The 229365-nt window shown below is 59.0% G+C and carries 202 protein-coding genes, 1 tRNA gene, 10 pseudogenes and 2 riboswitches (1 of these 215 running past the window's edge); of the genes and pseudogenes, 96 read left to right on the top strand and 117 right to left on the bottom strand.

The window, feature by feature from the left end; all coding sequences use genetic code 11:
* Positions 1 to 662, top strand: the 3' portion of a protein-coding gene (locus QFX16_RS16895; protein WP_283180589.1) for an NAD-dependent epimerase/dehydratase family protein. 286 nt of this gene lie to the left of the window's left edge; only the last 662 of its 948 coding nucleotides appear in the window; its start codon lies beyond the left edge, outside the window; it ends in the stop codon at positions 660 to 662.
* Here the strand turns inward: QFX16_RS16895 and QFX16_RS16890 are convergent.
* Positions 634 to 894 carry a hypothetical protein gene (locus tag QFX16_RS16890; RefSeq protein ID WP_283180588.1) on the bottom strand — a complete coding sequence of 87 codons (261 nt, stop codon included), beginning with the start codon at positions 892 to 894 and terminating at the stop codon, positions 634 to 636. The genes QFX16_RS16895 and QFX16_RS16890 overlap by 29 nt on opposite strands.
* A 296-nt stretch (positions 895 to 1190) precedes the next feature.
* On the opposite strand from QFX16_RS16890, the gene QFX16_RS16885 reads away from it, so the two are divergent.
* Together QFX16_RS16885 and QFX16_RS16880 are read left to right on the top strand one after the other, a co-directional pair.
* Complete coding sequence (locus tag QFX16_RS16885; RefSeq protein WP_283180587.1) at positions 1191 to 2258, top strand: hypothetical protein; 1068 nt, start codon at positions 1191 to 1193, stop codon at positions 2256 to 2258.
* 16 nt (positions 2259 to 2274) lie between these two features.
* A complete protein-coding gene (locus QFX16_RS16880; protein ID WP_283180586.1) occupies positions 2275 to 2628 on the top strand; it encodes a DUF1428 domain-containing protein in 354 nt (117 codons plus the stop codon).
* 14 nt (positions 2629 to 2642) lie between these two features.
* Here QFX16_RS16880 and QFX16_RS16875 read toward each other — a convergent pair whose 3' ends face one another.
* Complete coding sequence (locus QFX16_RS16875; protein WP_033056474.1) at positions 2643 to 2837, bottom strand: hypothetical protein; 195 nt, start codon at positions 2835 to 2837, stop codon at positions 2643 to 2645.
* A 60-nt stretch (positions 2838 to 2897) separates the two neighbouring features.
* Between QFX16_RS16875 and thpR the strand changes: the two genes are divergently transcribed.
* Positions 2898 to 3437, top strand: a complete 540-nt coding sequence (gene thpR, locus QFX16_RS16870) for an RNA 2',3'-cyclic phosphodiesterase (RefSeq protein ID WP_283180585.1) — start codon at positions 2898 to 2900, stop codon at positions 3435 to 3437.
* 157 nt (positions 3438 to 3594) lie between these two features.
* Here the strand turns inward: thpR and QFX16_RS16865 are convergent, their stop codons facing one another.
* The 5 genes from QFX16_RS16865 to QFX16_RS16845 form a co-directional block, all read right to left on the bottom strand.
* Positions 3595 to 4692: a polyamine ABC transporter substrate-binding protein gene (locus QFX16_RS16865; protein ID WP_283180584.1), complete on the bottom strand. Its 1098-nt coding sequence runs from the start codon at positions 4690 to 4692 to the stop codon at positions 3595 to 3597.
* A gap of 68 nt (positions 4693 to 4760) precedes the next feature.
* Positions 4761 to 5645 (bottom strand): ABC transporter permease subunit, encoded by an 885-nt coding sequence (locus QFX16_RS16860; RefSeq protein ID WP_283180583.1) that lies wholly within the window; start codon positions 5643 to 5645, stop codon positions 4761 to 4763.
* On the bottom strand, positions 5642 to 6523 hold the full coding sequence (locus tag QFX16_RS16855) for an ABC transporter permease subunit (protein WP_283184586.1): 882 nt from the start codon (positions 6521 to 6523) through the stop codon (positions 5642 to 5644). Before QFX16_RS16855 ends, QFX16_RS16860 begins: the two co-directional genes overlap by 4 nt.
* A 29-nt stretch (positions 6524 to 6552) precedes the next feature.
* Positions 6553 to 7695, bottom strand: coding sequence for a polyamine ABC transporter ATP-binding protein (gene potA / locus QFX16_RS16850; protein WP_283180582.1), 1143 nt, complete (start codon positions 7693 to 7695; stop codon positions 6553 to 6555).
* Between the two features lie 351 nt (positions 7696 to 8046).
* Positions 8047 to 8808, bottom strand: a complete 762-nt coding sequence (locus QFX16_RS16845) for a gamma-glutamyl-gamma-aminobutyrate hydrolase family protein (protein WP_283180581.1) — start codon at positions 8806 to 8808, stop codon at positions 8047 to 8049.
* Between the two features lie 280 nt (positions 8809 to 9088).
* On the opposite strand from QFX16_RS16845, the gene QFX16_RS16840 reads away from it, so the two are divergent.
* The 7 genes from QFX16_RS16840 (at position 9089) to QFX16_RS16810 (ending at position 17703) form a co-directional block, all read left to right on the top strand.
* Positions 9089 to 10465, top strand: a complete 1377-nt coding sequence (locus tag QFX16_RS16840; protein WP_283180580.1) for a glutamine synthetase family protein — start codon at positions 9089 to 9091, stop codon at positions 10463 to 10465.
* A gap of 173 nt (positions 10466 to 10638) precedes the next feature.
* Positions 10639 to 12129, top strand: coding sequence for an aldehyde dehydrogenase (locus QFX16_RS16835; protein WP_283180579.1), 1491 nt, complete (start codon positions 10639 to 10641; stop codon positions 12127 to 12129).
* A 52-nt stretch (positions 12130 to 12181) separates the two neighbouring features.
* Positions 12182 to 13468: an NAD(P)/FAD-dependent oxidoreductase gene (locus tag QFX16_RS16830; RefSeq protein WP_283180578.1), complete on the top strand. Its 1287-nt coding sequence runs from the start codon at positions 12182 to 12184 to the stop codon at positions 13466 to 13468.
* A 427-nt stretch (positions 13469 to 13895) separates the two neighbouring features.
* Complete coding sequence (locus QFX16_RS16825) at positions 13896 to 14444, top strand: cupin domain-containing protein (RefSeq protein WP_007895886.1); 549 nt, start codon at positions 13896 to 13898, stop codon at positions 14442 to 14444.
* 163 nt (positions 14445 to 14607) lie between these two features.
* Positions 14608 to 15333 carry a DUF2971 domain-containing protein gene (locus QFX16_RS16820; RefSeq protein WP_283180577.1) on the top strand — a complete coding sequence of 242 codons (726 nt, stop codon included), beginning with the start codon at positions 14608 to 14610 and terminating at the stop codon, positions 15331 to 15333.
* Between the two features lie 126 nt (positions 15334 to 15459).
* On the top strand, positions 15460 to 16167 hold the full coding sequence (locus QFX16_RS16815; RefSeq protein ID WP_283180576.1) for a hypothetical protein: 708 nt from the start codon (positions 15460 to 15462) through the stop codon (positions 16165 to 16167).
* Positions 16148 to 17703, top strand: a protein-coding gene (locus QFX16_RS16810) for an IS3 family transposase (RefSeq protein WP_283184552.1) whose coding sequence is annotated in 2 segments (ribosomal slippage) — positions 16148 to 16610 and positions 16610 to 17703 — 1557 coding nt in all. Because the reading frame shifts where the segments join, the coding sequence is not laid out codon by codon here. The genes QFX16_RS16815 and QFX16_RS16810 overlap by 20 nt, the downstream gene beginning before the upstream one ends.
* Positions 17704 to 17860: 157 nt before the next feature.
* On the opposite strand, the gene QFX16_RS16805 is transcribed toward QFX16_RS16810, so the two are convergent.
* The 7 genes from QFX16_RS16805 to QFX16_RS16775 form a co-directional block, all read right to left on the bottom strand.
* Positions 17861 to 18079 (bottom strand): PLD nuclease N-terminal domain-containing protein, encoded by a 219-nt coding sequence (locus tag QFX16_RS16805; protein ID WP_283180575.1) that lies wholly within the window; start codon positions 18077 to 18079, stop codon positions 17861 to 17863.
* A gap of 193 nt (positions 18080 to 18272) precedes the next feature.
* Positions 18273 to 19688: a purine-cytosine permease family protein gene (locus QFX16_RS16800; protein ID WP_283180574.1), complete on the bottom strand. Its 1416-nt coding sequence runs from the start codon at positions 19686 to 19688 to the stop codon at positions 18273 to 18275.
* A 208-nt stretch (positions 19689 to 19896) separates the two neighbouring features.
* Complete coding sequence (argE, locus tag QFX16_RS16795) at positions 19897 to 21045, bottom strand: acetylornithine deacetylase (protein WP_283180573.1); 1149 nt, start codon at positions 21043 to 21045, stop codon at positions 19897 to 19899.
* Complete coding sequence (locus tag QFX16_RS16790; RefSeq protein ID WP_283180572.1) at positions 21042 to 21719, bottom strand: DUF1028 domain-containing protein; 678 nt, start codon at positions 21717 to 21719, stop codon at positions 21042 to 21044. The genes argE and QFX16_RS16790 overlap by 4 nt, the downstream gene beginning before the upstream one ends.
* 165 nt (positions 21720 to 21884) lie before the next feature.
* Positions 21885 to 22301, bottom strand: a complete 417-nt coding sequence (locus tag QFX16_RS16785; RefSeq protein WP_008027166.1) for a RidA family protein — start codon at positions 22299 to 22301, stop codon at positions 21885 to 21887.
* A gap of 24 nt (positions 22302 to 22325) precedes the next feature.
* Entirely contained in the window at positions 22326 to 23636 is a 1311-nt protein-coding gene (locus tag QFX16_RS16780) for a flavin-containing monooxygenase (RefSeq protein WP_283180571.1), read from the bottom strand.
* Positions 23637 to 23796: 160 nt separating this feature from the next.
* Positions 23797 to 25071, bottom strand: coding sequence for a peptidase MATCAP family protein (locus QFX16_RS16775; protein WP_283180570.1), 1275 nt, complete (start codon positions 25069 to 25071; stop codon positions 23797 to 23799).
* A 183-nt stretch (positions 25072 to 25254) separates the two neighbouring features.
* Between QFX16_RS16775 and QFX16_RS16770 the strand changes: the two genes are divergently transcribed.
* The 3 genes from QFX16_RS16770 to QFX16_RS16760 are packed head-to-tail and all read left to right on the top strand — an operon-like array spanning position 25255 to position 28097.
* Entirely contained in the window at positions 25255 to 25398 is a 144-nt protein-coding gene (locus QFX16_RS16770) for a hypothetical protein (protein WP_283180569.1), read from the top strand.
* Between the two features lie 58 nt (positions 25399 to 25456).
* Positions 25457 to 26278: a polyphosphate kinase 2 gene (gene ppk2 / locus QFX16_RS16765; RefSeq protein WP_283180568.1), complete on the top strand. Its 822-nt coding sequence runs from the start codon at positions 25457 to 25459 to the stop codon at positions 26276 to 26278.
* A 49-nt stretch (positions 26279 to 26327) separates the two neighbouring features.
* Positions 26328 to 28097, top strand: a complete 1770-nt coding sequence (locus QFX16_RS16760; protein ID WP_283180567.1) for a SulP family inorganic anion transporter — start codon at positions 26328 to 26330, stop codon at positions 28095 to 28097.
* 16 nt (positions 28098 to 28113) lie between these two features.
* Here QFX16_RS16760 and QFX16_RS16755 read toward each other — a convergent pair whose 3' ends face one another.
* Together QFX16_RS16755 and QFX16_RS16750 are read right to left on the bottom strand one after the other, a co-directional pair.
* Positions 28114 to 28482, bottom strand: coding sequence for a DUF5064 family protein (locus QFX16_RS16755; RefSeq protein ID WP_283180566.1), 369 nt, complete (start codon positions 28480 to 28482; stop codon positions 28114 to 28116).
* A gap of 332 nt (positions 28483 to 28814) precedes the next feature.
* A complete protein-coding gene (locus QFX16_RS16750) occupies positions 28815 to 29375 on the bottom strand; it encodes a DinB family protein (protein ID WP_283180565.1) in 561 nt (186 codons plus the stop codon).
* Between the two features lie 256 nt (positions 29376 to 29631).
* On the opposite strand from QFX16_RS16750, the gene QFX16_RS16745 reads away from it, so the two are divergent.
* Together QFX16_RS16745 and QFX16_RS16740 are read left to right on the top strand one after the other, a co-directional pair.
* Positions 29632 to 30111, top strand: coding sequence for a VOC family protein (locus tag QFX16_RS16745; RefSeq protein ID WP_283180564.1), 480 nt, complete (start codon positions 29632 to 29634; stop codon positions 30109 to 30111).
* Between the two features lie 315 nt (positions 30112 to 30426).
* Positions 30427 to 30900 (top strand): GNAT family N-acetyltransferase, encoded by a 474-nt coding sequence (locus QFX16_RS16740; RefSeq protein WP_283180563.1) that lies wholly within the window; start codon positions 30427 to 30429, stop codon positions 30898 to 30900.
* Positions 30901 to 30904: 4 nt separating this feature from the next.
* Here the strand turns inward: QFX16_RS16740 and QFX16_RS16735 are convergent, their stop codons facing one another.
* Complete coding sequence (locus QFX16_RS16735; RefSeq protein WP_283180562.1) at positions 30905 to 31330, bottom strand: hypothetical protein; 426 nt, start codon at positions 31328 to 31330, stop codon at positions 30905 to 30907.
* A 198-nt stretch (positions 31331 to 31528) separates the two neighbouring features.
* Between QFX16_RS16735 and QFX16_RS16730 the strand changes: the two genes are divergently transcribed.
* The 3 genes from QFX16_RS16730 to QFX16_RS16720 are packed head-to-tail and all read left to right on the top strand — an operon-like array spanning position 31529 to position 33065.
* The gene (locus tag QFX16_RS16730; RefSeq protein ID WP_046049313.1) at positions 31529 to 31900 is read left to right on the top strand and encodes a PH domain-containing protein; all 372 of its coding nucleotides are present in this window, start codon (positions 31529 to 31531) and stop codon (positions 31898 to 31900) included.
* Between the two features lie 36 nt (positions 31901 to 31936).
* On the top strand, positions 31937 to 32617 hold the full coding sequence (locus QFX16_RS16725) for a DUF2268 domain-containing putative Zn-dependent protease (protein WP_283180561.1): 681 nt from the start codon (positions 31937 to 31939) through the stop codon (positions 32615 to 32617).
* A gap of 25 nt (positions 32618 to 32642) precedes the next feature.
* A complete protein-coding gene (locus tag QFX16_RS16720; RefSeq protein WP_283180560.1) occupies positions 32643 to 33065 on the top strand; it encodes an HD domain-containing protein in 423 nt (140 codons plus the stop codon).
* 75 nt (positions 33066 to 33140) lie between these two features.
* Here QFX16_RS16720 and QFX16_RS16715 read toward each other — a convergent pair whose 3' ends face one another.
* The 5 genes from QFX16_RS16715 to QFX16_RS16695 form a co-directional block, all read right to left on the bottom strand.
* Positions 33141 to 35291 (bottom strand): immunoglobulin-like domain-containing protein, encoded by a 2151-nt coding sequence (locus tag QFX16_RS16715; RefSeq protein WP_283180559.1) that lies wholly within the window; start codon positions 35289 to 35291, stop codon positions 33141 to 33143.
* 144 nt (positions 35292 to 35435) lie between these two features.
* Positions 35436 to 35945: an alpha/beta fold hydrolase gene (locus tag QFX16_RS16710; protein ID WP_283180558.1), complete on the bottom strand. Its 510-nt coding sequence runs from the start codon at positions 35943 to 35945 to the stop codon at positions 35436 to 35438.
* Between the two features lie 175 nt (positions 35946 to 36120).
* Entirely contained in the window at positions 36121 to 37797 is a 1677-nt protein-coding gene (locus QFX16_RS16705; protein WP_283180557.1) for an MFS transporter, read from the bottom strand.
* A 226-nt stretch (positions 37798 to 38023) separates the two neighbouring features.
* Positions 38024 to 40207, bottom strand: a complete 2184-nt coding sequence (gene speF, locus QFX16_RS16700) for an ornithine decarboxylase SpeF (RefSeq protein WP_283180556.1) — start codon at positions 40205 to 40207, stop codon at positions 38024 to 38026.
* A 137-nt stretch (positions 40208 to 40344) separates the two neighbouring features.
* Entirely contained in the window at positions 40345 to 41232 is an 888-nt protein-coding gene (locus QFX16_RS16695; protein WP_283184585.1) for a serine hydrolase domain-containing protein, read from the bottom strand.
* Between the two features lie 297 nt (positions 41233 to 41529).
* Between QFX16_RS16695 and QFX16_RS16690 the strand changes: the two genes are divergently transcribed.
* Positions 41530 to 42318 carry a DeoR/GlpR family DNA-binding transcription regulator gene (locus QFX16_RS16690; RefSeq protein ID WP_283180555.1) on the top strand — a complete coding sequence of 263 codons (789 nt, stop codon included), beginning with the start codon at positions 41530 to 41532 and terminating at the stop codon, positions 42316 to 42318.
* A gap of 46 nt (positions 42319 to 42364) precedes the next feature.
* Here the strand turns inward: QFX16_RS16690 and QFX16_RS16685 are convergent.
* Positions 42365 to 42448: pseudogene (locus tag QFX16_RS16685) on the bottom strand (MoaD/ThiS family protein); the annotation flags it as partial.
* Between QFX16_RS16685 and QFX16_RS29755 the strand changes: the two are divergent.
* Positions 42444 to 42521: pseudogene (locus QFX16_RS29755) on the top strand (hypothetical protein); the annotation flags it as partial. The pseudogenes QFX16_RS16685 and QFX16_RS29755 sit on opposite strands and share 5 nt — an antisense overlap.
* A gap of 124 nt (positions 42522 to 42645) precedes the next feature.
* Here the strand turns inward: QFX16_RS29755 and QFX16_RS16680 are convergent.
* Entirely contained in the window at positions 42646 to 43497 is an 852-nt protein-coding gene (locus QFX16_RS16680; RefSeq protein ID WP_283180553.1) for a CAP domain-containing protein, read from the bottom strand.
* A 176-nt stretch (positions 43498 to 43673) separates the two neighbouring features.
* On the opposite strand from QFX16_RS16680, the gene QFX16_RS16675 reads away from it, so the two are divergent.
* From QFX16_RS16675 to QFX16_RS16660, 4 genes are all read left to right on the top strand, one after another.
* Positions 43674 to 44294 (top strand): cell wall hydrolase, encoded by a 621-nt coding sequence (locus tag QFX16_RS16675; protein ID WP_283184584.1) that lies wholly within the window; start codon positions 43674 to 43676, stop codon positions 44292 to 44294.
* A 177-nt stretch (positions 44295 to 44471) separates the two neighbouring features.
* Positions 44472 to 45371, top strand: a complete 900-nt coding sequence (locus tag QFX16_RS16670) for a universal stress protein (RefSeq protein WP_283180552.1) — start codon at positions 44472 to 44474, stop codon at positions 45369 to 45371.
* A gap of 454 nt (positions 45372 to 45825) precedes the next feature.
* Positions 45826 to 46347: a Chromate resistance protein ChrB gene (locus QFX16_RS16665; RefSeq protein ID WP_283180551.1), complete on the top strand. Its 522-nt coding sequence runs from the start codon at positions 45826 to 45828 to the stop codon at positions 46345 to 46347.
* 67 nt (positions 46348 to 46414) lie between these two features.
* On the top strand, positions 46415 to 47581 hold the full coding sequence (locus QFX16_RS16660) for an MFS transporter (protein WP_283184583.1): 1167 nt from the start codon (positions 46415 to 46417) through the stop codon (positions 47579 to 47581).
* Between the two features lie 359 nt (positions 47582 to 47940).
* On the opposite strand, the gene QFX16_RS16655 is transcribed toward QFX16_RS16660, so the two are convergent.
* The 4 genes and pseudogenes from QFX16_RS16655 to QFX16_RS16640 form a co-directional block, all read right to left on the bottom strand.
* Positions 47941 to 49365 carry a sensor domain-containing diguanylate cyclase gene (locus tag QFX16_RS16655; RefSeq protein ID WP_283180550.1) on the bottom strand — a complete coding sequence of 475 codons (1425 nt, stop codon included), beginning with the start codon at positions 49363 to 49365 and terminating at the stop codon, positions 47941 to 47943.
* Positions 49366 to 49563: 198 nt separating this feature from the next.
* Positions 49564 to 49854, bottom strand: a complete 291-nt coding sequence (locus tag QFX16_RS16650) for a hypothetical protein (protein WP_283180549.1) — start codon at positions 49852 to 49854, stop codon at positions 49564 to 49566.
* A 168-nt stretch (positions 49855 to 50022) separates the two neighbouring features.
* A pseudogene (locus tag QFX16_RS16645) lies at positions 50023 to 50735 on the bottom strand (LysR substrate-binding domain-containing protein); the annotation flags it as partial.
* An 8-nt stretch (positions 50736 to 50743) separates the two neighbouring features.
* Positions 50744 to 51229 carry an adenosine-specific kinase gene (locus QFX16_RS16640; protein ID WP_283180548.1) on the bottom strand — a complete coding sequence of 162 codons (486 nt, stop codon included), beginning with the start codon at positions 51227 to 51229 and terminating at the stop codon, positions 50744 to 50746.
* Positions 51230 to 51403: 174 nt separating this feature from the next.
* Here QFX16_RS16640 and QFX16_RS16635 point away from each other — a divergent pair, with 174 nt between their 5' ends.
* Complete coding sequence (locus tag QFX16_RS16635) at positions 51404 to 51604, top strand: YbdD/YjiX family protein (protein WP_283180547.1); 201 nt, start codon at positions 51404 to 51406, stop codon at positions 51602 to 51604.
* Here the strand turns inward: QFX16_RS16635 and QFX16_RS16630 are convergent.
* A pseudogene (locus QFX16_RS16630) lies at positions 51601 to 51858 on the bottom strand (hypothetical protein); the annotation flags it as partial. The gene QFX16_RS16635 and the pseudogene QFX16_RS16630 overlap by 4 nt on opposite strands.
* On the opposite strand from QFX16_RS16630, the pseudogene QFX16_RS16625 reads away from it, so the two are divergent.
* Positions 51839 to 52384 (top strand): annotated as a pseudogene (locus QFX16_RS16625) (nitrilase-related carbon-nitrogen hydrolase); the annotation flags it as partial. The pseudogenes QFX16_RS16630 and QFX16_RS16625 overlap by 20 nt on opposite strands.
* Before the next feature lie 52 nt (positions 52385 to 52436).
* Here the strand turns inward: QFX16_RS16625 and QFX16_RS16620 are convergent.
* From QFX16_RS16620 to QFX16_RS16610, 3 genes are all read right to left on the bottom strand, one after another.
* The gene (locus QFX16_RS16620; protein ID WP_283180546.1) at positions 52437 to 53135 is read right to left on the bottom strand and encodes a dienelactone hydrolase family protein; all 699 of its coding nucleotides are present in this window, start codon (positions 53133 to 53135) and stop codon (positions 52437 to 52439) included.
* A 93-nt stretch (positions 53136 to 53228) separates the two neighbouring features.
* Positions 53229 to 53744 (bottom strand): HvfX family Cu-binding RiPP maturation protein, encoded by a 516-nt coding sequence (locus QFX16_RS16615; RefSeq protein ID WP_283180545.1) that lies wholly within the window; start codon positions 53742 to 53744, stop codon positions 53229 to 53231.
* 57 nt (positions 53745 to 53801) lie between these two features.
* Positions 53802 to 54005 (bottom strand): HvfA family oxazolone/thioamide-modified RiPP metallophore, encoded by a 204-nt coding sequence (locus QFX16_RS16610; protein ID WP_090183003.1) that lies wholly within the window; start codon positions 54003 to 54005, stop codon positions 53802 to 53804.
* Positions 54006 to 54308: 303 nt separating this feature from the next.
* Here QFX16_RS16610 and glsB point away from each other — a divergent pair, with 303 nt between their 5' ends.
* The 3 genes from glsB (at position 54309) to QFX16_RS16595 (ending at position 57409) form a co-directional block, all read left to right on the top strand.
* Positions 54309 to 55217 (top strand): glutaminase B, encoded by a 909-nt coding sequence (gene glsB, locus QFX16_RS16605; RefSeq protein ID WP_283180544.1) that lies wholly within the window; start codon positions 54309 to 54311, stop codon positions 55215 to 55217.
* A 171-nt stretch (positions 55218 to 55388) separates the two neighbouring features.
* Positions 55389 to 56891, top strand: a complete 1503-nt coding sequence (locus QFX16_RS16600) for an aldehyde dehydrogenase family protein (protein ID WP_283180543.1) — start codon at positions 55389 to 55391, stop codon at positions 56889 to 56891.
* Positions 56892 to 57058: 167 nt separating this feature from the next.
* Positions 57059 to 57409: a BON domain-containing protein gene (locus tag QFX16_RS16595; RefSeq protein ID WP_283180542.1), complete on the top strand. Its 351-nt coding sequence runs from the start codon at positions 57059 to 57061 to the stop codon at positions 57407 to 57409.
* 80 nt (positions 57410 to 57489) lie between these two features.
* On the opposite strand, the gene QFX16_RS16590 is transcribed toward QFX16_RS16595, so the two are convergent.
* Both QFX16_RS16590 and cynS read right to left on the bottom strand, forming a co-directional pair.
* The gene (locus QFX16_RS16590; protein WP_283180541.1) at positions 57490 to 58152 is read right to left on the bottom strand and encodes a carbonic anhydrase; all 663 of its coding nucleotides are present in this window, start codon (positions 58150 to 58152) and stop codon (positions 57490 to 57492) included.
* 190 nt (positions 58153 to 58342) lie between these two features.
* On the bottom strand, positions 58343 to 58810 hold the full coding sequence (gene cynS / locus QFX16_RS16585) for a cyanase (RefSeq protein WP_008043963.1): 468 nt from the start codon (positions 58808 to 58810) through the stop codon (positions 58343 to 58345).
* Positions 58811 to 58934: 124 nt separating this feature from the next.
* Between cynS and cynR the strand changes: the two genes are divergently transcribed.
* A complete protein-coding gene (gene cynR, locus QFX16_RS16580) occupies positions 58935 to 59840 on the top strand; it encodes a transcriptional regulator CynR (protein ID WP_283180540.1) in 906 nt (301 codons plus the stop codon).
* Here the strand turns inward: cynR and QFX16_RS16575 are convergent.
* From QFX16_RS16575 to QFX16_RS16555, 5 genes are all read right to left on the bottom strand, one after another.
* Positions 59826 to 60128, bottom strand: coding sequence for a hypothetical protein (locus tag QFX16_RS16575; RefSeq protein WP_283180539.1), 303 nt, complete (start codon positions 60126 to 60128; stop codon positions 59826 to 59828). The two genes, cynR and QFX16_RS16575, sit on opposite strands and share 15 nt — an antisense overlap.
* Before the next feature lie 124 nt (positions 60129 to 60252).
* Positions 60253 to 60582 (bottom strand): hypothetical protein, encoded by a 330-nt coding sequence (locus tag QFX16_RS16570; RefSeq protein ID WP_283180538.1) that lies wholly within the window; start codon positions 60580 to 60582, stop codon positions 60253 to 60255.
* A 520-nt stretch (positions 60583 to 61102) separates the two neighbouring features.
* Positions 61103 to 61606: a GNAT family N-acetyltransferase gene (locus QFX16_RS16565; protein WP_283180537.1), complete on the bottom strand. Its 504-nt coding sequence runs from the start codon at positions 61604 to 61606 to the stop codon at positions 61103 to 61105.
* A gap of 44 nt (positions 61607 to 61650) precedes the next feature.
* The gene (locus QFX16_RS16560; RefSeq protein ID WP_283180536.1) at positions 61651 to 62283 is read right to left on the bottom strand and encodes a glutathione S-transferase family protein; all 633 of its coding nucleotides are present in this window, start codon (positions 62281 to 62283) and stop codon (positions 61651 to 61653) included.
* Positions 62284 to 62361: 78 nt separating this feature from the next.
* Entirely contained in the window at positions 62362 to 64311 is a 1950-nt protein-coding gene (locus QFX16_RS16555; protein WP_283180535.1) for a DNA topoisomerase III, read from the bottom strand.
* Positions 64312 to 64637: 326 nt separating this feature from the next.
* Between QFX16_RS16555 and QFX16_RS16550 the strand changes: the two genes are divergently transcribed.
* Entirely contained in the window at positions 64638 to 65006 is a 369-nt protein-coding gene (locus QFX16_RS16550; RefSeq protein ID WP_046048949.1) for a DUF427 domain-containing protein, read from the top strand.
* A gap of 68 nt (positions 65007 to 65074) precedes the next feature.
* On the opposite strand, the gene lldD is transcribed toward QFX16_RS16550, so the two are convergent.
* From lldD to QFX16_RS16535, 3 genes are all read right to left on the bottom strand, one after another.
* Complete coding sequence (gene lldD, locus QFX16_RS16545) at positions 65075 to 66217, bottom strand: FMN-dependent L-lactate dehydrogenase LldD (RefSeq protein ID WP_283184582.1); 1143 nt, start codon at positions 66215 to 66217, stop codon at positions 65075 to 65077.
* Positions 66218 to 67041: 824 nt separating this feature from the next.
* Positions 67042 to 68664 (bottom strand): MFS transporter, encoded by a 1623-nt coding sequence (locus tag QFX16_RS16540; protein ID WP_283180534.1) that lies wholly within the window; start codon positions 68662 to 68664, stop codon positions 67042 to 67044.
* 80 nt (positions 68665 to 68744) lie between these two features.
* Positions 68745 to 70394, bottom strand: coding sequence for a GMC family oxidoreductase (locus QFX16_RS16535; RefSeq protein ID WP_283180533.1), 1650 nt, complete (start codon positions 70392 to 70394; stop codon positions 68745 to 68747).
* 121 nt (positions 70395 to 70515) lie between these two features.
* Between QFX16_RS16535 and QFX16_RS16530 the strand changes: the two genes are divergently transcribed.
* Positions 70516 to 71400 carry a LysR family transcriptional regulator gene (locus tag QFX16_RS16530; protein WP_150657463.1) on the top strand — a complete coding sequence of 295 codons (885 nt, stop codon included), beginning with the start codon at positions 70516 to 70518 and terminating at the stop codon, positions 71398 to 71400.
* Positions 71401 to 71487: 87 nt separating this feature from the next.
* On the opposite strand, the gene QFX16_RS16525 is transcribed toward QFX16_RS16530, so the two are convergent.
* On the bottom strand, positions 71488 to 71892 hold the full coding sequence (locus tag QFX16_RS16525; RefSeq protein WP_283180532.1) for a carbohydrate-binding module family 20 domain-containing protein: 405 nt from the start codon (positions 71890 to 71892) through the stop codon (positions 71488 to 71490).
* Between the two features lie 227 nt (positions 71893 to 72119).
* On the opposite strand from QFX16_RS16525, the gene QFX16_RS16520 reads away from it, so the two are divergent.
* Entirely contained in the window at positions 72120 to 72335 is a 216-nt protein-coding gene (locus QFX16_RS16520) for a DUF4287 domain-containing protein (protein WP_283180531.1), read from the top strand.
* Positions 72336 to 72734: 399 nt separating this feature from the next.
* Here the strand turns inward: QFX16_RS16520 and QFX16_RS16510 are convergent, their stop codons facing one another.
* Both QFX16_RS16510 and QFX16_RS16505 read right to left on the bottom strand, forming a co-directional pair.
* Positions 72735 to 73838: a DNA alkylation repair protein gene (locus tag QFX16_RS16510; RefSeq protein WP_283180530.1), complete on the bottom strand. Its 1104-nt coding sequence runs from the start codon at positions 73836 to 73838 to the stop codon at positions 72735 to 72737.
* Between the two features lie 208 nt (positions 73839 to 74046).
* A complete protein-coding gene (locus tag QFX16_RS16505; RefSeq protein ID WP_283180529.1) occupies positions 74047 to 75858 on the bottom strand; it encodes a monovalent cation:proton antiporter-2 (CPA2) family protein in 1812 nt (603 codons plus the stop codon).
* Positions 75859 to 76016: 158 nt separating this feature from the next.
* Between QFX16_RS16505 and QFX16_RS16500 the strand changes: the two genes are divergently transcribed.
* On the top strand, positions 76017 to 76325 hold the full coding sequence (locus QFX16_RS16500) for an RcnB family protein (RefSeq protein WP_283180528.1): 309 nt from the start codon (positions 76017 to 76019) through the stop codon (positions 76323 to 76325).
* 60 nt (positions 76326 to 76385) lie between these two features.
* On the opposite strand, the gene QFX16_RS16495 is transcribed toward QFX16_RS16500, so the two are convergent.
* From QFX16_RS16495 to QFX16_RS16485, 3 genes are all read right to left on the bottom strand, one after another.
* A complete protein-coding gene (locus QFX16_RS16495; protein WP_283180527.1) occupies positions 76386 to 77459 on the bottom strand; it encodes a sensor domain-containing diguanylate cyclase in 1074 nt (357 codons plus the stop codon).
* A 103-nt stretch (positions 77460 to 77562) separates the two neighbouring features.
* Positions 77563 to 77886 carry a protealysin inhibitor emfourin gene (locus QFX16_RS16490; RefSeq protein WP_283180526.1) on the bottom strand — a complete coding sequence of 108 codons (324 nt, stop codon included), beginning with the start codon at positions 77884 to 77886 and terminating at the stop codon, positions 77563 to 77565.
* Complete coding sequence (locus QFX16_RS16485; RefSeq protein ID WP_283180525.1) at positions 77883 to 78947, bottom strand: M4 family metallopeptidase; 1065 nt, start codon at positions 78945 to 78947, stop codon at positions 77883 to 77885. The genes QFX16_RS16490 and QFX16_RS16485 overlap by 4 nt, the downstream gene beginning before the upstream one ends.
* Before the next feature lie 146 nt (positions 78948 to 79093).
* Between QFX16_RS16485 and QFX16_RS16480 the strand changes: the two genes are divergently transcribed.
* Together QFX16_RS16480 and tnpC are read left to right on the top strand one after the other, a co-directional pair.
* Positions 79094 to 79432: an FKBP-type peptidyl-prolyl cis-trans isomerase gene (locus tag QFX16_RS16480; RefSeq protein ID WP_074875989.1), complete on the top strand. Its 339-nt coding sequence runs from the start codon at positions 79094 to 79096 to the stop codon at positions 79430 to 79432.
* A gap of 183 nt (positions 79433 to 79615) precedes the next feature.
* A pseudogene (tnpC, locus tag QFX16_RS16475) lies at positions 79616 to 80142 on the top strand (IS66 family transposase); the annotation flags it as partial.
* A 7-nt stretch (positions 80143 to 80149) separates the two neighbouring features.
* Here the strand turns inward: tnpC and QFX16_RS16470 are convergent.
* Entirely contained in the window at positions 80150 to 80764 is a 615-nt protein-coding gene (locus QFX16_RS16470) for an FMN-dependent NADH-azoreductase (protein WP_283180524.1), read from the bottom strand.
* Between the two features lie 139 nt (positions 80765 to 80903).
* Between QFX16_RS16470 and QFX16_RS16465 the strand changes: the two genes are divergently transcribed.
* Complete coding sequence (locus QFX16_RS16465; protein ID WP_283180523.1) at positions 80904 to 81803, top strand: LysR family transcriptional regulator; 900 nt, start codon at positions 80904 to 80906, stop codon at positions 81801 to 81803.
* A gap of 205 nt (positions 81804 to 82008) precedes the next feature.
* Here the strand turns inward: QFX16_RS16465 and QFX16_RS16460 are convergent.
* A pseudogene (locus QFX16_RS16460) lies at positions 82009 to 82781 on the bottom strand (D-cysteine desulfhydrase family protein); the annotation flags it as partial.
* A 123-nt stretch (positions 82782 to 82904) separates the two neighbouring features.
* Here QFX16_RS16460 and QFX16_RS16455 point away from each other — a divergent pair.
* Complete coding sequence (locus QFX16_RS16455; RefSeq protein WP_283180522.1) at positions 82905 to 83381, top strand: MEKHLA domain-containing protein; 477 nt, start codon at positions 82905 to 82907, stop codon at positions 83379 to 83381.
* Between the two features lie 30 nt (positions 83382 to 83411).
* Here QFX16_RS16455 and QFX16_RS16450 read toward each other — a convergent pair whose 3' ends face one another.
* A complete protein-coding gene (locus QFX16_RS16450; protein ID WP_283180521.1) occupies positions 83412 to 84533 on the bottom strand; it encodes a cytochrome P450 in 1122 nt (373 codons plus the stop codon).
* An 82-nt stretch (positions 84534 to 84615) separates the two neighbouring features.
* Here QFX16_RS16450 and QFX16_RS16445 point away from each other — a divergent pair, with 82 nt between their 5' ends.
* Positions 84616 to 85380, top strand: a complete 765-nt coding sequence (locus QFX16_RS16445) for an ArsR/SmtB family transcription factor (RefSeq protein ID WP_283180520.1) — start codon at positions 84616 to 84618, stop codon at positions 85378 to 85380.
* On the opposite strand, the pseudogene QFX16_RS29550 reads toward QFX16_RS16445, so the two are convergent.
* Positions 85377 to 85544: pseudogene (locus QFX16_RS29550) on the bottom strand (LysE family translocator); the annotation flags it as partial. The gene QFX16_RS16445 and the pseudogene QFX16_RS29550 sit on opposite strands and share 4 nt — an antisense overlap.
* On the opposite strand from QFX16_RS29550, the pseudogene QFX16_RS16440 reads away from it, so the two are divergent.
* A pseudogene (locus QFX16_RS16440) lies at positions 85545 to 86156 on the top strand (LysR substrate-binding domain-containing protein); the annotation flags it as partial.
* Here the strand turns inward: QFX16_RS16440 and QFX16_RS16435 are convergent.
* From QFX16_RS16435 to QFX16_RS16410, 6 genes are all read right to left on the bottom strand, one after another.
* The gene (locus tag QFX16_RS16435) at positions 86146 to 86487 is read right to left on the bottom strand and encodes a hypothetical protein (protein WP_283180519.1); all 342 of its coding nucleotides are present in this window, start codon (positions 86485 to 86487) and stop codon (positions 86146 to 86148) included. The pseudogene QFX16_RS16440 and the gene QFX16_RS16435 sit on opposite strands and share 11 nt — an antisense overlap.
* 135 nt (positions 86488 to 86622) lie before the next feature.
* Positions 86623 to 87642 (bottom strand): branched-chain amino acid aminotransferase, encoded by a 1020-nt coding sequence (locus QFX16_RS16430; protein ID WP_283180518.1) that lies wholly within the window; start codon positions 87640 to 87642, stop codon positions 86623 to 86625.
* A 190-nt stretch (positions 87643 to 87832) separates the two neighbouring features.
* Positions 87833 to 89215 (bottom strand): dihydrolipoyl dehydrogenase, encoded by a 1383-nt coding sequence (gene lpdA / locus QFX16_RS16425; protein WP_283180517.1) that lies wholly within the window; start codon positions 89213 to 89215, stop codon positions 87833 to 87835.
* Between the two features lie 17 nt (positions 89216 to 89232).
* Entirely contained in the window at positions 89233 to 90504 is a 1272-nt protein-coding gene (locus QFX16_RS16420) for a dihydrolipoamide acetyltransferase family protein (protein WP_283180516.1), read from the bottom strand.
* Entirely contained in the window at positions 90505 to 91563 is a 1059-nt protein-coding gene (locus QFX16_RS16415; protein WP_033054499.1) for an alpha-ketoacid dehydrogenase subunit beta, read from the bottom strand.
* Position 91564: 1 nt separating this feature from the next.
* Positions 91565 to 92800: a 3-methyl-2-oxobutanoate dehydrogenase (2-methylpropanoyl-transferring) subunit alpha gene (locus QFX16_RS16410; RefSeq protein WP_283180515.1), complete on the bottom strand. Its 1236-nt coding sequence runs from the start codon at positions 92798 to 92800 to the stop codon at positions 91565 to 91567.
* Between the two features lie 185 nt (positions 92801 to 92985).
* Between QFX16_RS16410 and bkdR the strand changes: the two genes are divergently transcribed.
* Entirely contained in the window at positions 92986 to 93474 is a 489-nt protein-coding gene (gene bkdR / locus QFX16_RS16405) for a Bkd operon transcriptional regulator BkdR (protein WP_033054503.1), read from the top strand.
* A 154-nt stretch (positions 93475 to 93628) separates the two neighbouring features.
* Here bkdR and QFX16_RS16400 read toward each other — a convergent pair whose 3' ends face one another.
* The gene (locus tag QFX16_RS16400) at positions 93629 to 94492 is read right to left on the bottom strand and encodes an MBL fold metallo-hydrolase (protein ID WP_283180514.1); all 864 of its coding nucleotides are present in this window, start codon (positions 94490 to 94492) and stop codon (positions 93629 to 93631) included.
* 161 nt (positions 94493 to 94653) lie between these two features.
* Between QFX16_RS16400 and QFX16_RS16395 the strand changes: the two genes are divergently transcribed.
* The 4 genes from QFX16_RS16395 (at position 94654) to nahK (ending at position 100741) form a co-directional block, all read left to right on the top strand.
* Positions 94654 to 95460, top strand: coding sequence for a sulfite exporter TauE/SafE family protein (locus QFX16_RS16395; protein ID WP_283180513.1), 807 nt, complete (start codon positions 94654 to 94656; stop codon positions 95458 to 95460).
* 208 nt (positions 95461 to 95668) lie between these two features.
* Complete coding sequence (locus tag QFX16_RS16390) at positions 95669 to 96853, top strand: porin (RefSeq protein WP_283180512.1); 1185 nt, start codon at positions 95669 to 95671, stop codon at positions 96851 to 96853.
* Between the two features lie 155 nt (positions 96854 to 97008).
* Positions 97009 to 98175, top strand: coding sequence for a nitric oxide-sensing protein NosP (nosP, locus tag QFX16_RS16385; protein ID WP_283180511.1), 1167 nt, complete (start codon positions 97009 to 97011; stop codon positions 98173 to 98175).
* Positions 98144 to 100741 carry a hybrid sensor histidine kinase/response regulator NahK/ErcS' gene (gene nahK / locus QFX16_RS16380; protein WP_283184581.1) on the top strand — a complete coding sequence of 866 codons (2598 nt, stop codon included), beginning with the start codon at positions 98144 to 98146 and terminating at the stop codon, positions 100739 to 100741. Before nosP ends, nahK begins: the two co-directional genes overlap by 32 nt.
* A 160-nt stretch (positions 100742 to 100901) precedes the next feature.
* On the opposite strand, the gene QFX16_RS16375 is transcribed toward nahK, so the two are convergent.
* From QFX16_RS16375 to QFX16_RS16365, 3 genes are all read right to left on the bottom strand, one after another.
* On the bottom strand, positions 100902 to 101564 hold the full coding sequence (locus QFX16_RS16375) for a response regulator transcription factor (protein WP_283180510.1): 663 nt from the start codon (positions 101562 to 101564) through the stop codon (positions 100902 to 100904).
* Positions 101565 to 101619: 55 nt separating this feature from the next.
* The gene (locus QFX16_RS16370; RefSeq protein WP_283180509.1) at positions 101620 to 102177 is read right to left on the bottom strand and encodes a PQQ-dependent catabolism-associated CXXCW motif protein; all 558 of its coding nucleotides are present in this window, start codon (positions 102175 to 102177) and stop codon (positions 101620 to 101622) included.
* A gap of 247 nt (positions 102178 to 102424) precedes the next feature.
* Complete coding sequence (locus QFX16_RS16365) at positions 102425 to 103354, bottom strand: IS110 family transposase (RefSeq protein ID WP_283180508.1); 930 nt, start codon at positions 103352 to 103354, stop codon at positions 102425 to 102427.
* 378 nt (positions 103355 to 103732) lie between these two features.
* Here QFX16_RS16365 and lexA point away from each other — a divergent pair, with 378 nt between their 5' ends.
* The 7 genes from lexA to QFX16_RS16330 all read left to right on the top strand — a co-directional run bounded on the left by lexA (position 103733) and on the right by QFX16_RS16330 (position 111438).
* Entirely contained in the window at positions 103733 to 104350 is a 618-nt protein-coding gene (lexA, locus tag QFX16_RS16360) for a transcriptional repressor LexA (RefSeq protein ID WP_282480381.1), read from the top strand.
* The gene (gene imuA / locus QFX16_RS16355) at positions 104350 to 104967 is read left to right on the top strand and encodes a translesion DNA synthesis-associated protein ImuA (protein WP_283180507.1); all 618 of its coding nucleotides are present in this window, start codon (positions 104350 to 104352) and stop codon (positions 104965 to 104967) included. Before lexA ends, imuA begins: the two co-directional genes overlap by 1 nt.
* 7 nt (positions 104968 to 104974) lie before the next feature.
* The gene (locus QFX16_RS16350; protein ID WP_283180506.1) at positions 104975 to 106390 is read left to right on the top strand and encodes a Y-family DNA polymerase; all 1416 of its coding nucleotides are present in this window, start codon (positions 104975 to 104977) and stop codon (positions 106388 to 106390) included.
* Complete coding sequence (locus QFX16_RS16345; RefSeq protein WP_439900085.1) at positions 106366 to 109464, top strand: error-prone DNA polymerase; 3099 nt, start codon at positions 106366 to 106368, stop codon at positions 109462 to 109464. The genes QFX16_RS16350 and QFX16_RS16345 overlap by 25 nt, the downstream gene beginning before the upstream one ends.
* Positions 109465 to 109702: 238 nt before the next feature.
* Positions 109703 to 110377 carry a CsgG/HfaB family protein gene (locus QFX16_RS16340; RefSeq protein WP_283184580.1) on the top strand — a complete coding sequence of 225 codons (675 nt, stop codon included), beginning with the start codon at positions 109703 to 109705 and terminating at the stop codon, positions 110375 to 110377.
* Positions 110378 to 110437: 60 nt separating this feature from the next.
* Positions 110438 to 110782: a DUF4810 domain-containing protein gene (locus tag QFX16_RS16335; protein WP_439900135.1), complete on the top strand. Its 345-nt coding sequence runs from the start codon at positions 110438 to 110440 to the stop codon at positions 110780 to 110782.
* A complete protein-coding gene (locus tag QFX16_RS16330) occupies positions 110779 to 111438 on the top strand; it encodes a DUF799 domain-containing protein (RefSeq protein WP_283180503.1) in 660 nt (219 codons plus the stop codon). Before QFX16_RS16335 ends, QFX16_RS16330 begins: the two co-directional genes overlap by 4 nt.
* Before the next feature lie 42 nt (positions 111439 to 111480).
* On the opposite strand, the gene QFX16_RS16325 is transcribed toward QFX16_RS16330, so the two are convergent.
* The 7 genes from QFX16_RS16325 to QFX16_RS16295 all read right to left on the bottom strand — a co-directional run bounded on the left by QFX16_RS16325 (position 111481) and on the right by QFX16_RS16295 (position 118994).
* Positions 111481 to 112143, bottom strand: coding sequence for a flavin reductase family protein (locus QFX16_RS16325; protein ID WP_095129640.1), 663 nt, complete (start codon positions 112141 to 112143; stop codon positions 111481 to 111483).
* 12 nt (positions 112144 to 112155) lie between these two features.
* Entirely contained in the window at positions 112156 to 113643 is a 1488-nt protein-coding gene (locus tag QFX16_RS16320) for an amidohydrolase family protein (protein WP_283180502.1), read from the bottom strand.
* Positions 113640 to 114836 (bottom strand): amidohydrolase family protein, encoded by a 1197-nt coding sequence (locus QFX16_RS16315; RefSeq protein ID WP_283180501.1) that lies wholly within the window; start codon positions 114834 to 114836, stop codon positions 113640 to 113642. Before QFX16_RS16315 ends, QFX16_RS16320 begins: the two co-directional genes overlap by 4 nt.
* A 264-nt stretch (positions 114837 to 115100) precedes the next feature.
* A complete protein-coding gene (locus tag QFX16_RS16310; protein ID WP_439900134.1) occupies positions 115101 to 116165 on the bottom strand; it encodes an extracellular solute-binding protein in 1065 nt (354 codons plus the stop codon).
* Positions 116166 to 116204: 39 nt separating this feature from the next.
* A complete protein-coding gene (locus tag QFX16_RS16305) occupies positions 116205 to 116993 on the bottom strand; it encodes an ABC transporter permease (protein WP_008154998.1) in 789 nt (262 codons plus the stop codon).
* Positions 116990 to 117907: an ABC transporter permease gene (locus QFX16_RS16300; RefSeq protein ID WP_283180499.1), complete on the bottom strand. Its 918-nt coding sequence runs from the start codon at positions 117905 to 117907 to the stop codon at positions 116990 to 116992. The genes QFX16_RS16305 and QFX16_RS16300 overlap by 4 nt, the downstream gene beginning before the upstream one ends.
* Before the next feature lies 1 nt (position 117908).
* Complete coding sequence (locus tag QFX16_RS16295) at positions 117909 to 118994, bottom strand: ABC transporter ATP-binding protein (protein WP_283180498.1); 1086 nt, start codon at positions 118992 to 118994, stop codon at positions 117909 to 117911.
* A gap of 140 nt (positions 118995 to 119134) precedes the next feature.
* Here QFX16_RS16295 and QFX16_RS16290 point away from each other — a divergent pair, with 140 nt between their 5' ends.
* The 3 genes and pseudogenes from QFX16_RS16290 (at position 119135) to QFX16_RS16280 (ending at position 125038) form a co-directional block, all read left to right on the top strand.
* Complete coding sequence (locus tag QFX16_RS16290; RefSeq protein WP_008154995.1) at positions 119135 to 119824, top strand: GntR family transcriptional regulator; 690 nt, start codon at positions 119135 to 119137, stop codon at positions 119822 to 119824.
* Positions 119825 to 120149: 325 nt separating this feature from the next.
* Positions 120150 to 122261, top strand: a complete 2112-nt coding sequence (locus QFX16_RS16285; RefSeq protein ID WP_283180497.1) for a hybrid sensor histidine kinase/response regulator — start codon at positions 120150 to 120152, stop codon at positions 122259 to 122261.
* Positions 122262 to 122402: 141 nt separating this feature from the next.
* Positions 122403 to 125038: pseudogene (locus QFX16_RS16280) on the top strand (excinuclease ABC subunit UvrA).
* 100 nt (positions 125039 to 125138) lie between these two features.
* On the opposite strand, the gene QFX16_RS16275 reads toward QFX16_RS16280, so the two are convergent.
* On the bottom strand, positions 125139 to 127082 hold the full coding sequence (locus tag QFX16_RS16275; RefSeq protein WP_283180496.1) for a PAS domain-containing hybrid sensor histidine kinase/response regulator: 1944 nt from the start codon (positions 127080 to 127082) through the stop codon (positions 125139 to 125141).
* A 173-nt stretch (positions 127083 to 127255) separates the two neighbouring features.
* On the opposite strand from QFX16_RS16275, the gene QFX16_RS16270 reads away from it, so the two are divergent.
* Positions 127256 to 127444, top strand: a complete 189-nt coding sequence (locus tag QFX16_RS16270) for a hypothetical protein (protein ID WP_283180495.1) — start codon at positions 127256 to 127258, stop codon at positions 127442 to 127444.
* Positions 127445 to 127495: 51 nt separating this feature from the next.
* On the opposite strand, the gene QFX16_RS16265 is transcribed toward QFX16_RS16270, so the two are convergent.
* Complete coding sequence (locus tag QFX16_RS16265; protein ID WP_283180494.1) at positions 127496 to 128017, bottom strand: DUF4142 domain-containing protein; 522 nt, start codon at positions 128015 to 128017, stop codon at positions 127496 to 127498.
* A gap of 218 nt (positions 128018 to 128235) precedes the next feature.
* Here QFX16_RS16265 and QFX16_RS16260 point away from each other — a divergent pair, with 218 nt between their 5' ends.
* Together QFX16_RS16260 and QFX16_RS16255 are read left to right on the top strand one after the other, a co-directional pair.
* Positions 128236 to 128478, top strand: a complete 243-nt coding sequence (locus QFX16_RS16260) for a DUF465 domain-containing protein (protein WP_283180493.1) — start codon at positions 128236 to 128238, stop codon at positions 128476 to 128478.
* 110 nt (positions 128479 to 128588) lie between these two features.
* Positions 128589 to 128828: a hypothetical protein gene (locus QFX16_RS16255; RefSeq protein ID WP_283180492.1), complete on the top strand. Its 240-nt coding sequence runs from the start codon at positions 128589 to 128591 to the stop codon at positions 128826 to 128828.
* A gap of 11 nt (positions 128829 to 128839) precedes the next feature.
* On the opposite strand, the gene QFX16_RS16250 is transcribed toward QFX16_RS16255, so the two are convergent.
* From QFX16_RS16250 to QFX16_RS16225, 6 genes are all read right to left on the bottom strand, one after another.
* Positions 128840 to 129931: an SMP-30/gluconolactonase/LRE family protein gene (locus tag QFX16_RS16250; RefSeq protein ID WP_283180491.1), complete on the bottom strand. Its 1092-nt coding sequence runs from the start codon at positions 129929 to 129931 to the stop codon at positions 128840 to 128842.
* Positions 129928 to 131073: an SRPBCC family protein gene (locus tag QFX16_RS16245; RefSeq protein ID WP_283180490.1), complete on the bottom strand. Its 1146-nt coding sequence runs from the start codon at positions 131071 to 131073 to the stop codon at positions 129928 to 129930. The genes QFX16_RS16250 and QFX16_RS16245 overlap by 4 nt, the downstream gene beginning before the upstream one ends.
* A 107-nt stretch (positions 131074 to 131180) precedes the next feature.
* Positions 131181 to 132044, bottom strand: coding sequence for a LysR family transcriptional regulator (locus QFX16_RS16240; RefSeq protein WP_149629418.1), 864 nt, complete (start codon positions 132042 to 132044; stop codon positions 131181 to 131183).
* Positions 132045 to 132283: 239 nt separating this feature from the next.
* Positions 132284 to 134131: an amidohydrolase gene (locus QFX16_RS16235; protein ID WP_283184579.1), complete on the bottom strand. Its 1848-nt coding sequence runs from the start codon at positions 134129 to 134131 to the stop codon at positions 132284 to 132286.
* A 307-nt stretch (positions 134132 to 134438) separates the two neighbouring features.
* Positions 134439 to 134753: an SCP2 sterol-binding domain-containing protein gene (locus QFX16_RS16230; RefSeq protein ID WP_008154977.1), complete on the bottom strand. Its 315-nt coding sequence runs from the start codon at positions 134751 to 134753 to the stop codon at positions 134439 to 134441.
* Positions 134754 to 134817: 64 nt separating this feature from the next.
* Entirely contained in the window at positions 134818 to 135528 is a 711-nt protein-coding gene (locus QFX16_RS16225) for a histidine phosphatase family protein (protein WP_283180489.1), read from the bottom strand.
* Positions 135529 to 135731: 203 nt separating this feature from the next.
* Between QFX16_RS16225 and sohB the strand changes: the two genes are divergently transcribed.
* Positions 135732 to 136757: a protease SohB gene (gene sohB, locus QFX16_RS16220; protein ID WP_283180488.1), complete on the top strand. Its 1026-nt coding sequence runs from the start codon at positions 135732 to 135734 to the stop codon at positions 136755 to 136757.
* Between the two features lie 198 nt (positions 136758 to 136955).
* The gene (locus QFX16_RS16215) at positions 136956 to 140780 is read left to right on the top strand and encodes a leucine-rich repeat domain-containing protein (RefSeq protein WP_439900133.1); all 3825 of its coding nucleotides are present in this window, start codon (positions 136956 to 136958) and stop codon (positions 140778 to 140780) included.
* A 53-nt stretch (positions 140781 to 140833) separates the two neighbouring features.
* Here the strand turns inward: QFX16_RS16215 and QFX16_RS16210 are convergent, their stop codons facing one another.
* Together QFX16_RS16210 and QFX16_RS16205 are read right to left on the bottom strand one after the other, a co-directional pair.
* Complete coding sequence (locus QFX16_RS16210) at positions 140834 to 141328, bottom strand: DUF934 domain-containing protein (protein WP_283180486.1); 495 nt, start codon at positions 141326 to 141328, stop codon at positions 140834 to 140836.
* Positions 141312 to 142970, bottom strand: coding sequence for a nitrite/sulfite reductase (locus QFX16_RS16205; RefSeq protein WP_149632040.1), 1659 nt, complete (start codon positions 142968 to 142970; stop codon positions 141312 to 141314). The genes QFX16_RS16210 and QFX16_RS16205 overlap by 17 nt, the downstream gene beginning before the upstream one ends.
* Before the next feature lie 522 nt (positions 142971 to 143492).
* Between QFX16_RS16205 and QFX16_RS16200 the strand changes: the two genes are divergently transcribed.
* Positions 143493 to 144566: an ABC transporter substrate-binding protein gene (locus QFX16_RS16200; RefSeq protein ID WP_283180485.1), complete on the top strand. Its 1074-nt coding sequence runs from the start codon at positions 143493 to 143495 to the stop codon at positions 144564 to 144566.
* On the opposite strand, the gene QFX16_RS16195 is transcribed toward QFX16_RS16200, so the two are convergent.
* Entirely contained in the window at positions 144563 to 144781 is a 219-nt protein-coding gene (locus tag QFX16_RS16195) for a DUF2970 domain-containing protein (protein WP_283180484.1), read from the bottom strand. The genes QFX16_RS16200 and QFX16_RS16195 overlap by 4 nt on opposite strands.
* Positions 144782 to 144933: 152 nt before the next feature.
* On the opposite strand from QFX16_RS16195, the gene QFX16_RS16190 reads away from it, so the two are divergent.
* On the top strand, positions 144934 to 152010 hold the full coding sequence (locus QFX16_RS16190) for an NEL-type E3 ubiquitin ligase domain-containing protein (RefSeq protein ID WP_349294205.1): 7077 nt from the start codon (positions 144934 to 144936) through the stop codon (positions 152008 to 152010).
* Between the two features lie 62 nt (positions 152011 to 152072).
* Here QFX16_RS16190 and metH read toward each other — a convergent pair whose 3' ends face one another.
* A complete protein-coding gene (gene metH, locus QFX16_RS16185; RefSeq protein WP_283180482.1) occupies positions 152073 to 155783 on the bottom strand; it encodes a methionine synthase in 3711 nt (1236 codons plus the stop codon).
* Between the two features lie 154 nt (positions 155784 to 155937).
* On the opposite strand from metH, the gene QFX16_RS16180 reads away from it, so the two are divergent.
* Both QFX16_RS16180 and nfuA read left to right on the top strand, forming a co-directional pair.
* Entirely contained in the window at positions 155938 to 158232 is a 2295-nt protein-coding gene (locus QFX16_RS16180) for a fatty acid cis/trans isomerase (protein ID WP_283180481.1), read from the top strand.
* A gap of 198 nt (positions 158233 to 158430) precedes the next feature.
* On the top strand, positions 158431 to 159015 hold the full coding sequence (gene nfuA, locus QFX16_RS16175) for a Fe-S biogenesis protein NfuA (RefSeq protein WP_008150988.1): 585 nt from the start codon (positions 158431 to 158433) through the stop codon (positions 159013 to 159015).
* Between the two features lie 53 nt (positions 159016 to 159068).
* Here the strand turns inward: nfuA and cobM are convergent, their stop codons facing one another.
* The 4 genes from cobM to QFX16_RS16155 all read right to left on the bottom strand — a co-directional run bounded on the left by cobM (position 159069) and on the right by QFX16_RS16155 (position 161231).
* Positions 159069 to 159815: a precorrin-4 C(11)-methyltransferase gene (cobM, locus tag QFX16_RS16170; RefSeq protein ID WP_283180480.1), complete on the bottom strand. Its 747-nt coding sequence runs from the start codon at positions 159813 to 159815 to the stop codon at positions 159069 to 159071.
* Positions 159816 to 159898: 83 nt separating this feature from the next.
* Positions 159899 to 160312, bottom strand: a complete 414-nt coding sequence (locus QFX16_RS16165; RefSeq protein WP_283180479.1) for a cobalamin biosynthesis protein — start codon at positions 160310 to 160312, stop codon at positions 159899 to 159901.
* Positions 160309 to 161016 carry a CbtA family protein gene (locus QFX16_RS16160; RefSeq protein WP_283180478.1) on the bottom strand — a complete coding sequence of 236 codons (708 nt, stop codon included), beginning with the start codon at positions 161014 to 161016 and terminating at the stop codon, positions 160309 to 160311. Before QFX16_RS16160 ends, QFX16_RS16165 begins: the two co-directional genes overlap by 4 nt.
* 11 nt (positions 161017 to 161027) lie before the next feature.
* Positions 161028 to 161231 (bottom strand): CbtB domain-containing protein, encoded by a 204-nt coding sequence (locus QFX16_RS16155; protein WP_095129617.1) that lies wholly within the window; start codon positions 161229 to 161231, stop codon positions 161028 to 161030.
* Positions 161232 to 161352: 121 nt separating this feature from the next.
* Positions 161353 to 161581, bottom strand: a riboswitch (cobalamin riboswitch).
* Between the two features lie 97 nt (positions 161582 to 161678).
* Positions 161679 to 161893, top strand: a riboswitch (cobalamin riboswitch).
* Positions 161894 to 161993: 100 nt separating this feature from the next.
* On the opposite strand from QFX16_RS16155, the gene cobW reads away from it, so the two are divergent.
* From cobW to QFX16_RS16130, 5 genes are all read left to right on the top strand, one after another.
* Complete coding sequence (gene cobW / locus QFX16_RS16150) at positions 161994 to 163055, top strand: cobalamin biosynthesis protein CobW (RefSeq protein WP_283180477.1); 1062 nt, start codon at positions 161994 to 161996, stop codon at positions 163053 to 163055.
* A gap of 3 nt (positions 163056 to 163058) precedes the next feature.
* Positions 163059 to 166832, top strand: coding sequence for a cobaltochelatase subunit CobN (cobN, locus tag QFX16_RS16145; RefSeq protein WP_283180476.1), 3774 nt, complete (start codon positions 163059 to 163061; stop codon positions 166830 to 166832).
* 73 nt (positions 166833 to 166905) lie between these two features.
* A complete protein-coding gene (locus tag QFX16_RS16140; protein ID WP_283180475.1) occupies positions 166906 to 167904 on the top strand; it encodes a magnesium chelatase ATPase subunit I in 999 nt (332 codons plus the stop codon).
* A gap of 2 nt (positions 167905 to 167906) precedes the next feature.
* Entirely contained in the window at positions 167907 to 168563 is a 657-nt protein-coding gene (locus QFX16_RS16135) for a vWA domain-containing protein (protein WP_283184578.1), read from the top strand.
* Positions 168564 to 168588: 25 nt separating this feature from the next.
* Positions 168589 to 170235 (top strand): phospholipase D-like domain-containing protein, encoded by a 1647-nt coding sequence (locus QFX16_RS16130; RefSeq protein ID WP_283180474.1) that lies wholly within the window; start codon positions 168589 to 168591, stop codon positions 170233 to 170235.
* A gap of 136 nt (positions 170236 to 170371) precedes the next feature.
* Here QFX16_RS16130 and QFX16_RS16125 read toward each other — a convergent pair whose 3' ends face one another.
* Complete coding sequence (locus QFX16_RS16125; RefSeq protein WP_283180473.1) at positions 170372 to 171598, bottom strand: NADH:flavin oxidoreductase/NADH oxidase family protein; 1227 nt, start codon at positions 171596 to 171598, stop codon at positions 170372 to 170374.
* 77 nt (positions 171599 to 171675) lie between these two features.
* Between QFX16_RS16125 and QFX16_RS16120 the strand changes: the two genes are divergently transcribed.
* Positions 171676 to 172080, top strand: coding sequence for a MerR family transcriptional regulator (locus QFX16_RS16120; protein WP_283180472.1), 405 nt, complete (start codon positions 171676 to 171678; stop codon positions 172078 to 172080).
* Here QFX16_RS16120 and QFX16_RS16115 read toward each other — a convergent pair.
* Positions 172070 to 173620 (bottom strand): MFS transporter, encoded by a 1551-nt coding sequence (locus QFX16_RS16115; protein WP_283180471.1) that lies wholly within the window; start codon positions 173618 to 173620, stop codon positions 172070 to 172072. The genes QFX16_RS16120 and QFX16_RS16115 overlap by 11 nt on opposite strands.
* 103 nt (positions 173621 to 173723) lie before the next feature.
* Here QFX16_RS16115 and QFX16_RS16110 point away from each other — a divergent pair, with 103 nt between their 5' ends.
* Positions 173724 to 174590, top strand: coding sequence for a LysR family transcriptional regulator (locus QFX16_RS16110; protein WP_283180470.1), 867 nt, complete (start codon positions 173724 to 173726; stop codon positions 174588 to 174590).
* An 18-nt stretch (positions 174591 to 174608) separates the two neighbouring features.
* On the opposite strand, the gene QFX16_RS16105 is transcribed toward QFX16_RS16110, so the two are convergent.
* Positions 174609 to 175052: a thioredoxin family protein gene (locus tag QFX16_RS16105; RefSeq protein WP_283180469.1), complete on the bottom strand. Its 444-nt coding sequence runs from the start codon at positions 175050 to 175052 to the stop codon at positions 174609 to 174611.
* Positions 175053 to 175136: 84 nt separating this feature from the next.
* Positions 175137 to 175550: a hypothetical protein gene (locus tag QFX16_RS16100; protein WP_283180468.1), complete on the bottom strand. Its 414-nt coding sequence runs from the start codon at positions 175548 to 175550 to the stop codon at positions 175137 to 175139.
* Between the two features lie 448 nt (positions 175551 to 175998).
* Here QFX16_RS16100 and QFX16_RS16095 point away from each other — a divergent pair, with 448 nt between their 5' ends.
* From QFX16_RS16095 to QFX16_RS16060, 8 genes are all read left to right on the top strand, one after another.
* Entirely contained in the window at positions 175999 to 176847 is an 849-nt protein-coding gene (locus tag QFX16_RS16095) for a transporter substrate-binding protein (protein ID WP_283180467.1), read from the top strand.
* A gap of 51 nt (positions 176848 to 176898) precedes the next feature.
* On the top strand, positions 176899 to 177561 hold the full coding sequence (locus QFX16_RS16090; RefSeq protein WP_283180466.1) for an amino acid ABC transporter permease: 663 nt from the start codon (positions 176899 to 176901) through the stop codon (positions 177559 to 177561).
* A gap of 9 nt (positions 177562 to 177570) precedes the next feature.
* The gene (locus tag QFX16_RS16085; protein ID WP_283180465.1) at positions 177571 to 178233 is read left to right on the top strand and encodes an amino acid ABC transporter permease; all 663 of its coding nucleotides are present in this window, start codon (positions 177571 to 177573) and stop codon (positions 178231 to 178233) included.
* Positions 178230 to 179021 carry an amino acid ABC transporter ATP-binding protein gene (locus QFX16_RS16080; protein WP_283180464.1) on the top strand — a complete coding sequence of 264 codons (792 nt, stop codon included), beginning with the start codon at positions 178230 to 178232 and terminating at the stop codon, positions 179019 to 179021. The genes QFX16_RS16085 and QFX16_RS16080 overlap by 4 nt, the downstream gene beginning before the upstream one ends.
* 30 nt (positions 179022 to 179051) lie before the next feature.
* On the top strand, positions 179052 to 179441 hold the full coding sequence (locus QFX16_RS16075; RefSeq protein ID WP_007898265.1) for a RidA family protein: 390 nt from the start codon (positions 179052 to 179054) through the stop codon (positions 179439 to 179441).
* 226 nt (positions 179442 to 179667) lie between these two features.
* Entirely contained in the window at positions 179668 to 180432 is a 765-nt protein-coding gene (locus QFX16_RS16070; protein ID WP_283180463.1) for an IclR family transcriptional regulator, read from the top strand.
* A 39-nt stretch (positions 180433 to 180471) separates the two neighbouring features.
* Complete coding sequence (locus tag QFX16_RS16065) at positions 180472 to 181689, top strand: amino acid deaminase (protein ID WP_283180462.1); 1218 nt, start codon at positions 180472 to 180474, stop codon at positions 181687 to 181689.
* Positions 181690 to 181819: 130 nt separating this feature from the next.
* Entirely contained in the window at positions 181820 to 182755 is a 936-nt protein-coding gene (locus QFX16_RS16060) for a sugar kinase (protein WP_283180461.1), read from the top strand.
* Between the two features lie 11 nt (positions 182756 to 182766).
* On the opposite strand, the gene QFX16_RS16055 is transcribed toward QFX16_RS16060, so the two are convergent.
* Positions 182767 to 183042, bottom strand: a complete 276-nt coding sequence (locus tag QFX16_RS16055; protein ID WP_007898282.1) for a peptidylprolyl isomerase — start codon at positions 183040 to 183042, stop codon at positions 182767 to 182769.
* A gap of 65 nt (positions 183043 to 183107) precedes the next feature.
* Positions 183108 to 185645 (bottom strand): PAS domain-containing hybrid sensor histidine kinase/response regulator, encoded by a 2538-nt coding sequence (locus tag QFX16_RS16050; RefSeq protein WP_283180460.1) that lies wholly within the window; start codon positions 185643 to 185645, stop codon positions 183108 to 183110.
* Positions 185646 to 185765: 120 nt separating this feature from the next.
* On the opposite strand from QFX16_RS16050, the gene QFX16_RS16045 reads away from it, so the two are divergent.
* Positions 185766 to 186875 carry a PilT/PilU family type 4a pilus ATPase gene (locus tag QFX16_RS16045; protein WP_283180459.1) on the top strand — a complete coding sequence of 370 codons (1110 nt, stop codon included), beginning with the start codon at positions 185766 to 185768 and terminating at the stop codon, positions 186873 to 186875.
* Between the two features lie 116 nt (positions 186876 to 186991).
* On the opposite strand, the gene QFX16_RS16040 is transcribed toward QFX16_RS16045, so the two are convergent.
* The 12 genes from QFX16_RS16040 to QFX16_RS15985 form a co-directional block, all read right to left on the bottom strand.
* The gene (locus QFX16_RS16040) at positions 186992 to 188947 is read right to left on the bottom strand and encodes an acetoacetate--CoA ligase (RefSeq protein ID WP_283180458.1); all 1956 of its coding nucleotides are present in this window, start codon (positions 188945 to 188947) and stop codon (positions 186992 to 186994) included.
* An 81-nt stretch (positions 188948 to 189028) separates the two neighbouring features.
* On the bottom strand, positions 189029 to 189802 hold the full coding sequence (hbdH, locus tag QFX16_RS16035; protein WP_283180457.1) for a 3-hydroxybutyrate dehydrogenase: 774 nt from the start codon (positions 189800 to 189802) through the stop codon (positions 189029 to 189031).
* 7 nt (positions 189803 to 189809) lie between these two features.
* Entirely contained in the window at positions 189810 to 191201 is a 1392-nt protein-coding gene (locus QFX16_RS16030) for a GntP family permease (protein WP_283180456.1), read from the bottom strand.
* A 287-nt stretch (positions 191202 to 191488) separates the two neighbouring features.
* Complete coding sequence (locus QFX16_RS16025; protein WP_283180455.1) at positions 191489 to 192904, bottom strand: sigma-54 interaction domain-containing protein; 1416 nt, start codon at positions 192902 to 192904, stop codon at positions 191489 to 191491.
* Positions 192901 to 194484, bottom strand: a complete 1584-nt coding sequence (locus QFX16_RS16020; protein ID WP_283180454.1) for an ABC transporter ATP-binding protein — start codon at positions 194482 to 194484, stop codon at positions 192901 to 192903. The genes QFX16_RS16025 and QFX16_RS16020 overlap by 4 nt, the downstream gene beginning before the upstream one ends.
* A 14-nt stretch (positions 194485 to 194498) precedes the next feature.
* Positions 194499 to 195521, bottom strand: coding sequence for an ABC transporter permease (locus tag QFX16_RS16015; protein ID WP_283180453.1), 1023 nt, complete (start codon positions 195519 to 195521; stop codon positions 194499 to 194501).
* The gene (locus QFX16_RS16010; RefSeq protein WP_283180452.1) at positions 195521 to 196582 is read right to left on the bottom strand and encodes a microcin C ABC transporter permease YejB; all 1062 of its coding nucleotides are present in this window, start codon (positions 196580 to 196582) and stop codon (positions 195521 to 195523) included. Before QFX16_RS16010 ends, QFX16_RS16015 begins: the two co-directional genes overlap by 1 nt.
* On the bottom strand, positions 196582 to 198450 hold the full coding sequence (locus QFX16_RS16005; RefSeq protein WP_283180451.1) for an extracellular solute-binding protein: 1869 nt from the start codon (positions 198448 to 198450) through the stop codon (positions 196582 to 196584). The genes QFX16_RS16010 and QFX16_RS16005 overlap by 1 nt, the downstream gene beginning before the upstream one ends.
* Positions 198451 to 198585: 135 nt before the next feature.
* Positions 198586 to 198867, bottom strand: coding sequence for a peptidylprolyl isomerase (locus QFX16_RS16000; protein WP_046048458.1), 282 nt, complete (start codon positions 198865 to 198867; stop codon positions 198586 to 198588).
* A gap of 108 nt (positions 198868 to 198975) precedes the next feature.
* Positions 198976 to 199857, bottom strand: coding sequence for a lipase family alpha/beta hydrolase (locus QFX16_RS15995; RefSeq protein WP_283180450.1), 882 nt, complete (start codon positions 199855 to 199857; stop codon positions 198976 to 198978).
* Positions 199858 to 200047: 190 nt separating this feature from the next.
* On the bottom strand, positions 200048 to 201241 hold the full coding sequence (locus QFX16_RS15990; RefSeq protein WP_283180449.1) for a 3-deoxy-7-phosphoheptulonate synthase: 1194 nt from the start codon (positions 201239 to 201241) through the stop codon (positions 200048 to 200050).
* 336 nt (positions 201242 to 201577) lie between these two features.
* The gene (locus tag QFX16_RS15985; RefSeq protein WP_283180448.1) at positions 201578 to 201706 is read right to left on the bottom strand and encodes a hypothetical protein; all 129 of its coding nucleotides are present in this window, start codon (positions 201704 to 201706) and stop codon (positions 201578 to 201580) included.
* A gap of 160 nt (positions 201707 to 201866) precedes the next feature.
* On the opposite strand from QFX16_RS15985, the gene QFX16_RS15980 reads away from it, so the two are divergent.
* The 8 genes from QFX16_RS15980 (at position 201867) to QFX16_RS15945 (ending at position 208113) form a co-directional block, all read left to right on the top strand.
* Positions 201867 to 202625 carry a carbon-nitrogen hydrolase family protein gene (locus tag QFX16_RS15980; RefSeq protein WP_283180447.1) on the top strand — a complete coding sequence of 253 codons (759 nt, stop codon included), beginning with the start codon at positions 201867 to 201869 and terminating at the stop codon, positions 202623 to 202625.
* On the top strand, positions 202625 to 203068 hold the full coding sequence (locus QFX16_RS15975) for a GNAT family N-acetyltransferase (RefSeq protein WP_283180446.1): 444 nt from the start codon (positions 202625 to 202627) through the stop codon (positions 203066 to 203068). The genes QFX16_RS15980 and QFX16_RS15975 overlap by 1 nt, the downstream gene beginning before the upstream one ends.
* A 126-nt stretch (positions 203069 to 203194) precedes the next feature.
* Entirely contained in the window at positions 203195 to 203836 is a 642-nt protein-coding gene (gene gacA / locus QFX16_RS15970; RefSeq protein WP_008015884.1) for a response regulator transcription factor GacA, read from the top strand.
* A 2-nt stretch (positions 203837 to 203838) separates the two neighbouring features.
* On the top strand, positions 203839 to 205662 hold the full coding sequence (gene uvrC / locus QFX16_RS15965; protein WP_283180445.1) for an excinuclease ABC subunit UvrC: 1824 nt from the start codon (positions 203839 to 203841) through the stop codon (positions 205660 to 205662).
* Between the two features lie 32 nt (positions 205663 to 205694).
* A complete protein-coding gene (pgsA, locus tag QFX16_RS15960) occupies positions 205695 to 206255 on the top strand; it encodes a CDP-diacylglycerol--glycerol-3-phosphate 3-phosphatidyltransferase (RefSeq protein WP_008150904.1) in 561 nt (186 codons plus the stop codon).
* A 62-nt stretch (positions 206256 to 206317) separates the two neighbouring features.
* A tRNA-Gly gene (locus QFX16_RS15955) sits at positions 206318 to 206393 on the top strand.
* A 225-nt stretch (positions 206394 to 206618) separates the two neighbouring features.
* Positions 206619 to 206948 carry an Arm DNA-binding domain-containing protein gene (locus tag QFX16_RS15950; protein WP_349294110.1) on the top strand — a complete coding sequence of 110 codons (330 nt, stop codon included), beginning with the start codon at positions 206619 to 206621 and terminating at the stop codon, positions 206946 to 206948.
* 418 nt (positions 206949 to 207366) lie between these two features.
* On the top strand, positions 207367 to 208113 hold the full coding sequence (locus tag QFX16_RS15945; RefSeq protein ID WP_349294204.1) for a sensor histidine kinase: 747 nt from the start codon (positions 207367 to 207369) through the stop codon (positions 208111 to 208113).
* Here the strand turns inward: QFX16_RS15945 and QFX16_RS15940 are convergent.
* A complete protein-coding gene (locus QFX16_RS15940) occupies positions 208079 to 209206 on the bottom strand; it encodes a sensor histidine kinase (RefSeq protein WP_283180443.1) in 1128 nt (375 codons plus the stop codon). The genes QFX16_RS15945 and QFX16_RS15940 overlap by 35 nt on opposite strands.
* Positions 209207 to 209552: 346 nt before the next feature.
* On the opposite strand from QFX16_RS15940, the gene QFX16_RS15935 reads away from it, so the two are divergent.
* Genes QFX16_RS15935 through QFX16_RS15925 form a run of 3 tightly spaced genes read left to right on the top strand, consistent with a single transcriptional unit; the run spans position 209553 to position 211458 of the window.
* Positions 209553 to 210206 (top strand): hypothetical protein, encoded by a 654-nt coding sequence (locus QFX16_RS15935; RefSeq protein WP_283180442.1) that lies wholly within the window; start codon positions 209553 to 209555, stop codon positions 210204 to 210206.
* On the top strand, positions 210206 to 210637 hold the full coding sequence (locus tag QFX16_RS15930) for a phage holin family protein (RefSeq protein ID WP_283180441.1): 432 nt from the start codon (positions 210206 to 210208) through the stop codon (positions 210635 to 210637). The genes QFX16_RS15935 and QFX16_RS15930 overlap by 1 nt, the downstream gene beginning before the upstream one ends.
* The gene (locus QFX16_RS15925) at positions 210634 to 211458 is read left to right on the top strand and encodes a DUF3618 domain-containing protein (RefSeq protein WP_283180440.1); all 825 of its coding nucleotides are present in this window, start codon (positions 210634 to 210636) and stop codon (positions 211456 to 211458) included. The genes QFX16_RS15930 and QFX16_RS15925 overlap by 4 nt, the downstream gene beginning before the upstream one ends.
* A 74-nt stretch (positions 211459 to 211532) precedes the next feature.
* Here QFX16_RS15925 and QFX16_RS15920 read toward each other — a convergent pair whose 3' ends face one another.
* Complete coding sequence (locus tag QFX16_RS15920) at positions 211533 to 211772, bottom strand: hypothetical protein (RefSeq protein WP_283180439.1); 240 nt, start codon at positions 211770 to 211772, stop codon at positions 211533 to 211535.
* Between the two features lie 308 nt (positions 211773 to 212080).
* Between QFX16_RS15920 and QFX16_RS15915 the strand changes: the two genes are divergently transcribed.
* The 3 genes from QFX16_RS15915 (at position 212081) to QFX16_RS15905 (ending at position 215298) form a co-directional block, all read left to right on the top strand.
* Entirely contained in the window at positions 212081 to 212329 is a 249-nt protein-coding gene (locus QFX16_RS15915; RefSeq protein ID WP_283180438.1) for a hypothetical protein, read from the top strand.
* A 76-nt stretch (positions 212330 to 212405) separates the two neighbouring features.
* Positions 212406 to 213545 carry a carboxylate-amine ligase gene (locus QFX16_RS15910; protein WP_283180437.1) on the top strand — a complete coding sequence of 380 codons (1140 nt, stop codon included), beginning with the start codon at positions 212406 to 212408 and terminating at the stop codon, positions 213543 to 213545.
* 817 nt (positions 213546 to 214362) lie between these two features.
* A complete protein-coding gene (locus tag QFX16_RS15905) occupies positions 214363 to 215298 on the top strand; it encodes an IS110 family transposase (RefSeq protein WP_283180436.1) in 936 nt (311 codons plus the stop codon).
* Between the two features lie 50 nt (positions 215299 to 215348).
* On the opposite strand, the gene nhaB is transcribed toward QFX16_RS15905, so the two are convergent.
* The 3 genes from nhaB to QFX16_RS15890 all read right to left on the bottom strand — a co-directional run bounded on the left by nhaB (position 215349) and on the right by QFX16_RS15890 (position 218727).
* The gene (gene nhaB / locus QFX16_RS15900; RefSeq protein ID WP_283180435.1) at positions 215349 to 216851 is read right to left on the bottom strand and encodes a sodium/proton antiporter NhaB; all 1503 of its coding nucleotides are present in this window, start codon (positions 216849 to 216851) and stop codon (positions 215349 to 215351) included.
* Positions 216852 to 216929: 78 nt separating this feature from the next.
* Positions 216930 to 218219 carry an NHL repeat-containing protein gene (locus QFX16_RS15895; protein ID WP_283180434.1) on the bottom strand — a complete coding sequence of 430 codons (1290 nt, stop codon included), beginning with the start codon at positions 218217 to 218219 and terminating at the stop codon, positions 216930 to 216932.
* Between the two features lie 238 nt (positions 218220 to 218457).
* On the bottom strand, positions 218458 to 218727 hold the full coding sequence (locus QFX16_RS15890) for a hypothetical protein (protein WP_283180433.1): 270 nt from the start codon (positions 218725 to 218727) through the stop codon (positions 218458 to 218460).
* A gap of 341 nt (positions 218728 to 219068) precedes the next feature.
* On the opposite strand from QFX16_RS15890, the gene QFX16_RS15885 reads away from it, so the two are divergent.
* Entirely contained in the window at positions 219069 to 220394 is a 1326-nt protein-coding gene (locus QFX16_RS15885; RefSeq protein WP_283180432.1) for a sigma-54 dependent transcriptional regulator, read from the top strand.
* Between the two features lie 68 nt (positions 220395 to 220462).
* Here the strand turns inward: QFX16_RS15885 and fapF are convergent, their stop codons facing one another.
* The 9 genes from fapF to QFX16_RS15840 all read right to left on the bottom strand — a co-directional run bounded on the left by fapF (position 220463) and on the right by QFX16_RS15840 (position 229128).
* The gene (gene fapF / locus QFX16_RS15880) at positions 220463 to 221743 is read right to left on the bottom strand and encodes a fibril amyloid transporter FapF (protein WP_283180431.1); all 1281 of its coding nucleotides are present in this window, start codon (positions 221741 to 221743) and stop codon (positions 220463 to 220465) included.
* Between the two features lie 46 nt (positions 221744 to 221789).
* On the bottom strand, positions 221790 to 222530 hold the full coding sequence (gene fapE, locus QFX16_RS15875; protein WP_283180430.1) for a fibril amyloid subunit FapE: 741 nt from the start codon (positions 222528 to 222530) through the stop codon (positions 221790 to 221792).
* Positions 222531 to 222564: 34 nt separating this feature from the next.
* The gene (gene fapD / locus QFX16_RS15870) at positions 222565 to 223245 is read right to left on the bottom strand and encodes a fibril amyloid maturation endopeptidase FapD (RefSeq protein ID WP_283180429.1); all 681 of its coding nucleotides are present in this window, start codon (positions 223243 to 223245) and stop codon (positions 222565 to 222567) included.
* A gap of 63 nt (positions 223246 to 223308) precedes the next feature.
* Complete coding sequence (fapC, locus tag QFX16_RS15865) at positions 223309 to 224781, bottom strand: amyloid-like fimbrin subunit FapC (RefSeq protein WP_283180428.1); 1473 nt, start codon at positions 224779 to 224781, stop codon at positions 223309 to 223311.
* Positions 224782 to 224832: 51 nt separating this feature from the next.
* The gene (gene fapB / locus QFX16_RS15860) at positions 224833 to 225405 is read right to left on the bottom strand and encodes a fibril amyloid subunit FapB (protein WP_283180427.1); all 573 of its coding nucleotides are present in this window, start codon (positions 225403 to 225405) and stop codon (positions 224833 to 224835) included.
* A gap of 1 nt (position 225406) precedes the next feature.
* Complete coding sequence (fapA, locus tag QFX16_RS15855) at positions 225407 to 225844, bottom strand: functional amyloid chaperone FapA (protein ID WP_283180426.1); 438 nt, start codon at positions 225842 to 225844, stop codon at positions 225407 to 225409.
* Between the two features lie 331 nt (positions 225845 to 226175).
* Positions 226176 to 226700: an AAA family ATPase gene (locus QFX16_RS15850; RefSeq protein ID WP_283180425.1), complete on the bottom strand. Its 525-nt coding sequence runs from the start codon at positions 226698 to 226700 to the stop codon at positions 226176 to 226178.
* On the bottom strand, positions 226697 to 227260 hold the full coding sequence (gene pnuC, locus QFX16_RS15845; protein ID WP_283180424.1) for a nicotinamide riboside transporter PnuC: 564 nt from the start codon (positions 227258 to 227260) through the stop codon (positions 226697 to 226699). Before pnuC ends, QFX16_RS15850 begins: the two co-directional genes overlap by 4 nt.
* 233 nt (positions 227261 to 227493) lie before the next feature.
* On the bottom strand, positions 227494 to 229128 hold the full coding sequence (locus tag QFX16_RS15840; RefSeq protein ID WP_283180423.1) for a methyl-accepting chemotaxis protein: 1635 nt from the start codon (positions 229126 to 229128) through the stop codon (positions 227494 to 227496).
* Positions 229129 to 229365 lie beyond the last annotated feature (237 nt).

Genomic DNA, 229365 nt, shown 5'->3' with positions numbered 1-229365 from the left:
GCAATTTCGTCGGTACGCTGAATATCTGCGAAGCCATGCGCCAGGCAGGCGTAAGACGGGTGGTTTACGCGTCCAGTGCGGCGATCTATGGCAACAATGGCGAGGGCATGGCGATTACCGAGGACACGCCCAAGAATCCGCTGACGCCGTATGCCGCCGACAAACTGGCCAGCGAACACTTCCTCGATTTTTACCGACGCCAACACGGTCTTGAACCGGTCATTCTGCGATTTTTTAATATTTACGGACCTCGTCAGGACCCTTCATCGCCTTACTCCGGTGTCATCAGCATTTTCAGCGAGAGGGCGCAAAAAAAACTCCCCATCACGGTTTACGGTGATGGGGAGCAAACAAGGGATTTTGTTTACGTCAATGACCTCGTAAAGGTCCTGGTACAGGCGGTCGGAGGGTCAAAGCCGTGTATCGAGCCGGTCAATGTCGGGTTTAACCGGTCCACCAGCGTTAACGATCTGGCGGCGGCATTGAGCGAACTCCTGGGGCGACCCCTGACGTTGAACTACGACGCGCCACGTTCCGGTGACATCAAACATTCGCGCGCCGACAACCGTCGCCTGCTTGAGCGTTTTTCCTTGAGCTCACCGACCTGTTTTGCCGAGGGCCTGGGTCAACTGCTCAGAAGTATTGATTCCGGGGGGCGGTAGCGGCGAGCTCAGTCGCCAGCAGGTGCTCCTCCAGCACATCGCTCAGGAACCGGAACTGATCATTGAGCCCGATCACTTCATTGTTGAAGTGATTGGCGGCGGACGGCATCAGCAGAGCCTCGAAGTTTTTGTCGAACACCAGTTCGAACGTTTTGCGCCAAACGAACGACTGGGAATAGTAGTTGTTGCCGAACACCGCAAAGCTTACAGCCAGGGTCACGGAGTGAATCATGACGTGCGCTCCTCGGACAGGACGTACCAGGAAAAAACGCTCAGTGTGACGGCCGTCAGGGCCAGGCAGGTCAGGAGATGGATAATCATGATTCGCCCCTCCGATGCGGGGTTTTGCGTTGGGTTAAGGCTGATCCTACGCTGACGGTTTTTGAGCGGAAGGCGTTCGCGGCGATGGTGAATATCGACATAAGTGATGGTGGGATCATCGCTGACTGTTCCGGCCCCAAGGTGGGCAGCCACCTATACTCAGGCATATAGCCCTTGATCTGATTTCAACCCGAGAGAACCGCGATCTTGAACCTGCGTTCGCTGATCGTCGCCGTGTTGGTGGTGTTGGCGGGATGCGCCACGCCTGCGCGTGCGCCAGTGGAAGTGGTGCCGGTGATTGTTTCCCAAAGCACCTGGCAAATGGTGGACCGGGAGATTGTCGCGGCGTCGCAATCGGCCACCGAGCAGACCAAAATCTACGCGCGCGGTGCCATGGATTACTGGCGAACGCGGGTCTATCAACTGACCGAAGAAAACTTCATTCCATGGTTCAGCAGTTACTGGACCCAGGAATGGCTGTCGATGAAGGTCAGTTGGTACACGCTCAGCGCCAAGGGCGAGCAGGATGCCTCGGCCAAGCGCCTGGCAGCCTATCTGCTGGAGCAATACCGACAGCGCGTGCTGGCGCCGGTCGCGGTGGAGATCGATCCTGACGCGATTCTCGGCCTGGCAGCGGCGTTCTATGTGGACATTCTTCAGGAAGAACTGCAGCGAATCTCCCAGCGCCACGGCGTGCCGATGGCTCAGCTCAACGGCCGTATCCAGAAAATTCCCGCGATTGCCCTGGGCCCGCCGCCCGCCCGGAATGCCTCGCTGTATCAGGTCGTGCACACTCAACCGCTGAACACGCTACCGGCCTACGCGGCGCTGATCGACAAGATCCACAAGGCAGGTGGCGACCGAGGAGTGGATTCGACCGACACCGCCATGGCGCCGGTGGCCAAGCGCGCCAGCCAACGGATGGAAGCCGAAATGGTCCCGCGAGGTGCGGCCAGTGCGGTGGCCGCTGCTGCGGGCAAATTGGCCGGGGGCTTGATTTCCGTGGGTGTGGCGGGGATTCGCGCGATTATCCAGGCCAATGACCGGCCTGACAGCGAGGCACTGATTCGCAGCAGTCTGGGTAACACGTTCGACAAGGCCTGGCTGAAGCTGGTGCAAAACCCGACCACCGGCGTGATGGCCGGTACGTTGTACATGGCGGCGCAGATCGAGGGCAACCTGGCAGGGAGCGCCGAAGTACCGTCGGTCAGTTCGGGTAGCGGATCTGTCGATTGGGGGCCGACGGAATCGACTAACCAGCAGATCGCCCCATAACCCAAGGAGAACGACCATGTCCTACGTTGATGGCTTCATCGCAGCCGTACCCACCGCCAACCGCGAAAAATTCAAGAAGCACGCCGAAACCGCCGCCGTCATTTTCAAGGAAGGCGGCGCCCTCAGCGTCGCCGAATGCTGGGGCGACGATGTCCCTGACGGCAAAGTGACCTCGTTTCCGATGGCAGTAAAACTCAAGGAAGACGAAACCGTGGTGTTTTCCTGGATCATCTGGCCCGACAAGACCACCCGCGATGCCGGCATGGAAAAACTCATGAACGATCCGCGCATGCAACCGGACGTCAACCCGATGCCATTCGATGGCCAGAGGCTGATCTTTGGCGGGTTCGAAATGATCGTAAAAGCCTGAAATAAACGACAGGATCACTCCGGCGTCGGGGTGATCCTGCAACTCTTGCGATTACGGATTTCGCTGTCTGTCGGCCGCTCTTTGATGAACTCGAAGCGCGGCTCACCTTCGTTGTAATGAACCAGCCAGCCCCATTCCAGCTCGGACTCATCCTGACCGGGTTTCGGTGGTACAGCCCACCATGGCTCCTTGCTGATGATCTCGCGCATGGCCCCCTCCAGTTGCATCGTTTGCATGAACTATAACTTGGATGTCAGGAGGTGCCAGATATGAGCGACGAATCCCATGAGCCGTTAAAACGACTGTTTTTTGCCCTGAACTGCACGCCCGAGCAACGTCGGGCCATTGCCCAATGGCGCAGCGCACTTGAGCTCAGGAGCGGACGCCCGGTGCCGGTGGAAAGCTTTCATCTGACGTTGATGTTTTTGGGCGCTGTCGAGGTGGCGAAAATCGCCGATATCTGCACGGCCGCTGCCAATGTTCGAACGCCGGGTGTGCCTTTGAGGGTTGTGCTTGATCGGTTGGATGTCTGGCGCAGGGCAGGGGTGTTGGTGCTAGCGCCAGAGCAGGCATCACCGGAATTACTTCGGCTGGTTTACGCGCTTGAGCAGGCCATGCTGCCGTTCGGGTTTGAGGATTCGCCGAAGGAGTTTCGGCCGCATCTGACGCTGATGCGTGATTACCGAGTGCCGGTGCCCGAGTCCGCGACGCCGCCCGAGTTCTATCTGCGGGCCGATCACTTCACCCTGTTCGAATCCCATAAGGGCCGCTACCGAGCGCTGGCCGAATGGCCGCTCGTTCCATCATAAAAAAAGGCGCCCGAGGAGGGCGCCCAAATTCACCTTAACCGAGGAAGCCAGGTGAGGCCGTTCTACAGATAGGAGTGCAGCGGTGGTAAGGCGCTGCGTGAACGGAAAACAGGAAAACAACACCGCTCCCACACTTGATCGGTGGTGTTGCAAATTTTTATTTACCGAGCTTTACCCGCGTCCAGCCCCGGGTCATCACCCGCTGAACGCCAATCGGCATATCCGGAATCGCATACAGCGTCGCCATCACAGCCTGCGACGGATACGAGCCCGGATCATCCCGAATCGCTTCGTCCACCAAAGGCGTAGCCGCCGCGTTGGCGTTGCTGTAGCCGATGTTGTTGGTGATCTCGGCGATGATGTCCGGGCGCATCAGGAAGTTCATGAACAGGTAAGCGTTCTCCACGTTCGCCGCATCCCGAGGGATAGCGACCATGTCGTAGAAACTGCCCGCGCCTTCCTTGGGAATGCTGTAATCGACCTTCACCTTATCGCCCGCTTCTTGGGCACGAGCCTTGGCTTGCAGCACGTCGCCGGAATAACCGACCGCCACGCAGATGTTGCCGTTGGCCAGGTCCGAGATGTATTTCGACGAATGGAAGTACGCCACCGAAGGGCGAATCTTCATGAACAGCGCTTCAGCTTCGGCGATCTGCTCCTTGTTCTGCGAGTTCACCGGGTAACCCAGATAGTGCAGGGCGGCCGGGAGCATCTCGGTCGGCGAATCAAGGAAGCTGATGCCGCACGCTTTCAGCTTGGCGGCGTTTTCCGGTTTGAACAGCAGGTCCCAGGAATTGGTCGGCGCGTTGCTGCCAAGCACTTCCTTGACCTTTTCCGGGTTGAAGCCGATGCCGATCGAGCCCCACATGTACGGGAAGGCATGGCCGTTATCCGGATCGCTGGCGGCAGCATTTTTCAGCAGGACCGGGTTGAGGTTTTTCCAGTTCGGCAGCTTCGACTTATCCAGTTCCTGATAGACGCCAGCCTTGATCTGCTTGGCCAGGAAACTGTTGGACGGCACGACGATGTCGTAGCCGGATTTACCGGCGAGCAGCCGTGCCTCAAGGGTTTCATTGCTGTCGAACACATCGTAGGTCACGCGTATGCCGGTCTCGTCTTCGAACTTCTTGACGGTGTCCGGGGCGATGTAATCCGACCAGTTGTAGACGCGCAGTACCTTGTCATTGGCCTGGGCGCCGGTGGCAATCGCGCCCAATAAGGACAGTGTCAGCAGAGTCCTGCCAAACATTTTCATCGGTACAACTCCATTCTTTCTACTAAAGAGCTTTTATCGTTGACGCAATGCAGTGAATAACGACGGCACTAGGCCGTCGCTTTTACCATTTGCTTTTTAGGTTGCTGCCAGGATTCGCTGGCGGTCTGGTCCATCGCTTCCTGGATCGCACGTTTACGGGTCGCTTCGGCGCGACGGCTGAAGTACCAGACCATGAAGGTCACGATCGATACGGCGAGCAGAATCAGGCTGGCCACCGCATTGATCTCAGGCTTCACACCCAGACGCACCGCCGAGAACACTTCCATCGGCAGGGTCGTCGAACCCGGGCCGGACACGAAACTCGCCAGGACCAGGTCATCCAGCGACAGGGCAAACGACATCATGCCGCCGGCCGCCAGTGACGGCGCGATCATCGGAATGGTGATCAGGAAAAACACCTTGAACGGCTTCGCCCCGAGGTCCATGGCCGCTTCTTCGATGGACAGGTCCAGCTCACGCAAACGCGCCGAAACCACCACCGCCACATACGCCGCACAGAACGTGGTGTGGGCGATCCAGATGGTGACGATGCCGCGTTCCTGCGGCCAGCCGATCAACTGCGCCATCGCCACGAACAGCAGCAACAGCGACAGACCGGTGATCACTTCCGGCATCACCAGCGGCGCCGTCACCAGACCACCGAACAACGTACGGCCCTTGAAGCGCGTGACGCGAGTCAGCACAAACGCCGCCAACGTCCCCAGCGCCACCGCGGCAATCGCGGTGTAGCAGGCGATTTCCAGCGAGCGCCCCACCGAACCCATCAGTTGCGAGTTATCGAGCAGGCCGGCGTACCACTTGAACGACCAGCCGCCCCATACGGTTACCAGTTTCGAGGCGTTGAACGAGTAGATCACCAGAATCAACATCGGCAGGTAGATAAACGACAGGCCGAAAATCAGCATGAACTTTGAAAATCCGAAGCGTTTCATCCCCGTGCCTCCATCTCTTTGGCCTGACTGCGGTTGAACAGCAGAATCGGCACAATCAGGATCAACAGCATCACCACCGCCAGGGCAGACGCCACCGGCCAGTCGCGGTTATTGAAGAACTCTTGCCACAGCACGCGACCGATCATCAGGGTTTCCGGTCCGCCCAGCAGTTCCGGAATCACGAACTCACCGACCACCGGAATGAACACCAGCATGCAGCCAGCGATGATCCCGTTCTTGGCCAGCGGCACGGTGATTTTCCAGAAGTTGTTGAAGTTGCTCGACCCCAGGTCCGACGCGGCTTCCAGCAGACTATGATCGTGCTTGACCAGGTTGGCGTACAGCGGCAACACCATGAACGGCAGGTAGGCGTAAACCACCCCAATGTAGACGGCCGTGTTGGTGTTGAGGATCTCGATCGGGTGCGAGGTCAGCCCGGTCCACATCAGAAATCCGTTGAGCAAACCGTTGTTGCTGAGAATGCCCATCCACGCATAAACACGGATCAGGATCGCCGTCCAGGTCGGCATCATGATCAGCAACAGCAGAACGTTTTGCGTTTCCTTGTTGGTCTTGGTGATCGCGTAGGCCATCGGAAAACCGATCACCAGGCACATCAGCGTGCTTAAAAACGCGACCTTCAACGAGCCGAAGTAGGCCGAGATGTACAACTCATCTTGGGTCAGCAGCGAGTAGTTGCCGATGTTGAGCAATAGCTGAAATTTCTGCTCGGCGAAGGTGTAGATCTCTGAGTAAGGAGGAATGGCCAGCGCCGCTTCCGAGAAGCTGATCTTCATCACCAGGAAGAACGGCAACAGGAAAAACAGGCACAGCCACAGGAAAGGAATCCCGATGACGAGCTTTCGACCACTCGGCATCAGCCGCATGAACTGCTGATTGAGTGTTTTCATGAGCGCAGTACCACGCCGCTGTCGTCTTCCCACCACACGTAGACCTTGTCGTCCCAGGTCGGACGTGCGCCACGGCGTTCGGCGTTGGCCATGAACGACTGCACGACCTTGCCACCAGGCAATTCCACGTAGAACACCGAGTGACCGCCGAGGTAGGCGATGTCATGCACTTTGCCTTCGGACCAGTTGTAGCGGGTATCGGGTTTGGTCGTGCTGACCAGCAGTTTTTCCGGGCGGATCGCGTAAGTAATCGACTTGTCCTGCACCGAGGTGCTGACGCCGTGACCGACGTAAATCTTTTGCTCCAGATCCGGGCTGTGAATGATTGCGTGACCCTCAAGGTCTTCCACAACCGTGCCTTCGAAGGCGTTCACGTTGCCGATGAATTCGCAAACCATGCGGCTGACCGGCGCCTCATAAATATCCACCGGGCTGCCGATCTGCGCGATCCAGCCCAGGTGCATGATCGCGATGCGTTGGGCCATGGTCATGGCCTCTTCCTGATCGTGGGTCACCATCACGCAGGTCACGCCGACGCGCTCGATGATCTCAACCAATTCCAGTTGCATCTGCGAACGCAGCTTTTTATCCAGCGCACCCATCGGTTCGTCGAGCAGCAACAGCTTCGGACGCTTGGCCAGGGAGCGAGCCAGGGCCACGCGCTGACGCTGACCACCGGACAGTTGATGCGGTTTGCGCTTGGCATATTGGGTCATGTGCACCAGTCGCAGCATCTCTTCAACGCGGGCGTCGATTTCGCTGTTGGACAGCCGATCCTGCTTCAGGCCGAAGGCGATGTTCTGCGCCACCGTCATGTGCGGGAACAAGGCGTAGGACTGGAACATCATGTTGATCGGCCGTTCGTACGGCGGCATGTCGGTGATGTCGACACCGTCGAGCAGAATCCGCCCTTCGGTCGGGCGCTCGAAACCTGCGAGCATGCGCAGCAGGGTCGATTTACCGGAGCCGGAACCACCGAGCAGGGCGAAGATTTCCCCTTGATGGATCTCAAGCGAGACATCGTCCACCGCGGTGGTTTCGTCGAATTTCTTGGTGACGCGGTCGACTTTCACCAGCACCTTTTTCGGTGACTGGTGACCTTCAAGAGCCTTCCTGTAGATGCTGGAGGCGTTTGCCATGTGAAACTCCCAACAGGTTTCAGTCGTCGGGCCAACGCGGCCTGACTTAATAGTTGATTGCAAGCCCGAGCCGGTGTTACCGGTTGGCGATGACCCCTGTAGGAGCGAAGCTTGCTCGCGAAGACGGCGTGTCAGTCGACATCATCGTTGTCTGATACACCGCCTTCGCGAGCAAGCTTCGCTCCTACAGGGGATTGCGCTTGCTGACCGCTCGGGCTTATTCGGCGCCGCCGTCCTGGCTGCCTGGTGGTACTTGTTGTTATCGCGTTTGTTGTTGTCGTGAGGGACTGGCGCGCAAAGGCGTATCCGCCAGCCTCACGGGGGCAGTAATTGATTTAGTCGTGTTTGAAGTCAGCGCTTATTACGTAGCGCGGCCCGTCGCCGGCACGCATCGCCAAACGCCTGGAAAATACTCAAATAAGGAGGATTCGACAGAACCTGCCATTCCGGGTGCCATTGCACGCCAACGGCGAAGGTCGGGCTGTGTTCAACCGAAATCGCCTCGATCAAACCGTCCGGCGCAATCGCTTCCGCACGCAGGCCGGGCGCCAGTTGGTCGATGCCCTGGCTGTGAATCGAATTGACCTGGAACACCTGAGGCAAATCCAGCGCCTCGAACACACCGCCCGGTTGCACGTTGACCGCGTGAGCCGGTGCGTATTGCACCGCCAAATCCGGATGATTCGCTTCCCGGTGATCAAGCATGCCCGGGAGTTCGTGGACCTTCTGATGCAGGCTGCCCCCGAACGCCACGTTCATTTCCTGAAAGCCCCGGCAGATGCCGAGCACCGGAACGCCCGCCGCAATGGCCGCACGCAATAAGGGAAGGGTGGTGGCGTCCCGTTGCGGATCGTGATCCGTGCCGGGGGCGCTGTCGGGGCCTTGATAGTGGAAGGGTTCCACATTCGAGGGGGAGCCGGTCAGCAGCAGACCGTCGAGCTGCGCGAGCAGGTCATCGATTTCGGTCAGATCGCCTAAAGAAGGAATGACGACCGGCAGCCCCAAAGCCGCGACGCTGACAGCACGCAAGTACTTGTCGCCGCTGACATGGTAGGGGTGCAGGCCAATCTGTTTGACGCACGCAGTAACACCGATCAATGGCTTGAGTGCCATTTTTATCACCTCGAAGTTTCACACTTGAACGAGCTTTTCCGGAGCTTAGCCTTGTTGATTTTAATTAACAACTCTCATGTAAAAAATTCTAAACGCCGCACGTCCGATCTTCAGGGTTTACACGGTGCGCAAGACTGATTTGGCACTCTCGTGCCCAAGAAAGGCACGAAAATAAAGGTGGAGAGGTCAAGTGTTCGCTATTGACTTCACTTTGCCGTTCGGGTTGACTGGGCTCGCAACAAGGTAGTGAACATAATAATTAACAGCTAATAGGTGCATCATGTCGGTCCCTCTGCGTACCGTTCAACTCAACGAAGCAAACGCATTCCTTAAGAAATATCCTGAGGTTTTGTACGTCGACCTTCTGATTGCGGATATGAACGGTGTGGTGCGCGGCAAGCGCATCGAGCGCACCAGTCTTCATAAGGTTTACGAAAAAGGCATTAACCTCCCGGCGTCTCTGTTCGCTCTGGACATCAACGGTTCTACGGTGGAAAGCACCGGCCTGGGTCTGGACATCGGCGACTCAGACCGAATCTGCTTCCCCATCCCTGATACGCTCAGCATCGAGCCCTGGCAGAAGCGCCCGACCGCGCAACTGTTAATGACCATGCACGAACTCGAAGGCCAGCCGTTCTTTGCTGACCCTCGCGAAGTACTGCGTCAGGTCGTGAGTAAGTTCGATGACATGGGCCTGACCATCTGCGCCGCGTTCGAACTCGAGTTCTATCTGATCGACCAGGACAACGTGAACGGTCGTCCGCAATCGCCACGCTCGCCGGTGTCCGGCAAGCGTCCGATGTCGACTCAGGTGTATTTGATCGACGACCTCGACGAATACGTCGATTGCCTGCAAGACATCCTTGAAGGCGCGAAAGAGCAGGGCATCCCTGCTGACGCCATCGTCAAGGAAAGCGCCCCGGCGCAGTTCGAAGTGAACCTGCATCACGTCAACGACCCGATCAAGGCCTGCGACTACGCGGTGTTGCTCAAGCGTCTGGTGAAGAACATCGCCTACGACCACGAGATGGACACCACGTTTATGGCCAAGCCGTATCCGGGCCAGGCGGGCAATGGCTTGCACGTGCACATTTCGATTCTCGACAAAGAAGGCAACAACATCTTTGCCAGCGAGGATCCCGAGCAGAACGCCGCGCTGCGACACGCGATCGGCGGTGTGCTCGAGACCCTGCCGGCGCAGATGGCGTTCCTCTGCCCGAACGTCAACTCGTACCGTCGTTTTGGCGCGCAGTTCTATGTGCCGAACTCGCCGAGCTGGGGCATCGACAACCGTACCGTGGCAGTGCGTGTGCCGACCGGTTCGTCGGACTCCGTGCGTATCGAACACCGCGTGGCGGGCGCTGATGCCAACCCGTACTTGCTGATGGCGTCGGTACTGGCCGGTATTCACCACGGCCTGACCAACGAAATTGAGCCGGGCGCACCGGTTGAAGGCAACAGCTACGAGCAGAACGAGCAGAGCCTGCCGAACAACCTGCGCGATGCACTGCGCGAGCTAGCCGACAGCGAAGTCATGTCGCGCTACATCGACCCGCTGTACATCGACGTGTTCGTGGCGTGCAAGGAAAGCGAGCTGGCCGAGTTCGAGAACTCCATCTCCGACCTTGAGTACAACTGGTACCTGCATACGGTTTGATGGGTAACACCGGATCCAGGCTGAAAACCCGATCAACTGTGGGAGCGAGCCTGCTCGCGAAGGCGGCGGCACAGTCAACATTGATGTTGTCTGACGCACCGCTTTCGCGAGCAGGCTCGCTCCCACAGGGGATTGCAGTCCCACTACTTATTCCTCTGCGTCGAGTCACAACCATGACAAACACTCGCAGCGACTGGGAGCAACGCTTCCAGTCCCTAACCATCGAAGGCCGCGCATTCATCGACGGCCAATACTGCCCGGCACTCAGCGGCGACACCTTTGAATGCATGAGCCCGGTCGACGGTCGCTTCCTGGCCAACGTCGCCAGCACCGACGAAGCCGACGCCAATGCGGCAGTCGCCGTCGCACGCCGCACCTTCGAATCCGGCATCTGGGCGCGGTTGGCGCCCGCAGAACGCAAACGCATTTTGATTCGCTTCGCCGATCTCATCCTGGCCAACCAGGAAGAACTCGCCCTGCTCGAAACCCTCGACATGGGCAAGCCGATCAGCGACTCGATGAACATCGACATTCCAGCGACCGCCAACGCGATCCGCTGGAGCGCCGAAGCCATCGACAAGATCTACGACGAAGTCGCCGCCACGCCGCACGACCAACTCGGCCTCATCACCCGCGAACCTGCCGGTGTGGTCGCCGCCATCGTGCCGTGGAACTTCCCGCTGATCATGGCCAGCTGGAAGTTCGCCCCAGCCCTCGCGGCCGGCAACTCGTTCATCCTCAAGCCTTCGGAAAAGTCGCCACTCACGGCCATCCGCATCGCCCAACTGGCGCTGGAAGCGGGAATCCCGAAAGGCGTGTTCAACGTCCTGCCGGGCTACGGTCACACCGTCGGCAAGGCGCTGGCGCTGCACATGGACGTCGACGTGCTGGCCTTCACCGGCTCGACCGCGATTGCCAAGCAACTGCTGATCTATTCCGGCCAAAGCAACATGAAACGCGTCTGGCTCGAAGCCGGCGGCAAGAGCCCGAACGTGGTGTTCGCCGACGCGCCGGATCTGCGCGCGGCAGCACAAGCGGCGGCCGGTGCGATTGCCTTCAACCAGGGCGAAGTCTGCACCGCCGGTTCGCGCTTGCTGGTGGAACGCTCGATTCGCGAGCAGTTCATCCCGCTGCTGGTGGAAGCACTGCAAGCCTGGAAACCGGGTCACGCCCTCGATGCAGAAACCACCGTCGGCGCGGTCGTCGATCAGCGTCAACTGGACAACGTGCTGCGCTACATCCAGGTCGGCAAAGACCAGGGCGCGCAACTGATTGCCGGCGGCAGCCGCACCCTCGAAGACACCGGTGGCCTGTACGTGGAACCGGCGATTTTCGACGGCGTGACCAACGCCATGACCATCGCCCGCGAAGAAATCTTCGGCCCGGTGCTGTCGCTGATCACCTTCGACACCGAAGAAGAAGCGCTGGCGATTGCCAACGACAGCATCTTTGGCCTGGCCGCTGGCGTGTGGACCAGCAACCTGAGCAAGGCCCACACCTTCGCGCGCGGCTTGCGCGCCGGCAGCGTCTGGGTCAACCAGTACGACGGCGGCGACATGACCGCGCCGTTCGGCGGGTACAAGCAGTCGGGTAACGGTCGGGACAAATCGCTGCATGCGTTCGACAAATACACCGAACTCAAAGCGACCTGGATCAAGCTCTAACACCTCTACAACGGCGGTCGCCGGCACGTGCCAGCGGCCATCGGAGAAACGTATGAAAACAACAACACATGTAAACAGCTACTACGCCGCCACCCGCAACTTCACCGGCGACTTCCCTGTCCTGGAACAAGCGGTGGACTGCGACGTCTGCGTGATCGGCGCCGGCTACACCGGTTTGTCCTCGGCCCTGTTCCTCGCCGAAGCCGGCTACAGCGTGACCGTGCTCGAAGCCGCCAAAGTCGGTTTCGGCGCCAGCGGTCGCAACGGCGGCCAACTGGTCAACTCCTACAGCCGCGACGTCGATGTCATCGAAGAACGCTACGGCGACAAAACCGCCGAAGTCCTTGGCAGCATGATTTTCGAAGGCGCCGACATCATCCGTCAGCGCATACAGCACTACGACATCCAGTGCGACTACAAGCCGGGCGGCATCTTCGCCGCGCTGAACAAAAAGCAACTCAAAGGCCTGGCCGAGCAGAAAAGCAACTGGGAGCGCTACGGCAACAAGAACCTGAAAATGCTCGACGCGGCGGAAATCAAGCGCGAAGTCGGTTGCGACAACTACGTCGGCGGCCTGCTCGACATGCAGGGCGGCCACATCCACCCCCTGAACCTGGCCCTCGGGGAAGCCTCGGCCATCATCGGCCTGGGCGGCAAAATCTACGAACAATCGGCGGCGGTGGAAATCACTTACGGCGAACCGATCACCGTACGCACCGCCAAAGGCGTAGTCCGCGCCAAATACCTGCTGATTGCCGGCAACGCCTACCTGCCGCAAGACCTCGACAACCGCGTCACGCGCAAAAGCATGCCGTGCGGTTCGCAAATCGTCGTCACCGAACCGTTGTCCGAAAAGGTTGCGCGCAGCCTGATCAAAAACAACTACTGCGTCGAAGACTGCAACTACCTGCTCGACTACTACCGCCTCACCGCCGACAACCGCTTGCTGTACGGCGGCGGCGTGGTCTACGGCGCCCGCGAACCGGACGACATCGAACAGCTGATCAAGCCGAAAATCCTCAAGACCTTCCCGCAACTGAAGGACGTAAAAATCGACTACCGCTGGACCGGCAACTTCCTGCTGACCATGTCGCGCATGCCGCAATTCGGCCGCATCGAGAAAAACGCCTACTACATGCAAGGCTACAGCGGCCACGGCGTCACCTGCTCGCACCTGGCCGGCAAACTGATCTCGGAAATGATCCGCGGCGACGCCGAACGCTTCGACGCCTTCGCTTCGCTCCCGCACATGCCCATGATCGGCGGCCGCACCTTCCAGGCCCCACTCACCGCCATGGGCGCCGCGTACTACGCACTGCGTGACCGTTTCGGCATCTAAGCGACACAATCCCTGGGGGAGCGGGCTTGCTCGCGAAGGCGGCTTAACATCCAACAATGATGTAGCTGACACATCGCCTTCGCGAGCAAGCCCGCTCCCACAAGAGATCTATGGCATACACAAAATTTGTATACGACCAGAACCAAACTGTGGGAGCGAGCCTGCTCGCGATGAGGCCATACCAGTCACTAACAATCCCACCTGACACCCAGTAACCGCATCCACAGTTCACACAGCCAAACAACCCAACTTCAGGCCGAAACAACCTTTTTACCCAACCACTTATCGAACCTGCTGAGCAACACCACCAAACGTGATTTAATACCCGCCTTTCAAATTTCCGGGACAGGGAAGCGGTGTTTTCGCGGCCAAAAGTCGCCCGCCATCCACCCCCATAACCCTTAAGTATTCCTCGCATAAGGCTGTCATGGACACGGGCTCACGACTCAAATTAGTACGCGAAAGCTACAAACTCTCCCAGCGCGAGCTGGCCCGGCGTAGCGGCGTCACCAATGCCACCATCTCCCTGATCGAACAAAATCGCGTCAGTCCCTCCGTCAGCTCCCTCAAAAAACTGCTCGAAGGCATTCCTATGTCTTTGGCGGACTTCTTTACCTTTGATCAGCCGCCGCGTGAGCATCAATACGTGTTCCGCGCCAATGAGCAGCCGGATCTTGGGCGTCATGGCTTGCGGTTGCTGTTGATTGGCGCTTCGGTGCCGAGTCGGCAGATGCGGCTTTTGCGCGAGCAGTACGCGCCTGGGGCGAGCTCGGGGGAAGAGCCGATTGTGCATTCGGAAGGGGAGGAGTGTGGGCTGGTTACGCGGGGGACGGTTGAGTTGACGGTTGATGGGCAGATTAGTGTGCTGAATGCTGGGGATGGGTATTACTTTCCGACGACGCTACCGCATCGGTTTCGGAATATTGGGGCGGATGAGGCGGAGATTATTAGTGCGAATACGCCGGCGAATTTTTGAGGTGGAGGGAGTTTGGTGTCTGTTTTTTGACCCAAACTATTATTCGCAAAGTCAATTTCGATCCTAATAAAGACCAAGCGCGCCACGCCTCTAGACACGAAGGGCTCGAAACCTTACGTTCAGCGTCGTCCTTATTCTACGTCGCATTGCCTCTGGAGATACCTTGCGCCTAATCTCTGAACAATCCATCGACATGGCTGAGCCACTATGGAGGTACTTCAAGACCGAACGTTTTGTCGATTTTTTGCGAACAGGCAATCTGTACTTTTCTTCCGCTCGACAATTCCAAGATCCATTCGAAGGGGCAGTAGCAATTCTTCCACCAAGGTTCACTGTTGATTCACGATATTCTGAACCTGAGCACCAAGAAAGGGCCTTTGAGCAACTCCGTCGACTAACAAAGATTAGTTGCTGGCATCGCGCAGCATACGAGAGTGACGCGATGTGGCAGCTCTACGCAGGGCAATGGAAGGGGGTAGCAATAAGAACTACTCCCGAGCGACTAAAGGCAGCTGCAAAGCCCTTTCGCCTAAAGCCAGAATACGGACACGAGGATCTTTGGGCTGGAAGTGTTACCTATGTAGATCTTCTTCAGGCGCGGCTCAAAGTCAGTATGATGGATCGCTTCTGGTATAAGCATATGGCGTTCTCTTGGGAACGCGAATTTCGGTTAGCTATATCTATGAGAATGGCCGAAGAGAATGGCGTTGCTGTCCCCGAATACGGGGTATTCGTAGAGTTCGACTTAGATATCTTAGTAGATAAGATCTACTTGGGACCCTCGCTCCCTGAATCCGATTTTGAAACGGTTCGCACCGCAGCAACAAAACTCGGGTTGAGTGAGCGTATTCGTATTTCAAGTCTTCTTGGTACGCCTCGGTACACATAAAAATCGTTCGGTGGAAACTAATATGGATCATTATCTCAATCATCCCTGGTCATCGGACCCTATGCGATAGAGTCGAGCAGCTTCGGTTAGGTCTAAGTTAGGGAGTGATTACGTAAAGGATGTCTAATGTCTATTAGAAAGAAAAGGCTTGAAATTGAACGTCTCATCACTGCTTTTGGACGCGAGGCGGATAAATTTCATGATATTGCCTTCAGTGTTTTTTATGTGACGGATAAAGGACCTGTTGATAACAGGAGGTTTATCTCTCCAAACCATACGATAATGTTATGGCAGTATTATGGAAAAATTGCCCGCCAAGGGGGCGCAGAGAGACTTGTTCAGAATATAAAAAATAGTGATTTTCAATGGGGGTTGAGAGGAGCTGAACTTTCAGCTTTTGCTATCATTGAGGGCGAGAGTTGCAATTTATTTTCTCGAATGGCGAAAAGAGCTGGAAATATTTTTAATGAAAAAGAGTCGAGCTTCATAAGAAACCGTATCGTTGGAGAAATACAGAATTCAGCGATGGATGGGGTGGCGTCTCCAGCCGCGGCTGTCAACGCTGATGATATGGCTATTTGGCTGAATTTTCTTCTTTACTATTTATCCAAGGTAAATCCAGAAAAAGAAAAAATGCGAAGGATAGAACCCGATCCGTATTCTTTGTCTTTGTTAGCTTTGGAAGATCTTCTTGAAAACCCTAAAATCGAAAAGGTAGATAAATCGTTGGCCAAGGTAGCCCCCGGTGTCAGGATAGTTGTCGCCTCTCCGAATTTTCCTAAAAAAGCACATCGGGGGCGGAAAGAGACTGGTCGTGCCGTATTATTCATCTGAACGCAGAGCCGCATTACTCAAGATGCTGCTTCCCCCGCTGAACCTGTCGATGGCCGAGGTTTCCCGGCGCGAAGGGGTCAGCGAAATGTCTTTGTCCAACTGGCGCAAGCAGCTCAGTTCTGAAGGAAGTGCAGTGTCCGAAAACAAGCAATCGACTCAGAACTGGTCAGCCGAAACCAAGTTTGCTGTCGTCCTTGAAGCCGCCGGTTTGTCCGAGATCGACCTGGGCGAGTATTGCCGCCGCAAAGGCCTTTACCCCGAGCAAATCACGGCCTGGCGACAAGCCTTCATCACCGGCCAGAAATCGGAAAAGGCCCAGCAAAAAGACGATCGGGAGCAGTCTCGCAAAGATAAGAAACGCATCCAGGAACTTGAGCGCGAACTGCGTCGCAAAGACAAGGCGCTCGCTGAAACAGCCGCGTTGTTGGTGCTGCGAAAAAAGCTCAACGACTACTGGGGGACGAACGACAACGAGGACAACTAACGTCTTTGCCAGAGCGCCAGTTGCTCGTTGCCTGGCTAGGTAGCGCGGTCGCGGCAGGCGCCAGAAAAATCAGAGCCTGCCGGGAAATCGGTCTATCGCTGCGGACTTTGCAGCGATGGACTGAAACAGACGTTATCCAGGCCGATGCCCGAACGACTGTCACACGGCCAACGCCGCGCAATGCGCTGACCGAGGCTGAGCGACAAACGATCGTGGCGCTGTGCAACAGCCCTGCGTATGCCCACCTGCCGCCGAGCCAGATCGTGCCGCGCCTGGCCGATCAAGGGCGCTATCTGGCGTCGGAGGCGACGCTTTATCGCGTCTTGCGAGCAACGGGTCAACAGCAACATCGAGGCCGTAGTCAGCGCCCCAAGCGGTACGCAGCACCGACAACGCATGCGGCCAAAGCGCCCAATCAGGTGTGGTCCTGGGACATCACGTACCTGCCGTCGCCGATACGCGGCAAGTATTACTACCTCTATCTGATCGAGGATATTTACAGCCGCAAGGCCGTGGGCTGGGAGGTCTACGACGCGGAAAGCGGCGAGAAAGCCGCCGCGCTGCTGCAACGCAGCGTGATCGGCGAGCAGTGTTTACATGAACCGCTGGTGCTGCACTCGGACAACGGAGCGCCGATGAAATCGGTGACGCTGTTGAGCAAGATGTACGAACTGGGCATCACGCCCTCGCGGGGCCGACCGCGGGTCAGCAACGACAATCCCTACTCGGAGTCGCTGTTTAGAACACTGAAATACTGCCCGCAATGGCCGCAAGATGGCTTTGCCAGTTTGGACGCTGCACGAGCGTGGGTGAGGGATTTCATGCGCTGGTACAACAACGAGCACCGGCATAGCCGTATCCGGTTCGTCACGCCGGCTGAGCGGCATCGAGGACTGGACCATCAGGTCTTGGCCCGGCGACATGAGCTGTACGAACAAGCCAAGGAGCAAAAGCCGGAACGGTGGTCGGGTCGAACACGTAACTGGGAACCGATCGGCACCGTGCTGTTGAACCCGGATCGAGAGCAGCAGGTCGAGAAAAGAGCGGCATAGTTAGACGGTTGACGCGACAACTACCTTGAAAAACGCCGATTTTCGGACGTCAGGTTTATGAAATCGGGTGGTCAGAAAAGAACAAAGCCCCGAATCTTCGGGGCTTTGTAGTTTGAGATTGTGCAGTTCCAAAATTCTTACCGCACAGTATCCAACGTCATTGTCTGGCCTGCGGTGAATGCGGGTTGTGGTCGGTGTGTTTCGGTCCCGCCAGTGCCCACGCTATCAGTCCGAACAGTGGCACAAACACGATTACCACCATCCATACGAGTTTGTTGCTGGATTTGCCTTCGGCTTTGCGCACTTTGTTGATTGCCCATAACTCGACCAGCACAAGTATTGCGGCGAGTAGGATCCAGATGGTTTCGGTTTGCATTGGTCACCCTCCTGATAGTCATTCAGTTAGGTGATTGGGTGTGGGCGGGGTTCATTAAATTTCGGAGTTTTGTGGGGATGGCGGGCAAAGCGAAAACGGGTTTGCTCGCGAAAGGGGTGACAGTCGACATGGATGTTGACTGTCAGGGCCTCTTCGCGAGCAAGCTCGCTCCCACAGGGGATTGGGTTTTACCTTAGAGGCTGTTGGCGAGTTTTCCGGTTGAGAGGCGGCGTTTGTAGGCGGTGTCGCGGTTGGCTAGCCAGTAGTAGAGCGGGGAGGTGATTAGCAGGCCGACCAGCCAGGACAGGTCCGCGCCGTTGATGTGTTCGGAGATGGGGCCGACGTAGAGGGGCGTGTTCATGAAGGGGATCTGCACCACAATCCCAATCACATACGCCAACAACGCCTGCGGGTTGTACCGCCCATAGATCCCGCCATCGACCTTGAAGATCGAGTTGATGTCGTACTGACCTTTGTGAATGGCGTAGAAGTCGATCAGGTTGATCGCGGTCCACGGCACCAGCACCACGAGCAGCACCAGGACCATGTCGACGAAGTGGCCGATGAAGTTGGCGGAGGCGCCGACGGCGGCGAAGCAGCAGGCGGCGAGGACGATGATCGAGAGGACGGCGCGGCTTTTGGCGGTCGGGATCCAGCGGTAGGCGAAGGTTTGGACCAGAGTGATCAGCGACAGTACGGCGCCGTACAAGTTGAGGGCGTTGTGGCTGATGACGCTGAGCAGGAACAGCACGAGCATCAACGGGCCGATGGAGCCGGTGGCGAGTTTGACGGCGTCCATGGTGTCCATGCCGACGGGTGTGGCGAGGACGGCGACGGCGCCGAAGATGAACGAGAGGCTGGAGCCGAGTACGGTGCCCAGATACGTGGTCCAGAAGGTTGCGGCCACGGGCACGTTGGCGGGCAGGTAGCGCGAGTAGTCGGAGACGTAGGGCGCGAAGGCGATTTGCCAGAGCGCGGCCAGCGAGACGGTGGCGAGCCAGCCGGAGATATTGAAGCTGCCGCGGGTGAGGAAGTCGGCGGTCTGCACGTGGGTGAAAATGTAGCCGAAGCCCAGCACGATGCCGGCGCCGAGCACCCAGGTGCCGATGCGGTTGAGCACGTGGATGAAGCGGTAGCCGATGATGCCGATGATGCCCGAGCCGAGGGCGCCGATGACGATGCCCACGGGCACCGGGACGCTGTCGACCACGCCATGCAGCGACTTGCCGGCGAGGACGATGTTGGAGGCGAAGAAGCCGATGTACATGATGCCGGCGATCAGCACCACCAGCAGCGCACCGAGGGAGCCGAACTGGGCGCGGCTCTGGATCATTTGCGGAATGCCCATCTGCGGGCCTTGCGCGGAGTGCAGCGCCATCAGCACGCCGCCGACCAGATGGCCAACGAGTATGGCGACGATGCCCCACACCAGGTTCAGGTGGAACATTTGCACGCCGAGGGCGCCGGTGACGATGGGCAACGGCGCGATGTTGCCGCCGAACCAGAGGGTGAACAGGTCTCTGGTTTTTCCGTGGCGATCTTCGGGGGGCACGTAGCCGATGGTGTGTTTTTCGATGAGCGGGGCGGAGGTTGTTGCTGCGGTAACCATGACGGACTCCAAGGCAATTTGAGTACGTGGACGTACTTCGGTGAGCGCCGCACGGGGGCGACGCTTTTCTTGTTGGAGTTGATGATGTGCGGTGGGGAGTGAGAGATAAATTAGTAAGTTTGTGGGTATAGACGTTAAAAAATGTATGCCAGTGGGGACGGTGAAAAACCTGTGGGAGCGGGCTTTGTGGTGTTAATGAAATTGTGATTCAGCTGATCGATAGCAGCATCCGTTGCAGCATGGCGTCGCAGGCGGTGAGTTGTTGGAGGCTGACAAACTCGTCCGGTTTGTGGCCTTGATCCATGCTGCCGGGGCCGCAGACGACGGTGGGAATGCCTGCTGCGTCGAACAGACCACCTTCGGTGCCGAACGCTACCGTTCCGAATTCTCGGGAGCCGCAGAAAGCAGCAATCAACTCAGCGGCTTCGCTGTGCGCATCGGTCGCCAACCCGGGATACGCCGACAACTCGCTAAAGCGAATCTCGCTCTGTGCACTCACCGCCCGCATGCGCGGCAAAACTTGTTGCTCGGCGTAGGCCTTCAGTTTCTGCGCAACCTCACTCGGATCATGCGAGGGCAGGGCGCGGATTTCGAAGTCGAAGCGGCAATCGGCGGGGACGATGTTCAAGGCCTTACCACCGGAAATCACGCCGGTTTGCACCGTGCTGAACGGCGGATCGAAACGCGCATCGTGATGCTCGGGCGCTTTGAGTCGGTTGCCAATCCGCCCTAGTTCACCGATCAGTTCAGCGGCGTATTCAATGGCGTTAACCCCGAGAGGCGCGTACGCCGAATGGCACGCTTCACCGTGAATATCGCAACGCATCGCCAGTTTGCCCTTGTGGCCAAGCACCGGTTTGAGCTCGGTCGGCTCACCAATGATGCAGAGCATCGGTTTGACCGGGCGCTTTTCCAGTTCCGACAGCAACGAACGCACACCGAGGCAGCCGACTTCCTCATCGTAGGAGAGCGCGATATGCACCGGCAGTCGCAGCGTGGCCTTTACCAGTGACGGGACCAGCGCGAGTACGCAAGCGATGTAGCCTTTCATGTCCGCCGTGCCGCGACCGTACAGTTTGCCGTCGCGCTCGGTGAGTTCGAACGGCGCAACGGTCCACGGCTGGCCGTCGACGGGCACCACGTCGGTGTGCCCCGACAGGACGATGCCCGGCCGATCCGCCGGGCCAATGGTTGCGAACAGATTGGCCTTGCTGCGTTGCTCGTTGTAGACCAGCTCGCAAGGCACGTCGAAGCGTTCGAGGTAGTCGCGGACGAACTCGATGAGGTGCAGGTTTGATTCGCGGCTCGTGGTGTCGAACGCCACCAACGTTTTCAGCAAATCGAGGCTGTTGCTCATCGGTCGTCTCCGGCGACACCGTAGCCAGGGGATTTGTCAGGGGCCAGGGCGCGGTCGATGTAGTCCTGAACCTGTGGGCGATAGGCGTCCCAGAGTTTCTCCAATTGACCGATTGGATTTTCATCGGCCCAATCGACTCGCAGATTGATGATTGGCCAGGTCAGCTCGCCGACCACCACCATCGCTGCTGAATGTACCGGCCCGGCTTCACCGCCGGCCGCGATGGCGGCTTTCATGGCGGCGAGCAAGCGGTCGGCCAATTGACCTTCGCCATGTTCGAAGGCCTCGACCATGGCTTCGATCACTGAGCGGCCTGCGAGCATGTTGCCGGCAGCGACGCATTGATCGCCGGACACGGCATTGTGGTTGCCCAGGGTTTGCGCGCCGCTGAAGTGCGCGGTTTGGCCCAGGTGGTCAATCGCCGTGATCTGGCGATATTGGCTGTAGCCGTTGCGGGTCAGGACTTTGTCCAACGCCTCGGCCGGTGTAAGGCCTTGCTCCATGAGGGCAAGGGCTTCGGGGCCTAGGGAGGGCAGGGTGATGTTTTGTGTGGAGACGGCGCCGACACCCGGCAGCAGCCAGGGACAGCGGGCGCCGACGGCGATGCTCGAGGAACTGATCGCAATGCCGAACTGACCGGTTTCGGGGCAACGTGCTGCGATGGAGAAGGTCATGGTTTTGCTCCTTGGTTTGCCTTGGCTGAGGTGGTGTCTGTGCTGGCCCTATCGCGAGCAGGCTCGCTCCCACATTTGATCGAAGTCGCTCACAAATTTTGTGTTCGCTGAAGATCCACTGTGGGAGCGAGCCTGCTCGCGATGGCCGCGACGCGGTGTACCTGCTTACTCAGGAATCACCGCAATCACATCAATTTCCATCAACCACTGCGGCTGCCCCAGCGCTGAAACCACCAACCCGGTCGAAATCGGAAACACCCCTTTAAGCCACTTGCCCACTTCCTGATACACCGGCTCGCGGTAACGCGGATCGATCAGGTAAGTGGTGGTTTTTACGATATGGCTCAGGTCGCTGCCGGCTTCTTCCAGCAGCTGTTTGACGTTGCGCATGGCTTGCTCGGTTTGCGCTCGTGGGTCACCGAGGCCTACCAGGTTGCCTTCGAAATCGGTGCCGACCTGGCCGCGAACGTAAACGGTGTTGCCGGCTCGGACGGCCTGGCACAGGTCGTTGTCCAGACTCTGGTTCGGGTAGGTTTCCTTGGTGTTGAACATGCGAATGCGGGTATGGGTTGGCGTGGACATTTGAAGCTCCTAAAGAAAAATGGCTCAAGCGCTGACAGTTGCTTTATGGGCGGCCGGGACGGTTTCAGCCTCGCGCTGCGCGGCATCGTGGTAGTCGAGGTATGAACGCTGGATGGCGATGTGATCAGCCACGTACTTGGCGTCGTGCCAAACGCCCCAGATGAACGAAGACCCGCGACGGGACTGCCACGGCAGGCCGAGGAAATACACGCCAGCTTCGCTCGACACGCCGCGTTGATGCTGCGGTTTGCCGTTGTCGTCGAAGGCATCAACCTTGAGCCAGCTGTAATCCGTGGCAAAACCGGTGGCCCAGATGATCGAGGTCACGCCGGCCTTGGCCAGGTCGAGTTCAAGAATCGGGTTAGTCACACAGTCTGGGTCGGAAAAGGTAATGCGCGCTTCAGGCTCTTCCGGCAGGTCCAGGCCGTTGCGCTCGATGTAGGCGTCAGCCGCGTTGAGCAGCGCCAGATAGTTCTCATCGCCGCGTGCCAGGTTCTCGGCAAGGTTCGATTGAAAAGCCGCTACGCCGCCATTGAACGATTGGGTCAAACCCACCAGCGTCATGCCGCGATGAGCCAGCCCACGGAAGTCCACCGTGCGGCCGCCATGTGCGCCGCTGACCGCGATGGTGACGTGTTCCCGGCCGGGTTTCATGGCCGCCTGATCCCATTCGCCGAGCACACCCAGCCACCAGCAGAAATCACGGTTGCGATAGGCGCGAGGAGGGCGATCGTGTGCGCCGACCGAGAGGTAAACCTTCTTGCCGGCACGCTGCAACTCATCGGCGATTTGCACGCCCGACGAGCCGGCGCCGACCACCAGAACAGCGCCTTCGGGCAGCTGCGCTGGATTACGGTATTCAGCCGAGTGGATCTGCAAAAATGGTTGATCTTTCGGCGCGATTGGCGGGATGACAGGGCGCTGGAAAGGCCCGGTGGCAGCCACCACGCGGTTGGCCTCGATCACGCCCTCTGAGGTTTCAATGGTGAAGCCCGGGCGACCGACATTGCGCTCAACCTTCAGCACGTCCACGCCGGTGCGGATCGGGGCGTTGAATTTCTTGGCATAGGCTTCGAAGTAGTCGGCAACCCGCTCTTTCGGGGCAAAGTCGTCGGGGCTGAGGTCGTCGAAATCGAGACCGGGAAAACGGTCGTGCCAGGCCGGACCGTTGGCCACCAGTGAATCCCAGCGCCCGGTGCGCCAGCGTTCGGCGATACGGTTGCGCTCCAGCACCAGGTGCGGCACGCCGAGTTTGCTCAAGTGTTCACTCATGGCCACACCAGCCTGACCGGCGCCCACAATCAGCGTATCTGTTTTTATTTTTTCAGTGGTCATCTCAATACCCTTCGAAGTTGGATTTAGGTCGGTAACGGCCTGCCATTTCTTGGGGTCAAGACTAGGGATCACCCTGGTATCGGTAAAATATTATTAAGCTGGCATTTGAGTATAAATAACTGATGCAGAGCGTTTGGTTCGGTGGCTCTCCCTTTAAACGCTAGGCGCTGGCATCGGCTTCATGCTCGTCGGCGAAGGCCATGAGCACTTCCAGATCGAGTACATCCAGCTTGATTCGGGAAATAAAAGCGGAGAACGCCAGGTTGGCGGCGAGCAGACGCAGATCGGAGGCCCAGGCCGGGACATGGACCGGTCCCTGGAGCCAGCCGGACTCGAAAAGCGGCGCCAGGCGAACGGTATCCCCCAGACTGAGGCGCCCGGCGAACAAATGGCCCACCAGTTCCGGCCGGTTGTCGCGGATCGCGATGCGCAACAGGGTATGCACGCCGAGCAAACCGGTCAGGTAGGCGGCATCTTTGGTGAACGCCGTACCGCCGCGCAGGTCGGCGCCGCGGAACACCCGCTGGGTCGAGCGGAAGGACTCCTCCTGTGACTGACCGGCCGCGAGAAAGCCTTCGAATACCTGGATGAAATCGGCGCCATCCAGCGCCTGCTGGACAGCGAGCACGCGCAGGGCGAGGCGGCGCAGGCGGTTGATGTCCATGCTGCCGGTGAACAGCTCGGCCAGGGTGGCGATGCCCTCCTGAGTCTGGGTCGTGCGTGGCGCCCCCAGACCCAGGCTTTTGAGGTTGGGTTGCAGCGCGCCGTTTTGTGCGGTGGCGACATGCACGAAGGCCTCATGCTGCAACAGCTGGTTCTTGTCCAGTTCCGAGAACAGGGCGCTGGCACGCAGGCGGATGCGACTGGCCCCGGCGATGGCCTTGGCGGCCAGGGTCGGATCGAGCACGACGGTGATCCGGCCCGGGCCGAAGAAGCGGTCCAGTTCCGGCTGCATCCAGGCGGCGAAGACTTCGGCCGGGATCTCGGCCGGGCACGGTGGAATCCGGGCCCCGCCCAGAAGGGCGTCGGTGGTCTTGAGGAAGAATTGGGCCGCGTCCAGCATGCTCAGTTTCAGGCGCGAGTAGTAGAAGTCCGGGCGTCGGTACAGCGCTGACGAATACTGCGTAAAGGCGGGTGTGCCAATGGCACCGAGCATGCGCCCCGCCGTGGCATAGCTGCGCGCCGTCATGGCGAGGTGGCGCCCGGCCGGATGACCCTCATCGCAGCGGCCGATAAAGGCTTCGAAGGCGGCGATGTCGGCGCTGTGCTCGCGCGGGCGCAGTTGGACCTTGGGCAGTTCTGCCTGCCCGGCGCGCCAACGTGTCAGGAATGCTTCTTCGACCCCATCCGGCCAGGCCAGGGCCTCCAGCACGCGGATCTTGCGGGCCAGTCCGGGTAGAGCGGCATCGAGTTCGGACAGGGGAGCGGCGCTCATGGAGATATCCTTGGGAAACAAGGTTCAATCGCAAAAGTTTAGTCGTTGTCGATGCATCCCGTTGTTAGAGGTCAGGTCTGAACTAAGCTGTTCGGTGTGCTTGCGGATGCCGGGTCTTGGCCATCCTGGCACGGCTGAAAACCAGGACCACGCTGACGCAGCCGCCGTGGCGAGGATGAGCGCATGCAAAGCGCTGGAGAGCAAAAGCGGGCCCGTGTACTTGATCCGGTCGATCGTGTCACGGAGGTCATCTTCGGCCTGCTCAGTCTTGCGACGGCCGTCACCGGCGCTGTGCTAATCACCGCGATCATCGCGCTCGACGGGTGAGCAAATCGCAACCTACGCTGTTTACCTATCGGCGATTGGCATCTATGAGGTCTTGGTCATGGCAAAGGACAAGAAGAAAGCCCCTAGGCGCAATGCTGTTGAAAACCCGAAGCTGAAGAACAAGGATTACCTTGAGCAACTGCGCGGCTTGCACGTGGAACTGGTCAAGTTACAGGAGTGGGTAAAAGCCAAGGGCATCAAGATCTGTATCGTTTTCGAAGGGCGCGATGGCGCTGGCAAGGGCGGGACGATCAAGGCGATCACCGAACGCGTCAGTCCGCGCGTCTTTCGGGTGGTGGCGCTAACGGCGCCGAGTGATCGAGAGAAAAGCCAAATGTATGTCCAGCGTTACCTGCCGTACCTGCCCGCGGCTGGCGAAGTGGTGATCTTCGATCGCAGTTGGTACAACCGGGCGGGTGTCGAGCGCGTGATGGGGTTCTGCACCAAAGCGCAGGTTGCCAGTTTCCTGAAGACAACGCCTCAGGTGGAGCGTGCAATCGTCGACTCGGGCGTGATCCTGCTCAAGTATTGGCTGGAAGTCAGCGAAGACGAGCAGACCCGCCGGCTTCAGGCGCGCATCAAGGACGGACGAAAAATCTGGAAACTGACCCCCATGGATCTCAAGTCATACAGCCGTTGGTATGACTATTCACGCGCGCGTGACGACATGTTCAAGGCAACCGACACCGAACATGCCCCATGGCGGGTGGCCAATTCCAACGACAAACGGCGGGCGCGCCTTAACATCATCACCGATTTGCTCAGCCGTATCCCGTACAAGGATGTCGCACGCGATGAGGTGATATTGCCCAAACGGCAGAAGCCAGGCGGCTATCGCGACCCGGATTATCCGCACCGGCGAGTGCCCGAAAAATTCTGACGGGCACGTTTAAGCGAATCGGCGCTGTACACCTAAAGGCCACAGTTCTATGAGCGATTCGGACTCTTCGCCTCCCGTCCCGGAACCGGGCCGTATTGCACGCCGGGATGCCGGCGACGAAACCGGCTGGGGCCGCTGGCTTCCTGGACTTCGCACGCTGCGCGGGTACCAGGTTGCCTGGTTGCGTCACGACATCATGGCCGGGCTGGTGCTCACCACGATGTTGGTGCCCGTCGGCATTGCCTACGCCGTGGCATCGGGCGTACCCGGCATCTATGGCCTCTACGCGACCATCGTTCCGCTACTCGCTTACGCATTGTTCGGGCCTAGCCGGATTCTGGTGCTGGGCCCGGATTCCTCACTGGCCGCCGTTATCCTGGCAGTCGTCCTGCCCCTGTCGGGCGGTGACCCGCATCGCGCCGTCGCCCTTGCTGGCATGATGGCGATCGTTTCAGGAACCGTGTGCATCCTGGCGGGCATCATGCGTTTGGGCTTCATTACGGAGTTGCTTTCCAAGCCGATCCGCTACGGGTACATGAACGGCATCGCGCTGACGGTTTTGATCAGCCAACTGCCCAAGTTTTTCGGTTTTTCGATTGAGTCCGACGGCCCGCTGAGAAACATATGGGCCATCGTCACCGCGGTGATGGAAGGAAAGACCAACTGGACCGCGTTTATGATCGGCGCAGCCACCTTGGCCGTGATCCTGCTGCTCAAGGGCTACAAGCGCGTGCCAGGCATCTTGATCGCAGTGGCAGGCGCGACCGTCGCCGTCGGTGTGCTGGACCTTGCCGCGCGTGCGGGGGTGTCGGTCCTCGGTGCTCTTCCACAAGGTTTACCGGCGTTCGCCATCCCCTGGATCACCCGCGCCGATATTGTCCCGGTGCTCATCGGCGGTTGCGCCGTCGCCCTGGTGTCGTTTGCCGACACCAGCGTGCTCTCGCGTGTCTATGCGGCGCGGACCCGTACCTACGTGGACCCGAACAAGGAGATGGCAGGGCTCGGTTTTGCCAATTTGGCGGCTGGATTTTTCCAGGGCTTTCCGATCAGTAGCAGTTCTTCACGCACCCCCGTGGCCGAAGCCGCAGGCGCCAAAACCCAGTTGACCGGGGTTGTCGGCGCGTTGGCCGTTGCCCTGCTGCTGGTAGTGGCGCCGAACCTGTTGCAGAGTTTGCCCAGCAGTGCACTGGCAGCGGTCGTGATCGCGTCGGCCATCGGCCTGATTGAAGTCGCCGACCTGCGACGCATTTATCGCATCCAGCGCTGGGAGTTCTGGTTGTCGATCGTCTGCACCGTCGGCGTGGCCGTGTTCGGTGCGATCGAGGGCATCGGGCTGGCCATCGTGATCGCCGTCATCGAATTTCTGTGGGATGGCTGGCGGCCGTATTCCGCGGTGCTGGGGCGAGTCGATGGCGTTAAGGGCTACCACGACATCCAGCGCTATCCCGACGCGCACCTTATACCCGGCCTAGTGCTGTTTCGCTGGGATGCGCCGTTGTTCTTCGCCAACGCCGAACTGTTCAATGACCGAGTGCTTGCCGCAGTAGCGGCATCGCCTACGCCCGTGCGCTGGTTGGTCATTGCGGCGGAACCCGTCACCAGTGTGGACGTGACCTCCGCAGACGTGTTGGCTGAACTGGACGACACCTTGCACGCGGCGGGCATCAAGTTGTGCGTGGCCGAGATGAAGGACCCGGTCAAGGACAAGCTGAAGCGATTCGGGCTTTTCGCGCGGTTTGGCGAAACGGCGTTCTTTCCAACCATAGGCAATGCCGTCGACAGCTACCTCGTGATCCATCCGGTGGATGGGGCGCACTGAGTGATACTGGCGTCACTCAGCGACGGTCGTTCTCAGCGTTATCCAGATTGACTGGATCGCCTGGTTTGACGCCGAGTTTGTCTTGAATATCCTTGAACATCGCGTCGTATTCCTTGTGCCCGCGCATGATGAGACTGGCATTGGCCGGCACACCATGCTTGACCGCGGCCTTTGCCACGCGGCTGGCAAAGTTGAAGGCCGTGTCGCGGTGCATATCGAATTCTTCAGTGAAGCTTTTACCGGATACCGCTCCGTCCATCTTGAAGTGCATCAGCATGCCTTCCTTGGGGTCGCGGCGGACTTCATAGAAGACATCAATGTTGTATTCCGGGACTCCGGGAGTGCCAGGAGTATTAGTACGGTTCAGGTGACCTGGCGTGAACATGAGAGGCTCCTTTCGGGTGGATGGCTACCTTCTTGGCATCGGCTGGATTCGAGGTTCGATTGAGACCAAATGACCTGGATTTCAGTCCATGGAAATCGCATTAACGGAGCGTGTTCCATAGTCTGGTGCTATCAATTTGTAGCAGCGCAAAATCTCCCCTTAGAGCTTAGGTGATTGCTTGGGGTTTTCTACTTTCAAGGTGCACGAAAAGAGTTCCCAGACTGAAGGGGCAGTACCGGACAACGACTGTCAGGAGCAACCGGAGCCGACGTATCTACTGGATTGAAAAGGCTCTCTTGTCAGGTATTGAAGTCTGCCCAATGATCAGGTGCCTAATGACGAGCTTTCTTTTCTACGCAGGATTTGGATGGGATGAGAAAGACTAAATCTGTATCAACTATGTCAATACCCGCCTGTGAAAGCAGCGTAGTAACCTGGCCACGATGATGGGTTTGATGGTTGAAAAAATGCATGACCAGACTGTAGAAATCCTTATCGGACACTACACCTTTCATGCTGGCGTAATGGAGAGTGTGGTCCAGATCTGACTCTGTAATAGAGTGAGCCCATTCGACGATTATCTGATCGAGTCTCTCTCGATGCACTGAGAGCTCTGGAACAGTAAAGAACAACAATTGGTCGAGGCTTTCCGGATCGCAAAGTTGCCTCACCGGCTCCAGTGCCGAGTGGTCCGCTGGATGCTTGGCGAATCGCTTTAGCCACACAGTGTCTCCGATTGCCAAGTGGTTTAGCGTCCCGAGAATAGACTTGAAGAACGCTTTCCTATCGGCTGAGAGCTCATCATCGGACAAGCACCTGGTTGCCCCATAGATCTTTGCGTTCATCCATTGGTTATAGGTCGCCATCAGGCAGATGTGGTCGGTGCGGCTCATGTGTTCATCCTTTGAATATGTGTTCGCATACCCCATGCGAGGCCGGGATGTTATCGCCTCCAATGCGGAGCAGCTACTGAAGTTGGCAGACCAGGGACTCGGGCGCTGATGCACCCACTGGCTGCATTTGAGCGGTGGCTGCCATTGGCAATCGATCGCGCAAGCGCGCCATCCCAGGGTGACGCTAGTTGCCAAAGCCGACCCGCTGAATGCGCTGCTAAAATGCACGCACCCGTTCCGATTCTGGAGAACCAAGATGATCAGCAAAAACACGATTTGTCTGTGGTACGACGGCACCGCGTTGGACGCTGCGACGTTCTACGCCGAAACCTTCCCGGACAGCGAGGTGGGAGCGGTCCTTCGCGCGCCTGGCGACTATCCGGCGGGCAAGCAGGGCGATGTCTTGACGGTCGAGTTCACGGTGATGGGCATCCCTTGCCTCGGACTGAACGGAGGTTCGGCGATCAAACACAACGAGGCTTTTTCGTTCCAGGTTGCAACCGACGACCAAGCCGAAACGGATCGCTTGTGGAATGCGATTGTCGGAAATGGCGGCCAGGAAAATGTATGCGGCTGGTGCCAGGACAAGTGGGGGTTGTCATGGCAGATCACACCACACGTTTTGACGGCCGCGATAGCCAATCCTGATCAAGCAGCGGCCAAGCGTGCGTTCGACGCCATGATGGAGATGGGAAAGATCGACATCGCTGCGATTGAAGCGGCTGTTAAGGGTTAACCAGCGCTGCTGGGGGCCGGGCGCTTGGACAGGTCGAATGCTGGCCTGTGCTGAAGCTTGGCACTGGACCGGGTAACTGTAACCGGCAGCATTTGACCCAAAGACGACCCTAACCTCATTGCGCAACCCACTTCTCCAGCAACACTATCTGCCCATGACCTACACACCCCGCACGTACAAGATGTATTCCTACATGACCGCTTCTGGCGGGCCATGAGGTCATGCGTGCTAGAACCTGACGTATTAGCCAAGGCCCCGCCAGAAATGGACGGGGCTTTTTAGTTCTCCGTCCGCCGATGGCTAACGGAGATTGAAATGTTAGAGATCAAACGAGCCCATCAAGGCGATTGCCGGACGGCATTCGACATTCGCCGTCAAGCGATACGGCATCAATGCATCGGCGCCTATACCCCTCAGCAACTGGACGTCTGGACGGCAGGGGCCGCTGAGGACGGATATTGCGACCTGATGGGAAAACACTTTTATCTGGGGTGTATTCAGGGAGAGCCTGTGGCGACAGGCATGCTTGATCTGGAGAGGCGTGAAATCGGCGCGATCTTTGTCCTGCCTGGCTTTATGCAGCGGGGCATTGGCAAGCGCATTCTGGATTACCTTGAGTGCCTGGCGCGGGATTTGGGGCTGGAGGAAGTTCAACTGGACGCTACGTTGAACGCCGCTCACTTCTACCGGCGATGCGGTTTCGTCAGTGAGCAGACGGCTATTTACCATTCGCCCTCCGGCCTGCAACTCGCTTGCATTCCGATGGTGAAGGCGCTTTTGCGTTCTTGAGCGGCTACTTCGCTTTCCAGTGTCCACCACCCGACTCGCAATCAATCTTCGCCTGATTCAAATACTCAGCGTCGTAGTAGTACGTAGTCACTTGAGCATTGGCGGGAATGTTCAGCGATTTGCTGTTCTTGTCCTTGCTGGTGGAGTGAGGGTTGGCCAGCGATTCTTGCGTCAACGTCGCGATACACGTGGCCTGAGAATGATCGGCGCACTGTTCGACTTTTTTCTTGGTGCTGGCCAGCATGTCTTTACTCTCGTTGCTGCATGACCAATCGATGGCGTTCACCGGCATGCCTTCGTACTCATAGCAGCTATGAGATTCCACCACTGGAACGGAAGGGCTTTGAGAGCGGGTCAGCACGTCACAGCCTTCAGCCATGACCAGGGTGGGACTCAGGCTGGCAAGCAAAAACAGCAGTCTACTGTTCATCGGGATTTCCTCTCCAATGGCGCCTTGTTTGATCAAAGATCAGCGCTGATAGGGTTTCGAAAGCGCGATGAGGCGCAGGGTTCCATTGGATTTTCAGATCCGCTGTGGAGGGGGCGCAAAAAGCGCAGGCCCGATGGTATGCTCGCTGCGCCAAGCGCTGGCAATCCAGGGAACACTCTTTAAGGAAGGGGATGGCGGATGATCGATTTCAACAACAAAGGCTTTTTCAAACTCAAGCAAAACAACGAGTACGCGGAGCGAGTCACCGCGCTGCTGCTGGACGGCGAGCAGGTCATTGATGCCTATAAATCCATGCGCGACGGCGTGGTGTTTACCAACAAACGAATCATCGCGGTCAACGTCCAAGGCATCACCGGCAGCAAAAAAGACTTCACTTCGTTGCCTTACAAAAACATCGTCGCTTACTCCGTGGAAACCTCGGGCACCTTCGACCTGGATTCTGAGCTGGAAATCTACTTCTCGGCGCTGGGCAGAGTGAAGTTTGAATTCACTGGGAGGACATCGATGGTCGAGATTTCCAAACTCATCTCACAGCATCTGTTGGGCTGAGTTTTTAGGCTTCGTGACAGTTTTTCAGAGGTAAGAATGGACGCATGGACACTGCATTGGCTGGAAGCCTCGGGGAGTCTTGCTGAACTTCGCTCCGATCTGATCGGCGAGTTTGACGCCGCTTACAAGACGGTCTCCCGTCTGATGACGCCTCCGCGACTTGATGTGTTGATCCAGCGGCTCCCTGGCGAGACCATTCCTGAGATGGGCCTCGTGGGGCGGGCTTATCGAAGCACCATGTTCACGATGACCATCGACCCGGACAACCCGAATTTTCTGCCAAGTCTGCGCACTGGCGCGCTGCATCGACAGATTGTCCATGAAGTCCATCATTGCTTGCGCATGGCGGGCCCTGGCTACGGTTGGACGTTAGGAGAAGCCTTGGTCAGCGAGGGACTTGCCGGACAGTTTGTCCGGCACTTGCTCGGTAATGACCCAGAGCCTTGGGAGTGTGCCGTCACCTGCGCCGATCTGCTTCGCTCACCTGTAGGCCTGAAGACCCTTGAGTCCACGAACTACAATCACGCAGAGTGGTTCTTCGGTTTTGGTGCTCACCCAAAATGGCTTGGCTATACGCTCGGTTATCAGATGGTTGGGCGCTGGCTTGCGTCAATGGGCGAAATCGATGCTTCAACCTGGATCAACGTACCCGCACAAAATATTGTCGCCTCAGCGCTTGAGGAAGGCCTTGTGTTGCTCAAGCCCGACGACCGTTAAGACATTCAAGCCTGGGAGCTGCGAGATGACTCAAACACTGGAACGCGCCATTGCCATCGCCGCCACTGCGCATGAGGGGCAGGTCGACAAGGGCGGAAACCCTTACATCCTGCATCCGTTGAACGTCATGTTGCGGGTCACGACGCTGGAAGAACGCATCGTCGCGGTGCTGCATGACGTGGTTGAGGACTGCGGCATCAGCCTTGATGACCTGCGCAAGGAAGGCTTCAGTGAAGCCGTTCTGACAGCCATCGAATCGGTCACTAAAGTGCCGGGTGAGTCCTACGAAGTGTTCGTCGAACGCGCGGCGCAGAACCCGATAGGCCGGGTGGTGAAACTGGCGGATCTGGAAGAGAACAGCGACTTGTCGCGGATCGCGCAGCAGTCGTGGGAAGACCTGGAGCGAGTTGAAAAGTATCGGCGGGCGATTGGCGTGTTGCGTTCCTGACGAGAGGAACAAATAGGTCCGACCCTCAGGAATCCCGTTATCCTAAAATTGCCCGGACCAGTTCACAATGGCTCTTCAGGTCATCAACAAAAATGCGAAGCCATCTGCCATGTATAACGGACCTGAAGGAGTGTTCCATGTAAGTGGGGCGTTGTTCTGGCGGAGCTCATTTGCTTGGTTTTTCCAAAATATAACCCCCCCATTCCTTCCAGTTCCATCATTCATAGGAAATATAGGGGAACATGCCCATATTTCATCGTTGGCATGGATAGGTAATGGCCAATATTTTTGAGCAATTGCTGCAATCTCGGGGGTGTAGAGGGGAGAAGCCACTAAAGGGCGACCACCAGCACTATTCATGATGTCGATTGCTGCAGGATAGGGAATGGAATTTGATCCAGACACATAGTGCATCCGTAGGATGAAGTTATTTAGGCAGCTTACGGGCACCCTCTTTTCTTGCCCCCCAGCATCTTGCACCAAGACAGTTGTCGATCCGTTGCGTTGGCTAATTATCAATCCCTCGTCAGTGACGATGGCGACGGCAGGATCACTGGATGTGTAGATGTAGGGGGGCGTTCCCCCCGATGCTCTACGTTGTTGGGTGGTGCCAGTGGGGTGATTGCCAGTCAATGGCCAATTAAGATTAGGCTCGGCCGTTATGTTGAGCCCACTCAGCATGAGTGGAGAAGTGTCCACAATCAATTCTAATGCCACGGTGAAGGTTCGCACGGCTGAGGTCTCGCCCGAGCCATACAGCGCTTTGGCGGTGAAGCTGTGGTGCCCCTCGCTCAACCCTGTAACCTGTTTGATCCAGACGCCCGACACCGGGTCGGCGGGGGCTTCTCCTTTCCTGGCGGTGCCGTCAAGGATCTCCACCTTCTGGCCTTTGCTGGCGGTGCCGGTCAGGGTCACGCTGGTTTCGATCGTGCTGCCGTCCGGGGGAATATCGATCCCGCTCGGCGCGCCTTTGACCGAGGCGATAGCGGGCTTCTCATCTATCACTCCCTCGCCAATCACCCGCGCCGTGGCCGTCCGGGACGTGGCGAGTGGCACGCCGCCTCTGATCAGTTGATAGCTGACCCGCACCACGCTGTTGGCCAGCACCTTGTCGTTAGGCACCTCTAGGATGCAGGGCTTCTTCTGCCCAAACTCGTCGACCTCGACGCTACCGAACACCGGCACTACCACATCCGCTTGCCCGGGCAATGTGGCGATGTAGGTCGCGCTGATGCTGTCGCCCGGCTGAAAGCGAGGATCGTGGGTGAGGACGATCACCAGCAGCGGATTGCTGCCCAGTTTTTCCAGGTCGATGGTGTTCGGCTCGTCGGTCGGGTCGTTCTGGATTTCCCGCAGGATCGGTTCCGGCAACCGATTGCCCGCCAGGTCCACGTCGACGACCTGGGTGGCCGACCACGGCGAGTTAGGGTCGGGGTTGTTACCCACCTGGTCGGTGACCGTGTAGGAAAACTTGAACTGCGCATGGTCCTGGGCGCTTTCCAGGTCCGCGCGAGTGACGGGGAAATATACCGAGACCGGGGTCGCCGAGCCCGGCAGCGGGGCTTCGAGCGGAGTGACGTCGTGGTACACCGGAAAGCCGTTGCAGTTCAGCCAAATCCGGTCGTAGGCCCGGCAATAGGGGTAGGACACGCACACCTGGGCACTGACGAAGTCGGGACCGACGCCGTTCTTGATGACGTCGGGCAGGATCAACTCCAGCTCGGAGTGGCCGTCGACACCTGGATCACGGTCCACGTTGCCGGGCCGGATGGCGTTGTACAGCATCTCCAGCGGCGGCTCGGAGGTGCCCATGTTCTGGCTGCCACGCGTCACGGTGTAAGTGAGGCGGTTGATGAAGTCCGGCTGCAGCAGCTTCTTCGGCAGATACAGGGTGCTGATCGCATTCTCCTCGCCGGGCTGAATAATCTTGCCGGCAAGGCCTGTTTGCCCGTTCATGTTGAGCGTGATTACGTCGCCAAGCTGTAGACCCAGCGGTGGATCAACGTGAACCTCCAGGCCCATGGGTTCCAGGTCATAAATGCGCAGCGGGACGCCAAGATGAGCCCCCACCACCGGTTCTGTTGCGGCGGGGATCCTGGGTGGAAACAGTGCCAGCACGGTGTTGTCGGCCAGTGAATTGTCGAGCGCACTGAAGTCCAGTGGCGTGATGTCAAGTGCACTCATATCCACCGGGATGATGCCGGATGGGTCGGATTGATCATTCATCTGAAGCCGCTCCTTCGCCTGTAAGTCCGCCATAGACAGCAGACTGATGGGGGCTATCAGACACCTGACAAGGACCGGCTGACTACTGTCAAAACTATCAGGTTGATGGGGTTTTCAGACGAGCGGTATTACGCCGGCCTCGGCTCACGACAGGTCGGTGGGGTATTCAGTGGCGTCCTGACGAATGCAGCGGAGCTGGGCGAAGGCCGCGCGCATGGCGCGGGGACGGGCATAGAGTTTGGCGTAATGCTGACGGGCGGGTTCCTCCACCTTGATGGGGTCGCCCGCGAACTCGTTCCAGAACTGGTCGGGGTAAATGCGCTCACGACCGGCGACCAGGCGTTCGGCATCCGCTCCGCCGAAGTCGAAGTCGAAGTCGAAGTACCAAAGCATCGGTGAGCGGACAATGTCATACCAAGGGGGAATGCCCAGCACGGGCGCATCCATCATCACCAGGCGGTCGGTCAGCTGCGGATAGCGCGTGGCGTAGGCGAAGGCGAAGGCGACCATGGTGCCGATGTCGTGGCCGATAACCAGCGAGTGTTCGATACCCAGCGCTGCCAACAACGCACGGATGTCGCCGGCCTGGTTTTTCTTGTCGTAGCCGCTGTCCGGGATGTCCTGAATCCGAAAGGCAGCAGGAAATGGCGTCACCCCGGCCTGCGCCGGGATGCTGAGCGCAGCAGCATAAAAACGGTTAACAGACGGATCATGACGGTGCCCTCCATCAGTGCGCGGGGAAGGAACCCCGACGCAATGTGGATGAGCGTAGACCGTTTGATCGTCTCTGGATTGCCCTCTCCCTGGCAGGAGAGGGTAGGTGCCAGCCTTAGGTGTGATGAATTTCCCGATCCTTGGTTTCCGGCAGGAAGAAGATGCCAAGAATCGCCGTCATCACCGCGATGACGATGGGGTACCACAGCCCGTAGTAGATATCACCCGTGGCCGCGACCATGGCAAACGCCACCGTGGGCAGAAAGCCGCCGAACCATCCGTTGCCGATGTGGTAGGGCAGCGACATCGAGGTGTAGCGGATGCGCGCCGGGAACAGTTCCACCAGCCAGGCGGCGATCGGGCCATAGACCATGGTCACGTAGATCACCAGGATGGTCAGGAGCAGCAGCACCATTGGGTAGTTGGTCTTGGCCGGGTCGGCCTTCTCGGGGTAGCCGGCGTCCTTGAGCGCGGTGCCGAGGGTGGCGGCGAAGGTGTCGTTCTTGGCCTTGAAGTCGGCGGCCGGCATGCCGGTGCCCTCGAAGCTCGGGATCACTTTGTTGCCGATGCGGACCTGCGCGACGGCGCCAGGCTCAGCCTTCTCGTTCTTGTAGGGGATGGCCCTCTTCGCCAGAACAGTCTTGGCGAGGTCGCAGGAGCTGGTGAATTTGGCCTTGCCCACCGGGTCGAACTGGAACGAGCACTGGTCAGGATCGGCGACCACCGTGACCGGGTTCTTCTCCTGCGCGATGAACACGTCGGGGTTTCCGTATTGGGTCAACGCATGGAAGATCGGGAAGTAAGTCAGCGCCGCGATAATGCAGCCGGCCATGATGATCCCTTTGCGGCCGATACGGTCGGACAGACTGCCGAATATGACGAAGAACGGCGTGCCGATCAGCAGCGAGCCGGCAATCAGCAAGTTGGCGGTCTGCGGTTCTATCTTCAGCGTCTGCAGCAGGAAGAACAGCGCATAGAACTGCCCGGTGTACCAGACGACGGCCTGGCCGGCAGTGCCGCCGAGCAGGGCCATGATCACGATCTTGAGATTGTCCCAGCGGGCGAAGGATTCGGTCAGCGGCGCCTTGGAGGACTTGCCTTCGGCTTTCATCTTCAAGAACACCGGCGACTCGCTGAGTTGCAGGCGGATGTACACCGAGACAATCAGCAGCAGGATCGACAGCAGGAATGGAATCCGCCAGCCCCAGGCCTCGAAAGCTTCTGTGCCGAGGACCGTGCGGCAAGCGAGGATCACCAGCAGCGAGAGGAACAGCCCAAGGGTTGCAGTGGTTTGAATCCACGAGGTGAAGTAGCCGCGTTTGCCTTTCGGCGCATGTTCCGCCACGTAGGTCGCAGCGCCGCCGTACTCACCGCCCAGGGCCAGGCCTTGCAGCAGACGCAAGGTGATCAGGATGATCGGTGCCGCCACGCCAATGGTCGCGTAGCCGGGCAAAAAGCCCACGATGGCGGTGGAGATACCCATGATCACAATGGTGATGAGAAAGGTGTGTTTGCGCCCGATCATGTCACCCAGTCGGCCGAACACGATGGCGCCGAAGGGGCGTACCGCGAAGCCCGCAGCGAACGCGAGCAGCGCGAAGATGAAGGACGTTGTCTCATTGACGCCGGCGAAGAAGTGCTTGGCAATGATCGCAGCGAGAGACCCATAAAGGTAGAAGTCGTACCACTCGAACACGGTGCCCAGGGACGAGGCAAAAATGACCTTGCGCTCCTCCTTGGTGATCCCGTGGTGGGGCGCGCTGCCCGTGGAAGTGTTGTCGATTGCGGCCATGAGTCTTCTCCGTCGTTCTTGTTATAGGCCGGAGTACCTCGTTACCTTTTTGCCGCACCCAGGCCCTGGGGCTGATGTCGTCGGAATACGGATTGCGCGAAGCATGCACACAGGCTGACGGCCTCGCATCGCTGCAAGGTTTCCTGAAGCATAATCGGCTTCGCGCAGATATCCACTCGCCATCACGCTCAACCCCGGGCTGACACACCGCTGGAGGCGTGAAGACTCAAGTCTTGATCACGTACCCATAGGCTCGAATGCGACCCCCTTCCTGTTTCAAGTACACGCCCTGCAGTTCCGGCGTGAATCCAGGAAGAGAGTTGATACCTTCCTCCAGCGCCAGAAAGTATTTGAGCACCGCACCTCCCCATATTTCCCCGGGCACCACGCAGAGCACGCCGGGTGGATAGGGAAGCGCACCTTCGGCAGCGATGCGACCCTCCGCGTCTGCCAGTGCCACCAGTTCGACGTTGCCACGGATGAACTCGAATTGTGCAGCCTGCGGATTCATCGCCTTTTTCGGGAAGTGTTCCTTGCGGAACATTGCTTTCTGCAATTGCTGGACGTTGTGGTCGCGGTAGAGGTCGTGCATCTCCTGGCAGAGTTGGCGAATGGTGTAGTTGCGATAGCGCTCCTGGTGCTGCGCATAGATGGCCGGCAACACCCGGCTCATCGGCGCGTCATCACTGATGAAGCGTTCAAAGCGCGCGATCTGTGCGGCGAGATGGGTCATCTTCGCCCAGTCTTCGGCCGGGGTGAGCAAGAACAGAATCGAGTTCAGGTCGCACTTTTCCGGAACGATGCCATTCTCGCGCAGGAAGTTGGCGAGGATGCCGGCATGGATGCCGAAGTTGGTGTAACTGCCATCGATCGGGTCGATGCCGGGTGTTGTGAACAGCAACTTGCAGGGGTCGATGAAGTATTGCTTGTCAGCGTAACCGCTGAAGGCATGCCAGCGATCCTTCGGATGGAATTCGAAAAACCGGATGTCGTTGGCGATGTTCTCAGTCGGATGGTCCTGCCAGGGGCGACCGTCAATGGTGTCCGGCACGAAGGGGCGAACCATGGTGCACGCTTCCAGAATCAACTTGCGTGCGTCGATGCCGAACTTCACACAGTCTTCCCACAGGCGCAGGCCACTGCGGCCGGAATGAATGCGCGCGTTCACATCCAGTGAGGCGAACAGCGGGTAAAACGGGCTGGTAGAGGCTTGGGCCATGAAGGCGTTGTTCACCCGTGCATGGTTGCAATAACGGGCCTGGCCTTTGATATGGCGATCTTTCTTGTGGATCTGCGACGCCTGGGAAAACCCCGCCTGCTGTTTGTGCACCGATTGAGTGACAAAGATGCCGGGGTCGTTTTCATGCAGATCCAGCAGCAACGGCGAGCAATCCTTCATCATCGGGATGAACTGTTCGTAGCCCACCCACGCCGAGTCAAACAGGATGTAGTCGCACAGTTTGCCGATGCGATCGACGACTTGTCTGGCGTTGTAGATGGTGCCGTCATAGGTGCCCAGCTGAATGATCGCCAGGCGAAACGGCCGTGGCAGCTGGGCCTTGTCCGGTGCGACTTCGCTGATGAGTTCGCGCAGGTAATCTTCTTCGAAACAATGCGCGTCAATCCCGCCGATGAACCCATAAGGGTTGCGCGCGGTTTCCAGGTAAACCGGGGTCGCCCCCGCCTGGATCAACGCACCTTGGTGATTGGATTTGTGGTTGTTGCGGTCGAACAGCACCAGATCGCCAGGCGTGAGCAACGCGTTGGTAACCACCTTGTTGGAGGCCGATGTGCCATTGAGCACGAAGTAGGTCTTGTCGGCGTTGAACACCTGCGCCGCATGTTTTTGCGCCAGAAGTGCGGGGCCTTCGTGGATCAGCAAATCGCCGAGTTTGACGTCGGCGTTGCACATGTCGGCGCGAAACAGGGTCTCGCCGAAGAAGTCGAAGAACTGTCGGCCAGCCGGGTGTTTGCGGAAAAACTGGCCGCCCTGGTGGCCAGGGCAGGCGAACGTCGCGTTGGCCGATTCGGTGTAGTGCTTGAGCGCGTCGAAGAAGGGTGGCAGGAGACTTTCTTCATAGGCTTTTGCCGCGGTCTCCAATTGGTTGCCATGGTATTCGGCGTTGTTGCGCGAGGGGTCAAAAATACCATTCACCTGAAGCAGAACGTCTTGCAGGTGCTTGTAGACGTCCCGGGCGCGGTTGCCGGAACCGGGGGAGGCGACGAGAAAAATGGGGATATCGAAACCGGTACGTTGCAGGGCGTCCAGGGCGCCCGCCACCACATCCTCCACAGAGAACACTGCAACCGCGACATCGGTGTAGTCAGTTTGATTGAGCGGAATCACTTCTCGGGAGGTCTGGAAGCAATCGAACGCGGAATCACTGGCGGCTATTTTCAGGGCTTTCATGCGAGGAATCTCCTAGCGGACAGTCACTTGTCGGCTTTTTTTCAAGAGATCAATTTAGCGAGGGAGCCTTCAACGTTCCCTGATCCAAATCATGTCGCCACTGGTTATAGACCATGTTGGGAAGGGTTACGGCTTTTCTACCGGCTTCTCCCAAGGACTGCCGACAGGCGCTCGACCACTTCTACTGCGGCAACCCCTTCGTTGGCGCCCTCATGAAAGACAGCGCAACTCGCCGTGTCGTCGCCATCAACGCAGCGATAGACCGCCACTACGCTGCCCGGACCGGTGCCGGTGTGTCCGCTCAACGTCAGATCGCCCATGACCAAACCCTGCATCAGGCCGAGAGCGTAGCCTGGGGAAGTCCACGGGCGACCGGGAATCGGGCCGCCGAGGACGCGTGCCGTTTGCATCGCTTGCAGCAGCGAGTTTGGCAGAAGGTGCCCGGCCAGCAGGCCGTCCAGACAAAGGGCGGCTTCCTCAAGCGGGCCGACAAGTAAACCGTGATAGACCCAACCGGGGTCGTAGGTTGGCGCGCTCCCCATGTTTACGCCCTCTAGATCGGCTTGCGTTTTGGCGAGGCGTATGCGGGATAAACCGAGGGGGGCGAACACACGCTCCGTGAGCGCTGCTTCAAGCGTGCGCCCAGTCACGCGTTCAATCAGTCGCACGACAAACAGATAGCCGACGTTTGAATAGCGCCAACCGTCCCCGGGTGCGTAGCGCAACCGGCTGGCATCAAGGCGTTGCAGCATGTCATCGGCCGACCAGGGCGTCTCATGGCGGGCCACGGCGTTGTGGTAGTCGGCGAGTTCGCCATAATCCGCCAGCCCGGCCTCATGCCGCAGCAGCTGGCGCAGCGTGAAGGGGCCTTCAGCAACGGTGTCGTCCAGGGTGATCAACCCGTCACGCACCAGTGACAGCGCGGCAGCAGCGAGCACAGTTTTGGTAAAGCTCCACCAGGGCACCGTTGTATCCGGCCTTTCAGGCGTGACGAGAGCGCCGTTCGATACAAGGGAAAATAGTATGAGTCGACTCTGGATGGAGGAGGGAGCGAATGGCCCTCGGCTTCTGCTGATCAGGTGTGCCCCAACGCAATCGCGAACGAGACCACGATCATGCAGGCAAAGGCAAAATTCAGGTTCATGAAGTTTTCATCCAAAGCATTTGTGATGGCGCCATCTTGAACAAGTCACAAACAAATAAAAAATTCGGCTTTATGTTTTGAATCATCGAAAGAATTGATGTCCGGGTGGTTTGTGTTTACCCCGCGCTTTAGCTAGTCTCGCACAAACACGCAATTACGCGCAAAAACGGGCAAAAACATGCACGACTCACACTCAGCCGTCGAGCTCCCTTATCTGCGTCGGCAAAAAATCCTATTGATTCTCGAACGTGATGGCAAGGTCATGGCTAGTGAACTGAGCCAGCATTTCGCGGTGTCCGAAGACACCATTCGCCGTGATCTGGCGGAGCTGGCCACCGCCGGGCTGGTGCTGCGGGTGCACGGCGGGGCGCTGCCGCGGCCCAAGGACACCGGCAAGGATTATTTCACCCGCGTCAGTGAAACCGATGAGGTGAAAACACACCTGGCGCAACTCGCCGCTCGCCAGGTACACAACGGCCAGATTGTCATTTTCGATTCGGGGAGCACGACGCTGCAGATCGCCCGGTCGCTGCCTTCGGATATTTCCATCACGGCCGTCACCGCCTCGCCGATGATCGCGATCAACCTGGCTGAATACAAAGGCATCACGGTGATTCTGGCCGGCGGGCAACTCAATCCTGCAACCATGTCGGCCAGCGGACATGAAACCCTGCGGCTGATCGAGGGCATCAAGGCTGATCTGCTGTTCACCGGGGTCTGCGCGATTCACCCGGAAGTCGGCATCAGCTCCCTGCATTTCGACGAGGTGCCGGTCAAACAGGCGATGCTCGCCAGCGCCTCCCATGTCGTTGCCGTTACCACCGCCGACAAACTGGGGGCGGTGGAGCCGTTCGTTGTCGCGCCGTGTCAGCGCATTCATACCCTGATCACCGAGCGTCATGTGGCGTCGGGCAATGTCGAGGACTATCAGAAGCTAGGGATCGAGGTGGTGCAGGTGGAGGCGTGAAACGCGTTGGGTTTTCACCCGTTGGCCGATGTCGAACCGTCATGCTTCAGCCCCCGGTCACCGGCGGGAAAAAGGCGATCTCGTCAAAGTCCTCGATCGCCTGATCCGGATGGCACAGCTCCTGGCCGATAATCCTGATGTACACCTGCTGGAGCTACTACGTGTTCCGCGGAAAAGTGAGGATCGGTGATGGCTACCATTAGTGGCGGGGGCATTGCGATTGTTGATGCAGGCGGCCGGGATGAGTACCCACTGACGATCGCCACAAAAAGAAACCCGGAGCCCCATGACAGGGCTCCGGGTTTTTTTCTATCAATCGTCCCGAACTCACTGCGCCCCGAACATCGCCGTCCAGTAAATCCCCGGATCACTCTTCGGATCAACCGCATAGGCCGCGCCCAACTCCCGGTACTGCGGGTTCATCAGGTTCGCGCAGTGACCGGCGCTGGACACCCAGCCATCTACCACCTTGCGCACGGTGTCTTGTCCGGCAGCGATGGTCTCGCCGACCTGCCCGCCGCCATAACCTGCCAATTCAGCCCGGTCACCCGGCATGCGGCCATCGCGGTCCTTGTGATCGAAGTAATTGTTGTTGGCCATCGACCGTGCGTGCTCCTCGGCCGCCGTCGCCAGCGTGGCGTTCCAGGCCAGTGGCGTGGTGGCGGCAAAGGATTGCGTGCCGCACTGGCGCGGCTGACTGCGTGCGATGTTGAGTTCGGCCAACAGCTTCTGACCTTCCGCCTGCCAGTCGCCCAGGCGAGCGCTCAGCAGTGGCCGAGCCAGCACGATGCGCCACTCGTGGTCCTGGTGGCTGACGCCGACATCGACGAATTGCGGGTCCAGCACGATCTGGCAAAAGCTTTCCTGAATGGCTTTCATCGCCGACGGCGCATCGCGCGGCCCGGACAGGCTGATCGCCTGTACATTCTTCATCGGATAACCCGCGCTGGCCATTGCCTGCTGCAGATTGCCGACGCTGTTGGCGTTCAGCGCCAAACGTGGGTCGCCGGCCAGCGGTGGCAGTTCCTGCGATACCTGACCCGCGCAGCGCTGCACCTGGCTGCGGTAGAGGTTGATCGAATCAATCAGTTGTTTTTCGTCGGCCGCCAACGCATTCACGGCGAACAACATCCCCAGTGACAACGTGGCAAGACGCATAGCAGATGATTTGAAGCGCATGGAAATCCCCTTGAGCTGACTGCGCCCATGATGCGCGATTTCACCCCCGCGAGTGCAATGACTTTTCACGCCCCAAGACTGTTTTTTTTGTTCGTCTGTTGGAATGAATTTTGGCAACTACAATCAAGCAAAGTCGCCAGCGCGGCGTGCTCCCGATTCCGCCAGAAGGGTCGATCATGCGAGTTATCTGGATAGCCACCTGCTTGGCAATAACTCTTCTCGCTGGCCAGGCCACTGCGTCTGAGCAAGAGCAAAAAAAGGAAGTGGCTGAGGACAAGGCCGAGGTCCTTGAGCATAAAGCTGCGGAGATGGGCTCCGATGTACCGGTGCCCAGGTCAGAAGCCATCACCACCTCCGAAGTTCAGGCAGTCGATCCCGCCGGTGCGTCGCCGCTGGACGATGCAATCACCTGTCTGGCCCGCTCCATCTATTGGGAAGCCAAAGGCAAATCGTCCGCCGACATGGAAGCCGTCGCCAGCGTCGTCATGAACCGCCTGGGCCATGGGGGCTTTCCGGACACGGTATGCGCCGTGGTCAAGCAGGGTTCTGAAACCAGGAATTGTCAGTTTTCGTGGTGGTGTGATGGACGCTCGGATCAGGTCCAGGAAGAAACCCAATACGCGATGGCCAAGGAAATCGCGCGCAAGGCGCTCAACAAGCAACTGAACGACCGAACCCGCGGCGCGATGTATTTCCACGACCGGAATGTGAAACCCGTTTGGGCCAGGAAATACATCAAGACCACAGAGACCTTGATGTTTCTTTTTTATAAGCCGCGTGGTGGGTCGGCGAAGTAGGGACGATCGCATGAGCGAGGTCTACGCCATCCTCAAAGCCTATGGCTCCAAACTCGGGAATCCAGGCGTATATTGATAGTGTCGATCCAGATAGTTGAGGCGATAGTAAATCGTCGGTGGTGTGACAGGCGAGAGCGCTGGGGGAGCTAGATATCCCGGAACGTTTGGAGGTGTTACATGAGCCAATATCAACGACTCTTTCTGATAGCCGGTCCAGGCATGCGTCACACACCGGCGTTGGAGCGAGCGGTCGCCATTGCCGAAGCCACTGGCGCAGCGCTGCACATCACGGTGTTTATCGAAGACTACAACCTCTTGGGTTTGAGCGCTGGTGCACGTTTTCGTGAGGCCTGTCAGCAAGAGAACGAAAAATGGTTGAAGGATGAGGCCGATCTAATACGCGAGCGCGGGGTCATGGTGAGTACCGAAGTGCTTGTTACGCGAACCGCGCTGCAAGAAATACTTCGGCATGTGGCAGAAATGCAGCCGGATCTGGTTATCAAGGACGTGCAACACGAGTCAGCGCTCAAACGCGTTTTCATTACGCCTCTGGATTGGCACCTGTTGCGTGAATGTCCGGTGGCTGTGCATCTGGTCAGCGAAATCAGGTGTCCACTTCCGCGGGTGGTAGTGGCGGCAGTCGATCCGTCACAACCTGAGACTCAGATCGCTGGCATCAACGACCGCATCATCCAGGCGGCGAACGGATTGTCAATGCAATGCAGCGCGGAACTGCATCTGCTGCATGCCTACGATCTATCGCAGACACATATATCCGACGCAGGCGCTGGTGCAGTGACGATGCCAGGTTTCAGCAGCGAAGTGCGCAAGTCACTGCAAAAGTCATTTATCGCATTGGCTGACCACTATGGTGTGCCCACTGAGCGACAACACTTCGTTGAAGGGCCACCTGGCAAAGCGCTGGCCGACTTTGCAGCGCATCACCGGGCCGATGTGATCGTCATGGGAAACGCGCATCGCAAGGGACTGGGCAAATGGGTGGGCAGTACGACAGAGCATGTTCTGTATCAAGTGCCCTGCAACATTTTCGCCGTTACGGGGTCTGCGGATCAGTGAATGGATTCGCTATTAAATGACTCGTAAAGAGCGCCTCAGCGACTGGGGCGAATTGTTTGAGGGCGCGCGTTGAGGTATCCCGGTAGGTATCGCCATCGGTTGCCGCCAAAAGCTCAAATCAAACAGCGTATGCCGACATGCCAGCGGCTTGTCTGCCGGTCGCTCCTCGCCGACTCCGGCCATCCGCGACCGGTTGCAATCGGCCCAATTGCAGGCGTTGGCGAATGGTTGAAATGTGTAGATTCGGTCAAGAAAACGGCCAACCGCGAACGGCCCTAACCTTCTCCACTGCGACTCATGCAACCATCCCGGATGTTCGATCAATAGAACTGATGACCAGGGTGTGTACCTCTGACGCCTCAGTTGATCACTGTTTGGTTTTCTAGATTCAGTTCGGCTAGGATGTAACCATCGTTACATTTTATGAGTCTCTATGAGCGCAACAAACTGGCTATTGATCACCTACAAAGTCCCCGCAGAGCCGACCACCAAACGCATAGCCTTATGGCGCCGCCTAAAAGCCATGGGGGCCGTGTACTTGCAAAGCGGGGTGTGCCTGTTGCCCAAGACCGATGACCATATTCGCCGACTGAAGATGATTGAAAACGACATCGCCGGCATGGCTGGCGATTGTGTGATCCTGGAGACTGTGGCGCTGGACCGTGCTCAGGAAGATAAAGTCATCGCTCGTTTCAAAGCTGATCGGGACGACCAGTATCGTGAGTTCCTCGGCCGCTGCGCGGACTTCGAGGCCGAGATCGCCCACGAAGTGGCGATCCAGAAGTTCACTTACGCGGAACTGGAGGAAGAGGATTCCGACCTAAAGAAATTGCAACGCTGGCTCGAAAAGATCCGCAAGCTCGATTTCTATGGAGCGCAACTGGCCGAGGTAGCGGCGACGCGGTTGCAGGAGTGCGAGGCGATTTTGGATGCCTATGCCAAACAGGTTTTCGAGGCTCATGATGAAAACCACTGACAAGCCGGGCGATGTTTCAACTACTGCGCCAATCCAGAAGACCTCAACCGGGAATGCCTGGCGCACCATGCCTGGCGGTATCTGGGCGCTAGGCTTCGTCTCGATGCTGATGGACATCTCCTCAGAGATGATCCATGCATTGCTGCCGCTCTACATGGTGACAGTACTGGGTACCTCCGTCCTGGCGGTGGGGCTCATCGAAGGGATAGCCGAGGCTACGGCCTCGATCACCAAGGTATTCTCCGGGGCGCTCAGTGATCGATTGGGCAAGCGCAAACTGCTCGCGGCGCTGGGTTATGGACTGGGGGCACTGTCCAAGCCGATCTTTCCTTTGGCGGGCTCGCTGGACTGGCTGATCGGGGCTCGCTTTATCGACCGCATTGGCAAAGGTATTCGCGGCGCCCCGCGCGATGCGTTGGTAGCCGACATCACGCCGCCCGAGATACGGGGGGCAGCTTTCGGCCTGCGGCAAACTCTGGATACCGTGGGTGCGTTCCTGGGACCGTTGCTGGCGATCGGATTGATGTGGCTAACCGCGAACCACTTCCAGACTGTGTTCTGGGTGGCCGTCATCCCGGCCTTCCTCGCCGTCGCGGTGCTGCTGGTGTTCGTTCATGAGCCCAAACAAGTGGAAGGGACGCACCGGGTGCGTGCGCCTTTGAGCCGGCGGGAATTAGCCCGACTGGGCGCTGGTTACTGGTGGGTGGTGGGTGTCGCTGCGGTGTTCACCCTGGCGCGCTTCAGTGAAGCCTTTCTGATCCTGCGCGGCCAGACCGTTGGGCTGGCGCCGATGTGGGCACCCGCGGTGCTTGTCCTGATGGGAGTGGCGTACTCGCTGTCAGCCTATCCCGCCGGGGCATTGTCGGATCGTGTCAGCCGCGTGACGGTGCTCGGTGCAGGTCTGATATTGCTGATTGCTGCCGATCTGACGCTGGCGTTCGCGCCGGGCATCGGTGGCCTGGTCGCAGGCGTCGTTCTATGGGGGCTGCACATGGGGTTTACCCAAGGGATATTCGCCGCCCTGATCGCCGATTGCGCGCCGGCTGAACTGCGTGGGACGGCATTTGGCATGTTCAATTTGTTGACTGGGTTGGCCTTGCTGATGGCTAGTGTCATCGCGGGGGCGCTGTGGGATACGGTAGGCTACCAGGCTACCTTCTTGATGGGAGGGGGCTTTGCTGTGCTGGCTTTTCTGGGGTTGTGGGTGATCCAGGCAAAAATTCAGGCTCGATAGCAACTCAGTTACTACCGATATGACGGCAGGTCCGTCTACGTGGTCGATTGCAGGCCCTCACGACAGGCAGCTTTTGGCCGATTGCTGCCTGTCGCGATGGGCAACAACCGATCAACACCCCTTGCCCAAAGTGGCCCTTTTATTAGCCCAGGCACCCGATATGCGTGCCCTGGTGCCGGACAGCTAAATAACCACCATTGCGCCTGACTTGCTCACAATGTGCCGGGTTGATGCTCAGCAGATCGCATAGTCGGTCGAAGCCAGGCGCAGCCTGTACGTCGTGAAAGGAACGCTCCGAATGCGGAGATCGAATAACGCCCAATGCTGTGGCGCAAAGCCGGGTATCGGTGCCGACGCTTTCACAGCGATTGGAGGCTGGTCTTGATGGTAGTGACCACACGGTTACGGCCTTCGTGTTTAGCGTGATACAGGCGTTGATCAGCTGTACGCAGAATGGCCTCGATGGTGTCGCCGTCGCGGCCGGATTGCGATACGCCGATGCTCACTGTGACCACGGTTAACCGCTGCAGGCCATGAAAAGAATTACTTGCAACGGTGTTTCGCAGACGCTCGGCGATTACGTGCGCGCCTTCAAGTGAAGTCTGAGGTAGCAGAATCATGAACTCTTCCCCGCCCACTCGGGCTACGCCGTCATACGGCCGGATCGAATCGAGGCATTTCTCCACGAAATCTTTCAGGATGTCGTCGCCAACCTGATGCCCGAAGCGATCGTTGATGGACTTGAAATTATCCAGATCGAGTGCCAACACGGAGAACGGCTCACCGCCGCGCTTGGTCCGGCCCATTTCGACTTCGACCCGCTCCATGAACCGACGCCGATTATCAGCGCCAGTCAGTGGATCGGTCGCCGCAAGGTGCCCGAGCTCTTGATTGGTGCGCTGGAGTTCCTGCAGGGCGCTCTCGGTATACGCCATCGCTTCGGCAAGACGCACCATCAACTCCTCTTGGCTGTAAATCTTCGAGAACGACCGCGTGGTGAGAAACGCTTGCACGACTCCATAGCTCAACATGAAGAATCCACCGGCGAAGATCGCATGAGCGAGCCACCACATGTGGTTCCACGGACGTGCAAGGATGAAGGCAAGCGATGACAGCGCGAACGCGGTGACCGAGATGACAAAAATCATCATCAACGGCGAACGGATACGGCGCAGCAGGAGTATTGCCACGGTCAATGTGGAAAGAATGAGGGCACCACTTTCCATCGAGAGGCGCACCGCGAGATTGCCGGCGATCGGTGAATTCGCGACGTACGCCACTGCCACGTCAACCAGCAGGAACAGTCCTATCCAGGTCAACCACGGGCGGGCCTTCATTCGTTGGTCCGCTGCATCGGGTGGGCGGTGGTACGACAGCATTCCGACTAACAGCAGAATCGACATGACCAGTCGGGAGGCCGGTCCATAAAGCAGGAAGAGCCAGATATTGTGGTGCGCTTGCCCGGTGAACGCGCCATGCAATGCGTAGATCAGTGCAAAACCGATAAAACCAAGCGTCATCCATCGCAGCAGCGGATCTCCCGATGACTGATAGCAGCGCCACGTTACGTAAGTAACAAACAAGCCCGCCAAGGTGGCTGCCGTGATCGCAATGATATGGAACAGGTGATTCTCGAATATATGGGTGGGGTCTTGAAAGACGTACAAGTAGCCAATCAGATAGGCCGGAACAAACGCAAATCCTGCGAGCAGCAAGTAGGCATAAACCTTGACCATGAGGCGGACGGCTTCAGGTGGCTCGCCGCTGGCGATGAGATTGCTCATGGCTCCCTCCAAGTTGAAATCTATTTAGCCAGCACCGGTCCGATATTGGCTCCAAAGCCGCCTGCCTGCCTGCCAACGGTCCCTCGCATCATTTCGCAGATAGGGGGTGGACCGATCTATGGCATTTCAATATTAGACTCCTTCCCAATTCCTGCTGCACAAGCAGGTAAAAATGTTCACGCGAACGCAAGGGGCGCGCTAATTGATCTGCACAATGACCGGGCCTTCCGTGACGACTGGCGGGTTCGCGTGGATGTGCGAGGCGTTTTTCTGAATCCAGTCGCGAGCGACTTTCATGCTCTCATCGGTGCCGGCCTTGTCCGTGCAAACAGTCACCGACATACCGCCATCACTGAGAGGTAGCAGTGTGTAGCTTGCCAGGCCAGCCACTTTCCGGAGGGCAGCTTCGACGTCGGCCTTTTGCTTTTCTAAAACATCGAAAAGCTGCTTTGCACCAGGACCTGAGTAGGTTCGTATGACCGCATACATAGTCGTCTCCTTTGTGATTTACCGTCTTGATACCCACCCAGATCCGCTGATGGCCGCTATCACTTGGGTTTCAGTTCGTACCGATTTGTTCAGCTTAGTCAAACGCCGGTGACAAGCGAAATGCAACGACCACCGGCAGCTCCGTGAGCTGACGCCCACCAACCCTGTTCAGTCGTGCGTAGATTCCGGTTCCTCCAGATGATCGATGTGCTTGAAGCGCTCGACCAGAAAATCGATCAGGCTGCGTACCCGCGCCGACAGGTGCAACTGTTGCGGATACACGGCGTAGACATCGGCGCGGGTGGGGGTCTGATCCTCCAGCACCAGGCGCAAGCGACCAATGCGCACGTAACGAGCGATGTCCCATTCGGCCCGCAGCAAAATGCCGTATCCTTCCAGCGCCCAGTTCAGGGCCACTTCACCGTCGTTGCAGCCTAACGCGCCGCGCACTTTGATGTTTTGCGTGCGCCCACCGTTGGTGAAACGCCACACGCCGTTGGGCGTTTCGTTTTGCCGCAGGAAGATGTAGTTGTGTTGCTGTAAATCCGCCAGGTGTTGGGCACGCCATGTTGTTCCAGGTACAGCGGCGAGGCGCATAACAGACGGCGATTGGAGGCGATCTTTCGGGCATGTAAGGCGGCGTCCGGCAGCGTGCCGAAACGAATACCCAGGTCAAACCCGTGAGTCGTCAGGTCGAGCGGGTGGTCGCTGATTTCCAGCTGTATTTCCACCTCCGGGTATTGCGCGAAGAACGCGCCCAGGGCGGGGCCGATATAGCGCCGACCGAATCCCAGCGAAGCGTTGACGCGAATCAGGCCTTTAGGGGTTGCCCGACTGCTGCTGATCAGCTGCTCGACCTCGTCGATCTGCGTCAGATAACGGAAGGTGCTCAAAGTTTGTAGCCGATCTGCCGCAACAGGTTCTTGCGCCACAGGATGTCTTCCTCGCCTTCAATGCCACGGGCACAGTAGCCATCCACCACGCCCAGAATCGCTCGCCCTTGGTCCGTCTCGGCGAGAATCACTTCAGTCGGATTGGCCGTTGCACAAAAAATTCGGCACACCTCTGGAACCATTTTGACGGCGTTCAACACGTTTACGGGATAGAAGCCATCGTCGAGGAAAATGATGAAGCTATGGCCTGCGCCGATGGCTTGGGCATTGCTCCGGGCCAGTTCGATCATGGCGGTATCGGTGCCGGACCAGCGCACCAGGCATTTGCCGGAAGCTTCGCAAAAGGCCACGCCAAAGCGGATACCTGGCACGGCATTGACCAACGCTTCGTGGATGTCCTCGACGGACTTGATGAAGTGGGTCTGACCCAAAATGAAGTTCGTCGCTTCCGGTTTATCGATTTTCAACGTGATGAGTTGCATCTCAAACGCCTCCTTTCACGATGTCGTTACTCTTCAGCCTAGCGTGAGAACGAGCCGGGCGTTGAGCATCGATGCGTTTGATACTTGAACATACAAAGCGCCCCGGTGCTGACACATTGCAGATACATCAGTGCGGTTTCATGGGCCAGCCCCACACTCATAGAGAGAATTGCCATGTACCGCAAACTGCAGCATGTCGCGAAGTTCCTCAGCCAGGGCGCGCGTTTGATGGTCGGCGTGCCCGATTACGATAACTACGTTGCGCAAATGGCGCTCAATCGTCCCGGCGAACCGGTCATGAGCTATTCGGCGTTTTTCCGTGAGCGTCAGGAGGCCCGTTTCGGCCTTGGGAAATGTAATACCCGTTGCTGCTAGAACTTCGCATAGTTCAACGCATCGACAATGGCCGAGCCGCCGATACCGGTCAGCGACAGCAGTAGCGCCCGGATCAGCGGGTCTTCCGCGTAGTGTGAGAACGAGCCGGTATTGAACGTCGCGGCCCGCTCGCGGATCATCTTGAACTTGGTGTAGCAAGGCGTCGTTCCGGGTGTTTGCAGCAGATAGGCGTCGAGCCGTTGCAGTGCAAGCGTGCGGGACTTTTCCGCTGCGCGTCGCAGCGACAGCGCGGTAGGGCGCATCGGCCAACTGGCGTGCTGGGAACATTACAACCCGCTGGCCCGTTACGCCTTGATGGCCGACGGCGAACAGATCCACGCCTCGATGTACCCAGGGTCGTTTGCTGACCCGCTGTTTACCTCGCAAATGGAAGTCAACATTCGTCAACACGCGCTGGAATCGGCGTGCTTCGTGGTCAACTCCACGGCCTGGCTGAACCCTGAGCAACAGGCGCAAATCATGGCCGATACCGGCTGCCCCATCGGCCCCATTTCCGGTGGTTGCTTTACCGCGATCATCAGCCCGGACGGCGTAGTGCTGGGCTCGCTGACCGAAGGCGAAGGCGAAGGCGAGGTGATCGTCGACCTCGACATGGGCCTGATCGACAAGCGCAAACGCATGATGGATTCGCGCGGTCACTACAGCCGTCCAGAACTGTTGAGCCTGCTGATCGACCGCACACCGACAGCCCATGCGCATGAGCGCAGTGCGCATCCGAAACTGGCGGTGACCGATACTGTGGAAGAAATCAGTCGTTAAACGGCAGATACAAAAAAGGGGACTCTGGAAGTCCCCTTTTGCTCGCCTGGCCTTACAGTTCCATACCCAAAAAGATCAGCGTGTTGCCATGTGCCTCAACCGCTGCGCGCTGGTTGTAGCTGTCGCGATGCGAGCAGTTGAAGCCATGTTCGGCTTCCGGATACACGACAATTTCGACGTTATCGTTGGTATCGAAACGCTCGGCGATTTTCTCCACGGCTTCCAGTGGGATGTGGCTGTCCTGTTCACCGAAGTGCATCAGCAGCGGCACTTCGATTTCATCGGCCCGGTCCAGCTGATTCTGGATTCCGCCGCCGTAATAGGCGATGGCCACGTCCACCAGTCCATTGGCGGCGGTGTGGTACGAGAGCAAACCACCGAAGCAGTAACCAATCGAGGCGATGCCGCCGTCCAGACCCGGCTGGGCTTTCAAGGCGTCGATGGCCAGTTCGATGTCGGTCTGTGCCTTGCTGATGTCGGTGGTGTTCATCAACTCGACGGCGCGTTTCCAACCGGCCTCGTCGTAGGTCAGTTCGATGCGGTGGCCGCTGCGCCAGAACAGGTCTGGTGCAATCACCAGGTAACCGTCGGCAGCGTATTGTTCGGCGACCGAGCGGATGTGTTCATTCACGCCAAAGATTTCCTGGATCAACACGATCCCCGGGCCTTTGCGGGTGTGCGGAATGGCCAGGTAAGCGCCGAATTTTCCGTCGGCGCTGTCGATCTCGATCCATTGGGTGGTCACGCTCATGGTGGCTCCTTTCTTCGCATGTGAGTGGGGTGAAGCTTGTTGGGGCTGTAAGTCGTCGATGCTGGGTTCTTGACGTATCGAGTCCCTGGCGTTTCAGCGGTTATCGCGGCGCCAGAAGACTCGAGCCAGCAGCGCATCGAGGCTGAGCTTGCCGGCACCCGAGAGCAACAGCGGCATAAAGGCCGCGAGGTAGATCAGCGGCAGTTTGAAGTTGCCGTGACCCTTGTTGCTGATGGCGTAACCCTGGGCAAGCTCACTCAATGTAGACCAATCGGCCGGCCAGTGAACGGCGGCGGTCGCGACGACCGTGACCACGATCAAAATGATTGCCGAGATCCGCGTTCCCAGGCCGACCAGTATGGCCAGGGCGCAGATCAGTTCGGCCCACATCGACAGGTCCCAGTTCAGCGTGGCCGGCACGTGGTTGAAGGGGAACGGGAAGCTGTCCTGAATATCGGCAAACCAGTTTTCGCCATTGAATTTTTCCAGGCCTGATTCGAAGAACTCCCAGGCAAGGAACACCCGCAGGGTCAGCGGCGCAATCCAGCTACCGGCACGGTCGAGGTTCAGGTGCAGGCCTTTCACAGCCGAAGAGAGTGAGGTGGACATGGGCTTGATCTCCGTTCAGTGAGGGAGGAGGGGCACCGCGGTGCCCCACACATTGGGTTACTCGCCGGCGCCGCACTTGCCTTCGCCACATTTACCTTCCGCCGGTTTTTCTGCCGAGTCGGCCTGGACCTGGCTGTAGCCGTGGGCCAGTTGTTTCATGCTGAACGCCTCGGACTCAGAGGCTGAAGCCACGTTGGACAGGGCCAGGCCGCCAGCGATGATCAGGCCGAGGGTCAAAGAAGAAGTCGAGAGTTTGAACATGGTGATACTCCGTAGCATTGAGTGAGTTGAGCGCTCTGATCGGCGTGGCCAATCGACAGGCACAGTTCATCAAGCAGGTGTATCTGCGATGTGTCTTTGGCGTGGGGTTTTAGAGGCGGGGTGTGTCGGGGGCGGGGCTGTACACACTGTGATACGTAACCCTGAAATTGCTCAGCTAGAACGCAGCCTCGCTGGGGCTCGACAGCTGCTACAGAGAGCCGGTGGCATGTGATCCGGCCTCGACCGCTGGCGTCTAGCGTCTGTGTCCCCACAATCCCATGGGGCGAGACTTCGGAACCCGGCATGCAAGCGCTGTTGAACGAGATCCTTGACGCAGTACGTCCCCTGATCGGCCAGGGAAAGGTGGCTGACTACATTCCCGCCCTCGGTACGGTGCCGGCCGATCAGTTGGGCATCGCGGTGTATGGCAATGACGGCGAACTGTATTGCGCCGGCGATGCCCATACGCTGTTCTCGGTGCAGAGTATTTCCAAGGTGTTCAGCCTGGTGCAGGCCATCGGACACTCCGGCGAAGCCATTTGGAAACGCCTGGGTCACGAGCCTTCCGGCCAGCCGTTCAATTCGCTGGTGCAACTGGAGTTTGAGCGCGGGCGCCCGCGCAATCCCTTCATCAATGCCGGTGCGCTGGTGATCTGCGACATCAACCAGTCACGCTTTGCCGCGCCGGCCCTGTCCATGCGCGATTTTGTCCGTCGGCTGTCCGGCAACCCGCAAGTCATGGTGGACGGCAAGGTCGCCGAGTCCGAATACCAGCATCGTGCGCGCAACGCGGCGATGGCTTATCTGATGCAGTCTTTCGGCAATTTCCACAACGACGTCGAAGCGGTACTGCGCAGTTACTTCAGCCATTGTGCCCTGCGCATGAGCTGCGTGGATCTGGCGCGGGCGTTCTGTTTTCTGGCCAATGACGGTTTCTGCAAGCACAGCGGTGAACAGATTCTAACCGCCCGCCAGACCCAGCAAGTCAACTCGATCATGGCCACCAGCGGCCTCTACGATGAAGCCGGCAATTTTGCCTATCGCGTCGGTTTGCCCGGCAAGAGCGGCGTGGGCGGGGGGATTGTCGCGGTGGTGCCGGGGCAATTCACGGTGTGCGTCTGGTCGCCGGAGTTGAACACCGCCGGCAACTCCCTCGCGGGCATGGCCGCGCTGGAGTTGCTGAGTCAGCGGATTGGCTGGTCGGTGTTCTAGACCGGGTCAGCGCGGCAACGCTTCGACCCGGCTGCGTGTACCTCTTTTAGCGTAGGAGGGCCGTGTGCCGGGCCGCCGGGTTTTCGATCACCGGTCAGGCGTGCGGTTAATGACGCTCCAGGGATTTTCCTATACATTTTCCGGCCGCCCACAGCATGGTGAAACCGCTTCATGTCTCTTGCGCTCGAACGTCTAGTCGCTGGCACGCCTATCCCTTTCGCCGGGAATCGTGTCTCTGTGGTCAGCCCCGAATTGGCCGCGCGTTTTCAGCCCGGGGACCATTTGCTGGTGGAGCAGGTCAGCGGCGAATTGTTGCTGATTCCGGTGGCTGACCAGCAAGCGGCGGCCATTGCAATCGAGCGTGCCGAAGCGGCGTTCAGCGCAATGGCCGCGGTCTCCGATCAAGCCATCAGCGAGTTCTTTGATCGCTTCGCCCAACGCCTGGAAAACCCTGACTGCTGGGCCTTGATCGAAGCCGCCAACCTGGCCGACATCGAGCGGGCCAAGGCCCGTGGACGTTCCACCACGCGGCTTCTGGCGGATGAACGCATGCGCCGCGACATGATCGCCGGCCTCAGGGCCTGGCGCGATGCGTCGGCCACGCGCGGCAAAGTGGTCAGTTGCATCGAGCATGACGGTTGGAAAGTCGAGCAAGTGGTCTCGCCGCTCGGCATCGTCGCGTTCGTCTTCGAAGGGCGACCGAACGTCTTCGCCGACGCCGCCGGTGTGTTGCGTACGGGTAACACGGCGGTGTTGCGCATTGGTAGCGATGCGTTGGGCACGGCGCAAGCCATCGTCACCCACGCGCTGAATCCGGCACTGAGCGACGCCGGGTTGCCGACCGGCGCGGTGTCGCTGGTGGAAAGCGTCAATCACGCGGCCGGTTGGGCGATGTTCGCCGACCGGCGTCTGTCGCTGGCGGTGGCCCGTGGTTCGGGTCGCGCTGTCAGTCAATTGGGCAGCATCGCCCAGCAGGCCGGCACCGCCGTCAGCCTGCACGGCACCGGTGGCGCCTGGTTGATCGCCGACAAGGACGCCAATGCCAAGCGCTTTGCCGCGGTAGTGCGCAACTCGCTGGATCGCAAAGTCTGCAACACGATGAACGTCTGCCTGATTCACCGTGACCGTGTTGTGCAATTGCTGCCGCTGTTCCTCGACGCGCTGCAACAGGCCGGCACCGCACGCGGGCAGGGCTGCAAATTGCACATCGTCGAAGGCAGCGAGCCGTACTTGCCGACCGATTGGCAGACTGCCAGCGTTGAGGTGTACCGCGCCGAAGGCTATCAAACCGAAGCGTTGGCCGAACCGCTGCCCGAGGATCAGTTGGGCCGGGAGTGGGAATGGGAAGAAACCCCAGAAGTCAGCCTGAAGATTGTCGATGACCTGGACAGCGCCATCGAGTTGTTCAATCGCTATAGCCCGCAATTCACCGTGTCGTTGATCAGTGAAGATGCCGCGGCTCAGGAACGCTTCTACAACGCGGTCAACGCACCTTTTGTCGGCAACGGGATTACCCGCTGGGTCGACGGACAGTACGCGCTGAACAAGCCGGAACTGGGGCTTTCGAACTGGGAGAGCGGTCGTCTGTTTGCTCGCAGTGCGATTCTCTCGGGAGATGGGGTGTTCACGATCCGCAGTCGCATGACCCAGACGGATCTGTCGGTCAAACGCTGATCCAGCACCACGACCCCAGTCAACGGCCGCACTATACTTAATGTGCGTCTGTATGGGCGTGGCGAGCACTCCAAAACGTATCAGATGTCCAAAACGCTCGCCTGAGAGTCAAGGCTGCACAGCCAATGGACGGGCAGTGCATCCGATGACGGAGAGAGGGTTACACCATGAAACTTCATTCCTTTCAACAATACTCTCATGATCTGGAAAGGGGCGTTCACGACACGTGGATTACCGCGAGGGTGAAGTCAGCCCTGGCAATGGCTGAACCCAGCCTTGGCCTGCAAATCCATGTCAAAACCCACGGGGGCACGGTGGCATTGAGCGGTCGCGTCAACACCCATAAACAGTGTGAGCAGGCTGTTGCTCTGGCCCGTTCGGTTCAGGGGGTCGTCGAAGTCGATGCCAAAGACTTGCTGACTCACGTGTTCACGCCAGGCAGCATTCCAGAACCACCCAACGCTGAAGAGGCCCCTGAGAATCGGCCACAATCGTCAACAAAGATCGACGATAAATAACCCAGTCGATCGTGTCAGTGCAGCGCTCCCGTGAGCCGGGAGCGCTGCGTCGATCGCCTCGGTGCCAATGGATACACGCTTCAGGCTGCTGCTTCTATGGATCGTGCTTGAAGGGCGCAGGTGTCCGGATACTCGGCGAGCGCCACAAAACGGTGGCTGTCGGCATCCAGGGCGTCGACCGAACCGGTCTCGATGTCATAAACCCAACCATGCAAATTCAACAGGCCTTTCTCCTGAGCCAGGCGCACGCTCGGATGCGTCTGGATATTGGCCAGTTGCGCGATGACATTCTCCCGAACCATTGAGCTCACCTTCGCCGCTTCATTGGCATGAGGGCGGGATTCGTTGATGACTTTCGCTGACTCGGCGTGTTGCAACCAGCCGCTGACGGCGGGCAGGTGGTCCATGCATTTGCATTTGGCAACGGCGGTCATGGCGCCGCAATCCGAGTGCCCGCAGATCACAATGTCGGTGACGCCGAGCACCGCGACCGCATATTCGACCGTGGCCGACACACCGCCGGGGTGAGGGCTGTAGGAGGGCACGATGTTGCCGGCATTGCGGATCACAAACAGTTCACCGGGTTCTTGTTGGGTCAGCAGTTCCGGCACGACACGGCTGTCGGAACAGGTGATGAACAGCGTGCCCGGATGCTGGGTGGTGGCCAGGTGTTTGAACAGGTCGGTCCGTTGCGGAAAGGCGTCTTTCTGGAACTTCAAAAAACCTTCGATGAGCGCTTTCATAGCGATGTCCTCATACGTGAATCGAGTGATTATTTTGTAGTAGCTGCCGAGCCCGCGAGGCTGCGTTCGGCTGCGCAGCAGTCGCCTGGATCTGGCGAGAACTTCGGTCGAGCGCGACCCCGGCTCGAACACAGCCTCGCAGGCTCGACAGCTGCTACGGATACAGCGTCGTGGTGCGGCCGGTATCCACTTAAAAAGGACGCAGTGGCAGGAACTTGCCGTCGAGGGTAATCACTGCGCGGGAGCCGCCTTCCGGGTCTTCGACTTTCTTCATGTCGAGCTTGAAGTTGATCGCACTGATGATGCCGTCGCCGAATTGCTCATGAACCAGGGCTTTCAAGGTGGTGCCGTAAATCTGGATCATTTCGTAGAAGCGGTAGATGGTCGGATCGGTTGGGACACCCGAGAGGCTGCCGCGCAACGGGATGATCTGCAGGCGGGCCACGGTGTCGGCGTCCAGGTCCAGTTTCTCGCCAATCACTTTGGCGGCGCTTTCCGGCAGCGGGTGCTGACCGAGCAGGGCGGCAGTGACGTAGGCCAGGCCGAGACCGGTGCCGTCGGTCAGGTCCTGCCAGGACAGGTTTTTGCGCGCTTTTGCATCGAGGATCGACGTGGTCAGGGCCAGGCTTGGGTCGTTGTAAGCGTGGGATTGTTGCATGGTGTTTCTCCTGTCGGGAGTGATGTTGCTTGGGTGTGGAGCAATCTTCTGCTGATCGATCCATAGCGTCCAAGACCGATGTACAATGCAGTGCATAAGCACAGCCTATAGATGGTGATTACTCATGTTGCTCCGACATTTGCGCTATTTGCTGGCGGTTGCCGACCACGGCGGTTTCACCCGCGCCGCCGAGGCGCTTCACGTTTCGCAGCCGACCCTGTCCCAACAGATCCGGCAACTGGAAGAAACCCTGGGTGTCAGTCTGTTCGACCGAACCTCGCGCACGGTGAAACCCACCGATGCGGGAGAGGCCTACATCGAGTGTGCTCGTCGGGTGCTGGTGGAACTGGAGGCAGGCAAACGTGCGCTGCATGACGTGAAGGATTTATCCCGCGGCACCTTGCGACTGGCCATGACCCCAACGTTCATGGCGTACCTGGTGGGGCCGCTGGTGCGCGACTACGTGGCGCGGTATCCGAACATCCATCTACAGATTTTCGAGCTGTCGATGGATGACATCGAGGCCGGTCTGGTGGATGACTCACTGGATATCGCCATCGCGTTTACCCAGGTCAGAAATGCCGACATCGAGTCGATCCCGGCGTTTACCGAGACGTTGGGCGTCATGGTGGGGCGCGATCACCCGTTATACGAAAGCCAGGTCGCGTTGTCCGCGCAAGAGGTCGCGCAACTGGAATTTGCGCTGCTGGCCCCCGACTTCGTTACCCGTACCCGCATTGATGAGTACTTTGCTCAGGAGCAGATCACGCCGAAGGTGGTGATCGAGGTCAACTCGGTGAGCACCTTGCTGGAAGTCATTCGGCACACGGCCATCGCCACCATCCTTCCGGAGCCCATTGCCACCGAAGACCGGGCGTTGAGCAAAATCCCGTTGTTGGGGGAGGCGCCCAAACGAGGGGCCGCGCTGCTCCGACGCAAAAACAACTATCACAGTGCCGCGTCGAAGGCTTTTATGGAACTGGTGTTGGGTGCGGCTGCAGGTGAGTCGACGGCATCAGTCTTCTATTAATTGGCACACACCATTGGGTGCCTTGCCCGTAGAGGACACCGTGACCGAATCGTCATCGGCGAGGAGGATCGAGATGACGACGCCCGAACCCCTGGCTTCGAAACGGCGATCGTCAAGGGCTCTGGTCTCGGCTTCCTTGCTGTTGATCAACACCGGTCCGTCCTGATCCGCGTGGACGATGATTTTGCCGGGGCAGTCCGCATCGAACAACGGAACGCCGGTGATGCTGTTTGCATGGGCAGCACTGGCCATTACGAGCAACAGTAAGCCTGCCAGATGTATGTTCATCACAAACCTCCAATGATCCAGTGCACACGGTTAACGATAGCGTTGTTTGGTGCGCACGAGACAAACAAAAAGGCCCCGCTCGATATGACGAGCGGGGCCTTTTTATGGATGGGGTGTGGAGGTATCAGTAGAACCGATCAATCACCCGAACTTCGCTCTGATTCTGCATCGAGGCCCATGCCTGTTTCAGCGTTTGCAGAACATTACCGATGAAGTCCTTGTCAGCCGCGGCTTTCTTGCCGACATAGCCTTGGCCGCGACGGTACATCTTCAGTCGGGCGAGCAGGTTCTGGTTGTTCTTGTCGAACTCCGCTTCATGGGCATGAGGCGACAGGCAGTCGATATGCACCTGGCCCGACTTGCTGATCCACAGAATATGGCTGTCATGGCTGTCTTTTTGCGCAGCGAACAGGTGAGCCAGTTCATCGAAAGTGGGTTGATTGTTCAGATTCATAGTAAGCCCCTTGACCATTTGGTGATCTTTCAAAGTTGATTCGCTAATACAGGTAGCCCATCGGTTAGTTGATCCCTGGCACCGAAACCAGGACGTCAGCGGTCAGCCGCCAAAATGACGGGATCCCGCGTCTGCTGCATGTAGTCGTGTTGAATAACTGCTACGCAATAGCGTCACAACGAGGAGAAGCGGCGAAAACCTTCTGGCCACTGCCGACGTTTTCAGGGTCGGCCACAAGCTTCATGAGGATTGATCGCCAGCGCTTCTCGTCCTTGTACTGGACGTTCAGGCCAGGTCAGCTTCTTCAATCTGCCTTGTGGGCAGCGTGTATCCGGGAAAAACAGCTCGGCGGTCAGACGAGCTTGCTCAAACGTGTTGCCTGTTCTCCCGATCGGGGAGACGTCTGCATCATGCAAGGGCAAATCGGAGGCGTCAACGGTTTTGTAGTGATTATTTTTGGTCACTACATATTGTCGGACAAAGTCGTTTGGAATTAAAAAGCGGAATCGGAAAGCGCCAGTCAGGACGATGGCAACGATGTCTGGAATCGGTAAACGGTGCAGGGATAACCGTCTATCGGCAGCTGATGCAGGGTGAACTCGCCATGGGTGAGATCGGCCAGGACCCGGGCCCAGAACCGCCGCGCAGGCTGATTCGCGTCGAGATGGAAAATTTGCCATTGACCGGGGAACCGGCTCAAGAGGGTGGAAACGACAAACTTCGCCACACCTTGGCCACGAAAGCGTCGACTGACAAAGAAGTAGCCGATGTTGTACTCGGCGCCGTGAAGATGGGTTTCGTCATCCACCGTCACGAAACCGGCCAATTCTCCGTCGACCTTGATCAGAAACGGCCTGGTTGCGGGGTTGCGCCAGTAACCCGGTTTGGGCTGGGCATTGAAGAAGCCATGCTCACCGAGCTTCAGCGGCAGCCACTCGCTGAAGTCATACATGTAGAACTGCATTAGGTTTTCAATCGTTTCCAGTTCGTCGCGGTGGGCGGCGTGCAGTTCGATCAAGGGCATGTTGATAGCTCCTGAGGTGCAGGCCATCCCTGGCCCGGGCGTTATCACTCAGTGGGGGCGAAATCGTATTTCCCGCCTTTTTTCAGTGCGGCTTGATAGGCCGGGCGAGCCTGAAAGCGTTCAATCCAGACCGCTATATGAGGATAGTTGCCGAGCTTGCCTTGGGCTCTGGCGATCTCACCGATAAAACTCATCTGGATGTCGGCGGCGCTGAACTCATCGCCCAGCAGGTAATCGGATTGGCTCAGAGCCGTGTCGAGGTAACCCAGGTAGTTGGCCACCTCCGAATTGATCCGCGGATGCAACGGCGTGCCGGCTTCACCGAGGCGTCCCACGTACAGGTTCAACATCAGCGGCAACATCGCCGAGCCTTCGGCGAAATGCAGCCACTGCACGTATTCGTCATAGGCGGGGGTGGACGGATCGGGTTGCAGGTGACCGTCGCCATGACGGCGGATCAGGTAGTCGATGATCGCGGCGGACTCGATCAGCTTCTGCGCGCCGTCTTCGATGACCGGTGATTTACCCAGGGCATTGATCGCTTTCAATTCGGGCGGTGCCAGGTTGGTCTTCGGGTCGCGCTGATAGCGTTTCAGCTCGTAAGGGATGGCCAGTTCTTCCAGCAACCAGAGAATCCGCTGGGAACGGGAGTTGTTCAGGTGATGCACGATAATCATGGTCGATGCCTTCTCAGAAAATGGGGTTGTCGCTGGACTTGAAGAACACTAGACCCTTTTGGCTCGCTCGAAGTGCCCTCAAGCCTTGCTCGCCGGTTTTGCCGCGCGTTTGGTGCCCGTCAAGGGCTTTCGTTTGGCTGGCTTGCGTTTGTTTTTCCACGGTGTGGCACCGCCCCCTGCGGGGCTTGCCGGTCCGCTGATGGTCAGGCTCAGGCCGGCGCATCGGGCGACCTGTTTGCTCATCCACGCGGCCTGCTTGGTGACGAATTCTTCCAGGCTCATCTCGCCGCTCTGCACCATGTCCAGCGCCTGCTCCCAAATCGCTGTGGTCCCGGGGTCGGCGATGGCACGCGGCACCGCGTCGATCAGGCTGAACGCAGCCGGGGTGGCGGCCAGGGCCTTGCTGTTCTTGATCAGATAACCACGGTCGAGCAGGCCCTGGATGATCGAGGCGCGGGTCGCTTCAGTGCCAATGCCGGTGGTGTCCTTGAGTTTCTGCTTGAGCAGGGGATCTTCCACCAGTTTGGCGACGTTCTTCATCGCCTTGATCAGATCGCCTTCGGTGAACGGTTTGGGCGGTTGCGTCCAGAGGTCCTTGAGCTTTACGTCGGCCACCGCGCAGTCACGTCCTTCGGCCAATGCCGGCAGCGTTTGTGGCGCAGGTGCTTCGCGGCCCTTGGCCGGGGCGAGGGCTTCGGGCAGTGCGCGCTTCCAGCCGGGTTCGACGATCTGCTTGCCGACGGCACGCAAGGCTTCACCGGCGCAGTCGAAGTCGGCCTGGGTCCGGTCGTATTCATGGTTGGGCAGAAACTGCGCCAGATAACGCGCGCGGATCAGGGTGTAGACCGCCCGCTGCTTGCCCGCCAGCCGCTCGAGGTTTTTCGCCGCAGCGGTGGGGATGATGCCGTGGTGAGCGCTGACCTTGGCGTCGTTCCAGGCCCGTGAGCGGCGCTGAGGCTGCAGGAAATCGTTCAAGGCGTTCAGTGCCGGATCAGCCTGCCTCAGCGCGGCCAGAATGCCCGGTGCTTCGCTGTGCTGACTCACGGGCAGGTAACCGCAGTCGCTACGTGGATAGGTGATGACCTTGTGGGTTTCGTACAGGGCCTGGGCGATGTCGAGGGTTTCCTGGGCGCCGAGCCCGAGCTTCCTCGAACAGACTTCCTGCAAGGTGCCCAGATCGAAGGGCAGGGGGGCGATTTCGCGCATCCGCTCGGTGCGCAGTTTGATCACCCGGGCACTCGCCGCACTGCCAATTGCTGCCGCTGCATTTTGCGCCAACGCCTGATTCAGGCAGCGATCCTGATCGTCGCAAACCTCGGAGGCCGCACGCCACTGGGCGGTGAACGCGGTGCCGTCATGCAGCAGTTGCACATCGATGGCCCAATAGGCGACCGGCACGAAATCGGCGATGCTGCGGTCGCGATCCACCACCAGGCGCAGGGTCGGCGTTTGCACCCGACCGACCGGCAAAACGCCCTGATAACCGGACTGACGCCCCAGCAGTGTGAACAGCCGACTCATGTTCATCCCGATCAACCAGTCGGCCCGCGAGCGCCCGAGTGCCGAATGGTAAAGGCTAAAGGTCTCGGCCCCCGGTTTCAGGGCTGCCAACGCCTTGCGGATCGACGCATCGTCCAGGGCCGACAGCCATAGCCGCTGGATCGGTCCGCGATAACGGCAATGCTCGACCAGTTCCCGGGCGATCATCTCGCCTTCACGGTCGGCGTCGGTGGCGATCACCAATTCATCGGCCTCGCCGAGCAGCCGCTTGACCGCTTTGTACTGGCTGGCCGTACGCGGTTTGACGGTCATCTTCCACTTCTCTGGAATGATCGGCAGATCCGCCAGCACCCAGCGCTTGTAACGCGCGTCATAGGCGTCCGGCGGCGCGGTTTCCAGCAGATGGCCGATGCACCAGGTCACCGTGACGTCCGTTCCCAGCCAGCAGCCGTCGCCACGACGCCTGGCGCCGAGGACGGCCGCAATGTCTTTGGCCTGGGAAGGTTTTTCACAGAGGTACAGCCGCATAACCACCATCGCTCATCAACTGTCGAGAGGCGGACAGAATGGCGGCTGACGAGCGATGGGGCAATCTTTATCTGTATGGATGTACAGTCGGTGCATTGCGATTCATTGCACAGGGAAGCCTATGCGGCTGACGCGCTTACACCGGGCCCGGCGGGCGAAGGGCTCGTCGGAACGCCGCATCGTCCCGTTCGGCTGCGAAGCCGTCGTGAGTGCAAAATCTGGGTTATACCTGAAAGTCGTGGTCTCAGGTTTTGGGGCTGCTGCGCCGCCCACCGCGGGCAACCCTCGCTCTCACAGGTTCATCACCGTCATGAGGAACGTATTTCATGAAAAGCACCGGTCCTAGTCCTGTCATCACCATTGCAGAGCAGCCAGGCTGCCTGCTTGTGAAGTTTCACGGTATTCAGGTGGCCGCTTCCGCACGGGCGCTGGTGTTGCTCGAGGCCAACTATCCTCCGGTGTATTACGTACCGCGGGAGGACATCGATGAAAAATACTTTGCCCGCACCGATCACACGAGTTATTGCCCCTACAAGGGCGATGCCAGCTATTTCAGTCTGCAAGTCCCGGGACATGAGGGCGCTAACGCGGTGTGGAGCTATGAAGACCCCAAAGTGTCGGTCGATCAGATTCGCGGCTACATGGCGTTCTATCCCGATCAAGTTACGTTTGAGGTGCTCAAAGACGTTGAGTGAGGGGCGCTTTACAGGTATCAACGAAAACGCCGCGCATGGGCGCGGCGTTTTAAGGTCAGGTGTTCAGCTCATCGAACAGCATCCACCAGCGTGGATTCATCAATCTGGCCAATCGAGGTCACCCCGGTCAAGGTCATGGCGACGCGCATTTCCTTGGAGAAGATATCCAGCATATTCTCCACCCCGTGTTGACCATCGGCGGCCAGTGCATAGGCCATGGAGCGCCCCAGCAATACGCCTTTTGCGCCCAGTGCCAACATCCGTACAACGTCAAGCCCCGAGCGGATTCCCGAGTCGACCAGCACCGTCAGATCATTACCGATGGCTTGCATGATGGGCGGCAACGCCCGGGTGGTGGAGAGCACGCCGTCCAGCTGTCTCCCGCCGTGGTTCGACACGACAATGCCATCCGCGCCAAAGCTGACCGCGTCTCTGGCATCCTGAGGATCGAGAATGCCTTTGATGATCATCGGGCCCTTCCAGAACTCACGAATCCACTCCAGGTCACTCCAGCTGATCGAAGGGTCGAAGTTGTTGGCCAACCAACCCATGTAGTCTTCGAGCGTGACGGCTTTGCCAAGGTACTTCGAGATATTGCCCAGGTCGTGTGGACGCCCCATGACGCCGACGTTGAATGCCCAGTCGGGTTTAGTCATGGCCTGAAGCATTCGCCGCGATGATGCAAAAGGGCCTGACATGCCCGAGTGGGCGTCCCTGTATCGGGCGCCGGGCGTGGGCATGTCAACGGTAAACACCAGGTTTTTCACACCGGCGGCCTTCGCCCGTTCCAGTGCATTTTTCATGAAGCCTCTGTCCTTCAACACATACAGCTGAAACCAGATGGACTGCTGGCTTTGCGCCGAGACTTCCTCGATCGAGCACACCGAAACCGTTGATAGGCACAGTGGGATGCCTTTATTTTCCGCCGCTTTTACAGCCTGCACTTCACCACGACGGGCGAACATTCCCGTCAGCCCTACCGGCGCCAATATGATCGGCATTGAAAGTGGTTGATCGAAGAGGGTGGTTTCAAGGCTCAGGGTTTCGACGTTTTTCAGAATGCGCTGACGCAGGCTGATGCCGGTCAGATCAGCGCTATTGGCCCTCAGCGTGTGCTCTGCATAGGCCCCGCCATCAATGTAATCAAACAAAAAACGCGGGAGTTTGCGGCGTGCTGCCTCGCGATAGTCAGATGCGGATGAAATGATCATGGTGCCTCGGTCTGGTGAGTGGCGGGGCGATGGTTGCGTCGAGCGTCGGGTCAGATTAACGAAAACGCCCCGCATTGCGGTAATGCTGTTCACTTAAGAAAAGTTTGGGATGGGATGGGGTACATATCCATTGCTGCGGTAGCGGCTGCTAGCGGTTTCGCTTTTACAGCAAGTCACTTTCGAAAAGCGCGAAAGCAACCAAAGCGCTTTTGCCCCTCCATTCGGTGCCTCGCCTAGGCTCGGCATGCCCTCACTCCGGCATTGCTCCGGGGGCCCGCCGCCATCGGCCATCCATGGCCGGGGGCGGCTACCGCGGCATCCTTGCCGCGGTGCCCCCTGCGCAACGCCTGCGTTCGGCCTCTGGGAAAGGGGCGGCAGATCTGAAGCCAAAGCAACGGCAACGGCAAGATCAAAAGATCGCAGCCTCGCTTCGCTCGACAGCTCCTACAGGGAAATGCGTTCACTTGAAGCCAGGTCGGCCGGTAGGCCGCCTCGCTTTGGCTTTCGCGGTGCACGCCCCCTCGAGAGGCCGAGTGGAGGTTCTGCGTAGTGGGCAACCCGGCATGGATGCCGGGTTAGCCGCCCCCGGCCATGGATGGCCGATGGCGGCGGGCCCACGGAGCAGGACCGGAGCGAGGGCATGCCGAGCCTGGGCGAGGCACCGAACGAAAGGGGCAAGAGCCCTTTGGTTACTTTGGGGCTTTTCCAAAGTGACCCGCCGTAAGGGCGGAACCCTAAGACGCCGTTACCGCAGAAACGGATATGTCCCCCAACCTTAACTGACCAGCATTCCCCGCATTACCGGGCGTTTTTTACACGTGCTGTCAGTTGGTATCCAGATCCACGTTCTTGGTCTCACGCAAACAGATCATCCCGACGACCAGGCTCACCCCGGTAATCAGCACCGGGTACCACAGCCCGTAGAAGATGTCCCCGGTGTACACCACCAAGGCAAACGACACCGTTGGCAGGAAACCGCCGAACCAGCCATTACCGATGTGGTACGGCAGGGACATCGAGGTGTAGCGGATGCGGGTCGGGAACAGTTCGACCATCAGCGCTGCCAGCGGGCCGTAGCACATGGCCGAAATGATGATCAGCGCCACCATCAGCGCCACGATCATGGACTTGTTGACCTGTTGCGTATCGGCGTGGGACGGATATCCGGCCAGGGTCACGGCGCCACGCAGGGCCGCTTCATCGTAGCCTTCGAGTTTCACTTCACCGACGCTCACCTGCACGGCGCTGCCGGCCGGTGCGGCTTCGCTTTTGTAAGGGAGGCCCTGTTTCACCAGGAAGGTTTTGACCTTGTCGCACGGGCTATCAAATTTCGCCTTGCCCACCGGGTCGAACTGGAAGGTGCAGGTGGCCGGGTCAGCCAGTACGGTGATCGGTGCCTGACGGCTCGCCTGGTCGATGGCCGGGTTGGCGTAGTGGGCGATGGACTTGAAGATCGGGAAGTACAGTGCAGTCGCCAGCAGCAGGCCGATCATCAGCACCGGTTTGCGCCCGACTTTATCCGACAGCCAGCCGAAGAAAATAAAGAACGGTGCACCGATGATCACGCTGACGATCAGCAGGCTGTTGGCCAAGGCCGGGTCCATTTTCAGGAACTGGGTGAGGAAGAACAGTACGTAGAACTGCGCCGCGTAGAAAGTCACGGCTTGCCCGGCGTTGATGCTGAACAGGGCGATCAGGACGACTTTAAGGTTTTCCCATTTGCCGAAGGAATCGCGCAGCGGCGACTTGCAGAGCTTGCCTTCCTCTTTCATTTTCACGAACGCAGGCGACTCGTGCAGGCTCATGCGAATCCAGGTCGAGATGCCCAGCAGAATGATCGAAAACAGGAACGGAATCCGCCAGCCCCAGACCTCGAACTGGTCACCGGTGAAGTAGCGGCAACCGAGCACCACCAACAGCGACAGCAGCAACCCGAGGGTCGCGGTAGACTGAATCCAGCTGGTGTGGAAACCGCGTTTACCCATCGGTGCGTGTTCCGCGACATACGTGGCAGCGCCGCCGTATTCACCGCCCAGGGCCAGGCCCTGAAGCATGCGCAGCACCACAAGAATGATCGGCGCGGCGATGCCGATACTCGAGTAGGTCGGCAGCAGCCCGACGCAGAAAGTCGCCACCCCCATGAGGATGATGGTGGCGAGGAAGGTGTATTTACGCCCGATCATGTCCCCCAGCCGTCCGAACACCAGCGCGCCGAACGGTCGCACGATGAAGCCGGCAGCGAAGGCCATCAGCGCAAAGATGAACGCCGTGGTGTCGTTGACCCCGGCAAAGAACTGTTTGCTGATCACCGCCGCGAGGGCGCCATAGAGGAAAAAGTCGTACCACTCGAAGACCGTCCCGAGCGACGAGGCGAAGATGACTTTCTGGGTTTCCTTGCTGGTGCCCGCGCTGCGCACGGCTTCCAGAGGCTGAACATGTTCTGACATATCGGTATCCCTCACAGTGATTGTTTTTTTTGTTCCACTGTCGGCGCCGGCCTTATGGGCTGGCGTCGCTATTCCTTTGCTCAAGAGACTGCGGTCAGTGCTTTTTCGTCGGGTGCAAAACTCCTTGTAGGTGTTTCCAGGATCAGTTGTGCAGCTTTTTCGGCAATCATCAGCGTAGGCGAACAGGTATTGCCCGAGGTGATACGCGGCATGATCGAGGCGTCGGCGATGCGCAAGCCTGGGATGCCGTGTACGCGCAGCTCGGCATCGACCACGGCGTCCGCGTCGTTGCCCATGCGGCAGGTGCCGACCGGATGGAAGATGGTGGTGCCGATGCGGGCGGCGGCTTCGTGCAATTGTTCTTCGCTCTGCAAGCTGTCGCCGGGCAAGTACTCCACTGGTTTGAACGCTTGCAGGGCCGGTGCGGCGACGATGCGCCGGGTCAGGCGAATGGCGTCTGCTGCCACCCGCAAGTCCTCCGGATGGCTCAAGTAATTGGGCTGAATCAGCGGCGCTTCCTGCGGATCGGTGGAGCGAATCTCGACGCAACCACGGCTTTGCGGGCGTAGATCGCACACCGACGCCGTGAAGGCGGGGAACGCATGCAACGGCTCGCCGAAACGCTCCAGCGACAGCGGCTGAACGTGGTACTCGAGATTCGCCGATGTCTGCTCCGGTCCCGAGCGGGCGAAGGCCCCGAGTTGGCTCGGCGCCATGGACAGCGGGCCGCTGCGGTCATACAGGTAACGCAGGCCCATGCCCATCTTGCCCCACAGGCTACCGGCGATCTTGTTAAGGGTGCGGGCGTTTTCCAGTTTGTAGATCAGGCGCAGTTGCAGGTGATCCTGCAGATTGCCACCCACGCCCGGCAGCTCATGGGCAACGCCGATCCCCAAGCGTTGCAGCAGCGGGCGAGGGCCGATCCCTGAACGTTGCAGGATGCTCGGTGAGCCGACGGAACCGGCGCACAGCACGATTTCCTTGCGCGCCTTGAAGGTTTTCGCCTGACCCTGCCAACGCGCACTGACCGATGACGCACGGCCGTTTTCCAGCAGCACGCGATCCACTTCGACGTCGGTCAGCACGGTGAGATTAGGCCGGTTGCGGACCGGTTTGAGAAACGCCTTGGCCGCGTTCCAGCGAATACCGGCTTTCTGGTTGACCTGGAAGTAGCCGCAGCCTTCGTTGTCACCCTGGTTGAAGTCATCGATGCTGGCGATGCCGCTTTGCTCGGCGGCGCTACGGAAGGCATCGAGAATCGGCCATGACAGCCGCTGACGTTCGATCCGCCATTCACCGGCGGCGCCGTGAAACTCCGAGTCGCCAGCAAAATGGTTTTCGCTCTTTTTGAACAACGGCAGCACGTTGTTCCAGCTCCAGCCGGGATTGCCCTGGGCCGCCCAGCCGTCGTAGTCGCCGGCCTGGCCGCGCATGTAGATCATGCCGTTGATCGAGGAACAGCCGCCGAGCACCTTGCCACGCGGGTAACTCAGGGCGCGACCTTGCAGGCCGGGTTGCGCTTCGGTCTTGAAGCACCAGTCGGTGCGCGGGTTGCCGATGCAGAACAGGTAACCCACGGGGATGTGAATCCACGCATAGTTATCGCGGCCGCCGGCTTCGAGCAGCAACACGCGATGTTGCGGGTCGGCCGACAACCGATTGGCCAGCAAACAACCGGCCGGGCCGGCACCGACCACGATGTAGTCGTATTCATCCAGGGAAGTCTGCATCCGTGACCTCAACGTATTGTTCTTGTTGTCGGTCATCCTAGTTGTTAGCTTTCGTCAAAAGAATGTTAGTTTTTGCGCAGCCGCTGTGCGTTTTTAAACAGCCCCACCTCAAGGACGGTTCATGTTCGACTGGAATGACCTGCGGTTTTTTCTCGAGTTGCAGCGTAGCGGGCGTCTGCTCACCGCTGCCCGCCGTTTGAACACCACCCACGCCACCGTGGCCCGGCACATCGAGGCCATCGAAAAGAGCCTCGGCACGGCATTGTTTGTTCAGCATGCCCAGGGTTATGAGCTGACCCCGGCCGGTGAAGCGCTGCTCAAGCACGCCGAAGCGATGGAAAACGTCGCGCTGCTGGCTCAGGAAGAAATCACTCAGTCCACGGCGCCGCTGGGCAAGATCCGCGTTGGCGTGACCGAAGGGTTGGGCATCATGTTCCTCGCCAGCCGCATGAACGGCCTGTTCGAACGTTATCCGGGGCTGGAAGTGGAACTGGTGGCCGTGCCGCGCTTTGTCAGCATCCTCAATCGTGAGGCCGAAATCAGCATCCACCTGGAGCGCCCGGCCGCCGACATGCTGGTCACCCGCAAACTGACTGACTATCGATTGGCGCTGTACGCCAGCCAGGAGTATCTCGACCGTTCGCCACCGCTGCGCAGCCGCGAAGACCTCGGTCGCCACGCCTGGATCGGCTATGTCGATGACTTGCTGTTCAGCCAGGAACTGATGTTCCTCAACAGCTTCTGCCGCAATCCGCAGGTGGTGTTCCACAGCACCAGCGTCATCGCCCAACAACAGGCTGCGCGCTCAGGCCTGGGGATCGCCGTGCTGCCGTGTTACATGGCCAGCGCCGATCCCGGCCTGGTGCCGTTGCTGCCGGATGAGAGTATTCAGCGCAGCTACTGGATCAGCACGCGGCGTGAGTTGCACAAATCCGTGCGGTTGCGTGTGTTGTGGGATTACGTGGTGGGGTTGTGTGAGGCGGAACAGGGGTTGTTGCTGGGATAACAAACATCAACAGATCGTCCGAACGCGGCCCGATCTTTTGATCTTGGGGAAGTGTCAGATTCACTTTCCCATAAGTTCACTCACGCCTCAGAACGTGCCGATACTCTTTGTGCGGAAAACCAACTTCACCGTGTTGTTTTTGGCAAGCTGCCACTTCACGTCGGTCGGGTCGTTCTCTTTGCGCACGATACACTTCCATTCCACATCTTTGCCGTCGTCCGTGCCCGGAAAAAGTACCTTGCCGGTCCATGTAGAGTTGTTAGGGGCGGGTTTAGGGTCGAGCTTTACGGCCTTGGCTGGATCCCAATTCCCTAGCTCCGGATGGTTGCCGACAACATACACACTGTAGCCCGGCACCGTGTTGCCGTTTTCGCATTGAAATTCCACTTCGTCTTTTAAGGGCACCCACGTGACACCTAGGGCATCGCGGAACACGGGCAGCATTGCCAACAAGCAAACGCCCAGCGGCAATAGGTAACGATTGCGAGACATGATGAACACCTCAATTCATTCCAGTGGGCGCAGCATAGCCCCGGCGAAACTGAAAGTGACCTGTTAGAAATGACAGTTCTTTAGAGCGCTTCGCGATAGCTTCAATGGTTGCTTATTAACTGCGAGCTTGTTTGCGCTGGACTGCGCGATCGTCCTGGACTTCAATTTGTGGGGTAAAGACTAGGAGCGTCGACCGACACTCCGCCGCGAACAAGGGAGCTTGCAGCATGACCGACGACACAAAAATAAAAGGCCCGGCGTCGTACTTCCCGTCAATCGAGAAAAAATATGGCCAGCCCATCAGCCACTGGCTGGATGTGCTCGTAACCGTCAGCGACAAAAAGCACATGGAAATGGTGGCCTGGCTGAAGACTGAGCATGGTATGGGGCATGGCCATGCCAATGCTTTGGTTGCGCATTATTTGGCGAGCGCTAAAACGTGAGCCACCTGTAAACGGCTCGCGACGTGGCAGGCAATTACACGGATGCTGGATGTGCGGCCGTCTTCGTCGGAACGCCGCCCGGAGCAAGATCGCTCCCACATTTGTTCGGTGTCGTTCGCGAGAGTTGTGGTCCCTTGATGGGTGACTTAATAAGCCTTAGCCCTGAAGACGATTCGGCCCTCTGGACCGCCAACTGAATCAGCAACCGGCGCGAGCAGCACAAATCGGTGTGGCTCAGATTGCTATGGGATTACGCGGTGGAGTTGTGTGAGCACGAACAGAGGCTACTGTTGGACCCAATCCCCTGTAGGAGCAAAGCTTGCTCGCGATGGCGTCAGGTCTGGCATACCGCGTCTTCGTTCATCGCGAGCAAGCTTTGCTCCTAAAGGGGTTCGTGTTTCAAGGGAGGATTTCGAATGAGGTGCTAGCCAGGCGCTCCCCATTCACCAGCACGTGCACGGCGTGTTTGCCCACGTAGTGTTTGCGGGTGGTGAGTTCCTTGATGTGCTGGCTACGGGCGATGGATTCGGTCGCCTTGCCGGGAAGCGTCAGCGCCTTGAGCTTGAACACCTTCGCCGACGTGCTGCCGTTGGCTTTTACGTAATCGATGGCGTAGTCGATCACCAGTCGTTGACTGTCCTCGACCGTGGATTTCACGGCGAAGGACAGGGTGATTTTTTCACCCAGACGAATCACCGCCGGTTCCACCTTCACATCGATGATCTCGACCTCAGGCTTTCCGCCCGCGCCAATGATCGCCAACGCTCGTTGGTTGCCCTGTTTGATCAGGCTGCGCAGGGCGTGTTTGGCGATCCATGCGGTGTGTTTGTTGTCCAGCGACCAGCCTTCGATCAGGTCCAGCACCCATTCGGGATGATCCTTGGTGATGTCGTTGAGGTGGTTGGCCACGGACTTGCGCACGTAAAGGCTGTTGTCGGCCTTGAGGTTGTCGAGGATCGCCGCCGCCAATGTTGGGTCAGCCTGAATCTGTTCCAGACGGAACGACCATGGCAGGCGCGGTCGGCTGCCTTCGCTGGCCAGGCGGCGGACGTGTTCGTTTTCGTCCAGGGCCCAATCGTGCATGACCGCCAGGGAGCCTTCGATATTGCTGCGCAGGAAATGGCGGATCGCGAACTCCGAGGAGCCGAAGGCAGTGAAATATTTCAGCGCGTCCATGGATTGTTCGAAGGCATGTCCGCCGTACGTCGCGACGTAATGCGGTAATGAAATGCTGACGAAACCGCTGTTCAGCCGCGGAGCGAGGGCGCGCAGCACTTCAAGCGTCTCTTCATAGCTCAACGGCAGGACCGCGTGCAGGCACTCGCTGACCCGGGCCATGCGCTGCATGATTGATAAATCGGCAAGCCCGTCGTTGGCCAGTTTCAGGAAGGCTTTGGCGTTGAACTCGGGGTAGACCGCGGTCATCTCGGTGGCGATGTGTTTGAGGCGGTCGGCGTTGAAGATTTCTTTTAGGGCGGGGGCGGGTTGGTGGGTGGTGGTCATGGGATGGGTTTGCTCGAATGATTGTGTGTCAGTTAGATCCATCCCCTCACCCAGCCCTCTCCCCACGGGGGAGAGGGGGAAAGGGGGCTGATCTCCGTGCTTTTCAATACCTGAGGTCGACTCGATATTTCAGGTCGATATAGCTCTAAGAACAACTCGGTCAGTCCCCTCGCCCCGTGGGGAGAGGGTTAGGGTGAGGGGCTGGCTCTCAAGCCTTACCCAATTCCTGCTCCTCCAACTGATCCGACTCAAACAACCTCGCCAGTTCCACCCGGGCTTCCTGCGCCGTCTGCATTACCTTCGCCGCATCGTCATAAATCGCATGCTGGGCTTCCAGCACCTGCTCGTCGTGATGCTTGAAGCGCTTGATCCGCGCATCGGCCTGGGCCTGGGTCAGCCCTAGGCCGACCAGCGTGCGCCGGCTCATTTCCAGACTCGAATAATAGGTTTCCCGAATGGCCTCGGCGCCAAGGTCCACCAAGCGATGCACATGCTGACGGTTACGGGCCCGGGCGATGATTTTGATGTGCGGATAGAGTTTGTGCACCAACTCGGCGGTCTTGATGTTGGTGTCCGGGTCGTCGGTGGCGATGACAAAGTATTCCGCCTGCTCGACCTTGGCCGCACTGAGGATCTCCGGGCGCATCGGGTCGCCGTAGAACACTGGGACGCCGCCGAAGCTGCGCGACAGTTCGATGGTTTCCACCGAGGTGTCGAGGGCGACGAACTTGATGTTCTGCGCGCGCAAAATCCGCGCAACGATCTGCCCCATACGGCCCATGCCGGCGATCACCACGCGTGGCGTGTCGGTATCGATCGCGCGGAATTTCTCCGGCACCACCACGGGTTGAACCTTGGGGCTGACCAGTCGCGCGCACACCAGCAACAGCAGCGGCGTCACCGCCATGGACAAGGTGATGGTCAGCACCAGCAAGTCGTACAGGCGCGGCTCGAACAGTCCCTGGTCGCGGCCGATCTTGAACACCACAAACGCAAACTCACCACCGGCCGCCAGCACGATGCCGAGGCGAATCGCACTGACCTTGCCCAGACCACCCGCCAGCCGACCGACTACAAACAGCAGCGGCAGTTTGATTGCGATCAGCAATAGAGTCAGGCCCAGCACCGTGATCGGCGCGCTCAGGAGAAGACTCAGGTTGGCGCTCATGCCGACGCTGATGAAAAACAGACCCAGCAGCAATCCCTTGAACGGTTCGATTTGCGCTTCCAGTTCGTGACGGTATTCGGAGTCCGCCAGCAGCAACCCGGCGAGGAACGCCCCCAGCGCCATGGACACGCCGACCAAGTCCATCAGCCACGCCGTGCCTATCACTACCAGCAACGCAGTGGCGGTCGAGACTTCCGGCAAACCGGTCTTGGCCACCACCCGGAACACTGGGCGCAGCAGATACCGCCCACCGATCACCACCACCGCGATGCTGCCCAGCACGCGCAAGCCGTGATTGAGGCCTTCGCCAGCGCTGCTGGTGTGATCGCCGCCCGCCAGCAACGGCACCATGGCGATCAAAGGGATAGCGGCGATGTCCTGGAACAGCAGAATCGCGAATGCCAAGCGCCCGTGGGGACTGGTCAGTTCCTTGCGCTCGGCCAGGCTTTGCAAACCGAACGCGGTGGACGACAGCGCCAGGCCCAAGCCCAACACGATCGCGCTGTTCAACGGCTGGCCGAACACGAATAACGCCAGTACACCAATCACTGAGCCCGTCAGCAGCACTTGCGCCAGGCCTACGCCGAACACCGATTTGCGCATCACCCACAAACGTCGCGGCGACAGTTCAAGGCCAATGATGAACAGCAGCAACACCACCCCGAGTTCGGAAATGTGGCTGACGCTTTGCGGATTGCCAATCAAGCCCAGCACCGACGGGCCGATGATCACGCCGGCAAACAGATAACCCAGCACCGCCCCCAGTTGCAGGCGCTTGGCCAAGGGAACGGTGAGCACGGCCGCGAACAGAAACACGACAGCGGCTTGCAACAGGTTGCCTTCATGGGGCATAGCGAAACTCCAGGGACTCGGTACGGCGGGGCGTTAAGGATAAAGGCTTGAGATGAATGCGTCATGCCAATGCAATCGCAATAATCACAGCAATAAGGAATGATTCAGCGCCAGCGCAGTCGGATTCCAGGTGCCAAGACATCAATGGAGATTCACCGATGAACAACAAAACCCTTATCGCCAGCCTCGCCCTTGTCGCAGGCATTGCCGGTATTAGCCCGATCGTTCAAGCGGATGACCCACCGCAAAAAACCGTTCAGCCGGGAGTCAACAACACCCGGGAGTTAGTGGTCGGCGACCGCGCCCCAGACGTTTACCAGCGCAGCGAAAAAGCCCTGGCCAACTGGAAGCAGAAAGGCCTGAAAACCCCGAAGGCTCAGGCGCAGTGGGTGCAGATCAATGACAAGTACATGATGGTGATGATTACCAACGGGACGATTATTGATATCACGCCAGTGGAGCGTTAGGCCGCAAGCAACATTCACCTTCAATGATGTTCCTTTCGGCCAACGCAAGGACTGAGCGGGTCAATCAACCCGACTATGGCTCATCGTTTGCTCGCCCAACCGATACTGATTATTCCCACTGCGCTTGGCCTCATACATCGCCAGATCCGCAATATGAATCAACCGGTCCATGCTCGGCGCATGGTCCGGGAACACCGCGACCCCCAGGCTGGTGCCGATGTGTCGTTGGTCATTGCCGATGGTCATCGGTGGCGACAGTTCGACGAAGATTTTCTGGCAGATGCTGCGGGCTTCCTCTTGCAGGCTGTTGCCCTGGGGCAGGCCTTGAAGGATGACCACAAACTCGTCGCCACCAATCCGGGCGACGGTATCTGTTGAACGCAGGATTTTCTTCAGGCGGGTGGCGGTGGTGATCAGTACCCGGTCGCCGGCGGCATGGCCGTAATGGTCGTTGATTGCCTTGAAACCATTGAGGTCGACAAATACCAGCGCAACCCTCGTGGCACTGATGCGCGCCTGTTCCAGCGCCTCGGACAGACGCTCCTCGAGCACCAGGCGATTGGGCAGACCGGTCAGTGGGTCGAAGTGGGCCAGGTGTTGCAGGTAGCTGGCGGAGGCTTTTTCCTCGGTGATATCGCGTACCACGCCCATCATCTTGATCGTTGCATCGTGGTCGTTCTTGACCACATTGCCGGTTTCCCGAAGCCAGCGGATCGTGCCGTCGGGCCAGACAACCCGATATTCCTCGTCATGGTTGTCGCCGGTTTCCAGGCAACGCAATTCCCCGGCCCGGACCTTGGCCCGGTCGTCCGGGTGAACACATGAGCAAAACAGCGCGTAGGAGGGCGTTACTTCGTCGATCTTGAAGCCAAACATGCCGTAGATCGCGTCCGACCAGTAGAGCTTGTCGGTGTCGACATCCCAGTCCCACGTGCCGATGCGGGCGAAATACTGGCTACGCTTGAAGCGTTCGGCGTCACCGTCCTGACGGATGTTTTGTCCGTCAGTCAGGCTGGTGATCAGCACGCGATACTTGGCCAGCTGCTTTTGCAGTGAGCGCTCGCGACAGATCAACGCGACGATCAGGGCAAGCATCACTGAGCTGATGGTTGCGCTGGTCCAGTCCACATTCATTCAGGTTTCGCCATCGTGGCGTATCAGCCGTATCGGGAGAGGTGTGCCTATGTTAGTTCACACCGCCCTCGATCATCAGCCTCTATTACGAGGGGCGCCAAACTTATAGCAGTTCACCTTTGTCCCACAGATGCACCAATTCCCCAGGCGCCTGATCTTCAGGCACCTTCATCACCATCCGGTCGTCCTGTTCGCCGTTGCGGTATCGCACTTCGATTTGATAGAAGCGCTGATCGCCCCGACCGGCGGATGAACTCGTCATAAGCAGGCAACCCTCGAGCAACGAGCAGATGCGGGTGCGTTGGTCGGCATTGCATTGGGCGAATTCGATCTCTCGGGGGCGGGTCAAGGTGTGGATCGCTGCTATGCCGCCTTGGCGGGAGACACAGACCACCGCGTTGTCGTCCAGTGTTGGCAAGGTTTTCATTTTTCCTCCAGCGTCAGGTCCACGCCCACTTCAGACCAGCCGTGTCGCACCGCCTCGACTGCCGTTGCATCAAATTTTTGCCGGGCATGCTCGACAGTCAATTGTGCGAAGGTACTGAATGTCGCTTCGCTACTCAGGCGTTTGTCGCACAGCGCGTCGTACCAGATGCGGCCGGCTTTTTCCCAGGCAAAGCCGCCCAGCGCCATCGCGGCCAGATAAAACGCCCGATTGGGGATGCCCGAATTGATGTGCACCCCACCATTGTCTTCTTGGGTGATGACGAACTTGCGCATGTGGTCCGGTTGCGGGTCCTTGCCAAGCAACGGGTCGTCATAGGCCGTGCCCGGAAGGGCCATCGAGCGTAAACCGATGCCTTTGATGCGCGGTGCCAGCAGGTCGGCGCCGATCAACCAGTCAGCCTGTTCGGCGGTCTGGCCCAGTACATGTTGTTTGATCAGTACCCCGAAAACGTCCGAAATCGATTCATTCAATGCCCCGGACTGGTTGGCATAGACCAGACCGGCTTCACTTTCGATCACGCCGTGCGTCAACTCGTGGCCGATCACATCCAGAGAGCGGGTAAAGCGTTCGAAGATTTCGCCATCGCCGTCACCGAACACCATTTGCGCGCCATTCCAGAACGCGTTCTCGTAATCCAGGCCGTAATGCACGCTGCCGATCAGGGCAAAACCCATGTTGTCGATGGAGTCCCGACCCAGCACCTTCCAGAAGAAATCATAGCTGGCACCCATTGCGTCGTAGGCCTCGTCGACCGCCGGATCGCCGGTTGCCGCCTGGCCCTCAAGCCGCACAGGCATACCCGGCAGAAGCATTTTGCCCTGCGCGTCATAAATGCTGCGCTGTGCCAGGCCGGGTTGACCGGGCTGCGACAGGATCGCTTTGGCGGGTGGTCGCGATGGCGGGCCGGGATTGTGCCGCAGACGGCGGACATGGATCAGCGTGGTCTGGGCGCTGGAGCGCTGACGGTCGGAACCGTTGGCGATGATTTGGTTGAGGATGTAGGGCGGGATGAAACTGTACAGCGGTGATGAGTCGGTCATCAGAGCATCCTTTCCTGAATACGAAGTCGTTATTCATGTGAGCCGGATGACGGTCTTTCGGTTCCGTGGATTGCCTTGCACGCCGGTTTCTGCGAAAACCTCCGTCCGCGCCCCAATCACTGGGCGACAGTGAACGAGTAGGAATCATGAACGACGAGTTGCAAATCATTGACCTTGAGCCGGGCGACGGCAAAGCCGCCGTCAAAGGCGCGCTGATTACCACCCAATACCGCGGCTGGCTGGAAGACGGGACTGAATTCGATTCCTCCTACAGCCGGGGTAAACCTTTCCAGTGCGTGATTGGCACGGGTCGGGTGATCAAGGGGTGGGATCAGGGGATCATGGGGATGCAGGTCGGCGGTAAGCGCAAGTTGCTGGTGCCTGCGCATCTGGCCTACGGTGAACGGACCATGGGCAAGATCACGCCGAACTCGAACCTGATTTTCGAGATTGAATTGCTGGAAGTGCTGACGCGCGATGATTGATTGGCGTATGAGCTGAAATGACAAAAACCGCACTATCTGCACACAGAAAGGGCGGTTTTTTTTGGAACATTGATCAAGCCACCTCGTCACCATTTTTTCGCCAGCGCCTTCTGTTTGGTGATTCAGGTGAATGCGTCAATGTCGTCAAGGATATCCGTCACAACTCCTTCCAAGGAGGGGGACGTCCCCACAGCAGGCCTGCTGGCCCAGGTGATGATCGCCAAGTACAGTGATCATTTACCGCTGTATCGTCAGGAAAAGGTCTTTGCCAGGGCCTGTCTGGCCATCGCGCGCTCAACCCTGGCGCAGTGGGTCGGCACTTGCGGTGCGCAGTTGCAGCCGCTGGTCGATGCGCTGCGCGAGGTCGTGCTTGGACACAACGTGGTGCACGCCGACGAAACGCCGGTCCAGATGCTCACGCCGGGCGCGAAGAAAACCCTCCGTGCCTACGTCTGGGCCTATGTCACGAACCAGTTTGCCAACGTAAAGGCTGTTGTTTACGACTTCAGCCCCAATCGCTCGGCGAACACGCCCGGGCCTTCCTGCAAGACTGGAATGGCCAACTAGTCTGCGATGATTTTGGCGGCTACAAGGTCAGTTTTGCACTCGGTGTGACCGAGATCGGCTGCATGGCTCATGCGCGACGCAAATTCTTCGAGCTGCACATTACGAACAAAAGCCAGCTTGCCGAACAGGCCTTGCGCTACATCTAGTTGTCTAAACCAGCGACTTTTGAATCTGATGATCAAATGTATCTAGAAAATCGTGCATGCTGATTTCTCCGAGATCTACAGCTTTAGCGCCGCCGGCCGCAATAAAGGTGACATCAGTGATACCTAGGACGTTCAGGATCAGTTTCAAATATTGGGTCGCAATGTCACGGTCTCTAATCGGGGAGTCGTTGGTGTATACACCTCCCGAGGCGAGCAGCACCGTTGCCTTTTTACCGGTCACCAGCCCTTTACCATCAAAGCCCAAGGTCAGGCCTTTACGTACCACGTGATCCACCCACGCCTTGAGCGCCGCAGGGACGTTGTAGTTGTAGACCGGCGTTGAAATAACCACGTGATCGGTTTCCAGCAACTCGGCCACAAGCTCATCGGATAGCTGCAACACGGCTTTCATTTCAGGCGAATGCTGGGTTTCTGGGGTGAAGTAAGCCTGTAACCAGGGGGCCGTCACGAACGTAAGCGGAGTGTCCGTTAGATCCCGTACTTTGATGGCGCCCCTAGGGTGTGCAGCTTCCCACGTGGCCACAAATCGGCGAGTGAGCTGCCGGGAGATTGAAGCATCCCCACGTGGGCTGGTTTCAATGGTGAGAAGCCTGGACATGAAAGTAACTCCTGCGCGGTGACGCGGCGGTATGTTTTGCGTTGTCGCTTTAGGCGATGTGCGACACACTCTACCCAATGCGATCTCTAAGCAGGAGTGATGTAAATATGATTGAGTCCATCTGTTTCAGTGATGGGTCATGATCGGAAATCTCAGCTTGGACCAGTTGCGGATCCTTGTAACCATTGCTGATACAGGCAGCTTCTCGGCAACGGGACGTCACCTGCGGCGTGCTCAATCTGCCATTAGCCAGTCGATTGCCACACTTGAGTCAGTTCAAGGTGTGAGGCTGTTTGATCGGAGCGGCCATCGTCCAACTCTCACAGAGGTAGGTAGAGTGCTAGTGGTTCAAGCGCGCGTAGTGCTGGCAAGCGCTGCCCAGTTTGAAGCAATGGCCGCAAGTACGGCAGCAGGGGTTGAGCCGGAGTTGGCTCTCGCCATAGACCCTTTAGTCCCTAGCGCACCGCTCATCGAAAGCCTCCGCGCTATCCGTGAGGCTTTTCCGCATCTGGCAGTGAGTTTTTCTACAGAAGGCTTAGGCGGCGCAGAGCGTCGATTGCGCAACGGCGATGCGGCACTGGCGCTATGCACATTGATTCCGACAGTGCCCGACGATGTCAACGCACTGCCGCTGCTCAGCGTCGACTTGAGGCCCGTAGTAGCCAGCGGACATCCCCTGGCTATGTTAGGCCGTCGGGCAACAAGTGCAGACCTCAAGCCTTATGTGCAACTGGTACTTTCCGATCCGGTTTCTCCCGACGGCCCTAGCTATGGGGTGACGGGCAGTCACCAGTGGCGGTTTGTAGATTTGGCACGGCGGCTGGATTTTTTGCTCGCCGGGTTCGGTTGGTGTCGAATGCCAGAGCATCTGATTGCGGATCATCTGGCTTCAGGACGCCTAATACCGCTTGAGTTAACCGCCGAACTTCAGCGCACACCAGACACACTTACGATCTACGCAGCGCACATGCAAAATCGCTCTTTAGGGAAAGCAGGCCGATGGCTTTTGAATGATCTGACCCGTCGTCTGTGCATGTGATGATACGAAGACGACTAACGTCAGCGGTTTGGTTATCCCGTTGGCTAAAGGGCTGATGCGGTTATTCGAACCGGTTGTGCAGGGACTGCCCGGGCCGTGATCGTCTGTGCGTATTTCGCAAGCCAAGGTGTGATGCCTGCCCGCTTACGGAAAATCAATCGAGAGAAGTGAGTTACTGGAAGTGCTGACGCGCGATGATTAACCACTAGGACTGAAAGGTGTCCCGGTAGGCATAAAGGCCCGGTATTCCGCCGGTCATCACGAACAGCACGTCGTCCCCGGAGCGGTAGCGTCCTTGTCTGATATCGGCCAACAGCCCTGCAAACGCTTTGCCGGAGTAAACCGGGTCGATCAACAGGCCTTCGGCGCGAGCCATCAGGCGCACTGCTTCCTGCATGGCTGGCGTTGGCAGACCGTAACCGTCGCCCAACTGACTGCCGTCGATGGCGATCTCTTCAGCCTGAACGACGGCGCTGCTGCCCAACAGCGCCAATGCGTCCTGGGTCAATTTCCGGGTTCTGGCCGCTGACGTGTCTCGATCGGACAACACCGAATAGGATTTTACGATCGAGGTGCCGCGGCCCAGCAACTAGAAACCCGCCGCGAGCCCGGCGTGGGTGCCGGTGCTGCCGTTGGGCACCACGACTTGATTGAAGGTGAGGTCGAGTTCCGGACCCTGTTGCGCGAACTCCGCCGCGCAGCGCGCATAACCGAGACTGCCCCGCGGCGTTGAACCACCCGTGGGAATCACCAGCACGTTGCGCCCCGAATCCCGAAGTAGCGTGGCCCGTGTTTCGTCCATGGCGAGTAAGTTGCTGCCCCCGGCAAGCACCTGTAGCTGTGCGCCGAACAACTGGTCGAGCAGAACGTTGCCGTTAGTTCGTAATCTACATCGGTTTTGGGTACCGCGCGGGTCAGGATCAGTACACAGTCAAGGCCCAGGCGAGCACACACCGAGGCGGTCAGGCGCGCATGATTGAACGGCATATCCAGAGAGCCTGGAGAAAACCCTCAACACCCAGCTCATTCAACGCACCACCCGACGGCAATCCATCACCGGGGAAGGGCATCAAAAACCAACGCCTTTGCGTGGGAGGACGCGTGTCGTCAATCAACGAATATGTAGCTGCTGTTCAACTGCTGGACGAAGCTTACCGGCGCTGGACCGGGCAAAGCCTGCCAGCCCCTGAGTCGCTAAGCGGAACTGAGCGCTTGCACTGGTTGCACGCGCAAGCGCCTTACAGCCTGTTGGCTCATGGCACCGAAGCCGATCCGTGCTTCTTCTACGCCAACGAACAAACGCTGGCCTGTTTCAAATACCCTCGCTCGCAATTCCTTGGCATGCCGTCACGGTTCAGCGCTTCGCCACTGGACCGAGCCATGCGCCAGACGTTGCTGGAGCAGGTCACGGCCAATGGGATTGCTCATGGCTACAGCGGTTATCGGGTGGATCGGGATGGCCATGCCTTCATGATTCACGAAGGCAAAGTCTGGACACTGATTGATCAGCACGGTGAGCATCGGGGGCAGGCGGCACTATTCTGGCCGGATGCGGAGCGTGTTGGTCGGGTTGATTGATTGTTCCCACGCGCGTGGGAACAATCGGTCTTAGGGCAAATCGCTAAACAGCGGAATACGTCCGTTCAGCGAAGGCCGGTAATGCCAGGTCAGGCGATCCAAAGCAGGCTTTATCGTCAGAATCTCCTTCAACGTAGCGCTGGCAATGCTTAGGGCCAATGTCTGTCCCGGACATTGATGCCGCCCCGCACCAAAGGTGAAGCTGCGCCGGTCTGGACGATCAAGAAGAAAGACGTCGGGATGGTCATTGAGCTGTGGATCGCGATTGGCCGAAGCCAGCAGCACCAGAACCACATCGCCTGAATTGAGGCTTACCCCGTCGATTTCACAAGGCGCAGCGACAAACCGGCGGGTGTTCTGCACCGACGGGTCGAAGCGCTGAACTTCAGCGATAAAGTCGTCAACGGGTGTCAGTTCGCTGTGCACCGACGGGTTTCGAATCAACGCCAACAGCGCATTGCCGATCAGCCCGGCGGTGGCTTCATAGGTCTGGGAAAACAGCCCGATCAGGTTGGCGATCAACATTTCAGCGTCACTAGAGGTTGCCGCGAAACGCTGGCGGATCCCGGCGAGCAGAGTGCTCTGATTGTTCGGGTCATCCAGCAACTCAACGAAATAGCCGCTCAAGTGTTCCGCCGCAACGTGCGTTGCATCCCGTTGCGCCTGATCGCCAAGGGGCGACAGGCATGCGATGAAGTCCCCGGTCAGCTCGCTGATAGCCCGGCCCTGAGCCGGAGAGAACCCCAGCAATGCAGCCACCACGCACACCGGCCCGCGGAACATCGCCTTGTACAACCCATCGGCGCCCGGAGTGATCAGGCGAGCGCCGACCAGCGTATTGACTTCATCTGCATCAATCGACGCCAACGCTGGTTGAATCGCCGACCTCGGGCAACGCTGCCGTTCGCCCTCATTCATCCGCATCAACTGACCAAAGACCTTGCCGGCCATCCCGCCAACAATCGCCTTGGGCACCGGCTCGTATGACGGCCGGACATGACAGTCAGGATGTGCGAGCACTGCCGCAACGGCTCGGGCGCTACTCGCCACCCACACTTTCAGTCCTTGGTGAAAAACCAGCCCGCCCTCCGCGCGCAGTTGCGCGTAATAGGGATAAGGATCGGCGTGAGTCGCAGCGATGATCGGGTCCATGGGGTGCAGCCTTGTTCGTGGTTGGAAAAGTGTTGCTACTATCTCCAGTCCGAAAAGGCCTTGATTCGTCCGGGAGCGAAATATGAACGTAGAACAGCACGACATCGGCGTCTCTCAGGTGGCCGCGGCCATCGCGGAACCGGCCCGGACGAAAATCCTCTGTTCGCTGATGGACGGCCACGCCCGCACCAGCACCGAGCTGGCAGCGATTGCCGAGGTCAGCGCCTCCACCGCCAGCGCGCACCTGGCCAAACTCAAGGAATTGGCGCTGGTGCGGCTGCACGTGCAGGGCCGACATCGCTATTACAGCCTGACGGACAAGCGCGTCGCCCAAGCGCTGGAAGCGTTGATGGTGATCGGCCAGAACGCCGCGCCAACCTTCAATCCGCGCACCCCGGATCGCCTGCAATTCGCCCGCACCTGCTACGACCACATGGCCGGCACGTTGGCGGTGCTGCTGCATGACCGGATGATCGAAGCGGGGTGGCTGCTGGAAACCGATGAACAGGTCTATCAGCTCAGCGACAGCGGTGAGGTGTTGTTTGAAGGGTTGGGTATCGAGGTCAAGGAGCTGAGTACGTTGCGCCGCCGCTTCGCCTGCCCATGTCTGGACTGGAGCATGCGCCGGCCGCATCTGGGCGGTTCGTTGGGGGCGGCGTTGTTGCAAACGGCGATCAAGCGCAAATGGGTGACTCAGGACCTGGACAGCCGCGCGCTGGCGTTGACGGCGACGGGGCGAAAGGAACTCAGCAGCCGGTTTGCCGTTGAACTGCCGATTCAGGTATCGACAGCACAATCCGAGTTCACCGAGACCAGGCGGCGCGCGAACGCCAGTTCTGCACCTTAGCGACTGGCCGAGACTTTCGCCGCCAGCCATGAACCCTTTGGGCTGGACAACCAGCCTTTGGCGGCATTGGCGAGCAAGGCGTAGCTGCCATGTACCAGAATTACCAGTACGCCGTAGGACGCGACCAGCTTGAAAAACTGGGTGGAGAAGTGCGCCGAGGTGTCATGCTTTGGCTAACGCCCCGGCTGGTGGATTTCATTGCGCAGCACCCGGACATCAAGCCGCAGGTGATCACCCAAACCCAGGCTCCCGATCATACGCACGACGCGTTCGACATCGTCATTCGCCGTGGTCGTGACGACTGGGCACCGGCAATTGAGGCGCGATCCCTCTTCGAAGACGAACTGTTGCTGGTCGCGGCACCCTCGCTTATCGAACGCCTGGCACTTCAAGACCTCGCGTCCCTGAGCCGGCACACGTTACTGACCGCCTAGGCGCGTCGCGAAGATTGGCACAACCGGGCCCTGCATTTTGGTCAAACCCAGTCAGCCACTCAGGTCACCCGGCAGTTTGACCGCATGCACCTGGTGCTTGAAGCCGCCGTGGATGGACAGGGCATTGCCCTGTGTCCGACCTCTTTGCTGGGCACCCATCTCTCGAGCGGACGGCTGATTTGCCCGTTGCCCGAGTTGCGCATGCCGTTGCCGCGTTATTACTACGGTGTTGCGCCGGACGTGACGGTGCAGACACGGGTGTTTGTGGAGTGGTTGTTTGCCCGCATTGCTGAGGATGTGCTGCATTGGCAAACACCTCGTGCTGTAACTGCTACGCCCTGAAATTCCAGACAATCTCCACCACCCGCACCGCCAGCACCAGGTAGATTAGAAAAAGAATGATCTGAAACGCCGTGTGATACGGCAACCTGGACAGTCGACGCAGGCCGTCGCTGACATTAAGCAGCATCAGCACCGCTGACAGCAGGATCAATCCCCAGCCGGCGAGGCTTGAGGTGAGAAACCCCATAAACAAGTACTGATCGCTGTGCAGCGCGTTGGTGCCCGCCGCGAACAGCAGGGCACACACCAGCAGGTTCTTGATGTTGTCGAACACTTGCGTGGTGAAGTCGGTGTCCAGCAAGGTCAGATACTTTCGCCAGAGTTTGCTCATGGTTGAGGTGGCACCTGTTAATGGCTATTGAACGTGGCTAGTCTAATGACGTTTTCCGCGATACGCGGACGAAAAAAAGCCCGGCCTTCAACGTGATGGCCGGGCTTTTGTGTTCAAACGGACAGTTGCGTCAAATCAAACCTTGACGATCCAACCCGCTGGCGCCTCGATGTCGCCAGTCTGTACGCCCGTCAGCTCTTTGTAGAGCTTCTGGGTGACCGGGCCGACTTCGGTTTCGCTGTGGAACACGTGCAGTTTGTCGTTATAGCTGATGCCGCCGATCGGGGTGATCACCGCAGCAGTACCGCAAGCGCCGGCTTCCTTGAAGTCGGACAGCTTGTCGATGAACACGTCGCCTTCGACCACTTCAAGACCCAGACGCGATTTTGCCAGCTCGATCAACGACAGACGGGTGATACCCGGCAGGACCGACGGCGAGTTCGGGGTCACGAACTTGTTGTCGTGGGTGATCCCGAAGAAGTTGGCCGAGCCGACTTCTTCGATTTTCGTGTGGGTCATCGGGTCCAGGTAGATGCAGTCGGCGAAGTGGGCTTTCTTGGCCTGGGAACCTGGCATCAGGCTGGCCGCGTAGTTGCCACCGACTTTGGCCGCACCGGTGCCTTGTGGGGCGGCGCGGTCGTAGCTGGAAATCAGGAAGTTGTGCGGGGTCAGGCCGCCCTTGAAGTAGGCACCAACCGGAATGGCGAAGATCGAGAAGATGAACTCGGGGGCGGTACGCACACCGATGTTGTCACCCACGCCGATCACGAACGGACGCAGGTACAGCGCGCCGCCGGTGCCGTAAGGCGGGATGAAACGCTCGTTGGCGCGGACTACTTCTTTACAGGCTTCGATGAACTGCTCGGTTTCCACGAACGGCATCAGCAGGCGCGCGCAGCTGCGTTGCATGCGTGCGGCGTTCTGGTCCGGGCGGAACAGGTTGATCGAACCGTCCTTGCAACGATAGGCCTTCAAGCCCTCGAAGCATTGCTGGCCATAGTGAAGGGCTGTGGAACCTTCGCTGATGTGCAGCACATTGTCTTCGGTCAGGGTGCCTTTGTCCCACTCGCCATTACGCCAGTGCGACAGATAGCGCTTGTCTGTCTTGATGTAGTCAAAACCCAACTTGTCCCAATTGATGCTTTCGTTACCCATGACACCCTCTATCACTTAACAACCGCCGAAACGGTTCAAGGCTTCTGACGTTTTTCTGGATGGGGACAACAATACTTCATTCCTGGCCCATTTCGCAGCCTGGAATTCGATCTCTACGACCATCGATGCACCCCGACGTAGCAGCTGCCTCGCGTTGCTCGACAGCTGCTACAGGGTTTTGTGTGCGTCTTTACAGATGCAGCGCGTGGCCAAGGGCTCGCAACGCCGCTTCCTGCACAGCCTCGCCCAAGGTCGGATGCGCGTGGATCGTGCCGGCAATGTCTTCCAGCCGGGCGCCCATTTCCAGGCTCTGACCGAACGCCGTCGACAATTCCGACACGCCCACACCGACCGCCTGCCAGCCGACAATCACATGATTGTCACGCCGCGCCACGACCCGCACAAAGCCGCTTTTCGATTCCAGCGTCATCGCCCGACCATTGGCCGCAAACGGGAAGCTGGAAACGATGCAGTCCAGGCCAGCAGCCTTGACGTCGTCCGGTGTCTTGCCAACGACCACCAGTTCCGGGTCGGTAAAGCACACGGCGGCGATGGCGGTCGGGTTGAACTCACGGGATTTACCGCTGATCAGCTCGGCAACCATCTCGCCCTGAGCCATGGCCCGGTGCGCGAGCATCGGTTCGCCGCTCACGTCGCCAATGGCATACACGTTGCGCATGCTGGTCTGGCAGCGGTTGTCGATCTTGATCGCCGAGCCGTTCATGTCCAGGTTCAAACCTTCGAGGTTCCAACCTTGAGTGTTTGGTTTGCGGCCAACGGCCACCAGTACCTGGTCGGTTTCCAGGTTCAGGGTGTCGCCATTCGGGTCAAGTACTTGCAGTGTTTTGCTAACAGAATCAAAGCCTTGGACGCTGTGCTTCAAGTAAAGCTTTATGCCGAGTTTTTTCAGTTCATCATGCACAGGCTGCGTCAGTTCAGCGTCGTAGGCTGGCAGGATACGATCCTGAGCCTCGACCACGCTGACCTCGGCGCCGAGCTTGCGATAGGCAATCCCCAGCTCCAGACCGATGTAACCGCCACCGACCACGATCAGCCGTTTCGGCACGGACGTCGGCGCCAGGGCTTCGGTAGAGGAGATGATCGGGCCGCCAATCGGCAGCATCGGCAGGTTCACGCTTTTCGAGCCGGTGGCCAGCACCAGGTGCTCGCACTGAATGCGCGTGTCGCCGACGTCGACAGTTTTACCGTCAATGACTTTGGCCCAGCCTTGAATGACCTGGACTTTGTTCTTTTTCAGCAGTGCCGACACGCCGGTGGTCAGGCGATCAACGATGCCGTCCTTCCACTCGACACTCTTGCTGATATCGAGCGTCGGCGCCGACACGCTGATGCCCAACGCCGAGTGCTGGCTGTGGTGCTGCGTCTGGTGAAACTGTTCGGCGACGTGGATCAACGCCTTGGACGGAATGCAGCCGATGTTCAGGCAGGTACCGCCCAGGGATTCGCCTTCCACCAGAATGGTCGAGATGCCCAACTGACCGGCACGAATCGCCGTCACATAACCGCCAGGGCCGCCGCCGATGATCAGCAGCGTGGTGTTTAAAGTTTGCATGCCTGCTCCACTCATAATCAGTCCACAAACAGGGTGGCGGGTTGTTCGAGCAAGCCACGGATGGCCTGGATGAATTGCGCCGCGTCCATGCCATCGACCACGCGGTGATCGAAGGAGCTGGAGAGGTTCATCATCTTGCGAATCACGATCTGGCCTTTGACGACCATCGGGCGTTCGACGATTTTGTTGACGCCGACGATCGCCACTTCCGGCAGGTTCAGCACTGGGGTGCTGACGATGCCGCCCAAGGCGCCGAGGCTGGTCAGGGTGATGCTCGAGCCGGACAGCTCATCGCGGCTGGCCTTGCCATTACGGGCAGCGGTAGCGAGGCGAGAAATTTCCTGAGCGCTGTCCCACAGGCTGCGGGTTTCGGCGTGACGGACCACTGGCACCATCAAACCGATGTCGGCTTGTGTGGCGACGCCGACATGCACCGCGCCGAGGCGGGTGATGACCTGGGCTTCGTCGTCGTAACGGGCGTTGATCTGCGGGAAGTCGCGCAGGGCAACGACCAATGCGCGGACCAGGAACGGTAGCAAGGTCAGCTTGCCGCGGGTCGCGCTGTGTTTTTCGTTCAGATGAGCGCGCAGTTCTTCCACGGCGGTGACGTCGATTTCTTCGACGTAACTGAAGTGAGCGGCGCGCTGAGTGGCGTCCTGCATACGCTGGGCGATCTTGCGGCGCATGCCGATGACCGGGATTTGTTCTTCGTCGTTACGCTGGGCGTAAGCGGCGGCAGCGGTGGATTGCGGCTGTTGACCCTGGGTCAGATAGGCGTCGAGGTCTTCGTGCAGCACCCGACCGGCGGGGCCGGTGCCACGCACCAGACGCAACTGGATGCCGAGGTCCAGCGCATGTTTACGCACGGCCGGGGAAGCCAGCGGACGCTCATCAGCTTCGCGAGCGACCATTGGGCCTTGGCATACGGCCGCTCGCGGCGCTGCAGCGGCGACCGGTTTGCTTTCAACAACGGCTGCAACTTTCGGCGCCGCAACCGGCGCTTCTTTAACAGGTGCAGGCTGAGCCGACTCTTTAACGTTGCCCGCGCCTTCGACTTCAATGCTGATCAGGATGCTGCCCACCGCCATGACTTCGCCGGGCACACCGCCCAGCGCAATCACCTTGCCGTTCACCGGCGAAGGGATGTCGACCATCGCCTTGTCGGTCATGACATCGGCCAGTACCTGATCTTCGACGACCATGTCGCCGACTTTGACGTGCCATACCGACAATTCAACTTCTGCAATGCCTTCACCAATGTCCGGCATTTTAATAACGTGCGTGCCCATTCAGACCTCCATAACCCGATGCAAAGCCGCGCCCACTCGGGACGGACCAGGGAAATACGCCCACTCTTGCGCGTGTGGGTAGGGGGTGTCCCAACCGGTGACGCGCTCGATAGGCGCTTCCAGGTAGTGGAAGCAATGCTCTTGCACCAGCGCGACCAGTTCGGCGCCGAAACCGCAGGTGCGGGTCGCCTCGTGAACGATCACGCAACGGCCGGTTTTTTTCACCGACTTGACGATGGTGTCCAGGTCCAGCGGCCACAGGCTGCGCAGGTCGATGACTTCAGCATCGATGCCGGTTTCTTCAGCCGCGACTTGCGACACATAAACCGTGGTGCCGTACGTCAGGATGGTCACGTCCTTGCCCGGGCGGGTGATGGCGGCGACGTCCAGCGGCACGGTGTAGTAACCGTCCGGCACTTGCGCGGCCGGGTGTTTCGACCACGGGGTTACCGGGCGTTCGTGGTGACCGTCGAACGGACCGTTGTACAGGCGTTTTGGCTCGAGGAAGATCACCGGGTCATCGTTTTCGATGGAGGCGATCAATAAGCCTTTGGCGTCGTAAGGGTTGGACGGCATCACCGTGCGCAAACCGCAGACCTGGGTGAACATCGCCTCAATACTTTGGCTGTGCGTCTGGCCGCCGTAGATGCCGCCGCCGCAAGGCATGCGCAGGGTCATCGGTGCGGTGAACTCGCCGGCCGAGCGATAACGCAGGCGGGCGGCTTCGGAAATGATCTGGTCCGACGCCGGGTAAACGTAATCGGCGAACTGGATCTCGGCAACCGGCCGCAGACCATAAGCGCCCATACCGACGGCGACGCCGACGATGCCGCTTTCGGAGATCGGCGCGTCGAACACCCGGGAGGTGCCGTACTTGTTCTGCAGGCCTTCGGTGCAACGGAACACGCCGCCGAAGTAGCCGACGTCCTGGCCGAACACCACGACGTTGTCGTCACGCTCAAGCATCACATCCATAGCCGAGCGCAGGGCCTGGATCATGGTCATGGTGGTCGTGGTCATGGCGGTTTCCAACTCGATTTTGTTGTTGTGATCGTTCATGTCAGATCCCCAACTCTTGACGCTGGCGCTTCAAGTGCTCCGGCATCTCTTTATAGACGTCTTCGAACATGGTCGCGGCGCTCGGAATCTGGCCACCGGCGAGGGTGCCGTACTGTTCGGCTTCTTTTTGCGCGGCGATCACTTCGGCTTCCAGTTCGGCACTGACGGCGATGTGTTCCTCTTCGGACCACTGACCGATCTTGATCAGGTGCTGCTTCAGGCGCGTAATCGGGTCGCCCAACGGGAAGTAGCTCCAGTCGTCGGCAGGGCGGTATTTGGACGGATCATCGGAAGTCGAGTGCGGACCGGCGCGGTAGGTAACCCATTCGATCATGGTCGGGCCGAGGTTGCGGCGGGCGCGTTCAGCAGCCCAGGCAGAGGCGGCGTAGACCGCGACGAAATCGTTGCCATCGACCCGCAGGGAGGCAATGCCGCAACCGACGCCACGACCGGCAAACGTAGTGGCTTCACCACCGGCAATCGCCTGGAACGTGGAGATTGCCCACTGGTTGTTGACCACGTTGAGGATCACTGGCGCACGGTAAACGTGGGCGAAGGTGAGGGCGGTGTGGAAGTCGGATTCAGCGGTAGCGCCGTCGCCGATCCAGGCCGAGGCGATTTTGGTGTCGCCCTTGATCGCCGACGCCATGCCCCAGCCCACACCCTGTACGAATTGGGTGGCGAGGTTGCCGGAAATGGTGAAGAAGCCGAAGTCTTTGACCGAATACATGATCGGCAGTTGACGTCCCTTGAGCGGATCACGCTCGTTGGACAGCAGTTGGCAGATCAGGTCCACCAGCGGCACTTCGCGCGCCATCAGGATGCTTTGCTGGCGGTACGTCGGGAAGCACATGTCATCGACGTTCAGCGCCAGGGCCTGGCCGCTGCCGATGGCTTCTTCGCCAAGGCTCTGCATGTAGAACGACATCTTCTTCTGACGCTGGGCGACCACCATACGGTTGTCATAGATCCGCGTCTTGAGCATGGCGCGCATGCCTTTGCGCAGGATCTCGGATGGTACGCCTTCAGCCCATGGACCGAGGGCGTTGCCCTGGTCGTCGAGCACACGGATCAGGCCCTTGGCCAGGTCGGCGGTGTCGGCCGGTTCAACGTCGATTGGGGGTTTGCGCACCGTGCCAGCATCGGTCAGACGCAGGTAGGAGAAGTCGGTTTTGCAGCCAGGACGGCCCGATGGTTCGGGAACGTGCAGTTGCAGCGGTTCGTACGCTTGGTTCATGGCTTCTACGCTCGATCTTGTGAATTTCTTGTAGTGAGCTGACCGTCATTCTTCGATAAAAGAATTCTTGTCCTACAACAATCATAGGCCGGGCCAAGAAGAATATTTATCTCTGTTTCGTTGCGTTGGCGATCATTTGAGGATAAAAAATCTGCATAAACATAAAAAACAGGTGGTTTTGTCTCATGCGCAAACTGGACCGTACCGATATCGGCATTTTGAACAGCCTTCAGGAGAACGCCCGTATCACCAACGCCGACCTCGCACGCTCGGTCAACCTGTCGCCAACCCCGTGCTTCAACCGGGTCAAGGCGATGGAAGAATTGGGCCTGATTCGTGAGCAAGTGACCCTGCTGGATGCCGAGCTGCTGGGGCTGCATGTGAACGTGTTCATTCACGTCAGCCTGGAAAAACAGGTGGAGGAGGCGTTGCAGCATTTCGAGGAGGCGATTTCGGATCGCCCGGAAGTGATGGAATGCTATTTGATGGCCGGCGACCCGGACTATTTGATTCGCGTACTGGTGCCGACTATTCAGTCGCTGGAGCGCTTCATGATGGACTTTTTGACCAAGGTGCCCGGCGTGGCGAATATCCGCTCGAGTTTTGCGCTCAAGCAGGTGCGCTATAAAACGGCGCTGCCGTTACCGGCCAACGGCTTGACCCTCAACAACTAAACGCAAAGCCTCTGTAGCAGCTGTCGAGCATCGCGAGGCTGCGTCTGCGGTCTGTCAGAAAGAACGCGTTTACAGGTTCTACGACTGCTTCGTCCGAATGCGGCCCAAACCGAACGCAGCCTCGCGGTGCTCGACAGCTGCTACGAGAGGAAACTCAGAGTTTGTTGATCGGGATTTTCAGGTAGGTCACGCCATTGCCCTCGGCCGGCGGCAAATTCCCCGCCCGCACATTCACCTGAATCGCCGGCAGCAACAGCGTCGGCATGCCCAACCCCGCATCGCGCTGGGTGCGCATGGCGACGAACGCGGTTTCGTCGATGCCGTCATGAATGTGAATGTTGCTTTTGCGCTGCTCGCCCACCGTGCTCATGCACTGCGGTTCGCGACCCTCAGGCGGGTAATCGTGGCAGACATACAGTCGAACGCCGGCAGGGAAGGCCAGCAGTTTGCGAATCGAGGCGAACATCTGGTTGGCGTTGCCGCCGGGGAAGTCGCAACGAGCAGTGCCCACGTCCGGCATGAACAGTGTATCGCCCACCAAAATCACATCGCTGTCGATCAGATAGGCCATGTCCGCCGGCGTGTGGCCGGGCACATGCAGCGCCGTGGCCTTTAGGTTGCCGATCCTGAACGATTCATCCGGCGCGAACAGATGGTCGAACTGCGAACCGTCACTGCGAAATTCCGGCTCAAGGTTGAATAGGGTCTTGAACACGCCCTGAACCTTGCTGATCGACTGACCAATCGCAATCTTCCCGCCCAGTTCCCGACGCAGATACGGTGCGGCGGACAGGTGATCGGCATGGGCGTGGGTTTCCAGCAGCCATTGCACTTGCAATTGTTGTTGGCGAACGAAGGCGATGATCTTGTCGGCCTGGGTGTTGGCGGTTCGCCCGGCGGCGGGGTCGTAGTCGAGCACCGGGTCGACAATGGCGCATTGACTGCCAGCACCTTCGTAAATCACGTAGCTGAAGGTCGACGAGGCAGGGTCTAAAAAAGCTTCAATCAAGGCAGGCATGGTGGCCGTTTCTTTCTGGACAAGTCACGAGGGTAGTTTCATTTTCCCTGCGCTGACCAGCCCGCATCAATTCAATTAATGAAAAAAGCTGTGCGGGCTCTATCCTGTCAGTCATCGATACCGGGCGCTCCCGGCTTTTTTTTGCAGATCACGAGTGTTTTATGTTGCTGGCAAGTTTCTTTGGCGTGGTGATGGGGTTGGTACTTGGTTTGACCGGCGCCGGTGGCGGCATTCTTGCGGTGCCGGCCTTGGTGCTGGGGCTGGGTTTGACCATGACCCAGGCTGCGCCGGTCGCACTTTTTGCGGTGGGCAGTGCGGCGGCTGTCGGCGCCATTGACGGGTTGCGCCATGGTCTGGTGCGCTATCGCGCAGCGTTGCTGATCGCCCTGCTGGGGGCGATCTTTTCGCCGGTCGGCATCTACTTCGCCCATCAGTTGCCGGAAAAAATCCTGATGATCCTGTTCAGTCTGCTGATGGTCATGGTGGCCTGGCGGATGCTGCGTCGTGAGCGCCAGGACGAGGGTCCAAGCGACCACGGGCACGCCAACTGGGGCCAGAAGAACTGCATGCTCGATCAGCAGACCGGGCGCTTTTCCTGGACCGCCAAATGCACCGCGACCCTCGCGGCACTGGGCGCGGTGACCGGTGTGGTCTCCGGGCTGCTCGGGGTGGGCGGCGGCTTCCTGATCGTCCCGGCGTTCAAGCAGCTGACCGATGTGCAGATGCGCGGAATCGTCGCCACTTCCTTGATGGTCATCAGCCTGATTTCCGCCATCGGCGTGATCGGCGCGTTTCAGGCCGGGGTGCGAATCGACGGTTTGGGCGTGGCGTTTATCGTCGCGAGCATCGTCGGCATGATCATAGGCCGAAGACTTTGCGCGCGAGTACCGGCCCGGGGATTGCAGATTGGCTTCGCCAGCATCTGTGTCGTGGTCGCCGCTTACATGCTGTTTAGAGCGGGCGTCTAGCAAGTACCGGTTCCTGTGGATGCCAGTCCGTTCCACAGGCGTACACCTTAAGTTTCGGGCCTCGTCGACGGACGGTCTTACACCGAACTTGCCGCGCATGACCTGCCACTCCAAAGCACTTCTAAACCGCCTCCAAGGCAGCGTATGACGCCGCCGGTCAGCTTTCGATAATCGCCTCCGACATCCAGTCCCCGCTGCGGAGCGCGTCATGCACAACAACAAGAACATCAAGCATCGTTTCTTGCCTGCCTTCATCGCCAGCCTGTCGACCCTCGGTTTGAGCTCAATGGCCGAAGCCGAGATCGTGCTGTACGACAAGGACCAGACCACGTTTTCCACCGACGGCTACATCAACGCCTTCTATGTGAACAGCGATGTGGACCGTGCCGGCGACCAATTCGACCGGAAACAGGCGCGGGTCAAAATGGGTTTTCTGCCCAACTACCTGGGATTCAACATGGGCAAGCAGGTCGATGACCTCAAGCTTGGCGCCCGGTCCTCCTTCTGGGTGACCATCAACGACAGTGAAACCAACGGCACCGACACCGCCATCGACGTGCGGCAGTTCTACGGCACCGTGGCCAACCCGGAGTGGGGCGAAGTGCTGATCGGCAAGGACTTCGGCCTGTTCGCCCGCTCCAACATCCTGCTGGATGAAATGCTCGCCGGTTACGGCCAGGTCAGCGATTCCCTGGGCCTGGTGGACGGTGGCGGGGTGTCGTTCGGCAACATCGGCACGGGTTATCCGTACCCGTTTCCGACATCGCAGATTACCTATCGCACGCCGGTGATGGAGGGCTTGCGGGTGGCCGTGGGGATCATGGACCCGGTGGACACCAACGACAGCAGTCCATTGGGCAAGGCCTATCAGGAGAACCCACGCACCGAGAGCGAGATCACCTATCAGTTCGACGTTGCCGGAGCGAAGATCTACAGCTGGGTCAACGGCAGCTACCAGACGTCGGACAATACCGATTCCACCGTCGAGTCCGTCACCTCCAAAGGCGTCGGCTATGGCGTGCAGGCGAAAATGGGCGGCTTGTCCCTCACCGGCTCCGGCTTCCAGGCCAAGGGCATCAACCCGTTCTTCACCAACAACGCCGGCGAACCGACCCTGCGCAACGTCGACAGTGACGGTTACCTGTTGCAGGGCTCCTACAAACTGGGCAAGAACCGACTGGCCTTGTCTTACGGCAAGACCAACGACGACGGCAACGGCGTGGTCGGCAGCGGCGCGGACTACGAAACACGCGGCGTCGCGCTGTTCCATGACGTCAACGACAACCTCAAGCTGGTGGCCGAGTACAACCAGTTCGCAATCAACGGCCACGACACCAGCGACCAGAACGAAGACACCGACACCTTTGCGGTGGGGGCTGTGCTGACCTGGTAAGCCTTTGGTGGCGACCTTCGCTGCGCGCATCGCGGCGAGGGTCGACACCGTTCTCATCCCATCGAAGCGGCTACCCGCTACCCAAGTAGCATACGTCGCAGCTCACAGGCTTCGTACACTCGAACCTCATACATGCGCACCTGCGGGAGGCGACGATGCAGCAGGTCCAGAGTGATGAAGGTGTGGTCAGTGCAATGTCCCAGGCCACCGATGCCCAACAGGTGGCCCAGGAGCTGGCGCGACAACTGTTGCACCCGCACTTGGGCTTCGTGCTGTTCTTCTGTTCCGCCGAGTACGACTTGCAGGCGCTGGGCCAGGCCTTGCAACAAAGCTTCGGCGGCATTCGCCTGGTGGGTTGCACCAGCGCCGGGGAAATCACGCCCTTGGGCTACGGTCGCAACTGCGTGACCGCGGTGGGCTTCGACCATCGGCATTTTTCCATCGACGCCGAACTGATCTCCGAGATGGAGCGTTTCAGCCTGATCGACGCCCAGCAAATGGTCGAGCGACTGGTCGGTGGCTGTCGCAGCAACACCCTGGCGCCGATCAAGGGCAACAGCTTTGCCCTGACCCTGCTCGATGGCTTGTCCAGTCGTGAAGAAATGGTCCTTGCCGCCCTGAGTGCGGCACTGGGCGACATCCCGCATTTCGGCGGTTCGGCCGGCGACGACAATTACCTGACCCACACCCACGTCTATTTTAATGGCGCGTTTCACAGCGGCGCGGCGGTGGTGGTGCTGGTCAATACCTGGCTGGATTTCGAGGTGTTCACTACTCACCACATCCTGCCGAGAGCGGAAAAACTGGTGGTCACCGGGGCCGACAGTGCCTCGCGCCGGGTCTTTGAACTGAATGCCGAGCCGGCCGCCGAGGAATACGCCCGGCACATCGGTGTGCCGGTGGCGGAGCTCGATCATCGAATCTTCGCCGCGCACCCCTTGGCCGTGCGGATCAACGATCAGTATTACGTGCGGGCGATCCAGCAGGTTCACCCGGACCTGAGCCTGAGTTTCTACTGCGCGGTGGAAAACGGCATCGTCCTCACCGTCATGACGCCCGGCCCAATGCTGCCGAATCTGCAAACCCTGTTCGAAGGCTTGCAGGAGCGCCTCGGCGACCTGTTGCTGACCATCGGCTGCGACTGCTTTCTCAGGCGTCTGGAACTCGAAGATGGCGGCAGTCTGGAGCAGATCGGAACGTTTTTGCGTGACCAGCGGGTGATGGGTTTCAACACCTACGGAGAACAGTTCAATGGCATGCACATCAACCAGACCTTCACCGGGGTTGCCATTGCCCGGGGCCGGTCCCCTGGACACCGTTGAGCTTCAGGCGCAGATCGCCAGCCTGCAGCGCGACAATCACAAACTGCAGCGCATCAATGGCGCGCTGATCGAGCGGATCGAGTCCGGTATCACCCGCGGCAACGACCCGTACGCGGCGTTCCAGCATTCGGTGGTGCTGGCCGAGCAGGTCCGCGAACGCACCGACGCGTTGAACCAGGCCATGGCTGAACTCAAGTCGGGCAACCACTTGCTCAGCGAGGCGCGCCTGCGGGCGGAAACCGCGCATCAGCATTTGATCGATGCCATCGAGAGCATTTCCGATGCGTTTGTGCTGTTCGATGCGGACCAGCGAATCGTCTTGTTCAATAGCCGTTTCAAGGCGTTCTGGGGCAACAGCCGGGTGCGGATCAACGCCGGCATGCGCCTGGCCGAGGTCAAGCGGCTGATGTCCGCCACTGGGCTGTTCACTGAAGAACCGCGCGGGCATGCCGACGAAAACCTGCTCTATCGCCTGCAGGACGGTCGCTGGTTGCAAGTCAGCGAACGACCTACCCAAGAAGGTGGGCGGGTGATCCTGTTCACCGACATTACCGACGTCAAACTCAGCGAAACCGTGCGCCGTGAGCAGGCGGTGGCGCAGAAATCGCATTTGTTGCAACGAGCGGTCGACAACCTGTCCCAAGGCGTGGCCATGGTCAACGCCGAGGGCATTCTGGAGCTATGGAACCGGCGTTTCCTTGAGTTAAGCGGGCTGGCACCGGTTGCGGCCCATCGTCCGTTTGCCGAAGTGATCGCCGACAGCGAGTTGAACCTGCTGACCCCGGCCAGTCGGGATCTAAACGGGCGGCACGTGCAGGAATGCGAGCAGCGCCTCTACGATGGCCGGGTGCTGGAAATCCGCACCCATCCGTTGCCCACCGGCGGTTTCGTCAACACCTTCACCGACATCACCGAACGCTACCAGCACGCCGAAGCGCTGAGCGAAAGCGAGCGCTGGATTCGCCTGATCACCGACCATGTGCCGGCGCTGATTGCCTACCTGAATGCCGACCTGGTCTACGAGTTCACCAACAAAGTGTATGAAGAATGGTACTGCTGGCCTCGGGGCGTGATGCTTGGGCAGAGCCTGCGCGAAGTCCACAGTGAACAGCATTACCAGCGCCTGGAAGCCTACGTGGCCCGGGCCCTGGCCGGTGAGAGCGTGACGTTCGAGTTCGCCGAAACCAACATCAACAATCAGGAGCGCTACATGCTGCGCTCCTACGTCCCCAATCGCCTGGCCACCGGGGAAGTGGTGGGGATTTTCGTGTTGATCCGCGACATCACCGAACGCCGCCGCACCGCTGAAGCGCTGCACCAGGCTTATCAGAATCTTGAGTTACGTGTGCGCGAACGCACGGCGGAACTGACCACGCTCAATGACCAGTTGCTGCGCGAGATCGATGAGCGTCGACGGGCGGAATCTCGCCTGCGTGAAGCCAAACTCGAAGCCGAACAGGCCAACCTGTCGAAGACCAAGTTTCTCGCCGCCGTCAGTCATGACCTGCTGCAACCGCTCAACGCTGCGCGGCTGTTTACCAGCGCGTTGCTCGAACGGCGGGAGCCGGTGGCCAATGCGATTTTGGTACGAAATGTCAGCAACTCCCTGGAAGATGTGGAGAACCTGCTGGGTACGCTGGTGGACATTTCAAAACTGGATGCCGGGGTGATCAAGGCCGACATTGCGCCGTTCGCCTTGAGCGAATTGTTGGAGAACCTCGCGGCCGAGTACACCCAGGTGGCTCGCAGTGAAGGCCTGGAGCTGCATTTCATCCCGTGTTCGGCTCTTGTGCGCAGCGACATTCAGTTGCTGGCGCGGATTCTTCGAAATCTGTTGAGCAACGCCATTCGCTACACCTACAGCGGTCGTGTTGTTCTCGGTTGCCGGCGTCATCACCAGCGTCTGTCGATTGAGGTCTGGGACAGCGGCATGGGCATCGCCGAAAACCGCCTCGAGGAAGTTTTTCAGGAATTCAAACGCGGTGATGTACAGCGTCCTGATCAGGATCGCGGTTTGGGCCTGGGCCTGGCGATCGTGGAAAAGATCGCCGGGATTCTTGGTCACCGCATTCACGTGCGTTCGTGGCCGGGCAAGGGCTCGATGTTCTCGGTCGAAGTGCCGCTCAGCGCCACGGCACCCAAGGCGCTACCGAGCCTGCTGATGAGTGAACCGATGCTTGAACGTCTGCGTGGCGCGCGGGTGTGGGTGCTGGACAACGACGCGGCCATTTGCGCCGGCATGCGCACGTTGCTCGAAGGGTGGGGGTGTCTGGTGGTCACGGCACTGTCGGAGCAGGACCTGGCGCGGCAAGTGGACAACTATCACGAAGAAGCAGACTTGCTGATCGCCGACTATCACCTGAATGACGATCAGAACGGCGTCGATGCCGTGGCCCGGATCAACGCCCGTCGCGGCTCGGCCATTCCGGCGATGATGATCACTGCCAACTACAGCAATGAACTCAAACAGCAGATCCGCGAACTGGGCCACACCCTGATGCACAAACCGGTGCGGCCGATGAAGCTCAAGACCGCGATGAGTCACTTGCTCGGTCAATCCCGATAACCTGAGCCAATCCTGAACCTGTAGCAGCTGGCGAAGCCTGCGTTCGGCTGCGCAGCAGTCGTAAATACAGGCGGCGCGGTCTTCCTGACAAACCGCGGGGTCTGAATTCACGACTGCTGCGCAGCCGAACGCAGGCTTAGCCAGCTGCAGAAGGTGCGTTTCAGCGCCGCAAATACGATCCGAAATCAATATCACCGGCACTCAAAATCGCCTGCACCCGGTTGTGCACATTGAGTTTGCGCAGGATGGCCGAGACGTGGGCCTTGACCGTGGTTTCGGCGATTTCCAGGGTGTAGGCGATCTGTTTGTTCGACTCGCCCTTGGTCATGCGTTCGAGTACCAGCAACTGCTTGCGGGTCAAGGCCTGGAGCAGTTCAGGTGGAAAGCTCGGGGCATCGTTCATGCGCCTTGTACCGCATTTTTGTGTGCGGATGATGTCCGGCGGCAAGTAGACATTGCCGTTGAGAATCTGCTGGATGGCCTCGGTCATCTGCAACCGTGGCGAGGATTTGGTGATGAAACCCACCGCGCCGTAAGTGATGGCTTGCAGCACGACTTGTTTGTCCTGTTCGGCCGAGACGATCACCACCGGAATGGTCGGCGCCTCGTTGCGCAAGTTGATCAGGCCATTGAGGCCGTGCATGCCGGGCATGTTCAGGTCGAGCAGGATCAGGTCCAGGTCGTCGTGTTCCTGCGTCAGCACCAGGGCGCTGTCCAGGTCGGCGGTTTCCATCACTTCGCTGCCGGGGAAACCGTCGCTGATGACGTTATGAATGGCTTCGCGAAACAGCGGGTGATCGTCGGCAATCAGAATTTTGTACATAGCCTTTCACCTCATTATTTTGATTAGGGTGTGGCAACAACTCGCACGCGTAAGGTCAGGGGAAGGGCTCGGGCTGGGCGGGCGTTACGGGCAGGTTGGCGGCCTGCCAGGCGTCCAGGCCGTCGCGATACCAATAGAGCGTCTTATAGCCCATGGCGGCGGCGCGCTTCACGGCGTTCCAGCTCAGCCAGCAATCGGAGCGGCAGTAGAAGACCAGCGGTTGCGCGAGATCACCTGCGGTCAATGTGTCCAGCTTACGCGCAAAATAGTCCTGCCAGTCGGGCGTCAGGTCACCGTCGCCGGTATTGGCCAGCCAATGGCTACCGGGGAGGTTTTCGTGGGGCTGGTCCTCGATGAAACGTCCTTGCAACCACTGGCGGCGGTAGACGTCGATCAGCACCGGACGCGGTGTTTGCGCCAGCAGGATTTGCAGGGCCGCGGTATCGATGATGCCGGCGCCCTGTATTTGATTCGGGGTCGGGCTGCGGTACAGACCGATGCGATAGCCGTCGGCGGAGAATAGCGGTGTTTCGGCCTGCGCGACGCCCAGCAACAGGCTCAGCGATAGCGCAGCGAGAGAAGGGCGCAGCAGACGACGTCGGGCACGCGGCATGGGTTCAATCCTTATAGTTATGAACCTATTACATGCCAGTCTCGGTGCGATTGGAATGCGACGATAGACAGGGAAACCAGTACTAAAGTAGTAATTTCACCTGTTTCGTGCACCTGTCCTGTAGTCAACGGAGATCAAATGTGGGAGCAACTGTCTTGATGATCTTTATTCTGAAGGCATATTGATAGACAGCTGAATTCCCACAGCTTTACGCCATGCGATGCCCTACAGGAACACCGCGACCCGTTTAGGCCAAGGGTTCTTTCCACTCGGTTCGGTCTCGGATCATGGCGTTCAGCCGTATCAACAACACACGCATACAGGCGATGAGCGCTACTTTTGCGCATTTACCCTTATGACGCAGTGCGTCATACCGCGCTTTGAACTCAGGCTGTCGCTGAATCACCACCCAGCACGCCATGTACATTGCCCGACGCGCAGCAAACCTGCCGCCGCTAATGTGGCGGGGGCCTTCATGCTTGCCACTGTCGTCGTTGTAGGGGGCTATGCCTGCCAGCGCTGCAATCTCGTGCCGTCCAACCTCGCCCAGCTCGGGTAAGTAGGCCATCAAGCTGGCTGCCGTCACGAGCCCTATACCCTTGACCGAGCACAAACGGGCCGTTTTATCACTGTCCAGGTCTTTAGCAGTTTGACGGATCAGCTTTTCTATCGACTTTATGGCTTGGCATAAATAGTCGATATGACTTCGCAGACAGGGTTTTACCGTGTCAGCAGAGGCTGTTTTAAGGCGCCGTATATCGTCGCCTTGCTGCTGAACAAAATTTTCGCGCTGCTGTACCAGCGCACGCAAATTGTCCTGTTCAGGGCTGGTGATTCGGTTGCTTGGCGACTTTATGACTTCGGCAAACTGCGCGAGCAGCCGCGCATCTATCGGGTCGGTTTTAGCGCGCTGCCCCATGGCCTTGGCAAAATCCCTGGCTCGGCGAGGGTTGATCCGCAAGACTTCGAAGCCGGCAGCCTGAAGCGCTTTCATGACCTCTCGCTCATAGCCGCCGGTGGCTTCCAGCAATACGCGGCTGACCTGATAGCGCTTTAACCAGTCAATCAGCGCAAGGAAATCACTGGCGGTATTGAGGTGACTCGCGCCAACGTCTTGCGGGTTAATCCGAACTTCAAGGGTATCTTTGGAAACATCGATGCCTGCGCAGGAAAACATAGCCGATCCCTCTTACACTCAAAGGTGAGAGCGCTCTGGCTGGGCACCACGCTTGTAATGTTCGAGGTCGGCTCGTTCAACTGTTCGGGCTCAATAACCAGAGCGGAGAGGTGAATGGCAGCATGGGCTCCCACACGTGCTTTAAGCACTCCGGGCATTCAGCTTGCCACTCACCGCTCTCACCCTCAGTCTAATTCCTGCCCAAGACACAAGCGGGCTTGCTCGCGATATAGGCGGTGTGTCAGTCAACGTAAATGTTGAATGTTGAACCGCATTCGCGAGCCCGCTCCCACATTTAATCGGTGTTTACCTCAGGTTGTGTGGTCGACCAGTCAGCTGACTGGCGGTCCTTGCCAGAAAAAAGCCAAAAGAGTACAAATGTACTCCATGACGACTTTAACTCCCCGCCGTACCGCCATCCTGACCTTTATCCGCGATCGAATCGCCGAGCATGGCCAGTCCCCGAGCCTCGCTGAAATCAGTGAGGCGTTCGGTTTCGCCTCCCGTAGCGTGGCGCGCAAGCATGTGCTGGCGCTGACCGAGGCCGGTTTCATCGAGGTCAATGCGCATCAGGCCCGGGGCATTCGTTTGCTCGGGCAGCCGGCGCGGCCTGAGTTGCTGGACATTCCGGTACTCGGCCGGGTGGCGGCGGGTGCGCCGATCGGTGCCGATGCCGAGGTTCACAGCCGCTTGCTGCTCGACCCGTCGATCTTCTCGCGGGTGCCGGATTACATGCTGCGGGTCCAGGGCGACTCGATGATCGAGGACGGCATTCTCGACGGCGATCTGGTGGGCGTGCACCGCAATCCCGAGGCGGTCAACGGCCAGATCGTCGTCGCGCGACTCGACGGCGAAGTCACCATCAAACGTTTCGAGCGAGTCGGCGAGGTTGTCCGATTGCTGCCACGGAATCCGGCCTATAAGCCGATCATCGTCGAAGCCAATCAGGACCTGGCCATCGAAGGGGTGTTCTGTGGTCTGGTGAGGCAAGGGTGATGGGCGCCGTCGTTGCGCTGGATACGCTGTTCAATGGCGGCCAGGTCTGGAAGGGCCGGCCTGCGCCACCGGCCGTCAGCCCCCAACCCACCGGGCATGCCGCGCTGGATGCGGCGTTACCGACGGGCGGTTGGCCGGAAGCGGCGCTGACCGAAATCCTTTTGGCCGGGCAGGGCGTCGGTGAATTGCAACTGGTGTGGCCGGTGCTGGCGCGGTTGTCCGCCGCGGGCGAGCGCATCGTGCTGGTGGCGCCGCCTTACGTGCCCTATCCCCAGGCCTGGCAGAACGCCGGGGTCGATCTGCGCCAGTTGTCGATCATCCAGGCCAGCGAGCGCGATGCCTTGTGGGCAGCGGAACAATGCCTGCGTTCGGGCAGTTGCGGCGCAGTGCTGTGCTGGCCGCACAAGGCCGATGACCGGGCGTTGCGGCGCTTGCAGGTGGCGGCGGAAACCGGCTCCACCCTGGCGTTTGCCTACCGCTCGATCAATGAGGCGATCAACCCTTCGCCAGCGGCGCTGCGCATCGCCATCGATGCCAGACCTGCGCAATTGCGCGTGCTCAAGTGCCGGGGTGGGTTGGCGCGTTCGGCGCCGATTGCCTTCCCCGTGGGACATTGAGGTTGCCATGCGGTGGGTCTGCATTCTCTTTCCGCAATTGGCGCTGGACGCGGTACTGCGTCAGCGCGCCGATCCCGATGAGCCGCTGGCGCTGCTGACCGGTCCGGCCCTGCGTCGGGTGTTGCAAGCGGTCAACGCTTCGGCGCGGGCGCTGGGCTTGCGCCCGGGCCAGTCGATGACCGCCGCCCAGGCCTTGAGCAAAGGGTTTGTCACGGCCGAATACGACGCTGCCGAGATCGAGCACTGGCAGCAGTTTCTGGCCGCCTGGGCTTATCGATTCAGTTCACAAGTCAGCGTGCATTACCCGCGTGCGGTGGTGTTTGAAATCGAGTCCAGCCTGGGATTGTTCGGCGCCTGGCCGCAATTCGAGGCGCGGTTGCGGGCCGAGCTCGGCGAGTTGGGGTTTCGCCATCGGATTGTTGCCGCGCCCAACCCGGTGGCAGCGCGGGTGTTGGCCAACGCGTATGACGGTCTGGTGGTGCCCGACGACCAAGCCTTGCAACATTATCTTGGGCAGTTGCCCATCGACCGGATCGGGCTGGAAACCAGCGTCGCCACGGCGTTGTCGCGCATGGGGCTGCGCACTTTGAGTCAGGTTCAGGCGTTGCCTCGCCATAGTCTGGCCCGGCGTTTCGAGGCTCAGGTGCTCAAGCATCTGGACGCCTTGCTCGGGTTACGGCCGCTGGCGCTGACGTTCTACCTGCCGCCGGACCGCTTCGATGTGCGCATCGAACTCAACTTCGATGTCCAGTCCCATCAGGCGCTGCTGTTTCCGTTACGCCGATTGACCGGTGACCTGTCGGCGTTTCTTTGCGGTCGGGACAGCGGCGTGCAGCGTTTTGACCTGCATCTGGAGCACGCCGGGTTGCCGGACACCGTCATCAAGGTCGGCCTGCTCAGCGCCGAACGTGATCCGGCGATGCTCTTTGAACTGGCCCGGGGCCGGTTGGAGCACGTCCAGGTCGAGGCCCCGGTGCGCGGTTTTCGCCTGCGCGCCGAAGACTTGCCGGCCTTCGTTCCCCAGTATCAGGAGCTGTTCGACGACCGCCCGCAGCAATCCTTGCCGTGGGAGCAACTGCGCGAACGCTTGCGCGCGCGGCTGGGGGATGACGCGGTGCAGGCCTTGCGGTTCCAGGCCGATCACCGGCCGGAATGCGCGTGGCAGGCCAGTGTCGACAGTCAGCGCTGTGCAGGGCTGCCTGCCGTGCAACGTCCGGGCTGGCTGCTGACTGAACCGCTGGCGGTGCACGAAGGTTCGACGCGTATCCTGATGGGGCCGGAACGCATCGAGTCCGGTTGGTGGGACGGCGCCGATGTGCGTCGCGATTACTTCCTGATCGAAACCCGTTCCGGCCAGCAGGGCTGGGCCTATCGTGCGGTCGGTGAGGACGGCCCGTTGTGGCTGCAGGGGTGGTTCGCATGAGCATCGATTACGCCGAACTGCACTGCCTGTCGAACTTCAGTTTCCAGCGCGGTGCTTCCAGTGCCCTCGAACTGTTTCAACGGGCGAAAAAACACGGCTATCAGGCCTTGGCAATCACCGATGAATGCACCCTGGCCGGTATTGTCCGCGCCTGGCAAGCAGCCAAATCCGTGGAGCTGCCGCTGATTATCGGCAGCGAAGTGCGCATCGAGAACGGTCCGAAACTGGTGTTGCTGGTGGAAAACCTCGAGGGTTACCAGACCCTGTGCCGACTGATTACCCGAGCGCGGCGCCGTACACAGAAAGGCCAGTATCAAGTGCTGCGGGAAGACTTCAGTGAACCCTTGCCGGGGCTGTTGGCGTTGTGGGTGCCGGACGCGGTCGATGACTTCGAACAGGGCCACTGGCTGAAACAGACCTTCGCCGAACGCCTGTGGCTGGCCGTCCAGCTGCATCGCGGCCAGGACGATGCCCGACGGTTGAACGAGCTGTTGATGTTGGCGAGAGAGCTGCGAATCCCGGCGGTGGCCAGCGGCGATGTGCACATGCACGCTCGTGGGCGGCGCGCCTTGCAGGACACCATGACCGCGATCCGTCATCACGTGCCGGTAGCGGAGGCCGGGCTGCGTCTTCATCCCAATGGCGAGCGGCATGTGCGCAGTCTCGATGCTCTGCAATCGATCTATCCGCAAACACTGCTCGACGAAACGCTGAACATCGCCCGGCGCTGCACCTTCGACCTCGGTCAGTTGCGTTATCAATATCCCCGGGAGTTGGCGCCAGAAGGCGAGACCGCCACGTCCTGGCTGCGTCATCTGACCGAGGAGGGCATCGCGTGGCGCTGGCCAAAAGGCCCGCAGGCCCAGGTGCTGACGCAGATCGACAAGGAATTGGAGCTGATCGCCGAGCTGGGCTACGAAAGCTATTTCCTGACGGTTCACGACATTGTGCGATTCGCCCGTGAGCAAAAAATCCTGTGTCAGGGCCGTGGTTCGGCGGCCAACTCCGCAGTGTGCTTTGCCTTGGGCATCACGGAAATCGATCCGGATCGCACCACGCTGTTGTTCGAGCGCTTTCTTTCCAAAGAGCGCAACGAACCGCCGGACATCGACGTCGATTTCGAACACGAACGTCGTGAAGAAGTCTTGCAGTACGTGTTCCAGCGTTATGGCCGGACCCGCGCGGCGCTCACAGCGGTGGTCAGTACGTATCACGCGGCCGGCGCGGTGCGTGATGTGGCCAAGGCCTTGGGTTTACCGCCGGATCAGATCAACGCCCTGGCCGATTGCTGTGGCCACTGGAGTGATGAAACACCGCCCGTGGAGCGCCTGCTTGAAGGCGGGTTCGATCCCGAGAGCCCGGTGCTGCGCCGGGTGCTCAGCCTGACGGGGCAGCTGATCGGTTTCCCCCGACACCTGTCCCAGCACCCCGGCGGTTTCGTGATTTCCGAGCAGCCTCTGGACAGCCTGGTCCCGGTGGAAAACGCCGCCATGGCCGAGCGCACCATCATCCAGTGGGACAAGGACGACCTCGATGCCGTCGGGCTGCTCAAGGTGGATATTCTGGCGTTGGGCATGCTCAGTGCGATCCGCCGTTGTTTCGATCTGTTGCGTCGTCATCGCAATCGGGACCTGAGCCTGGCGACGATCCCGGCCGAAGACTCGCAGACCTACGACATGATCGGCCGTGCCGACACCATTGGCGTGTTCCAGATCGAGTCCCGGGCGCAGATGTCGATGCTGCCGAGACTCAAGCCCCGGACCTTCTATGACCTGGTGATCGAGGTGGCGATCGTCCGTCCGGGGCCGATTCAGGGCGGGATGGTGCATCCGTACCTGCGACGCCGAAACAAGGAAGAACCCGAGATCTATCCGTCCCCGGCACTGGAAACCGTGCTCAAGCGCACCCTGGGCGTGCCGTTGTTTCAGGAACAAGTGATGCAGATCGCGATTGTCGCCGCCGACTACAGCCCCGGCGAGGCCGATCAGTTGCGCCGCTCCATGGCTGCCTGGAAACGCCACGGCGGACTAGAACCGCACAAGGATCGTCTGGCCGCCGGGATGAAGAAAAACGGCTACACGGCCGAGTTTGCCGCGCAGATTTTCGAGCAGATCAAAGGCTTCGGCAGTTATGGTTTCCCCGAGTCCCACGCCGCCAGTTTCGCCTTGCTGACCTACGCCAGTTGCTGGTTGAAATGCCACGAGCCGGCGGCCTTCGCCTGTGCGCTGATCAACAGCTGGCCCATGGGTTTCTATAGCCCGGACCAGATTCTGCAGGACGCGCGCCGGCATCATTTGCAAATTCGCCCGGTGGACGTGCGCGCCAGCGACTGGGATTGCAGCCTCGAACCGATCACCGGTGCCCAGCCAGCGATTCGCATGGGTTTACGGATGATCAAGGGCTTTCGTGAGGACGATGCCCGGCGCATCGAAACGGCGAGGTCGAAGGGGGCGTTTATCGACATTGCCGACCTCGGCGAACGGGCGCGACTCGACGCCCGCGCCCAGGAACAACTGGCCGATGCCGGTGCGCTACGTGGCCTGGCGGGTGACCGTCATCGGGCGCGCTGGGAAGTGGCGGGTGTGCAGAAACAGCTCGGCTTGTTTGCCGGTCTGCCGAGTCAGGAGGAGGGTGCGGTGTGTTTGCCCAAACCCACCGTCGGCGAGGACCTGCTAGCCGATTACAACAGTGTCGGCACCACCCTCGGTCCGCATCCGCTGGCGTTGCTGCGCGGTGAATTGCAAGCCCGCCGCTGCCGCAGCTCGAAAGAACTGATGGATGTCGAACATGGGCGACCGGTCAGCGTCGCCGGACTGGTGACCGGTCGGCAACGTCCGGGTACCGCCAGTGGTGTGACCTTTGTCACCCTTGAAGATGAGTTCGGCAACGTCAACGTCATTGTCTGGCGCGACCTGGCCGACCGGCAGCGCCAGGTGTTGGTTGGCTCGCAATTGCTCAAGGTTGATGGGCGTTGGGAAAAGGAAGGCGAGGTGCGGCATTTGATTGCCGGACGGTTGAGTGATTTGAGTTCGTTGCTGGATGGGATCAGTGTGCGTAGCCGGGATTTCCGCTGACCTGTGGCGAGGGGCTTGCCCCCATAGAGTTAATTTGATGCGCCAGCCAATGCGTTGACGTCAAAAGTAAAATAAGCACTGTCCTCAGTGATGGCACTTTGGCATAATGCCGGCCGCCGACGTCCCGCACGTCGATTGTCGATTTGAATCCCCCTCGCTTTTTTGCCGCTGCAACCCGCAGTGGCTGGCTATTGCCGTGCCGGGATAAACCGTTTTTCAAAAGGAATGCACAGTGAGAATGATCTCTCGGATGTTGGTATCGACGGCAGCGATTGCCCTCTTCGGCGCGATAGCCGGGTGTGCGACCGAAAGCTCGCGCGCCTTGCCGGTAGAAAAGGTCGAAAGCGCCAGCCTCGCTTATGCCGGCGTTCGCGTACCCATGGCGGTCGGCAAGTTCGACAACCGTTCGAGCTACATGCGCGGGATCTTTTCCGACGGTGTGGATCGCCTCGGCGGTCAGGCCAAGACCATCCTGATCACTCACTTGCAGCAAACCAACCGCTTCAGCGTGCTGGATCGCGACAACATGGGCGAGATCCAGCAGGAGGCCGCGATCAAGGGCCAATCCCAGCGCCTCAAGGGTGCTGACTTTGTGGTCACCGGTGATGTCACCGAGTTCGGCCGCAAAGAGACTGGCGATCACCAGTTGTTCGGCATTCTCGGTCGCGGCAAGACCCAGGTGGCCTACGCCAAGGTCAACCTGAACATCGTCAACATCAGCACCTCCGAAGTCGTTTATTCGACTCAGGGCGCGGGCGAATACGCCTTGTCCAACCGTGAAGTCATCGGCTTTGGCGGCACCGCTGCCTACGATTCGACCCTCAACGGCAAAGTGCTCGACCTGGCCATGCGCGAGGCGATCAATCGTCTGGTGGACGGCATGAATGCCGGGGCATGGAAACCGGGCAACTGATCAAGGTCGATGACAAGGAGTGGTACAAGCATGTTCAAGATTTATGCGAAATGGGCGCTGATGGCGTCGACCGTGCTGGTCAGTGGCCTGTTGGCCGGCTGCAACAGCGGCCCGAAAACCCTTTACCAGTGGGAAAGCTACCAGCCGGAAGTCTACGAGTACTTCAAGGGTGAAGCGCCCAAGGAAGCTCAGGCCGAAGCGCTGGAGCGCGACCTGCAGAAGATCAGGTCCACCGGCAGGACACCGCCGCCTGGCTACCACGCTCATTTGGGGCTGTTGTACCTGAGCATGGGCAAGGACGATCAGATGGTGCAGCAATTCAGAACCGAGAAGACGTTGTTCCCCGAGTCGACGCCGTACATGGACTTTCTGCTTAAAAACGCCAAGACCGGAGACACCCAATGATCGCGCGCTCATTGAAACTGATGGCCGGGCTGCTGGCGCTGGCCGTGCTCGGTGGCTGCGTCAGCCCCAAGACCGTGGACTATTCGGCGTACAAGCAAAGTCGTCCAAAAACCATTCTGGTGCTGCCGCCGCTGAACAACTCGCCGGACGTCAAGGCGTCCTACAGCCTGTTGTCGCAGGTCACGTACCCGTTGGCTGAAGCCGGTTACTACGTGCTGCCGATCACCCTGGTCGATGAGACGTTCCGCCAGAATGGCTTGACCACGCCGGCGGATATCCATCAGGCACCGGCCAACAAACTGCAAGAAATCTTCGGTGCCGATGCTGCGCTGTACATCACTGTGACGGACTACGGCACTCGCTACATGATCATCAGCAGCGAAACCGTGGTTACGGCCAGCGCGAAACTGGTGGACCTCAAGAGCGGCACCACCCTGTGGACCGGCTCGGCTCGGGCTTCGAGCGAGGAGGGCGGTAACAACGGTGGCGGTGGTTTGATTGGCATGCTGATTACGGCGGCGGTGAAGCAGATCATCAACAGTTCCACCGACGCCGGTCACCCGATTGCCGGCGTGACCAGCGCTCGGCTGCTGTCGGCAGGACAACCGGCGGGGTTGCTGTACGGGCCGCGTTCGCCGAAATACGGCACTGACTGAACCCTCTGTGCAGGATCGTTCCCACGCAGAGCGCGGGAACGATCATTTACCTGACGGCCAAAACCGCTCCCCACCCCCCGGCGTCTCCGTCCACGCCTGCAACGACCGTGTTGGCAAATCAAAATAATCGCGTGTGCGCGCATACCCATGCCCACCCATCCGGCCAATCGCATCGAGCCCGAGTTGATCGATATACAAGGTTTTCGGGTCGATCAATTCATCCCGCACATGCGCCATCAGCACTTCGCCAAAGATAATCTCCCGGGACTGTCCGATGGACAGCGCCATCATCCGTCGACATTCCAACGCCACCGGGGCTTCGCCAATCCGTGGGCATTTGACCGTGGTGCCGGGAATGGCAGTGAGGCCGGCGGCCGTCAGCTCGTCGAAACCGGGGGCGAACGGCACGGCGCAGACGTTCATGGCTTCCACCAGGGCATCGCTGACGATGTTGACGGTGAATTCCTGGTTGAGCTGGATATTGCGCGTGGTGTCCTTGGGACTTTGGTCGCCGTAGTTTTCCACGCCCAACGCGAGGATCGGCGGGTCGGCCGAGAGGGCGTTGAAGAAGCTGAACGGCGCGGCGTTGATCCGGCCTTCGCCGTCGATGGTGGTGACCAGAGCAATCGGCCGTGGCACCACGCTGCCGATCAGAATCTTGTACTTGTCTCGCGGGCTCAATTGGCTGAAGTCGAAGCTTTGCATGGGCAGAACTCTCTAAAGAAGGGGATCAATCGCGCTCAGCGGCGCGTGTGCGCTGTAGTCGTCAGCGAACGGGATGGCCGGTTTGAACAGGCCTTTCCAGTCCGGTTGGCCGAAGGCCCGGTCGCTGTGGCTGCGCATCAGTTTTTCGAATTGTTGTTGGGCCTGGCGTTGCAGGGCGGGGTAGTCGACGCCTTGAACCTGACCGTCCTGCATCACGCAGCAGCCGTTGATGTAGCTGGCGATGCAGTCGTCACCGCGCCCGGCCAATACCAGGTTTTTCAGTGGGTCGAACAGTGGCCCCAGGTGCAGACCGCGAAGGTTGAACACCGTGATATCAGCCTTGGCGCCCGGCGCCAAACGGCCGAGATCATCGCGGCCCAAAGCCTTGGCGCCGCCGAGAGTGGCGGCGTTGTACAGGTCCAGCGTGGTGGTGAGCGAGTTGCCGCCCTCCATCAATCGCGCGATGTTCAGACCCTGGCGCATGTTTTCCAGCAAATCCGCCGGCCAGGTGTCGGTGCCCAAGGCGAAGTTGATGCCCTTGGCCCGATAGCGACCGAAGGAGTTCAGCGCCTCGCCGTCACGGGCAAACACCACCGGACAATGCACCAGACTCGCGCCGCTATCCGCCACGCGTTGCAGATCGTCTTCGCCGGAGGTGTAGATGCCGTGGGGCAGCAGACTGCGCGGGGTCAGCAGATCCAGTTGCTGCAACCAACCCAGCGGCGAAGTACCGCGCAGTTGCTCGACCATCGCCACCTCGCCGAGCCCCTGGCAGCAATGCAAACGCATCGGCGCGTTCAGTTCCCGGCTGAGCGCGGCAGTGCGTTGCAGCAGAGCCGGAGTGCAGGTCTGGATGCGATCGGGTAGCAGCGCGCCGCGTATCAAACCCTCGTGCGCACCGTCGAAATCATGGAAAAACCGAGCAGCCGCATCGAGCCCCGCCATGCCTCGCGCTTCATCCCAGTGATGCCCGAGGCTTCCATCGACACGCCAGTAACTCATGCCGCTCATGTAGCAGGGGCCGAGGTAAGTCCGCAGCCCTAGCTCGGCAGCCACACCGACCACCGCAGAAAATTCGTCGTAGGTTTCGGCCCACTCGCGGTAATACATCGAGGTGATCGGCATGGCGGTGGTGATGCCGTTGCGGATCAGCTGAGTGAAGGTGTAGCGGTATTTGAAGACTTCTTCATCCGCGGTGTAACTCTCCCGCGGACCGCTCGCCAGATAGTCCTCGGACCACATCCGACCCATGTCGCGTTCATCGCCGTTGTCCAGCGTCAGCACCGTCGAATCAAGATCCCCGAGCGCATCCAGATCGATGAAGCCGGGACCGATCAACGCGTTGCCGTAATCAATCCACTGATCCACCGGCCCCGGATAATCCCGCCCGACAAACACGATGCGCGAACCTTCGAACACCACTTCGCCGTCGCGCCACAGCACATGCTGGGTGCCGTCGAAACCAACGACGCAGCTGCTCTTGAGGCCAATGCGCTTCACAAACGGCTTTCCAGCAGACGGCCACTAGAGGCAATCAACTCACCGCCGCGATAAACCTGCCGCACGGGCCGCGAAACCACAGCCTCACCCAAGGTCTGCACCGGCATCAGCAAAAAGTCCGCTTGCGCACCGATCTCCACTCCATAACCTTCACAGCCCAACGCCCGAGCGCCGTTGACCGTCGCTGCTTCGAACGCCGCCGCCAGTTCATCGTCCTTGTTCAAGTCGAAACGAAAGGCCAGCAGCATCGCCCGTTCCAGCATGTCGCCGTTGCCCATGGGCGACCAGGCATCGCGAATGCCGTCCGAACCCAGGCAGACATTCACCCCGGCCTCGCGCAGGGCGAAGAACGGCGGCACCGCGCAATCGGCCGGCGCTGAACTCATCAGCGAAATGCCCAGCGCCGCCAGGCGTTCGGCCACCGGTTTGACCTGGCTCCACGGCAACATCCCAAGGCAGTAGGCGTGGCTGATCATCACCCGACCCTGACGCCCGAAACGTTCGGTGTAGTCGGCGATCAGTGCGATCTGCCATAGGCCCAGCTCTCCCTTGTCGTGCAGGTGAATGTCGACGCCACGCTCGAATTCACTGGCCAGCTTAAACACGAAGTCGAGCTGCGCGATGGGGTCATTGTCGATGCCGCACGGGTCGAGGCCGCCGACATTTTCCACGCCCAGGGCCATGGCTTCGCGCATCAGTTCGGCGGTGCCGGGGCGGCTGATCAGGCCGGTTTGCGGGAACACCACCAGTTGCAGGTCGATCAGGTCGCGGTAGCCTTCGCGCAACTGTTGCATGGCCTCGACGTGGCGCAGGCCGAATTCCGGGTCGATGTCGACGTGACAACGCATCGTCAGCGAGCCACGGGCGATGCAGTTTTCCAGCAGGGCGCCAGCGCGTTGGGCAATCGGTGCCTGAACTTCACGCAGCACGCGGCGCTCGTTGGCGATGTAGTCCTTGAGCGTCGGGCCGGCGCTGTTCGGGCGCCAGGGTTGGCCCCAGAGGGTTTTGTCGAGGTGGACGTGGCTTTCCACCAGGGCAGGGGTGAGGAGCTGGTTTTGGCCGTCGATGTCGGTGGTGGTCAGGGCCGCGGTCGATGCCGGGCGGCGTTGCTTGAACAGGCCGTTTTCGATCAACAGGTCTTCGGCGGTGGAACCGTAGGGGCGCACGTTGCGTAGCCAGCGGGGTTGGGACATAGGAGCCTCATTTGTTCTTTAAATTCGGTTGGAATGCGGTGCTTCCTGACCTTTTGTTCCTTGCGTGAAATCTTTCCCTCACCCTAACCCTCTCCCGGAGGGAGAGGGGACTGACCGAGTTAATTCCGAGGAATTCGGTGACCTGAAAGATCGAGTCAATTTCGGATTCAGAGAAGGATTTTCAGGTCGCAGCAATCCTTAAATATTACCCGGTCAGTCCCCTCTCCCTCCGGGAGAGGGTTAGGGTGAGGGGGCGGTCTAGGATCAGCCCTTGAGCTTCGACCAGATCCGGTCCTGCAGCTCACGCGCCTTGTTGCTGCACTCTTTTTCCGGGCGCAGGCGCGAGGCGAACTCGTCGGGCATGTTGATCGCGTCCATCACCCGCCATTTGGCGTCGATCAGTTTGTCGCTCTGGATGCCGTTGGCGTAGGCGATGGCGTTGGACACGGCGGCGGCGTTTTCCGGTTTCATCATCCAGTCGATGAAGATCTTCGCGTTGCCGGGGTGCGGGGCGCTTTTCGGTACGGCGAAGTTGTCCTGGAACATCGCCAGGCCTTCGCGCGGGTACACGTACTTGATGGTGCTTTTTTGCAACGTGGCCCGGGCGGTGGAGCCGTTCCAGTTCTGCATCATGATCACTTCACCGGAGGCCATGCGGTCGACGGTGTTGTCCGAGCTGTACATCTTCAAGTGCGGTTTCTGTTTTTTCAGCAGCTCCAGAATGCGCTTGGCGTCCTGCGGGTTTTCGCTGCATTCGTCGACGTTCAGGTAATGGCTGGCGGCGTTGATCACACTGCTGGAGGTGTCGAGGGCGGCGAGTTGGCCTTCGAGTTCCTTGCGCGGTTCGAAGAACTCTTTCCATGAATCGTCCAGTTTGCCGCCGGGCACCCGCGCGCTGTCATAGGAAAACCCGGTGGTGCCCCACAGGTACGGGGCGGAGAACTTGCGACCGGGGTCGAAACTCGGGTCGCGGAACGCCGGTTTGACGTACTGGAAGTTGGGCAAGGTCGACGTGTCGATTTGCAGTAGCAGGTTCTGGTTGATCAACGTGCGCATGATCGATTGCGACGGCACGATCACGTCATACGCTGCCCCACCGGCCTGCAACTTGGCCAGCAAGGTTTCGTTGCTGTCGTAGCCGTCCATGGTGACCTTGATACCGGTCTCCTTTTCGAACTTGGCCAGCAGTTCCACCGGGTAGTAGTCGGTCCAGTTGTAGAAGAACAATTCCTTGGGTTCGGCGGCCTGGGCGGTGAAAACGCTGAAGCAACTGAGGGCCAGACCGGCGACGCCGTAACGCATGCTTTTGAAGATCGTGTTTTTCAACATCATGGTTTTACGCTCCGAAAGTACAGCGAAGGAAAGGGCTCATTGGTTTTTGCCGCGCTGTCCCAGCCAGAAGGCCAGCACCACCAGCACGATGGAAATCACCAGCATCAGGGTCGAAATCGCGTTGATCTCCGGCGTGACACCGGATTTGATCGCCGAGAAGATGTACACCGGCAACGTCGTCGAACCGGGGCCGGCAACGAAGAAGGTCATGATGAAATCGTCGAGGCTGACCACGAACGCCAACACCGAACCGGACAACACCGCCGGCCACAGCAGCGGCAGCGTCACCCGACGAAAAACCTGCCACGGGTTGGCGTACAAATCGTTCGCCGCCTCCAGCAAACTCTTGTCCAAGTCGTTGAGCCGGGCGCGGATCGGCAGGTAGGCGAAAGGAATGCAGAAGCCGATGTGCGCGACGATCACCGTCAGCAAACCGAGCTTGATCCCCAGCGCCATGAACAGCAGCAGCGTGGCGACGGCGGTGACGATCTCCGGCAGGATCAGCGGCAGGTTGATCCCGCCCTCGACCATCTTCTGTCCATAGAACGGCCGGTACGTCGCCAACGCCGCGAGCAACGCAATCGCCGTGGCACACACCGTGGCGATGCTGGCGACGATGATCGAGTTCAGCGCCGCCGTCTGAATCGACGGATTGGCCAGAATCCTTCCGTACCAGGCGAACGAGAACTCGGTCCACACCGTGGCCGAGCGGTTGGCGTTGAAGCTGTAGGCGATCAGCACAAAGATCGGCACGTACAGATAGGCCAGGATCAGCAGGCTGACTTCGCGGGTCAGCGGTAGTTTTTTCAGGTGCAGGGCGATCATGCGGTGGCTCCCCGGCGTAGAGTTTTGGCGGCGCTGCGGCTGTAGAGGGCGTAAAGCACCAGGGACAGCAGCAGAATCCCCAGCAACAGGAACGACAGCGAACTGCCCAGCGGCCAGTTGCGCGCGGTGCCGAACTGTTGCTGGATCAGGTTACCGATCATCAGCGTCTTGCCGCCGCCGAGAATCGCCGGGGTGATGAAGGCACCGAGACTCGGCACAAACACCAGCAGCGCGCCGGCAATCACGCCGGGCATCGACAGCGGCAGGATGATCCGCCGCAACGCGTGCCAGCGATTGGCGCCGAGGTCGTAAGCCGCTTCCACCAGACGCCAGTCGAGTTTTTCCAGGGTCGAGTAGATCGGCAAAATCATGAACGGCAGGAAGCTGTAGACCAGCCCGACGCTGACGGCGAAGTCGTTGTAGAGCAGGGTGATGCCACCGGCCTGGGGGAACAGTGCGTTGAGGCTCTGAGCAACCCAGCCATGCTCGCGCAGAATGATCAGCCACGCGTAGTTGCGGATCAGCAGGTTGGTCCAGAACGGGATGGTGATCAGCAACACCATGAGGTTGCGCCGACGCGGTGTCAGGCTCGACATCCACAACGCCACCGGGAAGCCGAACAGGAAACACAGCAGGGTGGTGCCGCCGGCCTGGAACACCGAGCGCAACAGCGCCTGGGCGTAGACCCAGTTCAGTTCCAGTTCACCGTCGAAACCTTCCTGGAAGAACAGCTGCACGTAGCTTTGCAATTGCCAGTCGGCCTGCCAGTCGACGCCGCCATACACGTTGCGCGGCAATAGGCTGATGTAGCCCATGATGCCGAGCGGAATGGCGATCAACGCCAGCAAAGTCAGAACCACCGGGCTGAGTAACAGCGCACGGTTGAGGGCGGGAGAAGTGCTGCTGACGCTCATCTCAGGCCTCCATCAACAGGCAGGCGTGGGGCGGCAGGTTGACCGCGACGCGATCACCGACCACCCGGCTGCGGTTCAGGCCTTCGTTGTTCTCGCGCAACATGACCTTGATGTCGTTGTTCAACCGGCACTGGTAAAGGGTCGCGGTGCCGACATACAGCACCGCTTCAATGACGCCGCGCAGGTGGTGCGGTTGCGCCGGGTCGACCAATTGCGAGCGTTCCGGGCGGAACGCCAGTTGCACTTTGGTGCCGTCGAAGCCTTGAGCCGGGCAAGGGATCTCCACCGGCATGCCGCTCGGCACGAACAGTTTTTCGTTCTGCTGGCCGCGCTTGAGGTGGCCGGGGAGGAAGTTGATGTCGCCGATGAATTGAGCAACGAAACGGTGCTGCGGCCGTTCGTAGATATCGTTCGGTGTGCCGATTTGCAGGATCTTGCCGGCGGACATCACGGCGATGCGGTCGGACAGGGTCAGCGCTTCTTCCTGGTCGTGGGTGACGAAAATGAAGGTGATCCCGGCTTCCTTCTGTACGCGCTTGAGTTCGACCTGCATTTCCTTGCGCAGCTTCAAGTCCAGCGCCGACAGCGGTTCGTCGAGCAACAGCACTTTGGGTTTCGGCGCCAAGGCCCGGGCCAGGGCCACGCGCTGCTGCTGGCCGCCGGACAACTCGGCCGGTTTGCGCTGGGCCAAGTGTTGCATTTGCACCAGCGTCAGCATCTCTTCGACACGTTGCGGGATGAGCTTGCGATCAAGACCCTGCATCTCGAGGCCGAAGGCGATATTCTGCGCGACGCTCATGTGCGGAAACAGCGCGTAGCTCTGGAATACGGTGTTGACCCGGCGCTTGAACGGTGGCAAATCATTGACCGGCTCGCCCGCCAGACGGATCTCGCCCTCGCTGACCTGTTCGAAGCCGGCGATGGTCCGCAACAAAGTGGTCTTGCCGCAGCCGGAAGGGCCGAGCAGGGTGAAGAATTCATTGTCGGCAATGTCGACTGAAACGTTGTCGAGGGCTGGAGCCAGCCCCGGATCGTCGGAATACCGCTTGGAGACGTTACGCACTTCAATCGCTGTTGGATGACCCATATTGGTGCATTCCTCTAATTATTGTATGCAATATCTGGATGCAATCTAGAAATAACCGGATTAATCTGCTCGTGCAACCCCCTTTTGAAAGGGCTGATCGTCGGCAGGGGCTGGTTGCTTAGCGCTAAAGGAGTGTTCAGATGACCGAGAAAAAACTCGAGACCACGGTCGACCGCGTCTACCAAGGGGTTTACGAGGCGATCAGCAAGCGTTCATTGCGTCCCGGGATGAAGCTCGGCGAAGCGTCATTGGCCGAACTTTTTAATGTCAGCCGGACGTCGGTTCGTGCCGCGCTCAAGCAGTTGGAGGCCGATGGTCTGGTCACCACCGAGCCCAACAAAGGGGCGTCGGTGTCGTTGCCCAGTGATGAGGAGATCCGCTCGCTGTTTGAAACGAGGCGTCTGATCGAGATCGGCATCGTCACTGAGCTCTGTCGTCGTCGTGATACTGCCGTGACCCAGGACCTGCGTGATCACCTGTTACTGGAGGATGAAGCGCACCGCAGTGGCGACCATGAACGGCTGATTCATCTGCTTGGCGAGTTCCACATCAAGCTCGCGCAAAGCCTGAACAACCCGGTGTTGCTGGACTGGTTCCGCAAGCTGATTTCCCGCGCCTCGCTGTACGCCGCCGCGCTGGATGACGACAGTCACGAAGCTTGCCGCGACGATGAACACCTGCGGCTGATCGAGTACATCGAAGCTGGCAACCAGAGCGCTGCGATCGAACTGACCTGCATGCATTTGAATGGCATCGAGAAGGCCATTCTCGACGTCGCCGCCACGCTGAAAACCGGCTACCACCCGCTCAAGCACCTGATCGAGGTTTAGCCGCGCTGAAACCTTGTAGCAGCTGCCGAGCCTGCGAGGCTGCGTTCGGCGGCGAAGCCGTCGTGAAATCAAACATCTCGGTGTGACAGGACAAACTCGGATGCAGGGTTTACGACTGCTTCGCAGCCGAACGCAGGCTTCGCTAGCTGCTACAAGGTTCACCCCCAGGGCACACTCCCATTGCCACAAAAGCCTGGATGATTTGAATCAGCTAACCTCTATGAAACCATTAGCGACGGCGATGCTCGAAACAGACGGGCACGCACCGTCCTCATGCCGTTGCGATCCCTTAAGCCAGTCATCTACAGGGACACGGAATCAGTCGATGCAGTTTCTAGACGATAGCCATGGGTGTGCAGGCTGGAGCGGTGAAATGGCCGGGCGTATCCGCGTGTTCGACTGGAGCGTGACTGAGCTGGGGAACATGGACACCTGGCCCAGAAGCCTGTGCAGCGCGGTGCAGTTGATGCTCGCGTCCCCGCTGCCGATGGTGATGCTGTGGGGCCGACCGGGTTACATGATCTACAACGATGCGTACTCGGCGTTTGCCGGTGGCCGCCATCCTTACCTGTTGGGTTCCCCGGTGGAACTGGGCTGGCCCGAAGTCGCCGACTTCAATCGGCATGTGGTCGACACCTGCCTGGCCGGCGGCACCTTGTCCTATCGCAACAAAGTCCTGGAGCTGCTGCGCGACGGGATACCCGAAGACGTCTGGCTGGACCTCTATTACAGCCCGGTGGCGGATGATGACGGGAAACCGGCCGGGGTCATGGCGATGGTGGTCGAGACCACCGAGCATGTTATTTCCGAGCGCCGCCGTCAGGCCGCCGAGGACGCCTATCACGCTGATAACGAACGGGTGCGCCTGGCGCTCAATGCCGGGGCTTTGCTCGGCTCGTTCGTCTGGGACATCAAGGGCAATGCGCTCTCCGGTGACGAGCGTTTCGCCCGCACCTTTTCCTACCCGCCGGAGCAAAACCTGGCCGACCTGCCAACGGACATCGCCGAAGCACGGATCCATCCCGATGACCGCAGCTGGGTACAGGAGCAGATCAATCAATCAGTGGAAACCGGCGAACCCTTTAACGCCGAGTATCGGGTCCTGCGTCCGGATGGCAGTTATCTGTGGGTGCAGGCGAGTGGTGGCTGCGAGTTCAATGAACAGGGCGAACCGTTCCGTTTTCCCGGGGTGTTGATCGATATCCACGAGCGCAAGACCGCCGAAGAATCCCTGCTCAAGTTCACCCGCAATCTGGAGCAACGCGTTGCCGACGAAGTCGAAGCGCGGCTGGCCGCTGAAGAACAACTGCGTCAATCGCAGAAACTCGAAGCCATCGGCGGTCTCACCGGCGGCGTGGCCCATGACTTCAACAACCTGTTGCAGGTGATCGCCGGCAACCTACACTTGCTGGCGCGGCATGAACCGGACAACGCCAATGTGCAGCGCCGGGTCAGTGCGTCGATTGCCGCGGTCGAGCGCGGCGCCAAACTGTCTTCGCAATTGCTCGCGTTCGCCCGTCGTCAGCCCTTGTCGCCAGCGGTCTGCGACCTGCGCCAGGTCTTCGATGGACTTGGGGAATTGTTGCAGCGGGCGCTGGGGGAAACCATTCAGATCGATGTCACCGCTGCCGAAGCTCTTTGGCACGTCTACGTGGACCGCAATCAACTGGAAAACGCCGTCCTCAATCTGGCAATCAATGCCCGTGACGCCATGAAAGGCGAGGGGACCATTGACCTGAGCGCCGAGAACATTGCCCTTGATAGCAAGTTTTGTGCAGGCAAGGGCATCGTCGCCGGCGATTATGTCTGCGTGGCGGTGGCTGACAGAGGGGTTGGCATGTCGCCGCAGGTACTCGCACAGGCTTTCGAACCGTTTTTTACCACCAAGCCCGATGGCCAGGGCACGGGTCTGGGCCTGAGCATGGTGTTCGGTTTCGTCAAGCAGAGTGGCGGGCATATCGAGATTTCCAGCGTGGTCGGGCAGGGCACTCGGGTGCAGCTGTATTTCCCTCGCAGCCTGCGCCCGATACTCAGCGAAACGACACGTCATGATCCGCAACAGCGAGGCGGACACGAAACCATTCTGGTGGTCGAGGACAACGAGGCGGTTCGCAGCTCAGCAGTGGAGCTACTGCGCGAAGAAGGTTATCAAGTCCTGACGGCGGCCAACGGTGACGTCGCGATGCAGATGTTGCTGGAGGGCGCGGTGGTGGACCTGATTTTCACCGACGTGGTCATGCCTGGTCTGATCAAAAGTTCGGACCTGGCCGCCTGGGCCAAGATGCAGACGCCGCCGCTGGCTGTGCTGTTCACCTCGGGCCACACCCGTGACATTATTTCGCGCAATCACCAACTCAGCCCCGGCACTTACTTGCTGAGCAAACCTTATGGTCCCGAGGCGCTTACCCAAATGGTTCGCACCGTCCTCAACGGCTAAACAGATCCAATGTGGGAGCGAGCCTGCTCGCGAAAGCGTCGTGTCAGTCGATATTAACGTTGAATGATAAATTGCATTCGCGAGCAGGCTCGCTCCCACATTGGTTTTGTGTTTTTCCTGCAATTTCATTAAGGCCACCTGATGACATCCACACGCACCTCCAACCCTCCTTCCGGCATGGTCAGGGTGCGCGGCGCCCGGGAACACAACCTCAAGAACATCGATGTCGACATCCCCCGGGACGCCCTGGTGGTGTTCACTGGCGTGTCCGGTTCGGGGAAGTCGTCGTTGGCGTTCTCGACCCTCTACGCCGAAGCGCAACGCCGCTATTTCGAATCCGTGGCGCCTTATGCGCGGCGTCTGATCGATCAGGTCGGGGTGCCGGACGTCGACTCCATCGAAGGCTTGCCGCCGGCGGTGGCCTTGCAACAACAACGGGGTACACCGAGCACTCGCTCTTCGGTGGGCAGCGTGACGACGTTGTCGAGCCTGATCCGCATGCTGTACTCCCGGGCCGGCAGTTATCCGCCGGGGCAGCCAATGCTGTATGCCGAAGATTTTTCGCCCAACACGCCCCAGGGCGCGTGCCCCGAATGTCATGGGTTGGGGCGGGTGTATGAAGTCACCGAAGCATTGATGGTCCCGGACCCGAGCCTGACCATTCGCCAGCGCGCGGTCGCCTCCTGGCCCACCGCCTGGCAGGGACAGAACCTGCGCGACATCCTGGTGACGATGGGTTACGACGTCGACAAACCCTGGCGTGATCTGCCGAAAAAACTGCGCGACTGGATTCTCTTCACCGAAGAAACACCCACGGTGCCGGTGTATGCCGGCCTCACTCCCGAAGAAACCAAAATCGCGCTCAAACGCAACATGGAACCGAGTTACCAAGGCACGTTCACCGGCGCCCGGCGCTATATCCTGCACACCTTCAGCCATTCCCAAAGCGCGCTGATGAAAAAGCGCGTCGCGCAATTCATGCTCGGCAGCCCGTGCCCGTTGTGCGATGGCAAACGGCTCAAACGCGAGGCATTGTCGGTGACCTTTGCCGGTTACGACATCGGCGAACTGTCGCAGATGCCGTTGCTGCAAGTGGCCGAAGTCTTGAAACCAGTGGCCGCTCACAGCTACCTCGAACAGACCGAGGCGGCGGGTGAGGTATTGACGCACGACCAGACCCGCGAGGCCCGCGAGCAACGAGTGGCCCACGGTGCCAGTGGTCACGCCAACGCGCCGGATGTACGCCACACGCCGAACCTGTCAGTGGAGAAACGCCTGGCCGCGCAGCGGATCGCTCAGGACTTGCTGGAACGGGTCAGCACGTTGACCGATCTGGGGCTCGGTTACCTGGCGCTGGAACGCAGCACGCCGACGCTGTCGTCCGGTGAGTTGCAGCGTCTGCGCCTGGCGACGCAATTGGGTTCGCAGTTGTTCGGCGTGATCTACGTGCTGGATGAACCGTCGGCCGGTCTGCACCCGGCGGATGGCGAAGCATTGTTCGAAGCGCTGCAACGCTTGAAAGCCGCGGGCAACACCTTGTTCGTGGTTGAGCATGACCTGGAAACCATGCGTCGCGCTGACTGGTGATCGACGTAGGCCCGGCGGCCGGCGAGCATGGCGGCCAAGTCCTGTACAGCGGACCGCCGCCAGGGTTGGCGCAGGTGGCGAGCTCGCAGACGCGCGCTTATCTGTTCGCCGAGCAGGTCACTCAGCCCCAAACCAGCCGTAAGGCAAACGATTGGCTACGGCTGGAAGGCATCACTCGCAATAACCTGAACAACCTCAGCGTCGAATTCCCGCTGGGCTGTTTTACCGCGGTGACCGGCGTCTCCGGTTCCGGTAAATCGAGCCTGGTCAGTCAGGCGTTGCTGGAACTGGTGGGCGCGCATCTCGGGCGCACGGCAAGTGACAGCGAGCCGCAGGAGTTGAGCCTTGAGGACGACGCACCGCAAGTCAGCGGCGGTCAGGTCTCGGCGGGACTGGAATCGATCAAGCGCCTGGTGCAAGTCGATCAGAAACCCATCGGCCGCACACCGCGCTCGAACCTGGCGACCTACACCGGGCTCTTCGACAACGTGCGCAAACTGTACGCCGCCACCCCCCAGGCACAGGCCGCGGGTTACGACGCCGGTCAGTTCTCCTTCAATGTTGCCAAGGGCCGTTGCCCGACGTGCGAAGGTGAAGGCTTTGTCAGCGTCGAGTTGCTGTTCATGCCCAGCGTCTATGCACCGTGCTCGACCTGTCACGGCGCGCGTTACAACCCCGAGACGCTGGCAATCATCTGGCAAGGGTTGAACATCGCTCAGGTGTTGCAGCTGACGGTGGATGGGGCGGTCACGGTGTTCGCTGAACAACCGGGCATTCGTCGCTCGCTGGAGGTGCTGCGCGATATCGGCCTGGGTTACCTGCGCCTCGGCCAGCCGGCGACCGAGCTGTCGGGCGGCGAAGCCCAGCGGATCAAACTGGCCACCGAGCTGCAACGCAACCAGCGCGGGGCAACGTTGTATGTGCTCGACGAGCCCACCACGGGTTTGCACCCAAGGGATGTCGATCGCTTGCTCGAACAGTTGAATACGCTGGTAACGGCGGGGCATACGGTGATCGTCGTCGAACATGAAATGCGCGTGGTTGCACAGAGTGACTGGGTGATCGACATCGGCCCGGGGGCGGGGGATCAGGGCGGGAAGATTGTTATTGCAGGCACACCGCAGAAGGTCGCCAAGAGTAAAAAGAGCCGGACGGCGCCCTTTTTGGCCAGAACCCTCGGCATGGCTTGAGTCGGTGGTGTTTTTGCTGACGCCTTCGCGAGCAAGCCCGCTTGTGTCTTGCGCAGGAATTAGACTGAGGATGAGAGCGGGCTTGCTCGCGAATGGTCTATCAGGCGCCGTCTAAAGTGCGTCGAACCTTGTCCAGCAGTTCATTGATCTGGAACGGCTTGATCAGCATCTCCATGCCATCGCTGAGGAACACCTGACGGTTGATCGCGGTTTCGGCGTAACCGGTCATGAACAGGATCGGCAGCTTTTCGCGCCAGCCCCGTGCCACATCGGCCAGCTCGCGGCCGCTCATGCGCGGTAGTCCGACGTCTGTCAGCAGCAGGTCGATGGACTCATCGTTTTGCAGGCGCTCGAGGGCACCTTCGATGTCGCCCACCTGCGTGCAACGGTAACCGGCATCCACCAACACTTCGGCCACGAACATGCGCACCGACGGCGTGTCCTCGACGATCAACACATGTTCGCCGGCACCCTGATGATCGATGGTGGCTGACTCGGCTTCGCCGGCCATGGAGCCGGAGCTGGCCGGCAGCATGATGGTGACTTCGGTGCCGCGCCGGGCGACGCTGCGGATGTGTGCATCGCCACCCGATTGCCGGGCGAAACCGTAGAGGGTCGACAACCCCAGTCCGGTGCCCTGGCCCAGTGGCTTGGTGGTGAAAAACGGGTCGAACACCTTGTCGATCACGCCGTGTTCGATACCGGTACCGTCATCGCGCACCGACAACGCGACATACGCACCATCGGCCAGATTGGGATCGCCATGGGAATAGGCGGCATAGGTGCTGACCCAAATGTTGCCGCCCTGGGGCAAGGCATCGCGAGCGTTGATCACCAGGTTGAGCATCGCGCTTTCGAGCTGAATGGGGTCGACCAGGGCAATGGCGGCTTTAGAGGTCAATTCGAGTTTCAGCGCGATGCGCTCGCCGATGGTGCGCACCAGCAATTCTTCAAGGGAGCGCACGTGTTCGTTGATGTCCACGGGCCGGGTATCGAGTGGCTGTTGGCGCGCGAAGGCGAGCAGGCGATGGGTCAGGGACGCAGCACTCATGGCCGAGTTCAAGGCGGCTTCGGCGTAAAACTGAACCTTGTCGGTGCGTGAGGCGGCGATCCGTTTCAGAATCAGTTCCAGGCTGGTGATGATGCCGGTCAGCAAGTTATTGAAGTCGTGGGCGATGCCCCCGGTCAGCTTGCCCAGTGCATCCATTTTCTGCACTTGCAGCAACTGAGCTTCGGTTCGCGCTCGCTCGGCGACTTCTTTGGCCAACTGGGTGGTGGCGTCGTCAAGCCGAGCCAGGTGCGAGCGTTCGCGGTGACGGTTTTCAGTGACATACTCGATAAACACCAGGCTCAGTTCCGGCGTGCGGTACGGCGAAATCTGCCACTCGGTTTCGCGAACCTCGCCGTGGACCCGCATGCTCAGGGTGCCTTTCCAGCGCTCGCCGTAGGCCAGACGCAGGCGCAGTTCTTCGATGACGACATCCTGATCCTCGGCAAAGCACTCGCGCAGGGTGTCCGGGTTGAGGTTGTTCTGAATCAGCTGCGCGAAGGCATGGTTGCATTCATGCACCTTCAACTCGGCATCCAGCACCGCGATGGGCACCGATACATTGACAAAGATTTCCCGAAACCGCGCCTCGCTTTCGCGCAGGGCATTTTCGGTTTCACGCACCCGCAGCAAGGTGCGCAAGGTTGCGAGCAGGACATCCGGGTCCACCGGGTGGATCAGGTAGGCATCGGCACCCGCGTCCAGGCCGGTAATGATGTCGCCGGTCTGGATCGAGGCCGCCGAGACGTGAATCACCGGCAGCAGGGCGGTGGCGGGTTCGGCGCGCAGTTTGCGCACGATGTCGAAGCCGCTCATGTCCGGCAGATTGACGTCGAGGATCAGCGCATCGATCGTCACGCTGTCGATCAGCTCCAAGCCCTCGGTGCCGGTGCCGGCTTCGAGCACTTCATAGCCGTGGCGCTCCAGGCGCCGGCGCAGGGCGTAGCGCGTGGCGACGTTGTCGTCGACGATCAGCAAACGGATGTCACGCTTCATCGACGGGCTCCAGGGTGAATGATCAGTCAGTGTCCGTCACTTGAGCATAGTCAAAGGGTTGCGGCTTTTGACCATGAATTTCCCTTGCGATGGAACCCTGTCCCCGGGGAGGCTTCGAATCTACAAAGCGTGACTGTTTCAGCCGCGCTCTTGCAGTGACGAATGAGGTACTTATGAACGATGACAGTGGTCTTGAAGAAGACGCAAAAACCGGCGAACCCGAAAGCGCAGACAAAGCGGTTGACCAGAAGAATATCCACACGGATAACGACAACGAGTTCAGCCCGGGTTTCAAGCCGAATCCCGACCGGCCAAAACCTGGGGATGACACCGATGCCGACATCGACACCGATGGCGGCTAGTCATGCATTGAAGACGGCCGCATCAAACGGTGCGGCCTTTTTGTGGGAGGGTTATTTGCCCGGATGGGCAGCCTGGAGTTTTTTCGCCATACCCAGATGCTTCTCCAGCGCCGGCAGCATCTTTTGCGCGAAACCTTTCAGCTCCGTGGCGCCTTTGACTTTGTCGTCTGTCACCGTATTGGCTTCTTTCTTGAACAGCTCGATGGTGTCTTCGTGAGCCTTCACCTGATTGTTGGCGTACGCCGCATCGAAGGATTCATCGCGCATGTCAAGGATTTTCTCTTTCGCCTGCTTGATCAGCGTGGTGTTGTCCGGCACCTCGATGTCATTTTTTTTCGCCAGCGCCGCCAGTTCATCGTTGGCCTTGGAATGGTCGGTGATCATCATATTGGCGAATTTTTTGATGTCCGCCGATGAACTTTTTTCCAGGGCCAATCGGCTTGTTTCGATTTCCGCGATATTGCTAGCGGCCGCGCTGTCGACAAAGTCATTGGAAGTGGCAGCGAAAGCCGTGCCCATGCTGGTACTCAAGGCAACGGCCAACGTGAGGTGGCGCAGGGTAAGTCCGTCCATTGGTTATTCTCCACACAGGTTTTCATGGGTGATCGAGTGATCGTTAATCTGTGGAGGCCGACGAGTGGGCAAAGGTTTTATTGCGTTTGCGGCAGGGCGACGAACGGGCACCGCTGGTCTGATAGGCGGTCGACAGAACCCGCTAACCAAGGCCATTCTGATAGTTGGTGAACGCCATTGATCGCGTTTGCCTCCGATCAACAAACGGAGGTGTTCCCATGCCGGTGCCACACGACCTTTATCAGGATCTCAAACTTTCAAAGGAAGATATCCAGCAAAAACGCACCAAGGATCCGTTACTGGATTCACTGATCAACAAGTATTCGCAGGCGGACGCCGAGGTCGTAAAGGCTGAATCCGCAAGATCGGATGCGCCCAGCGATGACGCATTAAAGAAACTCAAGGCGAAGCGCGTGGAGGTTAAGCAAAAGATCGTAGATCGACTCCAGACGCCGTCCTGACGCGCCCTGTCTGGTCACCGACGATCGGTGACTGAAAAATTGGAACGGCGATAAATACCGGCACCTCGAATGTTCAGAGTCCGAATTTACGGCTCCATGCGAGGTGCCTCATGAATCCAAAATTCCCCAGCGAAGAGCAGGGTGGCTACGACCCCATCCCGACACATCCCGAACCCCTGAGTCCAGGACGCACCACCCTCAATCCCGAAGACGAGCCGGGCATCGACGAACTGCCGAACAACGAAGGTGCCATCCCGATGGACGAGGATGACTCCACCGCCATGGACCCGGAAAGGGTGCATGATGAAACGGATAACGCGGTGCGCGATGGTGAGGTGGATCCGCGTTGAGTCAGGCACGTTTACTGTTGCAATGCCTTGCTCAACGGCAATCGCGCCATGTTTTTCGCCTTCAACGACCCGAAGTACAACCAATCTCCATACTCGCGAACGGTAGTGATCGGCGAGTAGTTGTCGCGGCTACCGTCCTGCAAGTTGGCGATCACTTTACCGTCCAGATCCAGCCCCAGCGCAAAGGCGCGATTCTCCACCGGTTTAGGCAGGACAGTCATGGCTCGCACGATCATCTTGCGCACGAATGGATGCGGCGCGGTGGCATCGAGCAATGCGTTGCGCGGTGCATAGAGCGCCACCCAGAAGCGGTCGCGACCATTGAACGCGAGGTTGTCCGGCAACCCTGGCAAGTTGTCGATGAATAGATCACGGGTGCCCGCTTTCGGCCCGCTCAGCCAGTAACGACTAATGCGATAGGCGCCCGTTTCGTTGACCAATACAAAGGCATCGTCCGGGCCCAGGGTCACGCCGTTGGCGAATTCCAGCTTATCCAACAGGACCGCGGTCTTGCCGGTCTGGAAGTCATAGCGCAGCAAGCGGCCATCGCCGCCGTGCTCGATGATCGCTTCGCCGTCACTGCCGTAGCCAAAACGACTGGAGGCATCACTGAAATAGGCGTAGTGCCCGGATTTGTCGATCGCCACGTCGTCGGTGAAACCGAAGGGCACGCCACTGGCCGCAGTGGTCAATGGGATCAATCGGCCTTGGGCATCCAGTGACAGCAAGCCCTTGACCCCGTCGGCAATCACCAGCAGACCGTTGGGATGACGGGCCAGGCCCAAGGGTCTGCCGCCCGTATCGGCCAGTACCTTGGTGACCTTGCCGTCGAGGCTGGTACGGATCAGTCGGCCGTCATGCAAACCCGTGATGAGAACGTCTTCCTCCAGTAGCAACGCTTCCGGCCCGTCGATATCCGTGGCGCCGACGCGCTCCATGCCTTTGAGGCGCTGATTGTCGGCGTAGATTCCGCTGGTGAGGGAGGGTGCCGGCGGCGGTGTCCAGGCCACCGGTTGCACCTTGGTTGGCATCAGCAGCAGAAAGGCGCCGATGGTGACGATTATCAGCAACAACAGATGGCGAAACTTGACGGTTCGACTCATGCGCTGACTCCCGCCGAGGCCAATTGTTTTTGCGCCATCTCGCGCAATGCCAACATCGAAGCTGCCGACTCACGATCGATGCGGCGCTTGAGCAGCAGTCGATTGGCAATGCGCATCGCCAGGCCGCTGAACTGATACTCCAGGGTGCGGACAAAGTGTGTTCCATCGCCCAGGATCTCGCACTCGTAAGTCACCACTAAAGACAACCCGTGATCGTCATGGGCCCAGGCACTCCAGCGGCGTCCTGGCAGGTATTCGTTAACCTCCCAGCGCAAGTGTCCCTCACGCCCGCCCGCCTTGATGTCTTCCTCGAACCGCCCTCCGGCATGCAGCGGACCGCTCTGGCCATCGACCTTGAGGGACGAGGGATGCCACTCCGGCCAACGGGTCACGGTGCTGGCATAGGCGAGCACGTCAATCGGGTCTCCAGCAATGTCGATTTGATGCTGCATGCGGGTCATGGTTGTTCTCGTCGAGTGCAGGTCAGTCGGCTCCGGTTCCCAATAGAGGGTGCCGAACAGGTAGTCCATCAGCGGAAAAACGATATTGAAATTGCGTTCCTGCATCAGCTCACGACGGTGATGCAGTTCATGCAGGCGGCGCATCTGGCGGATCCACGGCAACCGTGTGACGGGGTTCTCGGGTGGCAGGTGCTCGCAGGCATGGAACACTTCATAGGTCAGGTAGCCGAGGACCAGACAGCCGCCGAACAACCCGGCAACGTTGGCATCGAACTGCTCAAGCAGCCACCAGACGGGCAGGGTGATGACGACCGTGTGCAGCACGATCAGCCAGGCTGGAAACAGAATCACCCGCCAGTCCCGGGCACTGTCGTAGGTCATGTGGCCGGGGGCGAAAAAGCTGTGATGGTCGCCGGCATGGCGGGCATAGAACATTCGCGCGAAGCTCTTTTTGTGATGCCCCAAGTGCCGATGGACCATGTACACGCCGAAGTTGAAGAACAACAACGTCAACGGCACCGCCAGCCATTCCAGTGGCTGTACCTGGTGCACGGTGCTCCAGAATCCGCCGATGGCCAGCACCCCGAACAGCAGCACAAAAGTGCCGTGCAGCCATGGGTTGTAGAGCGGATGAATATTAGCGCGGTAGCGGGCGCGGAATGCTTCGGTGGTCTGCCTCACTGCAATCACCTGTGGTTATTGTTATCTCCAGCAGATTAGACGATCCCGGCGTTTCAGGCGGGCCGAACCGTGAGGTCACAAATGCCATGATCCGGTGCAAACGGGACTCAGGTCAGCGGGTTCCAGCGTTGCGACCAGTCATCGTCGGATTTGATCACTTCGCGCAGCAGGTCGAAGGCTCGTTGCAACGTCGCGGAGTCGCGGTCGCGGGAGTAAACCAGATAAGTCGGGTAGCTGAATTCCGGGGCTTTGGGCACTTGCTCCAGCACACCGCTTTGCAGATAACTCTGGACCACCCGGGTGCGGAAGTAACCGCTGCCGCCGTTTTCCAGAATGTACTGCAAGCCCAGTGGGCCGAGGTTGAAGCTCAATGCGGCTTTGGCTTTTTCCGGCAGGGCCGCATCGTGCTGACGGCGGAAGTCCGGGCCCCAGTCGATGTACACGTAGGGATCGGGTCTTGCGGCCAGGCGGATGAGGACCAGTTTTTCTTCCAGCACCTGCTCGACTTGCAGGCGTGGCCAATACTCGGGCTGGTAAACCAGCGCCGCATCCAGAACCCCCAGCTCCAGTTGGCGCAGCAGGTTTTCACCGTCACGGATTTCCATGCGCAGGGCGTGGCTGGGGATCTTCTCGCGCAGTGCGCCGGCCCAGCTGAGCATCAGCGGGTTGCACAGACTGACCTCGCCACCGATGTGCAGCACGTCGCGGTAACCCTCGGGCAACGGCAAGTCCCGCCGCGCCGCTTCCCAGGTTTCGACCAGTTGATTGGCGTAGACCACGAAGGCTTCACCGTTAGGCGTCAGGCGCGCACCGGCGCGGTTGCGCACGAACAACGTACTGCCTAGCTGGCTTTCGAGTTTCTGTACCCGCGCCGTGATCGCGGTCTGGGTAACGTGGAGTTTTTCGGCGGCGGCGGCAAGGCTGCCGTGGCGGACGATTTCCAGAAAGGTGCGGGCGAGATCGATATCCATGGGGCGGCCGGAGGGGAAAGTGCAGGCATTGTAAACAGATACCGCCGGATCAGTTCATGTAGCAGCTGGCGAAGCCTGCGTTCGGCTGCGCAGCAGTCGTGAATCATATGCACGCGGTTTATCTGAGACACCCGCAGCGTATGGTTTAGCGACTGCTGCGCAGCCGAACGCAGCCTTCGGCAGCTGCTACAGGGATCAAGTAGGAGCTGCCGCTGACTGCGATTTTTTAGCGGCTCATTTCAAAACGCAAAACACGAGCAACCCAAGGCCCCCCAGAAACCAGCGAAATCACTGACAGGCGCCGAGGACAGCCGCGCCCGTTCATGGCGATGGGCATGCACCGCGCAAGCTCCGACGCATTGATGAACCTGCGCGGTCAGCGGCGCGAGGGGTTTCCAATGGCCCGGTACTTTGGCAACGGGCGACCATTCAGGCACCACCGGGACGGGCGGCGGCCCGAGTTTTTCAAACTCGACGCTGCCGTAGACAATCTTGCCGTCGACGATGGTCAGTACCGATTCGATCCATTTGACCGCTTCATCCTCGATGTGGAAATAGTCCGCCGACAACGCAATCAAGTCGGCCAGTTGCCCGACCTTGATCTGGCCTTTTTTGCCTTGCTCGGAGGAAAACCAGGCGCTGCCGTGGGTGAAGAGTTCCAGCGCGGTATCGCGGCTCAAGCCTTGCGGGTACAGCGCCAGACCACCGACGGTGCGACCGCTGACCAGCCAGTACAGCGAAGTCCAGGGGTTGTAGCTGGACACGCGCGTGGCATCGGTGCCGGCGCCGACAGGAATGCCTTCGGCCAACATACGAGTGATGGGCGGCGTGGCTTCGGCAGCCTTGGCGCCGTAACGGTCGACGAAGTATTCGCCCTGGAATGCCATGCGGTCCTGGATCGCGATGCCGCCGCCGAGGGCTTTGACCCGTTCGATGTTCTGCGGGGTGATGGTTTCCGCGTGGTCGAAGAACCACGGCAAACCGTCGAACGGAATGTCGCGATTGACCTTCTCGAACACGTCGAGCATGCGGCTGATGGATTCGTTGTACGTGGCGTGCAAACGGAACGGCCAGCGCTGCTCCACCAGATGGCGGACCACCGGTTCCAGTTCCTGCTCCATAGTTTGCGGCAGGTCTGGGCGGGGTTCGAGGAAGGCCTCGAAGTCTGCCGCCGAGAACACCAGCATTTCCCCGGCACCGTTGTGCCGTAGAAAGTCATCGCCCTGACCATAGTGGGAGGTGCTGGTCCAGTTCTTGAAGTCGGTCAGCTCTTCCTTGGGTTTCTGCGTGAACAGGTTGTAAGCAATGCGCACCGTGAGCTGCTGGTCTTTGGCCAGTTGCTGGATGACTTGATAGTCGTCCGGATAATTCTGGTAACCGCCGCCGGCATCAATGGCACTGGTAACACCCAGGCGATTGAGTTCGCGCATGAATTGGCGGGTGGAGTTGACCTGGTATTCCAGCGGCAGTTTCGGCCCTTTGGCCAGGGTCGAGTAGAGAATCATCGCGTTGGGGCGGGCGATCAGCATGCCCGTCGGGTCGCCATTGGCATCACGCTGGATTTCGCCACCCGGCGGGTTCGGCGTGTCGCGGGTATAACCGACCACCTTCAACGCGGCTCGGTTAAGCAGGGCGCGGTCGTAGAGGTGCAGGACGAACACCGGGGTATCCGGCGCGGCCTTGTTCAATTCATCAATCGTCGGCAGGCGTTTTTCGGCGAACTGGAACTCGTTCCAGCCACCGACCACCCGCACCCATTGCGGCGTGGGTGTGCGGTCCGCCTGATCCTTGAGCATGCGCAGCGCGTCGACCAGTGAGGGGACGCCTTCCCAGCGCAGTTCGAGGTTGTAGTTGAGGCCACCACGGATCAGGTGCAGGTGCGAGTCGTTGAGACCGGGAATCACCGTGCGACCGTGCAGGTCGATAATCTGGCTGCCGGGGCCTTGCAGGGCCATGGCCTGGGCATCGCTGCCGACCACCACGAAGCGTCCGTCCTTGATCGCGACGGCGCTGGCTTGAGGTTTTTTGCGATCGACGGTGTGCAGGCGTCCGTTGTACAGGATGAGGTCGGCGGGGGCGTCGGGCATGGTTTTACTCCCTGCGAGTAGCGGGCTGATCCAGGCACCGACGGCGCCTGCCGAAAGGCCTTGCAGTACACGGCGGCGGTTAAAACCGTCGTGGTCGTCAGGTGGGCTCATGGCAATGCTCCACGCAAAGGCTCTTCATAAAAAAAGCGAGGGCAAACAGCCGATGTCTGACGCATGCGGCCAGAAGGAATATAGACGGCAAATCCACAGGTAGCCGTTTTCCGATGGCGAAAAACGACGAATCCCGCCTCGAGGGGCGGGATTCGTTTGCAGCCAGGCGTGCTCCCGAAGATCGGGAGCGGCGCGCTTAGGCCGGGAACAGCTCGGACAGTTTCATGGCCAGCATCATGTCGCCTTCAGCGCGCAGTTTGCCGCCCATGAAGGCTTGCATGCCGTCGGTTTCGCCGCTGACGATGCCTTCCAGGGTTTCGCCGTCCATGACCAGAGTCACCTGGGCGTCCGGATTTTCGCCTTCCTGGAGCTCGCAGGTGCTGTCCTTGACGATCAGCGAGAAGTTCTTGGTGTCGTCGATGCGGAAACCGAATACCAGGTCCAGACCGGCAGCAGCGGCTGGGTTGAACTTGGCTTTCATTGCTTGTACGGCATCAGCTACGGAGGTCATGGTTCGATCCTTTCTTGGGTAATTAGAGCTGGGTGAATACAGCCAGGGTCACAATAGTCCGGACTCAGCGAAACGTGATGAGTTCCGGGGTCTTCAACAGTTGCAGGTGCGCGTGACTGTTGAAAGAAGACAGAGCCACCTCGCGACCACGAAACTTCAGCAGGTTGAGCGAGGTGTTGACGATTTGCCAGTTCAGTTCAAACGCCTGCCTGGCAGGCATTTGCGTAATGAGATGGAGCAGGGCCGTGATAGTGCCGCCGGAGGTGAACACGGCGATTTTCTGGGTGTTGTCGGCGCTTTCGAGGATTCGCTGCAGACCCGCTTGCACCCGTTCGACAAACCCCAGCCAGCTTTCCAGATCCGGTGTGTCATAGGTGCCGGCAAGCCAGCGTTCGATGATCAGGGCGAAGATTCGCTGGAATTCGCCGCGGTTTTGCGCGGCATTGCGCAGGATATGCAGCGCTTCGGGTTCGTCCGGTAACATGGCCGGCAGCAGCGCGCGGATCACCGCGTCGGCGTCGAACTCATTGAAAGCGGAATCGATTTCCAGGACCGGAACCGGCAGGCCTGCCGCAGCGAACTGTTCCAGTGCGCTGTTGGCCGTGTGTTGCTGGCGGCGCAGGTCACCCGAGAGGCAGCGATCGAAGCTGATACCCAGTTCGGCGAGGTGCTGGCCGAGGACTTCTGCCTGGCGAATACCGGTCGGCGACAGGACGTCATAGTCGTCTGCACCAAAGGAGGCCTGGCCATGTCGAATCAAATAGATACTGCCCACGTCCGCGTCATCCCGGTACGTTGAAGGTTCGGCGAGGTTATGAGGATGACGGTGACCTGTCAATGAAAAAACATACGCTTGTTTGAAATGCCCGTTACAGGGCTGTTGCCAGAGGTTTCACGGCTGGCCGCCGAGCCGGTGCATGGGTATGCTGGAGGTATCCCGCGCGCGTTTTTGCAGCGCATCGTATTAAAGGAGTCCCTGTGGAGTTTTTTGCCGAGTACGCAGTTTTTCTGGCTAAGACCGTGACACTGGTGATCGCCATTCTGGTGGTCCTGGCCAGTTTCGCGGCGTTGCGCAGCAAAGGTCGGCGCAAGTCGGTCGGCCAGTTGCAAGTCAGCAAACTCAATGATTTCTACAAAGGGCTGCGCGAACGCCTGGAGCAAACCTTGCTCGACAAGGACCAGCTCAAGGCCTTGCGCAAGGTCGAAGCTAAAACCGAGAAAAAGCAAAAGAAAAAACCTGAGGCAGCCAAACCTCGGGTGTTCGTGCTGGATTTCGACGGCGACATCAAGGCGTCGGCCACCGAAAGCCTGCGCCATGAAATCACCGCGCTGCTGACCCTCGCCACACCCAAGGATGAAGTGGTGCTGCGTCTGGAAAGCGGCGGCGGCATGGTTCACAGCTACGGCCTGGCGTCCTCGCAACTGGCGCGGATCCGTGATGCCGGTGTGCCGTTGACCGTGTGCATCGACAAGGTCGCGGCCAGCGGCGGCTACATGATGGCGTGCATCGGCGAGAAGATCATCAGTGCGCCGTTCGCGATTCTCGGCTCGATCGGCGTTGTGGCGCAGTTGCCTAACGTCAACCGTCTGCTGAAAAAACACGACATCGACTTCGAAGTGCTGACCGCCGGCGAGTACAAGCGCACCCTGACGGTGTTTGGCGAAAACACCGAGAAAGGCCGGGAGAAGTTCCAGGAAGACCTGGACATCACTCACCAGTTGTTCAAGAACTTCGTTTCCCGCTATCGCCCGCAACTGGCCATCGACGAAGTGGCTACCGGTGAGATCTGGCTCGGCATCGCGGCGCTGGATAAACAACTGGTGGACGAACTCAAGACCAGCGATGAATACCTCGCCGAACGTGCCAAAAAGTCCGAGCTGTACCACTTGCACTACGCCGAACGTAAAAGTCTGCAGGAACGCATCGGCATGGCGGCCAGCGGCTCGGTCGATCGTGTGTTGCTGAGCTGGTGGAGCCGGCTGACCCAGCAACGCTTCTGGTAATACTCAAAAAGCATCATCGTTCAAAAAAATGAAACCGTGGATACCTCCCCGGTTTCATTTTTTTTGCGGGTTTTAAGTCCATGCGTTTTCCTTCCGGTATTTGAGAATTTTCCTGAGGTCATTGTCGATCGCTCCCGCATCCGGTTGATCCGTGGTCAGTTAGGGTGGTGTTCCTGAAATGCTGCAATGGAATGCACCATGATTGACCACCCCCACAGAGACGACAATGCACCGGCCTCTCCCGGCATGCGCGAGGAGCTGAGATCCGCTGTGGATGCCGCTCTGCCGCAGACACCTAGTCAGTTTGGCGAACACCTGATCAAAGAAAAGTGGGGTCATGACATTGATCCGACAACCGCACAGCTGGTGACCCTCGATTACAAGGGACGTCCTGCGCAGAACGGCATCCATCAGGGGCGGGTAGCGAGTTCCATGTCCCTGGTGCAGGTGCTGATTGGCAACTATCAAACCGTGGGCGACGGGCGTTTCGGCGAAACAGTGTTTGGCTTGTACACGCCACCCGATGTCGGGCCGTCCATCGTTGTTACGGAACACGTCGATGATTTGACCGAGCCCGGCAACGACTATTACTACACCTATGAAGGCATTTATCGCCGAACCGTTCCGCAGCGCTACGGACCGCTAACCCAGATCGCCGTGAGGCCTGCTGACTTCAAGAAATGGGTCTGGGAACTGGACCTCCAGGACCGATATCAGGCCTATCTTGTTCAAGCCTGGCCCTCGGACGAAGTGATCATCGCACCCAGACCACACGCACTGAAAACGTCGGCCAAAGCCGCTTTCGTCATGGCCGCTTTGCTGCAGCGGCATGAGAACAGTCTGACCGCAAAGGGATTCGAATTGGCCATGCACGCGGCAGGGCTACCGTCTGATCAGGCATGGGCAACGCTGACAATCGAACAATTGCAGGCGCCGACCAGGGTGCCCGCGATACTCAAGACGGGACGCCTGAAGCTTTATCGCTACACCTCGAAAGATATCTGGGGCTACCGTGGACCTGACGGCAGGATTCTGTTGTACATCCCCGGCAACTCTTCACCCCTGCACGCGTTTGACGATTCCGGGCAATTGCACCAATGGGTTGTCAACCAGGGCCGGCGTGACGATACAAAACGGGCTCTGGCCGCCCACTTTGCCGAGGATGATCGCAAGGACGGCACTTTCCATGCCGGTGTGCTGACGGCGCTGGATGGCATGGCGGTCTATCCGAAGGAACACCGGCTTACCAAAGAGGCGGGGTTCTTCAACAATGACGGCTTTTGGGAGCCTGGGCGATACATCGATTTCGATGACTCGCCATCCGGCACCGATCCGTTTGCCAAGCTGGTCCTGACCATGAAGGAGGCCTCTCGGGCCAGTGTCCAGACCATTCGTGACGATGCGCAGGTCAACCGGGATAACTTGAGTGCAGTCGTTGAACCGGTCGTGCAGTGGATCAATCGATTTGGGCCTTTGGCGTTGTTTGTGCCCGGTGGTGAAGGGTTACTGGTGCTGGCAGGCATCATCGACGCCGGGTATGGCCTGGATCAGACCATCAACGGTGAAAGTTCAAGTGATCGATCGGCGGGCGTGACTCGCACGGTGTTTGGCTTGCTCAATGCGCTGCCGCTGGCAGGCGCAGGGGCGGCCCTCAGGAGTGAAACTGCCGAGGCCCGCGTCATTGCCGAAAGAGTGCGTGAACCTGGCGCAGCGCCGAGGGAGGCGGTTGCCAGGCCGACACCGGATCAGGTTGTTGCCGCGACTTCCGGACCATCGAACCTGGCACTGCCGAGTCGCGTGGAGCTTCTCCGGGGAATCGGCCCGTCGGTGGCGTCTTTCAGCGATGACGTGCTGGCGCAAATCGGCAAGGTCAGTGCCGTCGATGATGACATGCTGCGGTTAATGCAGGCCGGACGCCCGCCGACGCCTTTGCTGGCCGATACCATCAGCCGCTTTAGGATTGATCAGGAATTCGGGCAAGCCAGCATGTTGCAAGGCCAGCGAGCCGAGCTGTTCGAAAGCCGTTACGAAGCGCTTCAGCACTCGGAGTATGAATGGGTCCGGTTGTTTCAGCGGCAATACCCAGGCCTGCCGAAAAGCGCCATCGAGCAAATGCTCGACCGCTATGGCGTGGACATCCAGAGTCCGCCCGACGCGATCCAGGTCCGGCAAGTCTTGAGGCGTCTGGACAGTAAGGCCCGCCAGTATCAACAACATGCACGGCTCAATCGCGCGTATGAGGGGCTGTTCCTTCCCTCGGTGATCAACCCGGAGTCCGACACGCTGGCCCTGCATTCCCTCAAAAATCTCCCCGGATGGCCAAAAAGCCTTCGAATTGAGGTCCACGACAGTTCCCTCGCAGGCCGGGTTCTGGACCGTAGCGGTGCGTTTGACGCCGCCAGTGTTCGACGGTTGATCAAGGTGGGAAACCGTTACCAGAGTCGCGATATGCCAACGGGCTTTTATGAAGCGGTCCTTGAAATCTTGTCCGGGGACGAACGTGAGACGCTGCAACTTTCATCGCTTGATCCGGCCCGCGAGTTGCAGCTGAAAGCCGGCGATCGGGCAATGCCGCGCTTCGAACTCGTGCTCGGTCTGGGCAGGATGGATTTCGGTCTGCCCTTTGAGGCGCAAGGGCTACGCGGCGGCGGCTTCCCCGGTACGCCACAGGGCGAAGGGTTGACGCACGAGATGATGAGGTTGCAGCTCAAGGAGCTTTATCCGGATTTCTCGAACGCTGAAGCCGATGAACTGTTACAGCGTGCTGGTGGCAATGCTCAGGTACACATCGATCAGCTGAAGCAACAGTTTCAGCAGCTCAACATTGACTTGAGTGGCTGGATCGATCAGGTGCAGGAAGACATTGAGGACATGGACATTCCCTTCCTGAACGAAGTTGACAACGAGGCACAGGGGCTAACTGATGAGCAGATTGAAGAACATAACGCGGACATGGTTCAGAACGCCATGCACTACGAGCGAAAAACCAGGACCGAGCTGGCTGACGAGCTGATCGCCCTCTGGCAACAGCGGGCATCGCAAGATCAGCGCGTCTATTCAGGTGAACAGCTTGTGGGGTTCAAGCTCGACATGGCGGGCGAGGACTATCATCGATTGCCGGTCATGAACATCCGGTTCAACGAGGTCGTCGAGTTGTCGATGCCGCACTTCCATGTGACCGAGCGTGAAACCTTGAATGGGTTCCTCGAGTGTTTTCCGAATCTGCAGACCTTGAATCTTGAGTGCGCCGAGCTGACTCAATTCGACGCCGAGGGTAGGGCGCAGACCGTTCTGCCGACGGCCATGTTCAGCCTGACTCATCTCACGTCGTTGAATCTTAGAGCCACGGGCCTGGTGTTCACCCAAGAGACGGCGTCGCAGTTGACCGGGTTGGTCAGGCTTCACACGCTGGACCTGAGTGAAAACCCATTGAGCGTACCCCCCGTGCTGCTCGGGATGAATGACTTGCGTCAGCTGAACCTGAGCGACACCCAGATTACCCGGTGCCCGATCGGCATCAGGGATGAGCCCTACATGATCTCTCTGGATTTGTGTGATAACCGCATTACCCGGGTTCCGCCCGCGGTGATGAATCAGGCCGTCTCGGTGGATCGTGTGCTGCTGTGGGGTAATCCGCTGACGGACGAGGACACGCTGCGCCGACTGATCAGTCATCGTGAGCACACGGGAATCAATTTATGGCTGAGCGCGCCAAGCGCTGACTATGGACAGCCGATTGTGTGGCTACGAGACTGCGACGAACCGCTGCAACAGTCCCGACAAGCCCTTTGGCAGCGGCTGGCAGGCAAACCCTCCGGTACGCGGTTTTTAAGCGCAATCGACAGGCTGAGCCTGACCGCCGACTTTCAGGTCAGTTATCTGTCGCTTCAGGCGCGGGTCTGGCGACTCTTGGAGGAGGCCGATGCTTCAGGCGAAGTATGGAGTCGATTGGGCACGGTGCGTGGTCGACTTGAAAACCCATTGGTGGCTTTCAGGGCGCTGGAACAGCGCGCAGGTCTTTAATTCAGTACAAGGAGGGAGCCTTGAACCCCGCGAAGGGGTTCAAGGTTTGACGATCAGCGGCGACGGAACAGCGGCAGCGGTTCGTCGGTAGCAGCCTGATAGGTCACCGAGAAGTCCTTGAGACCTTCCAGGGCTTCGTACGGGTCTTTATCGGCGCGGATCGCAAAGGCGTCGAAACCGCAGCGGTGCAGGTAGAACAGCTGGTCGCGCAGCACATCGCCAATTGCCCGCAATTCGCCTTTGAAACCATAACGGTCACGCAGCAGGCGCGCATTGGAGTAGTTGCGGCCATCGGTGAAGGCCGGGAAGTTCAAGGCGATGACCTGGAAATCCGCCACGTCTTCACCAATCTCTTCGGCTTCTTCATCGGCATCCAGCCACACGCCCAGGCCGCCATCGCGGGCCTTGAGCATGCGGCTGTGTTCGCGCCACAGCTGCAACGGGACGATCAGGTCGTCGCAGTTGCTGATCTCGTCGATGTTGAAGTCCTTGGGCAGCAAGTGCCAGGTTTCGTCGACGACTTCGTTGTTCTTAATTATTCGCTGCATAGACGCGTTCCTTGAAGAGGTCGATGCCAATACGCTGATAGGTGTCGATGAAACGCTCGTCTTCGGTACGTTGTTCGATGTACACGTCGATCAGCTTTTCAATCACATCAGGCATGGCTTCCTGGGCGAAGGACGGGCCGAGGATTTTGCCCAGGCTCGCATCGCGACTGGCGCTGCCACCCAGGGACACCTGGTAGAACTCTTCGCCTTTTTTGTCCACCCCGAGGATGCCGATGTGGCCGACGTGGTGGTGACCACAGGCGTTCATGCAGCCGGAGATGTTCAGGTCCAGTTCGCCGATATCGAACAGGTAATCCAGGTCTTCGAAGCGACGCTGGATCGACTCGGCGATCGGGATCGACTTGGCGTTGGCCAAGGAGCAGAAGTCGCCGCCCGGGCAGCAGATGATGTCGGTCAGCAAGCCGATGTTCGGCGTGGCGAAACCCTGCTCGCGCAACTCGCCCCACATCGCGAACAGTTGGGTCTGCTCAACGTCGGCCAGAATGATGTTCTGCTCGTGGGAGGTGCGCAACTGACCGAAGCTGTAACGATCGGCCAGGTCGGCAACGGCATCGAGCTGTTTGTCGGTGATGTCGCCCGGTGCAACACCGGTCGGCTTCAGGGACAGGGTCACGGCTACATAACCGGGCTTCTTGTGGGCCAGGGTATTGCGGGTGCGCCAGCGCGCGAAGCCCGGGTGTTCTTTATCGAGTTCGGCCAACGCCAAGGTCTGGTTGTCCAGAGCCTTGTACTCGGGGTCGACGAAGTGTTTGGCGACGCGATGCACTTCGGCATCGGTCAATGTGGTCTGGCCACCGCGAAGGTGCTCCATTTCCGCATCGACTTTTTGCGCGAAGACTTCAGGTGTCAGGGCCTTGACCAGAATCTTGATCCGCGCCTTGTACTTGTTGTCACGACGGCCGTAGCGGTTGTAGACCCGCAGGATGGCGTCGAGGTAGCTCAACAGGTCTTGCCACGGCAGGAATTCATTGATGAACGCGCCCACCACCGGGGTGCGGCCGAGACCGCCACCCACCAGCACACGGAAGCCCAGCTCGCCAGCGGCGTTGTGCACCGGCTCAAGGCCGATGTCATGGACTTCGATGGCCGCACGGTCGGAAGTCGAACCGTTGATGGCGATCTTGAACTTGCGCGGCAAGTAAGCGAATTCAGGGTGGAACGTGGTCCATTGGCGGACGATCTCGCACCACGGGCGCGGATCGATCAGCTCGTCGGCAGCGACACCGGCGAACTGGTCGGTGGTGACGTTGCGCAAGCAGTTGCCGCTGGTCTGGATCGCGTGCATCTGAACGGTGGCCAGTTCGGCAAGGATGTCCGGGATGTCTTCCAGCGCCGGCCAGTTGAACTGTACGTTCTGCCGGGTGCTGATGTGGGCGTAGCCTTTGTCATAGTCGCGGGCAATCCTGGCCATCATTCGCGTCTGGCGCGAAGTCAGTTGGCCGTAAGGCACCGCCACCCGCAACATCGGCGCGAAGCGCTGGATATATAGGCCATTTTGCAGGCGCAGGGGGCGGAATTCTTCTTCGCTCAGCTCGCCTGCCAGATAGCGTCGGGTCTGATCACGGAACTGCTTGACGCGGTCCTCGATGATCCGCTGATCGTACTCGTCGTATACGTACATATAAGTCCTGTTCTCAGGCTTGGGCCGGTCGGATCCAGTTGCGTTTTTCGCCTAGAAGTCTCCGATGCTGCCTCGGCAATTCTGCGCGCACGGCCGCGCACTCCCAACGGAGCCGGGGCAAGATACCAGTTTGCAGTTATGCGCAAAAGTGATGTTTGAGTATATGTAAAGAACCAAAACGACTAATGAAGACCAATGAGGTAAAAGCCACATTTGTGGTGCGGGCAATCATCGTCTTAACTGTGCTCGAGTCTTTATGCAATCACCGATAAAACCGACAAGAGGCGATGCAATGAGCAACCCTACCAAAACGTCAAAACCCGATAGCACGGTCGATGCTTGGGCCATTCTGTTCCTGATCATCCTGGTCGTGGGCACAGCGGTATTTTGGGTCAGCCATCAATAACCGACCCCGTCCGGGCCCCATCCCGACGATTGTCGGACAATAACCGGAATAAACGCCGTTTTCCGGGACTTCGCTGGCTATAATGCGCGGCGAATTGCCGGGGGCTCGGACGATCAATGTTGAAGTTTTTCTACTCATTCCTGCTGATGCTTGGCGCGGTTTACTGCCCTGTTGCGCGCGCGGAATCGGTATTGTTCCTGAGCCCCGGAAAGACTGACGAAGCCTTCTGGATCAGCTATTCGCAATTCATGTACGCGGCAGCCACGGATCTGGGCATTGATCTGCGAATTCTGTATTCCCGACGCATGCCGGAGCTCACGTTGGCGCAAGCGCGTCAGGCGCTGCAAGGCCCCGATCGTCCGGACTATCTGGTGTTCGCCAACGAACAGTACGTCGCCCCGCAGATCATTCGCCTGGCCCAGGGCAGCGGGGTAAAGCTGTTTATGGTCAACGCGTCCCTGACGGCCAACCAAACGAGCCTGCTGGGTGAGCGCCCTGAGCGCTTGGGCAGCCTGGTGCCCAACGACGAGGAGGGTGGCTACCTGATGCTCAAGGAACTGATTCGCCAGCATCCGCCCGCGGCGCCCGGTCAGGTCATCGAGTTGCTGGCGTTTTCCGGCCTGAAGATCACCCCTTCGGCGCAATTGCGTGAGCAAGGCATGATGCGGGCCTTGGCCGAACACTCGGAAGTGCGGTTGCGCCAACTGGTTTACAGCGGCTGGACCCGGGAACGGGCCTATGAACAGGCCAAACTGCTGTTCCGGCGTTACCCGAAGGTCTCGCTGGTGTGGTCAGCCAATGACGAAATGGCGTTTGGCGCCATGCAGGCGTATTCGGAGGCGGGTGGGATACCCGGCAAGGATGCGTTGTTCAGTGCGGTCAACACCTCGCCGGCGGCGTTGCAGGCGACGGTCGACGGACGCATCAGCGTGCTGTTGGGCGGGCACTTCACATTGGGCGGCTGGGCGCTGGTGGAGTTGCATGATCTTGAGCAGGGCGTGGATCTCACCCATTACGGCGGCCGAGACCGACAAATCCCGTTGCTGCAACTGATCGACAAGGCACAGGCCAAGCGACTGCTGGCCATGGGGGAATCACCGGATTACGGTGTGAACTTCCGCCGTCTTTCAGCCAAGGGCCAGCCGACGTCGTATCGCTATCCGTTCAGCCTGCAAACCTTGATGCGCTAAACCCCGGCCAGATGCACCACCAGTTGCACGATGCCATACAGCGTCAATGCGAACACCGCGGTGAACAAAATCCCCAGCATCACGAAATGACTGGGCTTGCCGTGAGTGAAGTCCCGGGCCCGGTTCTTCCCACTCTGCACCCCGAACGCCGCCGCCATGACGCTGTGCAGTATTTGCCAGAAAGTGGGCGGCTTGTTGTCGGCTGGATCGTCCATAAACCCCTCGTCTCCCGTTTGAGTAAGACAAGCATAGACAACCCACGGAAAGAAAATCGCCCCCGGCGCTACCCGGTATAACTATGTACCGCCCTGGACGACAAACCTGCTGATTGACTGGTGCTTCATTTAACAGCATCAGGTGTTGCCACATGAGTGGAATCCCATCGACCCAGGAAAAGGGCCTTCACAACCATTTCATCAAAAAAAAGCTGCACGATCGGATACGCCACCTGACCCCGGCAAACATCCGGGCTCTGGATCGGGCGAGAACACCGGGAGGCCTGGCCGAAAATGCCATGCCGGACTGGTTTCAGAAGGCCTCCAGCGACCAACGACACACTGTACGGGACGACCAGAAGCGCAGTCGAACCTCCAACGAAACCCTGGCAAAAACACTCGCCGGGCTCAAAGGGGTCACCGAATTCGCACAACCGTTGCTCGAAGCGGCGTTGCAAAAAAAGTTGGGGTTGAAAGTTGATGTTGCGCAGACCTGGCTCTACGAGCCCTTTGCAGGCTCGCTGATCACTCACCAGACACTGCTGCAATTGGCACTGCGCAATTTTGAAGAAGACCAGGCGTTTGATGAGCGTGACGTCATTGCTGAACGAGGTAAACGGGCTGCCTATCTGGAAACTCAAGGAGGACCTTACGGTTGGGACTACCCGGAAAAGGGGCCTTCAACGCGCTACAGGATCAAGAAGCTACCGATAAAGCCCGCCGATTTCGCCTCGCTATGCCGTGAACTGGATATCGGCAAGCAGTATCAGGAACACCTGACGGCGATGTTTGACGCCGCGGACAGGGCGGCCACCGTGCGCACCCAAACGGTCGGCGCGTGGACGGACAGTCTGCGGGTGCATGCCCATATCGCCCACCTCAAATCGCTGATCACGCCATCGGCCTACAGCACATTGCTGGCCGTGCTCAACGGCGACAAATGGCCAACACTGGACGGTGAGCGCGTCACTTGCAGTCAGTTGCATGTGCTGGGGTCGTCTGTCAGTGAGCTGTTTGTCATTGGCGCAAGCCGGCGAAAAGGTAAAAAGGTCAACTTCAGCTGGACCAATCCCGGTGTAAACCTGTTTGACGTACTGGGTTACCAGGACTCGCGGATCATCGTCTGTATTCCGGGTGATCCAGTGGCGCCGGTCATGGAATATGCCTCGCTCAAGTCCTTTGAAAATGACCTGAGTTACAGGCTGCGCGATGTGAACTACCAGCGCTCTTTCCTCAGGCTCATCCCTCACGGTGATGCGGGCAAGTTCCTCGGCAAGATCAAGACTGCTCTGCAAACACTCCAATGGAACCCGGATTTCCCTTACCGTAAACAGACACTCTTAGGGCACCTGGACGGAATCTACGAACACGTTTACCGGGACGAACCGACTCTTGATATCAGTGAAGAATTTTTTGATACGGAGCTGTTCGGCGAGCTGTACACGCGGCACCTGACGCACCTCAAGGAGACTGCCGAGCAACTGGCGGTGCCGACGGCCAAGGTCGATCATGACGCCTGGTATGAACGACTCGCCCGCTATGCCGAGTGGGGGCTGAACATACTCAACGTGGCGGCATTTTTTGTGCCCGGCCTGGGCGAGGTAATGATGGCCGTGATGGCTGTGCAACTGACCACAGACATTTATCACGGGGTTGAAGCCTGGAGCATCGGGGACACGGATCAGGCCTGGAGTTATTTGAAGTCAGTGGCCGTGAACGTGGCATTCATGGCGGCTGTAGGCGCGGTTGCCAGTAAAGCGCCGAAAGTGCTCTCCACACCCATCGTCGATGGCCTGGTGAAGGTCAAATTGCCGTTTGGCAGCGAACAGTTGTGGCGGCCTGGCTTGACGCCTTACCTGAGCGACATGGCCTTGCCGGCGGGGCTCAAGCCCGACAAGCTTGGGCAGTATGAAGTGGACGGCAAGACCTATATCAGGCTCGACGGTAACGTCTACGAAAAAACCTTCGACCCCAAGCTGAACAAATGGCGCCTCAAACACCCGACGGCCCCGGACGCTTACTCCCCCGTTCTTGAACACAACGGTGAGGGCGCGTGGCGCCATCGTTTCGAACGCCCGCTGGGGTGGGATCGTGCCACCTTGTTACGACGTCTTGGCCCGGTCACCGACGGTATTGACGCGGCGACGCTGGAGAAAATCGCCGATATCAGCGGCGTTAACGACGACGCGTTGCGCAAGATCCATACGGATAACCTGCGCTTGCCATCAGCGTTATCCGACACGTTGCGGCAGTTTCAGATCAACCGTCAGCTCAATGAAATGATTGAACAGATTCGTCTCGATCAGCCGGTGCCGGACAGCCGCTACAACGACGTCTTGCCGCAAGTGATCAATATGCCGCGTTGGCCGCAGGGGCGGGTGATCGACGTGTTCGACAATGCAAGCCTGAGCGGTGCTTCGTCCCGCTACGGTGAGGCGTCGACACCCGTAAAGCCGGGCATCAAGATTTTCCGTGAGGATGTGTCTGCCGGGAAATTGCCCGAACGAGTGCTTGCGGCATTGGATGAGGAAGAAATCGTTCGCTTGCTGGGGGGTGAAGGTGCGCGGGTCGAGGCAGAGCTTGAAACGGTTTTTCGACAACAGCTTGGCGACCAGCTTTCGGGCAACAAAACCTCATTGTTCGACAAACTCAGCCAGGATTCCAAGGCAACAACGCGTGAACTTCAGGCGCTGCAACGTACTTTCCCCGGTCTATCGACGGACGCGGCGCAAGAAGTCCTGGCCAACGCCACAGCCAAGGAACGGCTGCACATCAAACAAGCCGGCCGACTCCCCACCAGTCTGTTGCTCAAGGGACGTGCGCGCGCCCGGGTGACTCGGCTGAACAAGGCCCTGGCCGGATTGCAGCTGGAGAGCATGGCGTCATCCGACAGCCAGCGCCTGGCGCTGCACAGCCTGGAAAAACTCCCCGGCTGGTCGAAAAACCTGCGCCTGGAAGTTCGTCAGGGCGATTGCGGTGGAAAACTGCTCGACAGCATCGGTAGCGAGACGGCCGAGCAAGTCAAATACCTGGTCAAGGACGGCTATCAACATCATCAAACCAACCAGTTCCAGGCTTTCGACCAGCAAAAAAACTCATTGAACAGCGTGCCGAAAGAAGGCGACAACTTTTTCTCTTCGGTCATGCATGCGTTGCCGGACGACGTCCGCACTCAGTTGGGCATGCCCAATGTGACGCAGGGTGCCAAGTTACAAAAGACATTGGCCACCTACGCCATGGGCCACCGTGATCAGATGATGGAAACCCTCGTGCCCAATGCCGCCACGCCACGATTCCGTTCGCCGGTGCGACTGGCCGACGGCAGGGTCGGCTACCCGTTGAGCGGGCGAGGTGCCGGAGCAACGGTGAATCCCTCATTGGTCTCCAGGTTGCGGGATGTCTATCCGATCTTCTCCGATGAGTTGGCGGAATTGATGGTCATCAAGCTTGCGCTTGATGGCATGACCGAAACGCAGATCGCCAATTTTCTGAACATGCGGGGCCGGGAATACGAGGCACTGACGGCGCAGCTCGAACAATGGATAACCAGCGGCGGCCAGAATACTGTGCGCCATCAAGTCGCACGAAACATTCAATACGTCTGGCAGCAGAGGGGTATTTACGATGGCGATGCCAGTGTTTCTCTGGACGTGGGCGCTGCAGACAGCCTGCCGGAACTGGCCGCCAACTTTCCTCACGTAAGTCGTCTGAACATGAGCGTTGGTGGAGTATTGAGTCAGACACCGGAAACCTTTGTGCGTCAGTTCCCCAACGCCCGGTGGCTAACGTTGGGGATCCACGATGGCGTCGATAGGGTTCAACTGGCCGAGAGGCTAAAGGCACTGCCGAGTATTTGTGAACTGCGGATGGCAGGGCCGCTGGGTCCGGAATTCACTGAAGCTGCCCAATCGGTGATAGACGCCATGCCACAACTGCAACGATTGGACGTGATCGGCATGGCGGACGAGCTGGATGTCAGTCGCCTGACTCAACTGCATTCGTTGAGTGTGTACGGAACGACAGAGGCCTGGCCGAAGGGCGCTCTGCAATTGCCGCAGCTCAGGTCGCTGGATCTCACTCACTCAAGCGTCAAGACACTTCCCCCTGAATGGCTATCCGGGCATGAATCACTGTGGCCTGGCATGAAACTCAACTGGGCCAGGTTGAGCACTGAGGACTTCGTGAAGGCATACGAGTATGTGCATGACAATCCTGCGCATTTGCTGGATACCGGGCAAATGCTGGATCGTTATTGCCAAGGCACGCTACACAACGCCCTGGAGACAAGCGCCGAGCTTTCGAAGATTGCCCTTGGGCGAATGAAGGCTGAGGGGTTGGCAGGGCGGGCGTTGCTGGCACGGATCAATGCACTGCGCCAGGATGGACAGGCATTGCGACAGCAACTGGAGGCGTGGCAGCAGCGAACAGCAAGCGCCAATGGCCGGCAAGTCAACATTCGGGAACGAGAATCCGTTGCCCGGCGAATCCGTGAGTGCTGGCGTGATGGTCTGCGTAAACGCTATGGCGGTACGGAGGAGGCACAGTTTTCGCAACCTCAGGCCGGACCTTCAACGGTGCGGCCATGGCCTGTCATGCCGCGACAAATCATTTCATCGAATCTTGATTTGTCCGGCTGGGCGCTGGGCGATCTGCCTGAGCTGCCAGCGCTGTCAGCAACGAATTTTGCCCATGTGCAAACCCTGCAAATGTCGGGTGTGGTGGCCTCATCCGAGGATTTCAGTCGTTTTTTGAGCAGCTTCACCGACATTCGCGGGTTGGATCTGAGTGGCAATCAACTGCTGGATCTTCCGTCGGCATTGGACAACCTCGGAAAACTCAGTGATCTGGAGCTGAGCCGAAATCACCTGACAATTACCCCGAGTATGCAGCGACGCTTGAACCGGTTGTCTGCCCTTGAAAGCCTGGACTTGCGCTATAACCGGCTCGATTCGCTGGATGTCAGCGCCATGACCCGCTTGAAGACCCTGCGTGTGGGTCATACCGCTATTAAAGACTGGCCAAAAGGTACGTTGGGCTTGTCCGGCCTCGGCAGGCTCGAGTTGAACAACAGCGCGATCACGGCGATTCCCGAGGCTGCCCTGACCGGCCATGATGCTCTAAGGATCGATATGACTGGCTGTCGGTTGACGGCAAAGGCCCGCACCGATTTGCTGGCGAGTACTTCTTCCGAAACACCCATGGGTATCTCCAGAGCCAGCTTGCAGGCGGGCATTACCATGGGTGAACCAGAGTACTTTCCGGTTCTGGTCGCGCAAAATCCGGACTTGTTATTGCCGCTGCCCGTTGCACCTGGCAACGACCTGACACGCTTGACCCCGCAAGCCCGCTTGCGAAGGCTTGACCCGGATCTGCCAGGCGCCGAGGCGATACAGATGATTGATGAACTGACGTTACGCCATGGCGGCGCTGGCCCCCTGTATGAGCAATTGGCCAAATGGGACAGACAACATCAGGCATTGACGAAGACCCTGAACACATGGATCGAAACCCCACCACAGCAGATGGGTGAATCCTCTCCTCCTGTGTGGATTGCAGCCACCGAGCGTCGTCAGGCGGCTGACCGGATAATGGCGTGCTGGAGGCAGAACCTCCGCGGGGCGCAGGCCGTGGAGAGCGCATCGGGAGGTTATATCCTTGATCTGTCCGATAACCCCTTGGGCAATCTCCCGGCTCTACCCGCCGACTTCGCTCATGTCGGTGCGTTGAACCTGAACAACGTGTATCTGAGAGAAGAGGGGCTGAGCGATTTCCTTGGTGCGTTTACTCATGTTCATACCCTGGCGCTGAATGCCAACGCAATGTATGCCTTGCCAGAGTCCGTGATCTCATTGAACAGCCTCAAGCGACTTTCGGCAGTCAATAACCGTTTTTCCAATGCGCCTCAGCTCCAGCGTCAGCTTGCAGGATTGAGCAACCTGGAGTCATTGAACCTGGCGGAAAACTGGCTTGAGTCGCTGGATGTCAGCCCTCTTACCCGTTTGCAGGCCCTCGATCTGAGTGGCAATCGCCTGGTCATCTGGCCGCAGGGAGCGCTTCAGCTCCCCTCGCTCAGCGCACTGGATTTGCGCGACAACATGATCGAGTCCATTCCGCCGTTCCTGATGGCCGACGAGCACAGGGTATTGCGTGCGGGCACGGATCTGGCCAGCAACGATCTGGATGGCGCGAGCCTGCTAATGCTGCGTAATCAGGTGCGGGAGGGCGAGCAGATAGTGGGATGGACGCCGTCAACGATTGACGAGGCGTTGGAGCGGTTTGATAGCAGTAGCGACAGCGGCAGATTTAACGACAGCGATAGCGATGACTTGATCGCAAGTGACGTAGAAGTGGATATGGATGAGGTGACAGGTACCGACGCCCGTGAGCGATGGATCGCTCCGTCAGCAGCTGACTCAGAGGAATTGATACGGATATGGAATGACTTCGAGCAAGCGCAAAACAATCAGTTCTTCTTCAATCTGCTGACCAAAATGGAAGGTACGACAGACTTCCTGACGGGACGCTCTGATCTTGTGCGGCGGGTCCATACCGTACTGAGGGTGGCCGATAGCGACGCAGGTCTGAGGGATACGATATTCGAAATGGCGAGGTCTGGCGCAACCTGCGTTGATGGTCAAATCCTGTTGTTCAGCGACATAGAAGTTAAGGCTTTCGAATTTGAGACCACGAAGTCAATTTCCCTGGGCCAACAAGGTAACGTCTTGTTCAGACTTGGCAGGAGCCTGTTTCGCCTTGGGAAAGTCGAGGAAATCGCTAACCGCGACATTGTCCAGCGACAGGCAAAGCGTCGTTCAACTGATCCGGCGGAGGTGCGGTTGGCCTATCGTATCGGCCTTGCCGAGCGACTTGAGTTGCCGGGGCAACCAAGAGGCATGCGCTACAGCGGCAACGTTACGCCTGCCATGCTGAATGCGGCCCATGCTGAAGTGATCGCGGCAGAACAATCTTCGGCATTTATTGATGATTTGGTCGGCCGCAAGTACTGGAGCGACTATTTGAAGGACAAATACCCTGAACGGTTCGCTCAGGTGCGAGAGGGCTTCGCAGGCAGAGAGCATGATGTAGACGAGGCGTATCCAAATTACGGCGAAGGCGACGAAGAGCAGTACAAAACCGCCATGCAGGCGATAGAGGTAGACCTTCTCTTCGAGCAAGGAAAGTTGGTGCGCGAATTGTCTGAAAAAGAACGGACGCTGGTGGGGCTGTAACGTTCACCTGCAGCTTTCACAAGAACCCCGGGAGTCGCACCAGTCGACTCCCGGGACCACCATCAGTTGTCGTAACCCAGGTTCGGCGCCAACCACCGCTCGGTCACGCTCAACTCCTGACCCTTGCGCGATGTGTAGCTCTGCACCTGATCCTTGTCGATCTTGCCCACGGCAAAATACTGCGCTTGCGGGTGAGCGAAGTACCAACCACTGACTGCTGCCGCCGGGAACATGGCGTAGTGCTCGGTAAGGAACACGCCGCTGCGGCCGGCCTGCATTTCGCTGGCTTCAGGGTCGAGCAGGGTGAACAGCGTGCCTTTCTCGGTGTGATCCGGGCAGGCCGGGTAGCCCGGAGCAGGGCGGATGCCTGTGTACTGCTCTTTGATCAATGCCTCGTTGTCGAGCGTCTCGTCCTTGGCGTAACCCCAGTAGTCTTTACGGACCTGTTGGTGCAGCCACTCGGCGCACGCCTCGGCCAGGCGGTCGGCCAGTGCCTTGACCATGATCGAGTTGTAATCGTCGCCGGCATCCTGATAGGCCTTGGCCACTTCTTCGGCACCGATCCCGGCGGTGGTGATGAAACCACCCACATAGTCGGTTACCTCGCTGTCCTTCGGTGCAACGAAGTCAGCCAGGGAGAAGTTCGGTTTGCCGTCGGTCTTGATGATCTGCTGACGCAAGTGATGCAGCTTGGCAATCGGCTTGCCGTCATCGCCATAGACTTCAATGTCATCCTCACGCACCTGGTTGGCCGGCCAGAAGCCGAACACCGCACGGGCGCTGATGAGTTTCTCGTCAATCAGCTTGGCGAGCATTTCCTGGGCGTCGGCGAACAGCGCAGTGGCGGCTTCACCGACCACTTCATCCGTGAGGATGCGCGGGAATTTGCCGGCCAGGTCCCAGGAGATAAAGAACGGTGTCCAGTCGATGTATTCGGCCAGGACTTTCAAGTCGATGTTGTCCAGCACCTTGGCACCGGTAAACGTCGGTTTGACAGGCTCGTAAGTGCTCCAGTCAAACTGCGGCTTTTTGGCAATGGCCGCCGGATAGCTCAGGCGTTCGGTACGGGCGCTGCGGTTGGCGGTGCGCTCGCGGACTTCGATGTATTCCAGGCGAGTCTTCTCGATGAACGCCGGCTTCAATTCCTTGGACAGCAACTGTGTCGCCACGCCCACGGCGCGGGAAGCGTCGGTGACGTAGATCACAGCGTCGTTGCTGTATTTCGGCTCGATCTTCACCGCCGTGTGCGCTTTCGAGGTGGTCGCGCCACCGATCATCAGCGGCAGATGGAAGTCCTGACGCTGCATTTCGCGGGCCACGTGGACCATTTCATCCAGGGAAGGGGTGATCAGGCCGGAGAGGCCGATGATGTCGCACTTCTGCTCCTTGGCCACTTGCAGGATTTTCTCAGCCGGCACCATCACGCCGAGGTCGACGATGTCATAGCCGTTGCAACCCAGCACCACGCCGACGATGTTCTTGCCGATGTCGTGCACGTCACCTTTCACCGTGGCCATGAGGATCTTGCCTTTGGCTTCCGGTTTGTCGCCTTTTTCCAGTTCGATGAACGGAATCAAGTGCGCCACGGCTTGTTTCATCACACGGGCGGATTTCACCACCTGCGGCAGGAACATTTTGCCGGCGCCGAACAGGTCGCCGACGATGTTCATGCCGGACATCAGCGGGCCTTCGATGACTTCGATCGGCCGGGTGAACGACTGACGGGATTCTTCGGTGTCTTCAACAATATGCGTGGTGATGCCCTTGACCAGTGCATGCTCCAGACGCTTGTTGACGGGCCAGCCGCGCCACTCTTCAGTCTCGGCTTCCTTGACGCTGCCATCGCCCTTGTACTTATCGGCGATGGCGAGCAGGGCGTCGGTGCCTTCCGGCGTGCGGTTGAGCACCACGTCTTCCACGGCGTCACGCAGTTCGGCCGGAATCTGGTCGTAGATCTCCAGTTGGCCGGCATTGACGATACCCATGGTCAGGCCGTTGCGGATCGCATACAGCAGGAACACCGAGTGAATCGCCTCGCGCACCGGGTTGTTGCCCCGGAACGAGAACGACACGTTGGACACGCCGCCCGAGGTCAGCGCGTACGGCAGTTCGTCACGGATGTAGGCACAGGCGTTGATGAAGTCCACAGCGTAGTTGTTGTGTTCTTCGATGCCGGTGGCGATGGCGAAGATGTTCGGGTCGAAGATGATGTCTTCCGGCGGGAAGCCGACTTCGTTGACCAGAATGTCGTAGGAGCGTTTGCAGATTTCTTTCTTGCGCGCTTCGGTGTCGGCCTGGCCGGCTTCGTCGAAGGCCATCACCACCACGGCGGCGCCGTAGCGCTTGCACAGTTTGGCGTGATGAATGAACTGCTCGACGCCTTCTTTCATGCTGATCGAGTTGACGATGCCCTTGCCCTGGATGCACTTGAGGCCGGCTTCGATCACTTCCCACTTGGAGGAGTCGATCATGATCGGGACGCGGGAGATGTCCGGTTCACCGGCAATCAGATTGAGGAAGGTCACCATGGCCTTCTTCGAATCGAGCATCCCTTCGTCCATGTTGATGTCGATCACCTGGGCGCCGGCTTCAACCTGCTGAAGGGCGACTTCCAGGGCTTCGGTGTAGTTATCTTCACGGATCAGCCGCGCAAACTTGGCCGAACCGGTGATGTTAGTGCGCTCGCCGACGTTGATGAACAACGAGTTGCGATCGATGGTGAACGGCTCCAGACCCGAGAGGCGGCAGGCCTTGGGAATCTCCGGAATCTCGCGCGGCGCATAACCGGCCACGGCGTTGGCGATGGCTTCGATGTGGCCCGGCGTGGTGCCGCAGCAACCGCCGACGATGTTGAGGAAGCCGCTTTGGGCGAACTCTTCAATGACCTTGGCGGTTTCCGACGGCAGTTCGTCGTACTCGCCGAATTCGTTCGGCAGGCCGGCGTTCGGGTGCGCGGATACGTGGGTGCTGGCCTTGTTCGACAGCTCTTCCAGGTACGGACGCAACTCGCTGGCGCCGAGGGCGCAGTTCAGGCCGACCGAGATCGGCTTGGCGTGGGCCACGGAGTTCCAGAAGGCTTCGGTGGTCTGGCCGGAGAGCGTACGGCCGGAGGCATCGGTAATGGTGCCGGAGATCATGATCGGCAACTCGACGCCGAGTTCTTCGTACACACCTTGCACCGCGAAGATCGCGGCTTTGGCGTTCAGGGTGTCGAAAATGGTCTCGATCAGAATCAGGTCGGCGCCGCCTTCGATCAGGCCTTTGGTGGCCTCGGTGTAGTTTTCCACCAGTTCATCGAAGGTCACGTTGCGGTAACCGGGGTTGTTCACATCAGGCGACAGCGAGCAGGTGCGGCTTGTAGGACCGAGCACGCCCGCGACGAAGCGCGGCTTGTTCGGTGTTTCCAGGGTCTTGGCGTCTGCAACCTTGCGCGCCAGGCGTGCGCCTTCTACGTTTAGCTCGTACGCCAGGCTTTGCATGCCGTAGTCAGCCTGGGACACCTGGGTGGCATTGAAGGTGTTGGTTTCCAGAATGTCGGCGCCGGCATCCAGGTAGGCTTTCTCGATGGCGCCAATCACGTCCGGGCGCGTCAGGATCAACAGGTCGTTGTTGCCCTTGACGTCACTTGGCCAGTCGGCGAAGCGTTTGCCGCGGTAATCCTGCTCCTCGAGCTTGTAGCTCTGGATCATCGTGCCCATGCCGCCATCGAGAATCAGGATGCGCTCTTTGAGGGCGTGCTTGAGAGCTTGAAGGCGAACACTGCGATCGGACATTTGGACTACTCGGAAAGACCATGACGAAGGGGCGGGATAATAGCAAACCTGTGCGGTTTTAGAGCATGTCCCGGTTTTGCATGAATATCGCTCATGTTGGTACGGGGGTCAGACCGGTAGAATCGCGGCGTTTTTCAAGATCAGGACCAGGGATATGTCTTATCGCGTCATCAGCATGGTTTTGCTGTTTTTAAGCTGGGGCGCCGCCGCGCAGGATCCGGCCATTTCCTCTGCCATTACCTACAGTCGCGACATTCAACCGATCTTCACCGAAAAGTGTGTGGCCTGCCATGCCTGCTATGACTCCGCCTGTCAGCTCAACCTGGGCAGTGGCGAAGGGGCTGCCCGTGGCGCGACCAAGATCCCGGTCTACGACGGCGAGCGCCGCCAGGCTGCCGCGCCGACCCGGCTGTTTTATGACGCCTTCGGTAAAGGCGCCTGGCAGCAAAAGGACTTCTATTCGGTGCTCGATGCTCAGGGCAGTCAGGCCGCGTTGATGGCGCGGATGCTTGAGCAGGGCCACAAAACCCCCTTGCAACCCAACGCCAGGTTGCCGGAGGACATCGTCCTTGGACTGAACCGGGACAACATGTGCGCCCTGCCGGCCGAGTTTGACGGCTACGCCAAATCACATCCCAAAGAGGGCATGCCGCTGGCGGTCACCGGCCTGACCGACCAGCAATACCAGACGCTCCAGCGCTGGCTCGCGTCCGGCGCGCCGATTGACGAGCAAGGTCTTGTACCGAGCGCCAAAGAGGCGTTGCAGGTGGTGCAGTGGGAAAACCTGCTCAACGCACCGGGCGCACGGCAAAGCCTGGTGGGGCGCTGGTTGTTCGAGCATTGGTTTCTCGCTCACCTTTATTTCAAGGACGGTGAGCCGGGGCATTTTTTTCAGTGGGTACGTTCGCGCACGCCGACCGGCCAGCCGATCGATCTGATCAACACACGCCGCCCGAATGACGATCCGGGCACTCAGGTGTATTACCGATTGTGGCCGGTGCAAGGCGTGATTGTGCAGAAGACCCACATCACTTACCCGCTGAGCGCGGCGAAGATGGCTAGGATCAAAAGCCTCTTCTATAACGGCAGCTGGCAGGTCAACGCCTTGCCGGGCTACGGGCCGGAACGTCGGGCCAATCCGTTCACCACGTTCGAGGCGATCCCGGCCCAGGCGCGTTATCAGTTCATGCTCGATAACGCCGAATACTTCGTCCGTACGTTTATTCGCGGCCCGGTGTGCCGCGGCCAGATCGCCACCGACGTGATCCGCGATAACTTCTGGGCACTGTTCCAGGCGCCTGAGCACGACCTCTACATCATCGATCCGAACTATCGCGGCCAGGCCACGCCGTTGTTGGCGATGCCGGGGCAGAACGACGATGTCGGCAGCGTCCTGAGCCTGTGGCATGACTACCGCGACAAGCGTAACGAGTACGAGGCGTTGCGCCGTGACAGTTACGCCGATGCGCCGGCGCCGAGCTGGTCGACCTTATGGGCCGGTAACGATAACGCCTTGCTGACGATCTTCCGGCATTTTGACAGTGCCTCAGTGAACAAAGGCCTGATCGGTGACGTGCCGCAAACGATGTGGTTGTTCGACTTCCCGCTGCTGGAGCGCACCTATTATCAGTTGGCGGTCAACTTCGACGTGTTCGGCAACGTCTCCCATCAGGCGCAAACGCGCCTGTACTTCGACCTGATCCGCAACGGCGCCGAGCAGAACTTCCTTCGCCTGATGCCAGCCGACTCGCGGGACGACTACCTCGACGACTGGTATCAGAGCGGCGGCAAATTCAAGATGTGGCTGGACTACGAGGCCATCGACAACGACAAACCGACGGCACTGGTACTGGACGAAAAGGACCCGAAACGCGACTTCGCCCTGCAGTTGCTGGCCCGTTACGGCGACCTCAACGCCAAGCCGGATCCGATCAACCGTTGTGACGGTGCTTATTGCTCGCGGCCGAACATAGATCCGGCCTTGCAGAGCGCCGAACAGGCGTTGAGTCGCCTGACTTCGCGTCCGGCGGCCGGACTGAAGGTTATCGATCAGTTGCCGGAAGCGATCCTGCTGCGCATCGAAACCGCGGGCGGAAAGCGTGAGGTTTACAGCCTGCTGCGTAACCGGGCGCACAGTAACGTGGCGTTCCTGCTCGGTGAATCCCTGCGGTATCAGCCAGGGCTCGACACATTGACTATTTATCCGGGCGTGCTCAGCAGCTATCCGAACTTCATGTTCAACATTCCAGCCGAGCAAGTGCCTGAGTTCGTGGACGAGATGGAAAACGCCAAGGACGCCAATCGGTTTGAAAAAATCGTCGAGCGCTGGGGGATTCGCCGCAGCCATCCGCAGTTCTGGTTCTACTTCCATGACCTGAGCCGGTACGTCCATGAGACCGAACCGGTGGAAGAGGGCGTGCTGGACATGAACCGGTACGAGAATCTTTGAGTCCGACCGCTTCCTCCTGTAGGAGTGAGCCTGCTCGCGATAGCATCCTTACAGTCAGCATCGATTTTGCTGCACTGACGCCATCGCGAGCAGGCTCACTCCTACAGGGGATCTCCGTTTCTTTCCCGACAAAAATACTAGGACTTTGTACGGCGCGATGATTGGCGTAAACTGCGCCCAAGCCTGCGAGGAGTTTCCATGACCGCTATTACCATTACCGACGCCGCCCACGATTATCTGGCTGATCTGCTCTCCAAGCAGAACACCCCAGGCATCGGCATCCGCGTCTTTATCACCCAGCCTGGCACCCAGTACGCCGAAACCTGTATTGCTTATTGCAAGCCGGGCGAAGAAAAACCCGAAGACACGGCGCTGGGGCTCAAAAGCTTCACCGCTTACATCGACTCGTTCAGCGAAGCTTTCCTGGACGATGCGGTAGTCGACTACGCCACAGACCGTATGGGCGGCCAGCTCACCATCAAGGCGCCAAACGCCAAAGTACCGATGGTCAGCGCCGACAGTCCGGTCAATGAGCGTATCAATTATTACCTGCAAACCGAGATCAACCCGGGGCTGGCCAGCCACGGCGGTCAGGTCAGCCTGATCGATGTGGTCGAAGACGGCATCGCCGTGCTGAAGTTCGGCGGCGGTTGCCAGGGCTGCGGCCAGGCAGACGTTACCTTGCGCGAAGGCATCGAGCGCACCTTGCTCGAACGCATTCCCGAGCTCAAGGGTGTTCGTGACGTCACCGACCACACGCAGAAAGAAAACGCCTACTACTAAGTAAGGTGTTCGCTGCAGACATAAAAAAACGGCGCCCCGTGAACGCCGTTTTTTTATGGGCGATACAAATGCGCATGCCCCGCGCGGTACAACGACGACTCACTGAAGTGATCACTGCCCAAAACCCGGCCCACCAAAATCAACGCCGTGCGCCGAAACCCCTTGGCTTCAACCTTCGCGGCAATGTCTTCAAGCGTCCCCACCACCCAATCCTGATCCGGCCAGGTCGCCCGGTGAATCACCGCGATCGGGCAATCCGCGCCGTAATGCGGCAGCAATTCGGCCAGGATTTTCTCCAGATGATTGACCCCCAGATGGATCGCCATGGTCGCCCTGTGCTGCGCCAGGCTGCCGAGCTCTTCGCCGGCGGGCATCGCGGTCTTGTCGGCATAGCGGGTCAGGATCACGCTTTGCGACACGTCCGGTAACGTTAGTTCCGCGCCCAACAGTGCCGCGCAGGCCGCCGTGGCCGTGACGCCGGGAATGATTTCAAACGGGATGTCGAGTTCGCGCAGGTAGCGGATCTGCTCGCCAATCGCACCATAAAGACTCGGGTCGCCAGAGTGCACCCTGGCCACGTCCTGGCCATTGGCATGGGCGGATTTGATCAGCTCGATGATTTGTTCCAGGTGCAATTCGGCGCTGTTGACCACCTGTTCGGCGCGATGGCCTTCCAGCACGGCGGCGGGCACCAGGGAGCCGGCATAGATGATCACCGGGCAGCTGCGAATAAGCCGTTGGCCTTTGACGGTGATCAGTTCCGGGTCTCCGGGACCTGCGCCAATGAAGTAGACGGTCATCGTCGGTTCCTGTGAGAAAAAGGGGCTGGGCAAGACTTCAGATGAAGATTGCTCATGATCAAAGACGGGGATTATCGGGGATTTTATGCAGCGCCGGCCAATGCCAAGGTGGCCTGGGCATATTTTTGTCGTGAAATCAGCAATTTTGCCGGTGCCTGGGCCAGGTGTTCGGCCAGGGCCAGGGCGGCACTTTCCGCGACGCCGTAGCAGCCGGTGCGTTCGAACGCGATGTCCGAGCGGTGGCTGAGTTGCGGTTGATAACCGGCCAATTGTTCGCTGCTGAAGTACATCAACGGTAACTCAAGCTGTTTGGCCAGTTCGATCAAGCCAGGCTCTTCGCGCTTCAGGTCGATGCTGGCTAGGGCCTTGATCTGGTGAAGTTCGATTTTATGAGCCTGTAACGCCTGATCGAGAAGCGCCCGCAGCGTGCTGACAGGGCAGCCGCGCTGGCAGCCCAGGCCGACCACTAACGTCGGCGCTGTGCTGATCTCAGTCATGCGTGGTATTGACCATCGCTTTTGCGGCGGAACAACCAGGCACTGATCAGGCCCAGGGCCAGCCAAAATGCCACGTTGGTCACCTGCGAAGCGATTTTGAACTGAGCTTCCAGGGCTTGCGGAGCCAGCATCGAGTGGACTTCCGGTTGTGGTGCGCCGATCACGTGAGGAACGGCCAGGATTGCCACGCCGAGCACTTTCATCAGCCAGTGACGGCTGAACACGATCAATGCGATGCCGACCGCGGTGGAGGCGGCCGTGCCGATCCACCAGATCTGCCGCTGCGCCAAATCAGCCGCGGCAGTGCCCGGCAGCTCAGGCGGCAGACCGAGGGTCGGTGCCAGCACGAACGTCGCGTAACCGGCCAAACCCCAAAGCAGGCCTTGGGAGGTTTTGGTCGGTGCGCGCAAGGTGTAGAGACCGGCGAGCATCAGGGCGAAACCGACAGCGACCACGAGGTTGCCACCTGTAGTGGACAGCACGCGCTGCCAGCCGTCTTCCGGTTCCCAGGCTTCAGCATCGTGGGTGTGAGCGGCGACAGCACCTGCGGCGTGTTCGTGAACTTCAACAGCGGCGGGCTCGGATTTTTCGTAAGCCTCGGCCTGCAGAATCAGTGGAGCCACCCAGAAGCTTTGCAGCAGGGTCAGCAACAGGGCGGCCAGCAGCCCGGTGAATCCTGCGGTTTGCGCAATACGCTTGATCATGTCTGCAGGTCTCAATGGCACGGGAATGCAGAGCTGTGGCGGGTATCGTGAGCGGCGTTGTGCACCGCTTCGATGTGCGAGAAACCGGCGAAATACACAAGGCTAGCACCCAGGATCGACGCGCACAGGGCGACGGTCAGGCGTTGAGTCAGGGTATTGGTGGTGCTGGCGGTGCTCTTATCGGTGTTGCTGCCGGTGCTGCTGATGATCGACATAGCGCTTCCCTCTGGTCTGTCAGCGGGTGATATAGAGCGCATGGAAGACCCCTGCGAGTCAGGCACGCAGAGGTTCAAACAGCGCCCGCCCACCGCGGGTTTGTTATTCAGTGAGCGTAATGGTCACTTTGTGTTGCGGGCCGGTCTCCGGGCTCACGAGGGGCACTGGCTTTCGCCTTGACCTGCAAGCATCACCTTCCCATGCCGAACTGCTGGCACAGTGGATCTGACGCTTCGCTCGCTTACCGTTGCGGGGGCAGCACCGGACTGACATGACTTTAGAGTAAAGCACATGATTCACCGGTTTCCCGTTTCACCCTATGAAGGGCACCCGTAACAAGGCGTGTAGGAGAGCATGGGCGGGGGTTGGGCGTCAATTGGCAAGGGTTCTCGTTTGAGTTGATCGCGGGCGGCATGCTCAGTGATTGACCCGCCCCCACACGATGCGTAGCCTTGCGCTTTCGAGGTTCTTCGGCGTCTGCCGAAGCTAAGAAGGGAACGCGGTCGATGCCGCGGCTGCCCCCGCAACTGTGAACGGTAATGTTCGCTGCCACGCCACTGCAAACCCTGTGCAACGGGTTCGCGGGAAGGCGCAGTGAATGCCAGGCCCACAAGCCCGGCACACCGTCAGCCAGGAGACCTGCCTCGACACAGATTCTCACTACAACCGGGCGGGGTGATCCGGTGGCGAACTCTTCCGCGCGCGCATCCGTCGCAGCGATTGTCGTCCCGTATGCCCGCCACCTTGCCAAAGGGCATCCGATGAAAACACTGGCCAAACTCCCCGTCACCATCGTTACCGGCTTCCTCGGCTCGGGCAAAACCACCTTGCTGCGGCACATGCTCGACAACGCTCAGGGCCGTCGCATTGCGGTGATCGTCAACGAGTTCGGCGAGCTGGGCATCGACGGCGAAATCCTCAAGCAGTGCTCCATCGGTTGCACTGAAGAAGAAGCCAACGGCCGCGTCTACGAACTGGCCAACGGCTGCCTGTGCTGCACCGTTCAGGAAGAGTTCTTCCCGGTGATGCGCGAATTGGTCGCCCGTCGCGGCGACCTCGACCACATCCTCATCGAAACCTCGGGTCTGGCCCTGCCAAAACCGCTGGTGCAAGCCTTCCAGTGGCCTGAAATCCGCAGCGCCTGCACCGTTGATGCGGTGATCACCGTGGTCGACAGTCCTGCGGTCGCCGCCGGCACCTTCGCGGCTTTCCCGGACCAGGTCGATGCCCAGCGCAAACTCGATCCGAACCTGGACCACGAATCGCCGCTGCACGAGCTGTTCGCCGACCAACTGGCCAGCGCCGACCTGGTGATCCTCAACAAGGCCGACCTGATCAGCCCTGAAGACCTGGCCCGTGTGCGCCTGGAAGTCGCTGAAGAACTGCCGCCCGCGGTGAAAGTCATCGAAGCCAGCAGCGGTCGCGTGCCACTGGACGTGCTGATCGGCCTCGGTGCCGGTTCTGAAGAACACATCGACAGCCGTCACAGCCATCACGATCACCACCACGAAGGTGAAGACGATCACGACCACGATGCCTTCGACTCCATCTCCATTGAACTGCCTCAAGCCGACGAAAGCCTGCTGCTGGATGCGCTGACCCAATTGGTGGTCCAGCACGGCATTCTGCGCGTCAAAGGTTTTGCGGCGATCCCGAACAAACCGATGCGCCTGCTGATCCAGGGCGTGGGCACACGTTTCGACAAGCATTTCGACCGTCAGTGGGGCACCGATGAAGCGCGCACCACGCGTTTGGTTTTGATCGGTCAGGAGCTGGACGCCACTCTGCTTGAAGCGCAATTGCGCGCTGCGCTCAGCGTTTAAGCCATGCACCTGCTCAGGACCCAGCCCGGCGGTTTCGTGTCGGATGACAACATTGCCGACCTTGGGCAAACCCCCGCCGAGCTGGTGATCCTGTGCAGCGGCGACTCCAGCCTCGCGCTGCTCGCCGAAGCCGCACAGCAGTTGCCCGACGATTACCCGAGCGTGCGCCTGGCTAACCCGATGCAGGTGCAGAACCACGCGTCGGTCGACTTGTATGTCGACGAAGTGCTGCGCCATGCCAAGGTGATTCTGATTTCGCTGCACGGCGGCATCGCCTATTGGCGTTACGGCGTCGAGCAACTGGTGCAACTGTCGGAGCGCGGCGTGCAACTGATTCTGGTGCCCGGCGATGACCGCCCGGACCCCGAACTCAGCGAGCTGAGCACGGTGGCTGCCTGCGACCGCGATCGACTCTGGCAGTTTCTGCGTCAGGGCGGCATGAGCAATGCCCTGGATTTCTTCCGCTGCCTCGCCAATCGTTGGCTGGGCCGCGACTACGCCTGGGCCGAGCCACAAACCCTGCCACGCACGGCGATTTACCACCCGAAAAAAAGCCCCGCGGAGCTGAAGGATTTGCAAGCCGAATGGCAGGCCGGTCAACCGGTTGCGGCGGTGCTGTTTTACCGCTCGCACTTGCAGGCGGCCAACACCGGCTTCATCGATATTTTCTGCCAGCGTTTGCAGGCGGCAGGGTTAAACCCTTTGCCGATTGCCGTGGCCAGTTTGAAAGAACCCGGCTGCCTGACGGTGGTCGAGGACCTGTTGGACGAAGTCGAAGCCGGCGTGATTCTCAACACCACCGGTTTCGCTCAATCCAGCCCCGAAGCGCCGCACTTGCGACCGTTTCGTCGCAACATTCCAGTGATCCAGGCGATCTGTGCCCAGGACAACGAACCCGGTTGGCGCGCCAGCGAACAAGGCCTCGGTCCGCGTGATCTGGCGATGCACATCGCGCTGCCGGAACTGGACGGGCGGATCATCAGCCGACCGATCAGCTTCAAAGACCTGGCCTGGCGCAGCGAGCGCAGTCAATCCGATGTGGTCTGCTATCGGCCACAACCGGAGCGCATGGATTTTGTCGCCGAACTGGCGCGGCGCTGGATTGATCTGGCGCGGGTGCCCAACGCTGAAAAACGCATCGCGCTGATCCTCGCCAACTACCCGACCCGCGACGGTCGCATCGGCAATGGCGTGGGCCTCGACACCCCGGCGGCGGCGCTGAACATCCTGCGTGCGCTGCATAAAGAAGGTTATCCGCTGCCGGCCGAATTGCCTGATAGCGGCACCGCGTTGATCCAGCAGTTGCTCGGTGGCGTCAGCAACGACCTCGACACCCTCGACCAACGTCCGTGTCATCAAAGCCTGTCGATGGACGACTACAACCTGATGTTCAACGCCTTGCCCGAGGCCAACCGCCAGGCCGTGCTGGAACGTTGGGGTACGCCGCAAAGCGATCCGATGTGCCGTGGCGGGCGAATGATGATCGCCGGGCTGCGCTTTGGCCTGACCTTCGTCGGCATTCAACCGGCGCGGGGTTATCAGGTATACCCGAGCGCGGTGTATCACGACCCCGACCTGGTGCCGCCTCACGGTTACTTGGCGTTCTATTTCTGGTTGCGTAACACCTACGGCGCCCACGGTGTGATCCATGTCGGCAAGCACGGCAACCTCGAATGGTTGCCGGGCAAGGGCGTCGGGCTTTCTGAGAATTGCTGGCCGGATGCGCTGCTCGGGCCGTTGCCGAACATCTATCCGTTCATCGTCAACGATCCGGGCGAGGGCGCCCAGGCCAAGCGCCGTACGCAGGCGGTGATCATCGATCACCTGATGCCGCCGCTGACCCGCGCCGAAACTTACGGCCCGTTGCGCAACCTCGAATTACTCGCCGACGAGTATTACGAAGCGCAATTGCTCGATCCGCGCCGTGCCCGGGAGTTGCAGTGCGACATCCTGCAACTGGTGCGCGATACACACATCGACCGCGAACTGCAACTGGACAAAAAACTCGACAGTGATGCCGATGCGGCGATCTGGTTGCCGCGTCTGGACACGTATTTGTGCGACTTGAAAGAGTCACAGATCCGCGACGGCCTGCATGTGTTTGGCGAGTCGCCGACCGGGCGCTTGCGCATCGACACCTTGCTGGCGTTGTTGCGTATTCCGCGTGGAGATGGACGTGGGGCGCAATCGAGTCTGCTGCGAGCCTTGGCCAAGGCGTTCACGTTGGGCTTCGATCCGCTGGATTGTGCGCTTGCTGAGCCTTGGATCGGGCCGCGTCCGATTGAACTGCAAACCCTCACCGATGAAGCCTGGCGCACGGCAGGTGATACCCGCGAACGTCTGGAACTGTTCGCCACGCACCTGATCGAGCAAGCCTTGGTTACTGAGGTTGAGCAGCTGAACGCGCCAGGATGGTCAGAGGTGAAAGCCATCATCGATAGCCTGCGTGAAGTCGTCGCTCCACGACTGGACGCCTGCGGCCCGGCGGAAATGCGCGGTCTGCTCGACGCCCTCAGCGGCCGCTTCGTGCCGGCCGGCCCCAGCGGTGCGCCGAGTCGCGGTCGACTCGACGTGCTACCGACCGGTCGCAACTTCTACTCGGTGGACGTGCGTAACCTGCCGACCACCACCGCATGGCGTATCGGTTTCCAGTCGGCCAACCTGATTCTTGAACGACACCTGCAAGACCACGGCGATCACCTGCGTCAGCTTGGCCTGTCGGTGTGGGGCACCGCGACCATGCGCACCGGCGGCGACGACATCGCCCAGGCCATGGCGCTGATGGGCGTGCGCCCGGTCTGGGCCACGGGCAGTCAGCGAGTCGACGACTTCGAGATTCTGCCGCTGAGTCTGCTGGACCGTCCGCGGGTGGACGTGACCTTGCGCGTCTCCGGATTCTTCCGCGATGCCTTTGCCAATCTGATCCGCCTGTTCGACGCCGCCGTGCAAGCGGTCGCCGCCCTCGACGAGCCGGACGACCTCAACCCCTTGGCTGCCAAGGTGCGTGCCGAGCGCGAAGCGTTGGTGCAATCGGGGCTGGATGAAGAGGCGGCCAAGCGTCAGGCCGGTTGGCGCATCTTTGGCGCCAAACCCGGTGCTTACGGCGCGGGCGTGCAGGGCGCCATCGACGGTCGTCTGTGGCAAAGCCGCGAAGACCTGGCCGAGGTCTATCTGAACTGGGGTGGCTACGCTTACGGCGGCTCTGACGAAGGCACCGCAGCGCGAGAGCAGTTCGCTCAGCGCCTGAGCCAGGTTCAGGCTGTGCTGCAAAACCAGGACAACCGTGAACACGACTTGCTCGATTCCAACGACTATTACCAGTTCCAGGGCGGCATGCTCGCGGCGGTGGAAAGCCTCAGTGGTGAAGCCGCGGCCAGTTACCATGGCGATCACAGTCAGCCGGACTTGCCGAAGATCCGCACGTTGAAGGAAGAGCTGAACCGGGTGATTCGCTCACGGGCAGCCAATCCGAAGTGGATCGACGGCGTGAAGCGCCACGGCTATAAAGGCGCGTTTGAACTGGCGGCGACGGTTGATAACCTGTTCGCTTTCGACGCTACAACGCAGCTGATCGACGATCACCAGTATGCGTTGCTGGCGGATGCGTATTTGCTGGATCCGGCGACCCGGGATTTTGTCCGTGAGCATAATCCGCATGCGTTGCGCGACATGACTGAGCGGATGCTTGAGGCGCAGCAGCGGGGGATGTGGAAGGAGCCGGGTGAGTACCGAGACGCATTGGAAAATTTGTTGCTCGATATAGAAGAAGACAGTTAGTGCGCTCCCACAGGTATGAGGTTTGCCTGTGAATTGCACTGATGTAACTACCGACCATGACCGAGATTTAAAAATGACCGAGACCCCCCATTTTCCCCTCTCCGCCGTGGTCGGCGCCGACGATCTCAAACTCGCCCTCTATCTGACCGCCATCGACCCGAAAATCGGCGGCGTGCTGATCGAAGGCCCCCGCGGCATGGCCAAGTCAACGCTGGCACGTGGCCTGGCGGACTTGCTCGCCAGCGGCCAATTCGTGACATTACCGTTGGGCGCCACCGAAGAACGGCTGGTCGGCACCCTCGACCTGGACGCCGCCCTGAGCGAGGGTCGCGCACAGTTTTCCCCCGGTGTGCTGGCCAAGGCTGACGGCGGCGTGCTCTACGTCGATGAAGTCAACCTGCTGCCCGATCACCTGGTGGACCTGCTGCTGGATGTGGCCGCCAGCGGCACCAACCTGATCGAACGCGACGGCATTTCCCATCGGCATTCGGCGAAGTTCGTGCTGATCGGCACCATGAACCCGGAAGAGGGTGAGCTGCGTCCGCAATTGCTCGACCGCTTTGGACTGAACGTCGCCCTCAGTGGCCACACAGCACCGACCGAGCGCGGCCAGATTATCCGGCGACGGCTGGATTTCGACAGCGATCCCCAGCGCTTCTGCGCCGAATGGGAAAGCCAGCAGCAGTCTCTGCGCGAGCGTTGCCAGAAGGCGCGCAGCGCACTGGCGAGCATCCCGCTCGACGATCATGCGCTGGCGCAGATTACCGAGCGCTGCTTTGCCGCCGGTGTCGATGGCTTGCGGGCCGACCTGGTCTGGTTGCGCGCGGCGCGTGCCCACGCGGCGTGGCGTGGGGCGAGCACCATCGCCGAGGAAGACATCGACGCCGTCGCCGAGTTTGCCTTACGCCATCGCCGCCGCGAGCCATCGCCACCGGCACCGCAACAAAGTCAGCCTCCCTCTACGCAACATTCGAACCCGAGCGAAGGCGAGGGCCAATGGGGTGAAATGCCCGCTCAGGCGCTCCCGGTCGGCGCACGGCGTGACGTGCCGAGCTGGCCAAAAAAGCCCTAGGCATTCGCCCTCGATCTGATGCGGGGGCGAATGCCAGACCCCGCGCCGGACGACTGGACAATGGCAAACAGGGTAAACGTCACGCGGCGCGCAGCGGCTCGATCAATTGGCCCGGCACCTTGTTAAATGGCCGCCCGCGTCAACGCGCCGATGTCTTGTTTCACCTGCGCACCCGTTCGCCCCACGAACTGTGGTTGGTGATCGTCGACGCCTCGGCTTCGACTCGTCGCCATCAGGCGTTGAGCGATGCCAAGGGCTTGCTCGCGCAACTGTTCGACGATGCCTATCGCCAGCGTGCGCGCCTGGCGTTGCTCACGGCCAGTGGTCATGTGCCGAAATGGCAAGTGCAAGGGTTGAAAGCCTCCGCCGGGTTACGCAATTGGTTAGATGGGCTGGGAGCGGGCGGTGGTACGCCGTTGCTGGCAGCGCTGGGTGAGGCGGGGCGCTGGCTGGCGGTCAGGCAGAAGCGTTTTCCGGCGGAACATCAGCGTATGTTGCTGGTGACCGATGGCCGATTGAAGGACTGGTCGATGTTGCCGGCGCTTGATTGTCCGGGGTTACTGATCGACATCGAACGCGGGCCGATTCGGCTTGGACGGGCTAAGGTGATCGCTACCGAGTTGCAGGCCGAATATCGACATATCGATGATATGGAGTGAGCCGAAAAAATCACAGGAGTGAGTCATGCGCGTTCTAGCCGTCAACGATCAGGATGATTTCCGCGTCAAGGCCTACGCCGGCACCAATGGCGTGCTGTTGGCCATGGACCTGGCCGAACCCCGCCGCAAAGGCCTCTTGGGTTTCGCCATCGAAAAACAGCAAGGCCCCAAGCCTTGGCTGTTCCTGTTCAACAGACTGACCTTCCCCGGCAAGGTGCATACGTTTCCCCAGTTTCACACCACCCCCAGCGATATCGCGCCATTACAGAAATTTCGCTGGGCCGATTACGCGGTCAATCCGGGGATGACGATTCATTACCGAATCCACCTGGCCTACGGCAGCGTTGATGCACCGCAACTGGGTGAATTCCTGGAAGTGACGGTCACCTCCGACAATGGTCAGCCGAATAACCAAAGCGTGATCTTCAATCGCGCAGTGGCCGCCAGCCAGGCGTTCCAGCGCAAGTTTCCCGAGCTCGACGCGCTGATCAGCGCCAACAAGAACCTGCCCATCGAAGCCTGGCCGGATGCCCCGCGGCAATGGCTGGAAAACGGTTTGCTCGGGCGTTTGCTGGGGTTTATCGAGCGTGCGGTGGATGGCCAGTGGGCGCTGGACATTGCCATCTACGAGTATGAATTGCAGGCGATTGTCGATGCGGTCAATGCCGCGTTCGAGCGTGGGGTAAACGTTCGCGTGCTCTATCACGCCCAACCGGGCGATGAGGACACCGCCATGAACGAGGCCAGCCTGGAAAAAATCCCGGCAGAGAACAAGCGTGGGCGGGTCACCCACAACATCTTCCATAACAAATTCATGGTGCTGAGCCGGCTCGACACGGCGGGGCAGCGTCAACCCGAAGCGGTGCTTTGCGGCAGCACCAATTTCACGCCCAACGGCGTTTACCGCCAGGCCAACGTGGTGCATGTGCTGGACGACACACGCGTCAGCGTCAGCTATCTGCACACCTTCGAGCAGGTCTGGGCTAACCCGGCGGATGTCGGTGCCACCCGAAACTGGATCACCCAAAACAATCCGATGGATTCGCTGCAGCCGATGTTCGCCGGTTTCTCTCCGCGCTCGGGCAGAGGGGATCTGCAAGCGTTCGTCGAGATCATCAACGCGGCGAAAAAGGACGTGCTGTTCGTCACCGCGTTCGCCTTGCCCGACGACATCCTGAACGCCTTGCTCGGCCTGCCCAACGACGACATTCTGCGTTACGGCCTGCAAAACACCACCAGCCGTATCACCGGTTTCCACGCCGACCGCACCGCCGAATTCGCCGCCACCGCGCTGCTCAACACCGGGCTGGAAGGCTGGCTCCGAGAGAACATGAAAGGCCAGAAGGGCAACCTGTTGGTGCACACCAAAGCCGTGGTGACGGACTTCACCAGCGATGCACCGACAATCATCAGCGGCAGCCATAACCTCAGTGCCGTAGCCAGCAATGGCAATGACGAAAACTACCTGATCATTCGCGGTGATACCGATCTGGCAGACCGTTATGGTCTGGAACTGCTGCGGTTCTACGAGCATTACCGCTTTCGCTACTTCGCCAAAAAACTCGCGCTCAAGCAGGTCCATCCGTTGGCAGCGGATGACAGCTGGACCGATGACTATTACCTCGATGGAGATTTGCGTCAGCTATCCAGATTGCGTTTTTCCGGACGGTAAACACACTCGCGGGGCAGACGCCCCAATGTGGGAGCGAGCCTGCTCGCGAAGGCCGCCTTCCAGTCAACAATGATGTTGTCTGACACTCCGCCTTCGCGAGCAGGCTCGCTCCCACATTGGATCTTCGACTACTGGATTACTTCATTCCCATCGCCTGCCGGTACTGACGAGTACGCCGGGCGATGTACACGCGGTCGAGGATCAACGCCCATAGCGCCGAAACATCGGGACGGGTCTTGCGCCCACGGCTCAGGCGATTGAGCTGGAACTTCACGACGGCCATGCTTGCCAGTGCCGCCAGGGGTTTGCGCTTCCAGCGAATTGGCGGCAGTTGCGGATGACTGTTCTGACCTTCGCGCCAGCGTTTGACCAGTTGAGGTTCAATCGCCAGTGCTGTGCCGATCCCGGCCATGGCGACGCCGCTGTCGAGCACCTGTTCGACGATCGCCAGGCGTCGAATTCCGCCTGTCACCATCACCGGCATGTTCGCCACACGGGCCAATTCCCCGGCCATCTCCAGAAAGTACGCTTCACGCGCCAGGGTCCGGCCATCCCGGGCCTCGCCTTGCATGGCCGGGGCTTCGTAGCTGCCGCCGGAGAGTTCCAGCAGATCGATCGATTGATCGTTGAGCCACTGGATGACTTGGCGGGCATCGTCGGCATCGAAACCGCCGCGCTGGAAATCCGCCGAGTTGAGCTTCACCGCCACGCAAAACTGCGGCGACACAGACTTGCGCACGGCGCTGACTACTGCCAACAACAAGCGCGCGCGATTTTCCAGAGAACCACCCCAGCGGTCAGTTCGGCGGTTGGTCAAGGGCGAGAGGAATTGGCTGATCAGATAACCGTGCGCGGCATGAATCTGCACCCCGGTGAAACCGGCCTTTTCCGCCAGGGCAGCGCTGGTGGCGAAACGTTGGATGACGTCTTCGATGTCGCGCTCGCTCATGGGTTTGGGTTCGGCAAACATCTTCGAGAACGGGCCCAGGTCCAGCGCCACCGCCGAAGGCGCCAACGCTTGCTGGCCGAGGTTGGCCATGGTCTGACGGCCGGGATGATTGAGCTGCATCCAGAACTGCGCGCCACCGGCCCGGCCAATAGTTGCCCACTGGCGAAAGCGTTCAAGGTGCCGCTCATCTTCAAGCACCACACCGCCGGGGCCGGTCATGGCGCGGCGGTCGATCATCACGTTGCCAGTCAGCAACAATCCGGCTTCGCCTTCGGCCCACGCCTGATACAAGCGGAACAAGGCCTCTGCCGATGCCTGCCCGCTGTCAGCGAGGTTCTCTTCCATCGCGGCTTTGGCGATGCGGTTGCCGATGGTCTGGCCGTTGGGCAAATTCAACGCTTGGAAGGGCGACATGCTTGACTCCTCATCAGTGATGAGTAGAGGCTAAACTTAAAGTTAACTTTAATGTCAAGCAGGCAATTGAGGCCGTGATGAAGATTGGTGAATTGGCGCAAATGAGCGGGTTGAACGCATCGCGCATTCGGTTTTACGAGGCTCAGGGTTTGATTCGGCAGGTGGAACGCCGGGCCAACGGTTACCGGCATTACCCCGACCAAGCATTGCAAACCCTGAAGATCATCCTTTGCGCCCAGCAGGCCGGGTTCAGCCTCGAAGAGTTGAAGCAGTTGTTGCCGGACAGCGCGACCGGTGAGTTCAAGCAAGACGAATTACTGGCGGGGCTTACGCGCAAAGTCGAACAGATTGAAGAGATGCAGCTGCACTTGGCGCAGAGCAAGGCGCAGCTGTTGGAGGTGATCGACAACATTCAGTCGCGGCCCGAGGGTATGGGCTGCGAAGCGAATGCCCAGCGGGTATTGGCGAGGTTCAAGCCTTAGCGCCGAGTGCTGGAGTCGAGGGGGCAGGGATCGGATTGCGCATCAGCGTGCCCACCACCAGCGCACCCAACAATGCCAGCAAACCTGCAACCCAAAGCAGCAGACTAAAGCCACCGACGAAGGCTTGCCGGGCCAACGGTTCGACCACGGTGCGCGCGGTTTCCGGCAACAGGCCCATCGCCGCCGTCATGTCACCGGCCACCACCCGCGAGGCGATGCCCTGGGTTTGGCCGAGCCATTGCGCACCTTGTGCCGTCAGGCTCGTACGCAACAGCAGCTCGGTATGACTGGACAGCAACGCACCGAACACGCCGATGGCCAGCACGATTGCGCTGAAGCGCATGGTGGTGCTCATGCCTGAGGCCATGCCAGTGCGCTCCCGTGGCACGCAGGCCATGATGTTCTTTTGCGTATCGCCGTTGAGCAGCCCGGCACCGGCGCCCGTCACGGCAATCGCCAGGGCGAAGGGCAGGTAACCGCCGCTGCTGACCGCCCAGGCACTGAGCAGATTGCCGCTGCCGACCAGGGTCAAACCGGCGGCCATCAATGTGGCGGGGGAAAATCGACGCGCCAGACGTACGCCGATGCGCGGGCAAATCAGCATGGTCAGGGCAAACGGCAACATCCCCAGACCTGAAGCGATGGCCGAGAAACCCAGGCCGTTTTGCAGGTAGAACGGCAGCAGGGTCATCATCACCTGGGCGCAGCCGGCGTAGGCAAACATGCCCAATAGCGCGCCGATGAAACGCGGATGCTTGAACAGTTGCAGGTCAACCATCGGCCGCCACTGCATCCGTTCAATCACCACGAACAGCCCCAGCAACAGGGCGCCGCCGATCAACCGAGCGTAGGTCAGCGGGTTGCTCCAGCCGATCCGGTTCGCCTCGATCAGGCCCCAGATCAGGCACAGCAAACTCGCACTGAACGCCAGGCTGCCCCAGGGGTCGAGGCGTGCGGACTGAGTGTCGCGGGACTCCGGCACGGCGCGCCAGACCATCACCATCAGGAACACTCCGACGGGCAGGTTAAGGTAGAAAATCCAGCGCCAGCCCATGTATTCGGTGATCAGCCCGCCGACTGTCGGCGCGGCGGTCATCGCCACCCCCATGCATGCCCCCCAGAACGCCCAGGCCTTGGCCCGCTCCACTTCATCGTGAAAGGAGTGGCCGATGGAGGCGAGGGCCGAGGTCAGCAGCAAGGCCGCGCCGACACCCTTGATCGCCCGGGCGATGTCGAGGAACAGCGCATTGGGCGCGGCACCGCAACCGATGGACGCGAGGATGAAAATGGCCAGCCCACAGAGCAGGGTTTTCTGTCGACCGAAGCGGTCGGCGATGCTGCCAGCCGGCAACAAAAGGGCGGCGAAGGCCAGCATGTAAGCGCTGACCACCCATTCGATGTCGGCAAAGTTTGCGCCCAGGTCGCGGGCGATCGTAGGCAGGGTGACGGCGACAATGTTGGTGTCGAGGACAATCAGCGAGCAAACGCCTGAGGCTGTGAGTAATGTCAGGCGCGGGCTCACCTTGGGTTTGACGGGCATAGCAACGTTTCTCTACTGTGAAAGTCAGTGCAGCTTATCGTCTGTTGACGCTTCCCTTGTTAGGCGTGCCTTGTCACTTCATTACCTTTGAGCTAACGCACCCATGGACATACGGCATTTCCGCTATTTTCTGGCCGTTGCCCGGCAAGGCAACTTCACCCGCGCCGCCGAACAACTCGGTATCGCACCGCCGACTTTGACTCGACAGATTCAGGACATGGAGAACGAACTCGGCACGCGATTGTTCGTGCGCCAAACACGTGAAGTCAGCCTGACCGAGGCCGGCGCCGCGCTGGTGATCGAAGCCGAGGCGACGGTGCGGCAATTCGAATACGCTCAGTACAACGCCCAGCGTGCCGGGCGCGGGGATATTGGCCATATCGAACTGGGTTACGTGGCTTCGGCGGTGTATTCGGGCTTGCTGCAGAAACAGGTGCAAGCCTTCAGCCGCGAGTGTCCTGACGTCAGCCTGAACGTACGGGAAAGTCCCATGGCGTCATTGCCGATGATGGTGGTCGAGGGGCGTTTCGATATTGGCTATGTCCGCTCACCCATGACCCTGCCTGAAGGCCTGGAAGCCATTCGCCTGGACGCAGAAGGCTTTGTGCTGGCACTGCCGACCGAGTCCTGGCTGTGCCGTCTGCCAGAAATTGGTCCGGAACATTTGCAGAACGAGACGTTCATCCTGCCGGAGCAAATCAGCGGCACCTTGCAAGTCGCCGCCGAGGGTGGATTTGCGCCGAAACTGGGTGCGCAACCGGGTGGGCTGGTGGCAGTCATTGCGTTGGTGTCGTTGGGGCAGGGTGTTGCCGTCGTGCCCGAATCAGTGGTTGGCCACGTGGGTTTGCCCGGTGTGTTGTACCGGGCAATCAAAGGTTGCGAGGCGAGTTCGTGGTTGTCGTTGATTTATCGTCGGTTCGAGAAGTCCGCGGCGGTCGCCAGGTATATAGATCAGGTCAAAAATCGCTAAGCGCAAAAGCTTCGCGAGCTAACAGCAAACCCGCCGATTCAACTGCCGGGTTGCGCGAGGCACAGTGCGCAACCTTCGCAGGGTCTGGCGCAACCACGCCAGATCGTGAACCTGTTTACGGTTCACCGTTGCCGGTTTCACCTTGCCAATGTGCCTGGCGAAGTCTTCCTGCAGGGTTTGCTCAGTGCCGATTCCCTTGAGCTTCTTCAGCAGCTTCCCATCCTTGTAAAACAGCACGGTCGGAGTGCCGGTGACGTTCGGGTGGCGGGGGGATTCGCTGGTATTGAGCATGTAAATCTGCGCGTGATGCCGATACGGCTCGGCGATCTGGCGAAAGATCGGTTCAGCCATTTCGCAGGCTGGACAGTGCTGACTGCCGAAGTACAGGATCACCGGGCGCCAGGTTTTCAGGGCCTTGCGGTAGACCGGGGCTAGCGGTGCAGGGGTGGTTATCGAGCTCATTGAAATCTCCGTCTTCAAAATGGGCACGTGTTGTAGCGGTGAAGGGGCTGGTAGCCAGATGGCTGGCTACCAGTTGGTCAGCCTTCAACGTTGCTCGAGTCGCACATCATCGAAATACGATCCAAAAGTGTCGAATGGACCATCGTTTGCTTCCAGCTTGATCGACACTTTGTTGGTGCCTGCCGGTACAGTGAAGTCTACGAAGTGCGCGCTCCAGGGGGTGCCACCGCCGATAGCGAGGCGTCGCATCTCCCATGATGGATGCAGCAAAACTTGTGCTGTGCAGGCGCAGCCTCGCTCTGTTTTCATTTTCACGGAAAAACGGAACTCGCCCTCGCTGGCGATCGTAACGTCCTGAGTGATCAGGCTTGGTGCCTGCAAGACACAACAACCGTCTTCATAGCGGGCTTTCTCCGGTGGATTCGGTGTCCAGTGCTGGCCTTCTTCTGTGAAATCACCATTGAGCAGCAAATTAGCGGTAGAGGATTGTTGAGACATGTGAAAACTCCTGTAAGTGGTTTGTCAAAAACCGCAAGCCCAGCCAATCGCGTGTGAGGGAAGGTTTGAGCGGTTGCACGGATTGAGCGCTCATAACCCGCGGTCCACAACTGTCATATCTGACAGGTCAACTCTGAAAACCGATGAACGGTCATCAATTGGTAGCCTGGCGCATTAGTGCGAACGGGCAGGCATGCGCCGTTTCTTTATGGTGCGCCACGCACCTTTTGTGGCCTTGCTACTCATGGGCGTAGCCCGCGGTAGCAGCCTCGCCGCGGTCGATGGCGCGCAGTATTCAGGTCAGATTTTTCTATCCTCTTGAATTAATAGCCTTTTCGGATCCACGAAGATTTTCCGTCAATCCTGTGGCACACTTTCTGCTGTGTATTCCGTTGTTACATACCAATATCCGGTATAGCGGAATAAACATCACCCTGGAGTGCTTGCCATGCATCGCCGACCTTCCTTGTATAAAGCGTGTGTTTTTGTTCTCGCGGCTTCGGCTGCTGTCATGGGTGTGGCCCAGGCGGCGGACAGCAAGCTCGATAGCGTGCTGGCCCGCGGGAAACTGATTGTGGGCACGGGCAGTACCAACGCGCCGTGGCACTTCCAGGCAGCGGACGGCAAGTTGCAGGGTTTTGATATCGATATCGCGCGGATGGTGGCCAAGGGGTTGTTCAACGACCCGAGCAAAGTCGAGTTCGTGGTGCAGTCGTCCGATGCGCGGATTCCCAACCTGCTGACCGACAAGGTCGACATGAGCTGTCAGTTCATCACCGTGACGGCCAGCCGTGCCCAGCAGGTGGCATTCACGCTGCCGTACTACCGCGAAGGCGTCGGCCTGCTGTTGCCGGCCAACAGCAAGTACAAGGAAATCGAAGACCTCAAAGCCGCCAACGACAGCGTGACTGTGGCGGTGCTGCAGAACGTGTACGCCGAAGAACTGGTGCATCAGGCCTTGCCCAAGGCCAAGGTCGATCAGTACGACAGCGTGGACCTGATGTATCAGGCGGTGAACTCCGGCCGTGCCGACGCCGCGGCCACCGATCAGTCCTCGGTGAAATACCTGATGGTGCAGAACCAGGGGCGCTATCGCAGCCCGGCTTATGCCTGGAGCCCGCAAACCTACGCATGCGCGGTCAAGCGCGGCGACCAGGACTGGCTGAACTTCGTCAACACCGCATTGCATGAAGCCATGACCGGCGTTGAATTCCCGACCTACGCCGCCTCCTTCAAGCAGTGGTTCGGTGTCGATCTGCCGTCGCCAGCCATCGGTTTTCCCGTCGAATTCAAATGATCCCGTGAGAGCGGGGCGGTTCCGATCGCCCCGTTCAAGGTACTGCTGACCATGAACTATCAGTTGAATTTTGCCGCCGTGTGGCGCGATTTTGACAACTTGCTGGCGGGGCTCGGTCTGGGTCTTGAGCTGGCGCTGGTGTCGATCGCCATCGGCTGCGTGATCGGCCTGCTGATGGCGTTTGCTTTGTTGTCGAAGCACCGCGCGTTGCGGGTGCTGGCGTCGGTGTATGTGACGGTGATCCGTAACACGCCGATTCTGGTGTTGATTCTGTTGATCTACTTTGCCTTGCCCAGTCTTGGGATCCGTCTGGACAAGATCCCGTCGTTCATCATCACCCTGTCGCTGTATGCCGGGGCCTATCTGACCGAAGTGTTCCGCGGCGGGCTGTTGAGCATTCCCAAAGGCCAGCGCGAAGCGGGGTTGGCGATCGGTTTGGGCGAGTGGCAGGTCAAGGCGTACGTCACCGTGCCGGTGATGCTGCGCAATGTACTGCCGGCCTTGTCGAACAACTTCATTTCGCTGTTCAAGGACACCTCTCTGGCCGCGGCGATTGCCGTGCCGGAGCTGACCTATTACGCGCGCAAGATCAATGTCGAGAGCTACCGGGTGATTGAAACCTGGATGGTGACCACCGCACTCTATGTGGCGGCCTGTTACCTCATTGCCATGATGCTGCGTTACCTCGAGCAGCGTCTGGCGATTCGCCGATAGGAGGCCCACATGTACGAATCCCCCAGTTGGTTACATGAGTTATGGGTGGCACGGGAAGTCCTGTGGCAAGGCTTTATGACCAGTGTGCAGGTCTCGGCCCTGGCGATTTTGTTGGGCACGATGCTCGGCATCGTCGCGGGTCTGGTGCTGACCTACGGCAAGTTCTGGATGCGCGCGCCGTTTCGTTTTTACGTCGACATCATTCGCGGCACGCCCGTGTTTGTATTGGTGCTCGCCTGCTTCTACATGGCGCCTGCGCTGGGCTGGCAGATCAGTGCGTTTCAGGCCGGCGCGTTGGGGCTGACGCTGTTTTGCGGCTCCCACGTCGCCGAGATTGTGCGCGGCGCGTTGCAAGCACTGCCCAGCGGCCAGATGGAAGCGAGCAAGGCCATCGGCCTGACGTTTTATCAAGCGCTCGGTTACGTGTTGTTGCCTCAGGCGTTGCGGCAGATCTTGCCGACCTGGGTCAACTCGTCCACCGAGATCGTCAAGGCTTCGACGCTGTTGTCGGTGATTGGTGTGGCTGAGTTGCTGCTCAGCACCCAGCAGATCATCGCTCGGACCTTCATGACCCTCGAGTTTTACCTGTTCGCCGGATTGCTGTTTTTCGTCATCAACTACGCCATCGAATTACTCGGCCGGCACATTGAAAAGCGGGTGGCCTTGCCATGACTCAACCTCAAGTTTCGATACAGAATCAGGCGCTGCTGGACATCCGCGGCCTGCACAAGCAATACGGGCCGCTCGAAGTGCTCAAGGGCGTCGACCTGACGATGCAGCGCGGCAACGTCGTGACGCTGATCGGCTCCAGCGGTTCGGGCAAGACCACGCTGCTGCGTTGCGTGAACATGCTCGAAGAGTTCCAGGGCGGGCAGATCATGCTCGATGGCGAGTCCATCGGTTATGACGAGATCAACGGCAAGCGCGTGCGTCACCCGGAAAAAGTTATCGCCCGGCATCGGGCCATGACGGGCATGGCGTTCCAGCAGTTCAACCTGTTTCCGCACCTCACGGCGTTGCAGAACGTCACCCTCGGTCTGCTCAAGGTCAAAAAGCTGCACAAGGATGAAGCAGTGGCCCTGGCGGAAAAATGGCTGGAGCGGGTTGGCTTGCTGGAACGCCGCGATCACTTCCCCGGTCAGTTGTCCGGTGGTCAGCAGCAGCGTGTGGCGATTGCCCGTGCGATTGCGATGAACCCGAGCCTGATGCTGTTCGACGAAGTCACTTCGGCCCTCGATCCGGAACTGGTAGGCGAAGTGCTGAGTGTGATCAAAGGCCTGGCCGAGGACGGCATGACCATGCTGCTGGTGACCCACGAAATGCGCTTTGCGTTTGAAGTCTCGGACAAGATCGTCTTCATGAATCAGGGGCGGATCGAAGAGCAGGGGCCACCCAAGGAACTGTTCGAACGCCCGCAATCACCGCGTCTGGCGGAATTTCTCAAGAACACGCGCTTTTGACCTATCACTTTTCAATCAGGAGAAACACTCATGAGCATTACTCGTTACGGCACCGGCAGCACCGCCGGTGGCGGCCAGCCCCGTCCTTTCGCCCGCGCCGTTGAAGCCGATGGCTGGCTGCATGTGTCCGGACAAGTACCGGCGCTGGATGGCGAAATCATTGTGGGTGGCATCGTCGAACAGACTCACCAGACCATGAAGAACCTGATCGCGATTCTCGAAGAGGCCGGTTATGGCCTGGAAGATGTGGTGCGCACCGGTGTGTGGCTGGAAGACCCGCGGGATTTCTGGAGTTTCAACAAGGTGTTTTCCGAGTACTTCAAAAGCGAACACGCACCGGCGCGGGCGTGTGTGCAGGCGAATATGATGGTCGATTGCAAGGTTGAGATTGACTGCATCGCGTACAAGAAAAAGGCCTGAGATTTGCGGTGGTTTTGATGGCCATCCCTCACCCTAACCCTCTCCCGGAGGGAGAGGGGACTGATATGTATCGATGCAGGTAAAGGGGTTTAACACATACTTCTGTATCGACACGGTCAGGCGCCCTCTCCCCTCTGGGGAGAGGGCGGGGGGTGAGGGGTGGATCTGACTGACACCACCATCTCGGCCAGTTAATATCCCGGCGACTTTGAATGGGAACACAGACATGACCGAAGACACCATCAAGCGCCGGGCTCGCGGTCTGGACCGGGCGTTCGATATCCTCGATTTTCTCAAGGAAGTCGGCAAGCCCCTGCGCCCGAACGAAATTGCCAGCGGCATTGGCAGCCCGAAATCCACGGTCTACGAATTGGTTGCCTCCCTGCTGGAGCGACGGATTCTGGAGGCCGTGGGCAAGGACGGTCACGTCTACCTCGGCCGTCAGCTGTACTTCCTCGGGCAAGCGCATTTACGCCATTTCGACCTGACCCGCGAGGCCGATCATGCCTTGCAGGAGATCGTCAGCCAGACCCGCGAAACCGCGCAGATGTGCCTGCTCAACGGACGAAAATACACCGTGGCCTTGATGAAAGAGGGCGAGCGGCATTTCCGCATTTCCTCGGACATCGGCGAGAACGCGCCGATCCCCTGGACCGCTTCCGGGCGCCTGCTGCTGGCGCACTTGAGCGACCAGGAAATCGTCGATCTGATTGATCACGACGACTTCATCCTGCCCAACGGTGAATGCCTGCCGCTTGAACAGTTTCTCGGTGAAATCCGTCAGGCCGCTATCGATGGCTTTTTCTCCTTCGATAGCGTCGCGGACACCTTTACCCATTGCTTCGCCGCCCCGGTCAAAGACCCGAACGGTGTGGCCATTGCAACCCTGTGCATCGTCGCCCCAAGGGCCGATGCCAAGAACAATTACAACGACTACCGCCGGGTGCTGATCGACAGTGCCAACAGCCTGGCCCGTCGCATCAGTGAATAACAGCGGCTGCCTGCGGCCGCGAATGTGAGGAGTTCGACCATGTCTTCTGCCAAAAATACTGCCGCCGTGGAAAAGGGCTTTGCCCACACTGGCGCCAACCTGGTGCGCGACGTCAGCCTGCCGGCGCTGGTGCTGCACCGCGAAGCACTGGAACACAACATTCGCTGGATGCAGGCGTTTGTCAGCAACAGCGGAGCCGAGCTCGCGCCCCACGGTAAAACCAGCATGACCCCAGCGCTGTTTCAGCGCCAACTGGACGCCGGTGCCTGGGGCATCACCCTGGCCAGCGCCACGCAAACCCGCGCGGCTTACTCCCATGGCGTGCATCGGGTGCTGATGGCCAACCAATTGGTCGGTACGCCGAACATGGCGTTGATCGCCGATCTGATGGCCGATCCGGCTTTCGACTTCCATTGCATGGTCGATCACCCGGACAACGTCGCTGACCTCGGCGCGTATTTCGCCTCGCGCGGTGTGCGCTTGAACGTGATGATCGAGTACGGCGTGGTCGGTGGTCGTTGCGGTTGCCGCACGGAAGACGAAGTGGTCGCGCTGGCCAAGGCCATCGCGGCGCAACCGGCGTTGGCGCTGACCGGGATCGAAGGATACGAAGGGGTGATTCACGGCGATCACGCTGTGAGCGGCATCCGTGCGTTCGCTGATTCTTTGGTGCGTCTGGCCGTGCAATTGCAGGACAGCGGCGCGTTCGCCATTCCCAAGCCGATCATCACTGCGTCGGGTTCGGCCTGGTATGACCTGATCGCCGAGTCCTTCGAAGCGCAGAACGCCGGTGGGCGTTTCCTCAGTGTGCTGCGTCCCGGTAGCTATGTGGCTCACGACCATGGCATCTATAAAGAAGCGCAATGCTGCGTGCTCGACCGCCGCAGCGACTTGCACGAAGGCCTGCGCCCGGCGCTGGAAGTCTGGGCTCACGTGCAGTCGTTGCCGGAACCGGGCTTTGCGGTGATCGCCCTGGGTAAACGCGACGTGGCCTACGACGCCGGGTTGCCGGTGCCGCTGATGCGCTACAAGGCCGGTGTAGTGCCGGCGATGGGCGATGACGTCAGCGCCTGCAAGGTGACGGCGGTGATGGACCAGCATGCGTTCATGACCGTGGCGCCGGGGGTTGAGTTGCGGGTGGGGGACATTATTTCCTTTGGTACCTCGCATCCGTGCCTGACGTTCGACAAGTGGCGTATCGGGTGTCTGGTGGATGAGCAACTGAACGTCATCGAAACCATGGAAACCTGTTTCTAAGGCTTGAGACCGCAGCGCGGCCTTCGCGAGCAGGCTCGCTCCCACAGGGGACGCATTCCATTGTGGGAGCGAGCCTGTTCGCGAAATGGCCCTACCAGACAACACAGAAACACCAGAGAGCCCAAGAACAATGAACACCATCAGCACCCTTGGCCCCAACACCCCGCGCATTGCCCTGATCGGCGAATGCATGATCGAGTTGCAGCAACGCGCCGACGGCAGCCTGCAACAGAGTTTCGGTGGCGATACCTTGAACACGGCGGTCTACCTGTCCCGGGAGTTGGGCGAGGGCGGCACGGTGGATTACGTCACTGCCCTAGGCGACGACAGTTTCAGCGATGCCATGTGCCAGAGTTGGGCCGACGAAAACATCGGGCTCGGTATGGTCCAGCGCTTGCCCGGCCGATTGCCCGGTTTGTATTGCATCCAGACTGACGCTGCCGGTGAGCGACGTTTTCTTTACTGGCGCAACGAGGCGGCAGTCCGCGATTGTTTCACCACCCCGGCCGCCGCGCCGATCCTGGCGGCACTGCCGGATTACGATGTGCTGTATTTCAGTGGCATCACCCTGGCGGTACTGGGTGTGCAAGGTCGGGAGAAGTTACTGGAAACCCTGGTCGAAGCCCGGCAGCGGGATGCGCGGATCGTGTTCGACAACAACTACCGGCCACGTTTGTGGGCGTCGATCGAGGACGCACGGGCGGCCTATCGCAGCGTTCTGCCCTATGTCGATCTGGCATTGCTGACTGTCGATGACGAACAGGCGCTGTTTCATTTTTCCGATTGCGAGGCGGCGTTTGCCGCTTACGAGCAGATTGGCACGCCTGAAGTGGTACTCAAGCGTGGCGCCGAGGCGTGTCTGATTCGTTGTGATGGAGAGTCGTTTGAAGTGCCGGCGCAGGTGGTCGAGCGGGTGGTGGACACCACGGCGGCGGGGGATTCATTTAGCGCGGCGTATTTAGCCAGTCGCCTGAAAGGAGGCAGCCCGGTTGAGGCTGCCGAAGCGGGGCATCAATTGGCGAGTCGGGTGATTCAGGTGCCTGGAGCCCTCATTCCCCGAACCTGAAACACGATCCATTAATCCCGGTAAAACACCTGCACCAGGTGATAGCCGAACTTGCTCTTGATCGGTCCGTGCACCACGCGCAAAGGTTTTTTGAAAATCACGGCATCGATAACTCCAACCATCTGCCCGGGCCGCACTTCACCCAAGTCGCCGCCGCGCTTGCCGGACGGGCAGGTGGAATACTTCTTGGCCAGCACATCGAAGGCTTCGCCCTTGGCGATGCGTTGTTTGAGCTGTTCGGCTTCTTCCGAGGTTTTCACCAGAATATGGCGGGCTTGAGCTTTCATGGGCAGTACCTTGCAACGGTGGTGGCTATGTTGGTGCCAGCGGGGGCGCGCGATTATGCCTTAACTCAGTCCGGTTGACCGATCATCGCGCGAATCTTGTTGGCCAACAGGTCAATGGAAAAGGGCTTGGCCACCATGTCCATGCCTTCCTCCAGGAAGCCCTGGCGCTCGGCGGCTTTTTCCGCGTAACCGGTCATGAACAGCACTTTGAGCTCGGGGCGGTGCTGGCGCGCAATCTCCGCCAGTTGCCGACCGTTCATCCCCGGCAGCCCGACATCGGTGACCAGCAAATCGACCCGCAGGTCGGATTCCAGCAGGGGCAGGGCGGTCTTCGCGTCTTCGGCTTCATGGGCGTGGTAACCCAGCTCGTGGAGCAGGTCGAGCACCAGCATGCGCACCGCCGGGTCGTCCTCCACCAACATCACGGTTTCACCGGCGATCGCGGCCGGCGCCTCGCTGGTGACCGGCATCAGGATGTTTTCGGGCTCTGCGGCGTGCAGCCGCGGCAGGTACAGACGAACGCTGGTGCCCTGGCCCGGCAAGCTGAACAGGCTGACGTGACCGCCCGACTGCTGGGCAAAACCATAGATCATCGACAGCCCAAGACCGGTGCCCTGGCCGATGGGTTTGGTGGTGAAGAACGGGTCGAAAGCTTTGGCCAGCACCGACGGTGTCATGCCGGTACCGTTGTCGCTGACGGCAATCATCAGATAATCCCCGGCCTTGACCGGTTCCAGGGTGTTGATGTCACTGCTGTCGAGATAAACGTTGGCGGTTTCGATCCGCAACTCGCCGCCATCGGGCATGGCGTCCCGGGCGTTGATCACCAGATTGAGCAGGGCGTTTTCCAGCTGGCTGACGTCGGTGCTGACCGGCCAGACGTCATCGGCCAATTGCAGTTTGAGCTCGATGTGGTCGCCCTTGGTCCGGCTGAGCAGATCTTCCAGGGAATGGATCAGATCATTGGCGTTCAGCGGCTTGCGGTCCAGTGACTGACGCCGGGAAAACGCCAGCAGGCGATGGGTCAGGGCGGCGGCGCGGTTGGCCGAGGACACTGCCGCCTCGGTGAAACGGCCCACCTCGGCGGCGCGCCCGTCGGCGATATAGCGCTGCATCAAATCGAGGCTGCCAATGATCCCGGTGAGCATATTGTTGAAGTCATGGGCGATGCCGCCGGTGAGCTGGCCGAGCGCTTCCATCTTCTGCGCATGCCGCAACGCCTCTTCGGCGCGCTCGCGTTCGAACATCTCGTTCTGCAGTCGCTGGTTGGCTTCAGCCAATTGCTGGGTGCGGGCGGCGACTCGTTCCTCAAGCGTTTCGTTGAGATTGCGCAGGGCTTCTTCGGTCTGTTTGCGCTCGGTTTCGTCAATCACAAAGATGTAGAAACCATTGACCGCACCATCCGCGCCGTGGCGCGGCAAGTAGTTCATCAGGGCATGGTGGATGCTGCCGTCACGGTGTGGGGTGCGGATGCTGAAACAACAAGGCTTGCCGGACAGCGCCTGGGCGATGTATTCGGCGCGCAAGGCATAGGCTTCTTCACCCAGTACTTCACGGATGGTTTTGCCAAAGAGCTCCTGAGGCGTCAGCCCGTACCAATCGAGGTAGGCCGCATTGTTCAGGCGAAAGCGTTCCTCGCTGTCCACGTAGCTGATCAGGATCGGCATGGCGTTGATGATCAGTTGCAGCTCGGTCTGACTTTGCCGCAAGGCCTGCTCGGTGTGCTTACGTTCGGTCAGGTCCAGGGCGGCGCCGAGGAAGCGGATTGGCCGACCATGGTGGTCCTTGTAGCAACGACCCCGGGCAAACACCCAGCGCAGCTGACCGTCGGGTTGCAGCAGGCGATATTCCTCGGCGTACTCGGTGCCGTGGGTGATGGAGTGCTTGATGCTGCGGGCGACCATGGCGCGGTCTTCCGGGTGCACCCCCTGAAGGTAGGCGCTGATGGGCAACTGATTGGCGAGCAGCGGGTCGATGCCGTGTAACTGGGCGAAGTGGGTGTCGGCAATGAAGCGGTCTTCGTTTATGTCCCAGTCCCAGGTGCCGACGGCGTCGGTGGCCGCGAGGGCCAGTTGCAGGCGCTCCTCGGTTTCGTGCTGGGCCTTGAGGCTGGCGGCCGAGCGCTGTTCGAGTTCGAGGGCGATGCGTCGGCGTTCGTTGGTTTCGATGGCGGTGACCAGAATCCCGGCGACCTGGGCGCTTTCATCGCGGATGGGGCTGTAGGTCAGGTCCAGCCAGAAGTCGGAATCATGGCCATTACGCTGCAAGGTGAAGCGCTGTTCACTGTAGGTCCGTACCTGTCCTTGTAGGACGGCGCTGTAAATGGGGTCGGTAAAGTCTTTTAACTCTGGCCAGATCAGGTGTGTCGGCTGTCCGAATGCGTGTGGATGCTTGCTGCCGGCAAGCAGGGCGAAGCCGTCGTTGTAGATCTGCGTGAGCTGCGGCCCCCACAGCAACAGCATGGGCATCGGCGAATGAATCACGATATCCACGGCGGTTCTCAGGCTTTGCGGCCAGGTACTGGCAGCGCCCAGCGGGCTGCGTCTCCAGTCCAGTCGGGCAATCAAGGCCTGGGCATCGCTGCCGGTCGGTGATGCGTTCATCAAGATGTCCTGCACTTAAGTCGGTGTGGCGGCGTCAACTATCCTTGTACCGCAGTAGACGCTGGATGACCCGTTTTGGGTCGTTTTTATTCATTGAATGCTTCGCGGGTGCTTTTTGCCATGGAAATCGATGCACTGTTAAGGCTCCTGGCCAGCCAGAATGGCTCCGATCTTTATCTGTCTACCGGTGCGCCACCCAGCGCACGGTTCGAGGGTGTGCTCAAACCCTTGGCCGATCAGCCATTCAAGCCGGGAGAAGTCGCGGCCATTGCCGCGTCCATCATGGACGCCGAACAGCGTCTGGAGTTCGATCGGGAGCTGGAGATGAACCTGGCCATCTCTTTGACAGGTGTCGGGCGCTTTCGGGTCAATATCTTTAAACAACGCAACGATGTGTCAGTCGTGGCGCGCAACATCAAGCTCGACATTCCGCGTTTCGAAGACCTCAAACTGCCGCCGGTGCTGCTCGAGACTGTGATGCTCAAACAAGGATTGATGCTGTTCGTCGGCGCTACCGACTCGGGTAAGTCAACCTCGCTGGCAGCATTGATCGACTACCGCAATCGCCACAGCAGTGGCCACATCATCACCATTGAAGACCCGGTCGAGTACATCCATCGGCACAAGAAGTCGATCATCAACCAGCGTGAGGTCGGCGTCGATACCCGCAGTTTTCACGCCGCATTGAAAAATACCTTGCGCCAGGCACCGGACGTGGTGTTGATCGGCGAAATTCGTGACCGCGAGACGATGGAGCACGCGCTGGCGTTTGCCGATACCGGTCATCTGGTTATCTCCACCCTGCATGCCCACAACGCCCATCAGGCGCTGGACCGGATCATCAACTTCTTTCCCGAGGAGCGCCGGACGCAGCTGCTTCATGATCTGGGCAACAACCTCAAGGCATTCGTTTCCCAGCGGTTGGTGCATACCCGTGACGGTCAGCGACGGGCGGCGGTGGAAGTGATGCTCGGGACGCCAACCGTCGGCGACCTGATTCGGCGCAATGAGTTATCCGAGCTCAAGGGGATTATGGAGAAGTCTGTAGAACTGGGGATGCAGACGTTCGACGGAGCGCTTTACGCGTTGGTCGTCGATGGGGCGATCAATGAGGAGGAAGCGTTGAAGCATGCGGATTCGGTGAACAACTTGCGCTTGCGGCTGAAGCTGCACGCCGAAGCGTCACCGGGTCCCCATGCGCCGCCGGGCGAATGGGGACTCATGGACTGACAAAGATCGAATGTGGGAGCGAGCCTGCTCGCGATGGCGCCGGGTCAGTCAATATTGATGTCGACTGACACACCGCTTTCGCGAGCAGGCTCGCTCCCACAGTAGATTCCCGGCGTTCAGTCGTTGAGTTCGGGGCGGTTTCGGAATTGCTCAAGCGCCTCGGGATTGGCCAGTGCATCGGTGTTCTTGACCTTCTGCCCATGCACCACATTCCTCACCGCCAGTTCAACGACCTTGCCGCTGATGGTGCGCGGTATATCAGTCACCGCGACAATCTTCGCCGGCACATGCCGCGGTGTGGTGTTGGCGCGGATAACCTGGCGGATCTGTTGTTGTAGCGCTTCGTCCAGTTCGATGCCCTCGCGCAATCGCACGAATAGCACCACCCGCACGTCATCCTGCCATTGCTGACCGATCGCCACGCTGTCCAGAACCTGTGGGACTTTCTCCACCTGACGGTAGATTTCCGCAGTGCCGATGCGCACGCCGCCGGGATTGAGCACGGCGTCGGAGCGTCCGTGGATCATCATCGCGCCATGGGGCAATTGTTCTGCGTAATCGCCTTGGGCCCAGACGCCGGGGAACTGACTGAAATACGAGGCACGAAGCTTTTCCTGCTGAGGGTCATTCCAAAACCCGATGGGGATTGCCGGGAAGTGCCGGGTGCACACCAGCTCACCTTTTTCGCCGATCACCGGCTGGCCGTTGTCGTTCCAGACTTCCACCGCCATGCCCAGGCTTTTGCCTTGTATCTCGCCACTGCGTACCGGCTGCAGCGGATTGCTGTTCACAAAACACGAAACGATGTCGGTGCCGCCGGACATCGAGGCCAGGCAAAGGTCAGGCTTGAGGTCGCGGTAGACGTAGTCGTAACTCTGCGGCGACAACGCGGAACCGGTGCAGAGCAGGGTTTTGAGGCTGCTCAGGTCATGGCTTTCGCGAGGTTTGACGCCGTTGCTTTCCAGGGTCGCAAGGTACTTGGGGCTGGTGCCGAAGACACTGATGCATTCGTCGTCGATCAGGTCGATCAGACGCTCGGGGGCGGGATGAAATGGCGAGCCGTCGTACAGCACCACCGTGCTGTCCACGGCCAGCGCCGAGACCAGCCAGTTCCACATCATCCAGCCGCAGGTGGTGTAGTAGAACAACCGGTCGCCGGGACCGAGATCGCAATGCAGGCCATGTTCCTTGACGTGTTGCAGCAACACACCACCCGTGCTGTGAATGATGCATTTCGGTACGCCGGTGGTGCCGCTGGAATAGAGGATGTACAGCGGATGAGCGAAGGGCACGGCAACGAAATCCGGCTCGCCGCCAGCGTCGTAGAAATCATCCCAGAGCGTCACGTTGGCCCGGGTGTGGAAATGTTCGATGCGCGCTTGCGGTCGGGCGTAAGGCACGACAATCAACTGCTGCAAGGACGGCAAGCGCTCGAGGATTTCATTGACCTTGGCGGTCTGGTCGATGTCCTTGCCGGCATAGCGGTAACCGGCGCAGGTGATCAGCACTGTCGGCTCGATCTGGCCGAAACGGTCGATTACGCCCTGGGTGCCGAAGTCCGGTGAGGAACAGGACCAGATCGCTCCCAAACTGGTGGTGCCGAGCATCGCCACGAGGGTTTGCCAGGTATTGGGCATGCACGCCGCAACGCGGTCACCGAGGCCGACACCGGCGGCTTTCAAGCTGTTCTGAAACCCGGCGACATGCTCGGCCAGTTCTGCCCAAGTCAGGTGTTCACGCTGGCCGTTCTCGCCGATGGCAATGACCGCCATGGCATCGTCGCGACGGCGCAGCAGGTGTTCGGCGAAGTTCAGGGTGGCGCCGGGAAACCATTGGGCGCTGGGCATTTGAGCGCCTTCCACCAGCACCGCGTCCGGTTGATCGTGGAAACGGATGTCGAAGAAATCGACGATGGCCTGCCAGAACGCAACCCGCTGATCGATGGACCATTGATGCAGGGCAGGGTAGTCGTCGACGTGGAGGTTGTGTCGCTGATTGATGAAGCGCCGGAAGGCCTCCATGCGGGTCTTGCCGATGCGCTTGGCGCTGGGTTGCCAGAGGATGTCGGACATGGCTTGCCTCTTCTTGTTGTTCAGATCGTTCCCACGCGGACGGTTCGACGCCTCGACGTAGGAACTATCAGTGCAAGGGGGTTACTGCGCCAACCACCCACCATCAATATTCCACGCCGCGCCACGCACCTGGCTACCGGCCTCACTGCACAAAAACAGCACCAGTTCGCCCAATTGTGGCGGCGTCACAAACTCCAGCGAAGGCTGCTTCTCGGCCAGCAAATCATGCTGCGCCTGCTGCGGGTCGATCCCTTTGGCGATGCGGTCATCAATCTGCTTCTGCACCAGTGGCGTCAGCACCCAACCTGGGCAGATGGCGTTGCAGGTGACATTGGTGGTGGCCGTTTCCAGCCCTACCACCTTGGTCAAACCGATGACGCCATGCTTGGCCGCCACGTAAGCCGCCTTGCCCACCGACCCGACCTGGCCATGCACCGAAGCGATATTGATGATCCGTCCCCAACCCTTGGCGCGCATGCCTGGCAGGCTCAAACGGGTGCTGTGGAATACCGACGACAGGTTGATCGCAATGATCGAATCCCAGCGCTCCACCGGGAACTCTTCCACCTGCGCCACATGCTGAATACCGGCGTTGTTGACCAGGATGTCCACGCCGCCGAACTCACGCTCGGCGTAGGCAATCATGTCGGCGATCTGCGCCGGGTCGCTGACATCGGCCGGGTGATGGCCGACCTTGCTACCGAATTGCTCGACCTCGGCAATCACCTTGGACGCATCACCGAAACCGTTGAGGATCAGATTGGCTCCAGCCTTGGCCAGGCTGAGGGCAATGCCCAGGCCGATGCCGCTGGTGGAACCGGTGACCAGTGCAGTCTTGCCCGAAAGAGTCGTCATGAATACCTCACACAATGCCAGTGGCGTAGAAAGTACCGATCACCACAAAAACCGCCAGGGTCTTGATCAGCGTAATACAGAAAATGTCTTTGTAGGCTTCGCGGTGGGTCAGGCCGGTGACCGCCAGCAAGGTAATCACCGCGCCGTTGTGCGGCAGGGTGTCCATGCCGCCACTGGCCATCGCGGCCACCCGGTGCAGTACTTCCAGCGGGATATTGGCGGCATGGGCCGCTGCGATGAAGTCATTGGCCATGGCCGCCAGCGCAATGCTCATACCGCCCGACGCAGAACCGGTGATGCCGGCCAGCAGGGTTACGGTAATCGCTTCGTTGACCAGCGGATTGGGAATGCTCTTGAGCCAGTCGGCCAATACCAGGAAGCCCGGCAAGGAGGCGATCACCGCACCAAAGCCGTACTCCGATGCGGTGTTCATCGCCGCCAGCAACGAACCGCTGACCGCACTTCTACTGCCTTCGGCCAACTTGCCGCGAATCGCCTGGAAGCCGAATACCAGCACCATAATGATGCCGACCAGCAAGGCTGCCTGAACGGCCCAGATCGCCGTGAGTTTGGCGATTTCAGTGGTCACCGGCGCGGCCATGCCCGGCAGCGCAAGGCTGTGGGTCTTGCCGTACCACTGCGGAATCCACTGAGTGAACAGCAGGTTCATGATGCCGACGGCCAGCAGCGGCGACACGGCGATCCATGGGTTGGGCAGTTTGATGTCGGCAGCGGTTTGCGGCTCGTTGCGCAGATCGGTGCCATACCCTTCACCGGCGTGCTGCGCTTTGTTGCGCTGGCGCTGCAGAAACAGCATGCCGGCGCAGACCACGAAGATCGCGCCGATCAGGCCCAGCCAGGGCGCGGCCCAGGCGGTGGTGTTGAAGAAGGTGCTGGGGATGATGTTCTGGATTTGCGGGGTACCGGGCAGGGCGTCCATGGTGAACGAGAATGCGCCGAGGGCAATGGTCGCCGGAATCAGTCGCTTGGGAATATTGCTCTGGCGGAACATTTCAGCGGCAAACGGGTAGACCGCGAACACCACCACGAACAGCGACACGCCGCCGTAGGTCAGCAGGGCGCAGACCAGTACGATCACCAGCATCGCCTGACTCGTGCCGAGGAGACGAATCGCCGCTGCGACGATGGAGCGCGAAAAGCCCGACAGCTCGATCAGCTTGCCGAACACCGCACCGAGCAGGAACACCGGGAAATACAGTTTGATGAAGCCGACCATTTTCTCCATGAACACCCCGGTGAACGCGGGGGCGACGGCGGAAGGGTCGGTGAGCAGTACGGCGCCGAGGGCGGCAATCGGGGCAAAGAGGATAACGCTGTAGCCACGGTAAGCCGCGAGCATTAGCAGCGTGAGAGCTGCCAAGGCAATGATCACACTCATGGTGTGTCTCCTGGATTGTTATTTTTTTTAGGGTGGATCTTGGTGGGAGAGGGCTTTAGCGAGTTTCGTGCCAGAAGGTTAAGGCATTGAAATGTATGGATATTTTTCAGATTTTCATGGCGTGCTTGAGGTTTTCGTCTCTATTTTGAGATATATGTCGATTTTGAAGGTCTTTTCGCGAGCAGGCTCGCTCCCACAGGTTGAGTGTCCACCCTGTAGAAATGCGATCAGGAGTGGGAGCGAGCCTGCTCGCGAAGGTCTGTCTATCGATGGAGATTCGTGTCTCATTACGGAGACTCTACAATCCCCAACGCCACCATCTTCTTATACAAAGTTGACCGCCCCAAGCCCAACCGCGCCGCCGCTTCAACAACCTTCCCGCCACATTGCGCGAGGGCAGCTTCAATCAACTGTCGATCAAACCGCTCCCGAGCCTCACTGAAAGTCTCATGCGCAACCGGCTCAATCGTTACAGGCGCCGCACGCGCTACCGGTGTGAGCGTACCAATCGCCGCGCGGATATCTGCGGCATTCAGCATCAAGTCATCACTGAGCAATGCCGCCCGCTCCAGCACGTTGCGCAGTTCACGAATATTCCCCGGCCAGGCATGTTGACCCAGCAGGTCCAAGGCTTCGCGGTTCAATTCGTGTTGACTGCGCAGTTCTTCCAGAATGGCTTCACTGAGAGCCGGGAGATCGTCGAGTCGATCACGCAGCGGTGGGACCTGGATCGGCAGCACGTTGAGGCGGTAATACAGATCGGCGCGAAATTCACCGCGTTTGATCGCGGCATCCAAATCCGTGGAGGTCGCGGCAATCACCCGCACATCGCTCTGGATCACTTCGTTGGAACCCACCGGCTCGAATTCTTTCTCCTGCAGTACCCGCAGCAGTTTGCTTTGCAGTGGCAACGGCATGTCGCCGATTTCATCGAGAAACAGGGTGCCGCCCTGGGCAATTTGCAACTTGCCGGCGCGGCCCTTGCGATCGGCGCCGGTAAACGCGCCGGGCGCGGTGCCGAAGAATTCCGCTTCCAGCAACGATTCGGGAATCGCCGCGCTGTTGATGCTGACAAAGGCTTTGTGCGCACGCGGCGAAGCGCCGTGGATCGCCTGGGCCAGCAGCTCTTTGCCGGTGCCGGTTTCACCGAGCAGCAACACTGGGGACTCGGCGCTGGCACTGCGTCGGGCGCGGCGTTTGACTTCGAGGCTGGCGGCACTGGTGCCGATGAAGTGCGCGAAGTTGTACTTGGTCTGCCGCGCTCGCAGCAGCGAGCGGGTGGACGCCAGTTCTTCCTGCATGCTCATGTAGCGCTTGAGCATCGGCGAGAGGCTGCGTAATTCGTCGAACAGCGCAAACCCGATGGCGCCGATCACCACGCCGGCGTCGTCATGAATCGGCAGGCGCATCACCACCAATGGTTCTTTGGGGGTGTCCTGCATATCGAGCAAAATCGGCCGACCGGTACGCACCACCTCGCGCAACAGACTGCCGGGGATCACGCTTTCGCAGGACTTGCCGATTGCCACTTCCGCTGATTCCAGGCCGAAGCGTCGGGCATAGCGCTCGTTCATCCAGACGATGTTCGCATCGCGGTCGACAATCACCGTGCCTTCGCTGGACTGCTCGATGATCTCGAACAACGAGCGGATGGCCAGCAAACGAACGCGCTGGTAGTCCTTGAGGCTTTCGGTGGTGTTCATCGGACGGCTCCAGGATGCGCCGCCGCCAACAGCTCCTTGGTATACGGATGCTGCGGCGAATCAAACACATCATGGCTGGCACCGCTTTCCACCACTTTGCCGTCCTTGATCACGATCATGTCATGAGCCAGGGCACGGACCACTGCCAGGTCGTGGCTGATGAACAGGTAGGTCAGGCCGTGTTTTTCCTGAAGTTGGCGGAGCAGGGCGACCACTTGTTTTTGCACCGTGCGATCCAGCGCCGAGGTCGGTTCGTCCAGCAGGATCAGCGCCGGTTTCAGCACCAGCGCCCGGGCGATGGCGATGCGTTGTCGTTGGCCGCCGGAAAACTCGTGCGGGTAGCGATGACGGCTTTGCGGGTCGAGGCCGACTTCTTCCAGTGCCCGAATCACTTCGGCTTTGCATTCGTCAGCCGTCAGCTGGCTATGCACTTCAAGACCTTCACTGATGATCTGCGCCACGGACATTCGCGGGCTGAGGCTGCCGAACGGGTCCTGGAACACCACCTGCATTTTCTTGCGCCACGGCCGCAGCTGTTTTTGCGTCAGGCCGTCCAGCGCTTCACCCTGAAAGCGAATGCTGCCTTCGGAATCGAGCAGGCGCAGGATTGCCTGACCCAGCGTCGACTTGCCGGAACCGGATTCGCCCACAATGCCCAGCGTCTTGCCGCGTTGAATGTTGAGGCTGATGCCATCCACTGCTTTCAGGTAAGTCTTGCGCTGAAACAGCCCGCCACTGAGGGCGAACTGCACCCGCAAGTCATTTACCTCAAGCACGTTCTCGCGCTCGTCCCGGGGCAGCGCTTCACCTTCCGGTTCGGCATTCAGCAAGACGCAGCTGTAAGGATGTTTCGGTTCGGTAAACAGCGTTTCGCAAGGTGCCTGCTCGACGATTTCCCCGGCCTTCATCACGCAGACTCGTTGGGCAATGCTGCGCACCAGATTGAGGTCGTGGCTGATCAGCAGCAGCGACATGCCGAGACGCTGTTGCAGGGATTTGAGCAGCAGCAGGATCTTGCGCTGCACTGTCACGTCCAGCGCGGTGGTCGGTTCGTCGGCGATCAGCAACTCCGGTTCGCAGGCCAGGGCCATGGCGATCATCACCCGTTGCCGCTGACCGCCGGACAATTGATGGGGATAGGCCTTGAGCCGCTCTTTGGGCTTCTGAATGCCGACCAGATGCAGCAACTCGAGTATCCGCGCTTGCGCCGCTTTACCGGCCAGGCCCTTGTGCAGCAGCAGGGTTTCGCCGATCTGCTTTTCGATGCTGTGCAATGGGTTGAGCGAGGTCATGGGCTCCTGGAAGATCATCGCGATGCGGTTACCCCGCAGTTCTCGCAACACCTTGGCCGGGGCGCCGACCAGCTCCCGGCCACGGTAGCGAATACTGCCCGTGGTTTCGGTGCCGGTCTCGGGCAGCAGTTGCAGGATCGAGTGAGCGGTCACCGACTTGCCGCAGCCCGACTCGCCCACCAGCGCCAGGCATTCGCCAGGGCGGATGTCCAGGCACAGATTGCGCACCACGGTCTGGCCACTGAAGGCGACGCGCAGGTCACGGATTTCGATCAGGTTGTTACTCATATCAGTAGTCCGCATCACGATCGGGGATCAAAGGCATCACGCAACGCCTCCCCGATAAACACCAGTAAAGAAAGAATCAGCGCCAGGGTGAAAAACGCCGTCAATCCCAGCCACGGCGCTTGCAGGTTTTGTTTACCCTGACCGATCAACTCGCCCAACGATGCACTGCCGGCGGGCATGCCGAAACCGAGAAAGTCCAACGCTGTGAGGGTGGAGATCGCTCCGGTCAGAATGAACGGCAGGTAGCTCAGGGTCGCGTTCATCGCGTTGGGCAGAATGTGCCGGACGATGACTTTTCGGTCGGTCAAGCCCAGCGCCCGGGCTGCTTTGACGTATTCCAGGTTGCGTCCGCGCAGGAATTCGGCGCGCACCACGTCCACCAGGGCCAACCAGGAAAACAGCGCCATGATCCCCAGCAGCCACCAGAAATTAGGCTCGACGAAACCCGACAGGATGATCAGCAGGTACAGCACCGGCAGCCCCGACCAAACCTCCAGCAACCGTTGACCGATCAGGTCGACCCAGCCGCCGTAGTAGCCTTGCAGGGCGCCGGCAGCGATGCCGATCAGTGCACTGACAAACGTCAGCATCAAGGCAAACAGGATCGACACCCGCGCACCGAAAATCACTCGGGCCAACACGTCCCGCGCCTGGTCGTCGGTGCCCAGCCAGTTAACCTTCGTCGGAGGACTTGGCGTCGGTTGATTGAGGTCATAGTTCGGTGTGTCGTCGCTGAAGGGGATCGGCGGGAACAGCATCCAGCCACCGTCCTGGTGAATCAGCTTCTGCACATAATCGCTGCGGTAGTCGGCCTGGAACGGCAGCTGGCCGCCAAATTCCTGCTCGGTATGACGCTTCAGTGCCGGGAAGTAGAGTGAGCCCTGATAGCTGACGATCAGCGGCTTGTCGTTCGCAATCAGTTCGCCACCGAGGGTCAACAGGAACAGGCCAACAAACAACCACAGCGACCACCAGCCACGACGGTTTTTCTTGAAACGCTCGAAACGACGACGACCTAACGGCGAGAGCTTGAACATCAGGCGTTCCTCGCGGCGAAGTCGATACGCGGGTCGACGAGGGTGTAGCAGAGGTCGCCGACCAGTTTTATCAAGAGACCGAACAGCGTGAAGATGAACAGCGAACCGAATACCACCGGGTAGTCCCGGGAAACCGCGGCTTCGTAACTCATGCGACCCAGGCCGTCGAGAGAGAAAATCACTTCGATCAGCAGAGAGCCGGCGAAAAATACGCTGATGAACGCCTGGGGAATCCCCGAGACCACCAGCAGCATGGCGTTGCGAAACACGTGACCGTAGAGCACTCGGCGTTCGCTCAGACCCTTGGCGCGGGCGGTGACCACGTACTGGCGCGTGATTTCATTGAGGAAGGAGTTCTTGGTCAGAATGGTCAGTGTGGCGAACCCGCCGATCACCAGCGCCGTCACCGGCAATACCAGGTGCCAGAAGTAATCGGCGATTTTGCCCACGGTCGACAACGATTCGAAGTTGTCCGAGACCAGCCCGCGCACTGGGAACCAGTTCAGCGAGGTACCGCCGGCGAAGACCACGATCAGGAACATCGCGAACAGAAACGCGGGCATGGCGTAGCCGATGACGATCGCGGTGCTGCTCCAGATATCGAAATGGCTGCCGTGGTGCACGGCCTTGCGGATCCCCAAAGGAATTGACACCAGGTAGGTGATCAGCGTCGCCCAGAGACCAAGGGAAATGGTCACCGGCATTTTTTCCAGGATCAGATCGGTGACGGTCGCGCCGCGGAAAAAGCTCTTGCCGAAGTCCAGGCGCGCGTAACTGGTGAGCATCAGCCACAGGCGTTCGTGCGCCGGCTTATCGAAGCCGTATTGCTTTTCGATGTCCTTGATCAGTTGCGGGTCGAGGCCGCGACTGGATCGGGAGGTGTCGGACATGCGTTCGCCGGAACCGCCGCCGACACTCGCGCCGCCGATGCCTTGCAAGTGCGCGATGGCCTGTTCCACCGGGCCGCCCGGCGCGGCCTGGACGATGATGAAGTTGACCAGAAGAATGATCACCAGCGTCGGAATGATCAGCAGCAGACGCCGCAGTATGTAAGCCCACATCAGTGCGGCCCTCCGGGTTTGCCACGGCTGATTTGCTCAGCGGTCATCTGTTGGTTGGTCAGCGGCGTGGTGCTGATTTCCCACCAGCTCTCGATGGCTTCGTCATTGCTCGCTTGCTCGTTGGGCCTGCCGAAACGATTCCACCACACGGTGGAGCTGCCCGGCGGGTAATAGTTGGGAATCCAGTAGTAGTTCCATTGCAGCACCCGGTCCAGCGCGTGGGCGTAGTGCAGCATTTCGGGTTGGGTGGTGGCGCGAATCAACCCGGCGATCAATGTGTCGACCGCCGGATTTTTCAAGACCATGTAGTTATTGGCGCCAGGGTCGTTGGCCGAGACCGAGCCGAAGTAATTGAGCAGTTCACCCCCGGGCGACGTCGTGACCGGGTAGCCGGTGACGATCATGTCGTAGTCGCGGCTCATCAGGCGATTCACGTATTGGGACGAGTCGATGCGGCGGATGTTCATGTCGATGCCGATCTGTTTCAGGGTGCGCTTATAAGGCAGCAGCAATCGGTCCATGCCGTTCTGGCTGACCAGGAAAGTGAAACTCAATGACTTGCCTTCGGCGTTGACCAGTTGATCGCCATCGGGTTTCCAGCCGGCCTGTTCGAGCAAATCGAGTGCCTGCAACTGTTTGTCGCGTATCACGCCACTGCCATCGGTTTTTGGTGCTTCGAAAACCTGGATGAACACCTCGTCGGGGATCTGCCCGCGCAGCGGTTCGAGAATCGCCAGTTCGCCGGCGTCCGGCAGGTGTCGGGCGGCGAGGTCGGTGTTGGAAAAGTAACTCTGCTGGCGGATGTACATGTCGCGCATCATCTGCCGGTTGCTCCACTCGAAATCCCAGAGCATGGCCAGCGCCTGACGCACTCGACGGTCCTGGAACATAGGGTTTTGTAAATTGAACACAAAGCCCTGAGCCGTTTGGGGAGCTTGCGTTGCCAGGTGCGCCTTTTGCAGGCGCCCGTCACTGAGGGCCGGGCCGTCGTAGCCGATGGAGTAACCGGTGGCGGAAAATTCTCGGTTGTAGTCGTAGGCACCGCCGCGCAGGACCTGGCGGGCGACGTCGGTATCGCCGAAGTACTCGATGCTGAAACGATCGAAGTTGTAGAGGCCGCGGCTGACCGGTAAATCCTTGCCCCACCAATCGGCATTGCGCTCGAAGGTGATGCTGCGACCGGAGTCGACTTTGCTCACCCTGTAAGGGCCACTGCCCAACGGTGGCTCGTAACCGCCCCCATTGGCGAAGTCGCGAGTCTTCCACCAATGCTCGGGAAACACCGGCAAGGTCGCGATATCAAGGGGCAGGGTACGGTTTTCATTACTTTTCAAGTCGAACCGAACCGTTAGAGCTGATTCCACTTCGACGCCTTTGACGTCGGCAAATTGAGTGCGATAACGCAGGCTGCCCTGGGTCATCAACAGGTCGAAGGTGTAACGAACGTCTTCGGCCGTGATCGGTTTGCCGTCTGCAAAACGAGCCTTGGGGTTCAGGTAGAAGCGCAGGAACAAACCGTCGTCCGAACGCTCCATCTTCTGTGCCACCAGGCCGTAGACGGTGTAAGGCTCATCCAGTGAACGCTGGGCGAGGGGCGAGTAAAGCAGGCCGTCGATCTGTGTGACGCCAATGCCTTTATCGATGTAGGGCAACATATGATCGAAATGACCGATTTCGACGGCCGAGCGGCGCATCGTGCCACCCTTGGGGGCTTGCGGGTTTGTGTAGGCAAAATGACTGAAGCCGGCAGGATACTTCGCCGGTTCACCGTACACGGTCAACGCATGTTGCGGTGCTGCAGTCACACCGGTGACGCACAACAACAGGGCCACGGCCGTGAACAATAAAGTAGGGAACGCCAGTCGCATTGTCAGCCTTAGAGCCGGGTGGTCAATAACCGCAATTTGTACGCTAGCGGCGCGTCCCTCGCCACTCGTATCACGCATCCGAAACACAACGGCCCACCAAAAGGCGGGCCGTTGTGCAGAAAACTTAAGGCTTGATCAGTCCTGACGGCTGGTCACTTCCAGCAGGTGGTAACCGAACTGGGTCTTGACCGGGCCTTGCACCACGTTGATCGGTGCGCTGAAGACCACGGCGTCGAATTCCTTGACCATCTGGCCTGGACCGAACGAACCCAGATCACCGCCCTGGCGGCTGGACGGGCAAGTGGAGTTGGCTTTGGCGACTTCGGCGAAATCAGCGCCGCCTTCGATTTGGGCTTTCAATTCGTTGCACTTGGCTTCGCTGGCAACGAGGATGTGACGGGCAGTGGCTTTAGCCATGGTGAAATACTCCTTTCAATGTTCAGTAAAGTGCGGAGCCTACCGGATTCAGTGGTCTATTTCTTCTCAAAGTTCCGTACAGACTATGCAGGCCGGTACGGTATTCCTTTATAGGCCGGCATTTCTCAGACGCTCTGCATGCTGCACATACAGGGCAATCGGGTCGATGCCCTTGCGCAACGGACCGGAGGTCTGGCTGAGGCTGTCCAGATGATCCAGCGGGTAGTCGGACCGGATGACTTTGCCCAAATGGGAGCTGTAGCGGCCAACCAGGCCATCGTTCTGCTCGGGTTCGGTGGTGAAGTAGTGGGAAAAGGCGCGGAGGAACCCGTGCAGCGGACTAAGAGCATCAAGCCCTTTGTCGAGGATGTCGCCCTGCAGGGTGCCGCTCCAGGAGTAATAACGTACGCCGTCGACCAGTTCGCGACCCTTGCCACCCCAGGTTTTCGGCAACCCCTGAGGGTACTTATCATTGAACGCGCCTACACCTTCGGTGGTCAGGGCATTCAGAGCGGCGATGGCGTTCTGCGGCAGGTGACGGTGGCCGCTGAGCAACGATAGAAAGTCTGCAAACAACGTTGCAACTGTCGAGGCGACGTGTTCCGGCAGCCGCCCGGGCGTCAGCGCCTTGCGCAAGAAGTCGGCCAGTTCCGAGCCGTGATTTGGTCCGCTGACGGACGTCACCGAAGCGATTGCTTCCGGCGCTGTCGCTGCCGCATAACGTGCAGCGAGCGCGCCTTGGCTGTGGCCGATCAGGTTGACTTTGTTTGCACCGGTTCCTTCCAGTACCCGTTCGATCTGCGCCAGAAGTTGGTCGCCTCGAACTTCATTGCTATGGGTAGCCGACAAGTGCGGGATAAGCACTCTTGCGCCTGCACTCCTGAGGGCCTGCTTGACGTCATGAAAGAGTTCGATCTTGCCGATGCGATCGAAGCCGAAGAGCCCGTGGACCAACAGGATCGGATACTGAGTAGTTGCATTCCGTAGCATGTTCTTTCCTTTTTCGCAGTCGTTCAGAGGTGTGTTGATGGGCTCACTCTAAAGCACACCCGCTGTTCGGCGTTGTATGAAAAAGCCGCTGTAACCTGATGAAAACGGAATAGAAAATGTACGAAAGCTCGAAAGTAGATGAGGTCTTGTTCGGAATATTTGGACATCTTTTTATCTGTAACACGGCGCTTTACTTCGATGGCCTACTTCGGGAACACCCTTTGCCTGTTGATAGTGTCTCGATTCCGACGTCCAGTCCTCGATGGGAGGACTGGAAGAGGGTGTGGCTCACGCCGATTGTTGATCCCTGCTCTGCGCTCTGCGCTCTGAGCCGGTCGGCTGCCTGGCGTAACAATAATTCCGTCCCGCTCCAGCCAAGGCAGCCGTCCGTTACTGACACGCCGTAGCGCATTGACGGGCCCAGCGGTTGGCAGCCTTCGAACAGGTGACTCTCGATCATCATGCCGATCAGTGATCGATCACCTTGCAGGCGCTGTTCAAGCACATCGTTAAACACCGCTGGCTGACGCAACGGGTCTTTGCCGCTGTTGGCATGGCTGCAGTCGACCATGATCCGGGCCGGGATCTTCAGTTTGGTCAAATCGCTGTTCACTCGGGCGACGCTGTCGCGGTCGTAGTTCGGCCCACGGTGTCCGCCACGCAGCACCAGGTGGGTGTCGGGATTGCCCGGTGTCTGAATGATTGCCGGATGACCCTGGCTGTCGACCCCGAAATGGCGATGCGGATGGGCGGCGGAGCGCATGGCGTCGCTGGCCACACCGACACCACCATCGGTGCCGTTCTTGAAGCCGACCGGCATGCTCAGGCCGCTGGCCATTTCCCGATGGATCTGCGATTCGGTGGTGCGAGCGCCAATGGCGACCCAGCTCAGCAGGTCGTCGAAGTAGCCGGCAGCCATCGGTTGCAGCAGTTCGGTGGCAATCGGCAATCCCAGGCGGAGCATTTCGCGCATCAACTCGCGGGACAACGTCAAACCGCCCGCCATGTCATCGCTGCCATCCAGGTGGGGATCGTAGGCCAGGCCTTTCCAGCCGATGGTGGTGCGGGGTTTTTCGACGTAGGCGCGCATCACCAGCAGCATTTCATCGCTGACGTCGGCGGCGAGGCGGGCGAGGTTGCTGGCGTATTCGAGGGCGGACTGAGGATCGTGAATCGAGCAGGGGCCGACGATGACCAGCAGACGGGAGTCTTCACCGTTGAGGATCGCGCGAACCGCTTGGCGGTGGGCGGCGACTTGCTGGCTCAGGACGTTGCTGAGTGGCAATTGCTGTTTGAGTTGCAATGAGCTGGGCAGACGCTGGGTCAGCGCTTCATTGGCAGGGCTCAAGGTGGACAGCGGCAGAGCGGAGACGGACGAGTTCATATTCGGGCTTCCTGGGCTGGCGGCGGGTTCGTTCCCGCGCGCTCGGCCCTACTGGGGTGTTCGACAATTGGCCGGATTGGCTGCGTGTGTGTGCTTGCCACCTGTGGGTGACCGATCGGAGGTGGCAGGCTGTCCCGAGCGGAGGCTGCTAAATCGCCAGGCGGTAAAACTGTCGTAACGGTAATAAGTGGCGTAGTTCATTTTTGAATCCTCTGGTTGTCTGGTGTGTCGCTAAAAATGTGCGGGGCTGAAAAAACAAAACCCCCGGTCGGGAAGCCGACCGGGGGTTGAGAATTCTCTGGTGGCGACCCGTATAAAGTGGGCGCCGTGTGGGTATCAGGCGCGCCAGTGGCTAAACCAATACCCAAAATAAAAGCTGACCGGAGCACAAACGTCATTCACCCGGGCAGCCGACACCGAGCGCAAGGCGCTGACGGTATGAAGCTGTGAGAGGGCGTTGAGCATGATTTGTCTCCGATGAGTGCACCGAGCTTACTCGAGGCCGGTACGTGGATTCAATCAGAAAATGCTATCGATCACCGGAGGCGTTTTCTATCGCTTGAGTGCGTCGCCGGTTGTGACACACTTTGTGCTTTGCATACATGCAACGTCACAAGGACGAATCATGACGCCACTGACCATCGCCGCTGCCCAATCGATCTCCATCGCCGGTGACCTTGCCGCAAACATGGTGTGGCATCAGCGCTTCATGCAACGTGCCGCTGAGCAGGGCGTGCAGTTGCTGGTGTTCCCGGAGTTATCGTTGACCGGGTACGAGCGTGGGCTTGCGGCTGAATTGGCCATTGCGCCAGACGCCGAGGTTCTGCAACCGCTACGGGATTTCGCGCGGGAAGTCGGTGTGACGACAGTCGTCGGGATGCCGATTCGCCTGTCGCAGGATTCGCCCGTATTGATTGGGGCGCTGGCGTTGGGCGCTGATGGATCGCTCGGGATCTACAGCAAGCAATATCTGCATCCAGGCGAGGAAGTGGCATTCGCACCGGGAACCGGCGGTTCGACCCTGACGATCGGTGGCGATACGGTCGCGTTGGCAGTGTGCGCAGATTTCTCTCACGCCAGTCATGCCGCCGCGGCGGCGCAGCAAGGCGCCGATCTCTATGCGGCGGGCGTGCTGATCACGGAAAACGGCTACGCCCCGGATACCGCGTTGTTGCAAGGCTACGCCAGCGCTCATTCGATGACGGTCCTGATGGCCAACCATGGCGGTGCAACGGGTGGCTGGGAATCGGCAGGACGCAGCGCGATCTGGGCGTCGGACGGCTCGCTGGTTGCAGCCGCACCGGGTACGGGCAGCCTGATGGTCGTGGCTCGCCGCGATGCAGATGGCTGGAACGGGCAAATAGTGGCTGTTGCGGAGGCTTGATGGCATTTGAATTACGCCCGGCGGCGCTTCGGGACCTCGACTTCGCTCGTGAACTGACCCGCAAAAACATGCTGCGCTATTACATTCAGCACGATCTGCTGTGGCAGGACGAAGGTTTCGATGTTGGCTGGGCAGGGCGCGAGAACTGGTTGATTGTGCGCGGTGAGGCATTGGTGGGCTACGTCAGTCTGAGTCGTGATGCCAAAGCCCTGTACATTCGCGAGTTGCACGTCATCGAAGCGTTTCGAGGGCAGGGCGCCGGTTCCTGGACGATTGATCAGGTATTCGCCATGGCGTGCAAGGAACGGCGTCCGGCATTGCGTTTGACGGTTTTTGAAAATAATCCCGCGCAAGCGTTGTATGAGAGAAAGGGGCTGAAGGTGGTCGGCACGGACGAGTGTTTCCTGAGAATGCAGCGTGATATCGATGCCTCGCCTGGCTGAAACACGCATACGACAAGCCTTTCAAGATGTATTGAAACTTTTTATATGACGCTTGCCGCTAGGTCTGCCAGTTGCTTTTTGCTAAGGTGTCGGCAACCCAATAAGACCATATCGCGAGGTGTCTGCTTGATTAGGGTGCTAGTAGTCGATGATCATGATCTCGTTCGTACAGGCATTACACGAATGCTGGCTGACATCGATGGCCTGCAAGTAGTCGGCCAGGCTGAGTCAGGCGAAGAATCCTTGCTCAAGGCGCGTGAGTTGAAACCCGATGTGGTACTGATGGACGTCAAGATGCCAGGTATCGGCGGTCTTGAAGCCACACGCAAATTGTTGCGCAGTCATCCGGATATCAAAGTCGTCGCGGTCACCGTGTGCGAAGAAGATCCGTTTCCGACTCGGTTGTTGCAGGCCGGTGCCGCGGGTTATCTGACCAAGGGTGCCGGGCTGCCGGAAATGGTCCAGGCCATCCGCCTGGTGTTTGCCGGGCAGCGCTACATCAGCCCGCAAATTGCACAGCAACTGGCGATCAAATCCTTCCAGCCGACCAATGATTCGCCTTTCGACGCCTTGTCGGAGCGGGAAATCCAGATCGCGCTGATGATTGTCGGCTGTCAGAAGGTCCAGATCATTTCCGACAAACTGTGTCTGTCGCCAAAAACCGTGAACACTTACCGTTACCGCATTTTCGAAAAGCTTTCGATCAGCAGCGATGTCGAGTTGACGCTGTTGGCGGTTCGTCACGGCATGGTCGATGCCAGCCTCTGAAAATGACTGAAGTCTTCGATCCAAGCGCCTTTCTGTCGACGGTCAGTGGGCGTCCCGGTGTGTATCGCATGTTCGACAGCGAGGCACGCCTGCTCTATGTCGGCAAGGCCAAGAACCTCAAGAATCGTCTGTCGAGTTACTTCCGCAAATCCGGTCTTGCGCCCAAGACCGCGGCGCTGGTCGCGCGTATCGCCCAGGTCGAAACGACGATTACGGCCAATGAAACCGAAGCCTTGTTGCTTGAGCAGACGCTGATCAAGGAGTGGCGTCCGCCCTACAACATCCTGCTGCGCGACGATAAATCCTACCCCTACGTCTTTCTCTCGGATGGTCAGTTTCCACGCTTGAGCATCCATCGCGGTGCAAAAAAGGCCAAGGGCAAATATTTCGGCCCTTATCCCAGCGCCGGCGCCATTCGTGAAAGCCTGAGCCTGCTGCAGAAGACGTTTTTTGTTCGTCAGTGCGAAGAGAGCTATTACAAGAACCGCACGCGTCCTTGCCTGCAATACCAGATCAAACGCTGCAAGGCGCCCTGTGTCGGGCTGGTGGAGCCCGAGGTATACGCTGAAGACGTACGGCACTCGGTGATGTTCCTCGAGGGGCGCAGCAATGCGCTGACGGATGAGTTGTCCGCAGGAATGGAAGAGGCGGCGATCAATCTCGAGTTCGAACGGGCGGCCGAGTTGCGGGATCAGATTTCATTACTGCGCCGGGTCCAGGATCAGCAGAGCATGGAAGGCGGGACAGGCGATGTCGACGTGATCGCCGCGTTTGTCAATCCGGGTGGTGCCTGCGTTCATTTGATCAGTGTGCGCGGCGGGCGGGTGCTGGGGAGCAAGAACTTCTTTCCTCAGGTGGGTATTGAAGAGGACGTTTCTGAAGTCATGGCGGCGTTTCTCGGCCAGTACTTCATCAGCAGTCCCGAGCGCGACTTGCCGAGCGAACTGATCGTCAACGTGGTTCACGAAGACTTCCCGACACTGATCGCGGCCATCGATGAGCTGCGCGGTCGCGAATTGACCATCAGTTATCGGGTTCGTGGTACGCGAGCACGCTGGCAACAGTTGGCGGTCACGAATGCCGAGCAGGCACTGGGAGCGCGACTGGCTAACCGTCAACACGTTGCTGCACGTTTCGATGCCCTGGCGGAAGTGTTGAACCTGGATGAGCCACCACAGCGCCTGGAGTGTTACGACATCAGTCACTCCAGTGGTGAAGCAACCGTGGCGTCCTGCGTGGTGTTCGGCCCCGAAGGTCCGATCAAGTCCGACTACCGTCGCTACAACATTGAAGGCGTCACCCCGGGCGATGACTACGCCGCGATGCATCAGGCCCTGACCCGACGCTTCAGCAAACTGAAGGACGGGGAGGGCAAGCTACCGGACATCTTGCTAGTGGACGGTGGCAAGGGGCAGCTGTCCATGGCACGTGACGTGCTCAATGAACTGGCCGTGCCTGATTTGATTCTGCTGGGCGTAGCCAAGGGCGCCACGCGAAAGGCCGGTTTCGAAACCTTGTACCTGAACGATGCCGCCCACGAATTCACCTTGCGCGGCGATTCCCCCGCGCTGCATTTGATTCAGCAGATACGCGACGAAGCTCACCGTTTCGCAATTACCGGGCACCGCGCACGCCGTGGGAAAACTCGCCGCACGTCTACCCTGGAGGGCGTTGCCGGTGTCGGACCGACCCGTCGCCGCGATTTGTTGAAACATTTTGGTGGATTGCAGGAGCTGTCTCGTGCCAGCATCGAAGAGATCGCCAAAGCACCCGGGATCAGTAAAAAGCTCGCAGAGTTGATTTATGCCAATCTGCACAGCGAGTAGAATGCCCCCTCACCTCGTAGCCAGTTGTGCCGATGAATATCCCTAATCTGATTACCGTACTACGCGTCCTGCTCATTCCGATCTTCATTTTACTGTTCTACCTGCCGTATCAATGGAGCTACCTGGCGTCCGCCTCGGTGTTCGCATTTGCCGCCGCCACAGACTGGCTGGATGGGTATCTGGCCCGCCGACTGGAACAAAGCACACCGTTCGGGGCTTTCCTCGATCCCGTGGCTGACAAGCTGATGGTCGCTGTTGCGCTGGTATTGCTGGTGCAAGAACATGGCAACCTGTGGCTCACGCTGCCGGCCGCCGTGATCATCGGTCGCGAGATTGTCGTCTCGGCACTACGCGAATGGATGGCCGAACTCGGCGCCCGCGCTCACGTCGCCGTGTCGAACCTGGGCAAATGGAAAACCGCCGCGCAAATGCTGGCGCTGGTGATCCTGCTGGCCAATCCGTCGGATTTCACGTTCTGGGTGCTGCTGGGTTACGCCTTGCTGCTGATATCTGCGGGGCTGACGTTGTGGTCCATGGTCCAATATTTGCGGGCTGCCTGGCCGCATCTGAAGACCGACGTGGAAAAGAAATAAACTTTTTTGAATCAAGGGGTTGACGGGGCATTTTGATTCTATAGAATGCGCCTCACCAAGACGCGGGAATAGCTCAGTTGGTAGAGCACGACCTTGCCAAGGTCGGGGTCGCGAGTTCGAGTCTCGTTTCCCGCTCCAAGCATTAAAAAATGGATCTCTGAAAAGAGGTCCATTTTTTTTCGGCCAAAGAAAAGTCTTTCTTTGGCTTTTGCCGCGCCGCCCCAGAAAACACTCAGATCCAGCCCCAATGGGCACATTTTCCAGTACATCAATCCGGTGCTCGGCAGATCGGTTTTCTCGTGGCACCAGTCTCACCGCAAACCGTACAAATCTCCTCCATTCATACGAGACGGAGATTGTACGTTGGCTCTCACCAATACGGCAGTCCGGCACGCCAAACCCCGTGCCAAGGACTACACCCTCCCTGACTACAACGGCCTCGCCCTTTTCGTGAATACGAAAGGCGCAAAGTGCTGGCACTTCCGCTTTTCCTGGGCGGATAAGCAACCCCGTATTTCTCTCGGTACCTATCCTGAAATTAGCTTAGGAGATGCTCGTGCTCTGCGTGATGTTGCGAGGGCATTGGTCGCTGTGGGCATCGATCTGCGTGTCCATCGGCAGCTGGAGCGTAATGTTAGGGGCCTGCCTGACCAGGCCCTGTCTGATGTGCCCGCGTTTTCACTGATCGTGTGAAGCGCGCCGCCGACATTATCGCTAGTATCCGTCGAGCCTTGGCTCTCAACCCTCAAGGTCAACTCTAAGGCGAGCTGATTTTGGTACAGGCGTTCAAGGGCATCAGGTAGCGAATGTTCGGTGGGCACCGTTTCTACTTCGATCGAGTAATCGAAAGAGTCGCAACGGGGAGGGCGTACAACAAAAGGCCCGCAGGCGTTGGGTCAGGCTGTGTTTTCATTGGTGATGAATGATTGAATCAGTAGAGTTTGCTTGAACTCCAGATAGTCAGTGCGGGTTCCACACCATCCGGACAGGCAGTTGGAGCGTAACCTGTAAAACTTGCCCGGAGAATCCAAGACCTACCACGTGGTGCTGGTAGTGGTGAGCCGTTTTAAGGCAGCCCCCCCTGCAACTGAACGACCCGCACTTTTCAATCATGCGTGGGGTGGCCAGGACCGTTATACAAGAAGCGGCAATGGCGTGCCCTCTCTCGGTGATATCAATGGCCACCGAAATGCTTGAGCGCCAAGGACTGACACCGAAGCAGCAAAAATTTGTTCGTCACGCTCACGATGCGGCTCAAAGAGCGCGCTGGCTCATTATCGATTTGTTGGATTTCACGCAGGTGCGAATAGGGCGTGGTATCGGGGTTACAAAAGCGACCACCAATCTGCATCTGCTCATTGCAGGGGCTGTCGAGCAACTCAGAATCGTTTATCCCAAACGAGAGCTTGTCCATTCAACACATGGCCAAGGTTTATGCATTGCGGACGGCGATAGGCTTGCGCAACTTGCAGGCAACTTAATCTCAAACGCAGTTGCTTACGGTGCGGGAGATCGTCCCGTGACAGTCACATCCTCCATTACGGAACTGGGTTTCGAATTGATGGCGCACAACTGGGGTACACCGATTCCTCCAGACGTTCTTGCCACTGTCTTCAGTCCGATGACTCGAGGCGTCAATCTCCCTCAAGACACCCGCAGCGTAGGTCTAGGGCTTTTCATCGTCAGCAAAATCGTGAAGGCACACGGCGGCACGGTTTCAGTTACCTCAACATTTAAGGCTATTTTCCATGATGAAGGCAGGAATTCACAGAGCTACGGCATCGAATCTCTCAATCCAGGGACTGTCGGATCATCTCATTCTTTCAAGTTCTTTTCGGAACCTTCACGAAAAATGTAGTGCCACGTTCCGTTTCCGAGTCTACGGTGATTACGCCAGCGTGTGAGGCCACGATTTCCGAGGCAATGAACAGGCCCAATCCCAATCCTGCTGTAGGCCCGTGGTCGATAATCGACCGTTGAGAAAAACGCCCCAATGGATTGAAAATGAACGGTAAAACGTCCTCAGGTATCGGTTCGCCGCCGTTGTGGACGGTGAAAACTACATGTTCTTCCGTGGCCTCTAATTTCACCCTTATCGGAAATTGAAGATTACCGTGTTGCACAGCGTTACTGATGATATTGGAAAATACTTGTTCCATTCGAGCGCCATCAAATTCCCCAGAGGCGGGAGTTTGCGATTCGAACAGCACGTTCGCTGTTGGATGAAACGCACGAATTTCTTCTACGATGTGTTCACATAACGGCGACAGATCTACGACCGCTTTCTTAACAGGAATCCCTGGGCCCATCTGACAGCGAGTCAAATCCAGCAGGTCTCCAACGATTTGGCTGGCGCGCCGGACGCTAGTGTAAATCTGAGTGGCAACTTTCGTTGCACGCGTACCGATTCCCTCTGAACGCCTCAGCATGTCGGCGCCAAGTAATATCGCGCCAAGTGGAGTGCGCAAATCATGACCAAGAATACCAAGGAAAACGTTGCGCGATGCCTCCACGGCCCGCGAGTAGCTAGCGATAGATTCAGCGAGCGCTTGGTCAATGGCTTCATGGAAGCGGGTCATATCGTCCATATCTAATGGCGCGCCAGACTTTACTTGTTTCATCCACTGACTGAGAACACTCGTTCTCAAAGCACGATACTCCGACACCATTTGATCAATAGTGAATCCTGACATTAACCGTGTGACGGCATGTGTTTCGGCGGCGGTTTCTTGTTCGTCTAGTGGCCCGTTTCCTCGGGCCTTGTCAATTTGTTCCTGCACAGATTGAGTTGTCCGCAGATCAAGAGCGATAGCTCGCAGCATTTGTTCGGCATGATCCCGGAGAGCCTCGCTATCAAGCGCAACTCCAGGTGTTTCTATGGTTCGCGCAAAATCTTCCCAAGCCTGCAGAATCGGCTCAAGGTTTTCAAGGATGAAATCAGCTAGGCGCATGCCGGTAATCCAGAGGGAGCGTAATTGAGGCCGGGACAGTGGCTAGGCTACCCGGTATGAAGTTGAACACAGATTGCAGCGTAGCGCGTGGAATGAGCTGGAACATGTTCGATTTCTCAAAAGCCGTATTCATTTTTCTGGTAAAGCAACGCATTGGATCCGGGCTTAGCAGGACTATATGCGCGGTTAGCGCGCTGTAGAGCGGGGCATGCGTCGGACGTAGCATTTCATTCATCATTCCATTGGAACTCCCCTAAAACTGCTCCGTCATCTGGAATGAGGGGGGCTGCGGGCATTTCGTGGCGAACCCTGATTACGCTTTTTCATTCAGAAGGCGAGGGACGACATGAATACTTCAGACAGCAGCACCACCGGGAATCAGTCAGTAAAACCCGACTCCGAAGGGCCAGAGCAGAACTTCGAACACTTGAAAGAAAACGTTACTGAGGCGCTTGGCGGCGCCAGGCAGCAGGCTGATGCGCAGTTTGGTCAATATCGCGACACGGCAGCAGACCAGATTGAGGCATTGGCAAAGGGAGCGAAATCCGTCGTCTCCGAACTGGAAAGCAAGGACACGCTCGGCATGTCCGCTTACCTCGCGGACATGGCGGAGTCCATGAGCGGCTTAGCCGGGAGTCTGCGTGGAAAGAGTGCCGAACAATTGCTTCATGACGGGGCTGAGCTTGCTCGTAACAACCCGGCATTGTTCGTCGCCGGCAGTATTGCGTTGGGATTTGGCCTGTCGCGCTTTCTCAAGGCCGGTAGTTCGCCTGCGGCGACATTTACCGATTCCAGCGACCCGGCAGCAGGCAACTCAATGCCTCCATCTGGGGGTTTCGGCGCGCAAAGACCCTATGAAACTTCAGTTCCGTCACGCGCCGATCAAGACCCGGGCCTGGCCACTGGCATTACGCCGGCTTCGCCAAATGAACAAGACCATCCTTCGGACTTCGCGACGAACTCTACACCCGGTTCAACATCGTTCAAAGGAGCACTGTGATGAATAGAGAAGATCCAGGTTTGTCGGGCTCAAGACCAGTTCCCGTACCTGACCCTGACGTTTCTGTCGTCGGACTGATACGGCAGCTATCCCGAGAAGTGCCTGCGCTGTTCACAAAAGAACTTGCCTTGGCCAAGGCTGAGTTTCAGGCCAGCCTCACGACGCTGAAAGCGGGCATCGCGGGTGTTGCCGGCGGGGCAATTGTGCTGCTAGCGGGGTTCATCATCTTGTTGATGTCCGCTGTTTACGGCCTGAGTACCGTCGTGGCTCCGTGGCTAGCAGCCCTGATTGTTGGCGTTGTTGTGATGATCATCGGGTTCGTCATGCTGCAGTCCGGGAAGAAACAATTTGATTCGTCCCACTTCAAGCCTGATCGCACGCTGGATGCCTTGAACAAAGACCAGGAAGCGCTGCGGAGGAAAGTCTCATGAATAGTGAATTCGAAACCGAGTCGCAGAAGAGCCCTGAAGCCATCGAGCGTGAAATCAACGCGCAGCGAGCGAGCATTGGCAATATTGTCGATGCGCTGGAAAGCAAATTCACGCCTGGACAGGTGTTCGATCAGGCGTTGTCTTTCATGCAGAGCAATGGAACGACATTCTTGACCAACCTAGGAACCAGCGTGCGTAATAACCCCGTTCCGGCAGTGCTGACTTCGGTTGGTTTGCTGTGGTTGATGATGAGTCAGAACCGTCCGCCGACTGCTCGCCCAAGTTATCGCGTCGGCCCGGATCAGGATAAAGCAGGGGAGTGGGCCGATGGCCTCGCTGATGGCTTGGACAGTGCCCGTGATCATTTGCACCAGACAGCGGACACGCTTAAGGAGGGTTACCAGACGGTCAAAGACAAGGCAGCGCATTTAGGTGATAGTTTGGGTGATGCTACTGAAAACATCAGCCACGCCGTTCACGACGCAGGTGACCGATTGGTGCGCAGTTCCCAAGTGATCAGCAATCAGCTCAGCCAGTTGCTGAAGGAGCAACCCTTGATGGTAGCCGCTGCGGGCATCGCGTTAGGCGCCATGCTGGGGGCGGCATTGCCTTCGACGGCAACCGAGCAACGATATCTTGGCAAGACCAGCGCGGGACTGGCCGACAAGGTCAAGCAGCAGGCGCGGGAGGGCTTTGAGGCGGTGCGCGATACGGTGACAAAAACGACCGAACATTCGGAGGTGGATGCGAAACCGGAAGGGGATCACCGCGCACCATCCGATGCACCAGCCGATCTATCAAGAGGATTAGGTACTCCGTAACAGGTTGAATGAAAGACGGGAGGTCTGACGTTGACCTCCCTCTTTTCATCCGGATTAATGTATCAAGTCCTCTTCTATTTGCCATCCGCGACCTTGCGCTCTATCTCTGCTGTTTTTCGATTGCGCTCCTCAGTGTCCTGCTCTTTGGTTTGGGTTGAAGAGGGCGTAATGGTTTCATCGACGCCTTTGGTGTCGCTGTCCGCATCCTGTAAATCTCTTTCGACCACATTCACGGGTTTGCCCAATGTATCGGTGGGCGGGGCGTTTGACGTTGCTTGCGATCCGGCGTCGTTATCACGGTCATCGTTGTTCATTTCGCTTACCTCTATTGACTTTTAAATTGGACGCAGCGGTGTGGTTGGAGTTCGAGGGGTCAATGACGAAAAGATCAGTGCGGCTCATGAGGCCCTCCTTATGCTCATAGACAAAGAAGTGAGCGCGCCCAAAAAAATTCAAAACGTTTGTCGGACAATCGTAGGCGTCTGAATCTGCGGATGTTGCAGTGAAAGTAGCATTAAAAAAAACGGCCCACGTGTAGCAAATGAACACCTCTTGTCGGCCCTCATGAACCTGAGCCGAAGTGTCCCGATCCATTAGGAAATACTTTTGGATTCCTATAGCCATGAACTCATTTAGAAACCTGCTGACGCCGGCGCAAGAAAGGCGACTCTGCGCGATGGACTCTTGGCACTGTGCGCTCGAAAACTACACCCTCCGAAGGGATTGTCCTGATGCCTATCATGAGGAATTGCTTCGGCAGGCTGATGAAATGGATCGTCTGGGAATAGTTAATTGGTTGGAATGGCGAGACCTTCGAGTTGAGGCGGATCAAGCATATTTGCTTGCGGTCGCGGGAGCGGATTATCACTGAGTGTGGTCGCTTAATGGGGCTATAAATTTCGGATGAGGTCGTCGATAAAAGCGACAGTCAAGCACGGGGAGGGACGATGATCAGATGCCTTAAGTTTGGTATTGAGGAAGAGTATTTCATTACCGACCTTGCCACTCGACAGATGCCTGGCAATATCCCCTTCGCAGCGGTTGAACGGTGCAAGGCACTTTTGGGTGATTTTTTCGCCTATGAGATGTTCCAGGGACAAATCGAAGTAGCTTCGCCGGTTTTCAATACGCTACCGGAAGCAGGGGATTATTTAGCTCACGCACGTCTTACGTTAAACCACGCACTCGAACCTTTCGGCTTGGGCTTGCTCAGTGCAGGCAGCCATCCCTTGGCTGATTGGCGCATACAACACGCCACAGCCCACGACCATTTTCTTAAGTTATTCGAAGATTACCAACGTGTCGCCCAGCGCAGCCTGCTATCGGGTTTGCACGTGCACGTGGAGGTTGCGGAACACTTGGATCGTATTCAAGTGATGAACGAGGTGTTGCCTTGGACGCCTTTATTACTGGCCCTAAGCAGTTCATCACCTTTTTGGGATGGAGCTGACACCGGCTTTATGAGCTATCGCCAAGCCGCGTGCGATGAGTGGCCTCGGATGGGTGTTCCTGAATTTTTTGGAGATCAGATTTCCTACGACGCCTACATCTCCTTTTTGATGTCAACTGGCTCGATTAAGCATCCAAGCGAATGCTGGTGGGGCGTTCGACCCTCTACCAATTATCCGACCTTGGAGCTGCGAATGACGGATGCGTGCCCACGTGTAGAAGATACGTTGTGCATCGCCTCTTTGTTTCGCTTGATGATCGCTCACGCCATCATCCAACCTCATCCAGGATCAACTTACTCACAGAGATCTCTATGGATCCTCAAGGAGAATCGCTGGCGTGCCAAACGGTATGGAACACATGCTGCGTTTCTAATCGAGAATTACGACCGACCGTTTACGATTGAGCAATGGTTGTTCCTGGCAGAACAGATCTTAGGTGACACCGCCCAAAAAATGGGAGTGGAGGGCGTATTTTCCCAGGCTCGTCGAATTGTGCATAACGGCTCCAGCGCAGAGCGGCAGCGCAATGCTTACGAATCCGCCTCACGCAACGGAAGGAGTGTTGATGGCGCGCTCTCACGAGTCGTTGATCTATTGCTGATGGAAACGGCGCAGGTGCAAAGCGTCCCGCGTTGATTAAAGCGCAGCACTTTTTCAGCCTAGTGAGCCAAGTACCTGCTAGTTAGCGCGGTTTTATACGATAAAACCGGGGGGGGTATTGTCAGGCTGTAATCAACCTTTTGCCGGTACCCGACTCGGAGAACCTGCCACAGCGCAGCTTTGCTAGAAAAGGAGATGGTGGGCAGAACCGAAAATTTCGGTATAGCCCTCGATAATTGCTGGATTTAGAGTTTCGGCCATTCCGACAACAAAGAACGCTGGGTCGGTCTTCATAAACATCAGCTTCCAGGCTGCGGCCTAGGCGCCGTTCTCGCAAAACTCCAACGCGTGGGGATGGCCAGGTTCGCCCAAGGCATGGCAGACGCAGGCGAAGCCATCAGGTTTGTTCTTTCAAAAGCGCACCAGGGACTTGGCAAACTCCTGTGCCCGCCAAAGTATTTTCATAACCTGGTTCGCTGAGCCCCAGCCGCCGCTCGCATGGGTGGACGGAGAACAGGTGATCGGCAGGCTGTCACTGTCTTGACCAAAAATTCGGCCCCCGATCACTTGAGGCGTTGAGCTTGCTCGCGATAGCGGTCTGTCATTCAACAATGATGTTGGCTGACACGACCTCATCGCGAGCAAGCTCGCTTGTATGTTTAGACTTGAAGGGGTGGGCGGGACTAAAAGCTCGATTCTGACTCTGACCAGTACAGACCGTGGGAGACTTCTCATCCCGCCCCTTCTACCCAAAGCGCCGATAAGGAATTCATCGGTAAAACCGACGATAGAGGCAAGCCAGCGCAACGGTAGACCCCGACAAGCTCTTAAACCCTAGCTCCGAGGATTCGTCATGACAATCCTTACTTCGCAGACGGTGGTTGGCGTCGATATCGCCAAGGCCGAAATAGTTGTCTATCGCTCCGACCGGCTAACCACTGACACCATCAAGAACGATCGAACAGCCCTCAAACGCTGGCTTAAAACATTGCCCGCCCAAAGCGCTATCGCCGTTGAAGCCACCAACATCTACCACCTGGACACCGTCGAGCTGGCCCATGCGATGGGGCACCAGGTCTATGTCGTGGATGCTTATCGGGTGAGCAACTATCGCCGCGGCATCGGCCAACGAGCCAAGAACGATCCCTGCGATGCCCGTCTGCTGGCGCGTTATTTGACGAACGAACAAGACGGACTGCGGATCTGGAGCCCACCACCCAAGGCCTACACCTCGCTGAAAAGCCTGCTCCACAGACGTGCAACGCTGATCCAGAACCATGCCGGTCTGATGCTGAGCTGGGCCAATGAACCCTTGTTGAAGAAAGTACAGAGCGCCCAGCAAAAGGCCTTCAAGCAAGCGGATCAGGCCATTCAGAAACTGCTGCGCAAGGTCAGCAAAGAGGCGGGTATTGAAGAGAATATCGACCGCTGCAAAGCCATCGAAGGGGTTGGCGAACTGACTGCAACCGGGTTGGCGACGACCTTTATGCGCGGTGATTTTGCCAATAGTGATGCGTTCATCGCGTTTCTAGGGATGGACCTTACGGTCGATGACTCCGGGAAGAAGAACGGCCCCCGGCACCTGACAAAAAAAGGGGATCCGGAAGTCCGCCGGTTGGCTTACAACGCCGCAATGGCAGCCTGTCGCTCAGCTAAATGGAAACCGTTTTACGAGTCGTATTTTGCAAGAGGCTTCTCGAAAACCCAGGCCTTGGTGGCCCTTGCCCGGAAACTCTGCCGGGTGGCATTTGCCCTGATGAAAAATCAGAGCGAATACCACCCGGCCTGAGGTTGCGGGGTTGCCCTGCAACATAGAATCTCCCACATTTTGTTCTGGGTTTACAGCCAGAAACTCACTGCATACCAGCCAAGAACACCCATCACCACGGTGTACGGCAACGCCATCCACACCATCCGTCCGTACGACAGTCGAATCAGCGGTGCAATCGCCGAGGTCAGCAGGAACAGAAACGCAGCCTGACCATTGGGCGTCGCCACGCTCGGCAGGTTGGTGCCGGTGTTGATCGCAATCGCCAGCGTCTCGAAATGCTCACGGCTCATGTGGCCAGAGATGAAAGCCTGTTTGACTTCGGTGATGTAAATGGTCGCGACGAACACGTTATCGCTGATGGCTGACAGCAAGCCGTTGGCAATAAACAGCATGCCCGGTTGTTGATCCGCTGGCAGCGCCAGCACCCACTGGATCAAAGGCGTGAACAGTTGCTGATCGTGAATCACCGCCACTACCGCGAAAAACACCACCAGCAGTGCTGTGAACGGCATGGCGTCCTTGAACGCGTTGCCGATACGGTGCTCGTCGGTGATGCCAGTGAATGCGGTGATCAGCACGATCACCATCAAGCCGATCAGGCCGACCTCAGCAATATGGAACGCCAACCCCGCAATCAGAATCAGCGCTGCCAATCCCTGCACGACGAGCGCTGCACGTTGGCGCGAGGTGCGTTCGGCATTGTCTTCTGCCGCGTGATTGGCCAGAACTGCACGCACGTTCTCCGGTAACAGCGTGCCGTAACCGAACCAGCGAAGTTTCTCCAGCAGGACGCAGGTCACCAGGCCTGCCACCAGGACCGGCAATGAAACCGGGGCGACTTTCAGAAAGAACTCAGAGAAGTGCCAGCCCATCTCGTGGCCGATCAGCAGGTTCTGCGGCTCACCGACCAATGTGCAAACACCGCCCAGTGCGGTACCCACGGCACCGTGCATCAGCAGACTGCGCAGAAAGGCGCGGAATTGTTCGAGGTCGGCGTGATGGAGTGTGGGCAGGTGCTGGTCATCGCCAAACTCGCTGTCCTGACGCGGATCATTGCCGGATGCGACGCGGTGATACACCGAGTAAAACCCGACGGCTGCACTGATGATCACGGCGGTCACGGTCAAGGCATCGAGAAACGCTGACAGAAACGCCGACAGGAAGCAGAACATCAACGCCAGCAGAGCCTTGGAGCGAACCCCGAGCAGGAGTCGTGAGAACAGAAACAGCAGCAGGTCTTTCATGAAGTAGATGCCGGCCACCATGAACATCAGCAGCAGGATCACCGGGAAGTTGTGCACCAGCTCGTCGTAGAGTGCCTGGGGCGTGGTCATCTTCAGCAACAGTGCTTCGATCAACAGCAGGCCGCCGGGCATTAACGGATAACACTTGAGCGCCATGGCCAGGGTGAAGATGAACTCCAGCACCAGCAGCCAGCCAGCCGCCGTCGGGCCGACGGTCCACAACACCAGCGCGTTGAGAATCAGGAAACCGACAATGCTTGCCTTGTACCAGCGGGGTGAATGCCCGAGAAAATTGTGCGCGAACGCCTGAGCCATTGAACCGGGCATCGGCTACTCCTTGTATTAAGAAGCGCGCAACTTGCCGTAAGCGGAAGGGAAGATCAAGTGTAGGAAAACTGTGCAGGCCTACCCCAGATAGCGTGCGACGATCGCTCGATAGTTGCCGTCCAGTGAATAGCCTCCGACTACGATGTTTCCATCGGCCTGCATGGCCACTGAAGTCGCGGTATCCAGGCTGCGGCCCAGGCGGGTGCGAATCCAGCCGGTGCCATTGCCGAAGCTGCGATCAAGTTGCCCGTCGGGCAGATGCCGCGCCAGAATGAAATCCGCCTCGACGCCGCCGATCGTGGCCCCAACCGTCACCACGCAGCCGTCCGGCAGTGCCTGTGCGTCGGTCCACTGGCAGCCGCTGTGACCGATCTCCAGCAGTTGGGCCTGGCCTCCATTGCAATGAATGTCCGGGCGGCCGTTGCTGTGTACTTTCAGTGCCAGGCAATGCATCGGGTCGCGGCTGCTGCCAAAGCACTGCACATCGCCATTTTCCTGTTGGATGATCCGGCTGACCTGAGCGCTATACCCACATGCCTTGAAGGTCATGAAACCATCCACGGCGAAACAATCGTCGAGCCTGCCGTCGGTTTGATAGCGGGCCAGCAGACCTTCTTCAGGGAAGTTGATCGACCCGCCCACCAGGATCCGGCCGTCTCGTTGCACCATCAGGCTGCTGAGCCAGGTATTCATCAGCAAGTGCCTGACAATCACGAAGCCACGACCGTTGAAGGTGTCGTCCAGCGAGCCGTCGGTGTTGAGTCGTATCAGAATGCCGACATGATTGGACAGTTCGAAGTGATGATTGGCCTGCAGCAGGACTCGACCGTCCTCCTGCACGCAGATATCACAACCTTCTGTGCCCGATACGCCGGGGGGTAGCCAGGTGTCACGCACGCCTTGGGAAAGACCGCCCGGCAGACGCACGACGCAGCGGCCATTGTCGCCAAAACATTGAACAGGCCGACCATGCTGATCGAAAAGGGCGAGGGCGGGCAGTGTCCGGTGAGCATTTTCGTAGTGCAGGCCGGCTACCAGAATGTGCCCATCGGGCAATACGTGGACTTTGCCGGCCATGGCCTCGAAGCCGTGTTCAAATTGCCCGATGACGCTGCCTTGATTGCCGAACGCCAGATCCGCCGAGCCGTCCTCGAGCAAGCGAGCCAGGCCGAAGCGGCTGCCGCCTGGCGTTCCGACCTTCGCCGCGACTAACAACCTGCCGCGTGAATCAATCGCGACCCCGTTGGCCATGCTTGAGAGGCTGCCAGCGAAATACACCTGGGTTTTGCCAGACGAGGCAAAGGTTGTATCAAGTTTGCCGGCGTTGTTCAGGGTTGCCCGTAATGCAAACGCGGTCTGGATTGACATGCACGCAGCTCCTTGCGAGTCGTCCTGAACCGGGAGTTTGGGTGGCGACTGTATAAGGAAACATTCAATCCCTGAACGCCTGGATGCACAACTGTCATAACTAACAGACGGAGGGTCGCTGTGTGCCAGAACAGTGTCTTTTCGACCCACTGACAAGCCTGCCAAGTAGTTGGGCGCGTGCAAGTTCGAAGAATAATCGGGGAGGGTGCGGGTTACCGTTTGGTAACCCGCAAAACACTTAGTGTGGCATCGACCACGATTGGAGTTTGTAACCCTCCTCTCTCAATTCCGCACGTGCCGCTTCAAGCAGGCATTCAAGTTGCGCAGGATCGGTATAGGCACTGCTTGGGATCTGCTTGCGGCCGATGCTGCGGGTGTTGGTGCGATCGATAACGGTCAGGCTGAGTTCGCCATTGCCGTCTTGTGGGGCCCAGGCCACGCATTGGAACGGTTGGAATGCGCGGTCGGCAATCAAAAGAGCTTCGTTGATGCGGAGCGGGGCGTTCATGGGGTTTTCTCTCTGTATGCCCAATCAAGTGATGTGCCGTCGGTTGGGCTACCGTTCGGCTGGTTACTTGTACTGATGCCCGCAACCGGGGGGCGGGTCACATACAATTAAAAGAAATATCAACTTTCTTTCATTGGCTCAAGGTGTGGACAGGCTTTGAAAGCTGAATGAAAGGCAGGACTCGTTAGGTAACTAACTAAGTCGCTTCTTATAACTAATAACGCAACCGCTCTATAGTCAAACGGTACAAGGTCATGTCAAATTATTGCTAACGTTACAGCCAGGTCCGCCAAACGATTGTTTTTAATAATATTTCATAACTTTGGCGCCAAGGAACAGTCATGATCGAAGCGCCTGCCTTACGACGTCTGTTAGTAGTGGACCCTTGCGACGACTGTCATCGTCTGCTGCCGGTTTTGCGCGCTGGGGGTTGGGACGTTGACAGCTGCACCCTGGAAAACGTTGCCGACAAAACCTGCGATGTCGGCCTGTTGCGTTTGCAGCCTTTTCACCTCGAACGCCCGGAAGCCGTCAAAGAGCTGATCAGCCGTAGCGGTACCGAGTGGATCGCCGTACTCAACCAGGAAGTCCTGCGATTGCAGAATGTCGGGGACTTTGTCTGCGAATGGTTCTTCGATTTCCATACCTTGCCATTCGATGTGTCCCGGGTTCAGGTGACGCTGGGCCGGGCATTCGGGATGGCACGCCTGCGTGGGCAGGGCACGGTTCACATTGATCAGCCCGAACACGAGCTGCTTGGCGACAGCAAACCCATTCGCGAACTGCGCAAGTTGCTGAGCAAGCTGGCGCCCACCGAGTCTCCGGTATTGATCCGTGGTGAAAGCGGTACCGGTAAAGAACTGGTCGCCCGCACGCTCCATCGACAATCCCAACGTCACAGCAAACCCTTTGTCGCGATCAATTGCGGAGCAATTCCTGAACACTTGATCCAGTCCGAACTGTTTGGCCACGAGAAGGGGGCTTTTACTGGCGCCCATCAACGCAAGGTCGGGCGGATCGAAGCGGCTAACGGCGGCACGCTGTTTCTCGACGAAATCGGTGATCTGCCCCTGGAGCTGCAGGCGAACCTGTTGCGTTTCCTCCAGGAAAAGCATATCGAGCGGGTGGGCGGCAGTCAGCCGATTTCCGTGGATGTGCGGGTGTTGGCCGCGACCCATGTCGATCTTGAGGCAGCGATCGAGAAGAAACGCTTTCGCGAAGATCTGTATTATCGCCTGAACGTGTTGCAAGTCGCGACCGCGCCCCTGCGTGAGCGCAATGGCGATCTGTCGATGCTGGCCAACCACTTTTCCCATTTCTACAGCCATGAAACCGGTCGCCGTCCGCGCAGCTTCAGTGAAGACGCCTTGATTGCCATGGGCAAGCATGACTGGCCGGGCAATGTGCGCGAGCTGGCCAACCGGGTACGTCGCGGGTTGGTACTGGCCGAAGGTCGGCAGATCGAAGCGCGAGACCTGGGGCTGATCAGCCAGCAGGCCGTTGCTGCGCCGATGGGCACGCTGGAAAACTACAAGCACCGGGCAGAGCGCCAGGCCTTGTGCGATGTACTTAACCGCCACAGCGATAATTTGAGCATCGCCGCCAAGGTGCTGGGGATATCCAGGCCTACCTTCTACCGTTTGCTGCACAAGCATCAGATACGTTAGACGCAAGATCTAAAGACAAAAAAAGCCCCGCTGGGATTGAAGTCGCAGCGGGGCTTTGTTGTTGTGGATTAGAAGTAGTACGGGAATTTCAGGCTGAAGGAAAAGTCTGGCGAGTCGTCGGTCAGGCCGATGGACAGGTTGGGAACGATCGTCAGGTTATCGGTTGCTGCCAGGGTCATGCCGATGTTGAAGTTGGCCGAGTTGTAATCGCTGTTGGTAATCGACTGCCAATCGCCACCGTCCGGCTTGATCTTGCTCTTGCGGGCGAACTGGTCGGTGAACGAGAACGACATACTCATCTTCTCGTTCAAGGCGAATGCAATACCGGCGCCGACCTGCCAGGAGTTGCCCAGTTTCACATCCCCGGGCACCTTGGAGTTGATCTGAGGGCTGATGTCGCTGAAAGAGTCTTCAATGTTATAGGTGTAGGACAGGCTGCCGAACAGCACGGCCGGGTCGAAGGTCTTGACCAACGAGATACCCGGGGTGATCGACCAGACACCATTGCCGGTAGGCAAGTCCTCGGGTACCGAGAGGTTATCGTTGGCTGGGTCATTGATCAGCTTGATGCCGTAAGGGTCATCACCGGTCGGCGCCTTGACGCGCAGGGTAACGACTGCATCGGGTAGATTGGCCGACTCATCCAGAAACTTGTAAGCAACGCCAACGTTCACATCGCCAATGGTCGGGTCGCGGGTAACGGTGGCGTCCGACGTCACCGGGCCTGCGCCTCCGGCGCCACCGGAGGAATACGTTGATTCGCGATAAACCACGGGGACGTTAATGTCGAACTGCCAGCGTTGTCCCGTGTTGTAGCGGGCGGTCAGGTCCAGGGTCCAGTTATCCGCCTTGATACGGTCGATGTTGATGTTGCCGAGGAAAATCGAGTCCAGTGCCAGGAAGCCGTTGAGTACCAACGCACGGGTATCGTAGTGCGTGTAGGTCACGCCCGTTTCGAGGCTGAACTTGCCGCCACCGAAGAAGCCGCTGGCTTCGTCATACAGGTTGGAAACGCTTTGCGCAGGCTCCGAATCATCTTTGAGCGATTGGCCGTATGAGCTGCCTGTGGTTCCCGGCGCACCGGCGGCCACCGTTTGGCCACCCCTGGTCGTTTCGGCAGGGGATTTGGTCAGGCGTTTGGGAGCCGGTGTCGCAGGTGTTTCTTCAACTTGGCGAACGCGTTGCTCGAGTACCATCAGCGCGTTCTGTTGTGCTTCGTAACGCTGTTTCAACTCCATGAGTTCTTGTTTTAGCATCTCGACCTGGGGGTCCGGTGCTGCGTATAGCAGTGTTGCCGGGGCCAGGCTACTCAAACAAACGATAGCTTTGAACGTTAACGATCGGTGCATGGATTAGCCGTCCCTTCTGACTTCATCTGATGAGACTGAGCGTAGATCAGAATCCTTGAGTGCGAAGACCTTTGAGCTGGTCCAGGTTGCCGTTCAGCGACCCGGCTGTCGCCACGTTGTCACGCAGCACGACATTAAGGGACGTGAGGTTGCGGACCTGGTTGCCACCGCCGAGCAAAGTCGTGTTCTGCATCAGCCCACCCTGGGCCAGGCGTTGTACGGTACTGCCCTGGTTGTTGTTGGCCACGATGTTGAGTTGCACACCCGTACCGGTCGAGGAAATGCTCAGCGAGCCCGCGCCATTGGCGTCCACCAACGTCGAGCCTGCGGCCAATGCCTGGCCCTGCTGTTGCGTTGTTGGCGCTTGGTTAGCCCTTGTGACGTTGATATCAACGTTGTTGTAGGCAGTGTTATGGTCGCCGGCAGCACGCACGACTTGAGTGACGCCTTCGGTGCTGTTGAGGCCGCTGCCGCCAATGACGGTACCGGTGCCTTGCGAAATTGCGGAGCCATTACCTTTTTCGTTGATTATCGACACATAGAACTGTGGCGTGATGGTCGATTGTTGAATTTGCATCGAGGAAGTTGCCCCGATCACTTCACCGTTGGCATTTTGCCAAGTGCTGGTCATGACAATGCCGAAACTGACGATCCGTCCCGGCATGACATAGCGGCCTCGCAGGCTCGCCAATTCGTGATCGTTCAGTTCAATGGGTTTGAATATCTGTGCCTGGGTCGGCAGGCTGGCGGCCAGGCAAACCACGGCCAGCCAGATTGGAGTCTTCATTGGAATGCTCCCGGAGCGTCGTGCTCCCTTGTTATTAGAAGAAGTCGCTTTGGATGAATCCGAAATCCATCAACTCTGCGTCTTGCACCGGGCTGAAGGTGTTGATGCGGTTCTTGGCGGTCAGTGGCAGGGGTGGGTCGAGCAACGCATTGGTTTTGTCGTAGCCCTGGCCGATGATGGCAAAGATGATGCCGTTCCAGCCTTTTACAAAGTCTTCGACTTTGTAACGTTTATGACCGAGTACCGGATCTCCGATATAGACCCAGCCCTTATGAACTCTTTGCATGACCACAAAATGTTTGTAGCCACGGATATCCATGAGTACCACAACCGGAATTTTGATCTCGCTCAACGTTTCCTGCGCTACCCGGTAACCACGGGCCCGCATGCCGATACTTTCCACGTAGCGCTTCATGTCGAGCATGGAAAAGCCCTGGACGCGGACAAGATCCTGATCGGAGTGTGCCAGCATGCCTTCGATGATTTGTTCTTCGTCCACGTCAAGCCAATACGCCTGACGCAATACCGTTGCCAGCGCAGCTGCGCCGCAACTGAAGTCGCTTTTCTGTTGGACCAGGTCGGCAAACTTGCGCTCGCGCACGCTTTGGATCGGCTTGAACACCACCGCGCCGCCCGGCAGGACGGAAAGCGGTATTTGTGCAGCCTCGCTCACACTGGTCACGCAAAGCAAAAATGCCAAGGCGATAATGCGCATAGTGGGATGCCTTCTGGTTGTGTTGAAAAAAGGCCCCCATAAGGGGGCCTCCAGAGACAGCAATTAGAACGACTGATTGGAAATGGCCAGCGAGTTGCTTTGTTGGTTACCCACACCGGCAGCTACGTTGACGCCCAGGTTGCCACTGCCACCATTCACCGAACCGCTCAGGGTTGCAGTGTTGGTCACAGGGTTTGCCCAGCCAGTTGGAGTCAGCACTTGATAGGAGTAGGTGTTGCTCAAATCAAATGAACTGCTCTCACTGAAGCTTCCCGCTTTTGCGAACTCGGATTCGGACGATTGACTGGCCGATTTTTCGAACGAGGAGGCGTTCGATTTCTCGAACGACTTATCGAACGATTTTTCGAACGAGGAATCGCGCGATTGGTCGTACGAGGATTCGTGAGATCTGTCGTACGAGGAGTCGCGAGATCTGTCGAACGAGGATTCGCGCGATTTGTCGAACGATTTGTTCACCGCTACGTCAAGCGTTGCGTCAAGCGATGCGTTAAGCGATGCCTCGGAACTCCTGCTGCGGGTGCGATCTCCAAAGCCATTGTTGACGGTAGTGGAGCTGGAAGCCGCCGTATCAATGTCCAAAGTAGCGCCCAGGGAAGCGTTCAAGGATGCACTCGAAGAACCGCTTGCACTGCTGCTGTTGGAACCGCTTGCAGAACTGCTGTTAGAACCGCTCGCAGAACTGCTGTTGGAACCGCTCGCATTGCTGCTCTTCGAACCGCTTATATCAACGCTAAGGGAACCGCTGGAATTAGAGCTATTGGCACCGGCCGCGGCCCAGCTCGAAGAAGCGCTTTCACTGCCGCTAACCTCGAATGACTTATCTTTAGAGAAACTACCGCTGGCCGTGTTGGTAACGGTAATCGTATCCACGCGGTAGGTCCGATCAGCGGTGTTATTCACTATCAGGCCAGGACCGTTTTGATTGGCAGAGGCAGTGGCTCTTGCGTTACCCAGGGGAGCATTGGAGTTGGCAATTGCCATGGTGTTTTTCTGTTGGTTGAGGTCGCCGCCAGCAATGTTGATACCCATATTGCCGCTGCTGCCATCGCCAGATCCGCTCATCACGGCAGAGTTTGTGACGCCGTAGTTGTTGACCTTGTTATTGTTGCTGTATTGCGAGACTCGAGCGCTGGCTTCGGAAGTGCCGAACACGAAGCTGTTATCGAGGCTGGAGGTGGAGCCAGCGTTTGCGATGGCGGCCGCGTTGTCTTGTTGGTTGCCGGCGCCTGCTGCCACGTTGACGCCGACGTTGCCGCTCGCGCCTGAGGCAGAGCTGCTCATCTCGGCTGAGTTCTGAGTCCCTTCGTTGTGGATGCGGTTGCCGGTACTGGTCTGCCTATCGTTCGCGTTGGCGGTCGCGTCGGTATGGATCCATGTTGGAGGAGGAGTGTGGTGGCCACCGTTATGATGACCATTATGGTTACCACGTCGATCGTTCTGACCCGCTTGTGCAGCAACAGCCAAGACCGCAGCAATTGCAAAAACCAGAGGCTTTATTGCCATCGAAGGTTTCATGGTGATTCTCCGTACTTATTTTAGGTTAAGTGTTGTTCTTACCTGTTTGGGTCAATCCATGACCCGTACGCTCAGGGTATTGGCCGTTCGGTTTCCCACCCCGGCGCTCTGATTCAACTGGATCACCCCACGGCTGCCGGTGAAGGCCTGATCGCTGGTAGCGACCTGGCGATAGCCTGGTGCAGAGTCAGTTGGATCGGAGTTAGTGATCAGCGCCACGTTCTGTTGCCTGAGGACGCTGTCGTCGATACTTTGCGGCTGCGTGCTGATGCTTATCCGCAGGGCATTGGCTTGCTGGTTGCTGGCGCCCGCGCTCTGGTTGACGCCCAGTACGCCGTTGCCGTGGCTGAAGGAGTCGCCTTGAATGCTGGATCGAGCATCGATCCTGGGGTCGACCACCGTACGCAACCGTTGGCGAATCTGTGTGGTCGCGCTGGCTCCATGGCCAACGGCGATGGCCCGTGCGTTAGCCTGTTGCTGTAAATCGCCGGCAGCCTGGTTGACCCCGAGGTTGCCGTTGTACTGCGTGCCCGAACCGTCGATTTCGGCGTTGTTGATGACGGGAGGTTGGGCAAAGGTCGATGCACTGCAAAACATGGCGATAATCAGCAGCGTACGATTCATCTTAACGGTCTCCCGGTATGACTTTCAGAGCACCCAGGCCTTGCTGGACGCTTGAATTGACCATGTTGGCAATACCGTTGCCGGCATTTCCCGAACGCCCGGCGGGGAGGTTGGAAAGCTGGGTCTGGTTGCTGATGTTGCCGCCCAGGTTGTTGGTGTTTTGAGTGACCAGGCGGGAGATGCCTGCACCACTGGCGACACCGGCAAAGTCGCCGTCGCTCAACTCGTTCGTTTGACTGATGATGTGTTTGGACGGGTTGGCATTGGCGGTCGTGGGGCTAGGGTCGGGAATCAGCGGCGCACGCGTTGCCATGCGCGGCTGGACATCACGCTTGATAATGATGATGCCGTTGTCAGCTTGTACAGGCAGGCAGAGACTTGAGCCCAGTGCGCATCCGATCAGCAGGAGGCTATAAATTTTGTTATCAAATTTCCCCACGGCGGCAATTCCTTCTGTAAATGGACGCTGGCCCTGATCAGCGTTTCGAGGAAGAGAGCAGAAGGTGTGCCGGTTTTTGTTTTTCTTTTAAAAACAGTTGGTTGGCTTTAATTGTCGAGGTTGTCAAAAAAAAATTGTAACGCCACTGAGACAGAGCCACGCAAAAGTGCCATCCATGCTGGCGGCATTGCTCGCTAAAGGGCGCTGAAGGTAGGTTGTATCAGTGGCTTAACATTTTCTTGCTGGAGTGCTTGAGCCGCTTTAGTTCGCGGGTTCGCGCAGGGGGGGGTGTTTCAGGAATGGACATTTGCGGCAGGGCGGGGTACCCCGGTCAGGGCTTGAGCAAGCGGGTCACAGCCTCGAATGCCGCGTCCTTGCGCTGTTGCCAATCACCTTGCAGCACCTGGCAAGGCTGGTGGTGCAGGTCAAGCCATTGGCGGCTGGCGTGGAAAAACGCCTGGCGTTCTGCCAGTTGCGGTTGGCAACGCTGACCGTCGTCATGCCAGGCCACGGTTTCAGGGCTCAGCAGCAAATGCAGGTCGTAGTGCCGTGCCAGCAATGCTTGCTCGATCCACGTCGGGCAATCACCAAACAAGGTCTGGCTCCAGAGGATGTTGCTCAGCAAGTGAGTGTCGAGAATCAGCAAATGCGGCTGCCGGGCGCGTGCCTCGTCCTCCCATTTCAGCTGTCCGCGGGCGATTTCCGGAATGTCGGCCAGGCAGGTGTCTCGAGGATTCTGTTCGATGAACCAGCGTACATATTCGTCTACCAGGACCCCGCCGAAATGCTGCTGTAACTCGGCTGCCAGCCAACTCTTGCCGCTGGATTCTGGGCCTGTGAGTACCAGAACTTTCATGTGCGCAACGCCGGATCGGCCCGCCATTCCCGCCAGCCTTGGACGGCAATCAGGGCGAACAGCGCGTAGAGCCCGGCGGTCAGGTACAGGTCTTTGTAGATAAACAGCCCGACGAAGATCACATCCAGGATGAACCACAGCGGCCAGCATTGAATGCGTTTTTGCGCCATCCATAACTGCGCCACCAGGCTGAAGCCAGTCAGTGCCGCATCGAGCCAGGGTTGTGCGGCATCGGTCCAGTTCGCCATTGCAGCGCCCAGCAACAGACTGCCGACCGCTCCAATGACCAGACTGATAGCGACCGATTTACCGTCGAGCAGGCTGACCTGCCGACCATGGCGCGCGCCCCCCGCATGCGTCCACTGCCACCAGCCATAGAGCTGCAATGCGGCGTAGATCACCTGCAGGAGCATGTCCGAGTAGAGCTTCACCTCAAAAAAGATCCAGCTATAAAGCAGCACCATGACCAGACCGATCGGCCAGCACCAAGGGTTCTGTTTGACCGTCAACCAGACGGCAATGACACCGAGGGTAGCGGCAAACAGTTCAAGCCCGGACATGGAGGTTCCTTGGGGGAAGTCGAAGAGGAGCGGATTGTAACGGCAGGCGCTGCCAAGTAGAACAGCGTGCGCCGCCCTAAGTAGCAGCTGCCGAGCCTGCGAGGCTGCGTTCGGCTGCGCAGCAGTCGTGAATCCGGTATGCAGGATCGTTCTGATACACCGCGGTGCCCAGGTTTACGACTGCTCCGTAGCCGAACGCAGCCTCGCAGGCTCGGCAGCTGCTACAAAGGTGGTTACACCCGGAACTGCTTGAGCAGCCCGTTCAATTGCTCACTCAATTCCTTCAGGTGAACGCTGGCCGCGCTCGACTGTTCGGCCGCCAGCGCCGTGCTGTGGGACAAACCGGCCGCCTGGGTGACGTTCTGGTTGATGTCCTCGACCACATGCGCCTGTTGCAAGGTCGCGCTGGCGATGGAGGCGTTCAACCCGTTGAGGTTGCGCAGCGCCTGGGCAATGGCATTCAGGCTTGCACCGGCCAGGCCGGCCTGCTCGATGGTCAACTGCGATGCACGGCTGCTGTCGCCGATCACTTTGACCGCCGCTTCGGAGTGGCTTTGCAGGCGTTCGATCATCGACTGGATCTCGGCCGTGGACTTCTGGGTACGCTGGGCCAGCAGTCGCACTTCATCGGCCACCACCGCAAAACCGCGACCTTGCTCGCCGGCCCGGGCGGCTTCGATGGCCGCGTTGAGGGCCAGCAAGTTGGTTTGCTCGGCGATGGAGCGGATCACTTCAAGGACGCTGCCGATCTGCGTGCTTTCGGCGGCCAGGGTGCGAATCACTTCTACCGCCTGATCGATGGTCGAAGACAGCTTGTCGATCTGTTGCAGGCTGCCATCGATGTTGACCTGGCCTTGCTGCGCCTGAGACTCGGCATCGCGCATTTCGCTGGCGGCGTGCTCGGCGTTTTTCGCGACGTCGTGCACGCCATACGTCACTTCATTGATGGCAGTGGCCACCAGTTCCATTTGCTGGGACTGTTGCTGACTGCGTTGCTGGGCCTGGGCGGCGTCGTTGCCCAGTTCGCTGGAAGACTGGCCCAGGGCACTGGCGGACACTTGCAGTTCCCTGATCACCAGTCGCAGCTTGGCGGTGAAGGCGTTGAAGTGGCGTGCCAGTTGCGTGACTTCATCCTGGCCATGTGTGTCGAGGCTGCGGGTCAGGTCGCTCTCGCCGCTGGCGATGTTGGCCATGGCGTTCACGGTTTCCTGCAGTGGACGCACGATGCTGCGGGCAATCAGGATGACCAGCGGCGCCATGATCAGGGCAATCACCAGCCCCACGAACGAGGCCTTCCAGACCTGACCATAGAACTCGGCCTGCATGTCATCGATATACACGCCCGAACCGATTACCCAACCCCAGGGCTCGAAGAGTTTGATGTAGGAAGTTTTTTCTACCGGCGCGCTGGCGCCCGGTTTCGGCCAGCGATAGTCGACGGTGCCGGCACCCTTGGTCTTGGCGACGGCGACCATTTCGTTAAACAGGGCAAAACCGTCGGGGTCGCGGATCGCCGATAGGTTCTGGCCATCGAGTTTCGGGTTGGCCGGGTGCATGATCATCACCGGCGTCAGGTCATTGATCCAGAAGTAGTCATTCTGGTCATAACGCAGACCACGAACGGCGCTCAGAGCCTGCTTCTGCGCAGCATCGCGGGTGAGCGTGCCGGCGGTTTCGAGGTCGTGGTAATAGGTCAGAATACCGCTGGCGGTTTGCACCACATGCTGGGTTTTCTGAGCCTTGGCGTGGTACAGGTCATCGTGAATCTGCTTGAGCATCAAGACGCCCAACGTCATTAGCATCAGGACGGCCACGATCAAGATAAGCCACAAGCGTCGGCTGATCGACATACTGCGCAAGCTGTTCATAATGCTGTCACTCCGGTTTCTTTTTCTTGTAATAAATGATCGCCAGCATCCAACCACACTTTGCCAATCGGTCATATCCGACCCAAGTCCAATAACGCGCAGCGTTAATCAGACTTGTCTGATAGGATTTCGGCCCCGCACGGAAAAACCTGAATCCAAGTTGATTTTTCACGGAATTTTTATGATTTCGTCTGGATTCTATGCGCGCGGTGCAGCAGCGACGCTGACCGCAGTCAA

Source organism: Pseudomonas svalbardensis, assembly GCF_030053115.1.
In the GTDB taxonomy this organism is placed as follows: domain Bacteria; phylum Pseudomonadota; class Gammaproteobacteria; order Pseudomonadales; family Pseudomonadaceae; genus Aquipseudomonas; species Aquipseudomonas svalbardensis.
Note: the sequence above shows the minus strand (reverse complement) of the source record. Positions and strands in the feature narration are given on the sequence as shown.

Excerpts from the sequence above, each read along its gene's own strand:
- fapC (WP_283180428.1), bottom strand. The coding sequence starts at position 224,781 with ATGAAACCTTCGATGGCAATAAAGCCTCTGGTTTTTGCAATTGCTGCG.
- QFX16_RS15910 (WP_283180437.1), top strand. The coding sequence starts at position 212,406 with ATGATCAGATGCCTTAAGTTTGGTATTGAGGAAGAGTATTTCATTACC.
- QFX16_RS16070 (WP_283180463.1), top strand. The coding sequence starts at position 179,668 with ATGACCGAAGACACCATCAAGCGCCGGGCTCGCGGTCTGGACCGGGCG.
- bkdR (WP_033054503.1), top strand. The coding sequence starts at position 92,986 with ATGCGCAAACTGGACCGTACCGATATCGGCATTTTGAACAGCCTTCAG.
- QFX16_RS16375 (WP_283180510.1), bottom strand. The coding sequence starts at position 101,564 with ATGTACAAAATTCTGATTGCCGACGATCACCCGCTGTTTCGCGAAGCC.
- QFX16_RS15885 (WP_283180432.1), top strand. The coding sequence starts at position 219,069 with ATGATCGAAGCGCCTGCCTTACGACGTCTGTTAGTAGTGGACCCTTGC.
- QFX16_RS16720 (WP_283180560.1), top strand. The coding sequence starts at position 32,643 with ATGACTCAAACACTGGAACGCGCCATTGCCATCGCCGCCACTGCGCAT.
- QFX16_RS16060 (WP_283180461.1), top strand. The coding sequence starts at position 181,820 with ATGAACACCATCAGCACCCTTGGCCCCAACACCCCGCGCATTGCCCTG.
- QFX16_RS16300 (WP_283180499.1), bottom strand. The coding sequence starts at position 117,907 with ATGAGCGTCAGCAGCACTTCTCCCGCCCTCAACCGTGCGCTGTTACTC.
- QFX16_RS16635 (WP_283180547.1), top strand. The coding sequence starts at position 51,404 with ATGTACCGCAAACTGCAGCATGTCGCGAAGTTCCTCAGCCAGGGCGCG.
- QFX16_RS16610 (WP_090183003.1), bottom strand. The coding sequence starts at position 54,005 with ATGTTCAAACTCTCGACTTCTTCTTTGACCCTCGGCCTGATCATCGCT.
- QFX16_RS16095 (WP_283180467.1), top strand. The coding sequence starts at position 175,999 with ATGCATCGCCGACCTTCCTTGTATAAAGCGTGTGTTTTTGTTCTCGCG.
- QFX16_RS16785 (WP_008027166.1), bottom strand. The coding sequence starts at position 22,301 with ATGTCCACGCCAACCCATACCCGCATTCGCATGTTCAACACCAAGGAA.
- QFX16_RS16655 (WP_283180550.1), bottom strand. The coding sequence starts at position 49,365 with ATGAGCAATCTCATCGCCAGCGGCGAGCCACCTGAAGCCGTCCGCCTC.
- QFX16_RS16560 (WP_283180536.1), bottom strand. The coding sequence starts at position 62,283 with ATGATTATCGTGCATCACCTGAACAACTCCCGTTCCCAGCGGATTCTC.
- QFX16_RS15890 (WP_283180433.1), bottom strand. The coding sequence starts at position 218,727 with ATGAACGCCCCGCTCCGCATCAACGAAGCTCTTTTGATTGCCGACCGC.
- QFX16_RS16450 (WP_283180521.1), bottom strand. The coding sequence starts at position 84,533 with ATGGACCCGATCATCGCTGCGACTCACGCCGATCCTTATCCCTATTAC.
- QFX16_RS16045 (WP_283180459.1), top strand. The coding sequence starts at position 185,766 with ATGGAAATCGATGCACTGTTAAGGCTCCTGGCCAGCCAGAATGGCTCC.
- QFX16_RS16780 (WP_283180571.1), bottom strand. The coding sequence starts at position 23,636 with ATGACCACTGAAAAAATAAAAACAGATACGCTGATTGTGGGCGCCGGT.
- QFX16_RS16030 (WP_283180456.1), bottom strand. The coding sequence starts at position 191,201 with ATGAGTGTGATCATTGCCTTGGCAGCTCTCACGCTGCTAATGCTCGCG.
- QFX16_RS16260 (WP_283180493.1), top strand. The coding sequence starts at position 128,236 with ATGCCGGTGCCACACGACCTTTATCAGGATCTCAAACTTTCAAAGGAA.
- QFX16_RS16680 (WP_283180553.1), bottom strand. The coding sequence starts at position 43,497 with ATGCGCTTCAAATCATCTGCTATGCGTCTTGCCACGTTGTCACTGGGG.
- QFX16_RS16020 (WP_283180454.1), bottom strand. The coding sequence starts at position 194,484 with ATGAGTAACAACCTGATCGAAATCCGTGACCTGCGCGTCGCCTTCAGT.
- QFX16_RS16275 (WP_283180496.1), bottom strand. The coding sequence starts at position 127,082 with ATGAAGCGTGACATCCGTTTGCTGATCGTCGACGACAACGTCGCCACG.
- QFX16_RS16230 (WP_008154977.1), bottom strand. The coding sequence starts at position 134,753 with ATGACCTCCGTAGCTGATGCCGTACAAGCAATGAAAGCCAAGTTCAAC.
- thpR (WP_283180585.1), top strand. The coding sequence starts at position 2,898 with ATGAGCGACGAATCCCATGAGCCGTTAAAACGACTGTTTTTTGCCCTG.
- QFX16_RS16025 (WP_283180455.1), bottom strand. The coding sequence starts at position 192,904 with ATGAACACCACCGAAAGCCTCAAGGACTACCAGCGCGTTCGTTTGCTG.
- uvrC (WP_283180445.1), top strand. The coding sequence starts at position 203,839 with ATGACTGAAGTCTTCGATCCAAGCGCCTTTCTGTCGACGGTCAGTGGG.
- QFX16_RS16200 (WP_283180485.1), top strand. The coding sequence starts at position 143,493 with ATGTTGAAGTTTTTCTACTCATTCCTGCTGATGCTTGGCGCGGTTTAC.
- QFX16_RS15945 (WP_349294204.1), top strand. The coding sequence starts at position 207,367 with ATGCGTGGGGTGGCCAGGACCGTTATACAAGAAGCGGCAATGGCGTGC.
- QFX16_RS16305 (WP_008154998.1), bottom strand. The coding sequence starts at position 116,993 with ATGATCGCCCTGCACCTGAAAAAACTACCGCTGACCCGCGAAGTCAGC.
- QFX16_RS16800 (WP_283180574.1), bottom strand. The coding sequence starts at position 19,688 with ATGGTTACCGCAGCAACAACCTCCGCCCCGCTCATCGAAAAACACACC.
- nfuA (WP_008150988.1), top strand. The coding sequence starts at position 158,431 with ATGACCGCTATTACCATTACCGACGCCGCCCACGATTATCTGGCTGAT.
- QFX16_RS16510 (WP_283180530.1), bottom strand. The coding sequence starts at position 73,838 with ATGACCACCACCCACCAACCCGCCCCCGCCCTAAAAGAAATCTTCAAC.
- QFX16_RS15935 (WP_283180442.1), top strand. The coding sequence starts at position 209,553 with ATGAATACTTCAGACAGCAGCACCACCGGGAATCAGTCAGTAAAACCC.
- QFX16_RS16540 (WP_283180534.1), bottom strand. The coding sequence starts at position 68,664 with ATGTCAGAACATGTTCAGCCTCTGGAAGCCGTGCGCAGCGCGGGCACC.
- QFX16_RS16855 (WP_283184586.1), bottom strand. The coding sequence starts at position 6,523 with ATGCCGAGTGGTCGAAAGCTCGTCATCGGGATTCCTTTCCTGTGGCTG.
- QFX16_RS16860 (WP_283180583.1), bottom strand. The coding sequence starts at position 5,645 with ATGAAACGCTTCGGATTTTCAAAGTTCATGCTGATTTTCGGCCTGTCG.
- QFX16_RS16115 (WP_283180471.1), bottom strand. The coding sequence starts at position 173,620 with ATGCCCGTCAAACCCAAGGTGAGCCCGCGCCTGACATTACTCACAGCC.
- QFX16_RS16415 (WP_033054499.1), bottom strand. The coding sequence starts at position 91,563 with ATGAACGATCACAACAACAAAATCGAGTTGGAAACCGCCATGACCACG.
- QFX16_RS16390 (WP_283180512.1), top strand. The coding sequence starts at position 95,669 with ATGCACAACAACAAGAACATCAAGCATCGTTTCTTGCCTGCCTTCATC.
- QFX16_RS16865 (WP_283180584.1), bottom strand. The coding sequence starts at position 4,692 with ATGAAAATGTTTGGCAGGACTCTGCTGACACTGTCCTTATTGGGCGCG.
- glsB (WP_283180544.1), top strand. The coding sequence starts at position 54,309 with ATGCAAGCGCTGTTGAACGAGATCCTTGACGCAGTACGTCCCCTGATC.
- QFX16_RS16690 (WP_283180555.1), top strand. The coding sequence starts at position 41,530 with ATGCACGACTCACACTCAGCCGTCGAGCTCCCTTATCTGCGTCGGCAA.
- QFX16_RS16815 (WP_283180576.1), top strand. The coding sequence starts at position 15,460 with ATGTCTATTAGAAAGAAAAGGCTTGAAATTGAACGTCTCATCACTGCT.
- QFX16_RS16890 (WP_283180588.1), bottom strand. The coding sequence starts at position 894 with ATGATTCACTCCGTGACCCTGGCTGTAAGCTTTGCGGTGTTCGGCAAC.
- QFX16_RS16500 (WP_283180528.1), top strand. The coding sequence starts at position 76,017 with ATGAACAACAAAACCCTTATCGCCAGCCTCGCCCTTGTCGCAGGCATT.
- QFX16_RS16050 (WP_283180460.1), bottom strand. The coding sequence starts at position 185,645 with ATGAACGCATCACCGACCGGCAGCGATGCCCAGGCCTTGATTGCCCGA.
- QFX16_RS16040 (WP_283180458.1), bottom strand. The coding sequence starts at position 188,947 with ATGTCCGACATCCTCTGGCAACCCAGCGCCAAGCGCATCGGCAAGACC.
- QFX16_RS16340 (WP_283184580.1), top strand. The coding sequence starts at position 109,703 with ATGATCTCTCGGATGTTGGTATCGACGGCAGCGATTGCCCTCTTCGGC.
- QFX16_RS16400 (WP_283180514.1), bottom strand. The coding sequence starts at position 94,492 with ATGCCTGCCTTGATTGAAGCTTTTTTAGACCCTGCCTCGTCGACCTTC.
- QFX16_RS16535 (WP_283180533.1), bottom strand. The coding sequence starts at position 70,394 with ATGCAGACTTCCCTGGATGAATACGACTACATCGTGGTCGGTGCCGGC.
- QFX16_RS16705 (WP_283180557.1), bottom strand. The coding sequence starts at position 37,797 with ATGGCCGCAATCGACAACACTTCCACGGGCAGCGCGCCCCACCACGGG.
- QFX16_RS16080 (WP_283180464.1), top strand. The coding sequence starts at position 178,230 with ATGACTCAACCTCAAGTTTCGATACAGAATCAGGCGCTGCTGGACATC.
- QFX16_RS16395 (WP_283180513.1), top strand. The coding sequence starts at position 94,654 with ATGTTGCTGGCAAGTTTCTTTGGCGTGGTGATGGGGTTGGTACTTGGT.
- fapB (WP_283180427.1), bottom strand. The coding sequence starts at position 225,405 with ATGAATCGTACGCTGCTGATTATCGCCATGTTTTGCAGTGCATCGACC.
- nosP (WP_283180511.1), top strand. The coding sequence starts at position 97,009 with ATGCAGCAGGTCCAGAGTGATGAAGGTGTGGTCAGTGCAATGTCCCAG.
- QFX16_RS15850 (WP_283180425.1), bottom strand. The coding sequence starts at position 226,700 with ATGAAAGTTCTGGTACTCACAGGCCCAGAATCCAGCGGCAAGAGTTGG.
- QFX16_RS16480 (WP_074875989.1), top strand. The coding sequence starts at position 79,094 with ATGAACGACGAGTTGCAAATCATTGACCTTGAGCCGGGCGACGGCAAA.
- QFX16_RS16465 (WP_283180523.1), top strand. The coding sequence starts at position 80,904 with ATGATCGGAAATCTCAGCTTGGACCAGTTGCGGATCCTTGTAACCATT.
- QFX16_RS16555 (WP_283180535.1), bottom strand. The coding sequence starts at position 64,311 with ATGCGGCTGTACCTCTGTGAAAAACCTTCCCAGGCCAAAGACATTGCG.
- QFX16_RS16640 (WP_283180548.1), bottom strand. The coding sequence starts at position 51,229 with ATGCAACTCATCACGTTGAAAATCGATAAACCGGAAGCGACGAACTTC.
- QFX16_RS16525 (WP_283180532.1), bottom strand. The coding sequence starts at position 71,892 with ATGTCTCGCAATCGTTACCTATTGCCGCTGGGCGTTTGCTTGTTGGCA.
- QFX16_RS16265 (WP_283180494.1), bottom strand. The coding sequence starts at position 128,017 with ATGGACGGACTTACCCTGCGCCACCTCACGTTGGCCGTTGCCTTGAGT.
- QFX16_RS16090 (WP_283180466.1), top strand. The coding sequence starts at position 176,899 with ATGAACTATCAGTTGAATTTTGCCGCCGTGTGGCGCGATTTTGACAAC.
- QFX16_RS15995 (WP_283180450.1), bottom strand. The coding sequence starts at position 199,857 with ATGCTACGGAATGCAACTACTCAGTATCCGATCCTGTTGGTCCACGGG.
- potA (WP_283180582.1), bottom strand. The coding sequence starts at position 7,695 with ATGGCAAACGCCTCCAGCATCTACAGGAAGGCTCTTGAAGGTCACCAG.
- QFX16_RS16000 (WP_046048458.1), bottom strand. The coding sequence starts at position 198,867 with ATGGCTAAAGCCACTGCCCGTCACATCCTCGTTGCCAGCGAAGCCAAG.
- fapE (WP_283180430.1), bottom strand. The coding sequence starts at position 222,530 with ATGAAGACTCCAATCTGGCTGGCCGTGGTTTGCCTGGCCGCCAGCCTG.
- QFX16_RS16285 (WP_283180497.1), top strand. The coding sequence starts at position 120,150 with ATGCAGTTTCTAGACGATAGCCATGGGTGTGCAGGCTGGAGCGGTGAA.
- QFX16_RS15905 (WP_283180436.1), top strand. The coding sequence starts at position 214,363 with ATGACAATCCTTACTTCGCAGACGGTGGTTGGCGTCGATATCGCCAAG.
- QFX16_RS16600 (WP_283180543.1), top strand. The coding sequence starts at position 55,389 with ATGTCTCTTGCGCTCGAACGTCTAGTCGCTGGCACGCCTATCCCTTTC.
- QFX16_RS16215 (WP_439900133.1), top strand. The coding sequence starts at position 136,956 with ATGATTGACCACCCCCACAGAGACGACAATGCACCGGCCTCTCCCGGC.
- QFX16_RS16180 (WP_283180481.1), top strand. The coding sequence starts at position 155,938 with ATGTCTTATCGCGTCATCAGCATGGTTTTGCTGTTTTTAAGCTGGGGC.
- QFX16_RS16825 (WP_007895886.1), top strand. The coding sequence starts at position 13,896 with ATGGACACGGGCTCACGACTCAAATTAGTACGCGAAAGCTACAAACTC.
- cobM (WP_283180480.1), bottom strand. The coding sequence starts at position 159,815 with ATGACCGTCTACTTCATTGGCGCAGGTCCCGGAGACCCGGAACTGATC.
- QFX16_RS16875 (WP_033056474.1), bottom strand. The coding sequence starts at position 2,837 with ATGCGCGAGATCATCAGCAAGGAGCCATGGTGGGCTGTACCACCGAAA.
- QFX16_RS16565 (WP_283180537.1), bottom strand. The coding sequence starts at position 61,606 with ATGCCCTTGATCGAACTGCACGCCGCCCACCGCGACGAACTGGAAACG.
- QFX16_RS15840 (WP_283180423.1), bottom strand. The coding sequence starts at position 229,128 with ATGAACAGCTTGCGCAGTATGTCGATCAGCCGACGCTTGTGGCTTATC.
- QFX16_RS16830 (WP_283180578.1), top strand. The coding sequence starts at position 12,182 with ATGAAAACAACAACACATGTAAACAGCTACTACGCCGCCACCCGCAAC.
- QFX16_RS15940 (WP_283180443.1), bottom strand. The coding sequence starts at position 209,206 with ATGCGCCTAGCTGATTTCATCCTTGAAAACCTTGAGCCGATTCTGCAG.
- QFX16_RS16190 (WP_349294205.1), top strand. The coding sequence starts at position 144,934 with ATGAGTGGAATCCCATCGACCCAGGAAAAGGGCCTTCACAACCATTTC.
- QFX16_RS16790 (WP_283180572.1), bottom strand. The coding sequence starts at position 21,719 with ATGACCTTCTCCATCGCAGCACGTTGCCCCGAAACCGGTCAGTTCGGC.
- QFX16_RS16575 (WP_283180539.1), bottom strand. The coding sequence starts at position 60,128 with ATGAACATACATCTGGCAGGCTTACTGTTGCTCGTAATGGCCAGTGCT.
- argE (WP_283180573.1), bottom strand. The coding sequence starts at position 21,045 with ATGAGCAACAGCCTCGATTTGCTGAAAACGTTGGTGGCGTTCGACACC.
- QFX16_RS16730 (WP_046049313.1), top strand. The coding sequence starts at position 31,529 with ATGATCGATTTCAACAACAAAGGCTTTTTCAAACTCAAGCAAAACAAC.
- QFX16_RS15980 (WP_283180447.1), top strand. The coding sequence starts at position 201,867 with ATGACGCCACTGACCATCGCCGCTGCCCAATCGATCTCCATCGCCGGT.
- cobW (WP_283180477.1), top strand. The coding sequence starts at position 161,994 with ATGAAAACACTGGCCAAACTCCCCGTCACCATCGTTACCGGCTTCCTC.
- QFX16_RS16335 (WP_439900135.1), top strand. The coding sequence starts at position 110,438 with ATGGCGTCGACCGTGCTGGTCAGTGGCCTGTTGGCCGGCTGCAACAGC.
- QFX16_RS16430 (WP_283180518.1), bottom strand. The coding sequence starts at position 87,642 with ATGGGTAACGAAAGCATCAATTGGGACAAGTTGGGTTTTGACTACATC.
- QFX16_RS16470 (WP_283180524.1), bottom strand. The coding sequence starts at position 80,764 with ATGTCCAGGCTTCTCACCATTGAAACCAGCCCACGTGGGGATGCTTCA.
- QFX16_RS15930 (WP_283180441.1), top strand. The coding sequence starts at position 210,206 with ATGAATAGAGAAGATCCAGGTTTGTCGGGCTCAAGACCAGTTCCCGTA.
- QFX16_RS16010 (WP_283180452.1), bottom strand. The coding sequence starts at position 196,582 with ATGTGGGCTTACATACTGCGGCGTCTGCTGCTGATCATTCCGACGCTG.
- QFX16_RS16805 (WP_283180575.1), bottom strand. The coding sequence starts at position 18,079 with ATGCAAACCGAAACCATCTGGATCCTACTCGCCGCAATACTTGTGCTG.
- QFX16_RS16055 (WP_007898282.1), bottom strand. The coding sequence starts at position 183,042 with ATGAAAGCTCAAGCCCGCCATATTCTGGTGAAAACCTCGGAAGAAGCC.
- QFX16_RS16595 (WP_283180542.1), top strand. The coding sequence starts at position 57,059 with ATGAAACTTCATTCCTTTCAACAATACTCTCATGATCTGGAAAGGGGC.
- QFX16_RS15920 (WP_283180439.1), bottom strand. The coding sequence starts at position 211,772 with ATGAACAACGATGACCGTGATAACGACGCCGGATCGCAAGCAACGTCA.
- cobN (WP_283180476.1), top strand. The coding sequence starts at position 163,059 with ATGCACCTGCTCAGGACCCAGCCCGGCGGTTTCGTGTCGGATGACAAC.
- QFX16_RS16675 (WP_283184584.1), top strand. The coding sequence starts at position 43,674 with ATGCGAGTTATCTGGATAGCCACCTGCTTGGCAATAACTCTTCTCGCT.
- QFX16_RS16845 (WP_283180581.1), bottom strand. The coding sequence starts at position 8,808 with ATGGCACTCAAGCCATTGATCGGTGTTACTGCGTGCGTCAAACAGATT.
- lexA (WP_282480381.1), top strand. The coding sequence starts at position 103,733 with ATGTACTCCATGACGACTTTAACTCCCCGCCGTACCGCCATCCTGACC.
- metH (WP_283180482.1), bottom strand. The coding sequence starts at position 155,783 with ATGTCCGATCGCAGTGTTCGCCTTCAAGCTCTCAAGCACGCCCTCAAA.
- QFX16_RS16065 (WP_283180462.1), top strand. The coding sequence starts at position 180,472 with ATGTCTTCTGCCAAAAATACTGCCGCCGTGGAAAAGGGCTTTGCCCAC.
- fapF (WP_283180431.1), bottom strand. The coding sequence starts at position 221,743 with ATGCACCGATCGTTAACGTTCAAAGCTATCGTTTGTTTGAGTAGCCTG.
- QFX16_RS16420 (WP_283180516.1), bottom strand. The coding sequence starts at position 90,504 with ATGGGCACGCACGTTATTAAAATGCCGGACATTGGTGAAGGCATTGCA.
- QFX16_RS16435 (WP_283180519.1), bottom strand. The coding sequence starts at position 86,487 with ATGAGCAAACTCTGGCGAAAGTATCTGACCTTGCTGGACACCGACTTC.
- QFX16_RS16015 (WP_283180453.1), bottom strand. The coding sequence starts at position 195,521 with ATGTTCAAGCTCTCGCCGTTAGGTCGTCGTCGTTTCGAGCGTTTCAAG.
- QFX16_RS16325 (WP_095129640.1), bottom strand. The coding sequence starts at position 112,143 with ATGCAAAGCTTCGACTTCAGCCAATTGAGCCCGCGAGACAAGTACAAG.
- hbdH (WP_283180457.1), bottom strand. The coding sequence starts at position 189,802 with ATGACGACTCTTTCGGGCAAGACTGCACTGGTCACCGGTTCCACCAGC.
- QFX16_RS16650 (WP_283180549.1), bottom strand. The coding sequence starts at position 49,854 with ATGTATGCGGTCATACGAACCTACTCAGGTCCTGGTGCAAAGCAGCTT.
- QFX16_RS16750 (WP_283180565.1), bottom strand. The coding sequence starts at position 29,375 with ATGAGCCGCACCGACCACATCTGCCTGATGGCGACCTATAACCAATGG.
- QFX16_RS16520 (WP_283180531.1), top strand. The coding sequence starts at position 72,120 with ATGACCGACGACACAAAAATAAAAGGCCCGGCGTCGTACTTCCCGTCA.
- QFX16_RS16240 (WP_149629418.1), bottom strand. The coding sequence starts at position 132,044 with ATGGATATCGATCTCGCCCGCACCTTTCTGGAAATCGTCCGCCACGGC.
- QFX16_RS16570 (WP_283180538.1), bottom strand. The coding sequence starts at position 60,582 with ATGAATCTGAACAATCAACCCACTTTCGATGAACTGGCTCACCTGTTC.
- QFX16_RS16005 (WP_283180451.1), bottom strand. The coding sequence starts at position 198,450 with ATGCGACTGGCGTTCCCTACTTTATTGTTCACGGCCGTGGCCCTGTTG.
- speF (WP_283180556.1), bottom strand. The coding sequence starts at position 40,207 with ATGAAAGCCCTGAAAATAGCCGCCAGTGATTCCGCGTTCGATTGCTTC.
- QFX16_RS16330 (WP_283180503.1), top strand. The coding sequence starts at position 110,779 with ATGATCGCGCGCTCATTGAAACTGATGGCCGGGCTGCTGGCGCTGGCC.
- QFX16_RS16670 (WP_283180552.1), top strand. The coding sequence starts at position 44,472 with ATGAGCCAATATCAACGACTCTTTCTGATAGCCGGTCCAGGCATGCGT.
- QFX16_RS16715 (WP_283180559.1), bottom strand. The coding sequence starts at position 35,291 with ATGAATGATCAATCCGACCCATCCGGCATCATCCCGGTGGATATGAGT.
- QFX16_RS15975 (WP_283180446.1), top strand. The coding sequence starts at position 202,625 with ATGGCATTTGAATTACGCCCGGCGGCGCTTCGGGACCTCGACTTCGCT.
- ppk2 (WP_283180568.1), top strand. The coding sequence starts at position 25,457 with ATGGCAAAGGACAAGAAGAAAGCCCCTAGGCGCAATGCTGTTGAAAAC.
- QFX16_RS16310 (WP_439900134.1), bottom strand. The coding sequence starts at position 116,165 with ATGTTGAAAAACACGATCTTCAAAAGCATGCGTTACGGCGTCGCCGGT.
- QFX16_RS16365 (WP_283180508.1), bottom strand. The coding sequence starts at position 103,354 with ATGTTTTCCTGCGCAGGCATCGATGTTTCCAAAGATACCCTTGAAGTT.
- QFX16_RS16410 (WP_283180515.1), bottom strand. The coding sequence starts at position 92,800 with ATGAACCAAGCGTACGAACCGCTGCAACTGCACGTTCCCGAACCATCG.
- QFX16_RS16615 (WP_283180545.1), bottom strand. The coding sequence starts at position 53,744 with ATGTCCACCTCACTCTCTTCGGCTGTGAAAGGCCTGCACCTGAACCTC.
- QFX16_RS16290 (WP_008154995.1), top strand. The coding sequence starts at position 119,135 with ATGACCGAGAAAAAACTCGAGACCACGGTCGACCGCGTCTACCAAGGG.
- QFX16_RS16370 (WP_283180509.1), bottom strand. The coding sequence starts at position 102,177 with ATGCCGCGTGCCCGACGTCGTCTGCTGCGCCCTTCTCTCGCTGCGCTA.
- QFX16_RS16350 (WP_283180506.1), top strand. The coding sequence starts at position 104,975 with ATGCGGTGGGTCTGCATTCTCTTTCCGCAATTGGCGCTGGACGCGGTA.
- QFX16_RS16660 (WP_283184583.1), top strand. The coding sequence starts at position 46,415 with ATGCCTGGCGGTATCTGGGCGCTAGGCTTCGTCTCGATGCTGATGGAC.
- QFX16_RS16105 (WP_283180469.1), bottom strand. The coding sequence starts at position 175,052 with ATGAGCTCGATAACCACCCCTGCACCGCTAGCCCCGGTCTACCGCAAG.
- QFX16_RS16100 (WP_283180468.1), bottom strand. The coding sequence starts at position 175,550 with ATGTCTCAACAATCCTCTACCGCTAATTTGCTGCTCAATGGTGATTTC.
- QFX16_RS16205 (WP_149632040.1), bottom strand. The coding sequence starts at position 142,970 with ATGTACGTATACGACGAGTACGATCAGCGGATCATCGAGGACCGCGTC.
- QFX16_RS16155 (WP_095129617.1), bottom strand. The coding sequence starts at position 161,231 with ATGTCGATCATCAGCAGCACCGGCAGCAACACCGATAAGAGCACCGCC.
- QFX16_RS15895 (WP_283180434.1), bottom strand. The coding sequence starts at position 218,219 with ATGTCAATCCAGACCGCGTTTGCATTACGGGCAACCCTGAACAACGCC.
- QFX16_RS16140 (WP_283180475.1), top strand. The coding sequence starts at position 166,906 with ATGACCGAGACCCCCCATTTTCCCCTCTCCGCCGTGGTCGGCGCCGAC.
- imuA (WP_283180507.1), top strand. The coding sequence starts at position 104,350 with ATGGGCGCCGTCGTTGCGCTGGATACGCTGTTCAATGGCGGCCAGGTC.
- QFX16_RS15990 (WP_283180449.1), bottom strand. The coding sequence starts at position 201,241 with ATGAACTCGTCCGTCTCCGCTCTGCCGCTGTCCACCTTGAGCCCTGCC.
- QFX16_RS16505 (WP_283180529.1), bottom strand. The coding sequence starts at position 75,858 with ATGCCCCATGAAGGCAACCTGTTGCAAGCCGCTGTCGTGTTTCTGTTC.
- QFX16_RS16725 (WP_283180561.1), top strand. The coding sequence starts at position 31,937 with ATGGACGCATGGACACTGCATTGGCTGGAAGCCTCGGGGAGTCTTGCT.
- QFX16_RS16270 (WP_283180495.1), top strand. The coding sequence starts at position 127,256 with ATGAACGATGACAGTGGTCTTGAAGAAGACGCAAAAACCGGCGAACCC.
- QFX16_RS16130 (WP_283180474.1), top strand. The coding sequence starts at position 168,589 with ATGCGCGTTCTAGCCGTCAACGATCAGGATGATTTCCGCGTCAAGGCC.
- QFX16_RS16255 (WP_283180492.1), top strand. The coding sequence starts at position 128,589 with ATGAATCCAAAATTCCCCAGCGAAGAGCAGGGTGGCTACGACCCCATC.
- QFX16_RS16165 (WP_283180479.1), bottom strand. The coding sequence starts at position 160,312 with ATGACTGAGATCAGCACAGCGCCGACGTTAGTGGTCGGCCTGGGCTGC.
- QFX16_RS16835 (WP_283180579.1), top strand. The coding sequence starts at position 10,639 with ATGACAAACACTCGCAGCGACTGGGAGCAACGCTTCCAGTCCCTAACC.
- QFX16_RS16760 (WP_283180567.1), top strand. The coding sequence starts at position 26,328 with ATGAGCGATTCGGACTCTTCGCCTCCCGTCCCGGAACCGGGCCGTATT.
- QFX16_RS16530 (WP_150657463.1), top strand. The coding sequence starts at position 70,516 with ATGTTCGACTGGAATGACCTGCGGTTTTTTCTCGAGTTGCAGCGTAGC.
- pnuC (WP_283180424.1), bottom strand. The coding sequence starts at position 227,260 with ATGTCCGGGCTTGAACTGTTTGCCGCTACCCTCGGTGTCATTGCCGTC.
- QFX16_RS16235 (WP_283184579.1), bottom strand. The coding sequence starts at position 134,131 with ATGCCCGACGCCCCCGCCGACCTCATCCTGTACAACGGACGCCTGCAC.
- QFX16_RS16745 (WP_283180564.1), top strand. The coding sequence starts at position 29,632 with ATGATCAGCAAAAACACGATTTGTCTGTGGTACGACGGCACCGCGTTG.
- cynS (WP_008043963.1), bottom strand. The coding sequence starts at position 58,810 with ATGCAACAATCCCACGCTTACAACGACCCAAGCCTGGCCCTGACCACG.
- QFX16_RS16085 (WP_283180465.1), top strand. The coding sequence starts at position 177,571 with ATGTACGAATCCCCCAGTTGGTTACATGAGTTATGGGTGGCACGGGAA.
- pgsA (WP_008150904.1), top strand. The coding sequence starts at position 205,695 with ATGAATATCCCTAATCTGATTACCGTACTACGCGTCCTGCTCATTCCG.
- cynR (WP_283180540.1), top strand. The coding sequence starts at position 58,935 with ATGTTGCTCCGACATTTGCGCTATTTGCTGGCGGTTGCCGACCACGGC.
- QFX16_RS16250 (WP_283180491.1), bottom strand. The coding sequence starts at position 129,931 with ATGAGTCGAACCGTCAAGTTTCGCCATCTGTTGTTGCTGATAATCGTC.
- QFX16_RS16735 (WP_283180562.1), bottom strand. The coding sequence starts at position 31,330 with ATGAACAGTAGACTGCTGTTTTTGCTTGCCAGCCTGAGTCCCACCCTG.
- QFX16_RS16075 (WP_007898265.1), top strand. The coding sequence starts at position 179,052 with ATGAGCATTACTCGTTACGGCACCGGCAGCACCGCCGGTGGCGGCCAG.
- lldD (WP_283184582.1), bottom strand. The coding sequence starts at position 66,217 with ATGATCATTTCATCCGCATCTGACTATCGCGAGGCAGCACGCCGCAAA.
- QFX16_RS16740 (WP_283180563.1), top strand. The coding sequence starts at position 30,427 with ATGTTAGAGATCAAACGAGCCCATCAAGGCGATTGCCGGACGGCATTC.
- QFX16_RS16590 (WP_283180541.1), bottom strand. The coding sequence starts at position 58,152 with ATGAAAGCGCTCATCGAAGGTTTTTTGAAGTTCCAGAAAGACGCCTTT.
- QFX16_RS16195 (WP_283180484.1), bottom strand. The coding sequence starts at position 144,781 with ATGGACGATCCAGCCGACAACAAGCCGCCCACTTTCTGGCAAATACTG.
- QFX16_RS16755 (WP_283180566.1), bottom strand. The coding sequence starts at position 28,482 with ATGTTCACGCCAGGTCACCTGAACCGTACTAATACTCCTGGCACTCCC.
- QFX16_RS16125 (WP_283180473.1), bottom strand. The coding sequence starts at position 171,598 with ATGTCGCCCTTCCAAGCGTTGAATTTGCCCAACGGCCAGACCATCGGC.
- QFX16_RS16620 (WP_283180546.1), bottom strand. The coding sequence starts at position 53,135 with ATGAGCGTGACCACCCAATGGATCGAGATCGACAGCGCCGACGGAAAA.
- QFX16_RS16120 (WP_283180472.1), top strand. The coding sequence starts at position 171,676 with ATGAAGATTGGTGAATTGGCGCAAATGAGCGGGTTGAACGCATCGCGC.
- fapD (WP_283180429.1), bottom strand. The coding sequence starts at position 223,245 with ATGCGCATTATCGCCTTGGCATTTTTGCTTTGCGTGACCAGTGTGAGC.
- QFX16_RS16160 (WP_283180478.1), bottom strand. The coding sequence starts at position 161,016 with ATGATCAAGCGTATTGCGCAAACCGCAGGATTCACCGGGCTGCTGGCC.
- QFX16_RS16110 (WP_283180470.1), top strand. The coding sequence starts at position 173,724 with ATGGACATACGGCATTTCCGCTATTTTCTGGCCGTTGCCCGGCAAGGC.
- QFX16_RS15925 (WP_283180440.1), top strand. The coding sequence starts at position 210,634 with ATGAATAGTGAATTCGAAACCGAGTCGCAGAAGAGCCCTGAAGCCATC.
- QFX16_RS16210 (WP_283180486.1), bottom strand. The coding sequence starts at position 141,328 with ATGCAGCGAATAATTAAGAACAACGAAGTCGTCGACGAAACCTGGCAC.
- QFX16_RS16495 (WP_283180527.1), bottom strand. The coding sequence starts at position 77,459 with ATGAATGTGGACTGGACCAGCGCAACCATCAGCTCAGTGATGCTTGCC.
- QFX16_RS16295 (WP_283180498.1), bottom strand. The coding sequence starts at position 118,994 with ATGGGTCATCCAACAGCGATTGAAGTGCGTAACGTCTCCAAGCGGTAT.
- QFX16_RS16840 (WP_283180580.1), top strand. The coding sequence starts at position 9,089 with ATGTCGGTCCCTCTGCGTACCGTTCAACTCAACGAAGCAAACGCATTC.
- QFX16_RS16315 (WP_283180501.1), bottom strand. The coding sequence starts at position 114,836 with ATGTCCCAACCCCGCTGGCTACGCAACGTGCGCCCCTACGGTTCCACC.
- QFX16_RS16775 (WP_283180570.1), bottom strand. The coding sequence starts at position 25,071 with ATGAGCGCCGCTCCCCTGTCCGAACTCGATGCCGCTCTACCCGGACTG.
- QFX16_RS15915 (WP_283180438.1), top strand. The coding sequence starts at position 212,081 with ATGAACTCATTTAGAAACCTGCTGACGCCGGCGCAAGAAAGGCGACTC.
- nhaB (WP_283180435.1), bottom strand. The coding sequence starts at position 216,851 with ATGCCCGGTTCAATGGCTCAGGCGTTCGCGCACAATTTTCTCGGGCAT.
- QFX16_RS16490 (WP_283180526.1), bottom strand. The coding sequence starts at position 77,886 with ATGAAAACCTTGCCAACACTGGACGACAACGCGGTGGTCTGTGTCTCC.
- QFX16_RS16485 (WP_283180525.1), bottom strand. The coding sequence starts at position 78,947 with ATGACCGACTCATCACCGCTGTACAGTTTCATCCCGCCCTACATCCTC.
- QFX16_RS15985 (WP_283180448.1), bottom strand. The coding sequence starts at position 201,706 with ATGCTCAACGCCCTCTCACAGCTTCATACCGTCAGCGCCTTGCGCTCG.
- lpdA (WP_283180517.1), bottom strand. The coding sequence starts at position 89,215 with ATGCAAACTTTAAACACCACGCTGCTGATCATCGGCGGCGGCCCTGGC.
- QFX16_RS16880 (WP_283180586.1), top strand. The coding sequence starts at position 2,275 with ATGTCCTACGTTGATGGCTTCATCGCAGCCGTACCCACCGCCAACCGC.
- QFX16_RS16445 (WP_283180520.1), top strand. The coding sequence starts at position 84,616 with ATGAACGTAGAACAGCACGACATCGGCGTCTCTCAGGTGGCCGCGGCC.
- QFX16_RS16550 (WP_046048949.1), top strand. The coding sequence starts at position 64,638 with ATGAAAAGCACCGGTCCTAGTCCTGTCATCACCATTGCAGAGCAGCCA.
- QFX16_RS16770 (WP_283180569.1), top strand. The coding sequence starts at position 25,255 with ATGCAAAGCGCTGGAGAGCAAAAGCGGGCCCGTGTACTTGATCCGGTC.